Annotated in this window: 226 protein-coding genes, 2 other RNA genes, 2 pseudogenes and 1 riboswitch; of the genes and pseudogenes, 62 read left to right on the forward strand and 168 right to left on the reverse strand. The window is 41.8% G+C overall.

Going from position 1 to position 230,686, the window contains the following annotated elements; all coding sequences use genetic code 11:
- Positions 1–191 precede the first annotated feature (191 nt).
- The 8 genes and pseudogenes from NST59_RS09035 to NST59_RS09070 all read right to left on the reverse strand — a co-directional run bounded on the left by NST59_RS09035 (position 192) and on the right by NST59_RS09070 (position 7,749).
- Complete coding sequence (locus tag NST59_RS09035; RefSeq protein ID WP_099663318.1) at positions 192–1,232, reverse strand: LacI family DNA-binding transcriptional regulator; 1,041 nt, start codon at positions 1,230–1,232, stop codon at positions 192–194.
- A gap of 185 nt (positions 1,233–1,417) precedes the next feature.
- Complete coding sequence (gene alsE, locus NST59_RS09040) at positions 1,418–2,110, reverse strand: D-allulose 6-phosphate 3-epimerase (protein ID WP_144490453.1); 693 nt, start codon at positions 2,108–2,110, stop codon at positions 1,418–1,420.
- Positions 2,111–2,127: 17 nt separating this feature from the next.
- Positions 2,128–3,390: a PTS ascorbate transporter subunit IIC gene (locus NST59_RS09045; RefSeq protein WP_144490452.1), complete on the reverse strand. Its 1,263-nt coding sequence runs from the start codon at positions 3,388–3,390 to the stop codon at positions 2,128–2,130.
- A gap of 25 nt (positions 3,391–3,415) precedes the next feature.
- Positions 3,416–3,682, reverse strand: coding sequence for a PTS sugar transporter subunit IIB (locus NST59_RS09050; RefSeq protein ID WP_047203175.1), 267 nt, complete (start codon positions 3,680–3,682; stop codon positions 3,416–3,418).
- A gap of 15 nt (positions 3,683–3,697) precedes the next feature.
- Positions 3,698–5,770: a BglG family transcription antiterminator gene (locus NST59_RS09055; protein ID WP_341041012.1), complete on the reverse strand. Its 2,073-nt coding sequence runs from the start codon at positions 5,768–5,770 to the stop codon at positions 3,698–3,700.
- Between the two features lie 274 nt (positions 5,771–6,044).
- Complete coding sequence (locus tag NST59_RS09060; protein WP_064498538.1) at positions 6,045–6,485, reverse strand: hypothetical protein; 441 nt, start codon at positions 6,483–6,485, stop codon at positions 6,045–6,047.
- A 34-nt stretch (positions 6,486–6,519) separates the two neighbouring features.
- Positions 6,520–6,678 (reverse strand): annotated as a pseudogene (locus NST59_RS09065) (T7SS effector LXG polymorphic toxin); the annotation flags it as partial.
- Between the two features lie 108 nt (positions 6,679–6,786).
- Entirely contained in the window at positions 6,787–7,749 is a 963-nt protein-coding gene (locus NST59_RS09070) for a helix-turn-helix transcriptional regulator (RefSeq protein WP_144490450.1), read from the reverse strand.
- Positions 7,750–7,853: 104 nt separating this feature from the next.
- Here NST59_RS09070 and NST59_RS09075 point away from each other — a divergent pair, with 104 nt between their 5' ends.
- Together NST59_RS09075 and NST59_RS09080 are read left to right on the forward strand one after the other, a co-directional pair.
- Entirely contained in the window at positions 7,854–8,333 is a 480-nt protein-coding gene (locus NST59_RS09075; RefSeq protein WP_144490449.1) for a GyrI-like domain-containing protein, read from the forward strand.
- Between the two features lie 21 nt (positions 8,334–8,354).
- On the forward strand, positions 8,355–8,819 hold the full coding sequence (locus tag NST59_RS09080) for a phage tail protein (RefSeq protein WP_144490448.1): 465 nt from the start codon (positions 8,355–8,357) through the stop codon (positions 8,817–8,819).
- A 503-nt stretch (positions 8,820–9,322) separates the two neighbouring features.
- Here NST59_RS09080 and NST59_RS09085 read toward each other — a convergent pair.
- The 3 genes from NST59_RS09085 to NST59_RS09095 form a co-directional block, all read right to left on the reverse strand.
- Positions 9,323–9,640, reverse strand: coding sequence for a hypothetical protein (locus NST59_RS09085; RefSeq protein WP_039179063.1), 318 nt, complete (start codon positions 9,638–9,640; stop codon positions 9,323–9,325).
- A gap of 21 nt (positions 9,641–9,661) precedes the next feature.
- Positions 9,662–11,215, reverse strand: a complete 1,554-nt coding sequence (locus tag NST59_RS09090; RefSeq protein ID WP_445285724.1) for a ribonuclease YeeF family protein — start codon at positions 11,213–11,215, stop codon at positions 9,662–9,664.
- Between the two features lie 376 nt (positions 11,216–11,591).
- A complete protein-coding gene (locus NST59_RS09095) occupies positions 11,592–12,011 on the reverse strand; it encodes a MarR family winged helix-turn-helix transcriptional regulator (protein ID WP_247544733.1) in 420 nt (139 codons plus the stop codon).
- 171 nt (positions 12,012–12,182) lie between these two features.
- On the opposite strand from NST59_RS09095, the gene NST59_RS09100 reads away from it, so the two are divergent.
- Complete coding sequence (locus NST59_RS09100) at positions 12,183–13,703, forward strand: MDR family MFS transporter (protein ID WP_059377354.1); 1,521 nt, start codon at positions 12,183–12,185, stop codon at positions 13,701–13,703.
- A 38-nt stretch (positions 13,704–13,741) separates the two neighbouring features.
- Here the strand turns inward: NST59_RS09100 and NST59_RS09105 are convergent, their stop codons facing one another.
- From NST59_RS09105 to NST59_RS09125, 5 genes are all read right to left on the reverse strand, one after another.
- Complete coding sequence (locus NST59_RS09105; protein ID WP_144464622.1) at positions 13,742–14,611, reverse strand: class II fructose-bisphosphate aldolase; 870 nt, start codon at positions 14,609–14,611, stop codon at positions 13,742–13,744.
- A gap of 2 nt (positions 14,612–14,613) precedes the next feature.
- Positions 14,614–15,072 carry a PTS sugar transporter subunit IIA gene (locus NST59_RS09110; RefSeq protein ID WP_106025088.1) on the reverse strand — a complete coding sequence of 153 codons (459 nt, stop codon included), beginning with the start codon at positions 15,070–15,072 and terminating at the stop codon, positions 14,614–14,616.
- Between the two features lie 15 nt (positions 15,073–15,087).
- Positions 15,088–16,503, reverse strand: coding sequence for a PTS fructose transporter subunit IIC (locus tag NST59_RS09115; protein ID WP_039179080.1), 1,416 nt, complete (start codon positions 16,501–16,503; stop codon positions 15,088–15,090).
- Between the two features lie 12 nt (positions 16,504–16,515).
- A complete protein-coding gene (gene pfkB / locus NST59_RS09120) occupies positions 16,516–17,430 on the reverse strand; it encodes a 1-phosphofructokinase (RefSeq protein ID WP_327842507.1) in 915 nt (304 codons plus the stop codon).
- 130 nt (positions 17,431–17,560) lie between these two features.
- Complete coding sequence (locus NST59_RS09125; protein WP_024425669.1) at positions 17,561–18,337, reverse strand: MurR/RpiR family transcriptional regulator; 777 nt, start codon at positions 18,335–18,337, stop codon at positions 17,561–17,563.
- A 148-nt stretch (positions 18,338–18,485) separates the two neighbouring features.
- Here NST59_RS09125 and NST59_RS09130 point away from each other — a divergent pair, with 148 nt between their 5' ends.
- Positions 18,486–19,892 (forward strand): phospholipase D-like domain-containing protein, encoded by a 1,407-nt coding sequence (locus tag NST59_RS09130; protein ID WP_327842508.1) that lies wholly within the window; start codon positions 18,486–18,488, stop codon positions 19,890–19,892.
- Between the two features lie 7 nt (positions 19,893–19,899).
- Here the strand turns inward: NST59_RS09130 and NST59_RS09135 are convergent, their stop codons facing one another.
- The 3 genes from NST59_RS09135 to NST59_RS09145 are packed head-to-tail and all read right to left on the reverse strand — an operon-like array spanning position 19,900 to position 21,526.
- A complete protein-coding gene (locus NST59_RS09135) occupies positions 19,900–20,385 on the reverse strand; it encodes a DMT family transporter (protein WP_047203418.1) in 486 nt (161 codons plus the stop codon).
- 21 nt (positions 20,386–20,406) lie between these two features.
- Complete coding sequence (locus NST59_RS09140) at positions 20,407–21,087, reverse strand: Crp/Fnr family transcriptional regulator (RefSeq protein WP_126681939.1); 681 nt, start codon at positions 21,085–21,087, stop codon at positions 20,407–20,409.
- 13 nt (positions 21,088–21,100) lie between these two features.
- Positions 21,101–21,526 carry a DMT family transporter gene (locus NST59_RS09145; RefSeq protein ID WP_039183136.1) on the reverse strand — a complete coding sequence of 142 codons (426 nt, stop codon included), beginning with the start codon at positions 21,524–21,526 and terminating at the stop codon, positions 21,101–21,103.
- Between the two features lie 212 nt (positions 21,527–21,738).
- Here NST59_RS09145 and NST59_RS09150 point away from each other — a divergent pair, with 212 nt between their 5' ends.
- Positions 21,739–23,166 carry an aldehyde dehydrogenase family protein gene (locus NST59_RS09150; RefSeq protein WP_126681940.1) on the forward strand — a complete coding sequence of 476 codons (1,428 nt, stop codon included), beginning with the start codon at positions 21,739–21,741 and terminating at the stop codon, positions 23,164–23,166.
- Positions 23,167–23,235: 69 nt separating this feature from the next.
- On the opposite strand, the gene NST59_RS09155 is transcribed toward NST59_RS09150, so the two are convergent.
- Positions 23,236–23,634 carry a DUF3221 domain-containing protein gene (locus NST59_RS09155; protein ID WP_327842522.1) on the reverse strand — a complete coding sequence of 133 codons (399 nt, stop codon included), beginning with the start codon at positions 23,632–23,634 and terminating at the stop codon, positions 23,236–23,238.
- A 261-nt stretch (positions 23,635–23,895) separates the two neighbouring features.
- On the opposite strand from NST59_RS09155, the gene NST59_RS09160 reads away from it, so the two are divergent.
- Positions 23,896–25,716 (forward strand): assimilatory sulfite reductase (NADPH) flavoprotein subunit, encoded by a 1,821-nt coding sequence (locus tag NST59_RS09160; protein WP_327842509.1) that lies wholly within the window; start codon positions 23,896–23,898, stop codon positions 25,714–25,716.
- A 33-nt stretch (positions 25,717–25,749) separates the two neighbouring features.
- Positions 25,750–27,468, forward strand: a complete 1,719-nt coding sequence (cysI, locus tag NST59_RS09165) for an assimilatory sulfite reductase (NADPH) hemoprotein subunit (RefSeq protein ID WP_327842510.1) — start codon at positions 25,750–25,752, stop codon at positions 27,466–27,468.
- A gap of 28 nt (positions 27,469–27,496) precedes the next feature.
- Here the strand turns inward: cysI and NST59_RS09170 are convergent, their stop codons facing one another.
- From NST59_RS09170 to NST59_RS09215, 10 genes are all read right to left on the reverse strand, one after another.
- Positions 27,497–29,431: an AMP-binding protein gene (locus tag NST59_RS09170; RefSeq protein WP_327842511.1), complete on the reverse strand. Its 1,935-nt coding sequence runs from the start codon at positions 29,429–29,431 to the stop codon at positions 27,497–27,499.
- Between the two features lie 14 nt (positions 29,432–29,445).
- On the reverse strand, positions 29,446–30,969 hold the full coding sequence (locus NST59_RS09175) for an acyl-CoA carboxylase subunit beta (RefSeq protein WP_144464608.1): 1,524 nt from the start codon (positions 30,967–30,969) through the stop codon (positions 29,446–29,448).
- A gap of 18 nt (positions 30,970–30,987) precedes the next feature.
- Positions 30,988–31,770 carry an enoyl-CoA hydratase gene (locus NST59_RS09180; RefSeq protein WP_327842512.1) on the reverse strand — a complete coding sequence of 261 codons (783 nt, stop codon included), beginning with the start codon at positions 31,768–31,770 and terminating at the stop codon, positions 30,988–30,990.
- A 24-nt stretch (positions 31,771–31,794) separates the two neighbouring features.
- Entirely contained in the window at positions 31,795–32,691 is an 897-nt protein-coding gene (locus tag NST59_RS09185) for a hydroxymethylglutaryl-CoA lyase (protein ID WP_327842513.1), read from the reverse strand.
- Between the two features lie 11 nt (positions 32,692–32,702).
- Positions 32,703–32,918 (reverse strand): acetyl-CoA carboxylase biotin carboxyl carrier protein subunit, encoded by a 216-nt coding sequence (locus NST59_RS09190; protein WP_039179120.1) that lies wholly within the window; start codon positions 32,916–32,918, stop codon positions 32,703–32,705.
- The gene (locus tag NST59_RS09195) at positions 32,915–34,264 is read right to left on the reverse strand and encodes an acetyl-CoA carboxylase biotin carboxylase subunit (RefSeq protein WP_327842514.1); all 1,350 of its coding nucleotides are present in this window, start codon (positions 34,262–34,264) and stop codon (positions 32,915–32,917) included. Before NST59_RS09195 ends, NST59_RS09190 begins: the two co-directional genes overlap by 4 nt.
- Positions 34,265–34,272: 8 nt before the next feature.
- Positions 34,273–35,907, reverse strand: coding sequence for an AMP-binding protein (locus NST59_RS09200; RefSeq protein ID WP_338595060.1), 1,635 nt, complete (start codon positions 35,905–35,907; stop codon positions 34,273–34,275).
- A gap of 45 nt (positions 35,908–35,952) precedes the next feature.
- Positions 35,953–37,095, reverse strand: a complete 1,143-nt coding sequence (locus NST59_RS09205; RefSeq protein WP_064498554.1) for an acyl-CoA dehydrogenase family protein — start codon at positions 37,093–37,095, stop codon at positions 35,953–35,955.
- Between the two features lie 143 nt (positions 37,096–37,238).
- Positions 37,239–38,780 carry a glycoside hydrolase family 10 protein gene (locus NST59_RS09210; protein WP_338595063.1) on the reverse strand — a complete coding sequence of 514 codons (1,542 nt, stop codon included), beginning with the start codon at positions 38,778–38,780 and terminating at the stop codon, positions 37,239–37,241.
- A gap of 24 nt (positions 38,781–38,804) precedes the next feature.
- Positions 38,805–39,611 (reverse strand): tyrosine-protein phosphatase, encoded by an 807-nt coding sequence (locus NST59_RS09215; protein ID WP_341040568.1) that lies wholly within the window; start codon positions 39,609–39,611, stop codon positions 38,805–38,807.
- Between the two features lie 149 nt (positions 39,612–39,760).
- Here NST59_RS09215 and NST59_RS09220 point away from each other — a divergent pair, with 149 nt between their 5' ends.
- Positions 39,761–40,525 carry a DeoR/GlpR family DNA-binding transcription regulator gene (locus NST59_RS09220; RefSeq protein WP_144464604.1) on the forward strand — a complete coding sequence of 255 codons (765 nt, stop codon included), beginning with the start codon at positions 39,761–39,763 and terminating at the stop codon, positions 40,523–40,525.
- Positions 40,526–40,540: 15 nt separating this feature from the next.
- On the opposite strand, the gene NST59_RS09225 is transcribed toward NST59_RS09220, so the two are convergent.
- Positions 40,541–41,119, reverse strand: a complete 579-nt coding sequence (locus NST59_RS09225; RefSeq protein WP_039179141.1) for a hypothetical protein — start codon at positions 41,117–41,119, stop codon at positions 40,541–40,543.
- Between the two features lie 125 nt (positions 41,120–41,244).
- On the opposite strand from NST59_RS09225, the gene NST59_RS09230 reads away from it, so the two are divergent.
- The 6 genes from NST59_RS09230 (at position 41,245) to NST59_RS09255 (ending at position 48,973) form a co-directional block, all read left to right on the forward strand.
- On the forward strand, positions 41,245–42,378 hold the full coding sequence (locus NST59_RS09230) for a CdaR family transcriptional regulator (RefSeq protein ID WP_039179144.1): 1,134 nt from the start codon (positions 41,245–41,247) through the stop codon (positions 42,376–42,378).
- A gap of 78 nt (positions 42,379–42,456) precedes the next feature.
- Positions 42,457–43,866, forward strand: coding sequence for a glycolate oxidase subunit GlcD (gene glcD, locus NST59_RS09235; RefSeq protein WP_107164261.1), 1,410 nt, complete (start codon positions 42,457–42,459; stop codon positions 43,864–43,866).
- Positions 43,863–45,206 carry a (Fe-S)-binding protein gene (locus NST59_RS09240; protein WP_341040569.1) on the forward strand — a complete coding sequence of 448 codons (1,344 nt, stop codon included), beginning with the start codon at positions 43,863–43,865 and terminating at the stop codon, positions 45,204–45,206. The genes glcD and NST59_RS09240 overlap by 4 nt, the downstream gene beginning before the upstream one ends.
- 72 nt (positions 45,207–45,278) lie before the next feature.
- Positions 45,279–46,763 carry a spore germination protein gene (locus NST59_RS09245; RefSeq protein WP_059377401.1) on the forward strand — a complete coding sequence of 495 codons (1,485 nt, stop codon included), beginning with the start codon at positions 45,279–45,281 and terminating at the stop codon, positions 46,761–46,763.
- 12 nt (positions 46,764–46,775) lie between these two features.
- On the forward strand, positions 46,776–47,876 hold the full coding sequence (locus tag NST59_RS09250; protein ID WP_341040570.1) for a GerAB/ArcD/ProY family transporter: 1,101 nt from the start codon (positions 46,776–46,778) through the stop codon (positions 47,874–47,876).
- Positions 47,873–48,973 (forward strand): Ger(x)C family spore germination protein, encoded by a 1,101-nt coding sequence (locus tag NST59_RS09255; protein ID WP_341040571.1) that lies wholly within the window; start codon positions 47,873–47,875, stop codon positions 48,971–48,973. Before NST59_RS09250 ends, NST59_RS09255 begins: the two co-directional genes overlap by 4 nt.
- A 163-nt stretch (positions 48,974–49,136) precedes the next feature.
- On the opposite strand, the gene NST59_RS09260 is transcribed toward NST59_RS09255, so the two are convergent.
- Together NST59_RS09260 and NST59_RS09265 are read right to left on the reverse strand one after the other, a co-directional pair.
- Positions 49,137–49,676: a hypothetical protein gene (locus NST59_RS09260; protein ID WP_341040572.1), complete on the reverse strand. Its 540-nt coding sequence runs from the start codon at positions 49,674–49,676 to the stop codon at positions 49,137–49,139.
- 428 nt (positions 49,677–50,104) lie between these two features.
- Positions 50,105–50,335, reverse strand: a complete 231-nt coding sequence (locus NST59_RS09265) for an excisionase family DNA-binding protein (RefSeq protein WP_039179160.1) — start codon at positions 50,333–50,335, stop codon at positions 50,105–50,107.
- A 324-nt stretch (positions 50,336–50,659) separates the two neighbouring features.
- Here NST59_RS09265 and NST59_RS09270 point away from each other — a divergent pair, with 324 nt between their 5' ends.
- Positions 50,660–51,262, forward strand: a complete 603-nt coding sequence (locus NST59_RS09270) for a DedA family protein (protein ID WP_341040573.1) — start codon at positions 50,660–50,662, stop codon at positions 51,260–51,262.
- A 38-nt stretch (positions 51,263–51,300) separates the two neighbouring features.
- On the opposite strand, the gene NST59_RS09275 is transcribed toward NST59_RS09270, so the two are convergent.
- Positions 51,301–52,122 (reverse strand): uroporphyrinogen-III synthase, encoded by an 822-nt coding sequence (locus tag NST59_RS09275; RefSeq protein ID WP_126681952.1) that lies wholly within the window; start codon positions 52,120–52,122, stop codon positions 51,301–51,303.
- 142 nt (positions 52,123–52,264) lie between these two features.
- Between NST59_RS09275 and NST59_RS09280 the strand changes: the two genes are divergently transcribed.
- Positions 52,265–52,885: an acetate uptake transporter gene (locus NST59_RS09280; RefSeq protein WP_341040574.1), complete on the forward strand. Its 621-nt coding sequence runs from the start codon at positions 52,265–52,267 to the stop codon at positions 52,883–52,885.
- A gap of 38 nt (positions 52,886–52,923) precedes the next feature.
- On the opposite strand, the gene NST59_RS09285 is transcribed toward NST59_RS09280, so the two are convergent.
- Positions 52,924–53,943, reverse strand: a complete 1,020-nt coding sequence (locus tag NST59_RS09285; protein WP_047203393.1) for an LLM class flavin-dependent oxidoreductase — start codon at positions 53,941–53,943, stop codon at positions 52,924–52,926.
- Positions 53,944–54,116: 173 nt separating this feature from the next.
- Here NST59_RS09285 and NST59_RS09290 point away from each other — a divergent pair, with 173 nt between their 5' ends.
- The gene (locus NST59_RS09290) at positions 54,117–60,161 is read left to right on the forward strand and encodes a hypothetical protein (protein ID WP_341040575.1); all 6,045 of its coding nucleotides are present in this window, start codon (positions 54,117–54,119) and stop codon (positions 60,159–60,161) included.
- Positions 60,162–60,181: 20 nt separating this feature from the next.
- On the opposite strand, the gene NST59_RS09295 is transcribed toward NST59_RS09290, so the two are convergent.
- The 7 genes from NST59_RS09295 to gltB all read right to left on the reverse strand — a co-directional run bounded on the left by NST59_RS09295 (position 60,182) and on the right by gltB (position 71,824).
- Positions 60,182–60,742, reverse strand: coding sequence for a CatB-related O-acetyltransferase (locus tag NST59_RS09295; protein WP_039179171.1), 561 nt, complete (start codon positions 60,740–60,742; stop codon positions 60,182–60,184).
- Between the two features lie 64 nt (positions 60,743–60,806).
- Entirely contained in the window at positions 60,807–62,174 is a 1,368-nt protein-coding gene (locus tag NST59_RS09300; protein WP_064497449.1) for an MATE family efflux transporter, read from the reverse strand.
- Between the two features lie 25 nt (positions 62,175–62,199).
- Positions 62,200–63,684 (reverse strand): D-alanyl-D-alanine carboxypeptidase/D-alanyl-D-alanine endopeptidase, encoded by a 1,485-nt coding sequence (dacB, locus tag NST59_RS09305; RefSeq protein WP_144491457.1) that lies wholly within the window; start codon positions 63,682–63,684, stop codon positions 62,200–62,202.
- Positions 63,685–63,810: 126 nt separating this feature from the next.
- Positions 63,811–64,785 (reverse strand): pectinesterase family protein, encoded by a 975-nt coding sequence (locus NST59_RS09310; RefSeq protein ID WP_144490237.1) that lies wholly within the window; start codon positions 64,783–64,785, stop codon positions 63,811–63,813.
- A gap of 88 nt (positions 64,786–64,873) precedes the next feature.
- Positions 64,874–65,575, reverse strand: coding sequence for a DUF421 domain-containing protein (locus tag NST59_RS09315; RefSeq protein WP_039179181.1), 702 nt, complete (start codon positions 65,573–65,575; stop codon positions 64,874–64,876).
- Between the two features lie 176 nt (positions 65,576–65,751).
- Positions 65,752–67,236 (reverse strand): glutamate synthase small subunit, encoded by a 1,485-nt coding sequence (gene gltD, locus NST59_RS09320; protein WP_039179183.1) that lies wholly within the window; start codon positions 67,234–67,236, stop codon positions 65,752–65,754.
- 16 nt (positions 67,237–67,252) lie between these two features.
- Positions 67,253–71,824, reverse strand: coding sequence for a glutamate synthase large subunit (gltB, locus tag NST59_RS09325; protein WP_341040576.1), 4,572 nt, complete (start codon positions 71,822–71,824; stop codon positions 67,253–67,255).
- Positions 71,825–71,976: 152 nt separating this feature from the next.
- Here gltB and NST59_RS09330 point away from each other — a divergent pair, with 152 nt between their 5' ends.
- The 3 genes from NST59_RS09330 to NST59_RS09340 all read left to right on the forward strand — a co-directional run bounded on the left by NST59_RS09330 (position 71,977) and on the right by NST59_RS09340 (position 76,532).
- A complete protein-coding gene (locus NST59_RS09330) occupies positions 71,977–72,879 on the forward strand; it encodes a LysR family transcriptional regulator (RefSeq protein ID WP_034280677.1) in 903 nt (300 codons plus the stop codon).
- Positions 72,880–72,973: 94 nt separating this feature from the next.
- The gene (locus NST59_RS09335; protein ID WP_064497454.1) at positions 72,974–74,710 is read left to right on the forward strand and encodes an ABC transporter ATP-binding protein; all 1,737 of its coding nucleotides are present in this window, start codon (positions 72,974–72,976) and stop codon (positions 74,708–74,710) included.
- Positions 74,703–76,532: an ABC transporter ATP-binding protein gene (locus tag NST59_RS09340; protein WP_064497455.1), complete on the forward strand. Its 1,830-nt coding sequence runs from the start codon at positions 74,703–74,705 to the stop codon at positions 76,530–76,532. Before NST59_RS09335 ends, NST59_RS09340 begins: the two co-directional genes overlap by 8 nt.
- A 48-nt stretch (positions 76,533–76,580) precedes the next feature.
- Here NST59_RS09340 and NST59_RS09345 read toward each other — a convergent pair whose 3' ends face one another.
- Positions 76,581–77,408, reverse strand: coding sequence for a MerR family transcriptional regulator (locus NST59_RS09345; RefSeq protein WP_064497456.1), 828 nt, complete (start codon positions 77,406–77,408; stop codon positions 76,581–76,583).
- A gap of 87 nt (positions 77,409–77,495) precedes the next feature.
- Here NST59_RS09345 and NST59_RS09350 point away from each other — a divergent pair, with 87 nt between their 5' ends.
- Positions 77,496–78,059 carry a GNAT family N-acetyltransferase gene (locus NST59_RS09350; RefSeq protein ID WP_341040577.1) on the forward strand — a complete coding sequence of 188 codons (564 nt, stop codon included), beginning with the start codon at positions 77,496–77,498 and terminating at the stop codon, positions 78,057–78,059.
- 65 nt (positions 78,060–78,124) lie between these two features.
- Here NST59_RS09350 and NST59_RS09355 read toward each other — a convergent pair whose 3' ends face one another.
- From NST59_RS09355 to proC, 4 genes are all read right to left on the reverse strand, one after another.
- Positions 78,125–78,901: an MBL fold metallo-hydrolase gene (locus NST59_RS09355; RefSeq protein WP_341040578.1), complete on the reverse strand. Its 777-nt coding sequence runs from the start codon at positions 78,899–78,901 to the stop codon at positions 78,125–78,127.
- A 208-nt stretch (positions 78,902–79,109) separates the two neighbouring features.
- Positions 79,110–80,378 carry a glutamate-5-semialdehyde dehydrogenase gene (locus NST59_RS09360; RefSeq protein WP_039179202.1) on the reverse strand — a complete coding sequence of 423 codons (1,269 nt, stop codon included), beginning with the start codon at positions 80,376–80,378 and terminating at the stop codon, positions 79,110–79,112.
- Positions 80,379–80,396: 18 nt separating this feature from the next.
- A complete protein-coding gene (gene proB / locus NST59_RS09365) occupies positions 80,397–81,515 on the reverse strand; it encodes a glutamate 5-kinase (protein ID WP_144491454.1) in 1,119 nt (372 codons plus the stop codon).
- Positions 81,516–81,542: 27 nt separating this feature from the next.
- Positions 81,543–82,340, reverse strand: a complete 798-nt coding sequence (gene proC, locus NST59_RS09370) for a pyrroline-5-carboxylate reductase (RefSeq protein WP_039179207.1) — start codon at positions 82,338–82,340, stop codon at positions 81,543–81,545.
- A gap of 470 nt (positions 82,341–82,810) precedes the next feature.
- On the opposite strand from proC, the gene NST59_RS09375 reads away from it, so the two are divergent.
- Positions 82,811–84,007 (forward strand): cytochrome P450, encoded by a 1,197-nt coding sequence (locus NST59_RS09375; RefSeq protein ID WP_144491453.1) that lies wholly within the window; start codon positions 82,811–82,813, stop codon positions 84,005–84,007.
- A 131-nt stretch (positions 84,008–84,138) separates the two neighbouring features.
- A complete protein-coding gene (locus NST59_RS09380) occupies positions 84,139–86,181 on the forward strand; it encodes a molybdopterin oxidoreductase family protein (protein ID WP_247544566.1) in 2,043 nt (680 codons plus the stop codon).
- Between the two features lie 45 nt (positions 86,182–86,226).
- Here the strand turns inward: NST59_RS09380 and NST59_RS09385 are convergent, their stop codons facing one another.
- From NST59_RS09385 to xylA, 3 genes are all read right to left on the reverse strand, one after another.
- Entirely contained in the window at positions 86,227–86,913 is a 687-nt protein-coding gene (locus NST59_RS09385; RefSeq protein ID WP_025093139.1) for a glycoside hydrolase family 11 protein, read from the reverse strand.
- 87 nt (positions 86,914–87,000) lie between these two features.
- Positions 87,001–88,500 carry a xylulokinase gene (xylB, locus tag NST59_RS09390; RefSeq protein WP_039179215.1) on the reverse strand — a complete coding sequence of 500 codons (1,500 nt, stop codon included), beginning with the start codon at positions 88,498–88,500 and terminating at the stop codon, positions 87,001–87,003.
- Positions 88,501–88,535: 35 nt separating this feature from the next.
- A complete protein-coding gene (gene xylA, locus NST59_RS09395) occupies positions 88,536–89,873 on the reverse strand; it encodes a xylose isomerase (RefSeq protein ID WP_058837903.1) in 1,338 nt (445 codons plus the stop codon).
- A 210-nt stretch (positions 89,874–90,083) separates the two neighbouring features.
- Here xylA and xylR point away from each other — a divergent pair, with 210 nt between their 5' ends.
- Positions 90,084–91,244: a transcriptional repressor XylR gene (xylR, locus tag NST59_RS09400; protein WP_341040579.1), complete on the forward strand. Its 1,161-nt coding sequence runs from the start codon at positions 90,084–90,086 to the stop codon at positions 91,242–91,244.
- Positions 91,245–91,291: 47 nt separating this feature from the next.
- Here the strand turns inward: xylR and NST59_RS09405 are convergent, their stop codons facing one another.
- The 3 genes from NST59_RS09405 to csaA all read right to left on the reverse strand — a co-directional run bounded on the left by NST59_RS09405 (position 91,292) and on the right by csaA (position 95,161).
- On the reverse strand, positions 91,292–92,899 hold the full coding sequence (locus NST59_RS09405) for a glycoside hydrolase family 43 protein (protein ID WP_064497465.1): 1,608 nt from the start codon (positions 92,897–92,899) through the stop codon (positions 91,292–91,294).
- A 24-nt stretch (positions 92,900–92,923) separates the two neighbouring features.
- Positions 92,924–94,315, reverse strand: a complete 1,392-nt coding sequence (locus NST59_RS09410; RefSeq protein WP_341040580.1) for an MFS transporter — start codon at positions 94,313–94,315, stop codon at positions 92,924–92,926.
- Between the two features lie 513 nt (positions 94,316–94,828).
- On the reverse strand, positions 94,829–95,161 hold the full coding sequence (gene csaA / locus NST59_RS09415) for a chaperone CsaA (RefSeq protein WP_039179228.1): 333 nt from the start codon (positions 95,159–95,161) through the stop codon (positions 94,829–94,831).
- Between the two features lie 245 nt (positions 95,162–95,406).
- Between csaA and NST59_RS09420 the strand changes: the two genes are divergently transcribed.
- On the forward strand, positions 95,407–95,886 hold the full coding sequence (locus tag NST59_RS09420; RefSeq protein ID WP_039179231.1) for a hypothetical protein: 480 nt from the start codon (positions 95,407–95,409) through the stop codon (positions 95,884–95,886).
- On the opposite strand, the gene NST59_RS09425 is transcribed toward NST59_RS09420, so the two are convergent.
- The 7 genes from NST59_RS09425 to NST59_RS09455 form a co-directional block, all read right to left on the reverse strand.
- Positions 95,883–97,511, reverse strand: a complete 1,629-nt coding sequence (locus NST59_RS09425) for a YndJ family protein (protein WP_235354760.1) — start codon at positions 97,509–97,511, stop codon at positions 95,883–95,885. The genes NST59_RS09420 and NST59_RS09425 overlap by 4 nt on opposite strands.
- Positions 97,501–98,109, reverse strand: a complete 609-nt coding sequence (locus NST59_RS09430; RefSeq protein ID WP_039179234.1) for a DUF4166 domain-containing protein — start codon at positions 98,107–98,109, stop codon at positions 97,501–97,503. Before NST59_RS09430 ends, NST59_RS09425 begins: the two co-directional genes overlap by 11 nt.
- Positions 98,072–98,953 carry a membrane protein gene (locus tag NST59_RS09435; RefSeq protein ID WP_039179237.1) on the reverse strand — a complete coding sequence of 294 codons (882 nt, stop codon included), beginning with the start codon at positions 98,951–98,953 and terminating at the stop codon, positions 98,072–98,074. The genes NST59_RS09430 and NST59_RS09435 overlap by 38 nt, the downstream gene beginning before the upstream one ends.
- A gap of 135 nt (positions 98,954–99,088) precedes the next feature.
- Positions 99,089–99,661: a TetR/AcrR family transcriptional regulator gene (locus tag NST59_RS09440; protein ID WP_058837910.1), complete on the reverse strand. Its 573-nt coding sequence runs from the start codon at positions 99,659–99,661 to the stop codon at positions 99,089–99,091.
- Positions 99,662–99,664: 3 nt separating this feature from the next.
- On the reverse strand, positions 99,665–100,384 hold the full coding sequence (locus tag NST59_RS09445) for an MBL fold metallo-hydrolase (RefSeq protein WP_058837911.1): 720 nt from the start codon (positions 100,382–100,384) through the stop codon (positions 99,665–99,667).
- A gap of 36 nt (positions 100,385–100,420) precedes the next feature.
- Positions 100,421–100,894: a GyrI-like domain-containing protein gene (locus NST59_RS09450; protein WP_327841743.1), complete on the reverse strand. Its 474-nt coding sequence runs from the start codon at positions 100,892–100,894 to the stop codon at positions 100,421–100,423.
- Between the two features lie 54 nt (positions 100,895–100,948).
- Positions 100,949–101,881 carry a helix-turn-helix transcriptional regulator gene (locus tag NST59_RS09455; RefSeq protein ID WP_327841741.1) on the reverse strand — a complete coding sequence of 311 codons (933 nt, stop codon included), beginning with the start codon at positions 101,879–101,881 and terminating at the stop codon, positions 100,949–100,951.
- 118 nt (positions 101,882–101,999) lie between these two features.
- Here NST59_RS09455 and NST59_RS09460 point away from each other — a divergent pair, with 118 nt between their 5' ends.
- Entirely contained in the window at positions 102,000–102,524 is a 525-nt protein-coding gene (locus NST59_RS09460) for a mother cell-specific membrane sporulation protein (protein ID WP_144494310.1), read from the forward strand.
- A 31-nt stretch (positions 102,525–102,555) separates the two neighbouring features.
- Here NST59_RS09460 and czrA read toward each other — a convergent pair whose 3' ends face one another.
- Complete coding sequence (czrA, locus tag NST59_RS09465) at positions 102,556–102,885, reverse strand: Zn(II)-responsive metalloregulatory transcriptional repressor CzrA (RefSeq protein ID WP_024422670.1); 330 nt, start codon at positions 102,883–102,885, stop codon at positions 102,556–102,558.
- Between the two features lie 186 nt (positions 102,886–103,071).
- Between czrA and NST59_RS09470 the strand changes: the two genes are divergently transcribed.
- Positions 103,072–104,397: an APC family permease gene (locus tag NST59_RS09470; protein ID WP_144494312.1), complete on the forward strand. Its 1,326-nt coding sequence runs from the start codon at positions 103,072–103,074 to the stop codon at positions 104,395–104,397.
- A gap of 97 nt (positions 104,398–104,494) precedes the next feature.
- Complete coding sequence (locus NST59_RS09475; RefSeq protein WP_144490246.1) at positions 104,495–105,157, forward strand: lysozyme family protein; 663 nt, start codon at positions 104,495–104,497, stop codon at positions 105,155–105,157.
- 233 nt (positions 105,158–105,390) lie between these two features.
- Here the strand turns inward: NST59_RS09475 and prpB are convergent, their stop codons facing one another.
- From prpB to NST59_RS09495, 4 genes are all read right to left on the reverse strand, one after another.
- Positions 105,391–106,308 carry a methylisocitrate lyase gene (gene prpB, locus NST59_RS09480; protein WP_099663407.1) on the reverse strand — a complete coding sequence of 306 codons (918 nt, stop codon included), beginning with the start codon at positions 106,306–106,308 and terminating at the stop codon, positions 105,391–105,393.
- Between the two features lie 12 nt (positions 106,309–106,320).
- Complete coding sequence (locus NST59_RS09485) at positions 106,321–107,757, reverse strand: bifunctional 2-methylcitrate dehydratase/aconitate hydratase (protein ID WP_099663406.1); 1,437 nt, start codon at positions 107,755–107,757, stop codon at positions 106,321–106,323.
- Between the two features lie 2 nt (positions 107,758–107,759).
- On the reverse strand, positions 107,760–108,902 hold the full coding sequence (gene mmgD / locus NST59_RS09490; protein ID WP_099663405.1) for a citrate synthase: 1,143 nt from the start codon (positions 108,900–108,902) through the stop codon (positions 107,760–107,762).
- A 168-nt stretch (positions 108,903–109,070) separates the two neighbouring features.
- Entirely contained in the window at positions 109,071–109,610 is a 540-nt protein-coding gene (locus NST59_RS09495; protein WP_024422676.1) for a DUF420 domain-containing protein, read from the reverse strand.
- Between the two features lie 198 nt (positions 109,611–109,808).
- Between NST59_RS09495 and NST59_RS09500 the strand changes: the two genes are divergently transcribed.
- On the forward strand, positions 109,809–110,321 hold the full coding sequence (locus NST59_RS09500; RefSeq protein ID WP_039183160.1) for a GNAT family N-acetyltransferase: 513 nt from the start codon (positions 109,809–109,811) through the stop codon (positions 110,319–110,321).
- 153 nt (positions 110,322–110,474) lie between these two features.
- Here NST59_RS09500 and NST59_RS09505 read toward each other — a convergent pair whose 3' ends face one another.
- The 8 genes from NST59_RS09505 to NST59_RS09540 form a co-directional block, all read right to left on the reverse strand.
- Positions 110,475–111,266, reverse strand: a complete 792-nt coding sequence (locus NST59_RS09505) for a LysM peptidoglycan-binding and 3D domain-containing protein (protein ID WP_039179273.1) — start codon at positions 111,264–111,266, stop codon at positions 110,475–110,477.
- 234 nt (positions 111,267–111,500) lie between these two features.
- Positions 111,501–113,303, reverse strand: coding sequence for a DNA helicase RecQ (gene recQ / locus NST59_RS09510; RefSeq protein ID WP_144516026.1), 1,803 nt, complete (start codon positions 113,301–113,303; stop codon positions 111,501–111,503).
- A 133-nt stretch (positions 113,304–113,436) separates the two neighbouring features.
- Positions 113,437–113,621: non-coding RNA, 6S RNA (gene ssrS, locus NST59_RS09515), on the reverse strand.
- Positions 113,622–113,753: 132 nt separating this feature from the next.
- Entirely contained in the window at positions 113,754–114,254 is a 501-nt protein-coding gene (locus NST59_RS09520; protein WP_039179277.1) for a TraR/DksA family transcriptional regulator, read from the reverse strand.
- A gap of 91 nt (positions 114,255–114,345) precedes the next feature.
- Positions 114,346–114,993: an SDR family oxidoreductase gene (locus tag NST59_RS09525; protein ID WP_144490250.1), complete on the reverse strand. Its 648-nt coding sequence runs from the start codon at positions 114,991–114,993 to the stop codon at positions 114,346–114,348.
- Between the two features lie 175 nt (positions 114,994–115,168).
- Positions 115,169–115,507 (reverse strand): PH domain-containing protein, encoded by a 339-nt coding sequence (locus tag NST59_RS09530; RefSeq protein WP_024422682.1) that lies wholly within the window; start codon positions 115,505–115,507, stop codon positions 115,169–115,171.
- Between the two features lie 279 nt (positions 115,508–115,786).
- Positions 115,787–115,924 (reverse strand): YozQ family protein, encoded by a 138-nt coding sequence (locus tag NST59_RS09535; RefSeq protein WP_080967843.1) that lies wholly within the window; start codon positions 115,922–115,924, stop codon positions 115,787–115,789.
- A 49-nt stretch (positions 115,925–115,973) separates the two neighbouring features.
- The gene (locus NST59_RS09540; RefSeq protein WP_024422683.1) at positions 115,974–116,186 is read right to left on the reverse strand and encodes a DUF6501 family protein; all 213 of its coding nucleotides are present in this window, start codon (positions 116,184–116,186) and stop codon (positions 115,974–115,976) included.
- Between the two features lie 212 nt (positions 116,187–116,398).
- Between NST59_RS09540 and NST59_RS09545 the strand changes: the two genes are divergently transcribed.
- From NST59_RS09545 to NST59_RS09560, 4 genes are all read left to right on the forward strand, one after another.
- On the forward strand, positions 116,399–117,883 hold the full coding sequence (locus NST59_RS09545; RefSeq protein ID WP_039179283.1) for an aldehyde dehydrogenase family protein: 1,485 nt from the start codon (positions 116,399–116,401) through the stop codon (positions 117,881–117,883).
- A 300-nt stretch (positions 117,884–118,183) separates the two neighbouring features.
- On the forward strand, positions 118,184–120,058 hold the full coding sequence (locus NST59_RS09550) for a terpene cyclase/mutase family protein (RefSeq protein WP_341040582.1): 1,875 nt from the start codon (positions 118,184–118,186) through the stop codon (positions 120,056–120,058).
- Positions 120,051–120,872: a superoxide dismutase gene (locus tag NST59_RS09555; RefSeq protein WP_341040583.1), complete on the forward strand. Its 822-nt coding sequence runs from the start codon at positions 120,051–120,053 to the stop codon at positions 120,870–120,872. Before NST59_RS09550 ends, NST59_RS09555 begins: the two co-directional genes overlap by 8 nt.
- A gap of 149 nt (positions 120,873–121,021) precedes the next feature.
- Positions 121,022–121,972, forward strand: a complete 951-nt coding sequence (locus NST59_RS09560) for a bile acid:sodium symporter family protein (RefSeq protein ID WP_039179291.1) — start codon at positions 121,022–121,024, stop codon at positions 121,970–121,972.
- 35 nt (positions 121,973–122,007) lie between these two features.
- Here the strand turns inward: NST59_RS09560 and odhB are convergent, their stop codons facing one another.
- From odhB to cdaS, 7 genes are all read right to left on the reverse strand, one after another.
- Positions 122,008–123,264 (reverse strand): 2-oxoglutarate dehydrogenase complex dihydrolipoyllysine-residue succinyltransferase, encoded by a 1,257-nt coding sequence (odhB, locus tag NST59_RS09565; RefSeq protein WP_039179294.1) that lies wholly within the window; start codon positions 123,262–123,264, stop codon positions 122,008–122,010.
- A gap of 14 nt (positions 123,265–123,278) precedes the next feature.
- Positions 123,279–126,113, reverse strand: a complete 2,835-nt coding sequence (gene sucA, locus NST59_RS09570; RefSeq protein WP_039179296.1) for a 2-oxoglutarate dehydrogenase E1 component — start codon at positions 126,111–126,113, stop codon at positions 123,279–123,281.
- 224 nt (positions 126,114–126,337) lie between these two features.
- A complete protein-coding gene (locus NST59_RS09575) occupies positions 126,338–128,254 on the reverse strand; it encodes a vWA domain-containing protein (RefSeq protein WP_064497476.1) in 1,917 nt (638 codons plus the stop codon).
- A gap of 11 nt (positions 128,255–128,265) precedes the next feature.
- Complete coding sequence (locus NST59_RS09580) at positions 128,266–129,144, reverse strand: ATP-binding protein (RefSeq protein WP_024422689.1); 879 nt, start codon at positions 129,142–129,144, stop codon at positions 128,266–128,268.
- 89 nt (positions 129,145–129,233) lie between these two features.
- Positions 129,234–129,812 (reverse strand): superoxide dismutase family protein, encoded by a 579-nt coding sequence (locus NST59_RS09585; protein ID WP_039179302.1) that lies wholly within the window; start codon positions 129,810–129,812, stop codon positions 129,234–129,236.
- A gap of 78 nt (positions 129,813–129,890) precedes the next feature.
- Complete coding sequence (locus tag NST59_RS09590) at positions 129,891–131,216, reverse strand: C40 family peptidase (protein WP_039179305.1); 1,326 nt, start codon at positions 131,214–131,216, stop codon at positions 129,891–129,893.
- Positions 131,217–131,620: 404 nt separating this feature from the next.
- The gene (cdaS, locus tag NST59_RS09595; RefSeq protein WP_039179307.1) at positions 131,621–132,247 is read right to left on the reverse strand and encodes a sporulation-specific diadenylate cyclase CdaS; all 627 of its coding nucleotides are present in this window, start codon (positions 132,245–132,247) and stop codon (positions 131,621–131,623) included.
- A gap of 82 nt (positions 132,248–132,329) precedes the next feature.
- On the opposite strand from cdaS, the gene NST59_RS09600 reads away from it, so the two are divergent.
- Positions 132,330–132,455, forward strand: coding sequence for a hypothetical protein (locus tag NST59_RS09600; protein WP_008359993.1), 126 nt, complete (start codon positions 132,330–132,332; stop codon positions 132,453–132,455).
- A gap of 59 nt (positions 132,456–132,514) precedes the next feature.
- Entirely contained in the window at positions 132,515–133,870 is a 1,356-nt protein-coding gene (locus NST59_RS09605; protein WP_341040584.1) for an MATE family efflux transporter, read from the forward strand.
- Positions 133,871–133,988: 118 nt separating this feature from the next.
- On the opposite strand, the gene NST59_RS09610 is transcribed toward NST59_RS09605, so the two are convergent.
- From NST59_RS09610 to rarD, 5 genes are all read right to left on the reverse strand, one after another.
- Positions 133,989–135,197, reverse strand: coding sequence for an MFS transporter (locus NST59_RS09610; protein WP_341040585.1), 1,209 nt, complete (start codon positions 135,195–135,197; stop codon positions 133,989–133,991).
- A 349-nt stretch (positions 135,198–135,546) separates the two neighbouring features.
- Positions 135,547–136,212 (reverse strand): bacillithiol biosynthesis deacetylase BshB2, encoded by a 666-nt coding sequence (gene bshB2, locus NST59_RS09615; protein WP_039179311.1) that lies wholly within the window; start codon positions 136,210–136,212, stop codon positions 135,547–135,549.
- An 18-nt stretch (positions 136,213–136,230) separates the two neighbouring features.
- Positions 136,231–136,581 carry a YojF family protein gene (locus NST59_RS09620; protein WP_008359999.1) on the reverse strand — a complete coding sequence of 117 codons (351 nt, stop codon included), beginning with the start codon at positions 136,579–136,581 and terminating at the stop codon, positions 136,231–136,233.
- Positions 136,578–136,859 carry a hypothetical protein gene (locus NST59_RS09625; protein ID WP_106025056.1) on the reverse strand — a complete coding sequence of 94 codons (282 nt, stop codon included), beginning with the start codon at positions 136,857–136,859 and terminating at the stop codon, positions 136,578–136,580. Before NST59_RS09625 ends, NST59_RS09620 begins: the two co-directional genes overlap by 4 nt.
- A 78-nt stretch (positions 136,860–136,937) precedes the next feature.
- Positions 136,938–137,849 carry an EamA family transporter RarD gene (rarD, locus tag NST59_RS09630; protein ID WP_039179314.1) on the reverse strand — a complete coding sequence of 304 codons (912 nt, stop codon included), beginning with the start codon at positions 137,847–137,849 and terminating at the stop codon, positions 136,938–136,940.
- A gap of 86 nt (positions 137,850–137,935) precedes the next feature.
- Here rarD and NST59_RS09635 point away from each other — a divergent pair, with 86 nt between their 5' ends.
- On the forward strand, positions 137,936–138,409 hold the full coding sequence (locus tag NST59_RS09635) for a spore gernimation protein GerT (RefSeq protein WP_106025055.1): 474 nt from the start codon (positions 137,936–137,938) through the stop codon (positions 138,407–138,409).
- A gap of 40 nt (positions 138,410–138,449) precedes the next feature.
- Here the strand turns inward: NST59_RS09635 and NST59_RS09640 are convergent, their stop codons facing one another.
- Complete coding sequence (locus tag NST59_RS09640; RefSeq protein ID WP_024422697.1) at positions 138,450–138,668, reverse strand: hypothetical protein; 219 nt, start codon at positions 138,666–138,668, stop codon at positions 138,450–138,452.
- Positions 138,669–138,743: 75 nt separating this feature from the next.
- Entirely contained in the window at positions 138,744–139,076 is a 333-nt protein-coding gene (locus NST59_RS09645) for a winged helix-turn-helix transcriptional regulator (RefSeq protein WP_041085725.1), read from the reverse strand.
- Positions 139,077–139,214: 138 nt separating this feature from the next.
- Here NST59_RS09645 and NST59_RS09650 point away from each other — a divergent pair, with 138 nt between their 5' ends.
- From NST59_RS09650 to NST59_RS09660, 3 genes are all read left to right on the forward strand, one after another.
- Positions 139,215–139,832 carry a nitroreductase family protein gene (locus NST59_RS09650; RefSeq protein ID WP_058838910.1) on the forward strand — a complete coding sequence of 206 codons (618 nt, stop codon included), beginning with the start codon at positions 139,215–139,217 and terminating at the stop codon, positions 139,830–139,832.
- Between the two features lie 237 nt (positions 139,833–140,069).
- A complete protein-coding gene (locus NST59_RS09655) occupies positions 140,070–140,273 on the forward strand; it encodes a DUF3311 domain-containing protein (protein ID WP_024422700.1) in 204 nt (67 codons plus the stop codon).
- Positions 140,273–141,760: a sodium:solute symporter family protein gene (locus NST59_RS09660; RefSeq protein ID WP_039179321.1), complete on the forward strand. Its 1,488-nt coding sequence runs from the start codon at positions 140,273–140,275 to the stop codon at positions 141,758–141,760. Before NST59_RS09655 ends, NST59_RS09660 begins: the two co-directional genes overlap by 1 nt.
- A 95-nt stretch (positions 141,761–141,855) precedes the next feature.
- Here the strand turns inward: NST59_RS09660 and NST59_RS09665 are convergent, their stop codons facing one another.
- Together NST59_RS09665 and NST59_RS09670 are read right to left on the reverse strand one after the other, a co-directional pair.
- The gene (locus tag NST59_RS09665; RefSeq protein ID WP_341040586.1) at positions 141,856–142,770 is read right to left on the reverse strand and encodes a class I SAM-dependent methyltransferase; all 915 of its coding nucleotides are present in this window, start codon (positions 142,768–142,770) and stop codon (positions 141,856–141,858) included.
- Positions 142,771–143,126: 356 nt separating this feature from the next.
- Positions 143,127–144,512, reverse strand: a complete 1,386-nt coding sequence (locus NST59_RS09670; RefSeq protein WP_039179325.1) for a S41 family peptidase — start codon at positions 144,510–144,512, stop codon at positions 143,127–143,129.
- Positions 144,513–144,662: 150 nt separating this feature from the next.
- Between NST59_RS09670 and NST59_RS09675 the strand changes: the two genes are divergently transcribed.
- Positions 144,663–145,361, forward strand: coding sequence for a class I SAM-dependent methyltransferase (locus tag NST59_RS09675; RefSeq protein ID WP_039179329.1), 699 nt, complete (start codon positions 144,663–144,665; stop codon positions 145,359–145,361).
- Between the two features lie 92 nt (positions 145,362–145,453).
- The gene (locus NST59_RS09680) at positions 145,454–145,705 is read left to right on the forward strand and encodes a hypothetical protein (protein ID WP_024422704.1); all 252 of its coding nucleotides are present in this window, start codon (positions 145,454–145,456) and stop codon (positions 145,703–145,705) included.
- A gap of 50 nt (positions 145,706–145,755) precedes the next feature.
- Here NST59_RS09680 and NST59_RS09685 read toward each other — a convergent pair whose 3' ends face one another.
- The 5 genes from NST59_RS09685 to NST59_RS09705 form a co-directional block, all read right to left on the reverse strand.
- The gene (locus NST59_RS09685) at positions 145,756–146,586 is read right to left on the reverse strand and encodes a M15 family metallopeptidase (RefSeq protein ID WP_039179330.1); all 831 of its coding nucleotides are present in this window, start codon (positions 146,584–146,586) and stop codon (positions 145,756–145,758) included.
- Positions 146,587–146,654: 68 nt separating this feature from the next.
- Positions 146,655–147,350 carry a purine-nucleoside phosphorylase gene (deoD, locus tag NST59_RS09690; RefSeq protein WP_012010274.1) on the reverse strand — a complete coding sequence of 232 codons (696 nt, stop codon included), beginning with the start codon at positions 147,348–147,350 and terminating at the stop codon, positions 146,655–146,657.
- A gap of 112 nt (positions 147,351–147,462) precedes the next feature.
- Entirely contained in the window at positions 147,463–147,780 is a 318-nt protein-coding gene (locus NST59_RS09695; RefSeq protein WP_107163458.1) for a hypothetical protein, read from the reverse strand.
- 54 nt (positions 147,781–147,834) lie between these two features.
- Complete coding sequence (locus NST59_RS09700; RefSeq protein ID WP_341040587.1) at positions 147,835–148,443, reverse strand: phosphatase PAP2 family protein; 609 nt, start codon at positions 148,441–148,443, stop codon at positions 147,835–147,837.
- Between the two features lie 50 nt (positions 148,444–148,493).
- Positions 148,494–148,664, reverse strand: coding sequence for a YozD family protein (locus tag NST59_RS09705; protein ID WP_077233667.1), 171 nt, complete (start codon positions 148,662–148,664; stop codon positions 148,494–148,496).
- A gap of 119 nt (positions 148,665–148,783) precedes the next feature.
- Here NST59_RS09705 and NST59_RS09710 point away from each other — a divergent pair, with 119 nt between their 5' ends.
- Positions 148,784–148,918, forward strand: a complete 135-nt coding sequence (locus NST59_RS09710; RefSeq protein WP_255290989.1) for a hypothetical protein — start codon at positions 148,784–148,786, stop codon at positions 148,916–148,918.
- On the opposite strand, the gene NST59_RS09715 is transcribed toward NST59_RS09710, so the two are convergent.
- The 7 genes from NST59_RS09715 to cgeC form a co-directional block, all read right to left on the reverse strand.
- Complete coding sequence (locus NST59_RS09715) at positions 148,915–149,595, reverse strand: hypothetical protein (RefSeq protein WP_039179337.1); 681 nt, start codon at positions 149,593–149,595, stop codon at positions 148,915–148,917. The genes NST59_RS09710 and NST59_RS09715 overlap by 4 nt on opposite strands.
- A gap of 144 nt (positions 149,596–149,739) precedes the next feature.
- Complete coding sequence (locus NST59_RS09720; protein WP_251180399.1) at positions 149,740–149,964, reverse strand: YozE family protein; 225 nt, start codon at positions 149,962–149,964, stop codon at positions 149,740–149,742.
- Positions 149,965–150,043: 79 nt separating this feature from the next.
- Positions 150,044–150,325, reverse strand: a complete 282-nt coding sequence (locus NST59_RS09725) for a YokU family protein (protein WP_144490256.1) — start codon at positions 150,323–150,325, stop codon at positions 150,044–150,046.
- A 2-nt stretch (positions 150,326–150,327) separates the two neighbouring features.
- Positions 150,328–151,728 carry a lysine 2,3-aminomutase gene (gene ablA, locus NST59_RS09730; RefSeq protein ID WP_047203279.1) on the reverse strand — a complete coding sequence of 467 codons (1,401 nt, stop codon included), beginning with the start codon at positions 151,726–151,728 and terminating at the stop codon, positions 150,328–150,330.
- A 117-nt stretch (positions 151,729–151,845) separates the two neighbouring features.
- Complete coding sequence (locus NST59_RS09735) at positions 151,846–153,222, reverse strand: sigma-54 interaction domain-containing protein (protein ID WP_327841708.1); 1,377 nt, start codon at positions 153,220–153,222, stop codon at positions 151,846–151,848.
- A 145-nt stretch (positions 153,223–153,367) separates the two neighbouring features.
- Positions 153,368–154,663, reverse strand: a complete 1,296-nt coding sequence (locus NST59_RS09740; RefSeq protein WP_327841704.1) for a glycosyltransferase family A protein — start codon at positions 154,661–154,663, stop codon at positions 153,368–153,370.
- A gap of 17 nt (positions 154,664–154,680) precedes the next feature.
- On the reverse strand, positions 154,681–155,001 hold the full coding sequence (cgeC, locus tag NST59_RS09745) for a spore maturation protein CgeC (RefSeq protein ID WP_041085753.1): 321 nt from the start codon (positions 154,999–155,001) through the stop codon (positions 154,681–154,683).
- A 207-nt stretch (positions 155,002–155,208) separates the two neighbouring features.
- Here cgeC and NST59_RS09750 point away from each other — a divergent pair, with 207 nt between their 5' ends.
- Positions 155,209–155,610, forward strand: a complete 402-nt coding sequence (locus NST59_RS09750; RefSeq protein ID WP_039179354.1) for a hypothetical protein — start codon at positions 155,209–155,211, stop codon at positions 155,608–155,610.
- 15 nt (positions 155,611–155,625) lie between these two features.
- Entirely contained in the window at positions 155,626–156,588 is a 963-nt protein-coding gene (locus NST59_RS09755; RefSeq protein ID WP_327841702.1) for a CgeB family protein, read from the forward strand.
- 29 nt (positions 156,589–156,617) lie between these two features.
- Here the strand turns inward: NST59_RS09755 and NST59_RS09760 are convergent, their stop codons facing one another.
- The gene (locus NST59_RS09760; protein WP_064497486.1) at positions 156,618–157,340 is read right to left on the reverse strand and encodes an acylneuraminate cytidylyltransferase family protein; all 723 of its coding nucleotides are present in this window, start codon (positions 157,338–157,340) and stop codon (positions 156,618–156,620) included.
- A 251-nt stretch (positions 157,341–157,591) separates the two neighbouring features.
- Between NST59_RS09760 and NST59_RS09765 the strand changes: the two genes are divergently transcribed.
- Positions 157,592–158,620, forward strand: coding sequence for an SDR family NAD(P)-dependent oxidoreductase (locus NST59_RS09765; protein WP_144464554.1), 1,029 nt, complete (start codon positions 157,592–157,594; stop codon positions 158,618–158,620).
- A 51-nt stretch (positions 158,621–158,671) separates the two neighbouring features.
- Here the strand turns inward: NST59_RS09765 and msrB are convergent, their stop codons facing one another.
- Both msrB and msrA read right to left on the reverse strand, forming a co-directional pair.
- Positions 158,672–159,103: a peptide-methionine (R)-S-oxide reductase MsrB gene (gene msrB / locus NST59_RS09770; protein ID WP_024422719.1), complete on the reverse strand. Its 432-nt coding sequence runs from the start codon at positions 159,101–159,103 to the stop codon at positions 158,672–158,674.
- Positions 159,103–159,636, reverse strand: a complete 534-nt coding sequence (gene msrA / locus NST59_RS09775; RefSeq protein ID WP_341040588.1) for a peptide-methionine (S)-S-oxide reductase MsrA — start codon at positions 159,634–159,636, stop codon at positions 159,103–159,105. The genes msrB and msrA overlap by 1 nt, the downstream gene beginning before the upstream one ends.
- 138 nt (positions 159,637–159,774) lie before the next feature.
- On the opposite strand from msrA, the gene NST59_RS09780 reads away from it, so the two are divergent.
- The 3 genes from NST59_RS09780 to NST59_RS09790 all read left to right on the forward strand — a co-directional run bounded on the left by NST59_RS09780 (position 159,775) and on the right by NST59_RS09790 (position 161,309).
- Positions 159,775–160,206 (forward strand): MarR family transcriptional regulator, encoded by a 432-nt coding sequence (locus NST59_RS09780; protein WP_007500780.1) that lies wholly within the window; start codon positions 159,775–159,777, stop codon positions 160,204–160,206.
- Between the two features lie 54 nt (positions 160,207–160,260).
- A complete protein-coding gene (locus tag NST59_RS09785) occupies positions 160,261–160,521 on the forward strand; it encodes a hypothetical protein (protein WP_024422721.1) in 261 nt (86 codons plus the stop codon).
- 119 nt (positions 160,522–160,640) lie between these two features.
- Positions 160,641–161,309 (forward strand): DUF4397 domain-containing protein, encoded by a 669-nt coding sequence (locus NST59_RS09790; RefSeq protein ID WP_144464588.1) that lies wholly within the window; start codon positions 160,641–160,643, stop codon positions 161,307–161,309.
- A 30-nt stretch (positions 161,310–161,339) separates the two neighbouring features.
- On the opposite strand, the gene ypmT is transcribed toward NST59_RS09790, so the two are convergent.
- From ypmT to ilvA, 7 genes are all read right to left on the reverse strand, one after another.
- Positions 161,340–161,537, reverse strand: a complete 198-nt coding sequence (gene ypmT, locus NST59_RS09795) for a protein YpmT (RefSeq protein ID WP_064497491.1) — start codon at positions 161,535–161,537, stop codon at positions 161,340–161,342.
- 24 nt (positions 161,538–161,561) lie between these two features.
- Complete coding sequence (locus NST59_RS09800; protein ID WP_064497492.1) at positions 161,562–162,128, reverse strand: YpmS family protein; 567 nt, start codon at positions 162,126–162,128, stop codon at positions 161,562–161,564.
- 10 nt (positions 162,129–162,138) lie between these two features.
- On the reverse strand, positions 162,139–162,900 hold the full coding sequence (locus NST59_RS09805) for an SGNH/GDSL hydrolase family protein (protein ID WP_058838922.1): 762 nt from the start codon (positions 162,898–162,900) through the stop codon (positions 162,139–162,141).
- A gap of 69 nt (positions 162,901–162,969) precedes the next feature.
- On the reverse strand, positions 162,970–163,560 hold the full coding sequence (locus NST59_RS09810) for an SCO family protein (protein ID WP_058838899.1): 591 nt from the start codon (positions 163,558–163,560) through the stop codon (positions 162,970–162,972).
- Positions 163,561–163,583: 23 nt separating this feature from the next.
- On the reverse strand, positions 163,584–164,426 hold the full coding sequence (locus NST59_RS09815; RefSeq protein ID WP_126681674.1) for a DegV family protein: 843 nt from the start codon (positions 164,424–164,426) through the stop codon (positions 163,584–163,586).
- 187 nt (positions 164,427–164,613) lie between these two features.
- Positions 164,614–164,865, reverse strand: a complete 252-nt coding sequence (locus NST59_RS09820) for a YpmP family protein (RefSeq protein WP_024422728.1) — start codon at positions 164,863–164,865, stop codon at positions 164,614–164,616.
- 36 nt (positions 164,866–164,901) lie between these two features.
- Positions 164,902–166,170 carry a threonine ammonia-lyase IlvA gene (ilvA, locus tag NST59_RS09825; protein WP_025093104.1) on the reverse strand — a complete coding sequence of 423 codons (1,269 nt, stop codon included), beginning with the start codon at positions 166,168–166,170 and terminating at the stop codon, positions 164,902–164,904.
- 181 nt (positions 166,171–166,351) lie between these two features.
- Here ilvA and NST59_RS09830 point away from each other — a divergent pair, with 181 nt between their 5' ends.
- Positions 166,352–167,305 carry a sigma 54-interacting transcriptional regulator gene (locus NST59_RS09830; RefSeq protein ID WP_144494333.1) on the forward strand — a complete coding sequence of 318 codons (954 nt, stop codon included), beginning with the start codon at positions 166,352–166,354 and terminating at the stop codon, positions 167,303–167,305.
- Between the two features lie 14 nt (positions 167,306–167,319).
- A complete protein-coding gene (gene trhA, locus NST59_RS09835) occupies positions 167,320–167,958 on the forward strand; it encodes a PAQR family membrane homeostasis protein TrhA (protein WP_024428144.1) in 639 nt (212 codons plus the stop codon).
- Between the two features lie 36 nt (positions 167,959–167,994).
- Here the strand turns inward: trhA and NST59_RS09840 are convergent, their stop codons facing one another.
- The 12 genes from NST59_RS09840 to NST59_RS09895 form a co-directional block, all read right to left on the reverse strand.
- A complete protein-coding gene (locus tag NST59_RS09840; protein ID WP_059377780.1) occupies positions 167,995–168,618 on the reverse strand; it encodes a lysophospholipid acyltransferase family protein in 624 nt (207 codons plus the stop codon).
- A 19-nt stretch (positions 168,619–168,637) separates the two neighbouring features.
- Complete coding sequence (gene folA, locus NST59_RS09845) at positions 168,638–169,123, reverse strand: type 3 dihydrofolate reductase (protein WP_059377778.1); 486 nt, start codon at positions 169,121–169,123, stop codon at positions 168,638–168,640.
- Positions 169,120–169,914 (reverse strand): thymidylate synthase, encoded by a 795-nt coding sequence (locus NST59_RS09850; RefSeq protein WP_041085780.1) that lies wholly within the window; start codon positions 169,912–169,914, stop codon positions 169,120–169,122. Before NST59_RS09850 ends, folA begins: the two co-directional genes overlap by 4 nt.
- Before the next feature lie 103 nt (positions 169,915–170,017).
- Positions 170,018–170,545, reverse strand: a complete 528-nt coding sequence (locus NST59_RS09855; RefSeq protein ID WP_047203262.1) for a phosphatidylglycerophosphatase A family protein — start codon at positions 170,543–170,545, stop codon at positions 170,018–170,020.
- A gap of 18 nt (positions 170,546–170,563) precedes the next feature.
- Positions 170,564–171,181: a YpjP family protein gene (locus tag NST59_RS09860; protein ID WP_059377775.1), complete on the reverse strand. Its 618-nt coding sequence runs from the start codon at positions 171,179–171,181 to the stop codon at positions 170,564–170,566.
- Positions 171,182–171,465: 284 nt separating this feature from the next.
- The gene (locus NST59_RS09865; protein WP_144490262.1) at positions 171,466–172,254 is read right to left on the reverse strand and encodes a class I SAM-dependent methyltransferase; all 789 of its coding nucleotides are present in this window, start codon (positions 172,252–172,254) and stop codon (positions 171,466–171,468) included.
- 66 nt (positions 172,255–172,320) lie between these two features.
- On the reverse strand, positions 172,321–172,755 hold the full coding sequence (locus NST59_RS09870; protein WP_039179382.1) for a BrxA/BrxB family bacilliredoxin: 435 nt from the start codon (positions 172,753–172,755) through the stop codon (positions 172,321–172,323).
- A gap of 81 nt (positions 172,756–172,836) precedes the next feature.
- Positions 172,837–174,513, reverse strand: coding sequence for a dihydroxy-acid dehydratase (gene ilvD, locus NST59_RS09875; protein ID WP_024422739.1), 1,677 nt, complete (start codon positions 174,511–174,513; stop codon positions 172,837–172,839).
- A 307-nt stretch (positions 174,514–174,820) separates the two neighbouring features.
- Complete coding sequence (locus NST59_RS09880; RefSeq protein WP_095408826.1) at positions 174,821–175,957, reverse strand: conserved virulence factor C family protein; 1,137 nt, start codon at positions 175,955–175,957, stop codon at positions 174,821–174,823.
- A gap of 30 nt (positions 175,958–175,987) precedes the next feature.
- Positions 175,988–176,611: an HD domain-containing protein gene (locus tag NST59_RS09885; RefSeq protein ID WP_039179389.1), complete on the reverse strand. Its 624-nt coding sequence runs from the start codon at positions 176,609–176,611 to the stop codon at positions 175,988–175,990.
- A gap of 1 nt (position 176,612) precedes the next feature.
- A complete protein-coding gene (locus NST59_RS09890) occupies positions 176,613–177,095 on the reverse strand; it encodes a glutathione peroxidase (protein ID WP_041085791.1) in 483 nt (160 codons plus the stop codon).
- Positions 177,096–177,169: 74 nt separating this feature from the next.
- A complete protein-coding gene (locus tag NST59_RS09895; protein WP_126681669.1) occupies positions 177,170–178,852 on the reverse strand; it encodes a formate--tetrahydrofolate ligase in 1,683 nt (560 codons plus the stop codon).
- Between the two features lie 139 nt (positions 178,853–178,991).
- Here NST59_RS09895 and metA point away from each other — a divergent pair, with 139 nt between their 5' ends.
- The gene (metA, locus tag NST59_RS09900; protein WP_039179396.1) at positions 178,992–179,900 is read left to right on the forward strand and encodes a homoserine O-acetyltransferase MetA; all 909 of its coding nucleotides are present in this window, start codon (positions 178,992–178,994) and stop codon (positions 179,898–179,900) included.
- 227 nt (positions 179,901–180,127) lie between these two features.
- Positions 180,128–181,279: a diglucosyl diacylglycerol synthase gene (locus tag NST59_RS09905; RefSeq protein WP_024422744.1), complete on the forward strand. Its 1,152-nt coding sequence runs from the start codon at positions 180,128–180,130 to the stop codon at positions 181,277–181,279.
- A gap of 33 nt (positions 181,280–181,312) precedes the next feature.
- Here NST59_RS09905 and NST59_RS09910 read toward each other — a convergent pair whose 3' ends face one another.
- On the reverse strand, positions 181,313–182,014 hold the full coding sequence (locus NST59_RS09910) for an AIM24 family protein (RefSeq protein ID WP_144464542.1): 702 nt from the start codon (positions 182,012–182,014) through the stop codon (positions 181,313–181,315).
- Positions 182,015–182,277: 263 nt separating this feature from the next.
- On the opposite strand from NST59_RS09910, the gene cspD reads away from it, so the two are divergent.
- A complete protein-coding gene (cspD, locus tag NST59_RS09915) occupies positions 182,278–182,478 on the forward strand; it encodes a cold-shock protein CspD (protein ID WP_024422747.1) in 201 nt (66 codons plus the stop codon).
- A gap of 51 nt (positions 182,479–182,529) precedes the next feature.
- Here the strand turns inward: cspD and NST59_RS09920 are convergent, their stop codons facing one another.
- The 3 genes from NST59_RS09920 to NST59_RS09930 all read right to left on the reverse strand — a co-directional run bounded on the left by NST59_RS09920 (position 182,530) and on the right by NST59_RS09930 (position 183,737).
- Positions 182,530–182,712, reverse strand: a complete 183-nt coding sequence (locus NST59_RS09920; protein ID WP_039179402.1) for a hypothetical protein — start codon at positions 182,710–182,712, stop codon at positions 182,530–182,532.
- 169 nt (positions 182,713–182,881) lie between these two features.
- Positions 182,882–183,064, reverse strand: a complete 183-nt coding sequence (locus tag NST59_RS09925) for a zinc-finger domain-containing protein (RefSeq protein ID WP_024422748.1) — start codon at positions 183,062–183,064, stop codon at positions 182,882–182,884.
- A 1-nt stretch (position 183,065) separates the two neighbouring features.
- A complete protein-coding gene (locus NST59_RS09930; RefSeq protein ID WP_126681667.1) occupies positions 183,066–183,737 on the reverse strand; it encodes a ribonuclease H family protein in 672 nt (223 codons plus the stop codon).
- Positions 183,738–183,831: 94 nt separating this feature from the next.
- Here NST59_RS09930 and NST59_RS09935 point away from each other — a divergent pair, with 94 nt between their 5' ends.
- The 3 genes from NST59_RS09935 to NST59_RS09945 are packed head-to-tail and all read left to right on the forward strand — an operon-like array spanning position 183,832 to position 185,086.
- Positions 183,832–184,521 carry a queuosine precursor transporter gene (locus NST59_RS09935; protein WP_041085802.1) on the forward strand — a complete coding sequence of 230 codons (690 nt, stop codon included), beginning with the start codon at positions 183,832–183,834 and terminating at the stop codon, positions 184,519–184,521.
- A 1-nt stretch (position 184,522) separates the two neighbouring features.
- Positions 184,523–184,918, forward strand: a complete 396-nt coding sequence (locus NST59_RS09940; protein ID WP_039179411.1) for a reverse transcriptase-like protein — start codon at positions 184,523–184,525, stop codon at positions 184,916–184,918.
- A 42-nt stretch (positions 184,919–184,960) separates the two neighbouring features.
- Positions 184,961–185,086, forward strand: coding sequence for a small, acid-soluble spore protein L (locus NST59_RS09945; protein ID WP_126681666.1), 126 nt, complete (start codon positions 184,961–184,963; stop codon positions 185,084–185,086).
- A 203-nt stretch (positions 185,087–185,289) separates the two neighbouring features.
- Here NST59_RS09945 and NST59_RS09950 read toward each other — a convergent pair whose 3' ends face one another.
- The 7 genes and pseudogenes from NST59_RS09950 to NST59_RS09980 form a co-directional block, all read right to left on the reverse strand.
- On the reverse strand, positions 185,290–186,177 hold the full coding sequence (locus NST59_RS09950) for a 5'-3' exonuclease (protein ID WP_058837920.1): 888 nt from the start codon (positions 186,175–186,177) through the stop codon (positions 185,290–185,292).
- A 277-nt stretch (positions 186,178–186,454) separates the two neighbouring features.
- A complete protein-coding gene (locus NST59_RS09955; RefSeq protein ID WP_039179417.1) occupies positions 186,455–186,718 on the reverse strand; it encodes a YpbS family protein in 264 nt (87 codons plus the stop codon).
- 41 nt (positions 186,719–186,759) lie between these two features.
- Positions 186,760–190,356 (reverse strand): dynamin family protein, encoded by a 3,597-nt coding sequence (locus NST59_RS09960; RefSeq protein ID WP_144490263.1) that lies wholly within the window; start codon positions 190,354–190,356, stop codon positions 186,760–186,762.
- A 133-nt stretch (positions 190,357–190,489) separates the two neighbouring features.
- Entirely contained in the window at positions 190,490–190,597 is a 108-nt protein-coding gene (gene fbpC / locus NST59_RS09965; RefSeq protein ID WP_306299200.1) for a Fur-regulated basic protein FbpC, read from the reverse strand.
- A gap of 64 nt (positions 190,598–190,661) precedes the next feature.
- A complete protein-coding gene (locus NST59_RS09970; RefSeq protein ID WP_034623498.1) occupies positions 190,662–191,171 on the reverse strand; it encodes an isoprenylcysteine carboxyl methyltransferase family protein in 510 nt (169 codons plus the stop codon).
- Positions 191,168–192,268 (reverse strand): type III polyketide synthase, encoded by a 1,101-nt coding sequence (locus NST59_RS09975; protein WP_144491440.1) that lies wholly within the window; start codon positions 192,266–192,268, stop codon positions 191,168–191,170. Before NST59_RS09975 ends, NST59_RS09970 begins: the two co-directional genes overlap by 4 nt.
- 287 nt (positions 192,269–192,555) lie before the next feature.
- Positions 192,556–192,899: pseudogene (locus tag NST59_RS09980) on the reverse strand (transposase); the annotation flags it as partial.
- Between the two features lie 424 nt (positions 192,900–193,323).
- Between NST59_RS09980 and NST59_RS09985 the strand changes: the two are divergent.
- Positions 193,324–194,178: a polysaccharide deacetylase family protein gene (locus tag NST59_RS09985; protein WP_064497505.1), complete on the forward strand. Its 855-nt coding sequence runs from the start codon at positions 193,324–193,326 to the stop codon at positions 194,176–194,178.
- Positions 194,179–194,358: 180 nt separating this feature from the next.
- Here the strand turns inward: NST59_RS09985 and pbuX are convergent, their stop codons facing one another.
- The 12 genes from pbuX to NST59_RS10045 form a co-directional block, all read right to left on the reverse strand.
- Positions 194,359–195,678: a xanthine permease PbuX gene (gene pbuX, locus NST59_RS09990; protein WP_041085819.1), complete on the reverse strand. Its 1,320-nt coding sequence runs from the start codon at positions 195,676–195,678 to the stop codon at positions 194,359–194,361.
- Entirely contained in the window at positions 195,675–196,259 is a 585-nt protein-coding gene (gene xpt, locus NST59_RS09995) for a xanthine phosphoribosyltransferase (RefSeq protein WP_024422759.1), read from the reverse strand. The genes pbuX and xpt overlap by 4 nt, the downstream gene beginning before the upstream one ends.
- A gap of 117 nt (positions 196,260–196,376) precedes the next feature.
- Positions 196,377–196,476, reverse strand: a riboswitch (purine riboswitch).
- Between the two features lie 136 nt (positions 196,477–196,612).
- Complete coding sequence (locus NST59_RS10000; protein WP_039179434.1) at positions 196,613–198,118, reverse strand: carboxypeptidase M32; 1,506 nt, start codon at positions 198,116–198,118, stop codon at positions 196,613–196,615.
- A gap of 123 nt (positions 198,119–198,241) precedes the next feature.
- Positions 198,242–200,179: an ATP-dependent DNA helicase gene (locus NST59_RS10005; protein ID WP_144464532.1), complete on the reverse strand. Its 1,938-nt coding sequence runs from the start codon at positions 200,177–200,179 to the stop codon at positions 198,242–198,244.
- A 75-nt stretch (positions 200,180–200,254) separates the two neighbouring features.
- Positions 200,255–200,452, reverse strand: a complete 198-nt coding sequence (locus NST59_RS10010; RefSeq protein ID WP_024422762.1) for a hypothetical protein — start codon at positions 200,450–200,452, stop codon at positions 200,255–200,257.
- Between the two features lie 105 nt (positions 200,453–200,557).
- Positions 200,558–201,712 (reverse strand): THUMP domain-containing class I SAM-dependent RNA methyltransferase, encoded by a 1,155-nt coding sequence (locus NST59_RS10015; RefSeq protein WP_341040589.1) that lies wholly within the window; start codon positions 201,710–201,712, stop codon positions 200,558–200,560.
- 108 nt (positions 201,713–201,820) lie between these two features.
- Positions 201,821–202,207, reverse strand: an RNA gene (gene rnpB / locus NST59_RS10020) — RNase P RNA component class B.
- Positions 202,208–202,267: 60 nt separating this feature from the next.
- Positions 202,268–202,573 carry a cell division regulator GpsB gene (gene gpsB, locus NST59_RS10025; RefSeq protein WP_012010336.1) on the reverse strand — a complete coding sequence of 102 codons (306 nt, stop codon included), beginning with the start codon at positions 202,571–202,573 and terminating at the stop codon, positions 202,268–202,270.
- Between the two features lie 75 nt (positions 202,574–202,648).
- The gene (locus NST59_RS10030; protein WP_029706022.1) at positions 202,649–203,191 is read right to left on the reverse strand and encodes a DUF1273 domain-containing protein; all 543 of its coding nucleotides are present in this window, start codon (positions 203,189–203,191) and stop codon (positions 202,649–202,651) included.
- Between the two features lie 48 nt (positions 203,192–203,239).
- On the reverse strand, positions 203,240–203,479 hold the full coding sequence (locus tag NST59_RS10035; protein ID WP_073206049.1) for a CotD family spore coat protein: 240 nt from the start codon (positions 203,477–203,479) through the stop codon (positions 203,240–203,242).
- Positions 203,480–203,795: 316 nt separating this feature from the next.
- A complete protein-coding gene (locus tag NST59_RS10040; RefSeq protein ID WP_039179451.1) occupies positions 203,796–205,043 on the reverse strand; it encodes a ribonuclease H-like domain-containing protein in 1,248 nt (415 codons plus the stop codon).
- A gap of 24 nt (positions 205,044–205,067) precedes the next feature.
- A complete protein-coding gene (locus NST59_RS10045) occupies positions 205,068–207,314 on the reverse strand; it encodes a DEAD/DEAH box helicase (RefSeq protein WP_341040590.1) in 2,247 nt (748 codons plus the stop codon).
- Between the two features lie 160 nt (positions 207,315–207,474).
- On the opposite strand from NST59_RS10045, the gene NST59_RS10050 reads away from it, so the two are divergent.
- Positions 207,475–208,593 carry an NADH-dependent flavin oxidoreductase gene (locus tag NST59_RS10050; RefSeq protein ID WP_341040591.1) on the forward strand — a complete coding sequence of 373 codons (1,119 nt, stop codon included), beginning with the start codon at positions 207,475–207,477 and terminating at the stop codon, positions 208,591–208,593.
- 53 nt (positions 208,594–208,646) lie between these two features.
- Here the strand turns inward: NST59_RS10050 and NST59_RS10055 are convergent, their stop codons facing one another.
- On the reverse strand, positions 208,647–209,153 hold the full coding sequence (locus NST59_RS10055) for a PTS sugar transporter subunit IIA (RefSeq protein ID WP_039183169.1): 507 nt from the start codon (positions 209,151–209,153) through the stop codon (positions 208,647–208,649).
- A gap of 169 nt (positions 209,154–209,322) precedes the next feature.
- On the opposite strand from NST59_RS10055, the gene NST59_RS10060 reads away from it, so the two are divergent.
- Positions 209,323–209,742, forward strand: a complete 420-nt coding sequence (locus tag NST59_RS10060) for an Hsp20/alpha crystallin family protein (RefSeq protein WP_247544552.1) — start codon at positions 209,323–209,325, stop codon at positions 209,740–209,742.
- A gap of 20 nt (positions 209,743–209,762) precedes the next feature.
- On the opposite strand, the gene NST59_RS10065 is transcribed toward NST59_RS10060, so the two are convergent.
- The 3 genes from NST59_RS10065 to NST59_RS10075 all read right to left on the reverse strand — a co-directional run bounded on the left by NST59_RS10065 (position 209,763) and on the right by NST59_RS10075 (position 210,987).
- Positions 209,763–210,215, reverse strand: coding sequence for a YppG family protein (locus NST59_RS10065; protein ID WP_039179462.1), 453 nt, complete (start codon positions 210,213–210,215; stop codon positions 209,763–209,765).
- Between the two features lie 108 nt (positions 210,216–210,323).
- Complete coding sequence (locus NST59_RS10070; RefSeq protein ID WP_235354764.1) at positions 210,324–210,704, reverse strand: YppE family protein; 381 nt, start codon at positions 210,702–210,704, stop codon at positions 210,324–210,326.
- 49 nt (positions 210,705–210,753) lie between these two features.
- Positions 210,754–210,987 carry a DUF5446 family protein gene (locus tag NST59_RS10075; RefSeq protein WP_224928722.1) on the reverse strand — a complete coding sequence of 78 codons (234 nt, stop codon included), beginning with the start codon at positions 210,985–210,987 and terminating at the stop codon, positions 210,754–210,756.
- A 197-nt stretch (positions 210,988–211,184) separates the two neighbouring features.
- On the opposite strand from NST59_RS10075, the gene sspM reads away from it, so the two are divergent.
- Positions 211,185–211,289 carry an acid-soluble spore protein SspM gene (sspM, locus tag NST59_RS10080; RefSeq protein WP_039179471.1) on the forward strand — a complete coding sequence of 35 codons (105 nt, stop codon included), beginning with the start codon at positions 211,185–211,187 and terminating at the stop codon, positions 211,287–211,289.
- A gap of 24 nt (positions 211,290–211,313) precedes the next feature.
- On the opposite strand, the gene NST59_RS10085 is transcribed toward sspM, so the two are convergent.
- Entirely contained in the window at positions 211,314–212,270 is a 957-nt protein-coding gene (locus NST59_RS10085) for a DUF2515 domain-containing protein (RefSeq protein WP_039179474.1), read from the reverse strand.
- Between the two features lie 46 nt (positions 212,271–212,316).
- Between NST59_RS10085 and recU the strand changes: the two genes are divergently transcribed.
- Both recU and NST59_RS10095 read left to right on the forward strand, forming a co-directional pair.
- Entirely contained in the window at positions 212,317–212,952 is a 636-nt protein-coding gene (recU, locus tag NST59_RS10090; protein WP_058837936.1) for a Holliday junction resolvase RecU, read from the forward strand.
- Positions 212,953–212,971: 19 nt separating this feature from the next.
- Positions 212,972–215,686, forward strand: a complete 2,715-nt coding sequence (locus tag NST59_RS10095) for a PBP1A family penicillin-binding protein (RefSeq protein WP_064497515.1) — start codon at positions 212,972–212,974, stop codon at positions 215,684–215,686.
- Between the two features lie 36 nt (positions 215,687–215,722).
- Here NST59_RS10095 and NST59_RS10100 read toward each other — a convergent pair whose 3' ends face one another.
- The 17 genes from NST59_RS10100 to NST59_RS10180 form a co-directional block, all read right to left on the reverse strand.
- Positions 215,723–216,232, reverse strand: coding sequence for a YpoC family protein (locus NST59_RS10100; protein ID WP_064497516.1), 510 nt, complete (start codon positions 216,230–216,232; stop codon positions 215,723–215,725).
- On the reverse strand, positions 216,229–216,891 hold the full coding sequence (nth, locus tag NST59_RS10105) for an endonuclease III (protein WP_024422776.1): 663 nt from the start codon (positions 216,889–216,891) through the stop codon (positions 216,229–216,231). Before nth ends, NST59_RS10100 begins: the two co-directional genes overlap by 4 nt.
- A gap of 17 nt (positions 216,892–216,908) precedes the next feature.
- Positions 216,909–217,613: a DnaD domain-containing protein gene (locus tag NST59_RS10110; protein ID WP_041085852.1), complete on the reverse strand. Its 705-nt coding sequence runs from the start codon at positions 217,611–217,613 to the stop codon at positions 216,909–216,911.
- A gap of 99 nt (positions 217,614–217,712) precedes the next feature.
- Positions 217,713–219,005, reverse strand: a complete 1,293-nt coding sequence (asnS, locus tag NST59_RS10115) for an asparagine--tRNA ligase (RefSeq protein WP_087975939.1) — start codon at positions 219,003–219,005, stop codon at positions 217,713–217,715.
- A gap of 115 nt (positions 219,006–219,120) precedes the next feature.
- A complete protein-coding gene (tseB, locus tag NST59_RS10120; protein ID WP_039179489.1) occupies positions 219,121–219,606 on the reverse strand; it encodes a cell wall elongation/penicillin-binding protein regulator TseB in 486 nt (161 codons plus the stop codon).
- A gap of 12 nt (positions 219,607–219,618) precedes the next feature.
- Positions 219,619–219,789, reverse strand: coding sequence for a YpmA family protein (locus NST59_RS10125; protein WP_064497519.1), 171 nt, complete (start codon positions 219,787–219,789; stop codon positions 219,619–219,621).
- Positions 219,790–219,921: 132 nt separating this feature from the next.
- On the reverse strand, positions 219,922–222,714 hold the full coding sequence (gene dinG / locus NST59_RS10130) for an ATP-dependent DNA helicase DinG (RefSeq protein ID WP_064497520.1): 2,793 nt from the start codon (positions 222,712–222,714) through the stop codon (positions 219,922–219,924).
- Positions 222,715–222,828: 114 nt separating this feature from the next.
- Entirely contained in the window at positions 222,829–223,212 is a 384-nt protein-coding gene (gene panD / locus NST59_RS10135) for an aspartate 1-decarboxylase (RefSeq protein ID WP_024422780.1), read from the reverse strand.
- A complete protein-coding gene (panC, locus tag NST59_RS10140) occupies positions 223,205–224,071 on the reverse strand; it encodes a pantoate--beta-alanine ligase (protein ID WP_106025043.1) in 867 nt (288 codons plus the stop codon). Before panC ends, panD begins: the two co-directional genes overlap by 8 nt.
- Positions 224,068–224,907 (reverse strand): 3-methyl-2-oxobutanoate hydroxymethyltransferase, encoded by an 840-nt coding sequence (gene panB / locus NST59_RS10145; RefSeq protein WP_024422781.1) that lies wholly within the window; start codon positions 224,905–224,907, stop codon positions 224,068–224,070. Before panB ends, panC begins: the two co-directional genes overlap by 4 nt.
- A gap of 197 nt (positions 224,908–225,104) precedes the next feature.
- Positions 225,105–226,088: a biotin--[acetyl-CoA-carboxylase] ligase gene (locus NST59_RS10150; protein WP_144490269.1), complete on the reverse strand. Its 984-nt coding sequence runs from the start codon at positions 226,086–226,088 to the stop codon at positions 225,105–225,107.
- A complete protein-coding gene (locus NST59_RS10155) occupies positions 226,061–227,263 on the reverse strand; it encodes a CCA tRNA nucleotidyltransferase (protein WP_144490270.1) in 1,203 nt (400 codons plus the stop codon). The genes NST59_RS10150 and NST59_RS10155 overlap by 28 nt, the downstream gene beginning before the upstream one ends.
- Positions 227,256–228,401: an N-acetyl-alpha-D-glucosaminyl L-malate synthase BshA gene (gene bshA / locus NST59_RS10160; protein WP_039179506.1), complete on the reverse strand. Its 1,146-nt coding sequence runs from the start codon at positions 228,399–228,401 to the stop codon at positions 227,256–227,258. Before bshA ends, NST59_RS10155 begins: the two co-directional genes overlap by 8 nt.
- Before the next feature lie 2 nt (positions 228,402–228,403).
- The gene (bshB1, locus tag NST59_RS10165) at positions 228,404–229,108 is read right to left on the reverse strand and encodes a bacillithiol biosynthesis deacetylase BshB1 (RefSeq protein WP_144490271.1); all 705 of its coding nucleotides are present in this window, start codon (positions 229,106–229,108) and stop codon (positions 228,404–228,406) included.
- Complete coding sequence (gene mgsA / locus NST59_RS10170; protein WP_034280445.1) at positions 229,095–229,514, reverse strand: methylglyoxal synthase; 420 nt, start codon at positions 229,512–229,514, stop codon at positions 229,095–229,097. Before mgsA ends, bshB1 begins: the two co-directional genes overlap by 14 nt.
- A 17-nt stretch (positions 229,515–229,531) precedes the next feature.
- Complete coding sequence (dapB, locus tag NST59_RS10175) at positions 229,532–230,335, reverse strand: 4-hydroxy-tetrahydrodipicolinate reductase (protein WP_039179514.1); 804 nt, start codon at positions 230,333–230,335, stop codon at positions 229,532–229,534.
- Positions 230,336–230,340: 5 nt separating this feature from the next.
- Positions 230,341–230,676 carry a nucleotide pyrophosphohydrolase gene (locus NST59_RS10180; RefSeq protein WP_024422788.1) on the reverse strand — a complete coding sequence of 112 codons (336 nt, stop codon included), beginning with the start codon at positions 230,674–230,676 and terminating at the stop codon, positions 230,341–230,343.
- Positions 230,677–230,686: the final 10 nt, after the last annotated feature.

Consider the following 230,686-nt stretch of genomic DNA (forward strand, 5'->3'; position numbering starts at 1 on the left):
TCAGACGATAATCGGTAGAATTCATGCAGTTGCGGAAACAAAAGAAGTCCATTATACTGGAATTCTATTCTTTTCAAAGAGATAAGAGAGCATACCGGCAGGCTGCCTTGTTCTTAGCATGATCTGGCCATCATGCTAAGCAGCTTGTTTTCTGCTTTTTTGTCTCTTTTTTGTTTGCTGAAATCGATGGTTCACCCCCTTTCATGGATGAGACATGTACTGCCTCGCTCGATGAGTGTTGTTGGCACGACGACTTTTAGAGGAAGTTTTCTTCCGTTTATTCTCTCAAGCAAAAGCTTCAGACCGACTTCCCCCATTTCTTCTGTATATACTTTGACAGTCGTAAGCGGCGGGCTTGAAAATGATGCGGCTTCAATGTCATTAAATCCAACAATGGATACATCTGAAGGAACGTGTAGACCGGCTTCATGGAGAGCGCGCATTGCCCCGATGGCCATAGAGTCACTTCCAATGAAAAAGGCCTGCGGCAGTTTTCCTTTTTTGATAGCTTGCTGCATAAGCGAATAGCCTTCTTGCATGGAATATTCACCAATGTGGATGTCTTCCATATGAAGAGCGCCCGCTTCCTGCATTCTTTTCATAAACGTCGTTTGTCTTTCGTCCTCAATCACAGCGTTGCCTTCGAAATAATGCTCCCGCTCTTTCCCGCCAATATAGCCTAGATGTGTATAACCGAGTGATTGCAGATGACGAATGGCGCGATCTGCCGCTCTGACAAAATCCACATGTACACAATCATACAAATCTTCATCTGCATAATGATTGATAAAAACAATGTGTTCCATTCGATTTGTCATTTTTTCAACCGTATCGGGGCTGATTCGTCCAATGACGATCAAGCCGTCAATATCCTTTAGCATCGCCCCTTTATCCATGCTTCTTAGGCGAAAGGTATGGAGAGTGGACAGTCCTTGTTTGGCATATTCTTTTTCAATTCCTTTTCGAATCGATGAAAAAAAGGGATCATTTAATTCTTCGTCAATGGATTGAGCGACAACGATACCGATGACTGGGGATTCAGATGGGCTTTTTTCTTCTGCTTGATCGGCTTTTCTTGCTCTCACTGGGGTATAGTTTAACTTCTTAGCAATGTCGAGGATGTTTTGTCTCGTTGCGTGTGAAACGGCAAGTGTTTGATCGCCATTTAACACACGGGATACAGTGGAAACGGACACTTTTGCATCATGAGCAATATCTTTGAGTGTGGTCATAGGCAAACTCCTCATCGTTATTTGACTAAATATTTACTAAAGATATTTGAAGGATAACATATTAATAAAGCGCTTTCAATTATAGATTTGCGATTTTTATTTTGTTTTTGGGTAAGTTTTGGCGAGTAAATATTGTTTTAGTAAAATTTGAGTAAAAAAGAGGATGGGTTTCATCCTCTCTTTTACTAGCGCGATTCGATTGAAGCTGTTTCTTTTGAAAATATTTGCTTCATTGTTTCCCAAGCAGTGTCGAGTTGTTTATGAAGTCCAAATAAACCTGAGGTGCCGATGATGTAGATCTCATTTCCAGCCTCAGCAAGCAGCCGGAACGTGCTCTCATTACAAGAGCCGTCTACTTCAATTGAAAACGAGTATCCTCCGTGTTTTTTGATATCTTTCACCTGTTTAATTTTCTGAAGCATTTCTTTAATAAATGGCTGTCCGGCAAAGCCTGGATCGATCGTCATGATCGTCACTCGGTCTATTAAATGAATAAAGGACTCTAATGCTGCAACTGGTGTGACGGGGTTTAAAACAAAGCCAACCTCACATTTTCTTTGGTGAATATGCCGGATAATTCGAAAGGCATCTTTTTGCACGACTTCTGGGTGTAAACAAATCATCGTTGCGCCTGCATCAATACATGCATCGATTAAAAATTCCTGGGGGTGTTCAGCCATTAGATGAACATCAATCGGTAAATTTGTCAGTTTCCGAAGCTGTTCAATGAAAAAGGGTGATAACGTCAAATTCTTCACATAATGCCCATCCATCACATCGACATGGTACCGGTCTGCTCTCGTGTTGAGAAAATGAATTTGTTCACGGAAGTGCGTGAGATCCATGCACATCAATGAAGGTGAAAAAGTGGCTGTCAATCTCAGTCTCCTCCTTTTTACAGCTGAAATAAAAACTTGATCAATCCAATTAAGATTCCGATGATACCAAAGTCTGTATCTCCAAACGTTGTCCCTTCAAAGCCGAGGGTTCCGAGCACAGGTAATAAACAAGCAGGTAAAAAGGAAAGAAGCAACCCATTTACAAAGGACCCAGCGACAGCACCTCCTACCCCTCCTGTTGCATTGCCATACACTCCTGCTGTAGCACCGCAAAAAAAGTGCGGGACAAGACCAGGGACAATGACAGTTAAACCAAACAAAGGTAAAAGAAAAATGGATACGATGCCTCCTGCAAAGCTGCATAAAAAACCAATAATGACCGCATTTGGCGCAAATGGAAAAACGGTTGGCGCATCAAGTGCCGGCTTTGCTCCCTTCACGAATCGATCGGCAATCCCCTTGAAAGCAGGCACGATCTCGCCAATGGCCATCCGTACCCCTGCTAAAATAATGTACACACCAGCAGCAAACGTAATCGCCTGAATGAGAATGAAGACAGCGAAGTTCGTGCCCCCGCTAATTTGTTCTATAAAAGGAATTCCTGCAAACGGTGCAATCGCAAAGAACAGCAAAGCCATCGTAATCGAAATGGCAACAGATGTATCTCTTAGAAAACCGAGTGATTTAGGCACTTGAATGGTTTCCGTTGATTTTTCAGGAGAACCAACCCATTTGCCGATCATTCCCGCAGTAAAATAACCGAAAGTACTGAAGTGTCCGAGCGCGAGATCATTGCTTCCGGTGACTTTCCTCGTAAACGGCTGAAGGATTGCGGGTGCAATGACCATAGCTGCCCCTAATATCATTGAACCAGTTGAGATGAGCAGCCACCCGTGCATACCGGCTGTTGAGAGAACGACGGCGAGCATAGCCGCCATATACAACGTATGATGCCCAGTCAAAAAGACGTATTTAAAGGGTGTGAATCTTGCAAGTAACAAATTGACCAGCATGCCAAAAATCATAATGAGTGCTGTCTGTGTACCGAATTCTTTTTGAGCAATGGCGGCCATAGCATCTGTATTTGGCACAACCCCTTGAATGTGAAAGGCTGCTTCAAACATCTTTCGAAAAACCCCGAGTGAATCAGAGACGACTGTAGCGCCCGCCCCTAATATTAAAAAGCCCATGGTTGTTTTCAAGGTGCCTGACACAGTATCTGCGGCTGATTTTTTCTGCAAAAGTAAACCGGCTAGAGCAAATAAACCGATAAGAATGGCAGGTGTGCCCAATATATCGTTCATGATCAGTTCTATCATGATGTGAATCCCCCTTTTTCATGACTTAAATGTGTTGACGAAGGACGTCCTTAATGGCTTTCTGGTCTAACAAATTATTTAAGCCAGCCACATTTCTTGTGCCGTCATTCAGCTGGTCAATAATATCAGCTGCGCCGATATAAAGATCTGCTTGTTCATTTTTACTTGTACTGAGATCGGTATGATCCACTTCAGCTATAAGACCTAATTCTTCTAATGCTTTTTTGACATTCATTTCTACAATAAAGCTGCTTCCTAACCCGTTTCCACATACAACTAGAATTTTTTTCATTCTCTTTTTCCCCCTTTATACTTGTGAAAATTGATCAATTAATTCTTGAACCGATGCTAAATCTTCTGCTTCAATCAATTGTTTCGTCCGTTTCTCTTCACTTAACAGCATGGTCAGCTGTTTGAGTGCTTTCAAGTGGCTCATGCTGTCCATAGCGGCTAACACAATGACAAGCCGCACCTGCTTTTTGCCATCCTTTGAAAACGAAATGGGCTGTTTGAATGACATGAGTGTCATGCTCAATTTGTTCACGCCATCCTCGGGCCTTGCATGTGGAATGGCCACTTGTGGTGCAATCACAATATAAGGACCATTTTGATGAACAGACTGAATCATGGCTTCTACATAACTTGTTTCAATGGCATTTTGGTCAAGTAAAGGCTGCGCCGCTTTTGTGATCGCCTTTTGCCATGTGTCTGCTGTTTGGTGGAGCTTGATGGTTTGTTCTGTTAATAAATCGTTTAACACTGGGTTCCACCCTTTCTGATAGGATAGATATGTGGGATGAAGCAGCTCCTGAATGTCACGAAGCAGTGCTTGTTTATTTTGTACGATGGTATGCTGTTGAATGATGTTGAATAAAGCGTTTACATGCTGCTCGTCAACCATCGTTTCTAAGCCTTTCCCGTATTGAAGTAATGTTTTTTTCTCATAGGCAGTTAAAATAGGATGAACGAGATGAACTGGTTTTCCTTTAAACGTAATAGGTGTTGTGGACACAACGAAATCTGCATTAACGGCTGCTAATTCTTCATATGCACGCTTTGATAACAGCCCGCGTACTTCGATGTAGCCGATTAATTCGAGGAGCTGAGTTTTCAGCATGTTACTTGTGCCGATTCCTTCTCCGCAGACAATGTATACAGAACGCTTAACAATTGATGAAATTCCTTCTCTTCTCATCCAGCTGCCAAAATGCATGGTGAGATATGCAACTTCATGGTCACTCAACTTGGAACAGGCCGCCTTTTCTAAATGGCAGGCAACTTTTTGAGTGATTTCAAATACTTCTGGCTGTGCTTTTTTTATAGAATCCGTCAGTTCGTTGATTATACCAATGTGATAGATGAGCCTGTAATAGGCTGGAATTAAATGCATGGTTAAGTTTTGCTCCAATGCTTTTGGTTCTTGAAAGGAAATACAAGCATATCGCTGAAAGTCAAATATCATTTGTCTAGCGATGGTGCGAATGAGATGTTCTTCTGGTTTTTTAATTGATGGAAGTTTTTGTTTTTTGGCACTGAGCCAAAGGGTGCTAAGAAAATAGATCTCATCATCATGAACAAAGAGACTGGCCTCTTTTTGAATCTGCGCCATGAAACGAATAGCCGCCAAGCATTCCTCTGTTTCCTGCAATGTTCGCTTTTCTTCGTTTGAAATGTGTACAGCATACCCTAGCTTCATCCGCTTGAAGTAGAAAAAGAGATCCAAAGAGAGCTGATCCAGCATCTCATCTGCAAATTCAAGCTTAAGTTCTTGTTCTGACTGCTGGAGGAGATAGTGTACCCGTTTGGACGAAATAGGTCCCTTTAACCAAAACGACGGAAACGTTTTTTCGTTTTTTATCATTGTGCGAATGAAATGTATATAAGGTTTGAGTGCCAATCGAATGGCCCTTTCGTCTCCTAAAATCACATAGCCGCTTGCTGCCTGATAGCGGAGTGTGATCTCCTGCTTTGAAAGCGCCTCTTTTAGCTGTTTCATATCCTCGAGCAATGTATTTCGGCTCACCTTTGTCATCTTTATGAAATCATCAATTCTTAGGCAATGCTCGCTGCATGCTATGGATAAAAGCAAGATGGCCCTTCGTTCCTTTTTACATGGTTCATAATCGTGACCAACAAGAATGGTATCAGCTTTTTGAATAATGATTTCTTTTTCCAGAGGATTTAAATAATAGCCAAGTTGACCTTTTCGCTGCACACCACTAAGCTGATGAGTTTCCAGCCAGCTGTTCATTCGTTTGATTTCAGCGTAAACGGTTCGAGTCGAGACTTTCATCCGATTCTGTAAATCTTCTATTGATAGATAAGATGTCGTGTGAAGCAGCATAGATAGTAAAGTCGTGCCCCTTTTGGTTAAGTACAGTTGGAATTCCTCCTTTCTTCTCTTTGCTTATAAGTCTAATCAACTCACATGCATCAAAGAAGTCCAAATGTCTTCAGCACGTGCTGTGCAGCGATTGTGTGTTCTTTTCATAAGAAAAACACACAATTTGAGTGTGCTTTCAGGCAAAGAGTCCTTTGTCTTTTTTTAAGTGTTTGAGGACCAATAAACACAAAAAACCTTGAATGATATAAAGCCAGTCAAGGTTTTTTCACTTCTTATCATCTTTTATTTTTCCTATACGTGACGTTTAAAATTATTTTTTGTTTAAACTAAATCCGAAATCCAAATCGTTTTCAAATGAAATACAAATACACCAATCACCTTTTAATGATATAAAGTAGTGGTGCTGAGGGATATTTAAAAAATAGATTAGTAGCTCTTCTAAATGTTTTAATTCAAACTGATACCCAAACTCTGTAAGGTTATCCCCTATGTAAATTACTTGTAAGTGATTATCTAAATATTTGCCTTTTAATTCAGTTATAAATAGAAGAGCATCAGGAAGTAACGATTCATTATTTGAGCTCTTACTATAATGTTTATTGGTTTGTAACCAATCTATTTTTGAACCAGCAAAATCAAATTTTTGTTCTATTAAATCTAAATAAATTTCGGGATTTTTATGTACTTTGACACTTTTAAGAAGGTCTTTTAATTCCAAATCCTTTATTAGTTCTTCATCATAAGAAATCAATAAAATTAACCCCTTTATCTAAAATGTATTTAACTGCCTTCTTGTCAAAATTCATAGGAATCGCTGTTCCATCATTTGTCGCATTCATCATTTCGGCTTACAATGCCATTGTAGTTTGCTGCTCTGTCTCTAACAAAGAATATTCACCTTTTAAATTTTGATCGAGTTCTATTAAATCTTTAACCGTTTCTTCCGCAGCTGAGATCTACAGAAGATGGAAGTAAGATTGGTGGTTCATTGAGATTTGATTCGAAATACGACTCAGCTTCATGTATCTAATATGAGGTCTAACCAGCATTGATTATGGACAATATAGGAGTAGTCTCTCTTGTAAACTTTCCAAGATTTCTACAGGCATTTCCCGGACCTTGATATCATCGCCTAGGAAAAATAGCCAATTTGTTATTTCGGTTATTTCTTCTGAATGATTAACATTGATAAAAGTTTTTAAAATGGCTGTAGTTTGGTAAGGATTCGTATAAGAAATTGACATTTTGAAAGGATGGTATTTTTTGAACTGTGCAATTGCCTTTGGACCAAGTTCAAGGACAAGGTTGATTACTTCCTCCTGCTTACTTAGTTTTTCTAATATCTTTTTCCTGCTAAATCTATTTTTTGTAGAGTATGGTTTTACATCTGTGAGATTGTCGACAGGCAGAATCCGTTTCTTCTCTTCCTTTACATCAAAGCATTCAATCAACCACAGGCTTTTTTCACGATAAAGGTTCAAAAGGTAAATAGGATAGGACTTGATCACTTTCTCCTCTCTCATGGTAATCAGTAAATATCGATCCAAAATAAGCAATTGGATTAATTTTTCTAACATGGGGTGAGGGAGATCGGACAAATCAAGCAGATCAGGATTATTCGGGTTGGCCCCTTCAAATAGCATGAGGCGATTTAACAGAACAAGGTCATCTTGCTGGGTTTCAGAGATGAGTCCTAGTAATTTTTCAGCTAAAGACTGGCGACTCTTTAAATAAGGGAGTTGTTGGTTTCTCGTGGCCATAAAGGCAATAAAAAGAGCTTTAATCTCATTATCGGTAAAACGGACAGTTGGCAGGACAGAATTGTTCATCACAAAATATCCTCCGTCCCTTCCTACTTCTGCGACAAGTGGCATCCCCATAGCTTCAATTTCTCTGATGTCTCTAATTGCTGTCGAACGAGAGATATGAAATTCTCTCATGATTTCAGTAATTGTAAAGTTGGAGCGGTTGTTAATATACCGCATGATGGTATTAATCCGTTCAACTTTTTTCATCTGGTCCTCCTAAACAGTATCATTTTTTGACATGGTTTAAGCCTATTATATATTTATCAAGTGAAAAAAACATTTGATCAATTCACCAAAAGGAAGTGTTGAATATGGCAGATTATATACTAGAAGAAAAAGACAGCTTTCACGTGTTAGGTATTGGAACTGAACTTAAGAGTCATTACACAGACTATGCGGGCATAACGAAGGAAAAAGCAGACTTTTGGCAAGCAGTCAACCAAGAAGGTAAGCTTGACACCTTAAAAGCCATTGCCACAAATGACTATATTTTTATCGTAAACGAAGCGGTAAATAATAAGCTGATGCATTATGTCGGGGTCATGACAGAGGAATCGTTACCAGAAGCGGACAGAGTGATTCAATTTCCTAAAGGGGAATATCTAATCGTTAAAGGGGAAGCTAAAACCGCTGATGAATTGCATCAAACGCTTACTGGTATTGCATTTGGTCAAGTCTTGCCTGAAGCAAAGAATTTCGCCTATGTTGGTGGACCAAATGCAGTGGTAGAAATGGGACAGCGAAACGACTTATTACTTGGTGAGATGTGGATTCCTGTTGTACAGAAATAACAAGGATATGGAGGGATAGAAATGGCTTATATCGTTGATTTTAAACATGTGTCTACGATTGGTTTAGAGTCTTCACCTGTAGCAGAAGCACTTGCTGGCTTACGAGCGAATGAGGCTCGTTACTTTATGAACAAATATAAGCATGCATTTACAGTATTACCTGCCAGCGATAGTCAGGAGACCCTTGATTATGTAAACCGAGTGTTAAAAGAAGAACGTGAACTAGAGTTTGCAGCCAAACCTTTAGAAACGGCAAGTTTTCAAGTGGAAAATATCAAATGGACCTACGTCTTTTATGAGGATGGTCTTGCAATTAACGTCCTGTATACAGTGGATGACCCGAAAAAACGTGCTGTTGGTTTTAAGCTTTCTGAAGGGATGGAAGTACCAAAGGAATTAGAAGGAAAATTTAAATTTGCTAGGCAGAAGTCTAAACTAGCTGGAACGATTCGTGGGTCATTCTTTAAAATTAAAGGGGAATATTGAGTTGAGAAACCCTTTCTTCACTCGAATTTGTGAAACTGATTGAACAAATAAATTAAAATAATTTCCACCTTCTAAACAGAGCAGCATTCTCTATGCATTATTAGAGGATGTTTTTCTGTTTATTGTACCAACCTTATTTTCTTATGAAGAAGTTCGCCGTCAAAGCGATTAGTCTGCTATTTCACTGTTTAACATCTATACTTTTTTCAGATCTATATTCAAAGAAAATGAGGTGAAGTATCCCTCATTAAAAAACACTCACCATAAAAGCTGTGAGTGCCTAGTTTTGCTTGTCTCTATCATACGATGACCCACTCAGGAAAAAAGATCCCCATTTTATCGGTATGAAGGCCAATAAACACAAAAACCTTGAAAGGCATATAGCCAGTCAAGGTATGATAACAATAACATTATATTTAGAAGTATCAACTACTTCACCTACTGATTTATCTGAGAGAATATCATATTTGTTTTATATTTCTTTCTAATACAATAAGGCTATTTTAAAGTAACTCCACTCCAACTTGTTTATAAAATTTAACTTTTAGCCTCTCTTCTTCGCCCACGTTCATTACCATAGCTTTGTCATCTTTTTTTATACTTGTTACATTATTAAAATCACCTGTAAATACTATAGAATCATTAAATGTAATACTTAGACTACTCGTTTGCTTATATACATCTAAAGTTAAAATCACCTTGAAATTTTGGTCATCTTTGTAAGTATAAATTAATTCTCCATCATCTATATTGCCTGTTATACTCACCGGCTCACTTTGAAAAAGTTCTAATAGATCATATTCATCATACTTGATAAACATTCGTATTCATCCTTTTATTAATTATTTTGGTATAACTGTGATAACATCGCCTGCTTCATTTATAATTACTTTGACATCCCGAGTTTCATGAACAAACGTTCCACTTCTATTACCAGGTATCTTTTTCGTATTCATTATAGCGTCTTCAATAACTGAAGGTGGAATATTTCTTGGATCAACATATTTTTTGATGAAATCACTAAATTCTTTTGTTTGTGGTTTAAATCCTAATTCTTCAGCTTTTTTAATTGCTCTACTTGTTAAAGTAGCTTTTACTTCAGGAGTATCAGGTGCCATTCTTTCCAAAGCATGGTGAGAATACATTCTTCCATTTATTTTCCCTCCGCCTTTTGACATATTCCAACCAATTTCACCCGTACCCTTAACCCCCATTTTACCATGAAACCCTTTCGCTCCAAACGGCAAAAACATTCCAAGCGCCGCATTCATACTCGCTTCCTGCTGTTCTTTCGAGACCTTATTTCCAAACATATCGCGGCCTGTGATTGCTTCGCTGAAGCCGTTGGTTGCGGTGAGACCATATAAACCTTTTTGAGATGTTTTCAGGGCGTCAAAGGATTTTTGTGATGTCTTGTAGATGTCGACTGCTCTGACTGCGGCTGATGTGGCTTGGGTGGTTTTATAGACAGCCTTTCCGCCTTTGAAAATGCGTCCTGCCCAGCCAACGATTGGGATGTAACCGGCTGCTGCCATGCCTCCTGCCGCGACTCGCTGACCTGCGGTGAGTTCCTCGCCTGTGATCGGATCAACACCTGTTGCGGCACGTTTTGCATCGTTCACACCTGTCAGTTCATTGACGATATTTCCACCGTAATCGAGCGCTTTTTCATACCAAGGACGGTTGGCGAGGGCTTCTTGTTCTTTTGCGATCTCTCGGGCTTCTTCTTGTTCTTTTTTGATTTTCAGATATTCAGAAGTTTGCTTTTCAATATCGCTTTTTGCCTTGTAGATTTCGCTATTTTGATACGCTTTCTTGTCAAAATTCATAGGCGAAATCGCTTTTCCGTCATTTGTCGCATTCATCATTTCAGCGTACAATGCCATTGTAGCTTGCTGCTCTGTCTCTGACAAAGCATATTCATCTTTTAAATTTTGATCAAGCTCTCTTAAATCTTTGACTGTCTTTTTTCGTTCATCTTCCGCATCTTCTATTTTTTCATCAAAGGTTTGACTATCAAATACTTCTAGAGAAATGAGATCATCAATGTCTTGAAAAATCGTTTTGAGTGCCTTTTTTTGATCCTTTACAATGCTTTTGGCATTCTTGATGCCCATATGTACTGCGTTGTCTAAAAAGTGTTCCTCTACAAAGGTATCGCCGCCAAAGCTCGTATCATCAAGTGTCCCAGAAACACCGTCATGAAAGGCTTTTTGCTTATCAATGAAGCTGATAAACATGTCTACATTTCCAGACAGCTCTTTATAAAAGCTTTTAATGTTATCGGCACCTTTCCCAGTAAAATCATCACCAAGATTGGCAACACTTTGTAATGCCTTTTTTAAATCTACCATTTGTTCGCGGAGTTCCTGGTATTGTTTTGCTCTTGTGTCCATGGCACTTGTTAGTGCTTTTGCATCAAGTATCTTGCCCAGAAGAAGTCACTCCCTCCTATTCTTTGACAAGGCCAATTTTACCAATACAAAGTTTATCATTAAATAGGCATTAAGATACAAAAACAATACTGATTATGTAAATGAACATTGTTTCAATTGAAAAGCAAACTATAGAATTCATTAGCTCCACTTTTGTCATAACAATTATAATGTAGTTTTTAGAACAATCTTTTAAATAGAACATTTTTTTGAGCTACTCCATTATAAAAAAGAGTTATAGAGCACTTTTATGGTAAGGAAGATGTCACTAATCGAGGCAATCCCTACATGAATTAGGAATGCACTTAGAAAAAGCACACCCGCATTAGTGTACTTTTTACGATTTAGACTTAAGCAATTGAAGTTCTTGCTCCATGATATCTGCTGCTTCAGTTATAAATTGAATAATTAAGTTTAATTCTTCTGGTTTGTATTCATTTGTGAGTTCCTTCGTTGATGTTGATAAGGATCGAAAGAGTTCTTTCACCTGTGATTTCCCTGCCGTTAATGGAACGATGATAACTCTTCGTTTGTCCTTTGGGTCCTTTTCTCTTTTGGCGTAGCCCGCTTTTTCAAGGCGGTCAATAAGAGCTGTGACTGCACCTGAGCTAAGGCCTGTTTTTTCACTTAATTCCCCTGCTGTAAGGGGGCCGAGTTCATTTAATAAATCAGCTGATTTGAGATCTGTTGGAAAAAGGCCGAGTGATTGGGCGGCCGCTTGGTGGAATAAAACGGTTCGTGTGGCGAGGCGCCTCATTGTATGGATGATCTGGGTTGCTCTGTCTTCAGCCTCGTTCTTTATTGACAACTTGTTCTCCTCCCTTTAAAATCAATTTATCTTGATCATCAAGATAAATGTTCTCTTACTTTAATATTTAAGTTGATCATAGCAAAAATAAGGAGAGAACGTAAGCAGGAGGTAAATGAAATGAATCATGTGGATAAAGGCAAGGCATCCACTCGCTTTGTTGTCATCGGTTTGCTGTTAGGTATTTTTATGGCAGCGATGGACAATACCATTGTTGCAACAGCGATGGGAAGCATCGTAGCAGATTTGGGCAGTTTTGATAAATTTGCTTGGGTGACGGCTTCTTATATGGTGGCAGTAATGGCGGGAATGCCGATTTACGGAAAGCTTTCTGATATGTATGGTCGAAAGCGTTTTTTTCTGTTTGGACTTATTTTCTTTTTAATTGGATCAGCGCTGTGCGGTATCGCACAAACGATGGATCAGCTCATTATTTACCGAGCCATTCAAGGGCTTGGAGGCGGTGCCCTTCTTCCAATCGCATTTACAATTATCTTTGACATCTTCCCGCCTGAAAAGCGCGGAAAAATGTCTGGTATGTTTGGAGCTGTCTTTGGTTTATCAAGTGTACTCGGACCGCTCTTAGGTGCTATTATTACGGATTCGATCGGCTGGCATTGGGTTTTCTATATTAATGTGCCGATTGGTATTGTCAGTGTCTTCTTGATCGCCAGATATTATCAGGAATCGCTTGAACATCGTAAGCAGAAAATCGACTGGTCAGGTGCTATTACACTTGTCGTTGCGGTTGTCAGCTTAATGTTCGCGCTTGAGCTTGGCGGTAAATCGTATGCTTGGGATTCGGTGCAAATCCTCACACTTTTTGCTGTGTTTCTTGTGTTCGGTACGATCTTCTTTATTGTTGAGCGTAAAGCTGAGGAACCGATTATCTCATTTTGGATGTTTAAAAATCGATTATTTGCGACATCTCAAATTTTGGCGTTTTTATATGGCGGGACATTCATTATTCTTGCTGTGTTTATTCCTATTTTCGTGCAGGCGGTGTACGGTGAATCTGCAACAAGTGCAGGGTTTATTTTAACACCGATGATGATTGGATCAGTCATTGGCAGTATGATTGGCGGAACGATGCAGACGAAAGTGCCTTTCAGACGTCTTATGACCATCTCTGTCATTTCATTTTTCGCTGGGATGCTGCTGCTTGCCAATATGTCACCAGATACAGCAAGACTGTGGCTCACACTCTTTATGATGATATCAGGCTTTGGGGTCGGGTTCAGCTTCTCCCTTCTGCCGTCAGCTTCAATGAATGATCTTGAGCCGCGCTATCGAGGCAGTGCAAACTCGACCAATTCATTTATGAGATCACTTGGGATGACGCTCGGTGTCACGATTTTCGGGACGATTCAAACCAATGTGCTGACAAATCGTTTAGCTGATGCCTTTAGCGGAATGAAAGGAGCCCCTTCTCAAATAGGCGATCCACAGGCTATTTTCCAAGAAGGTGCCCGCTCACAAATTCCGACTGATATTTTAAATAAAGTCATCGATGCAATGTCACAAAGTATTACGTATGTATTTTTGCTTGCTTTATTCCCGATTGCACTTGCGGCGATTACAGTCATATTTATGGGAAATGCACGAGTACGTACATCAAATGAAATGAAAGAAAACGAATAATGTGAAAAAGCAGAGCAATTGCAGCTCTGCTTTTTTTCTTATTGATATAGCGGATGGGCTTTGCCCTCACTGCCAACGATTCGTATTTTCGATTGGACCATGTCTTTTGCTGCTTGTTTTGCTTTTTGTAAATACATACGCGGATCTAAGCTTTCAGGTTCATTTGAGAAATGATCACGTATGGCCTCGGAGTATGCATTTTTCAATTCAGTTGAGACATTCACCTTTGCCATACCAAGTGCAACGCATCGCTTCACATCCTCATCCGGTACAGCAGAACCACCGTGGAGAACAAGTGGTACATCGACCAGGTCCGCAATTTGTTCAATGCGGGCAAAGTCAATATCCGGCACCCCTTTATAAATGCCATGGGCAGTACCAATCGCAGGCGCTAAAGTGGGCACCCCAGTTTCTTCTACAAATTGACGGCATTCTGATGGAATGGCTTTTTCAGCATCCTTTTCATCAACGACGATATCATCTTCGACACCGCCTACCTTGCCTAATTCTGCTTCAACGTTCACCCCTACTTTTAATGCGAGGTCCACAACTTCTTTTGTGCGGCGAACATTTTCTTCATATGAGTGCATAGATGCATCGATCATAACGGATGTATATCCGGCCCTGATACAGGTGAGAATCACATCAAAGTCTGTGCAGTGATCGAGGTGAAGACCGATTGGGATTTGATATTGATCAGCCGCCGCCTTCACTGTATCTGCAATCGCTTTTGCTCCAAGAGATTGAACTGTTCCAACCGTTGTTTGCAATATCACAGGTGACTTTAATTCTGCAGCAGTTTCGAGCACCCAATAGATACTGTCAAAGGAGTGTACATTGAATGCCACAATTCCGTATTTTTCTTTTTTCGCAGCCTTAAGCATTGGTGTTGTTGAAAGTAAAGGCATGATCAAACATCCTCTCTCGTTAAAATATCCGCTTCTAATACAGCAAGCATGTCTTCATTTGTTCTTGTTTCCAGCAGTTTTTGACGTTTCGTTTCATCCATTAAGCCTCGTGAAAGGGCAGAAAGAGCCTTTAAATGAGTCGTACCTGCTTCACTTTTAGGAATCAATAAGGATAAGAAGAAAAAGCAAGGCTTCCCATCAAAAGCGTCCCATTCAATGCCTGTTTCCGTGCGGACGATCACAAGTGCTGGTTTCGTGATGGCTTCTGTTTGTGTATGCGGAATGGCAAATCCATCTTGAAAACCGGTTGTACTCAGAGCTTCTCTTTCCGCTAAGCCTTTTTTGACTTCCTCTGGTGAGGTGCAAATACCTGCTTTGTAGGCAATGTCAGCAATGGCTGCGAACACGCCAGCCTGTGAAGAAGCTGTTTCGTGAAGATTCATATAGATATGTTCCATTATTTCTCTTCCTCCCTCTTAAACTGCGGGTTTGTCTATTTTTTTACGGTAAAGTCCGTATAGAATCGCACCTACAATTGATCCGATTAGTATGGAAAGCACCCATTGGAATGCACCTGTGACAACTGGAAGGACAAGGAATCCACCATGCGGAGCTGGAACCTGCACGCCAAACAAATATGTCAATATAGCAGAGATGGCGGAACCAAACATGATAATTGGCAGGACAACGACTGGGTTTTTTGCCGCAAATGGGATGGCTCCTTCTGTAATATGTGTCGCCCCCAGAATATAGTTGATTGCCCCAGCATTTCGTTCTTGTGGCGTGAAATGTTTTCGGAAAATGGTTGTAGCAATCGCAATGATAAGTGGTGGTGTGATACATGCTGCAGACACACCTGCCATAAAGTAAAGGTTGCCTTGTGCAAGTAAAGCCGTTCCTGTAACATAGGCTGCTTTGTTAAATGGTCCGCCCATATCAAATCCACACATTGCTCCCACAATTAAGCCTAAAAGCAGCGGATTTGTGGATTGTACAGATGAGAGAAAATCCATTAAGGAATTATTTAGCCCTGTGATTGGAACCAATAGCGGGGTCATGACAGCCCCAATTAAGAAAATACCGATGACAGGATAGATGAAGATCGATTTTAATCCATCAAGTGATGCTGGTAATTTTTGAAGCAAGAATTGAAGCAATAAAATGATATATCCTGCTGCAAAACCTGCGATAATACCGCCTAAGAAGCCAGCACCTCCATCATTTGCAAGGAGCCCTCCTATAAAACCGACGACCATCCCTGGGCGTCTTGCAATTGAATCAGCGATAAATGCTGCTAAAATTGGTACCATTAAGCTGAAGCCAAGTCCTCCAATGCTTTTCAAATAGGCGGCAAACGGATGATACGTTTCGTGCTGAGGATCAGCAGAGTAGATCCCGAATAGGAAGGAAATAGCTATTAAGACCCCGCCTCCAACAACAAATGGCAACATGTGTGATACACCGTTCATTAAGTGCTTATAAATAGTGTGTATCCATTTATTTGCCGACTTTTGTTGAGAGGATGAAGGAGCAGATGGTTTCTCTGTTCCAGAAGCTCTTCCTTTCACTTGATGAACGGGAGCATCTCCATTGATAATGCTCTGAATCAGCTCAGTCGGCGTGCGAATGCCTTTGGCTACAGGCACTTCAATCAGTGGCTTGCCGTGAAAACGGTCTGTATGCACATCTTTGTCGGCTGCCACAATGACTCCATCTGCTTCCATAATGTCTTGATCGGTTAAAGCGTTTTCAATTCCTACTTGACCATGCGTTTCGACTTTGATGTCGACCCCTAGTTGCTCAGCAGCGATTTTTAATGCTTCAGCTGCCATAAATGTGTGTGCAATGCCTGTTGGACAGCCGGTTGCAGCGACAATTTTTTTACGGCTCATGTGTATTCCCCCTTATATTTTCTGTATGTGTACTTGCTCAATCAATGAATCAATGTCATGTAAATCACTTAAGCCTTTCGAAAATGCGGTAGAGGCTCCTGTTGCAATGCCGTATCGTAAGCATTCTTCAGGTGAATGTCCTTCAAGCTGTTTACTAAGAAAAGCTGCAAGCATCGCATCTCCAGAGCAAGCTGTATTTACTACAATGCCTGTCGGTGCGTTTCCTTTTAAGACGGCGTTTTTCGTAATGAACAAAGCCCCTTCTCCCCCGCGGGAAATAAGCACTTGCTCTGCACCCATCTCAATAAGCTTTTCTCCTGATTGAATGAGTTCTTTTTCTGACAGAGGATGTGTTTTGCCGAAAAAAGCAGCAATTTCTTCTTCATTTGGTTTTAATAAATACGGCTTGTATTGAAGCGTCTCAAGAACCGCTGCAGAGCTTGTGTCTAAAATGAACTTGACCTTCTGTTGATGGCAAATAGCTGCTACTTCTGAAAAAATGCTGGCAGGAACACCTTTTGGTAAACTGCCTGACATGATAAGGATGCCCCCCTGCGGGATAGCTGCAATTTTCTCACGAAAGGCGTGAAGCGCTTTTTCTTCAATCGCAGGGCCCTGGTTCACGAGCTTGTATTCTTCTGTCGTATTAATAAAAACATTAATGCGTGTAATTCCCTCAACCGAGATAAAATCGGTCTGAATAGAGAGATCCTTTAAGGATTGTTCAATATAAGAGCCTGAAAACCCAGCGATAAACCCTAATGCAGTGCTGGTGAAGCCATATTTCTTTAGCATAATCGACACGTTCACGCCTTTTCCATTCGGCTGATAATCTTCATCTTCCGTACGGTTGACTGCATTTGCCCGTATTTCTTTTAATGCAATATATAGGTCAATAGCAGGATTTAAGGTGCAGGTATAAATCAATTGGTTTCACCTTCTTTCTTTTCTCTAAAGAAAGTATCTCATACGATTCAGTGAAAATGTTTTCAGAATGTGTAAAGGTTTTCATGAGAAAAAGCCTTCCAGATCAAAGTCTCGAAGGCTTTCTTATTGGTTATTTCATTCGGATCACATAGGCATCGAGTAAAATGCGGGCAATGACATGGAGAGACAGGCGGGATCTGACTTCATAATCTGGGAAGAAAGATTGTTCCCCTTTATATCCGACTAGTGTCATATCTGATATTTTGCTTAATGTAGAATCAATTCTTGTCGTGACAGTTATAGTTGTGACTTGCTTCATGCTGAGGTTTTGACAAGCTTCAACGAGCTCAGCTGTTTCGCCATTTAATGAAACAAAGATGGCAAGCTCACTTTTTTCAATGTCTCGCGATTTCAGCCGAATGATATTTGGATCGTCGTGTACTTCACATGTTTTCCCGATGAGCTGTAATTTAATGGTCATCTCTTTGGCGATCATTTCTGAGAAGCCTCTGCCGAAAATATAAATTTTGTCTGCATTATGTATTTTTTGAACGGCATCTTCAATTTGTCCAATACTTTGCAGCTGGATCGTCTTTAAAACCTCTTCTTCATTTTTCCGAATCGCTAGTTTGATGTCTTCATCAATATTCTTGAGCTGGTCGCTTGCATCTGTCATTTTCTTTTCTTGTTTCAATCGATATTTAAAGGATGTATAGCCATTATAACCAATTTTTTTCATCAGTCTGACAATTGTGGCTGTCGATACATTGGCTCTTTCGCTTAAAGTGACAATGGATAAGGTGGAGATATCCTCTAAATGCTGGTGAATATAATTGAGTAAATAACGCTCTGTTTCACTTAACGTTTGATATACATCGCTTGGGATGTTAAATAATGATTCGTTCAATTCGATTCCCCCTTACTCATTTCATACTATAATTAAATGCCCAATAAAAACAAGATGATTCTTTTGTCATGTATTTAGGTGAAAGGCGAAAATGAGTGAAATTTTATTTTTGACATAAACTAAGGAAATGTGAAAGGAGCTGATCCGTATGCTTCATCTTTTGTTTTATCTGATCCTTCTCTATGTCGTTTATGTCTTTTTGACCGCATTTGTTTTGTTTTATTTACCGATTCAAAAAACATGCAAAGAACATTGTGTCTATAAAGCCTCTTCCATCTCAGGAGACGATCAGGGCACAAATCAAGTGATGCTTCTTGACGATGGATTTGAGTCTGGCCAGGCCAGAATTCAAATGATTCGTGAGGCAAAGAGGATGATCCGTCTTAGTTATTACTCCATTCAAAAGGGAAAAACAGCCGAATGGGTACTAGGTGCTTTGATTGAAGCAGCTGATCGAGGGGTGAAAGTTCAGCTACTTTTAGATGGCATCTGCCACAGTTTGCGTGGACCGCTGAAGAATTTACGGTATGCCGTGGCAAATCACCCGAACATGGCCATTCGTTTTTATGAGCCCTTTCGGTTATTTAAGCCATGGACGTGGCATAACCGCCTTCATGATAAGCTGCTGCTGGCAGATGGCCGAGTAGTTGTCATGGGCGGAAGAAATATCGGTGATAAATACTTTGCAGATCAGCCGCCGAAAGACTTTGCATTTGACCGCGATGTGCTGCTTTATAACGACAAAAAAGGAAAAGTATTAGATGAAATGGAGCAATATTTCGTTTATTTATGGAATCATAACTTTACGAAAAAAACAAAAGCCGTGTTCTCCAAGCAAAAAGCAAAAAAAGGCTTAAAACTAAGAAAGAAACTGCTTAGATCCTATCAGGAGGCAGTGCGTACGAAAGAACCTTTTGTGGTGTCTTCCTTTAATTGGGCAGCAGATACCACCCCAGTAAAACAGATTGCATTTTTTACAAATCCAGTGGAGCGTTTCAATAAGCGTCCTCTTGTACTGAAAAAATTAAACGATCTTGCTCACCGGGCAAAGCGTTCTGTGCTCATACAGACGCCTTATATTATCCCGACACGACCAATGAAGGACGACCTCACTCCATTAGCTAGCGAGATTCAAACAACAGTTGTCACGAATTCTCTGGCAGCCACGCCAAATCCTTTAGCTTTTGCAGGCTATTTAAGCACGAAAAAGGAACTGATGAAAACAGGCGTTCATTTGTACGAATATGAAGGTCCGTATTCCATTCATGCGAAATCGATGGTCATTGATGATTATTTAAGTATTATTGGGACATATAATTTAGATGCGAGGTCTAGTTTTTTAAATACAGAGTCGATTTTGGTCATTGATAGTGCCCCGTTTGCGCTATCACTTACTCAGGCAATCGAACGTAAAATCGCCTATAGTATTCTCGTCGCGAAGGACAAAGCACCCTATAAAGCGGACGGCTATGGGCAGAAAAAAAAGCCTTTGATGAAAAGGCTCCTTTTAAATGGTTTATCCGCGATAACCGTTTTATGGCGGCGGTTGATCTAAAGGGCAGCTACTCTTGTGGCAGCCCTTTTTCTTTTGATTGCTCTTCTTCTGCTGGTTCCAATTTGGTCAATTTAAACACCAAGATCCCTGCAACAATCACAATGACACCTAATAGTTTTGCGGGAGAAAATTCCACTTTCTCTAACCCAAGCCAGCCAAGCGAATCAAACAAAAGCGCGCAGCCAAGCTGTGAAATTAGGACAATTGAGATTCCATAAGTCGGACCAAGACGTTTGATTGCTTGAACGAGGCAGATGACCACCCCTACTCCAATGGCTCCGCTAATCCAGTACCACGCTTCCATATGTCTTAATTGAAACATGCCGGTTCCTTCTAGCAAAAGACCCATCAAAAGTGAAGCAATAAAGCCCATACCTAGAACGAGAGTGGTTGTTGACCAAGAGCCTGTCTGCTCATTGACCTTACTGTTAAAAATGGTTTGTAAGCTGACGAGTGCGCCAGCCGCGATGGCTAATCCTATTCCTATGATCATGTCTGAATCCCTTCATTTCTTCTATTCATAAATGTTGTGCTCGGCTATTTCTAAGAGCCCTTTCCGGTCAAGAATCGTAATCTCGCCTCTTTGCCTCTCTATCAGCCCTTTTTCACAGAATTGCTGAATCACCCGGTTAATATGACGGTAGCTTGTACCAATTAAGCTCGCCGCATCAGTAAGACGAAGTGCGCTCGCGCTGTTATCACCTGTTAATACAGACAATAAGTAGCTTGCGAGCCTGACCTCTACAGGATATAAAAGGTGGAAGCTCAAATCGTTTGATTTCGTATAAAATTTGTTTGTAATCCCTTTTAATAAAAAGGTTAATATGCGGGGGTCATCCTTTGCATATCGCATGAGTGCTTGATGAGAAATCCTTAGCATATGTACTTCTGTGACAGCCTCCACTGTATTGACCATATCTGTCTGCTGAACGTATTCAATATCTCCAATGGCTTCAAGAGGATGTTTAAAACAAAGAATAAAGGTCTTCCCTTCCTTTGTGGTGGTGAAAATCTTTAATTTCCCTTTTACTAACAAGTACAAGTGCTCCCTCTGATCTCCCTTTGAACAAATCAGCTCACCTTGCTCATAGCGCCATAAGCTGACATGTGATATGAGTTTCTGATGAAAGACGTTTTCTAATTGATGTGCCTTGAGATAAGAAGAAAATAGACATTCATCATGAATCTCTTCCATCTCACGCCCTCCTTTATAGCTTTAAAATGATTACACCCGCGATCATCAATAGAATTCCTGCATAATGCGGCCATTTCATTTTCTTCTTCTGTACACCAAACCATCCTTTTGCATCGATTGCAAAGGTAAATGCCAGCTGTGCAATGAGTAAAGCAGCGATGGTCAGTGTGACACCGATCATTTGAATCGCAGTGACTTCATTAAAAATAATAATGGCTGCAAATGCGCCGCCTACTAAATAAAGCGGCTGCACCTTTCGATATTCTCGAACGTGTCCGTCACGTACGATTAGTAAAATGATAAGTGCGATAACAAAACCGGTCAGCTGCGTGATGGTTGCCGCCTGCCATGTCCCGATATCCTGGCTGATTCTTGCGTTTGCTACGCCTTGCAGTGTAATACAAGCGCCTCCTAATAAAGCGAAAATAACACCTTTCATTCGTTCAAATGCTCCTTCTTTTTTCAGTCTAGTTCCATTAAATGATAGATGCCCTGATGTTGAAAAGGACATATGTCCCACTTTGCGTATTATATCAGAAACTTTTTCTTTTACAGTTTCATCGTTTTAGATTTTTCACAGTGGGTAGAGTTTTATATCACCTGAAAACAGAATATTGAATGGAATCACATATAAAAAGGAGACATGTTAGAATGAGAAATCAAGAGAAACATTTTATTAACGGAGAATGGATCGCATCAACAGGAAACGAAACGACAGAGGTTATCAATCCTGCTACAGAGGAAGTCATTGGCACCATTAGTTTAGGTACAAAAGAAGATTTAGATAAGGCAGTCAAAGCTGCTCGTGCCGCCTTCCCTTCTTTCTCAAAAACATCTCGAAATGAACGCGTAAAGATGCTGGAAAACATTGTGCGCGGCTACGAAAAACGTAAGGATGAACTGATTGAGATCATGACACAAGAGCTCGGTGCACCGCTGAAAGTATCAGAAGAGGTTCATTACAAAATGGGACATGAACATTTTTCTAAAGCAGCGGAAGCACTTAAATCTTATACATTTACTGAGGACCGCGGCGGGCATACCATTATAAAAGAAGCGATTGGTGTCAGCGGATTGATTACACCTTGGAATTTCCCAACGAATCAAACATCACTTAAAATCGCAGGTGCCATTGCAGCAGGTTCACCAGTTGTCTTAAAGCCTGCGGAAATTACACCTTTTGCCGCAATGATTCTTGCAGACATCATTGATGAAGCAGGCGTACCAAAAGGAGTCTTCAACCTAGTAAACGGAACTGGTGACGTCATTGGTGACGGCATTAGCTCACATCCTGATATTGACTTTGTTTCATTTACTGGATCAGGTGCTGTTGGCTCTAAAATAATGGAGAACGCTGCAGACAATATTAAGAAAGTGGCTCTTGAGCTTGGCGGGAAATCCCCTCTTATCGTCTTAGATGATGCAGATGTGGATGAGGCAGCCGAAACAGCCGTTCATCATATTGCGATGAATACAGGCCAAGTGTGTTCCGCAGCCACACGTGTGCTAATTCCAGAATCAATGAAAGACGCATTTGAAAAAGCGCTGCTGAATGCCCTGCCGAAGTTTACAGTTGGTGATCCGCGAGAAGATCACGCCACTGGCCCGCTTGTCTCCAAAAAGCAATGGGATACCGTGCAGTCTTATATTGAAAAAGGTATTGAAGAAGGTGCTAATCTGCTTGCTGGGGGAACTGGGAAGCCGGACGGTCTAGACAAAGGATATTTCGCCAAGCATACTATTTTCACAAATGTGAAAAATGATATGACCATTGCACAAGAGGAAATATTCGGACCCGTCATGAGTGTGATCACATATCAAGACCTTGATCATGCCCTTGAGATTGCCAATGATACAGTGTACGGTCTTGCTGGGTATGTGGTTGGAAAAGATGAAAAAACATTAAAATATGTAGCTGAACATATTCGTGCTGGTCAAATTACCATTAACAATGCCGAAACAGATTACTTTGCCCCGTTTGGCGGCTTTAAGCAATCTGGTATCGGAAGAGAATGGGGCGACTTCGGAATCGAGGAATATTTAGAAGTGAAAGCTGTGATGGGACTTCCAACAGCATAATTTGAGAAAGGAGAAAAACCTTAGGGTTTTTCTCTTTTTTCATGATAGAAAGAATCTGCCCCTGCTCCCCTACTTATCCATTATGATGTGATATTTTTTGACCGTTGCTTTAGGAGGAGCCGATTCTTGTAATTCATCAAACCAAACCTCAATCGTTTGACCCTGTGACAGCTTTTTAGAATCTACTTTCGTTAAGTCGATTATGATAAGATCGTCTTTATACTTATCAATAAGAAGTTGTGTATTCAATGAATCATCGCTTTTTAGAGGCGTTCTATTATTTATAAGAAGTAAATTTGTATCCCCTTTACTTAGCAGTACGCCTTTTTTTGAAAAAGATGTTGTTGTTTTATTCTTATTGTATGAATCCTTTATATTGCCCTTTGGAGAATTGCACGCTGCTAATAAAATGAGAACAATCAAGAAGACAAGCCGAAAACATTTTCTGTTTTTAAATTTTAGCTGCATCAATTTTCATACACCCCTTTTCAATTCCTTACGATTGCTTCTTCATTCAAAACGGCCCCATTTTTCTTAAGGTGCTTTATACAGATAAGCGATTCATCTTCAAGTTCCTTCACTTTGCAAAGGTATTAGAAATCTTAATCATGACAATCAATATTATATATTTTACTTAATGGCAAACTTTCGGTAAAGTTCAAATTGAACCTATATATATAATTCCTATCGAATTAATCTATGTTTATATTCCTTGTGAGGTGGATATCGTTGCAACTTCATGTATTGAACAGTCCGTTTAGTCAGCAGCAGGCAGAGCTGCTTAATCAGCTGCTTCCGACTTTAACAGATCAGCAAAAAATTTGGCTTACCGGTTATTTATCAGCACAGGCAGCTTTAACCGGATTAGAAAATACTGCCCAACCCCCTTCTCCTTCTGCTGCAGCACCAGCGCAGCCTGTCAGCAAAGATGTGACCGTGCTTTATGGCTCGCAAACAGGCAATTCTGAAGGGTTAGCAAAAAAGACAGCGCAGCATCTTGAAGAGAAAGGTTTTCAAGTGACGCTCTCTTCTATGTCAGATTTTAAACCAAATAGTCTGAAAAAAATAAACAATTTACTGATCATTGTGAGCACACATGGTGAGGGAGATCCGCCTGATAATGCCCTTTCTTTCCATGAATATGTTCACGGCAGACGTGCTCCAAAGCTCGATCATTTAAGCTTTTCTGTCCTTTCACTTGGCGACAGCTCTTACGAATTCTTCTGTCAAACAGGTAAAGAATTTGATGAGCGTTTAAAAGAGCTTGGCGGAACGCGTCTTGTCGATCGAGTGGACTGTGACCTTGATTATGATGAGCCGTTTTTTGAATGGCTTCAAGGAGTGGCATCTTCACTTAGTGAAGGCGGAGCCGCAGCAACCCCGCAGGAATCAGCGGAAGCAAACACTCAAACCGCTGCATCTGAATACTCAAGAACAAATCCTTTTTATGCTGAAGTGCTTGAAAATATCAACCTAAATGGCCGCGGCTCTAACAAAGAAACCCGTCATTTGGAGCTTTCTCTTGAAGGATCAGGACTTGTTTATGAGCCAGGTGACAGCCTTGGTATTTATCCAACAAATGATCCTGCGCTTGTTGATGAACTGATCACAACATGTGGATGGAATGCAGAGGAAACCGTCACCGTTCATAAAAACGGCGACACGCTTCCTTTAAAAGAAGCACTCACCTCTCATTTTGAGATTACCGTATTAACAAAACCTCTTCTTCAAAAGATGTCGTCCTTTACAAAAAGCGAAGCCTTGCAGGCCCTTTTAGAAGAAGGAAGCGAAGAAAAATTAAAAGCGTATATAGCAGGAAGAGATTTAGTAGATGCTGCGCGTGATTTCGGTCCTTTTGAAGGAACAGCGGCAGACTTCACTGCGATTTTAAGAAAAATTCCTGCACGCCTTTATTCCATTGCAAGCAGCCTTAAAGCAAATGAAGAAGAAGTTCATTTGACGATCGGTGCTGTGAGATATGATGCTCACGGAAGAGAACGTCAAGGTGTCTGCTCAATCTTATGTGCGGAGCGCTTAGAGCCAGGTGATAAGCTGCCTGTTTATATCCAGCACAATCAAAACTTTAAGCTTCCTGAAAACCATGATGCACCGATCATTATGGTGGGACCAGGCACAGGTATCGCCCCTTTCCGTTCATTTATGCAGGAGCGTGAGGAAGTTGGTGCAGATGGAAAGTCATGGTTGTTCTTCGGTGATCAGCACTTTGTGACGGATTTCTTATATCAAACCGAATGGCAAAAGTGGTTAAAAGATGGTGTGTTAACGAAAATGGATGTGGCTTTTTCAAGAGATTCAGAGGAAAAAGTATATGTCCAGCACCAAATGAAGAAACAAAGTAAAGAATTATTCGAATGGCTGGAACAAGGTGCCTATGTATATGTCTGCGGAGATGAAAAACATATGGCGCATGATGTTCATGATACCCTTCTATCAATCATCCAAGAAGAAGGTGCGATGAGCAAAGAGAAAGCAGAAAGCTATCTAGCCAACTTGCAGCAGCAAAAACGCTATCAGCGTGACGTATATTGATTGAATGCTTGAGAGAAAGGAGCTTTTACTTACATGGTGAAGACAGCATTAACAGCGCCGGATGGACCTCCGAGCGACGTAGAGGAAATCAAAGAAAAAAGTGATTATTTACGGGGTACATTAAAAGAAGTGATGCTTGATCCGATTTCAGCGGGTATTCCTGATGATGACAACCGCCTGATGAAGCATCACGGCAGTTATTTACAGGATGATCGTGACCTGAGAAATGAACGGCAAAAACAAAAGCTTGAGCCTGCTTATCAATTTATGCTGCGTGTCCGCCTCCCTGGCGGAATCGCCACATCCAAGCAGTGGCTAGTGATGGATGAGCTTGCTCATCAATATGGAAACGGTACGTTAAAGCTGACAACTCGTGAAACCTTTCAGCTTCACGGTATTTTAAAATGGAACATGAAAAAGACCATTCAAGACATCCACTCTACTATGCTTGATACAATCGCTGCTTGCGGCGATGTGAACCGTAATGTCATGTGTACGTCAAATCCCTATCAATCAGAAGTACACCATGACGTATACGAGCTCGCCAAAAAATTAAGTGATGACCTGCTTCCGCAAACAAGAGCATATCATGAAATTTGGCTTGATGAGGAAAAAGTAGCGGCAACGCCTGATACAGAGGTTGAGCCGATGTATGGTCCGCTTTATCTGCCAAGAAAATTCAAGATTGGTGTGGCGGTCCCTCCTGCTAACGATATTGATGTCTTTTCGCAGGATTTAGGCTTCATTGCGATTATTGAAAATGATCAATTAGTCGGCTTTAATGTCGCGATTGGCGGCGGAATGGGCATGACGCATGGTGATACAGCGACCTATCCTCAGCTTGCAAAAGTGATTGGCTTTTGTACACCGGAACAAGTTGTAGAGATTGCCAAACAAGTGATCACTATTCAACGTGACTACGGAAACCGTTCGGTGAGAAAAAATGCCCGCTTTAAATATACAGTGGACCGTCTCGGTCTTGAGAATGTAAAAGAAGAGCTTGAACGCCGCCTAGGGTTCACCCTTTTAGACGCAAGAGATTATCACTTTGATCATAACGGTGACCGCTATGGCTGGGTAAAAGGCATCAATGGCAGATGGCATTATACGATGTTTGTAGAAGGCGGCCGCATCACGGATTACGATGACTACCCGCTGATGACAGGCATTCGTGAAATCGCGAAGATTCATACAGGTGACTTCCGCTTAACAGCGAATCAAAATTTAATGATTGGAAATGTCACAACGCATAAAAAGAAACAAATCGAGCAGCTCATTCAGAAGTTCGGTTTATCAGCTGGCCAGCAGCACTCGGCACTGCGACGCAGTTCAATGGCCTGTGTTTCTCTTCCAACATGCGGCTTAGCGATGGCAGAAGCAGAACGCTACCTCCCGCGCTTGATTGACAAAATTGAAGAGATTGTCGAAGAAAACGGCTTAAGTGATAAAGAAATCACGATTCGTATGACTGGATGTCCAAATGGATGCGCCCGTCATGCACTAGGTGAAATTGGCTTTATCGGGAAATCACCTGGCAAATACAATATGTATCTTGGCGCTGCTTTCGATGGCAGCAGATTAAGTAAACTGTACCGAGAAAATGTTGGAGAAGAAGACATTTTAAACGAGCTTGGCTCTCTTCTCCCCCGCTATGCCAAAGAACGTGAAGAGGATGAACATTTCGGTGATTTTGTGATTCGGGCAGGAATTGTAAAAGCAACAACAGATGGCACGAATTTTCATGTGCAATAAAAAAGACAGGGAACTCTCCTGTCTTTTTTTATATACTTTGTTTCCTTTTCAAGTATTCGCAAATGCTTTTGTACACCTTCGGATTGTCTAAAGAAGATAGATCGGGTGAAGGCAGCTGCTCATACGCGCCTTTTAATAAACGCCGGACGATTTTTCCGTTTCTTGTTTTCGGTAAAGCTGAAATGAGATGAATTTCCTTTGGAGTGAGCGCTTTCCCCGCATATGAACCAACATGAGTTTTAAGCTCTGAAATGAGTGCTGCTTCTTCGAAAGACTGTAAACTGGCTACAACGAAACAAACAAGTGCTTCTCCCTTCACCTCATCCTTGACTCCAATCACAGCAGCCTCATGTACGGCTGGATGCCCGACAAGAATGGATTCAATTTCAGCTGGACCGATGCGTTTTCCGGCTGTATTAATGACATCATCCGATCTGCCCGTGATATGGAATGCGCCATCCTCTGATTGCATCACCCAATCACCGTGTGTCCACACCCCATCAAATCGTTTGAAATATGTGTCTTCATATCGCTCCGGATCTTTCCAAAATCCACATGTCATACCGACCCATGGCTTTTTCACAACAAGCTCACCTACCTCATTCATCACGCTCTGTCCTGCCTCATTAAACACATCTGCCGCCATTCCTAAGATTGCCGCATTAAAAAGGATCGGTTTGATTGGACGAAGCAGCGTACTTCCTACAATACCGCCAGAAACCTCTGTTCCCCCTGAGTAATTTAAGATCGGAATGTGCTTTTGACCAATTGTGTCAAAAAGCCATTGCCATGGTGCTTCATTCCACGGTTCACCTGTAGAAATGATGGCTTTGACATGCGGTAGCTCAATGTCTGCAAGGTTTTGCTGCATTGCAGATCGAACAAAAGTAGGTGAAAGTCCAAAATGAGTGACTTTTTGCTCGTGGATGAATGACCAAAGGTGCTGTTCATCTGGATAATCGGGAGCGCCGTCATATAAAACAATTGTAGCTCCATTGATCAAACCGCCAAAGACGAGAAATGGCCCCATCATCCATCCCATGTCTGTGAGCCAAAACAAGCGGTCTCCTTTTGCAACATCCATACAAAGACCAGCATCAAAAGCCGATTTTACAGGAAAGCCTGCGTGGGTATGAACAGCCCCTTTTGGTGTACCGGTTGTTCCAGACGTGTATAAGATCATAAGAGGATCTTCATTTGAAAGATAAGTCGTTTCACTCATTGGTTCTTCTTTTAACAAATCGTTTAGCTTGATATCCTCTTTATATCCAGTTGGAGAGGAAGCGTGTACAATGACTGTTTTGACGGTCTTGGTTTTGTCGATCGCTTCTGCCGCGCATTCACGCATGTTGATCGTTTTTCCCCTGCGCGTCACGCTTGAGCCTGTGACAACAATGCTTGCCCCCGATGCACGAATACGTACGGCAAGAGGCTCGCTTCCATAGCCAGAAAAAACTGGGCTAAAGATGACACCAATCTTTGCAAAGGCAAGCATGACGGCAGCTGTTTCCGGAAGCATCGGCATATAAATGACCGCCACATCCCCTTTTTGAATTCCCTTCTTCAAAAAACCAGCAGCGAGACGATTGACCTTTTCCTGAAGTTCGAGAAACGTCCATCTTCTTTCTTCTCCCGCTTCATTTCTCCAAATCAGGGCTGGTTGATGCTGGGTTTCTTCATTCTCTGCCCATTTGTCAACAGCCGTTTCGACCACGTTGAGCCAGCCGCCTTTATACCAATTGGGCCACATGAATGAATCTTGGCCTAAAACGGCTTCATACGGCTCCTTCCACACGATACCGACCGCCTTTTCAGCTTCTCTCCAAAACCAATCGGTATGGTCGATACTAGCTTGATAGAACGCATCGTAAGTAGAAAAACCAAGTGAATGCATCCATTTGTAAAGACGTGTTTGTTTGATCATCTGCTCCTCGGGGATCCACGCTGGTTTTTGGTTCATCATGAGGCCGCCCCCCTTTAGACCGGATAAACCGGGTGTTTTCGTCTTGTAAATGTCATCTCTTTTGAGGTATAGGCTTGTAATCTATGACAAAGCTCATCTCGCAAATGGTCAAATGGGATGACACCATCGACAATCATTTCTGAGGCAAGCTCATATATATTCATATCTTCCTGGTATTCCTTGCGTTTCTCTTGTATAAATGCCGCCCTCTCTTCTACAGGCAGTTCAGCAATTTTATTCGCATAGACCGCATTTACAGCGGCTTCTGGCCCCATGACAGCAATTTGTGCTGATGGAAGTGCGAGACAGCAGTCCGGTTCAAAGGCTGGTCCTGCCATTGCATATAAACCTGCACCATATGCTTTACGAACAATGACGGATATTTTCGGAACGGTTGCCTCTGACATGGCGGAGATCATTTTCGCCCCATGCCTAATAATACCTGCTTGTTCCACTTTTGTTCCGATCATAAACCCCGGTATATCCGCAAGAAAAAGGAGCGGAATATGAAAGGCGTCACATAGCTGAATAAACTTGGCGGCTTTGTCAGCTGAGTCATGGAATAATACGCCGCCTTTTACCCTAGGCTGGTTGGCAATAAGACCAACAGGCTGACCATTCATACGGCCAAATCCTGTGATCAGCTCTGCGGCAAATAGCTTTTTGATTTCAAAAAATGATCCTTCATCAATGAGTAAATCAATAAGCTGATACATATCAAAAGGGGTATTCTGCCCTTTAGGGATGAGATCTTGAATGGTAATCTCTGATGGTTTAGGTGCTTTTGCGGCTGTTCGTTTTGGTTTTTCTGTATAATTGGCAGGCATGTAAGTTAAATAGGTGCGAGCGATTTGAATGGCTTCTTCTTCTGTTTTTGCTAAAATATCGCCGCATCCAGAAATGCTGCAATGCATTTTCGCCCCGCCCATTTCTTCAAGTGATACTTTCTCTCCAATCACCATTTCGGCCATTCGCGGTGAGCCTAAATACATTGAGGCATTCCCTTCGACCATGACGACGATGTCACAAAAAGCAGGAATGTAAGCACCTCCGGCTGCAGAAGGACCAAATAGTAAACAAATTTGCGGAATACGTCCAGACAGCTTTACCTGGTTATAAAAAATGCGGCCTGCCCCTCTTCTGCCTGGAAACATGGCGATTTGATCGGTGATTCTAGCACCCGCAGAGTCGACTAAATACAGCATCGGACAGTTGAGTTTTTCGGCTGTTTCTTGGATTCTAATGATTTTTTCTACCGTTTTGACGCCCCATGATCCTGCTTTGACGGTAGAATCATTTGCCATGACGCAAACCGTCTGCCCATTCATCCGCCCCGTCCCTGTGACTACACCATCTGCTGGTAAATGTGCATCTTGACACTCGGCAAACATGGCATCCTCAATGAAAGAATCCTCATCCAATAACAACTGAAGGCGGTCACGGACGAACAATTTTCCTTTTTCTTTGTTTTTTTGATGGTATCGCTCGGCCCCGCCTTTCAGAATCTGCTGTTTTTTCTTTTCATATTCTTCAATCATACCCATTCCCCTTTCTTGCTACCTGCCTCTGTATTGAGGCGTGCGTTTTTCTTGGAAGGCTTGAAGACCTTCCGTTCGATCTTCTGTATCAATGAGTCGTAGATAGGCTTCGTATTCCTTCGTTAGACCTGTATGCAAATCGTGATCAAGGCTTGAATGAATCGCTTGCTTCGCTTCTTTTAAGGCAAGCGGACCATTTTTGATGATTTGTTTTGCAAGAGAGATGGCATCGTTCATAAGAGAATCTGCTACAGAAATATGCTCAATCAGCCCGATTTGAATGGCTTCTTCTGCTTGTAATGATGCGCCTGTGAAAATAAGTTCTTTTGCTTTACCGAGTCCAATGAGGCGCGGAAGCCGCTGCGTCCCTCCGGCTCCTGGTATGATAGCTAGTCCTGTTTCCGGCAGGCCGAGTCTTGCTCCGACTCGTGCGATGCGGAGATCACAAGCGAGCGCGAGCTCAAGTCCTCCACCAAGTGCGTGTCCGTTCATCACTGCAATGACAGGTACAGGAATGGATTCAACCTCGATAAAGGTTTGCTGAATTGCAAGAACAGCGCCTTTTGCTTCTGCTTCTGTCATCAATCGTCGTTCTTTTAAATCTGCACCAGCGCAAAAGACTTTTGAACCGGCTCCTGTAATGAGCAGACAGCGGATGCTTTCATCGTGTTTGATTTCTTGAATGATTTGATTGATCTCCTCGAGCATTGTAGAGGATAGGGAATTCGCTTGTTCTGGCCTGTTTAAGGTCATAATGCCGATCTGTTCATCTTGTATTGAAAAATGGACCAATGATGTCATGTTATTCATCCTTTATGAAGTAGTCTAAGAGTGAAAAGCGCGTAAACAGTGACTAGGCAGGGTTCGGTCTACTTTTGCTTCAATCCATTCTGCCGCTTGAATTAATGCAGGAAGGTGAATATTTGTCTCAATTCCTAGTTTTTGAAGCATATGCACCACATCTTCTGTCGCCACATTTCCGCTGGAGCCAGGTGCATAGGGACATCCGCCAAGCCCCCCGCTGGAGGCGTCAAATATCGTGATTCCGGCTTTTAATGCCGTATAAATATTGGCAAGAGCCATCCCCTTCGTATCATGAAAATGAAGAGCGATTTTATCAGCAGGAAAACGTTCAAGTAAAATGTCTAAGCGCCTTTCTACTTGTAGCGGATGGGCTTCACCGATGGTGTCACCGAGCGATATTTCATCAATGCCATAAGAAAGCAAAATATCCGTTAATCGCAGGACTTGATCCATTGGTACTTGTTTTTCATACGGGCAGCCAAACACGGTGGAAATATACGCGCGTGTCCTTTTTCCTGCTGCTTTTAAATCAGCTGTCATTTGTTTGATGACAGGAAGTGTTTCGTGGATGGATTGATTCATATTTTTCTTGTTATGTGTTTCACTCGAAGAGATAAACATAGCGCCTGTGTCAAGATTGGCTTCAAAAAAATGAGCTAAGCCTTTTTCATTGGGAATGAGTGCTGCATAGGTGATGTCGTCTTTTTGGTTTAAGGATTGGGTGAGTTCTTTGGCATCTTTTAAGGCTGGAACCCATTTAGGATGAACAAATGATGTGACTTCAATATAAGGGAGCTGGGCTGCTGTGAGCAGATCTATCCACGTTCGCTTCTCGCTTGTGTCCAGCCAGACTGCTTCATTTTGCAGTCCGTCCCGCGGGCCGACCTCCCTGATAAGCACACTCTTTGGTAATGCCATCTGGCTCCCTCCTATTCTGTTAGTTCTAAAAGAACCTCTCCTTCATCGACAAATTCCCCCTCTGCTTTATGCACTTTGCGGATGATCCCGGCCTCTTCAGCAACGATCGGAATTTCCATTTTCATTGATTCTAAGATGGCAACCTCCTGTCCTTTTTGCACTTCATCGCCTTGTTTCACAAGAAGCTTCCACAAGTTTCCGGCCATTTGAATCGTGACAGTTTTCATGAACGGTTTCCCTCCCTTTTTTTCATGAGAAAATCGGTTGTGATGCTACCTTGTAAGAAGGCAGAAGATCCGGCCATTTCCCTTAAAAGCGGTAAGTTGGTTTTGATCCCTTCTATTTCATATGCTTGTAATGCCCCTTTTAATCGTTCTATTGCAAGTTTTCGTGTATCACCGTAAACGATCATTTTCGCAATCATTGGATCGTAAAAAGGGGTTATAATGCTTCCCTTTGTCACACTTGACTCATGACGGATATACGGAGCTTCAGGCGTAGAAAGCCGAGTGATCGTTCCTGGTGAAGGATAAAAGGTGACGGGATCTTCCGCATAAATTCTAACCTCGATGGCATGCCCGATTTGATGAATATCCTCCTGATTAAAGGAAAGCGGCTCACATGCAGCGATTTTCAGCTGCTCCTCAACAAGGTCAATACCTGTAATTTCTTCTGTGACAGGGTGCTCTACTTGTAATCTTGTGTTCATTTCTAGGAAATAAAATTGTTGATGCTGATCGACTAAGCATTCAATCGTCCCTGCATTTTCATACCCAATCGCTTTGGCTGCTTTGACGGCCATCTCCCCCATTTGACGTCTCACCGGTTCATCGAGACAGGCGGCTGGCGCTTCTTCAATGATTTTTTGATGTCTCCGCTGGAGTGAACAGTCGCGCTCAAATAAGTAAACCCCATGACCGAAGGAATCAAAAAGGACCTGGATTTCAATGTGCCGCGCGTTTTCAATGACCTTTTCCATATACAGCGTCCCATCGTTGAAAAAGCTTTGTGCTCTTTTTTGATTCCCTTCAAAAGCCCTGTACAGCTCATCGTCATTTTGCACGAGCTGCATACCAATTCCTCCACCCCCGCTTGATGCCTTGAGCATGATCGGATAACCGAGTGACTGCGCTTGACTCACTCCTTCTTCTGCATCATGCAGCGGAGCTGAAACGCCTGGTACAATGGGGATCCCTGCTTGAGCCATCGTTTTTCTTGCTTCAATTTTATTCCCCATTCGCTGAATGACTTGTGCGGATGGCCCAATAAAGGCAATACCTTCGCTGCGACAGCGTTCTGCAAAGGCCGCATTTTCTGATAAGAGGCCATATCCTGGGTGAATAGCATCTGTATTTGTCTGCTTGGCTACCCTAATGATGGCTTCCATGTTTAAATAGCTTTCAGATACTTTCGCGCCTCCAATCAGATAGGCGCTGTCTGCTTCTTGCACATGAAGTGCATGCTGATCTGCTTCTGAATAAACGGCAACGGTGTGGATCCCGAGCCTTTTACATGTTCGAATAATTCGCCTGGCAATTTCGCCTCGATTGGCAATCAGTACTTTTTGAAACATCGCTGCCTTCACTCCTTTATTAGATCAAGCGCCTGTTTTTTCAGACGAAATTTTTGAATCTTCCCTGATGCGGTCATCGGATACTCGTCAGTGATGAAAAAATATTTAGGAATTTTGTAGCGCGCCATTTGCGACTGACAATAGCTGGTGAGTGTCTCAATCGTCACCGCTCTACCTTGCTTGAGCCGAATGAATGCGGCGGCTTCCTCTCCATACGTCTCGTCAGGTATACCAACAACCTGTGCATCAAGAATGTCCGGATGAGTATAAAGAACGTCCTCAATCTCTTTTGGGTATACATTCTCCCCGCCTCTAATGATCATATCTTTCAGCCGTCCTGTGATTTTCACATAGCCGTCCTCATCCATCTCTGCTAAATCTCCCGTATGAAGCCAGCCGTCCTCATCAATCACTTCATTTGTGGCTTCTTCATTTTTATAGTAGCCTTTCATCACATGATAGCCTCTTGTACACAGCTCGCCTTGTTCTCCTCTTGGTACTTCCTCCGGCGTGCCTGGAACGGTGATTTTCACTTCGATGTGAGGAAGCGCCCGGCCGACGGTTTGAACCCGTCTTTCAAATGAATCATCCGTTCTTGTTTGGGTAATGACAGGAGAGCTTTCAGTCTGTCCGTAGGCAATTGTGAGCTCCTTCAGTCCCATTTGTTCAATGACAGCTTTCATCACATGGGATGGACAAAGAGATCCTGCCATAATGCCCGTTCGTAATGTGGACAGATCGTATTGGTGAAAATTCGGATGGTCGAGCTCTGCAATGAACATTGTCGGGACGCCGTGAAGTACGGTGCACTTCTCTTTTTCCACGGTTTGAAGGACTCGCTCTGGGTGGAAGGATTCAACCGGAATAATCGTTCCTCCTTTTGTGAGGCAAGCAAGCACGCCAAGAACGGATCCAAAGCAATGAAAGAAAGGAACGGGGATACACATTCGATCCTTTTGGGTGAGCTTCATACAATCTGCGATTTGGCTGGCATTGCAGACGATGTTTGTATGGCTGAGCATGACTCCTTTTGGATAGCCGGTTGTGCCTGAAGTATATTGCATATTAATGACGTCATCTGGCGCAAGCTCATCCATTCGTTTCTCCCACTCGTGATCCTCAGTTCTTTTAGCAGCAGCTTGAATACTGTTCCAGCTGCGCATGCCTTTTGGCGTGTGCTCGCCAATATAGACGACACTTTTTAAATAAGGAAAAGATGAGGAGGTGATCTCGCCTTGATGAGCGTTTTGAAGCTCTGGTATGAGTTCTTCCAGCATTTTGACATAGGATGTCTCTTTAAAGCCGTCTACGATAAACAGCATGCTGCTATCAGAATGCTTGAGTAAATAGGCGAGTTCCTGTGCTTGAAAATTCGTATTTACAGTGACAAGAACGGCTCCAATCGACGCGCAGGCGAATTGCAGCATGAGCCATTCAGGTACATTAGGCGCCATGATGGCGATATGATCCCCTTTTTGAACCCCTAATGCCATAAGACCTTTTCCTGTTTCCTTGACTTCTCGATAAAACGCTTCATATGAATAACGTAATGAACGTTCTGGATACACAATGGCTTCATGTGCTGGATGCTGCTCCCTTTTCTCTTTTAAAAGGGAGCAGATTGTCTGCGGATGAATCGACATGATGGCTTTCCTCCTCCATTGATAGTAAGCGTTTTCATTATCGGATTACGCTAACAGTTGTCTTGCGATGACTAGACGCTGAATTTCAGAGGTCCCTTCTCCAATTTCCATGAGCTTTGCATCTCTCACTAGCCGTTCTACACCACATTCTTTCATATAGCCTGTTCCTCCATGAATTTGGACAGCATCAAGACTTGCTTTTGTCGCCATTTCAGAAGCGAAAAGTTTGGCATAAGCAGCTTCTTTTGTAAACGGCTTGCCGTGATCTTTCAGCCAAGCGGCTTTCCAAACCATTTGTCTCGCGAGTTCTATTTGCATCGCCATATCTGCCAGCTTAAACTGAATGGCTTGGAAGGAAGAAAGGGTTTGCCCAAATTGCTTTCTTTCCTTTGCATGCGAGAGCGAAGCATCGAGTGCAGCTTGTGCAATGCCAACTGATAACGCAGCAATTGAAATACGTCCTCCGTCTAATGTATATAAAAATTGCTTAAAGCCTTTCGCTGGGTCTCCTAAAATATTCTGGGCTGGTACACGTACACCGTCTAAAATGATTTCTGCTGTATCTGACCCACGCACGCCCATTTTGTCATATGGATTTGTAATGGACAGCCCTTTTTGCCCTTTCTCCACAATGAAGGCGGAGATGATCGGGCGGCCGTGTTCATCATGATCCGTGACAGCGGTGACAATAATGGTTCTGGCAAAATTGGCGTTTGTGATCCAGCACTTCTCCCCGTTGATGACATATTCTTGTCCGTCTTTGACTGCTTTTGTTTTCGTCCCTTTTGCATCTGATCCTGCGTTTGGTTCTGTTAAACCGAAGGAACCAAGTGCTGTCCCAGAAGCCAGCGGGACAAGGTGGTCCATCTTTTGGTCCTCTGTACCGAAGTAATAAAGCGGGCTTGCGCCTAAGGATACGGCTGCGGCATAGCTAAGACCTGTACTGGCACACTGTTTTCCGATTTCTTCTACAGCGAGTGCATACGATATCGTATCTCCTCCTGAGCCTCCGTATTTCTCTGGAAAGGGGATGCCCATAAAGCCGAGCTCCCCCATTTTTTGAAACGTTTTGGCTGGGAATACGGCCTGTTCATCAATCGTTTGAGCGTGTGGTGCAATTTCTGCTTTGGCAAAATCTTTGACCATCTGGCGGATCATTTGTTGTTCTTTCGTTAATTCAAAATCCATCTTGTTTCCCCCTTTGGCTCTTTTCTATCATATTTATTAATCAAGCAGCGGCTTCATGCCAAGCTTGATTGAATTCAGAAAATTAAAACAAGAATAATAGAAAAAAAGCATGAACGAAGAAAATCCTCATTCATGCTTTTCCGTTATTTCACTATTTTTGTAGAAGGCTTGCTTTCGTGATGAAGGCGATTAAGAGCCGTAATCTTATAAGTATCAATCGTCTTTTGATTGATTGGTAGGTCTTTAATCGTTGTGATGGCGCCTTTTTCTTTTCTAACTGTTTGCAGCAATTCATATGTTCCTTTATTTGTCAATCGATAGACTGCATAATAGGATACGGTAGAATGTGGATCATTTTTGATTTGCAAAGCCGCACCATCCGCTGTCTTTTTCACAGATTGAATGATTGGTTTTTTAGGCGCTTTCTGATGAAGCCAAGGCATTTCTGGAATGAGAGCTGGTTTGCGGTATGACTCTTCTATCAATCGATCCTTTACATTCAAAGGGTTGCGATTGAGATCCTTTAAGCTGAAATGCATGCTTCCCTGCACGAGCTGTGACTGCCTGTTCAGCTCAATCTGCCTAAAATATTCTTCCGGGTCAGACCAAGCAGGATCACTGTTTTGATTAATTTTATACGCCGCCTGACCAATATACAGGTGAACCGGCTCCCCTTTCACCTCATTTGACCACCATTTCGTCAGCACGTCATAAGCGGCAGCTTGAAAACCGATGCTCCAGTAAATTTGCGGAGTGACATAATCAATATCGTGCTGCTGAATCCACTCTCTTGTATCAGCATACAAATCATCGTAGTTGGTCATTCCTGCAGTGGTGTTTGAACCAGTCGGGTCATCTTTTATGTTGCGCCAAACCCCGAATGGACTAATACCAAATTTCACATACGGCTTTTCTTTCTTAATGGTGTCATTGATTTGTTTCACCAGCTGATTCACATTATCTCTTCGCCAATCTTCTATATGTGTAAAAGCTTTTTTCCCATATGTTTCATACGTTTCTTGATCTGGAAACGGCACACCGGCTATTTTATTCGGGTAAAAATAATCATCCATATGCACTGCATCAATATCGTAGTTTTTCACAACCTCTTCTATGCCGAGGGCAATGAAGTCCTGAACCTCAGGGATGCCAGGGTTGTAATAAAGCTGATTACCGTAGGCAATGGTCCATTCAGGATGTTGTCTTGCAGGGTGATCAGCTGATAAACGGCTGAGATCAGTATGATTCATCGTGATTCGGTAAGGATTAAACCAAGCATGAAATTCAAGGCCGCGTTTATGAGCTTCTTCTATCATAAACTCAAGCGGATCATACCCAGGATCTTTCCCTTGCGTTCCAGTCAAATACTCTGACCACGGTCCGTATGCTGAAGGATAAAAGGCATCTGCTGTTGGTTTAATTTGCATAATGACGGCATTCATATTCATCGCTTTGATCTCGTCTAACAAACGAATGAACTCTTTTTTCTGCTCTGCTACGGGCAGCCCTTTCTTTGAGGGCCAATCTAAGTTATAAACCGATGCAATCCATACCGCGCGCATCTCTCTAGTGCTCTCAAGCTTCCCTTTTGGCACTGGACGAGCTGCTAGACTGCTAGAAGGAATCAATAAGAATACAAACATTAACATCAGTGTTAGAACTGTCATACTGATCTTTTTCAGCATGTTTTGCATCACCTCATATTCAGTTTATTCCGCTTTTTGTGATGGAATGCCAGCAGATGGTGTAAGCAGAATGTTTTTCATTTCATTGAGCTGAGCTTCAGGGACTTTGCAGGCTTCAATTAAATACCGCTCTGCACTCCCGTATGTCTCCAGCATTTCGTGCAGCACATCTTCAAGATAATCTTGCTGCACACCGACAAGCGGCTGAATTTGTTCTTTTGATACCCGGTATAAACTCATCAATCGGACAAATCGTTCCTGCCTTCTGACAAGCATTTGCACGCCTTCATTGGACCGCATGTATTCACTTAAAACGACAGTCAGCGGTACACCTGCTGTTAACTGAATCAGGGCAGATAAAAAACCTGTACGGTCCTTGCCACTCGTGCAGTGAAGCATCAGCGGATAATGGCTTTGATCTGAAAGCAGTGTGAACAGCTGCCGAATCTCTTCTTTACGCTCGGTGAGCATGCTTTGATATAAATCTTTCATGATCGGTGTAAATGAGAGAGACTTCCCTTCTGTTACCAGCATACGAAACATGGTCCATTTACTCGGCATCTTACTGTCAGGCTGCATCGGAATATGGACGATTTTGTCGTGTTCCTTGATCTTTGGTGGATGTGATTTACGTTCTGAGGTTGTACGGAGGTCGCAAACAGTTTGAATCCCGAGTGTTGAGAATATCTCGATGTCTTGTTTCGTCAATCGAGATAAGTCTGCGGATCGATAAATCATTCCCTCTTTGATCACCATCCCCTCTGTTGTTTGAAGTCCCCCTACTTCTCTAAAATTCGCAAGCTTTGAAAATGGGTTGTTTGATTGATTCATAGAAGTGAAAGTCCTTTCTGGTTTCGTTCTTTTTTCTATCATACGCTTTTATATCAAAGGAGAAAAGAGAATCAATTGACCTAATCCATGTAAGAGAATTTATTGGTATAATGGAAAAAGGACATTCGGATTGATTGGAGATATGAAGCATGATAAAAACAAAACGGATTCAGCAAATTAAAGAGTATGTGTTTGACCGGGAATCTGCTTCACTTGATGAGCTTGTGGCGCATTTTGGTGTCTCAAAAAACACGATACGCCGAGATGTACAGGCATTGGTCGAGTCTGGCGTGCTCAAAAAAGTGTATGGCGGAGTGGCTGTGAACCACTCAACGTTAGTGGTGTATAAAGAGCGAAAGATCCGTCAGCTCAGTAAAAAGCAATTGATCGGTCAGACGGCTGCTGCTTTTGTGGAAAACGGGGATATGATTTTTATTGATTCTGGTACGACAACGCTTGAGATGCTCCCCTATTTGACAGAGAAACAGGTGACCATTGTGACCAATAATGTGGATTTCATTACACAAGCGATGCCTTATGAAAATCTCACCATCTTTTCTACTGGCGGGATGCTTGAAAGGAAAACAAATTCTTTCGTAGGCTATCAAAGTGTAGAGCGCTTAAAAGCTTACAATGTGAATAAAGCCTTTATCGCGTCAACTGGTTTATCCATTGATCACGGCGTCACGAATTCGTCCCCGCTTGAAACCGATATTAAAAAGACGCTCGTTCAAAAAAGTGCCAAAACGTTTTTATTAGTGGATGATAGCAAATTCGATCATTACGCCTTGACCACGTTTTGTGATTTGCACGAAATTGATGTCGTCGTGACCAATCAGGAGCCACATGAACATTATCTTCAATATGGAAAAGAGCATGATGTGCGGTTTGTCACGCCTTCATCAAATGAATAGATCAAAAAAAACGGCTCAGGAATTTGAGCCGTTTTTTGATTCATTGATTTCAAGCTGCATGACCATACGGAATAAAAATCGGTACACAGCCGAGATAACGTCAATGAAAGCCATATCTTCGTGGATGTCCTCAAGCTCAAGAAGCTGTAAATTCACATCAAATAAGCCATCTTGTCCATTAAATTGAAGCTGAGCACCATTTAATGGCGATAGCAAGTCCTTTAAAATATTTGTGTCTTTCTTAGGACGTTTGAAACCGAATAACACGGTATACGTTTGAAACACTTCGTCCCATTCAATGGCCAAGCCATCAACTTTCACGACATCAAACCACTTTGATTCGATATAAATAAATTCTTTTTGATGTTTTTTCACATATGTAAGCGGCGTGTTTAGAAATGAGGCGTCTTCTGTTTGAATCATGTCCTCAGATTCCTTGTCTACACGCTCTATATATACATCGCCAAAGCGCGCTTCTTCTTTTATTCTCGCCCCTTCTAAAGGCCAATTGCGGCTCGCCGCTTCATCATATTCGAAGTCTGTCAGCGCTTGTCCTTCTTTCAGTAAATCTTGTAAGCGATTTTGCAGTGACATAGCTATGTCTCCTTTCTTCTCCTTCATGTGCGTTTATTATTTTAGCATAACTCAGGAAAAGAAAGATATGTCCTAGCATATGATGGTATGATAGTGTCAAAAGAAACATCTCGGAGGGGTACATTTTGCTCACAATGACACTGGCAGAAAAGATCGTAGACGAAGTGAAAAAGGTGCTGACTGAGGAAATCATCATCGCACAAACGAACGGCACCATCATTGCAGCAACAGATCCAGCGCGCATTGGACAATTTCATGAAGGAGCTTATCTGACATCTTTTGAAGGACAGAAACGAATTCTCACAAAGGATGACCAGCACCACATGAAAGGCGTCAAAGCTGGCATCAATCTGCCTATTTATTTTAAGCAGGAGGTCATCGGAGTCATTGGGATGACAGGAGATCCTGTACATGTGTCTCCTTTTGGCGAAATATTAAGAAAAATGACCGAGCTGCTCATTCATGAACATGAATTTTTTCAAGAAACCGAAACGGATGAACGTCAGCTCGAAGCGTTTGTATTCGACTGGCTCCATCTGCCAGAGACAGCGATTGATCTCGCTGAAAAAGCATCGCGGCTTCAGCTTGATATCAACAAGGAGCGTGCGGTTGTCCTGATCGATTGTCAGGATGAATCGTTTATGAAACAAAATCAATACAAAGAATTAAAGGAAGCGCTGAATCTCACTAGTCAGGAGATCATCGTCCGCTGGGGGCATGCCCGCTTTTTGCTTATGCTGCAAACAACAGCAGATGATCGTAAAACACTGCAGCAGCGCCTATTTCACATCCATGCCTCCCTTACGGCGCAGAGCACGCCAGGGGTTTTGATTGGGGCGGGAAAACCAGCAGCTGCTCATTTGATGAAGCAATCCTTTCAACAAGCCTTTCGTGCATTAAAAATGGCACATGCTGATACGCCGATTGTATTTGATGAAGATTTAACGCTTGAACTTTTTATGGAGGAAGTGAGTCAGGAAACAAAGGAAGTGTTTCTTGATCGAACGATCGCCCCTCTTCTCCCCTATCCTGAATTAGTGAAAACATTGCGGGTACTCATGACATCAGATTGCTCATTGAAATATACCGCAGAAGCAATGCATGTTCATATCAATACACTACATTACAGGCTAAAACGAATCCAAGATTTAACGACACTTGATCCAAAGCGCATGCAAGATGCAATGCTTTTTTATTTAGCCTTCATGCTTTTAGATCATGATCCAAAAAAACGAAGCGAACAGCCCGATATTTTGTAGAATCGTCCATAGGCATGAGGCGATTCTTTTTTTATACTGAAAGAAACGATACGTCTAATCAGTAGGAGTTGAATGCGTATGTTAAATTCTGAATTTTTAAATCAATTGAAAAAGATTGTTGGTGCGCCTTACGTACAGGACAGTAAAGCCGATCGGCTTGCCTACTCTTATGATGCAACACCAAATTTTCAGCAGATGCCAGATGTCATCGTAAGCCCGCATACGGCTGAGGAAATCCAGCAAATTGTCCGGCTCTGCGCCTCATATCATATACCGATCGTGCCAAGAGGATCAGGAACGAATCTTTGTGCAGGTACATGTCCTACACAAGGCGGACTTGTGCTGCTGTTTACAAGAATGAACCAATTAATAGAAATAGATGAAGAAAACCTGACAGCAACGGTGCAGCCTGGTTTGATCACACAGGAACTCATTCGCAAAGTAGAGGCAAAAGGGCTCTTCTATCCACCTGATCCAAGCTCTATGAAAATCTCTACATTAGGCGGAAATATTAATGAAAATTCAGGTGGTCTCCGGGGCTTAAAATATGGCGTGACAAGAGATTATGTACTTGGACTTGAAGTGGTTCTGCCAAACGGTGACATCATTAAAACAGGCGGCAAACTTGCAAAGGACGTGGCCGGGTATGATATGACTCGTTTGTTCGTAGGTTCAGAAGGAACGCTCGGGATTGTCACTGAAGCCACGCTGAAGCTTTTGCCGCTTCCAGAAACAAAACAAACGATGCTTTGCTTATATGAAAGCCTAGAGGAAGCAGCCGCTTCAGTGTCGGCGATTATTGCAGAGCGTATCATCCCCGCCACATTAGAATTTATGGATCAGCCGACCCTGGAAGTCGTTGAAGACTTTGCAAAAATCGGTCTGCCGACGGACGTTCAAGCTGTGCTGTTAATCGAACAGGACGGCCATCCTGAGGCGGTTTCCCGTGATATGCAGAGCATCGCAAAAGTGTGTAAGCAGCACGGTGCAAAAGAAGTGAATATCGCTCATTCTGAAGAAGAAGCAAATGCCCTTTTAACAGCGAGACGATCCGCTTTATCTGCTCTCGCCCGGTTAAGCCCAACGACCATTTTAGAAGATGCCACAGTCCCTCGGTCTGAAATTGCCAGCATGGTGCGGGCAATCGAAGATATTGCGAAGGAGTACAAAGTGAAAATCTGCACATTCGGTCATGCAGGTGATGGCAATTTGCACCCTACTTGTGCAGCAGATGCAAGAAATGAAGAAGAAATGAAACGGGTGGAGGAAGCCTTTCAGGCCATTTTTGAAAAAGCCGTCTCACTTGGCGGCACCATTACGGGTGAACATGGTGTGGGTCTTATGAAAGCCCCTTACTTGGAACTAAAGGTCAAAAAAGAAGGCATTGCAGCAATGAAAGCGATCAAACAAGCGCTAGACCCAGAAAATATGATGAACCCTGATAAAGTGTTTGGTAAAGCCGCAAGAAAGCGGGTGGTGGTCTCATGAGTTCCTCTAAACAAACAGAGATTCAGCAATCATTTCAGCAGCAAATGGACGAAAAAGAGCTGCTCAATTGCATGCGCTGCGGCTTCTGCCTTCCTTCCTGCCCTACTTATATTGAATCTGGGCAACAAGAAACACACTCTCCCCGCGGCCGAATTGCTTTAATGAAGGCGGTGAGAGACGGCGTCATTGAGCCAGATGAAGATGTCGAGCATTCATTGAATCTTTGTCTTGGCTGCCGTGCATGTGAACCGGTCTGCCCTTCCGGCGTCAAATATGGCCGGTTACTTGAGGATGCAAGAGACATCATTCAGCAGCACAAAAAACAATCCATCCCTGTCAAACTTGTGAGACGTGCAGTATTCAAAGGACTCTTTCCTTCACAAAGCCGAATGCGGCAAGCGGCAGGACTTCTTCGATTTTATCAAACATCTGGTCTGCAAACAGCCGCCCGCAAAACTGGTATGCTGAAGGTGCTTCCACCGCACTTACGCCTGATGGAACAGGCGCTTCCAAAGGTGCCGCGTCAACAAAAAAGCCGTTTGTCGGAATATAAAGCCGCTGGCCCAGCAAGTAAGCGTGTCGCCTTTTTTACTGGCTGTTTAATGGACACCGTTTTTTCCAGCACAAACGAAGCGACCATCCAGCTTTTGCAGCTGGCAGGCTGTGACGTCATCGTCCCTCCTATTCAGACGTGCTGCGGAGCGCTTCATGGTCATAGCGGAGAAAAAGAGCAAGCGAAACAGCTAGCAAAGCGGAATATTGAAGCATTTGAAAAGATAGATGCAGATGCCATAGTCATGAATGCGGGCGGTTGTGGTGCTTTTTTAAGTGATTACGATCATTTGCTTCACGATGATCCGGATTATCAAAAACGAAGTGAAATCTTCTCAAAGAAAATCACCGATATATCAGACATTTTAGTGGAGCTGGAATTTCACCGCCGTATGCCGCTTGCTTTGCCAGAGCAGGTCATCACCTATCAAGATTCCTGTCATTTGCGGAACGGAATGGGTGTACAGCATGCGCCAAGGGTGCTGATGAAGGCCATTCAAGGCGTATCATTTAAAGAAATGAAGGATTCGGGCCGGTGCTGCGGCTCAGCTGGCATTTACAACATCTTGCAGCCAAAGATGTCGATGCAAATTTTAGATCATAAAATGACAGAAGCAAGGGAAACAAAGGCTGCTGCCATTGTTACGTCTAATCCAGGCTGTCAGCTGCAAATGGCAGCAGGCATCAAACGCGCGGAGCACTCGCCGACCATGCATGCTGTCCATCTAGCTGATTTATTATTAGAAGCCGTTCAATATGGAAAAAAAGCGTCCAGCCCATCAAGCTGAACGCTTTTTTTATGCATATCTTTAGACAATTGGTTGGATAATAGAGGAAAATTGCCGAAGGAGCTGGTTCAAATGCTGAAAAAAAACAAACAACAAAAGGACCCAAATTCAGTATTTGAAGCATTGTCACGTTCTGCTGATTTTACAAATGAGCTGTCTCGAAATGGAGATTTTCTATATAGGATTTCCTTTTTTCGATCTTTAATTAATGGACATCTTCTACATGAACAAATTCTCCCCTCTCTCAAACAAATGCACCTGACACCTACTCTTGAAGAGCTGAAAGAACAAATTCCCATTGAGCAGGCTGTCATCACGAACGATCTTCAAAAAGTGGAAGAAGCCCTTCACCGGGGTAGCATTGCTATTAGACTTGAGACAGACTGGGGCAAAACGCTTCTTTTGCCGATTGAAGAAAAGAAAGGCAGACAAGTTGGTCCGCCTGAGATTGAATTTGGCATTATCAGTGCACAGGAAGCATTTGTGGAGGTTTTAGATACCAATTTAAATTTGGTCAGGCGGCGGCTGCCGACGCCTAACCTGAAAGTTGAGGAAAAGACGGTTGGTACGCTCTCTCAAACAAAAGTAGCCGTGTTATATATTGAAGAAATCGCTAACCCAGAAAACATCGAAACGGTTCTGCAGCGAATTGAGGACGTTGATTATGATCAGATTTTAGATGCGAATTACCTCGCTCAAATGCTTTATGATGTGTCAAATACGATTTTTCCATTGTTTTTGAATACAGAAAGACCCGACCGTGTGTCTTCAGGTTTATCAGAAGGGAAAATTGCCATATTAGTGGATGGCTCGCCTCATGTCTTGCTTGCCCCAACTATTTTACTTGAGTATTTTTCCACTATGGAAGACTACAATATGTCGTGGATTGCGGCTTCTTGCTTTAGGCTGTTACGCATATTTGCCGTGATATTTTCCATTTTTGCGACACCTTTATATGTCGCCGTTTTAACCTTTCATTATGAGCTGATTCCAAAGGATTTATTAGAAACCATTGTATCCTCGCGCTATCTTGTTCCATTTCCTCCGATCATTGAGGCACTATTTTTAGAGACTTCGATTGAATTACTAAGAGAAGCAGGGTCAAGGCTCCCAGCTAAAGTCGGGCAGACGCTCGGGATTGTTGGAGGGATTGTCATTGGACAGGCGGCTGTAGCAGCAGGTTTAACGAGCAATATTTTACTCATTATTGTTGCCCTGTCTGCTCTCGCCTCATTTGTCACGCCTATTTACAAAATGGGCAGTACCATTCGGCTGCTGAGATTCCCTTTTTTACTCGCAGCACAGGTTTGGGGCGCATTAGGCATTGCTGTGATGGGATCTTTTCTGCTCACCCATTTAATGAAATTAACTTCAATTGGCCGCCCATATTTAGAGCCTATTTTTCCAATGCGCCTTGCTGATTTAAAGGGCAGTCTGATTCGTCCTCAGCTCCGTTTTTTGAACAAAAGGCCGGAAAATTTACGACCGCAAAATGAAACCATCCATCGCTCTAAGCCAAAGCAAGGCCGTAAGGGGAAAAATGATTTTTATGAATAAGGAAGTGAAGGCATGAGTTCTTCTTCTGTCAAAGAGAAATTTCAAGTATCTCCTTATTTTGTGTTTTTTCTCGTCAATGCCAATCAAGTCGGTGTCAGCATTTTAAACTTTCAAACAAACCTTGTTCGTTCTATCAATAATGATGGATGGATCGCTATTTTGATTTCTGGCATGAACGTCAATGTGATGATCTTTCTCATGTACTTGATGTTTAAAAAGGCACCTTCGGATGAATTTGGTGAAATCACGCAATATGTATTTGGCAAATGGATTGGGCAATTATTCAACATTCTTTATATCTTATATTTTGCTTCTTTGTCGCTGACCGTCCTTATCCATTACATGGATGTGATCCATGTATGGCTGTTTAAAGAAATTCCTGGTCTTTTGTTTGCGTCTGTACTGCTGCTGCTTGTGTATTACATACATACTGGTGGCTTTAGAACCATTGCTGGATGGGCATTTTTTAGTGTTGTACTGACGTATTGGATGACGTTTATCTGTTTTTATGCCATGAAGTATAGTCACCTTCGTTTCATGTTCCCAATGTTTGATCATACATTTTCGCAAATGCTTGTGGGAGTCAAAGATGCATCCTTATCCATGTTTGGTTTTGGCACCCTGCTTGTCTATTATCCCTTTATTAAACAAGCTCAGACATCTCAAAAATTTGCTCACATGGGGGTATTATTTACGACATGCTTAAACTTGCTCACTTTTCTCGTCTCTATAGCGTATTACTCAAGTGCTCAGCTCAAATTAACAAAATGGCCGACGCTCACGTTAACGAGCATTGTGAAGCTTCCGTTTATCCAGCGCTTTGAATTTATTGAAGTGTCTCTTTGGCTGCTTCTGATCATTCCTAATATCACGATTCCATTATGGGCAGCGAGCCGAATGGCAAAAAAAATGCTTCATACGAGCCAGCGCGTCACGTTCATCGGGCTCAGCATCCTCATTCTGATCATGTTTTCGTTTTTTGCCAGTGCAACTTCTTTTGAAACCTTTAATCAATGGGTGGAATTTAGTGGATTCATTCTGATCTATGGATTGATTATCTGTATGGTCATTGGACTGATGCTGAAAAAAAGGAGGGGGAAAAAACGAGCATGAAACGTTATATACTTACGGGCCTCATGTTGTGTAGTCTTTTGTTAACCAGCTGTGCAGAGCCCCGCCTTTTAGATGAATTAAATATCTCTCAGGCGGCAGGATTTGATTTATTGGAAGATGGAGAAATGAAGGGCTTCTTTGTCTTCCCTGTCTTTAAAAGTCAAGAGCAAGGAAGTTATCAAATATTAAGTGCAAGGTCAAACACCATTAGCAATATTCAATTTCTTGTATCAGAAAAATCGCCTTTTCCAGTCGTCATGGGCCAGGTGCTCGTTATTTTAGTCAGTGAAAAGTTAGCAAAAGAAGTCGGCATGATCGATTTAATGAATTATATTTATCGTGATCCTATCATTGGTTCACGCCAAGTGTTTGCAATTGTAGGCGGAGAAGTGGAAGAGTTATTATACACAAAAATGAATCAAACGAACTTAAATATAGGTGTATATCTCTCTGATCTGCTCACCCAAAATATGCGAAATGGCAATGAACCTGTCACCAATCAGCATATTTTTATGAATCAGATGCTGGCAAAAGGAGTCGATGCATACCTCCCTTACATCAAGAAAACAAAGAGTGGCATTAAGATCACAGGAGTCGCTCTGTTTGATCATGAAAAAATGGTCAGTCATATACCTGGAAAAGACACGTTCACATTTAAAGCGATGATTGAAAATCATAAAAATGGCATCTATGAGTTTCAATTGGCAGATCAAGCAAAGACCCATGTCGTCATTGAAAATATCAAATCTCATGTGTCTTACCGAATAAAACCAACGAAAAACCTAACAAAGAAGCCTCATATCATGATTGATATCAAGCTGAAAGGCGAATTAAAAGAATTCATGAAGTCCAAAAAAATTGATAAACCTTCTATATTGAACCATGTTGAAAAAGAAGTAGAAAAACGTGTCGCTCAGCAAGGACAAGACCTTGTTCAATCCTTTAAAAAGCAAAACATAGATCCTCTTGGGCTGGGCCTTAGGTATAGATCAAAAGACAAAGCAGTGACACCAGAAAAATGGAAGAACATTTATCCTGATGCAGATGTACAAGTTAAATGCCACATGAAAATTGTTCAAACGGGAGTCAGCCAATAAAAAGGCTTATTCAAATATGTCTTGCTTGTTCTCCAAGATTTTGCACACTTTCATTTTCACTCGTGGAACATGATCTTTTTGATAATATTCATTTAAAAACTTTTCTACTTCATTTTTATCAGTTTTAAGGATTTTAGGTGAATATTGTTCCACTAGAGCAGGTCTATTCCCTTTTGCACAGGTTGCCATTGTATCTAGTGCAATTAAGCTGAAAGGTCTTCCTTTGTTTAGCCAAGATTTCATTCTCTCCCAGGTTGGGTAGCTGACGGCTGCCAGCTTTCCCCACTGATCGTGAAAATGGGTGCAATTTGAGCTCCATCCAATCCAATATCTTATTAGAACGGAAACGGTGCAGGCAAATAAAAGCCTCTAACGGCAATTCTTTTTCACTGACAGATTTCAATTTCTCTAGAATACGTTGTAATCCCTCATCTACAGGTAAACTGCTGGCGGCTGCCCACGAAAGCTGATAAAGAAATTCTTCATCCGCTAAATCCAAAAGTTCCCTCACCCACCCAGCAGCAGAGGTACCTAACACATCAGCCGTAATTTCTAACATGCGCGATTTCACTTCGACATGATGCGTTTGATCAAACCTACTTTGAACAGCATCCAAAATTCTTTGCTGATCGTGCTGTTTCAAAGCAACGATGACATCATCCTCAAGAAACCATCTAGTGATTGAAAAGTCTAATAAAGACACCAAATCACGCCTAACGGCTTGTAATGTTGGTGCTTTTTCACTTTTGGTGATGACAACATCCTCCTCTAATTGGAAAGCCTGTCCGTCCTCTCCATAAAAATCATCGTGCAGTAAAAATTGTTTAGAAGAATGGAGAACAGCTAGGTTTTACCATCCAATAGGCCGTAATGAATAGGTAAGTAGTCTTTCGTGGCATTGACGGCATAATTCATAAGGCTGTTTCGGTTCATCAGACGCTTCTAAAATGTCCAATTCGTTTTTTTGACAGGCTTCACATAAAGTAGTTGTCCCCAAAAATTCCACTTCCTTTTCCTGCAAATGAATGATCATTCTGCTTTTATCATTCGAGAAAGCATGAGGTGAAATAGAGATTAATCTTTCTATCATCCGCGGCCATTGAACCATGTTGATTCAATTGAAAAGATATTCTAATCTTCATCCTTTACATCGGGGTCTTCCGGAATCGGTTCATTTAAGATCTCTTGGACGAGCTCTTTATATTGTTCGAGCTGCTTTAAATGCGTTTGAAACTGCCCTTGATAAATAAGATAAGATTCCCCGTCAAATACGTAACGGATCTTTTTTTGCTGGATCAATTTTTCAATATACGCTTCTGATACTTCCAAGTATTCAGCTGTTTCTGCGATTGTTAAATACATGCTTGTGCACCACCCGTTCGTTTCATCTATCAAATTATATCATGATCTGCTGAAAAAACGGATGCAGCCTATTCTCTTTTCTGGTGACCATTCTTCATATAGCAAGTAGATCGTCTAGATGCCGGCAAATATGGTATGATAAAATCTGCTAGATGAGAGCTTGCCAACATAGACTTGGTGAAAAAGCCCGGTTCAGTGGTGTCTTTATGAGCCGCAAGCCATGCTGGCATATATAGAAAGCATACTCATGAGAAAAGCAAAACAAGCATAGGCTCTTATAAGGATGCTTGAAGAAAATTCGTATTTAAAGGCAGAGTGAAATGAATGGGAACCTTTTTTAATGAAATTTTAACCTGGCTGACAAGCCTTGGTTATGTAGGTGTAGCACTAGGGCTGATGATTGAAATCATTCCGAGTGAAATTGTACTTGCCTATGGCGGATATATGGTGTCAACAGGCACAATCGGTTTTGTTGGAGCTGTTATTGCCGGCGTCATCGGTGGTACGCTCGCCCAGTGTTTTATTTACTGGATCGGTCTGTACGGCGGAAGACCTTTTTTAACAAAGTATGGAAAGTATTTATTCATCCATGAACATCATATCGCGACTGCAGAGCGCTGGTTTGACCGGTATGGAACCGGTGTAGTGTTTACCGCGCGCTTTATCCCTGTTGTGCGCCATGCCATCTCGATTCCAGCAGGTATTGCCAAGATGCCTTTTTTGAAATTTGTTTTCTTGACAGGATTAGCTGCCATCCCTTGGTCTATTTTATTTATCTATCTTGGCATGCAGCTTGGGACAAAATGGGATCATATTCAAAGTGTTGCTCATACTTATACAACCTCTATTATGGTCATTGCTATTGTACTGATTGTTCTCTATTTTGTACTCAAAAAAATTCGGACGAATCGAAAACGGACAATTTAACAAAAACGCCTTTCACTGATCTGGTGAAAGGCGTTTTTTTAGGAGTGTGCTGATTGTTTTTTCATATATTGTGATAATTCTATAATCATTGCACCCATTCTCTCAAGTGAAGGGGCAAGAATTCGGTCTATTCCTTCTTCTTTTAAAGCTTCAGCAGTGACTTTTCCAACAGCTACTGCCAGAACGTCCTGCTCGAATAATGCTTGCAATTCTTCTTTTCTGCCCCATTCTGCGGCCAGTTTGAAAAAGGCGTGAACCTGGACAGCGGTTGTAAAACAGACGGCATGAACTTGTCCATCTTTCATTTCTTGTAGAAGCGTTTCAGCAGCCTCTGGTTCAGGTGGTGTGTGCTGATATGGTAAAAGCGGCAAAACATCTGCCCCCTTGTCATGTAAAAACTGAATGAGAGCTGGTGCATTTTCACCATGAAGCTGCACCATCACGCGTTTTCCTTGAAATTCCTTGTTTTCAAGCTTTGAAATCAAGTCACGAACCGTTCCGTCTTCATCAGAGACCTCTGGCTGAATTCCGCGTTTTTTCAACGCAGCAAAGGTTTTGTACCCTCTTGAAGCAATATGAGCATTTGATAGAATGTTCATAAATTCTTTACCAAGCTGCAGCTCTTCTGCACTCTCAATCAATGTATCTGTACCGATGCCTGTCGTCAAGATCACCCAGTCGGCCCCTTGTTTCACAAAGGTTTCTATACCTGGCTTTAATTCCTCTTTGGCTAAAAATACGGTTCCTTGAAGAGAGCGAATGACGGCTTGTCCTCCTTGTTTTTCGACAAGTGTACGCATTTCTTCTGTTTTTCTCGTTCCACAAATGGCAATCGTTTTCCCAGATAAGCCTTTACTCATATTATCCCTCTTTTTCTATCACATTTGATATGTATTAAATATAGATTTATTTGGAAGACGATGCAAGTGTCTACTAAAAAAGAGCTTGACGTTTCTATCGAATTCGAGTATCTTTTGTAAGTGCAAATTGTAGGAGGTCATTATGGAAAAACAGAATGTTCAAGCAATTCGATTATCAATTGCAGACCCAACACCACTTGGTTTGTTTGGTTTAGCAATGGTGACGCTCGTTGCGTCCTCACAAAAACTAGGAATCACAGATGGCACTTCCCTTATTTTACCTTGGGCTATCTTCCTTGGAGGAATCGCGCAGTTGATCGCGTCCATACAAGATTCAAAGCATCATAATATTTTTGGAGCCACTGCTTTTGGCGCATTCGGTCTTTTCTGGATGGGCGTTGGAACGACTTGGCTCATTCAAGCCGGCGTTTTTGGGAAAACGCTTGCGGGAGCAGCAGATCCAAAACAGCTAGGCTTTGCGTTTATTGGTTATTTGATTTTCAGCTTGCTTATGACGATTGGTGCAATGGAAACACATAAAGTGTTATTTTTGATTTTCGTCTTTATTGATTTCTTATTCATTGGTCTTTCCCTTAGCACTTTTGGTGTGATGTACGATGTCACTCATACCATGGCTGGTATTGCAGAATTGATCATTTCCCTGCTTTCATTTTATGGTTCTGCAGCTGTTGTCCTTAATACACATTTTGGCCGTATTGTTCTGCCAATTGGACAACCATTTCGCATTTTTACAAAAGCATAAATAAAAAAGAACTGCTCTGTGCAGTTCTTTTTTTATGTTTAATTTTCTTGTGCCTCTTGAAAGATCTCTCCGATAATTTCATACGAACGCATTCTTTCTTGATGGTCAAACATATCCGAATTAATCATCACTTCATCAGCTTGAGTAGCTTCAATAAAGGCTTCTAATTCTGTTTTCACCTTTTCTTTATCCCCAATGATAGTCGAGCTTAATTGTTCATCCACCATCGCCTTTTCATATGGACTCCAAAGACCGTCCATGCTGTCGACAGGCGCTTTCAGTTTTCCTGGTGTATTGCGAATGAGACTTAAAAACCGCTGATAATGAGAGGTTGCCAAATATTCAGCACGCTCAGTTTGATCTGCAGCAAAAACCGTCACACCAACCATGGCATAAGGCTCTTTTAACACATCAGAAGGTCTAAATGACTGTCTGTACAATTCTAACGCGGGAATTGTATTTTTAGGTGAGAAATGTGCAGCAAAGGCAAATGGCAATCCAAGTTCTCCTGCAAGTCTGGCGCTAAAACCACTTGAACCAAGGAGCCAAATTGGAATGTCCAGGCCTTCTCCTGGAACAGCTCTTACATGTTTTTTAACCTGACCGGTCGGCTTGAAATATTGCATCAGTTCTTCAAGCTGCTCAGGGAAATCTTCTCCGTTATGAAGATTACGTCTAAGCGCTCTTGCTGTTAACTGATCCGTCCCTGGTGCTCGGCCAAGACCTAAATCAATTCTCCCCGGATACAATGTCTCAAGTGTGCCAAATTGTTCGGCTATGACAAGTGAAGAGTGATTTGGCAGCATAATCCCACCAGATCCTACTCGAATTTTTTCTGTTCCTCCCGCAATATATCCAATTAAAACGGACGTTGCAGAGCTCGCAACCCCTTCCATGTTATGGTGTTCTGCCAGCCAGTATCTATGATAGCCCCACTTCTCCGCCTTTTTTGCTAAATCCATGCTACGATCAAAAGATTCTTTAATGGTGCCTCCTTCTGTCACAGAGGATAAATTTAAAACGGAATAGGCTTTGCCCTGTAAAACTGATTGACTCATAAATGATGTCCCCATTTCTGTCAAATATCATACTATTTTATACTTTCAACACCATAACATAAATCCATGAAAGATTTAAATAATTTGATTCGATGATTTTCGAAATGATGATTTTTTAGGTTTTACTTCCAATTTAAAAATTTGCACATAGAATGAAATATCAATTCTAGGAGATGGGCAATTTGTACAATCAATTCGAACACAAATGTCCCTTTTGCGGTAAATACCATGAACAGCCTCATTACAAAAGATCACGTCATGACCGTCCTCGAAAAAGAGACTGTCCATTCATTAAACAAGAATATATAAAACAAAATATATCTCAAGGGAATCACCCCTGCTACATTGCAAAAGGAATAAAGCAATCAAAACCAAATCAAAGAGCTGGACCAAGAGGCCCGGCAGGCCCAGCAGGTCCCCCCGGACCAACCGGACCTACTGGACCAGCTGGCGGGTTAACCGGCGCTATTCCTTTTAATCCCTCACAATCACAAGATTACGATGCAGGGCAAGTGGTCACGTTTGATGGCAGTACTTACATTGCCAATGTTGACGCTCCATCAGGAATACCTGGACTCTCCCCCGACTATACCCTTTTGGCTGCTTCTGGAGAAACTGGGCCTACGGGTCCTACTGGGATCGGATTAAGTGGTGTTGAATCCTATGATCCTGTAACGGCACCAACATATTCAGTAGGGCAAGTGGTCACTTATGGTGGGGGTACTTATCTTGTGAATTCTTCACCACCTTCAGGTACGCCAGATACGTCGCCAGATTACACACTTTTAGCAGCACCAGGTGAAACTGGACCTGCAGGTGCTACGGGTATTACTGGCGCGACTGGTCCTACTGGCGCTACGGGCATCACCGGAGATACTGGTCCTACTGGATCAACCGGACCTACCGGCGCATCAGGTATTACTGGACCAACGGGTCCTACTGGCGTAACAGGTAGCACTGGAGCTACTGGTCCTACCGGTGCCACTGGTATTACTGGAGCTACCGGACCTGCCGGTGCTACGGGTAGCACTGGAGATACTGGTCCTACTGGTGCCACAGGTTCTACTGGATCAACCGGTCCTACTGGCGCTACGGGTAGCACTGGAGCTACCGGACCTACCGGCGCTACTGGTATCACTGGAGCTACCGGACCTACTGGTGCTACGGGTAGCACTGGAGATACGGGTCCTACCGGTGCCACTGGTATTACCGGAGCTACTGGTCCTACCGGTGCCACTGGTATTACTGGAGCTACCGGACCTGCCGGTGCTACGGGTAGCACTGGAGATACTGGTCCTACTGGTGCCACAGGTTCTACTGGATCAACCGGTCCTACTGGCGCTACGGGTAGCACTGGAGCTACCGGACCTACCGGCGCTACTGGTATCACTGGAGCTACCGGACCTACTGGTGCTACGGGTAGCACTGGAGATACGGGTCCTACTGGTGCCACAGGTTCTACTGGATCAACCGGTCCTACTGGCGCTACGGGTAGCACTGGAGCTACCGGACCTACCGGCGCTACTGGTATCACTGGAGCTACCGGACCTACTGGTGCTACGGGTAGCACTGGAGATACGGGTCCTACTGGTGCCACAGGTTCTACTGGATCAACCGGTCCTACTGGCGCTACGGGTAGCACTGGAGCTACCGGACCTACCGGCGCTACTGGTATCACTGGAGCTACCGGACCTACTGGTGCTACGGGTAGCACTGGAGATACGGGTCCTACCGGTGCCACTGGTATTACCGGAGCTACTGGTCCTACCGGTGCCACTGGTATTACTGGAGCTACCGGACCTACCGGCGCTACGGGCAGCACTGGAGATACTGGTCCTACCGGTGCCACTGGTATTACTGGAGCTACCGGTTCTACTGGTTCTACTGGCGCTACGGGCAGCACCGGAGCTACTGGTATCACTGGATCAACGGGTCCTACCGGGGCAACGGGCAGCACTGGAGATACTGGTTCTACCGGGGCTACAGGTAGCACTGGAGATACTGGTCCTACTGGCGCTACGGGTGTCACTGGAGATACTGGCCCTACCGGTGCCACTGGTATTACTGGAGCTACCGGACCTACCGGCGCTACGGGCAGCACTGGAGATACTGGCCCTACCGGTGCCACTGGTATTACTGGAGCTACCGGTTCTACTGGCGCAACGGGCAGCACTGGAGATACTGGTCCTACTGGCGCTACGGGTGTCACTGGAGATACTGGCCCTACCGGTGCCACTGGTATTACTGGAGCTACCGGACCTACCGGCGCAACGGGCATCACCGGAGCTACTGGTCCTACTGGTGCCACCGGGGCTACAGGTAGCACTGGAGATACTGGTCCTACCGGTGCCACTGGTATTACCGGAGCTACTGGTCCTACCGGGGCTACAGGTAGCACTGGAGATACTGGTCCTACCGGTGCCACTGGTATTACTGGAGATACTGGTCCTACTGGCGCTACGGGCAGCACTGGAGATACTGGTCCTACTGGTGCCACTGGTATTACTGGAGATACCGGACCTACCGGCGCAACGGGCATCACTGGAGATACTGGCCCTACCGGTGCCACTGGTATTACTGGAGCTACTGGCCCTACCGGGGCTACAGGTAGCACTGGAGATACTGGGCCTACTGGCGCCACGGGCAGCACTGGAGCTACTGGTCCTACCGGTGCCACTGGTATTACTGGAGCTACCGGACCTACCGGGGCTACGGGTAGCACTGGAGATACTGGTCCTACTGGCGCTACGGGCAGCACTGGAGCTACCGGACCTACTGGTGCAACGGGTATTACCGGAGCCACTGGACCTACCGGCGCAACAGGTATTACTGGACCAACGGGTCCTACTGGCGTAACGGGTAGCACTGGAGATACTGGTTCTACTGGCGCTACGGGCAGCACTGGAGCTACCGGACCTACCGGGGCTACAGGTAGCACTGGAGCTACTGGTTCTACCGGGGCTACGGGCAGCACCGGAGCTACTGGTCCTACCGGTGCCACAGGTTCTACTGGATCAACCGGTCCTACTGGCGCTACGGGCATCACTGGAGATACTGGTCCTACTGGTGCCACAGGTTCTACTGGATCAACCGGTCCTACTGGCGTAACGGGTAGCACTGGAGATACGGGCCCTACCGGTGCCACCGGGGCTACTGGATCAACCGGAGCTACTGGCGCTACGGGTGTCACTGGAGATACGGGTCCTACCGGTGCCACTGGTATTACTGGAGCTACCGGTTCTACTGGCGCTACGGGCAGCACTGGAGCTACTGGTTCTACCGGGGCTACAGGTAGCACTGGAGATACTGGTCCTACTGGTGCCACAGGTTCTACTGGATCAACCGGTCCTACTGGCGTAACGGGTAGCACTGGAGATACGGGTCCTACCGGGGCTACAGGTAGCACTGGAGATACTGGTCCTACTGGTGCCACAGGTTCTACTGGATCAACCGGTCCTACTGGCGCTACGGGTAGCACTGGAGCTACCGGACCTACCGGCGCTACAGGTAGCACTGGAGATACTGGTTCTACCGGGGCTACGGGCAGCACCGGAGCTACTGGTCCTACCGGTGCCACTGGTATTACTGGAGCTACCGGACCTACCGGTGCTACGGGTAGCACTGGAGATACTGGTCCTACCGGGGCTACAGGTAGCACTGGAGATACTGGTCCTACTGGTGCCACAGGTTCTACTGGATCAACCGGTCCTACTGGCGCTACGGGTAGCACTGGAGCTACCGGACCTACCGGCGCTACGGGTAGCACTGGATCAACCGGTCCTACTGGCGTAACGGGTAGCACTGGAGATACTGGTTCTACCGGGGCTACAGGTAGCACTGGAGATACTGGTCCTACTGGTGCCACCGGGGCTACGGGTAGCACTGGAGATACGGGTCCTACCGGGGCTACGGGCAGCACTGGAGATACTGGCCCTACCGGTGCCACTGGTATTACTGGAGCTACTGGCCCTACCGGGGCTACGGGTAGCACTGGAGATACTGGTCCTACCGGGGCTACAGGTAGCACTGGAGATACGGGTCCTACCGGTGCCACTGGTATTACTGGAGCTACCGGACCTACCGGGGCTACGGGTAGCACTGGAGATACTGGGCCTACTGGCGCTACGGGCAGCACTGGAGCTACCGGTCCTACTGGTGCAACGGGTATTACCGGAGCCACTGGACCTACCGGCGCAACAGGTATTACTGGACCAACGGGTCCTACCGGAGTTACTGGGCCTACCGGAGTTACTGGGCCTACTGGCGCCACGGGCAGCACTGGAGATACGGGTCCTACCGGTGCCACTGGTATTACTGGAGCTACCGGTTCTACTGGCGCTACGGGCAGCACTGGAGCTACTGGTTCTACCGGGGCTACAGGTAGCACTGGAGATACTGGGCCTACTGGCGCCACGGGCAGCACTGGAGATACTGGTCCTACCGGGGCTACAGGTAGCACTGGAGATACTGGTCCTACTGGTGCCACAGGTTCTACTGGATCAACCGGTCCTACCGGCGCTACGGGTAGCACTGGATCAACCGGTCCTACTGGCGTAACGGGTAGCACTGGAGATACTGGTTCTACCGGGGCTACAGGTAGCACTGGAGATACTGGTCCTACCGGTGCCACTGGTATTACTGGAGCTACCGGACCTACCGGGGCTACGGGTAGCACTGGAGATACTGGTCCTATCGGGGCTACAGGTAGCACTGGAGATACTGGTCCTACTGGTGCCACAGGTTCTACTGGATCAACCGGTCCTACCGGCGCTACGGGTAGCACTGGATCAACCGGTCCTACTGGCGTAACGGGTAGCACTGGAGATACTGGTTCTACCGGGGCTACAGGTAGCACTGGAGATACTGGTCCTACTGGTGCAACCGGGGCTACGGGTAGCACTGGAGATACTGGTCCTACCGGGGCAACGGGCAGCACTGGAGCTACTGGCCCTACCGGTGCCACTGGTATTACTGGAGCTACTGGCCCTACCGGGGCTACGGGTAGCACTGGAGATACTGGTCCTACCGGGGCAACGGGCAGCACTGGAGATACTGGTCCTACCGGGGCCACTGGTATTACTGGAGCTACCGGACCTACCGGGGCTACGGGTAGCACTGGAGATACGGGTCCTACTGGCGCTACGGGCAGCACTGGAGCTACCGGACCTACTGGTGCAACGGGTATTACCGGAGCCACTGGACCTACCGGCGCTACGGGTAGCACTGGAGCTACCGGACCTACTGGTGCAACGGGTAGCACTGGAGATACTGGTCCTACCGGGGCCACTGGTATTACCGGAGCTACTGGGCCTACCGGTGCCACTGGTATTACTGGAGCTACCGGACCTACCGGCGCTACGGGCATCACCGGAGCTACTGGTCCTACTGGCGCTACGGGCATCACCGGAGCTACCGGACCTACTGGCACCACAGGTATTACCGGGGCTACCGGACCTACTGGCACCACAGGTATTACCGGGGCTACCGGACCTACTGGCGCTACGGGTATTACTGGAGCCACTGGTCCTACCGGGGCTACAGGTATCACCGGAGCCACCGGACCTACCGGCGCTACGGGTATTACTGGCGTAACGGGTAGCACTGGAGCTACCGGACCTACTGGCACCACAGGTATTACCGGGGCTACCGGACCTACTGGCGCAACGGGTATTACTGGAGCTACTGGGCCTACCGGTGCCACAGGTATCACTGGAGCTACCGGCGCCACAGGCATTACAGGTGCAACTGGTCCTACTGGCGTGACAGGTGTTACTGGTGTCACTGGGGCAACTGGAACAGGTGGTTTTACAGATACTGCACTTTATGCTGCTAATAGTTCTGGACCTACCATTGTTACTGTAGCCGGTGGAACGAATATTCCTCTGCCAAACTTTCAAAACATCACTGGTTTTACGGCAAACGGCACAAGTACTGTTTTTACCGTTCTGCAAACTGGTAAATATTATATTACGTATCAAGTCAACACCACTACAGCTCTTTTGATTAGTACACGTTTGCTTTTAAATGGAGCAACTACTATTTCTGGTTCTGTTCAATCACCTGTTATCTCAACTTCATTTATCAACAACACTGTTATTGTTAATTTAACAGCTGGAAGCACCATTTCACTGCAGTTTTTTGGGGCAGTTGTCACAGCTATTTTAGTTGGCGGGGGCGGTGCTGCAGGAGCAGCCTTGACCATTATACGGCTAAGCTAAACGAAAAAAGAAAGGCTTTTTCAGCCTTTCTTTTTTATGTCTTCTATTACATTTATACACTGTTCAATATCATCAGATTGCAAAAGGTGAAAAACAGATTGGATGATTGAAAACTCTAAATTCCACCATTCTAATAACTGCAGTTTTTCGATTATTTCGGATGAAAATCGATATTTCATGAGCTGCTGGGGATTTCCTGCGGCTATTGCATATGGAGGCACATCTTTTGTGATCACACTATTTGCTCCTATCACAGCCCCGTTGCCTATACATACTCCGGACATAATCGTCGCACCATATCCAATCCATACGTCATGTCCAATATGAACATCCCCCTTCGATTTTGGGTGTCCTTTAATATGTGCAGCTTCTTTGAAAATTTGATTAAACGGATACGTTGTGACCCAATCTGTACGGTGTTCCCCGCCTAGAAAAATTTTCACTTCGTTTGCGATGGAACAAAACTTCCCAATATGTAATGTCGTTCCTTCCCCCCATGTCAGCACTTGGAAATCTGGTCCGGCATAAGAAAAGTCACCGATATTGTACGAGCTTAGTTCACTTCTTTGATTCAAAAACATAGAAGATCCGGCCTCCTTAAAAGTGATAGATCTTCGTATGTATATGCTACTTTACGCCTTCACATTATGATTGAACAAGCGCTACAATTTGTTTTTTCTTCCATACGAGCTGATAGTAGCTGTATTGGAGGAGTAAGTTCACAAAGAACGCAGCAGGGTAGCCAATCCATATTCCCTTAATGCCGAGGGATGTATAATGTGATAGCACATAGGCGACTGGTACTTCTACAAGCCAAATGGAACAAATACTAAAGATCGTCGGCCAAAGAACTGTCCCGCTTGCTCTCATTGTGGCTGCAACAATTTGGGCCGTTCCAAAAATGAGATAGCTCCATAGTGTAATGACAACCAAACTATAAGCAATGTCTATCGTCTTAGGATCTGTTAAAAAGATAGATAAAATCTGCGGTGCAAAAATATAAACGAAAATAATGATACATCCGCCTATGGCGAAGTTAAGTCCTAACCCAATTTTAATGACATCTTTCAGTCGATTCATATTCCCTGCACCAATGAATTGTGCTGCAAAGATTGAGACCGCAATGCCAAGACTCACTGCCGGCATCTGCACATAACTCACGACTTGATTGACAACACCATAGGCAGCTGTCGCCTGTGATCCATAATCGTTGACGAAAGAAATAACGGCAATTTCTGATAAAGAAATAAGGATCATATTAATGCTTGATGGGATACTGAGCTTTAATAACGTTTTTAATAGATCCCCTTTCATCAATAAATGCTTTCTCACCGATGCATCAATACGAAGCGGATGCTTTGTCTTATATAAGTAGATATGTAGAATGATAAACGTCACAATTGTTGAAATCACTGAAGCATACGCAGCGCCATATAAGCCGAACGCCGGCAGTCCCAGCCAGCCAAATAATAAAATGGGCAGCATCAGAATATTCGTTGCCGTACTAATCATTAAGAAATAAAAAGGTGTTTTCGAATCCCCTGTTCCCCGCAAGAATGTTGTATAAACAAAATAAAGAAATAAGATCGGCATTGAGATGAATAAAATTCTGGCGTAAGCCGCACTTTTCTCCACGATATTAGCAGGTGTTCCCATGAGGTTTAAGATGTCTGTTGCGAAAAAACCTCCAATGATCGCTAAAGAGACGCCGATCAAAAAAGTGAATGAAAGCGTTGTGCCAATGATTTCTTTTAATTTCTGTTCATTTTTTGCTCCATACGCCTGTCCAATAAGGATCGAGCTTCCCGATCCAATTCCAATGGAAAAAGAAACGAGCAAAAAGAAAAGCGGAAAGAATGCAGAAATGGCAGCTACTGCATCCTCTCCAATCCATCTTCCGACAAGAACAATGGACACTAACTGTCCGATCGATTGCAAAATATTGCTTAGCAAAAGCGGGATGAGAAAAATGGACATGGTTTTTACTAAAGATTGATTGTTATCTAACGTCATGATGGTTCTCCTTCTCTCTCTAAATCTAAAGGTTCTCAGCTAATATGCTGACAATACGGTCTTCTATCTCTTTCCCTTTTTCGTCATCAACAAGGTGATTTAACAAGATGGAAAAAGCGAGCGTTTTTCCGCCCTGCGTGTCAATATATCCAGAAAGTGTGCTGACCGTTGTTAACGACCCTGTTTTTGCACGTACTTTTTCTAGCGTAACTGGTTCTTTCAATCTGTTCCTTAACGTGCCCCCCACCATTCGTTCACTCGCCCCTGCTAAAGGGAGCGCATGTTCATAGGTTTTAAACCATTTTTCCTTTTGAATGTTTGTCAAAAATAAAGTGAACTGGTTAGCAGAGACAAGGTTAATAGGTGATATCCCCGAGCCGTCACGCAAAACTGCAAGCGAAGGATCGATGCCAAACGCAGGAAGCCGTTCATTCATGACGTCCAGCCCAGCTTCAAAGCTCCCTTTGTTCTTCACTTTTTTGCCTAGTTCCTTTAGCAAAATTTCTGCATGTGTATTGTTGCTTAATTTCATCATAGGAACGAGCAGCTCTGATAATGGCATCGATGTATGGGAGGCGATTTTTTTGGCTTTTTTAGGAACTTGTTTTGCTTTCAGTGGTCCTTTTACTTGAATGCCTTCCGCCTTTAACGCTCGTTTCAATAAGTCTAAAGCATAGGCGGCCGGATCCCATAAAGCTACCCATTGTTTAGATGAGCTTGCTTTAACCGGAATGGTCCCAGTCAACGTAATCTTGTTGGTTCCGTGAGAGCGCTTAAAAGAGATTTTCTTTTTTCCGCCTTCTGGAACTGTTTTCACTTGATTGATGACTTGAGCGACATCCGTCTTCGGGATCATCTCATACTCGGCTTTCTGTCCTGCTTTTTTTCCTGGTTTTACTTCGAGAATCACGGTCCCTGCATCATAATCTTGATTCGGTGAAGCCGTGAGAGCAGAAATTTGTGCCCCGTAATATTGATCCTCATCACTCCAAGGCAGATCAATGGAGTATCTCGTGTCATCAAACCAAGTGTCATCTGCTGCAAGCTGTCCGCGAATGCTATGTATTCCGGCCTTTTTGACTTTTTTGGCAAGTGCTGCAAAATCCTTCTCTAATAAAGTCGGATCGCCGGTGCCGCGAAGATAAAGGCTGCCATGTAACGTTTTCTTTTGAATGGAACCATCCATCCAGATGTCTGTAGGGAATGTGTGTGTTTCTCCAAGTATATCAAGTGCGATGGCTGATGTGAGCAGTTTCATATTAGAAGCAGGAGTAAGACGAATATCGGCTTGATGTTCATAAAGAAGAGAGTTGTCAGAAGTATCGCGGACGCTGATGCCAGAGATCGCGCCCTCTAAATCAGGTGCTGTTCGTATGAGTTCGTCTAAAGCGGTCATCCAAGCCAGTGAATCGTCACGAGCTGTGAGCTGTTCATCTTTCGCTGAAAAAGGAAGAAATAAAATCGACAGGATACATATTTGTAAAAACATGAGCTGTGAAAAACGCTTCACGTAATCCCTCCTTATTGTAGCCGCCAAATTTAGAAGAATATGTTCATTATACACAAAAGAACGTTTGTTCTCAAAGGTTTTTTAAACAGAAAAGTCAGCTTTCTTTGACGAAAACTGACAAGCCCTTTACCTCTTTTCTGGATTCCAACCATCGGCTCCTCCAAGAACTGCTTGAACCGTGATCTGACTTGCTTCGTTATTGGTTAAAATAGTTGACCATTTTACGCGGTTTGCTGGACTGCTCCCTGCTCCTGTCGATCCAAATTCTTTATACCTGGCCGTTCTTTCGTTGTCACGGTTATCCCAGTTATGCCATCCCTCTGCTTTTATATGGTCATCCATTTTTGTATGGAGGAATGTCACAGCCGAATAAGGTCTCCACGGACGTCCTAAATAAACCGATTGCGCAGCTGCCGTTCCCTTTTTCAACGTAGAATCTATGAATACGTAGCCGTACCTTTGTGCTTCTGTTGTGGATGCTGCAGTAATATACCCATTTCCAAGGCTTTTTATTTCAGCTCTTTTAAACACAGCCGTGGCTGATCCAAAAATAAAATCGACCGTGCCCTCGATATAGCAGTTTTCATAATATTGCCGCCCTGTGCCTGTTGCATAAAGTGTATCTTGATAGCCTAACACACGTATTTGTTTGAACACAGCCCGGTCGCCAGACACATACAGCGCCACCGCCTGACCAGCATGTCTGCCAGCTGTATTTTGGAAGGTAATATTTTCTGCATAAAAATCGTTTGCACGAATCATTGTGCTTGAGCTATTGGTTGTACTCCCAGTGCTTGCATTTGTGTCATCATACGTAAGGATCGTCTTGTGCTGATCTTCTCCGACAAAAGATACGTGTGGTTTATTTTGCGGAAGCAAAATTTTTTCTCTATATACGCCATTTTTAATATAGATCGTTGCCCGCTGTTGATTGTTTGCTGGAATAGCATCAATGGCAGACTGAACGGTGCGGTATGCCCCGCTTCCCTTTTGATCAACGACAAGGACGCGGTTATGCCCTGCTTCTGCTGCTTGAAGTGAAACTGGGTCATAAAGAAATAGAGACAAGACCATGATAATCCATACGTTTCTATATTTCATCACATATCTCCTCCTCATTTTGTGAACGTTTTCATCAAACATTCTTTTTGATCCTATTCCATACACGCGCAAAAAAACACCCACGTTTTTATGTTGTGGATGTTTTTTTAGATTTTTCATATTGCATTGCATAAATTCCTTCATTTTCAATCCATTCACAAAAGAGAACGTCTCGATAAGAGGAAATATGCTGCTTTTTTAATTGATCACTCAGCCAGGATTCATCAAAGCCAGCTTCTTGTAAATCATCTTTTAAAATTTCGCCGTCAATAATAAACGTTCTAGGCAATTTGACTTCTTTTCCCTTCACGTTCACATCTTCTGCTGTGGCTGGTGCGTATTTCATTTTTGGAAGAACACTGACAGATCCGTCAGTTTCCAGTATGGCATATTCAATTTCATTCAGGGCAAAATGGCCTTTTGCGCGAACCAGTGTCTGCAGCTGATTGATATCAAGCATATTCCTCTTCAACCGGTTGTAGTGAATTTTCCCCTTATCAATCACAAGCGTAGGTCTTCCTTCTAAAAACGCACGAATGGACTTAAAGCGCTGTGAAAGCCATTCAACTGTATAAATGAGAACGCCCCATACCGCAACAGCAAATAAAATGTGCTGAATCTTGACTTCTGGGTCAAAAATGGCGTTTCCGACCATTTCGCCTAAAATAAGTGCAGAAATGAAATCAAACGGTGTGATTTGTGCAAATTGTGTTTTTCCTAATAATTTTGTAATTAAAAATAAAGCAAAAAATCCAATGAAGAGTTCAGTCAAAATATTAACGAACGGCACAAAAGTTCCTTCCTTTCTTACTGCATTTATAACAGCATATACATGAAAGGAGGGATCTAAACGTGTTCGTCATTTCCATCAATGCATCATTCTTCATCTCTATCTCCAATACATAAAAAGCCATGACCACACTTCGGTCATGGCTTTTCTTTATATTGTAACACCCTTTGTTTGACCTATTTTGGCAGAACCGAACTCCCCATTAAATAACGGTCTACCTCGTGCGCCACTTGTCTGCCTTCATTAATTGCCCAGACAATCAAGCTTTGCCCGCGTCTTGCATCTCCAGCTGCAAATACGCCTTCTACATTTGTTGTATATTCCCCATACTTTGCGTCAATGCGATTGTTTTTGCTGTCCACGCCAAAGTGTTTCACAAGCGGCTGTTCAGTTCCCTCAAAACCAATTGCAATAAAGACGAGCTGAGCAGGCCATACCTTCTCTGTCCCTGGAATCTCATGAAATTCAAACTTCCCTTGTTCGTTTTTCACCTTTTCCATTTGAATGGTATGAAGCTCTTTTAATTTCCCATTTTTATCTGCCACAATTTTTGTGGTTTGAATTGAATATTGACGCGGATCTTCTCCGAATTTTGCTTGTGCTTCTTCATAAGCATAATCCAGTGAGAAGACATAAGGCTGTTCTGGCCACATGTTATCCCCTACACGTGTATCTGGAAGCTTTGGATGCTTCCCGAATTGAACAACACTTTTTGCTTTTTGGCGAAGTGCAGTTGCGACGCAGTCAGCGCCTGTATCTCCTCCGCCAATCACAATCACGTCTTTTCCTTTTGCATCAATGAAGTTTTTGTCTTTGAATCCTGAATCAAGCATGCTTTTCGTTGCGAGTGTTAAATAATCCATTGCAAGGTGAATCCCTTTTGCTTCCCTGCCTTCAATTAACAGGTCACGCTGCTTTTGTGCACCTGTACAAAGGATAACCGCATCAAACTGCTCTTTCAGTTCGTCGGCAGTGATATCCACGCCGATTTCTGTGTTTGTCACAAAGTCAATGCCTTCTTGTCTTAGCAGTTTGACTCTTCGCTCGACCACTTCTTTGTCGAGCTTCATATTTGGAATCCCGTAAGTCAGCAGTCCGCCAAGGCGGTCAGAACGCTCGAACACTGTAACAGCGTGTCCTGCTTGGTTTAATTGATCAGCACTTGCAAGTCCTGCTGGTCCTGAGCCGACAATGGCAATTTTCTTCCCTGTACGGCTTGAAGGGATTCTTGGCGTGATCCATCCATTTTCAAAACCTTTATCAATGATCGTGCGTTCGATATTTTTAATCGAAACAGCTGGATCATTAATAGCGACTGTACATGAACCTTCACAAGGCGCAGGACATACTCTCCCAGTAAACTCAGGGAAATTATTTGTTTTTTGCAGTCTTTCGAGCGCTTCTTTCCATCTCCCGCGATAGACCAGGTCATTCCACTCTGGAATTAAATTGTAGATCGGGCAGCCAGACACGCCGCCCCTGATCTCCATACCAATTTGACAAAACGGTGTTCCGCAATCCATACATCTAGCGCCCTGTTTCTTCAATACGTCATCTGTATAAGGAGCTGAATATTCTTTCCAGTCATTTTGACGAGTGAGAGGGTCACGTTCATTTGGCTTTTCTCTTTTATATTCCATAAAACCTGTTGCTTTGCCCATTGTCCTCTCCCCTTTCTTAATGAGCGAGGGCTGCTTTTTGCCCGTTTGCCGTTTCTTGATTTTTCGGTTTTGTATTTGCTTCAAAGGCAAACATCACCGCTTCTTCATGACTGAGGCCCGCTTGTTTTTGTTCTTCAATGCTTTGAAGCATCATTTTGTAATTTCTCGGAATGACTTTGATAAATTGATCCTTTTCTTGCTCCCAGTTTTCAAGAAGTGCTGCTGCTTTTGAGCTGTTTGTATAATCAAGGTGTTCCTTGATCATTTGCTTCACTTCTTGTTCTTCTTCATGATCTGTGAGCTTTTCAAACATGATCATTTCCATGTTGCACATTCTTTTGAACTGTTTGGTATCCGATGTATGGATGTAAGCCACACCACCAGACATACCTGCACCAAAGTTTTTCCCAACGTCTCCTAAAATGACGACACGTCCGCCAGTCATGTATTCACAGCCGTGATCTCCGATTCCTTCAACAACCACATGTACACCTGAATTACGAACAGCAAATCGTTCACCAGCACGTCCGTTAATATAAGCTTTTCCGCTAGTTGCACCGTAAAATGCGACGTTTCCTACAATGACGTTTTCATGTCCATTTTGTACAAAATGATCAGACGTTTTAACAGCAATTTTGCCTCCTGAGAGTCCTTTGCCGATATAGTCATTTGAATCACCTGTTAAATAGAGAGACATACCCTTTGGCACAAATGCGCCAAAGCTTTGTCCAGCTGAACCAGTGAATCTTAGTGTGATCGTATCCTCTGGCAAGCCCTCTTCCCCGTAGCGCTTAGACACTTCACTGCCAGTGATGGTTCCGGCCACACGGTTGATATTGCGAATGCTCAATGATAGATCAACTGGTGTTTGATGATTCAGCGCTTCTTGTACATAAGGAAGGATTTCATTCATATCCAGCGATTCATCAATTTTATGATTTTGCGGTGTTCTGAATGTCCGCGCTCCTTCTGGCTGATAAAGCAGTGTTTCAAGGTTTAGCTGCCCTGCTTTCCAGTGAGCTTTTGCTCGTTCACTGACCGCTAGGACGTCCGTGCGACCAATTAATTCATCCATTGATGTAAAGCCGAGTTCTGCTAAGATTTCTCTTACTTCCTCTGCAATAAACATCATGAAGTTCACAATGTGATCAGGGTTACCCATGAATTTTTTGCGAAGCTCTGGATTTTGTGTGGCAACACCGACCGGGCAAGTATCTAAATGACATGCTCTCATCATTACGCAGCCCAGCACGACAAGTGGAGCTGTCGCAAAGCCATACTCTTCTGCTCCTAAAATCGCAGCCATGACAACATCGCGGCCAGTCATTAACTTTCCGTCCGTTTCAAGAACAACTCTCTCGCGAAGACCGTTTAGCACAAGGGTTTGATGCGCCTCTGCCAATCCAAGCTCCCAAGGAAGTCCTGTGTGTTTAATACTCGTTTTCGGTGAAGCTCCTGTACCGCCGTCATAGCCGCTAATGACAATGACGTCTGCAGTTCCTTTTGCTACACCTGCTGCGATCGTGCCAACGCCTGCTTTAGATACAAGCTTGACACTGATGCGTGCATCACGGTTTGCGTTTTTCAAATCATGAATCAGCTGTGCCAAATCCTCGATGGAATAAATATCATGATGCGGCGGTGGTGAAATTAATCCGACACCTGGCGTAGAACCACGTACATCGGCCACCCAAGGATACACTTTATTTCCTGGAAGCTGTCCGCCTTCTCCCGGCTTTGCCCCTTGCGCCATTTTAATTTGCAATTCATCTGCATTGACTAAGTAATGACTTTTCACACCAAATCGGCCAGAAGCGATTTGTTTAATGGCGCTTCTGCGATCATCACCGTGTTCATCTACTGTAAAGCGGGCAGGATCTTCTCCGCCTTCTCCGCTGTTACTTTTACCGCCAATTCGGTTCATCGCAATTGCAAGTGCCTCATGCGCTTCTTTACTTAAAGATCCAAATGACATAGCACCTGTCTTAAAGCGGCGCACGATGGATTCAGCAGATTCAACCTCTTCCAGACGAACCGGCTTTTGTTTTGGCTGAAATGCAAACAAATTTCTGAGGAAGCCGATTCTTTCTTCATCCGCTGCCATTGTATATTGTTTAAATAGGTCATAATCTTCATTTCGGCATGCCCACTGGAGCGTATGGATCGTTTTTGGATTAAATGCATGGTGCTCTCCATTTTTTCTCCACTGGAATTCACTGCCTGATTCAAGTGTCTGGTCAGTTGCTGCTTGGTACCCTGCTTCATGACGAAGTTTTGCCTCATGAGCAATGGTGTCAAGATCAATCCCGCCAAGCTGAGAAGCTGTTCCTGTGAAATACTCTTGAATGACGTCTTCACTAATCCCGACTGCTTCAAAGATTTGCGCGCCTCTATAGCTTTGCACAGTGGAAATCCCCACTTTGGACATGACTTTGACGACACCTTCTGTCACGCTTTTACCAAACTTTGTAACAGCTTCATCAAAGCTGATCGAAATCGCTTCGTCTGCAATCAGCTGTTTGTACGTTTCATAGACAAGGTAAGGATGGATCGCATCTGCCCCGTAGCCAATCAGTGCGGCAAAATGATGAACCTCTCTCACCTCTCCAGATTCAACGATCAGACTGACCTTTGTCCGCAGACCTTGACGCACAAGGTGCTGATGAAGTGCACTTAGCGCAAGAATTGGTGGAATCGGTACTTTTTGTTCTGTCATTTCACGATCTGAAAGGATTAATAAAGAGACACCTTCTCTAATCGCTTTTTCCGCCTCTTCAAACATCGCATCCAGCCCGCGCTTTAAATCATCGGTGAAAAGTGTATGAATTGTTTTGCTTTTAAAGGCATTATGAACAATTGTTTTCAAGCCGTTAAATTGTCCGCTCGTTAAGACCGGAGTATAAAGTTTAATTCTTCGGCATGAATATTCATTCGGATGTAAAATATCGCCTTCGGCACCTAACCAAGTCATGGTTGATGTCACCAGCTGCTCACGAATGGCATCAATCGGCGGGTTAGTGACTTGTGCGAACAACTGCTTAAAATAAGAAAACAGAGACTGCGCACGATCTGATAACACAGCAAGCGGTGTATCACTTCCCATTGAACCAATTGGGTCCTTGCCTTCCTCTAGTAAAGGGATTAAATACTTTTGAATGTCTTCGTACGTATAATGGAACGCACGCTGACGCGTCAACAAATCGTCCATTATACTAGAATTTTCTGAATTTTCTTCCGAGCGATTGACGTGGACCATTTCTTCATCGAGCCATTTTTGATAAGGAAGTTCATTCGCAATGGTCGATTTCACTTCTTCGTCAGAAATAATTCGCCCTTCTTCTAAATCAATGAGCAGCATTTTGCCAGGCTCAAGACGATCTTTATACTTCACATCTTCTTCATTTGTGTCAATCACGCCGACCTCAGAAGAGAAAATGATATGATCATCATTCGTGACATAGTATCTAGCCGGTCTTAATCCGTTTCGGTCTAAGATGGCCCCGATTTGTTTACCGTCCGTAAAGGAAATCGCTGTTGGTCCATCCCATGGCTCCATGAGAGAACTATGGTATTCATAAAATGCCCGTTTCTCTTTCGACATGTGCGTGTTTTCCGTCCAAGGCTCAGGAATCAGCATCATTGCTGTATGAGCAGGTGTACGGCCTGCAAGCACAAAGAATTCAAAGGCATTGTCTAAAATGGATGAATCACTTCCGTCTGCATTCAGCACTGGCAAAATCTTGTCTAAATCGTCTCCGAAGGCTTCAGATACGAATTGTTGTTCTCTTGCTCTCATCCAATTGATGTTTCCTCTTAATGTGTTGATTTCTCCGTTGTGTATTAAGTAACGGTTTGGATGGGCTCTTTCCCATGTAGGAAATGTATTTGTACTAAATCTTGAATGAACAAGTGAAAATGCAGAAACAAATGTTTCATCCTGTAGATCAAGATAAAAAGCATCGACTTGATCTGATGTTAAAAGCCCCTTATATACGATGGTTTGACTCGACAGGCTGACAAAGTAAAATTGTTTTTCCTCTTTTGTTCCCCAGTTCTCAGCCTGTTTACGGATGACATATAATTTTCTTTCAAATGACAAACGATCTGTGATGTTGTCGTTTGCTCCGATAAAGACCTGCCTCACAACCGGACAGCTCTTCGCTGCGACAGTACCAATTTTCCCGGCATCGACAGGAACCGTTCTCCAGCCAATTAATGTTTGGCCTTCCTGTTTAATGAACCCGTTGATTTTCTGTTCGATGGCTTGACGCGTTTTTTCGTCATCATCTTTTGAAAAGAAGACCATTCCTACCCCGTAACGGCCCTTTTCTGGAAGTGCAAATTCTTTGCAGTTCTTTCTAAAGAAAGCGTCTGGCAGCTGTACCATTAAACCGGCACCATCACCTGTATACGGATCACTGCCTTGCCCGCCGCGGTGATCAAGCTGGCACAGCATTTGTAATCCCTTTTTGACGATGCTATGTGTCGCCTCCCCTTTTAAATGGGCGTACAGTCCGATTCCACATGCATCATGTTCAAATTCAGGACGGTAGAGACCTTGTGGTTGTGGTAGTTGATTATAAGTCATCGTTTCTCTCCCCCGTTTAAAAGATCCGTTTTTCACAGTAATAAAATCTCACAAACTCTGTAACTTATTTTAAGTTTTCAAATTAATATAAACAATATATAATTTAGATCAAAACAATCTCTTTTTGAGATAGATGGGTGTGAAGTGCAAAAATGGAGCTTCGTCAGTTACGTTATTTTGTAGAAGTCGCAGACCGTGAACACGTGTCAGAAGCGGCTGAAAACTTACATGTTGCCCAATCTGCCATCAGCCGGCAGATTGCGAATTTAGAAGAAGAACTTGGAGTGGCCTTATTCGAACGAGAAGGACGAAATATCAAATTAACGAAGATCGGCAGACAATTTTTAGATCATGTCAGAACTGCACTCAAAGCCATTGATTACGCAAAAGAGCAAATTGACGAATACTTAGATCCGCACAAAGGGACGGTGAATATTGGCTTTCCTACAAGTCTAGCAAGCCAAGTGCTCCCTTCTGTCATCTCCGCTTTTAAGCAGGAATATCCAGAGGTCGATTTTTTACTTCGTCAAGGATCCTATAAGTTTCTCATTGAAGCTGTTAAAAATCGTGATATCGATCTCGCCTTTTTAGGACCTGTACCGACAAACGATTCTCAAATAGAAGGAAATATTTTGTTTTCTGAAAGCATTTATGCCCTTTTACCGGTTAGCCACCCCTTTAGCGGACAAAGGAGCATTCATTTAAGTGATTTAAGAAAGGATCATTTCGTGTTATTTCCTGAAGGGTATGTGCTGAGACAAATTGCGGTTGATGCTTGCAAGCAGGCAGGCTATGAGCCTACCATTTCATCTGAAGGAGAAGATTTGGATGCCATTAAAGGCCTCGTATCGGCAGGTATGGGCGTTACCTTATTACCCGAAAGTGCCTTTTATGAAACAACACCGCGATTTACAGTGAAAATTCCGATCGATTTTCCTCAAGTGAGAAGAACGGTTGGCATTATTGCATCTAAAACGCGAGAAATGTCTCCTTCTGCCCATGATTTTTATGTGTTTGTGAAGGATTTCTTTTCTAAAATTGAACAATATAAATAATTCACTAAAACAAGACATTTCATTTGTAGAAATAATCCCTCTTTGTATATGATGGGTTACAGAACAAAAGACTATATGGAAGAAAGGTATTTGTATGAAATCAATTTTATCGTTTTTAAAGCCGTATCGGCTGTCCGTTGTGTCCATTGTCATTCTCACCTTTTTAAGCAGTATGCTCCAGCTGTATTTACCGACGTTAACAGCAGATATCGTTGATGTCGGAATCGTCCAGGGAGATATTGCTTACATATGGAAGGTTGGCGGCTGGATGGTGGCTTGTTCTTTACTCGCTATTTTGCTCACCATTTGGAAGTCTTACTTGTCATCAAAGACAGCACTTGGCTTCGGCCGTGATATGAGAAGACAGTTGTTTGTGCATGTCGAACAATTTTCATTAGAAGAATTTCAAAAGATCGGCACGTCTTCCTTTATTACAAGATCAACAAATGATGTGAAACAAGTCCAAGATGTGACGATCATGATTTTACAAATGATGACGCGGGCCCCGCTTATGCTTGTGGGCGGAATCATTTTGGCTGTTTCCAGGGATGCTGTCCTGTCTCTTATCTTTTTAGCAGCCCTCCCCCTTCTTGGCGGATTTATTTATTTGGTGTCAAGAAAAGCCATTCCGCTATTTGGCCAGCTTCAGAAAAAAACAGACCGGCTGAATTTAATTATGCGAGAATCTCTTTCAGGCATCCGCGTCATTCGTGCATTTAACCGTGTGGATGATGAAAAGGAGCGATTCCAAGAAGCTAACACGTCCTATAAGGATACTGGCCTTAGAGTCAACCGATTAATGGCTTACTTGTTTCCATTTATGCTGATCATCATGAACTTCACGAATATCGGTATTGTCTGGCTCGGGGCAAACCGAATTGATGCCGGAGAAATGGAAGTTGGGAATCTCATTGCCTTCATTCAATATGCGATGATGATTTTAATGGCACTGATTATGCTGTCGATGAGCTTTATTATGGTCCCAAGAGCACAAGCATCAGCTAAACGTATGAATGAAGTGTTAAACATGGAACCAAAGATTAAAGACAAAGAAGTGTCTATGACTGAGCTTCACAAGCCCGCCCACTCCATTCGCTTTGAGGATGTGTCATTTTATTACTCAAATGCAGAGAAACCGGCTGTTCAAAACATCACGTTTGAAGCCAAAACTGGTGAAACAACAGCCATTATCGGAAGTACGGGTTCTGGAAAAACAACGCTGCTCCAGCTGATGACGCGCTTTTATGAAGTGACAGAAGGCCGGATTACACTAGATGATGTAGATATTAGAGAGCTGCCACAGGAGAAACTGAGAAACCAGATGGGCTATGTCTCTCAAAAAGCTGTTTTATTCAGCGGAACCATTGCCGACAATGTGCGTTTCGGCAAGCAGGATGCAAGTGACGAAGACGTTTGGCAGGCGCTGCGAACTGCGCAGGCCGAGGAATTTGTTTTGCAAAAAGATGGCGGAATTGATGCAGAAATTGATCAGGGTGGTTCAAATCTATCGGGCGGCCAAAAGCAGCGGCTTTCCATTGCAAGGGCGCTAGTGCGAAAACCATCATTCTATTTGTTTGACGATAGCTTTTCAGCACTTGATTACAAAACAGATGCAAAGCTGCGGGCATCATTAGAAGCAGAAAAAGCACATGCAGCCCTCATCATTGTCGCTCAACGAATCAGTACAGTGAAGCATAGTGATAAAATCATTGTACTTGATGAAGGGAAAATCGCAGGTATCGGAACACACGAACAATTAATAAAGGATAATCTTGTGTACCAAGAAATTGTCGCATCACAGGAAGGTCAGGAGGTGAGCGAGGATGAGTAAGAAAATGTCTTCCGGCATGGGCCATAAAGGCGCCCACCCTAAAGGGCCAGCCGCAAAACCGAAGGAATTTAAGAAAACACTGCTTCGGTTGACAAGCTATTTAAAACCAAGAAAATTTCAGCTGATCATCGTCTTTATTGCAGCAATTGGTTCAACTGTCTTTAATGTCATTAGTCCAAAGCTGCTTGGGGATGCCACCTCTTCCCTATTTGACAGCTTTACGAATGGAACAGCTGTTCAATTTGATGTCATTTCACGAATACTTTTGCTGCTTGTCGTCCTGTACGTCGTTGCTTCTCTCTTTTCATTCGTTCAGCAATATGTCATGGCCGGTGTCTCTCAACAGACCATTGCTGAATTACGCCAGGAAGCAAATGACAAGCTCACACGTCTCCCCCTTCGTTATTTTGATAAAACAACCCACGGGGACACACTAAGCCGTGTGATGAATGATATCGATAATATTAATACATCGCTTCAGCAGGCGCTCACCCAAGTGATTACATCTGTTATTACAGTCATTGGAATTGTCGTGATGATGCTCTTCATCAGTCCGCTGCTTACGCTGCTTGTTTGTTTGACGCTGCCACTCAGCCTGTTTGCGATTCGCGGCATTACGTCATTTTCACAAAAGCATTTTAAAGCGCAGCAAAAAGAGCTTGGGACGATCAATGGACATATTAATGAGATGTTCACAGGTCATCAGACAGTTCGTGCGTATGGCTACGAAAAGAAAGCGATCGATACATTTGATCAATTAAACGAAAAGCTATATGAATCCTCAAGGAAAGCGCAGTTCATTTCTGGTTTAATGATGCCAATGATGACCTTTATCGGGAACCTTGGCTATGTGGCAGTCAGTGTAGCCGGCGGGATTCTTGTCATTAACGGGAATATTCGTGTCGGGGATGTGCAAGCGTTTATCCAATACACACAGCAAATGTCTCAGCCGCTTGTGCAAGCATCAAGCGTCGCAAACTTAGTTCAATCAGCGATCGCTTCTGCTGAAAGGGTCTTTGAAATCCTTGATGAGGAAGAAGAAAGTACCGAAGAAGATGCGGCAATTGATCTTGCATCACTCTCAGGTGCTGTAAGCTTTGAACAAGTTCAATTCGGATATGAAAAAGATCATCCGATTATTAAAGATTTGAATTTAGATGTGCAAGAAGGACAGACTGTTGCCATTGTCGGACCAACGGGCGCAGGAAAAACAACAATCATCAATCTTTTAATGCGTTTTTACGAATTAGATCAAGGCTCCATACGTATTGGCGGTGTCAAAACAACTGATCTCAGCCGTCAGCAAGTACGAGAATTATTTGCGATGGTTCTTCAGGATACGTGGCTCTTTGAAGGAACGATTTACGACAACATTGCCTATGGCAGACAGGACGTTTCCAAAGAGGATGTCATCAAAGCCGCCAAACATGCCTATGCGGATGATTTCATCCGTACACTTCCAGATGGATATGACACACTCTTAACAGAAGATGCCGGCAACCTGTCACAAGGTCAGCGCCAGCTGCTAACCATCGCCCGTGCTATTTTATCTGATCCAAAGATCTTGATATTAGATGAAGCAACAAGCAGTGTGGATACACGGACAGAGATGCATATTCAAAAAGCAATGAATGAATTGATGAAAGGCAGAACGAGCTTCGTGATTGCACACAGACTTTCAACGATCAAGGATGCAGACCTCATTTTAGTCATGAAGGATGGAAGCATCATTGAAAAAGGATCGCACAGCGAACTTTTAAAACAAAAAGGCTTCTATGCAGATTTATATATGAGTCAATTTGCCGAAAATCAAGTTGGTTAACATCAAAAAGAGGGTAAACACGCATGTCACATGCTGTCTACCCTCTTTTCAATTGTTATCTGCTCGCTTCTTCACTTTTACACTGAGCTTCGTTATATACTCTGCTTCATCTTTAGACATGAGCGAATGAAGTAAATACTCCTCAAATACATCTCCATCCAGCAACATGCCCTCTTTCTCGATTTCATCTAATAAATGCGAATAAGCAGACTCAATCTCATCATATGTTCCTTGATCATATATCACCGCATAGATCCCGCCAGTTTTTTTCACTGCCCCCGGTCCATCCATTCGGCAGAACAGCTGATCTGACTGATGATAGCGGCGCTTACGAAACTGTTCCTTTTTTAAGACAGAACCATTTGCCGCAGCCCCTTTTATGCCAACTTCCTTTAAAAATTCCCCTACAATACGTGATATTTCTTCTACAGGTGTATTTAAGTCGATCGGGTTTGAAGCACTTAGTATGACTGGTTCTTCTGGCAGCTCTTGAAACAGGACCTCCCCTATTTTCACAGTTGATAATTCATGTGTCGTCTCGATCACCCGCATAAGAAAAGCTTGGATATCTTGCAGTTTTTCAATCTCTTGTTTGACCTTTTCTACTTGGTCGGCCGCCAGGCTTTGCAGTCTCTCGCGAGAAGGTTCTGTGAAATATTGTTTTAACTCTTTGATCGGAAATTGAACAGCCCGCAAGGATTGAATCGCAATAAAATGGTCAAATTGCTCAAGTGTATAGTAACGGTAGCCATTTTCATGAACACCAGCCGGCTTAAATAAATCGATTTTATCATAATACAGAAGCGTATCCTTTTTTACATCAAATAGCTTGGCAAACTCTCCAGTGAAAAATGTTTTTTGCACATCATTGATCATGATGAAGGCTCCTTTCTTGACTATGGAGTTACTCCATCCTTTATCATAACATGCAGAAACACCATTACGCAGGGAAAGGATAAGAAAATGAACAAAATAACTCAACATGAAGTGACATTAGCACATGCAAATAAAGAAGATTTCCCTTCTATGAAAAAAGAGCTTCAGAAAGCTTTTACAGCTGGCGTGATCGATGCATTCGGCGATGCGCAGGATGGACCGATTCCACCAGATGAAGTGATTGATGAATCTTTTCATTCGAATGAACACATTGTTTATCATATTATGCTAAATGGTGAAAAGGCAGGCGGCGTTGTCATCAAAATCAACCAAGAGACACATCACAACTCGGTTGATTTGCTATACATCTCCTCATCCTCTCACGGCCGGGGCATTGGTCAGGCAGCATGGAAAGCCATCGAGGCGCAATATCCAGAAACAATTGTATGGGAGGTTGTGACCCCATATTTTGAAAAACGCAACATTCATTTCTATGTCAACAAGTGCGGCTTTCAAATTGTTGAATTTTATCACTTACACCATCCAGACCCAAACGCACCTCGTGAAGCAGATCAGGGCAATGGCCCTTTAGCACCTGAGGAATTTGAATTTTTTAAATTTGAGAAGGTGATGAAACCAATAACAAAATAATTGAGATCCTTTCAATCACAAAAGTCGATCCTTCTACTATTTGAAGATCGACTTTGTGATTTTTATTAATCTAGCGTTATTTTAAAACCGTCATATGCAAACATCATATCCTCAGGTAAGTATTCACCTCGTTGAATGATGTCTATGTCATGTGATAAGTGTGTTAAGATCATTTTTTTCGGTTGTAACTTTTGTTTCAATTCCATTGCTTCATTCACATCATAAACCGACCTTTTATTGGGCGGCTGATTTTCTTTCCAAAAAGAAGTCCCGAATATTAATGAATCAAGGTGGTAGAAATGCAACCATTGCTCATCAGTTACTTGAAAGGAATCAGATAAATAGGCCCATTTATATCCATTAATTTTTTGAACTAAAATTCCATAAGACGAACTGTTATGACCATGATTTACTTTATGAAAAGAAATTTTATTGCCATCACTTACCCATTTCGTTGTTCCTACAAAAGTTAGCCCTTTTCTATTGTTTAAGTAAGGAAATCGCTCCTTTAACTGATTAATTACATCTGGAGGACTCACTATTTGAACTTGTTGATTATGCCAGAAGCATAAATCTGCAAAATCTCCTAAACCACCAATATGATCGTTATGAGAATGAGTTATAAACACAACTGAAGGAATTGTTCTATTATTATATGTTTGAAACTGGATCTTGAAATCGGGTGAAATATCGATAAGATAGCTCTTGTTGCCTAAATAAAATTCACAACTCGGCCTAGTTCGTTGATTGTCTGGTAAGCCCGATTTACAAACTGGACACTTGCATAACAATCTATGTACCCCTTGAGCATCGCTTGTTCCATAAAATATAAGTGAATCCATCTCATTTCTCCTTTTATAACTCAGCTAAATTTTTCATTTATTCTTTAACGAAACCTACTATTCTCCATAGTTAATCAACATTTGTAATCAGACTACCAATTATAGTTTTAAAAGTAAATATATAGATTGTGATTTAAATTTTCACTCATTCGTATAAATTCACTAAAAAACACTACCTCATAAAAAGGTAGTGTTTCTTGAATCTTCTCTATCTTCTAATCTGACCGTCGCCACATAGAAGCAGCTTAGTTGTCGTGAGTGCAGGAAGTCCCATTGGCCCTCTTGCGTGGAGTTTTTGAGTAGAAATGCCGATTTCAGCTCCATAGCCAAGTGCGCCGCCGTCTGTAAAGCGAGTCGATGCGTTATGATAAACAGCCGCCGCATCGACTTCGTTTAGAAACGTGAGTGCATGTTTTTCATCTTCTGTCACGATGGCTTCTGAATGCTTTGTGCCGTACTGATCGATATGGCTGATCGCTTCCTCGATTGAATCGACTACCTTTACCGCAAGATCAAGACTTAAATACTCATCTGTCCAATCTACTTCCCCAGCAGGAACCGCATGTGAAAAGTAAGACTCTGCTGCCTGATCTCCATGTACAGTGACACGGTGCTCCTGCAAAGCTTCATTTAATGAGACTGCATTTTCTTTCAGCCAATCGCGATGAATAATCAGCGTCTCAAGTGCATTACATACAGCCGGACGATTCGTTTTCGCATTGATCACAATCTCAATGGCTTTTTTCACATTCGCGGTTTGATCAATAAAGACATGACAGTTTCCTGTCCCTGTTTCAAGCACTGGAATAGTGGATTCCTCCACCACTGTTTTGATTAAGGAAGCTCCGCCTCGCGGAATTAACACATCGATCCATTCTTTAAGTTGAAACATCGCCTGAACCGATGAACGGTCTGTTTGTTCAATCAATTGCACCGCATCACGAGGAATTGTTGTTTGATCCAATGCTTCATGAATCACACTGACAATGGCTTTGTTGGAAGAAATAGCGGAGGAACCGCCTTTTAAAATCACTGAGTTGCCTGCCTTTAAGGCAAGGCCTGCTGCATCGACAGTGACGTTCGGTCTCGCTTCATAGATCATCCCGATCACGCCGAGCGGTACTCTTCGGCTTTTCACATGTAAGCCGTTATCAAGAGTCCATTCATCCAATATTTCTCCAACAGGATCTGTTAATCTCGTCACGAGCCGCAAACTTTCAGCAAACTCATGAATTCTTTCTTCATTTAACATTAACCGATCTAAAAGTGCCTCTGAGAAGCCCTTTTCTTTCCCAGCATTTAAATCTTTTTGATTCTCCTGTAAAATGAAGCGGCTTTTTTGCTCTAACGCTTCTGCCATTTTAAGCAGTGCGTCATTCTTTTCCTCTGTCTGAAGTAAACTTAGTTTTTTTGAAACGTGCTTTGCTTTTTTCGCTTTTTCTTTGACCGATGTGACAACTTCAGCTGTCAGTGTCATGGAATTCCTCCCTTTTGGTTAACAAACTGGAATCGATAAATCTAAATGACAAACAAATGCTTCAAGATCGACGACATGAACGATTTCATCTTGTAACAAGTCACTCTTACGTGCGAGTTCATCTGACGCATAATTCACAATACCAAGCCCTATTTCTCTTTCATCTTGATCTAAAATACGGACGACATCGCCTTTTTTAAATGAACCTTTCACACTGACAATCCCATCAGAATCAAGACTTCCCTCTCGGTGCATGAGAAATTCCTGTGTTTTCTCTTGAACCACGATCTCACCTTTTGGTCCAGAATGAAAGGCAATCCACTGCTTCTTATAGTTCAGCGGCGCTACATTTTCGTCAGCGGTAAAATAAGTGCCGTCCTCTGTCCCATTGATCGCATTGTCTAAAATGTGAGGCGTATCTGCTTTTCCTAAAAAACCATTGATACCTGCGGCCATTGATATTTTAAAAGCATCGAGCTTTGATTTCATTCCGCCTGTACCTACGCTGCTGCCTGCGTCTCCAGCAGCTGCTTCGATGTCTTCTGTAATGTCAGTGACTTCAAGAATTCTCTTTGCATTTGGATTTGTATGAGGATTATCTTCATACAAGCCATCAATATCAGATAAAATGGCAAGGAAATCCGCATCAATTAAGCCAGCTACTTTTGCAGACAATGTATCGTTGTCTCCAAACTTCAACCGATTGATCGTCACTGTATCATTTTCGTTAATAATGGGGATGATGCCTCGATCTAATAACACATTCATTGTGTTGCGTACATTTTGATAGCGCGTTTCATCAGAAAAATCACTTCTTGTGATTAAGAGCTGTGAGGCAATATAACCGTGTGATAAAAATAAAGTAGAATATGATTCCATTAAAAGCCCTTGCCCAATTGAGGCAGATGCCTGCTTTTCCGGCAGTGTTTTCGGTCTATCGATAAATCCTAGTTTTCGGTAACCAGCTGCAACCGCACCAGATGAAACCAAAATGACTTCGTGTCCTTCATCTTTCAGTTTCACAATTTGATTGACGAGGTTTTCTAGTTTTTTTAAACTAATCTCACCTTGAAAGCTAGTAAGAGAGCTGCTTCCGATTTTCACAACAATTCGTTTTCTCTCTTTATTTGCGTACACCTTATCACTCCTGCATCTGAATTCTATTTATATAGATACTTTTTGTTTTTGCTGATTGCTTATCTCTTTTGATCGATTGGCAGCATGTTTGACAGCCTGCTTGATCGCTTCTCCTCCGCCAAAATCATCTAATGCATTCAGTCCAGCAGCAGTTGTTCCATTTGGTGACGTAATTTTCTCTCTTAGGACTGAAGGATTTTCCTCTGTTTCTTGGAGCATTTTTGCCGCACCGAGGAGTGTCTGCGCGCCAATTTGGCGAGACAATTCCTTTGATAAACCTGCCTCTTCTCCTGCTTCTTCGATTCTTTCCATTAAGAAATAAAAGTAGGCGGGCCCGCTTCCAGCAATTCCAGTAAAGATATCCATTTGCTCTTCCTGAATGGTATAGACTTCGCCCATTTCAGATAAAAGAGCCTGGCTTATGCTCATATGATCGTTTTTCACGTAACGTCCAGCCGATAAAGCAGTCGCTGATGCCCCGATCGTACTTGAGGTATTTGGCATGACCCTTATAACAGGCTGGCCTTCGTGCAGCATGTCTTCAATATACGATAGCTTAACACCTGCAAGGACAGACATGATAAGCTGATGTGGCTGAATACGAGATTTTAATGATTCCAGTGCTGCTTCAGCATCCTTTGGTTTCATGGCCAGGATCAACATATCCATTTCTTCAAAAGGAAATGAATCCATTGCGGCTGTTTGAATTCCGTATTGTTTCGTTAGTTCATTCAATCGATGTTGATTTTGTCTGTTTGTTGCGTAGATTTGGCCTAGCGGCATCTGTCCTGATCGCACAATCCCTGCAATCATTCCTTCCGCCATAGAACCTGCTCCAATGAAAGCAACTTTCTTTTGATCAATGATATTGATCCTCTCCCTTGTTCGCTTTTTGTTCGCGTTTTTCGCACGTTAGTAATCGTAACATGATGAGAAATCGTGTCAAGAAAGAGCCAGCGCTTTTCAAAAGTCCCGAATGCCTGGCGGACAGCTTGCTGTAAGTATGTTAGCCGTGTTTTTCAAATTCAGCGATTTAGATCAAAAGAACTATGATCATTTGAATCATAGGACCCTTTCGTTCGACTGAATTCCCCATTTTATTTTTGGTTTCGGTGACTTCAATTCTATTTTTTAGAAAGCGCTCTCATTTTAATCACTTTCTATTTTCCTATTTGGTGAATGTGCTTGAATCTTTCGATTAGACTATTGACATATTTTAGAAAACATGTCCGTTGAAATGATATTTTACTGGTGATACCGTGAAAGAGAAATCATGTGAAAAAGGAGCGTTCATAATGAAAGTGAAAGAAAACTATATCAATGTGATTCCAATGAAAGAAATCCGTTCTACCGATGACCTTCTTTTCCCATTCCCTATTTACAATGAGCTGCGTGCAGAAAGTGATATTAGATATGATGAGACAAGAAAGTGCTGGGATCTCTTTCGATATGCGGATATCCAGTCTGTTCTAAAGCAGCCTAAAGTGTTCTCTTCACAGCGAGGAAGAAGCACGTCTAAAACAAGTATTTTAACGATGGATCCTCCAAAACATACAAAGATGAGAGCGCTCGTGAATAAAGCATTCACCCCAAAAGCGATCAAGCAATTAGAAGATAAGATCAAAGACCTGACACATGATTTATTAAATCAAGTCAAGGATCAACGTACGTTTGATATCGTGCAAGATTTAGCAGCTCCCCTGCCGGTGATGATCATCGCTGAGCTTCTCGGTGCAGAGGTGCAGGACAGAGAGCTGATTAAAAAACATTCTGATGCCCTTGTGGCAGGTGCTAAGGATGAATCAAAAGAAGCCATTCAGGCTGTTGTAGATATGCAAAAACGCGCTGAAGAGGAGCTTTCCGTTTATTTTGCTCATTTGATCAAAAAACGAAAAGAAACGCCTGCGGGTGACTTGATCTCGCTTCTCATTCAAGCAGAAATCGATGGAGAGCGTTTAACGGAGAATGAACTGCTTGGCTTTTGTATTCTATTACTCGTTGCAGGCAATGAGACAACGACCAATCTAATCACAAATGCCGTACGACTGCTGACAGAGCAGCCGCATATCGCTGAATCCGTTCGACAGGACCCCTCTCTTATTCCTCCATTGACTGAGGAAACGTTGCGGTATTATCCGCCTGTTCAAGCCATTGGCCGAATCGCCGCAGAGGATGTTGAAATTGCTGGCGCACGCATTGAAAAGGGAGACTACCTCATCAGCTGGGTTGCTTCAGCAAATCGGGATGAACAGAAGTTTGAAGATCCAGATACGTTCCGGCTTGATCGGAAATCAAATCCGCATATGAGCTTTGGGTTTGGCATTCATTTCTGTCTCGGTGCACCGCTTGCCCGGCTTGAAAGCAACATTGCGCTTGATGTTTTACTCCATACGTTTCAAGACATCACCTGCGCTGCAGATCAGCTAAAACCTATTCAAAGCACGTTTGTTTTTGGGGTAAAAGAATTTCCTGTACAAGTCACCCGTTTTTAAAAGTCCCTTTTTCAGGGGCTTTTTTTCATTTTCTACAATTCATCATCTCTTTCTTACCTTCCACCTCCGAACATGCTAAAATAAAGTCCATACAAAGCGATAACGGAATGCAGAAAGGAAGCCGAAAACTCATGACCGATTATACAGCGATGAAAGACGGAATATTCAAATCAGTTTGTTCGTTAGATTGCCCGGATCAGTGCGGTCTTTTAATACATAAAGAAAATGGAAAGATCGTGAAAGTGCAGGGGGATCCGGATCACCCTGTCACACAAGGAAACATATGCAACAAAGTGCGTAATGTCACAGCCCGTTTATACGATGAAAAAAGACTGACCACTCCTTTAAAACGTGTTGGTAAAAAAGGCGAAGCACAGTTTGCACCGATTACGTGGGAAGAAGCCATTGAAACCATTCGTCAAAAATGGACAAAGCTGATCGAAGAAAAAGGGTCAGAAAGCATTTTGCCTTACAGCTTCTATGGGAACATGGGCAATCTCAACGCAGAAGGAATGGACCGCCGCTTTTTTTATCGTCTTGGTTCAAGTCAGTTAGACCGGACGATCTGTCAGTCAGCGGGAACGACTGGCTATAAATATACAATGGGTTCAAGCATTGGGACAGATCCTGAAGACACCATTCATACGAAACTATTTATCTTTTGGGGCATCAATGCCGTATCGACCAATATGCACCAAATCACCTTGGCACAAAAAGCGCGAAAGCAAGGAGCTAAGGTTGTTGTGATTGATGTTCACAAGAACCAAACCGGCCGGATGGCAGATTGGTTCATTCCGCTTCGACCTGGTACTGACAGTGCACTTGCCCTTGGCATCATGCATGTCCTTTTTAAAGAGGAACGTACAGATGAAGCCTTTTTAGAGACCTACACGGTCGGTCATAAAGAGCTGCGCGAGCATGTGAAGCAGTATGATCCAGACACAATTGAGCGAATCACGGGTGTCCCTAAGGATGACATCATGACACTAGCTAGAATGTACGCTGAGACATCACCATCTCTCATTCGCATTGGGAATGGTTTGCAGCACCATGATAATGGCGGGATGAGTATTAGAACCATTTCCTGCCTCCCTGCCCTGACTGGTCAATGGCTGCACAAGGGCGGCGGCGCGATGAAATCAAACTCTTCTTTTCTTAGCTATAATGAAACAGCTCTTCAGCGGCCGGATTTATTAAAAGAACGCACACCTAGATCATTTAATATGAACCAGCTGGGAAGTGTGCTGACAAGTGCAGAGCCTTCCGTTGATTCTCTCTTTATCTATTCGTGCAACCCTGCAGTTGTAACACCTGAAGCGAATAAAGTCAGAGAAGGTTTGCTGAGAGAGGACTTATTTACAGTGGTTCATGATTTATTTCTAACAGAAACAGCGGCGTATGCAGACATTGTCCTGCCGGCGACATCTGCCTTTGAAAATGAGGATTTCTATACATCATATTGGCATCATTATATTCAAATTCAGGAGCCAGTGATAGAACGCTACGGAGAAAGCAAATCTAATACTGAAGTATTCCGCCTGCTAGCTCATGCGATGGGCTTTGAAGATGAAGCCTTCCGAGAGACAGATGCTGAGCTCATGGAACAAGCTCTTCATCATCCAGAAAATCCGCATTATGAGGACATTTCATACGAAGCATTAAAAGAAAAGAAATGGATCAAAGCAAAGCGTGGAACTTTCGAGGAATTAAAGCTTCAAACCCCAAGCGGAAAAATTGAGCTTTATTCTGAACAAATGAAAAAAGACGGGTATCCAGCACTTCCAACCTATGTGCCCCTTTATCAGGAAAGCGATTATCCGCTTACCTTTATACCGGGGCCGAACCATAATTTTTTGAATTCCACCTTCTCACTTCATGAAAAGCATCAAAAGCTTGAGAAATTTCCGAAGCTGCACATGAATGAACAAGATGCAAAGGAAAGAAAGATTGAAGATGGTGACATGGTCCGTGTGCTGAACGACCGAGGAGAGTGTGAGCTTGTCGTGTCAGTCGGTCAAAATGTATTATCTGGTGTTGTGGTCAGTCAAGGATTATGGGCAGATCAAAAAGGGAAAAAACATTTAGTGAATGGGTTAACACCTGATCGATTGGCAGATATGGGCGGCGGCGCGACGTTCTTTTCTGGCAGAGTCGAAGTTGAAAAATTATCTTAGAAAAAGTAAAAGCCAGCAAAAAACTGCTGGCTTTTTTATAAGCTTTTATCGTCCAATAAACAGCTGGTTGGTCATCACATTCGCACTTCCGCTGCTTTGGTAGCCTTCTACAGTAAATGCCGTTTCGTACATTTTACCCATTGGCATGCCTAAGCTTTCCCATTTATTAAAATGCGCACTGACGGAGACCGTTCCGCTTGTACGTTTTGTTTGACGTACACTCCAATATTGCTTAAAGGTCGCGATCCCGATAATGGAAGGCTGATTGACGCGAGTCGTTTCATAAATGTCATATGTGCCTCCATCGGCATAAAATGATCCTTTATACGCTCCTGTTGGACGATATGTGCCCCATGAATCAACAATGTAGTATTCTGCTAATGGAGATTGTGTCCAGCCATAGACACATAAATAGGAATTCCCGCCTGGGTTAAAGTTTGCGTTGTAGTTGATGGAGATGTTGCCAAGCTGATGATGAGTTTTAGTGGAATCAAACTTCTTCCCTTTTCGAAATAAGGCATTTCCGATACTGTTCCAGCCTGCAGTAAATGCCCCGCCGTTATTGAGTGTCATCGATGTGTTTCCATAATCCTTCCATAATTCATAATCGTATCCGCTATGTGTACCCATTTCATTATTATAAATCGTTTTCGCATCAGCTGGCACAGCCGTCAGTGTCAGCACAAATCCAATACACACCACAAACAATAGCCTCAATCTTTTCAAATTCATTTTCCATCCCTCTCCTTTTTTCATTCGTATTGTTCTGTCATCCCTCAGATGAAAAACCCATCACCTCCTTTCATGAAGCTCATTCTGCTAGATGGAACGATACGGCTTTAACCCGGCATGGATGTCTTTTGTTTGTGTATAAATCCTTTGATACAAATGAAATAGATCAGCATATACTTCCGCATGCTGCTGCTCTGGCTCATAAACAGCAGCTTGATGGATCAATTGATTAGCACATGCTTCAAGTGACGGATACCACCCGCAGCCAACCGCAGCAAGCATGGCTGCACCTAATGCAGGCCCTTGTTCATTGTCTAACTGGATGACGTCAGCCTGAAAAATGTCTGCTTGCATTTGAAGCCATGTCCGGCTTCTTGCACCGCCGCCAATGGACACAATAGAATCTATGTTTTTTCCTGCCTGCCGGAATAATGCGATAGATTCATTCAGCGAAAAGGTAATTCCTTCTAACACAGCCCTGACAACATGTGCCCTTTCATGACTGCTGTCTAATCCAATCAAGCTGCCGCGAATGATCGAATCCGCATGAGGTGTTCTTTCCCCAACTAAATAGGGAGTAAAAAGCAATCCTTTCGCTCCTGGCGCAACATGAGCCGCACCTTCTAAAAGTGATTGGAACGATTCCTCAGGTGCCAGTAAGTGTTTTGCCCAGTTAAGACTATATCCCGCTGAAAGGGTGACGCCCATTGTGTAAAAAGCGTCTTTTTTTGCATGATGAAACAAATGCAAATTCCCCTGAAGTTCCCTTTCATGATCTTCTTCGTAGGAAAGAATGACACCCGATGTGCCGATGCTGCATAACGTGCGGTCAGAGGATAAGATACCAGCACCAATTGCTCCGCAAGCATTATCTGCCCCGCCGGCAAAAACCTTCACGCCTTCTTTCATCCCAACATCACGTGCAATGTGCGGCAAAAGTGTACCAACCTCCGCCTCTGATGTGACAAGCGGCGGGCAAATATGAGGAGAAATGTCAAATGCCTGACAAATCTCCTCACTCCACGTCTGTTCACCGATATTTAACAGCAAAGTGCCCGCCGCATCAGAATAATCAATATGGACAGCGCCTGTTAAACGAAATCTGACATAATCTTTTGGGAGTAAAAACATGTCGATTTGTTGATCAATATGTGGTTCATGTTCCTTTACCCATAGTAATTTAGGCAGTGTGAATCCTTCTAACGCCTGGTTTTTTGTGATCTTTTGCAGCCGGTCCCCCAGCTTTTTTGTCATGTGTTCACATTGTGCTGTCGTTCGTGTATCATTCCATAAAATTGCAGGGCGGAGCACTTCGCGAGATTCATTTAATAGAACCAACCCATGCATCTGTCCGGAAAAGCTGATGCCTTCGACTTGCCTTGAATGAACAGGTTGCTTTGCCATCAGTTCTTTCATCACAGCTATTGTCTGCTCTACCCAATCTTCAGGATGCTGCTCACAATATCCCGGTTTCTCTTGAATGAGGCGGTACGGCTTAGAGGCTTCGCAGCACACCTTTCCGCTCTCATCGACTAATATCGCTTTGACCCCGCTCGTTCCAAGGTCAATTCCCATCACATATTTCATGTTTTCACTCCTTCAAAACAGGTCCGCCCATTCAATTAATCTTCTAACAAGTATTGATTTAAACGGGCCTTCAGCTGTTCCTCTCTTCCCGATTCGTTTCTGATCAAAGGATGTTTCAGCGCATATTCTTCTAATGTATGAAAGTTTGCCTTCCCTTCTGAAATGTCACGTCCAATTCCTTCAGAAAAGCTGCGATACCGGTGCTTTATCACATCTTCAAACACACGATCTTCTATGAGTCTATGAGCGACCCGCAGTCCCTTTGCGAATGCATCCATTCCGGCAATATGGGCATATAAAATATCTTCAAGTTCAAAGGAAGCTCTTCTCACTTTTGCATCAAAGTTGAGACCGCCAGCCCCTAGCCCGCCATTTTGCAAAATTTCATACATGGCAAGAGTTGTGGCATACAGATCGGTTGGAAATTCATCTGTATCCCACCCAAGAAGCGAATTCCCTTGGTTCGCATCAACAGAACCGAGCAGCCCATGAATTCTTGCGACACGCAATTCGTGCTCAAACGTATGGCCAGCGAGTGTCGCATGATTGGCTTCGATATTTAATTTAAAATGAGAATCTAATCCGTATTGCTTTAAAAAAGCGATGGATGTCGCTGCATCTGTGTCGTATTGATGAGTTGTCGGCTCCTTTGGCTTTGGTTCAATTAAAAATTGACCTGTGTACCCAATTTCTTTTGCATAATCAACAGCCATATGCAAGAAGGCCGCCATGTGATCAAGCTCTCTTTTCATATCTGTATTAAGCAGCGTATCGTACCCTTCTCGTCCACCCCAGAAAACATAATTTTCTGCACCGAGTTCTTTGGCGGTTTCGATGCCTTTTTTAACCTGTGCGGCCGCATAGGCAAAGACATCTGCATGACAAGATGTCGCAGCACCGTGTACAAATCTAGGGTGCTTGAACATATTGGCCGTGTTCCACAGCAGCTTTACTCCGCTTTGCTGCATGTATTCTTTCATTCTTTCTAAAATGATGTCTAATTGTTGATTGGTCTCTTGAAGCGTCTCTCCCTCTGGCGCGATATCGCGGTCATGGAATGAAAAATACGGTACATCTAGTAGGTCAAAAAGCTGAAAAGCGACTTCCAATCTAGCTTTTGCTAAATCCATTCCGCTATAGGAGTCCCATGCTCTCTGCATCGTGCCAGTTCCAAACATGTCAGTTCCATCAGCGGTTAATGTATGCCAATAAGCGACTGAAAAACGCAGGTGGTCTTTCATCGTTTTTCCGCCAATCACTTCGCTTGGATTATAGTATTGAAAGGCGAGTGGATTTTTTGATTGTTTTCCTTCATATTGAATTTTGCTGATTCCTTCTAAGCTGTATAACGTTTTCATATTTGATTTAGCCATTCTTCATTCCTCCTGAGTACACTTTGTAAGTTGATTCAACAAACTAACGATCAATGTATGAGAAAATCTCTTTGAATTTTCCATATTTTTTAGTTTTTTAGAAATATTTTCGTTATAATAAAGTTAAAATCATCTTTTTTATCGAATACATGCGAAAAAAAGCAGCTCTTCTCAACTTAATCTAAAGACGAAACAAATGGAGTGGATAACGTGGATATCGCTGATCAGAACTTTGTAAAAAAAATAAATCAAAAACTATTATTAAAAGAAATTCTCCAGCATGCGCCCATTTCGAGAGCAAAATTATCTGAACGCACTGGATTAAATAAATCGACTGTTTCTTCTCAAGTAAGTACGTTAATGAAGGAACATCTTGTCTATGAAATCGGCCAAGGTGAGTCTAGCGGTGGGAGAAGACCGGTTTTACTGATGTTTAATAAACGTGCTGGCTGCTCCATCGGGATTGATGTTGGTGTTGATTATGTCAATGGCATATTAACAGACCTTGAAGGGTCCATTCTTTACGAAGAGCAGATCAAGCTCCCACCGAGCTCTCCTGATGTGACGATACGTAAATTAATTGAATTAATACAGCAGCTCATCACACAAATGCCCTCTTCCCCATACGGGCTCATTGGCATTGGTCTATGCATACATGGGTTAGTAGATGCAGATGAACAAATCGTGTTTACGCCTCATTCCAAATGGAAAAATGTTGATCTGAAAAAGCCGCTCCAAGACACATTCCAAGTGCCGATCTTCATTGAAAATGAAGCAAATGCCGGTGCATATGGTGAAAAAATCTTTGGTGCCGCTAAACACTATGACCATTTGATTTATGCAAGCATCGGCACTGGCATAGGGATCGGAATCATTATCAATCATCACTTATACAGAGGAGCTTTCGGCTTTTCTGGTGAAATGGGACATATGACGATTGATTTTAATGGACCAACATGCAGCTGCGGGAACCGTGGGTGCTGGGAATTGTATGCATCTGAGAAAGCCTTGTTTCAGTCTCTTCAAACAGATGGTCAGCCCATCTCCCATCAAGACCTGGAACAGCTGGCCAAGTTAAATGATATGAGAACGCTCAATGCTCTGCGCAACTTTGGTTTTTACCTTGGCGTCGGTCTCACAAACGTCCTTCATACCTTTAACCCGCAAGCCATTATTTTAAGAAACAAAGTGATCGAATCACATCAAACGGTTCTAAATGTGATTGGGGAGGAGGTATCCTCGCGAATGGATACGCAATTCAGCTCACAGATAGAGCTGCTCCCCTCATCATTAGGACACAATGCACCAGTATTGGGGATGACATCTCTTGTCATAGAAGCTTTCCTGCAAGATGCCACCCTCACAACATGATCTATTTATTTTCCAATAAAGACAGCCCGTAGCGCGTTGTCTTTTTTTTATTCATCTGTTTCCTCATAGCGAAAATAGTGAAAATCAGCAGGCAGACGCTCGCCGCTCGTATCTTGACACTGCATACCGACAAACGCCCCTGTAAAAAATCCCCCACCTCTAATGAAATCATCGGATAAATGGATGGATTCAAGCGGCACATCAATTTCCTTCCACTCTTTTTGATCAAAAGAATAAGAATATTTATATGTCTCTTTCTGAACGGTCACTTTTAAATAGACATAAGTGACCTCGTCTGGAATGATGATTTTATGTGTCAATGGCTGAGAAAAGGCAAGGTTTTCACAGACAGATAGCTCAAGAGTGCGCCCAAGTTCCTCATCATATGTCACCTGGAGTGCTGTCCAGTTTTCCGTATTATAATAATTCACAAGACCAGCGGCTTGCTGAAAGTTTTCTGGGAAGAACGAAACAGCTGTCTCTGCTTCAAAATAAAAGCTTTGCCAGCGCCTTGCAACAAAAGCTTGGGTAAACTTAGACGTTAAAGATTCGTGACCGAATAACCTTAAATGCTGAGGTTTCTCCGTTAACGAACCAATCTGATCGGTAAACGGAATTCTTAATGTTTGGAAGTGTCTATTTAGTGTTGATTCTTTAAATTCATCGACTGTATGGTAGGTTGGTGCAAAAACCTTTTCTTCGATCTTTGGCGCTTCAACCTCAAGCGTCCCCTCTTTTCCGCCAACAACATAAGGCCAGCCATCCTTCCATTCGAGCTTTTGTATGGCTGTTTCTCTTCCTAAAGGGCACCACCCTCTCTGTTGAAAAATAGATTCCTTGCTTGATTGAATTGGGCGGCCAGTAAGATGAGCGAGATACCATTCATTTGTATGCGTTTGAACGATTGAAGCATGCCCGCATTTTTGAAGCGGATGTTCAGGCGCATGGAAGGCACTTAAAATCGGGTTGTCAGGATGAACCTCATAAGGCCCTTCAATATGCGGGGACCGGGCGATCGTTGCCGCATGCTCATACCTGGTACCTCCTTCTGCCGTTAATAAATAGTAGTAGTCACCGATATGATACAGATGCGGCGCTTCTGTCAATTTAATCGGTGTGCCTTTAAAAATGACCTTCCTTTGACCGATGAGCTTCTTTTCAGCCACACTATATTCCTGCAAGGCAATACCTGCAAAGGAATGGTGCTTTTCCCTATGATCCCACAGCATATTTAAGACGTATTTCTTCCCGCTTTGATCATGGAATAAAGATGGATCAAACCCAGAGCTGTTGAGCCGGATCGGTTCACTCCAATCGCCGTCCACTTCGCTTGCCGTGACCAAATAATTATGACCGTCTTTAAATGGACCATCCACTACTTTGATATCTGAATAAATAAGCCAAAACTGCCCATCCGCATAGCTTAAACACGGTGCCCATACTCCACCAGAATCAGGATTTCCCTTCATATCCAGCTGCGAGGTTTTTTGCAAAGGACGCGCAGCAAGGCGCCAATGGACGAGATCCTTTGAATGATAAATTTGCACCCCTGGAAACCACTCAAATGTAGAGACGGCCATATAATAATCTTCTCCGACACGACAAATACTTGGGTCAGGGTTAAACCCTTTGAGCACTGGATTGGTAATCTTCATTGAACTTCCTCCTCTTTCAGAGACCTACATTTTAAAATCGTCCATATGATCGATATATACCTTGTCTCTGTTCTCAAGCTCCCGTACGACTTTTTTATGTTTTTCTTCATCTAGGTTATAAAAATTAATATCCACCATCGCTAAAATCAGTAAGCATACAGGAATCACCGTTGTCGTGATTAAAATGCCAAGTAATGCTTCTGGTGTTTGCACTTGATTCGCAATATAGCCAAAGCGATCGAGTACAAGCCCTGGCACAATCCCGCCTAATGCCATTCCAAATTTAAAGAAGAATCCGATGATGGCATAGATGAGTCCACCCATCCTTTTCCCTGTTTTATATTCGCCATATTCAACGGTTTCAGGAATGAGCGCCCACATATATGCACCGGCTGTAATACTTCCTGCAGCTGCAACTAGCCTGAAAATAAGTATTAAAGTGATTTGACTCGGCGGTATCACAAGTAATGCAAGAAGACCTACGATATTCAGCAATAATGAATAATTCAGCAGCTTTTTCTTTCCTAACAGCTTGTGCAGTTTTGGAATAAACGGCAGCACCATTAAAGCAGGCAGACTCCCAATGAGTCCGTACCATTTCACTAAATCTTCTCTGCCGAGGTTATAGGTCACATAATAGATCCCAACAGAGTTGCTGATCGAGTTCACGCCAAAAATAATAATAAAGAAAATGCTTAATACAACAAGCGGACGATTCACACGTAACTGGACAAAGATATCACTGAACTTAATTTTTTCCTCCGGCTTTTGAAGCGTGACACGTTCATTCGTGCTTTTAAAACAGAAAATAAGTAATGCACCGCCAAGAACGCCGAGAAAAGCCATCGTCATCTGCCAGCCGAGGGCTGTATTTCCTGTTTTATCACTCAAAAAAGTCGCAAGAAAAGGAACAAAAAAAGCAACAACTAGACCTCCGAGATTAGCAAAAAGCATACGAACAGACGTAATACTGACAACCTCTTGGTTATTTCTTGTCATTGCGGATGTTAAAGCACCATAAGGAACATTGATGAATGTGTATGTAAGCGATAAACCAACATACGTGATGTAGGCATAAACGAGTTTACCCATTTCAGAAAGATCAGGTGTTGTAAAGCAAAGGATGGCGAGTACCACAAAAGGAAACGCCCCGAATAACAAGTAAGGTCTGAACCTGCCAAAACGGCTGTTCGTTCGATCCACCAATGCACCAATAAACGGATCTGCAAGCGCATCAATGGCCCGAACAACTAAAAACATCGTCCCTGCTGCTGCCGCTGATAAACCATACACATCTGTATAAAAAAATAATAGATACGTAGAGACAGTTGCATAAATTAAGTTACATGCGAAATCTCCTGAAGCATATCCCACTTTTTCAGACATACGAATCTCTTTTAAATTCTCACTTACCATGAGCTTTCTCCCTTCTTCTCTTAGCCTCTTCTAATGAACAGATGATGGAGGGCAGCAGCAGTCAATGCAATGAATATAAAGCGCTTTCAATTTGTTGTAAAAATGAAGCTGAACATCTAACCCTTTCAGCTTAGCCCACATACGCAGCAAATGATTTGAATGACAGAATCATCCCCTTCAATAGTCGGATCATCACTTAGAACTCATCTTAGTTTATCGACTAAACAAACTAAGATGAGTTCATTTTATAAAATCTGATCTGACTTTTCAATATTTTTCGAAAAAATAATCCAAATAATTGATTTCTTGTCATTTTTCTGCTGAAATGACGTGAAAAACTGAAGTGAATCATTTAATGGTTGCAATTCAGCTCATCCCATGCTATATTTATCAAGCGATGAGCTGAATTGTGTAAGTCGGGTAACATGTCTCCTTGAGACACACACGAATGTGGCGTGTGGTTATTCCGCCTCAATACGCAAAAGACATCTTCTCAGGAAGATGTCTTTTTTCTTATCCTATTTTTGTCCCATTTTCAACAGGCTCATCTGTTGCTAGTAATACTACGTCTTCTTTTGACGGCATGCCCCCTAATACAAGCACTTCTGATTTGAACCCTGCAATTCTTCTTGGCGGAAAATTGACGACTGCTACGATTTGCCTGCCAATGATATTCTCAGCTGTATACCGTTTTGTCAGCTGAGCACTGGATTGTTTTAGACCAATCTCTTCACCAAAATCAATCTTGAGTTTTAATGCAGGTACTCTTGCCTCTGCAAAGAATTCTGCTTCGATAATCGTCCCAACACGAATATCTAACGCTAAAAACTGTTCAATATCTGCCATCTGATTCTCTCCTCTTCATTCAAGGGTAAGTTCATTTACTAGAGACATCCATTGTTTTTTCATTGTAGCACATTCATTTCGTAAAAAAAGTGAGTCAAAAAGCCGATTCATCGCAAAATCCAACCTTTAGTTTACATAATAATTTTATTGTCTTGTATTAAATGTTTGCATCCTGAAAATGAATTCAGTAAAATGGCAAATAATCCTACTGCTTCCTCCCAAATATATTGGGGAGGGGTTAACACTTGTTTACATTATCGGATATGTGGACATTTTGCTGGTCGTTTTTCGTCATTCTTCCTATCGTTGCCATCTTGCATCAGGTTGGCCATATTATGGTCGCGTGGATGTTTGGCGCAAAGGTTTCTTTTGCTCTTGGCAGAGGCAAAAAAGTATTGAAAATAGGCGTTGTTGAAATTAGACGTATCTATTTTCTAGATGCATTTTGCCATTATGAAGAAATGAGGAAAAATAACCGATTCTCGCACATTCTTGTCTACCTAGGCGGATCATTATGCAACCTGCTCAGTGTTCTCATCCTGAATACAATGATCGCCAATGATATCCTGCCAGAACATCAATTTTTCTATCAATTTGCTTACTTCTCTGTCTACTATGTATTTTTTGCACTGCTGCCAGTCCAGTATGCAGATCATCATCCGAGTGATGGGCAAGCGATTGTGAACATCATTCGGCACGGTGAACCATGTGACATCATTGACTAACAGGATGGCTTCCGGCTGTCAATTTGATAATGAATCGTTAAAAAGGGAATACCGAATAGCTTCATTTGATGAACTGCTGTGAGACTTTTATCTGTCTCCGGCTTCATATGAAAGCTTTCTTCCATTGGCAGTTTCATGGTGATAAAAGGCGTATGCAAATACAATCCTTCGTCACCGGTACTGCCTTTTGGACATGCACTTTTTAAGAGAAAGTCTTCCTTTTCATTAAAAGGTTTTAAAATGGCGGTCATCTGAGAATATGGAAGCGGCAGCGCAATATTCATATAGCCCGCAGCTGCATCGTGATGATGAGCATAAAGTGCAAAAAAGACCTGCTCCCCTTTTTCGTTGTGACGAATCCACGCCCTGACTTTCTTTCGCTCTTCTTTAGGATGTTGAAATGTAGTCAGACGTCCCTTCATTTCATATGGGATACGAGATGTTCCTAAATAGAGCTGCCCTATTTTCTTAAACATGGGCTGAAGTAAAAAAACAAACGGCCTCACCCACCAATGAAAACAGACTGCTGATTTTAACGTAAATGCCGTCGGATTTTCATAAAACCTCCGAATCACAGGTGATACCCTTTCAGCTGAAAACGTCGTTCCATTTAAATCATCAAGTGAATCGACTAAACCGAGCTTCTCGCGATCATGCATTCTTTCCTTTTGAAAAGAGATCTTATGAAAACGGCCATGCACGCTTGATATCGGAAAGTTCTTCTGTTTCAATTGATCCTTTGGCCCTTCGATCAGCCATCCAATCAGACCTGGTAAAATCACAAAAAAGGCATTGATACTGCCATGAAACCAAATCATCTGATCAATACTGATATAGGTCACGTGCATGAGCATGCCGGCAGAATATAGAAGAGATAGCACGATCGTCGCCATTAAGATGCAGCTAGAAAACACAACCAGCCTTTTTGCCACAGTCGATCGAAACCTTGTTCTCATACAAAGAATGCCGTACAAATAGAGTGCAATGACATATAGCATAACGCTGAACGTATCAAATAGACGGGAGAAGCTAATCCCAACAGCAATCATCACAGGCGACAGCAAAATCACCCAGCCTGCCCCTTTGTATAAAACTGTCTCTTTTTCTCTCTGTCTCCCTAATAATCCATAGAAAAGCGGGATAAAAAAAGCAGAGTAATGAAAATGAATAGCAGTCAAAAGCACGATGATTGGTGAAAAGGTCATCACCTGTATATCTGCTGTATACAGCCAAAACCAAAGCCCGCCTAAAGCGAGATACATCCATGCACCATCAATCATCAATTCATGAAGCGGAACGGTTCCCCTTTTCAGCAAACGAGTAAAGCCATATAACGCCAAAATGATCGTATACAAAAACCATCCCGATGCAAACAAAGCAGAATGATAGATAAATGCAGCCGTTGCACAAAAAGCAGCTAATGGAAAGGCTTTCATTAAAATACCGAGCAGTACTCCCGGCTTACTCTCACTCTCTTCCTTCGCAAAAAAAGCTAACACTGCAGGAAGGAAAAACAGAATCGCTATCAGTACAAAAAACTCTGCTATCGGACCTGTCATCAAACGGGCGGCGATAAAACAACACATGAAGAGAAGGCTTGATATCAAGTGCCATTTATTCATCATGAGACTCCACCCTTTCAGTAAATCGGCCTTTATATGTAAAAAGAGTGCCAAACAGTCGATTTTTCACATGCACATGAATCGTATACTCATCTGTACGCTCGTCGTAGCCTTCTGTGACATCTGACTCACCATAAAGCCATGAAGGCAGCGGCCACTCACGTCCAAACATCAACAGTTTCTGCTGGCCGGATTGAATGTGAAGGAACCCATACTTTGTTACTGTAAAATGAAGCTCTGACATAAGAAGTCGAGGCTTTCCAAAATAGTCTAGTACTTTATGACTCTTCTCATCAATGATCATATCTGCATCAAAGTGCCTTTCCTTCTTTGGGAAATAAAACGTACGGAACCAGTGCATGCCTTCCTCTCCCTTATTTGTCATAAAGGGTTTATTCACAATTCGGAAGGGAATGTTTTTTCCTCTCTCGGGGAAAAAACAGCGAAAGTGTGGACCAATTTTGAAGAAAAATCGAATGAGCCTCGTTCCGCCGCCTATTTCCTCCATAGTGCCTTCAGCGGTAAACGCACGGTTGTATCTCTCTTTTAATTTTGGATGAAGCTTATCGTAATCCTTTACTTGATGACGATGAACGACCATGTCTACCTCCCCTTTTCCGTTTGATCGAAAATACATCTATACAATCTTTTAAATTAATCATTCCTCCAATGGATAGAATCAAAAATGCACTCATCACAAGCGGCTCATGAAGTGTCGATTGTGGGGATACAATCCCGATACAAAGCATCATCAGCAGAAACACGCTTTGAAGAATGAACAGATATTTCTTTGATAGCTTAGGTATCAGCCACGATACGCCTATCAGGGCATAAAACAACCGAAATCCGGTGCTATGATCAAAAGCGGAATGTGAAAATGGGATGACCGCTTGGCATAGCCAGACGATGGCAAACAGCAAACAAATTCCATAATGGGCAAGGGTTCTCTCCAGTAACAACCGAGGGTGCGTTCCCTTTTCAAGCCACGTCTTTAGTGCGCCAAAACTAAAGGCCGTCATAAATCCCATCATCGGGCGAAAAAGAAATCGATCTGCCCACGCCCATCCTTTTCCTTCTTTCGTTTTGTAATCAAATTGAGTTTGAAACACAATATGATCGTTCGTTTTCACATATTTCCAATAGCCGCCGCCTTCTTTGATAAAAGACAACGGGTGTGACGATTTAAATTTCAGCGAGGATGCCCGTTCATTCCGTTCATCCATCATTCTAGTTCGATATGCTCCTGTCCCTGTGACACTTACACCAAATCCAAGATGCTTTTCATACAAAAAGGTTTGGGGCTGTTCATCTTGAGGTTCATTTAATGAAATGGTTGAAAAGCGCAAATCCCACTGTTCATGAAGCTTTGGATTTTGCGTATATTCCCATACTTTCTCTAAAGGTGCATGAATGGTTGTTTCCACATAAACAGGCTTTCTTTTCATCTGCCTCTACTCCTCTATGTGAATTATTTCACATAATAAGCATACCATGTTTCACAAAACTGTCAAATCTTTATTCATTTTTTCTTAAAAAATTGTGCCATTTATGATATCGGTTCGCTGCAAAAAAAAGACCTGTCATATAGACAGATCTTCTTTTTGCAATACTCCTGTGATATAGAGCCGAACCGCATAGCTCACACTTTCTTCAAGCTGTTCTTTTCGTTGAAATCCCTTTTTATTAGAAATATCACCGAAGCCGTGCAGTAAGCTTCTCAGTCCTCTGACAACATGCGTCATTTCCTCTTCCTTTACACCAAAGCGTGACATAATGGATTGAACAAACTGAACAAGGCGCTCTGCTGCAAGTCGTACTTCTTTTTCGTTCATATGTGAAAAGGCAGCTTCATAAAGACCGGGGTGTTCTCGGACAAATTGCACATATTGTCTGGCAAAGGCTAAAACAGCTGCTTCTTTTTCCAGCCCCTCTGTGACTTGCATCCCTTCCTCACAAAGCATGGACAGCCCCCTTACTGCGAGTGCTGCCTGAATCTCATGAAGGCCGGATACGTGATTGTAAAGAGAAGGCGGTCTGATGTTCAGCCTTTTAGACAATGTAGCAATGGTCAAAGCGGAAAAGCCCTCTTCATCAACAAATGCTGCCGCTGTATCCATAATTTTTTCTTGTGTAATTCCCATTCTTGGAGACACGGTTTACTGCCCTCCTTTTTTTAGCTGGTGCTGCCTTTTACGGACGGCAGCTTGAAGCTTTTCATGAGGTTCAATCATAAGGTCACCATGTCCGGCAGCAAGACAGGATAAGCGCAGTGCTAGTAATTTTTCAGCGCTTTTTAGTGCGGTTTCTGCATCCCATGTGGCAAATGCCGGGAACGGAAAGCTCCACCGAAACTCACCCGTTACCGATAAGCCGCCTTTTGTCACAAGTGCATCACCTGCAATGACAACTCCTGACTTTTCATCGTATAAAGAAATGCTGCCAGGTGTATGGCCAGGTGTTGCAATCACTTTGAAGGGCCCAATCTCATCTCCTTCTTCGACAAGCACATCTGGTTTTGTATGAATATTTTTCATAAAACTGCCTTTGATTTTTTGCTGGGGTTCACTAGGCAGCAAGGAAAAGTCACCTTCAAAAAGGCGGGCATCACGTTTTGATAAATAGACGACTGCCTCGGGAAAAGCCTTTTTCACCTCATCTAATGCACCGATATGATCCATATGGCTATGAGTGAGAATAATCTTATGAATTGGTTTGTTCTTTTTACGGGCAAATTCGATGATCGAGTTCGCCGCCATTTTTAAAGCAGCATCAATTAAAATGAGTCCTTCCTCTTCCTCAAATACATAGCAATTTACCGGAAATAATCGCGGCATCAATGTAAGCTGGTGCAGACGGTCAAAAGTTGTTAATCTCATGATTGCCCTCCTAAAACTAATGTCGTTAGTTTTATATTAACTAATGGCATTAGTTTTAGCAAACATTTTTTCATCCACCGCAATATAAATATCAATTTGCGCTTCTTTTGGATCAATAGATCTTTCATCATACCATTCAAAATCACCTGTATAAGTGCGGTATTGTCGCTGATCCCACGTCCAAATCTTGTGCCATGCTTCAAGCACAACCTCTTCAATTGGTCCCTTTCTCGTTTGAAATCTTGCGTAGGTGGACGCAGGAATCTCTATGACATGATCTCGATGCTGCCTCGCGAACTGCCCAGCCGTGAATAAATACGAGCCATGTTCATCTTTTTCATAATCTGAATAAAGCCCTATGACTGGGGCTTGTCCCCCATGAAGCTGCTGCGCAAAAAATTCCTGCCAAAGCGGCGCAATCTTCCGCTCTTTTGTTTGCTCTATTTCGTTTGTAGTTCGAACAGACAACCCTTTGATCCGTTGTTTTTCTAATGTCACGATATCGTACATACATTCTCATCTCCTTTTCTCCCATCATATAAAAAGAAACCTGACAACTGTGTGTCAAGTTTCTAATCTCTTCATAAATTGTTTTAATTTGAGATCAAACGCTTCCTTGATGTGCTGAGGTGAAAGAATGTCGACGTCCGGTCCTAAATGGAATAGGAAACTGTGCAGCCAATCATCTTGCGGCACGGTCAATGCTGCCAAATAGGTTCCATCTGAACTGACGATCAATTCGTTCTCATCCACCCATTCCTTCACTTTGCCAACTGATGCTTCCGTTAACCTGAGCGTGAGCGTTGTGACTGAAGGTTCTTCATGCCAAGAGTCATTCCAAGGCTTCTCTTCATTTTTGATTCTTTTCGGCCTGAAATATGCTGAAATGGTGATGAGGTCTGTCATTCTTGTCAGCTTGAACAGACGAAAAGCTTTTTTCACACAACAGAACGCATACAAATACCAATGCCTTCCTTTTAAGACAAGCGTATAAGGCTCCACTTTCCGTGGAAGTGTTTCACCTTTTGCATTGCGATAAGTGAACTGGATGAATTGATGCGCGGAGGCAGCGGTATGGATCAGCTGCAGCTTCTTCTCAGCCTGACTGTCTTTCCCCCATGAGCTTAAATCAATAAAGACATGGTGCTGTTTCTCACTTTCATGAGTTTGTCGCGGAATAAGAGATTTGATTTTTTTCAGTACATGTTCACTTTCTTTAAAGGAATATGCACTCGTCATGCTTTCAAGAGCTGTTAAAATAAGTTCAATGTCATCATCGGTAAATAATTTTTTCTCTAAACGATAGTCATCAACAAGTGAAATGCCTCCGCCTGCTCCTTGTGTTGTCACAACAGGAATCCCGGCTTGATTGATGGTCTCAATATCGCGATAAATCGTCCTCACACTCACTTCATGAAGTTCAGCAAGGTCTTTCGCTTGGACTTGCTTCTTGCTAATAAGCAGCATCACAATAGACAAAATACGATCGATTTTCATGCCTTTTCCTCTTTTTCATAAATGTAGGTTTTGATTTGATAAAAAAAGAAAGAATGGTAAAGATAAGGAACAGCCAGCATTCGTTTACATCCCTGCACATGCAGGAGGAGGTTGCATCATGACACATCACGTGTGGCAATTATTCATAATCGGAGGCATTATGCTGATCTGCATCATTTTTCGAATGAATCGTATGAGACGCTATCAGCTTGTGCGCCCAATCAGTCTTTTGATGAGAATGTATGTATTTGGACTCACTGCCCTTATTCTCTTATTAGAAGGCTGGCAAAATCACAGCATTTTCATCTATGCCGCTATTGGTATGCTCTTTGGAAGCAGTCTGGCCGTTCATGCCTATGAGACGATCCGGATGAAAGAAGAAAATGGCCGTCTTTATGTGAAAACGAGTAAATGGATTGAAAGCTTCATTTTATGCTTATTTTTATCTAGACTTAGTTTTAAGCTGGGTGAGCTGACAAACCATTCGCTCACAAAGATTGGTGTCGTTGAACTGTATCAGCATATTGTGAGTGATGATGCCATGACCATGCTCAGCTTTTTTCTGTTAGCTGCTTACTATGTCGTTTTTTCTTATCAAATGATGAAAGCAGGTAAACGATCAGCACATATGCATCATGCGTAAAAACCTTCCTATATGAGTAGGAAGGTTTTTATTAGTCATGCTGCGCATGGTGAATCATTTGTTCAAGTACTTCCATCACATGCTGATCTTCAGGGCTGTAAAAAATCGATGTCCCTGCTCGTCTAGATTTCACGAGACGAAGGTTTTTTAAAAAACGGAGCTGATGAGAAACAGTTGATTGCATGAGATTCAGCGTTTCCGCGATATCATTGACCGAGTATTCACCTTGAGACAGCAGGTGCAGAATGCGAATACGTGTCGGATCAGATAAGGCTTTAAACGTTTGGGAGACAAGAAATAAACTTTCTTCATCCAGCTCCATCCGTTCCTGTTCTTGATTTGTATTCAGTTCTTCCTTCATTTCGCTTCACCTTTCTTGTTAGTCAAATCACGACTTATTCTATGTATCATCATATACTAAAACGTGCGGCGTGCAAAGCGGGCACACTTCAGAAAAAAGATTTATTCAAATAGCATTGACACTTGGTAGCATTCTTTTTAAAATGAGCATTATTTATTCATTTTTTTAGAGGAGCTGATAGGCAAATTGACTGAAGAGCCAAGACTAAAACGCAGCCTGACTGTCTTTCCACTTGTTGTGATCGGGCTTGCTTATATGGATCCACTTGTCGTATTTGATTCATACGGCATTGTTGCTCAGCTGACGAAAGGACACGTAGCTGCAGCTTATATATTTACCTTACTGGCATTACTATTGACAGCGCTTAGCTATGGGAATATGGTGAAGGCTTTTCCAAAAGCAGGATCTGCTTATACATATGCGCAAAAAAGTATTCATCCTCATGTCGGCTTCCTTGTGGGCTGGACACTTTTACTGGATTATTTATTTCTGCCTATGGTGAATTTTGCGATAGGAAGTGCTTATTTAACCGCAGCCTTTCCTGATGTACCTCATTACATTTGGATCATCATACTTGCTATCGCCATAACGACTGTCAATGTAATCGGTATTCGGCTTACAGCCAACATTACGGCGCTATTTGTGACGTTTCAGGTCATTGTCGCCGTCACTTTTGTTGGGTTTGTTATTTATGGGCTCACGCAAAACGCTGGCAGTGGAGAGTTATTGTCAGCCCGGCCTTTTTATTCAGCGAGCTTAGATCCAGCGCTTATTTTTTCAGGAGCGACCATTTTATGTTTCTCCTTTCTAGGATTTGATGCCATTTCGACGATGTCTGAGGAAACCATTAAACCAAAAAAGACGATTCCGCTTGCCATTTTCTTAACAGTTGCGATTGGAGGCGTACTGTTTACGTTGACGTCTTATTTTTTGCAGCAGGTGTTTCCAAATTTTCATCAGTTCAAACATCCTGATGCAGCCTCACTTGAAATTGCAGAATTCGTGGGCGGCGCATTTCTCCACTCGTTCTTTTTAGCTGGCACAATGGTCGCTGTCATTTCTTCCTCCTTATCGTCACATGCGAGTGCAGCAAGGCTTTTATATGCAATGGGAAGAGATCAATCGTTACCGAAGCGATTCTTCGGTTATATTCATCCGAGATTAAAAACCCCTGTTTTTAATATTTTATTAATCGGGGCTTTCTCCTTAACCGCAGTCGTTGGCGAACTTGAAGTCATTTATTCCTTTATCAGCTTCGGCGCGTTAATTGGATTTACCTTTGTGAATTTGTCTGTTTTTGCGTACTTTTTCGTCAGACAAAAACAAAGAGGTGTTCTGAATACATTGAGATATGCAGTGATCCCTCTATGCGGGACGGCGTTTTGTATTTGGCTGTTAACGAGCATCAGTACAAATGCATTAATCATTGGCATGATTTGGCTGATGATCGGTTTTATTTATTTCTGCTTCAGGCTGAAAACAAGGTCTGAATTTACGTTTGGATATGATTGATTATAAGGTTTTCACTTGGTATCCTGCTTAGGATATGTCATAATAAAAAGGCTGTACTTCCCTTTTAAAAGCGGGGCAAAACAGGGGTGAACTGACCTTGAAAAAGAAAAAAACAGGATGTTTTGCCATTTCAGGCTGTTTCACGATTTTTCTCTTTGTTTTCGTATTAGCAGCCATTGCCATCTCCTTTAATCAAAAGGAGTTAAAAAAGCTGCCGATTGATACGGAATCAATTGTTTTGTCGAGATTGGATGATTACAAACCGCTTGTAGAAACAGAGTTAAGAGATCAAGATTTAGATCAGTATACCGCGTTAATCCTCGGTATGATGTATCAAGAATCAAAAGGCAGAGGCGGAGATCCAATGCAGTCCTCTGAATCTCTTGGTTTGAAACGAAATGAAATCAATGACCCTCAGAAAAGCATTAAACAAGGAGTCCATCATTTTTCGACTATGTACAAGCATGGGAAGAAAAAAGGCGTTGATTTGGAAACCATTATTCAAAGCTATAACATGGGAATCGGCTATATTGATTTTGTTGCAAAAAACGGGGGAAAACATTCCGAGAAATTGGCAAAGCAATACTCCAAAAAGCAAGTGAAACGAAACCCCAAGGTCTATACGTGCGGCGGCAACAAGGATAACTTCCGCTATCCGTATTGCTACGGTGATTTCACTTACGCTGAAAAAGTAAAAGAAAAAACGAAAACAGTTGAAGAAAAGATGAAATTGGCTTCATCATCCACATCATCATCGTAAAAAAACACTTCCGTCAAGGAAGTGTTTTAGATTGTTGACAAAGGGCTAAAATGATCTTGATTTTAGCCCTTTGTCTTCTTTTCAGCGTGATGGAAAACCTTTGCATTCTAGGAAGGACGAGTACCGGAGCGGAGCGAATTTGACAATCGTGAGCACCGGCACGCAGACCTGACACCGAATGCGAGGGTTTGTCTACATGCTGAAGCACTTCCGTCAAGGAAGTGCTTTTCATTTTATCGCTGTTCTTTCCCAATTTCCGGGAGGATCGTTTTTGCTAAATGCTGATCCATTTCCTCATACTCATCATAATGAATCGTTTCATACAACTCTTTTCTCGTTTGCATATCCCCAAGTATCCCCTGCTGCGTTCCCTTTTCCATGATTTCTGTAAATAAACGCTCATACGCTTTTGCAGCGACTCTGAGTGATGACACAGGGTAAATGACCATTTGAAAGCCAAACATTGAAAATTCGTCTGCATGATAATAAGGCGTCTTGCCAAACTCCGTCATATTGGCAAGGAGCGGACCTTTAATATTGTTTGACGCATGCGTGAAGTCCTCTGCTGTGATGAGTGCCTCAGGGAAAATAGCGTCAGCTCCTGCTTCTACGTAAAGATTGGCCCGGCGGATGACATCCTCCATTCCATTTACTGACTTTGCATCGGTTCTCGCAATCACCAAAAGCGTTGGTGCCGCTTGTTTGATGGCTTTGATTTTTGCGACCATTTCTTCTACTGGAACGAGTGATTTCCCATTTAAATGCCCGCATTTTTTCGGCATTTGCTGATCTTCAATTTGAACAGCTGCCACCTTGCTTTCAACCATTTCTTTTGCCGCTCTTGCTGCATTTAAAACACCGCCATAGCCTGTATCCATATCGACCAAAAGCGGCAGCTGGGATGCTCGAATAATCTCCTTCGCTTTTTCAGCCATTTCTGTTGAATGGATCATGCCGAGATCAGGCAGTCCTTTGCTGGCACAAAAAGCGGCACCTGATAAATAGAGTCCTTGAAAGCCCATTTTTTTTGCATAGAGCGCAGACATTCCATCGTGAACGCCTGGAATTTGAAATAAAGCTGATTTGTTCATTTGTTCTTTAAAGGCTGCGGCTAAATCAGCCTGACTTCTTTCTTCATTCACGATCCACACGCTAGCTCCCCCTTATATAACGAATAAGTCCATAAATGCTGGTACTGTTGTTGTTTTTAATTGATTTGGATTTTGGCAGAGTGACACAATTTGATCTACTTGTTTTTGTGGAAATCTTGTCTTCAAATGATAGATCCACTTCTTTTCAAGCAGCGGAATGCCTTCCTGTCTTCTTCTACGATGACCAAGCGGATATTCAATTTCAATTCGGTCTGTCATCGTCCCGTCTTTAAAGAAAATTTGTACACAGTTTGCAATTGATCTCTTTTTCGGATCTAAATAATCCTCTGTATAACGCTTATCCTCTTTCACAACCATTTGATCACGCAGACGATCAATGGCCGGATTTTGCGCCGTTTCTTCTTCATAATGGTCAGCTGTTAGCTCACCATAAATCAGTCCAATTGCTGTAATATACTGCAAGCAATGATCACGGTCTGCCGGATTATAAAGCGGCCCTTTCTTATCAATAATCCGAATCGCTGACTCATGTGTCGTAATCTCTACCCGGTCAATTTCATCTAAACGATCTTTTACCGCGTCATGCAGCATCACAGCCGCCTCTGCAGCAGTCTGCGCATGGAATTCAGCAGGATAAGCAATTTTGAAAAGAACATTTTCTATGACGTATGATCCAAGAGGCTGGGCGAGCGTAAGTGGTTTTCCTTTCATAAGAACATCTTCAAAGCCCCACTTCTCTGCACTAAGCGGCGTTTGATAGCCCATTTCCCCTTTTCGTGTCATCATTGCCAGTCTCACTCCGCGGCTTGTTGCATCCCCTGCTGCCCATGATTTCCTCGATCCTGTGTTTGGGGCGTGGCGATATGTTCTAAGCGGGGAATTATCAACAAACGCTTGTGATAACACATGCTGGACTTCTTCCTTTGTTCCGCCAAGCATTGCACATACAACTGCACTTGTTGCCACTTTGACAAATAACACATGGTCCAATCCATTTCGATTCAGACAATTTTCTAAAGCGAGCACACCTTGAATTTCATGTGCCTTGACGATTGCATGCAGTACGTCATTCATCGTTAGCGGCTCTTCTCCGTTTGCAAGACGATTTCTGCTAATATAATCACTTACAGCTAATATTCCGCCTAAGTTATCTGACGGATGGCCCCACTCCTGTGCAAGCCATGTGTCATTATAATCTAACCAGCGAATCATACAGCCAATATTAAAAGCCGCTTGAACAGGATCTAGCACAAACGAAGTGCCGGGAACTCTTGCTCCGTTAGGTACAACTGTTCCAGGTACGATGGGACCAAGGTGCTTCGTACATTCTGGAAAATTGAGTGCCAGCATACCGCAACCGAGCGTGTCTATGAGCACATAACGCGCGGTTTCAATGGCCTCTTTGCTCGTAATTTCTCCGTCTACTGCATAGGCAGCAATTTCTTCTAATAGCTGATCTGTTTGATTGGCGACTGCTGTTTTGTTCATATTCATTCCCCCGTTTTTCCATCATCATTTGAAACCTTTAATCCTCTTGGCCCTAAATACCGGACTCTCGGTCTAAAAATGCGGTTATGCAAATGTTGTTCAATAACGTGGGCTGCTAATCCACTAGCCCTTGCAGCAAAGAAAATGGGTGTATAAAGTGAAATAGGAATTCCAAGCACGTAATAAATAGGAGCGGCGTAATAATCAAGATTTGGATAGAGGTTTTTCTGCTCTTTCATGTATGCCTCTCCTGCTACACACATGTCATATAGCGTTGTATCTCCCTTCGATTCAGTAAGCGTTTTCAATGAACGTTTTAAAAGAGCGGCGCGCGGATCCATTTTTCTCATGTATACTCTGTGGCCAAAACCCATCATTTTTTCTTTTGCGGCTAATTTTCGTTCAATGAGCGCAAGAAATCCTTCCGTTGTTTTTCCTTCAAGAAGCATGTGCATGACAGCTTCATTTGCTCCTCCGTGGAGGTCGCCTTTTAATGAAGAGATCGCTCCAGTAAAAGCACCATACATGTCAGAATGCGTGGATGCAATGACTCTAGCCGCAAACGTTGAATTCGGCAGCTCATGTTCACTATATAATGTAAGTGTTTGGTCAAAAGCGATGATTTCGTCTTGGGTCGGGGTGCGTCCAGTTAGCATGGATAAAAAGTTTTCAGTGTAGGATTTGGTCTGATCTGGAGAAATAGCGGCGTCTTTTGTGAGAATATAATAGCTTCCAGCAACAATGGCCGGCAGCTGGCCTAGTAATCGAACTGCACGCTTCACTTGGCACGCTTCTGATCGATCATGTAGTGCATCATCGTACCCTGCAAGAGCAGATAAGCACGTTCTCATCGCATCCATAGGGTGAGTGGTTTTTGGCAGCTTCGTTAAAATGGTTTGAATGGTTGGATGTAAGTTCGTTTGTGAGGATATATCTTGCTGAAATTGGTGATATTCCATCGTATCTGGTAATCTTCCATAAATAAGCAGATAGGCTGTTTCTAAATATGTCTTGTTTTGTGCTAGCTCAATGAGGTCGTACCCGCGAATCACAATTTCCTCTTGCTCCACATCTAAATATGATATGGACGTTTCGCTTGCCACAATGTCTTCAAGCCCCGGTTTATACTGCAATTGTTCAGTCATCATATAACCCCCGTTTCGTCCAATTGTTGATCTCCAAACGAGCAAACGGCCAGAAATGATGTGAATCTATAGATGGGAAGATACCGTGCAAGTCGGATATCCAATTTCCATTCTATCCAAAGCACTTCATCTTGTAAATAAAAGAACGTATGTCCAGTTGGACATACGTTAGCTGTAGTATGGAGAAATCATGATATAGACAATGACGCCCGTGAGACTAACATAGAGCCAAAGCGGCATCGTCCAGCGGGCAATTTTACGGTGACGCTCAACCTGCATCTGTGCGCCTCTAAATAGTGTAATCAATGCAAGCGGTACAATAATTGCTGAAAGCACAATATGTGTAATCAAAATAAAGAAGTAAATTGGACGGATGATCCCTTCTCCTCCGAAGTGTGTATCAGCTGCCATTGAATGATATGTCACATAGGAAATTAAAAAGACAAGTGTTGTTGAAAATGCAGCAAAGATAAATCGTCTATGTGCTTTAATGTTCTTTTGTTTAATCATAATGAGTGCTGAAAGTAAGAAGATAAACGTAAAGCTGTTCATCACGGCATTCAGTAAAGGAAGAAATGTAATGTCCAGATGACTAAATTTATCTGTTTTTGGCATTAAAAATAATAAAGCGATTAATCCGTTTATGGCAATTGTTAAAATGACAACAATGCCGGTGAAATTTTTCGGTTTTTGATTCTGTTCGTTCATGTTTGAAAACCTCTCTTTATTAGTTCCGACTAAGAGTATGTTATTTAACTTTCTCTATAAAGTCAATGAATTCGCTGTCTTCGTCGAATTTTAGACAAACTTGCCGATTACTGGCGTTCTAACGGCTTGAAAGATCCATCCACTTCCTTTAGAATTGGAATTTATGTGGTTTTTATGATTTCTTATATGAAAGGAGTAATGGACTTGTCAATCTTACAGGAAACAACCAAAGATGTGAAGACGTTAGAGCAAGAATTACAGCAATTGCAGTTTCAAATGTATCGAATGCAAGAAAATATGAAAGATATTTCGAAAAAAGCAAAGATCATTGGCATTGATCAGGCAAAAGAAGACGAATGGATGATTGTCTCTGCCATTGAAAGTGCGGATACATGCAAAATCATGCTCAGCGATTGTGAAAAAGCTTTTCGCGGACAATCTGATTTTTCCTTAATCGCGGAATATCCTGAAGAAGGAAAGATTCACATTGCTGATATTAAAGGCCCTCCCGATAATGGATACGGCTCAATCTGCATGAAGCATTTAAAAGAAATCGCAAGAGAGCAGAACATTCCAGTCATCACAGGTGACCTCGTCAAAAGAGATTGGAATCACGTGGACCGCTTGATTCACTTTTATGAAAAGCACCAATTTGATGTCCAAATTAATTGGGAAGAACAAAGCGGGGAAATTTATTGGGTGGACAGCTAACGCCAAAAAACCAGCGTGTGTCATAGAATATACGCTGGTTTTTGTCGAAAATGCAAATTTTTCTGAAAAATATGTGTTTTTTTGACCAAAAAAAGGGTACAATAAAAGCATCAGGCCGCCACCTGATGCTTTCTTCCAAAAAACAATAGATTACTAGTTAAGTACTTTCACTTTGACTGATTTTACGCCCCAATTTTTCGCTTGGGATTTGCTTGGTACATGTACATCAATTTTGTTACCTTTAATTGCGCCGCCAGTATCTGCTGCGGTAGCTTCACCGTAGCCTTCAACATAAACCTTACTTCCTAATGGAATGACATTAGGATCTACTGCAATGACTTTTGCATTTGGGTTTTTGTTTAAGTTTACCCCTGTTGCAGTGATACCTGAGATGCCACCATCATTTGCTGTATAAGCCGTAGCCGTTACAGTCAATTCTTTTTGTACACTTTGACTAGCAGAAGATGATTCTGCTTTAGCTGTTTCCTTTTTAGGAGCAGCTTTTTGTGTTGTTTGCTCTTTTTGGACAGGCTCCTGTTTTTGTACAGGCTCTGAGCTTACCGGAGCTGAGCTTTGACCAGCAACACTTAGTGTTGAACCAGTCACAATTATATCTGAGTTTAAGTTATTCCAAGACTTAATATCGCTAATTGACACATTGAATTTTTGAGCGATTTTCCAGAGGCTGTCCCCCTTCTGGACTTTATACTGCTCCTGAGTTTTCTCTTTTGAAGAGATTGTCAATTTATCACCTACATAAATCATGTCTGTAGATAAATTGTTCCAACCCTTTAGGTCCTTTAGAGACACATCATTTTTTTGAGAGATTCCCCAAAGTGTATCACCTTTCTTCACAGTGATTTCCTTTGCAGAAGCTTGCTGTGCTCCAAATGCTGTTGTTGAGATTGCTGCAACAGCAACCAAGGACATAATAGTCTTCTTCATAAAGTAAATCCTCCCTTGTTAGCTTTTTATGGCGGCTAACGAGTGCTATCGTAACATATGTAAATGTCAATTCAATAACAAAACGATATGTTTTAGATTACAGTTCCTTTACATGAAACATCTCTCTCCATTGGTAAATCAGACCACAAAACAGCTCAATTACCCGCCATATCAAGGTTTTGAAAGGATCAGAAACCTCCTGTTGAAAACGTGTCCAAACGCAGCGAAAAAAATTTATTTTTCTTCTTCAACCTCTTTATTTTTCTCTTTTTCTATAAATAAACGGATTTCTTCTAGAAAAACATCCCCGTATTTCTCTCTTTTTTGAGCGCCTATTCCCTTAATATGGAGAAGTTCTTCTTCTGTTTTAGGTTGAACAGCTGACATTTCCTTCAATGTTTGATCAGAAAATACAACAAATGGCGGAACGCCCTGCTCTCTCGCCAGCTTCATTCTCACCGCTCTCAGCTGCTCAAATAATGCATCGTTTTCTTGAATCGCCTCTCTTTTAACTGCCTGCTTTTTATACACAGCCTCTTGTCCGACTAACACTTTCTTCCCTTTATGTGTCACTTTTAATGTTGGGTAAGCCCCTTCAGACATGTGCAAATACTCTTCTGTAATTAGGAATTCGATGAAATCACTGATTTGCTGGGCTGATTGCTGCTTCATTAAAGCGTATGTAGGAAGACGGTCGAAACCAAGATCAAGCACTTTTTTATTTTTAGAGCCTGCCAGTACTTGAGCAATCATCATTTTTCCAAATCGCTCGTTCATTCTAACCGTACACGATAAAACCATTTGCGCTTCTCGAGTGACCTCTTCACGCTCTCTTTCATCAAGGCAATTGCTGCATTTTTGGCAAGGAGTACTTGTTGATTGATCAAAGTAGTCCATTACAAATTGCTGCAAACATTGCTCAGTATGACAGTAATCCACCATTTGTCTTAGTTTAAGCAGTTCATGCTGATAGCGCACTTCATCTTCTGTTGACTGTTCAATGAGGAAGCGCTGCATTCGTACGCCCTGCGGCGAAAACAGTAAAATACATTCACTTTCAAGACCGTCTCTGCCTGCGCGCCCAGCTTCTTGATAGTAGCTTTCAATATCCCTTGGAATTTGATGATGAATGACAAAACGGACATTTGATTTATTAATTCCCATGCCAAATGCAGATGTAGCGACCATGACCTGGATGTCATCATTTAAAAACAGGTTTTGCTGCTCTTCTCTCACATCATCATCTAACCCGCCATGATAAATGCCAGCTTTGATCTTTTGTTTCTTTAGCCGATTGTAAATGTTTTCAGCTTCTTTTCTTGTAGCTGTATAGATAATGCCGGACTCAAGCTTGTTTTTCTTCATATAATGCGTGATAAAGCGGTCACTATTTTCTCCTTTGACCACCTGAAAAGACAAATTCTCTCTAGCAAACCCAGTAAAAATGGTTTCTTCTTCGTTCATGCCAAGCTGTTCACATATATCTCGGTGGACCTTTTTCGTGGCTGTAGCCGTTAGAGCGACAATCATTGGCCTTTTTGTCAATTTATCTAAGCATTCTTGAATAAAGCGATAGCTTGGCCTAAAATCATGCCCCCACTCAGATATACAGTGCGCTTCATCAATTGCGATTAAAGGGATCGTTAACCGATCAAGGAGCTGAAAAAAACGTTCATTTTGTAATCGTTCAGGTGTGATATAAAGCAGCTGATATTCCCCATCTGCACATTTTTTCAGCCTTTTATTCATTTCAGCTGCAGAAAGTGTGCTGTTTAAAAAGGACGATCGTATGCCCATCTCATTTAGCGCATCGACTTGATCTTTCATTAAAGAAATTAGCGGGGATACAACGATCGTTGTTCCTTCCATCATCAGGGCAGGAATCTGGTAACAAACCGATTTCCCTCCGCCTGTCGGCATAATACAGACGGTATCCTTCTGTTTGTTTACAATCGATTCAATGGCTTGTTTCTGTCCCTGCCTAAAGGTGTCAAAGCCAAAGTATTGTTTCAGGAGTGCTTCTGCTTGTTCTAACATCCAATTCCCTCTCCGTCTTTTGTTTTGTCTATTTTAACATACATTCCTTCTTCATCCGGCGGTCTGTGCAATTTCGTTTTTTCACAAAATAAAAAGCCATTTTCCGAAATGGAAAATGGCTTGAATCATCCTAGGAAAAGCTGCGGATGCCGTAATCTAAGTAAGAAAGTTTTAAACCACCACTCCTCAAAGTGGGTGTTTGCAGAAACGTTCCTGTCTTCCTCTCTAGGAGGCATGACATTCCGGCTTCAATATAAAACTCCCTATTACAGCTTAAAGGTTAAAACTTAATTAACATTACGCGCATCGCAGCCTTTAAACTATACTACACGAAAGTTAATTAAATTTCAAGAGATCTTTTTTCTTTGAAATACTCATGTATACAAGATTTTTGTCCACGAGTACATATGGAAACATTATTCTGAAAAAATTTAACCTTCTCATATATTGCTATTTTTCTTCCTCCACATCAATATCCTGCTCTTCCTCGAGTCTTTCATACGTATCTGAATGCATTTGATCCATTGTTTCTCTATTCGTTAAGTCACGCATTTGATCGGAGAATGAACGATCAAACTCGTTTGGATCTTGAGTTGTTTCCTCATTTTTCTTTGCACCAATTGAAAAGCGTGTATATGGAACTGCTTTTAAACGCTCATATGGGATCTCTTTTCCTGTTTTCTCACAAATCCCATATGTTCCGTCTTCCATTCGTTTCAGTGCTGCATCGATTTCACCTTCAAGTTGATCATCGACTTGATCCAGCGTTTGTTCTGTCATGCGGTCTAAATAGATGCTCCCATGATCAGCGATATGATTCCCAACACCATTTGATATCTCACTCGATTCAACGAGCATCGATTCTTCTTTCTTTTTTGATCCCTTCACATCTTCTTTTAGTTGAATCAATCTTTCGTATAAATCAGCTTGTTGTTCTTTCGTTAAGCCCACGGTCAATCACTCCTTTCTCATTACCTTCCCGCTGGAAGGGAAAAGAAAACATCAAAAAAGCCGCCGCCTATTTGGCAGCAGCTTTTTTCTCTTACAGATGGCGAAGTGCTTCTTCGATTGGTTTATCGCCTTTAATCAAGTCAAAGGACTTATTTTTCACATTCGATTCTGTTAAGCTCTCCACAAGAACAATGGCTACGTCCTCTCTTGAAATCTCGATGTTCTGATCATCTGGAATATGCTCGGCAGCTTTAATCTTTCCTGTCTTCTCCTTATGCAGCAAGGCGCCCGGGCGGACAATCGTATAGGAAAGACCAGACTGTTTTAAGTGTTCATCAGCTTTTCTTTTCGCTTCATAATAAGTTTCCATACTTCCTTGCCCTTTTCCCTGGTTCGGGTCATCGGCATTATAGGAACTGAGCATAACAAAATGCTGGATGTTTTCTTTTTTCGCTGTATCAACGAGGCGTTTTGCCCCTTCTTGATCGACCGCAATGGTCTTATCCGCACCTGTTTTTGAGCCTGAACCAGCTGCAAAGATGACAGCGTCTGCTTGTTTCACAGCATCTGTCACATCTTTTTCAAGATCACCGATGACAGGTGCTGCACCAAGTTCTTTTAGCGCATCAGCTTGTTTTTCATCTCGAATGAGAGCAAGCGGCTCATGTCCTTTTTCTTTTAAATAACGAACGACAAGTCTACCTGTATGTCCATTTGCTCCTGCAACTAACACCTTCATTGTTCATTCTCCTTTCTGTATCTGTTTCATCTTTAACCTTTTTTGCTATCATTCAAACACTTAAGCAGAAAAAAGCCCTTCCCATCAGATGGGAAAGGCTCAGAAATGTGCGATCTATGAAAATAAGAACGAAGAATGAGAAAAGTGCATATGATCTATGTAATCGCAAGATTGATCAGCAAAGATGTTTTGTCAAAATGGCTTGCACATCACTCAAATCAGTCTCTTTGGAAAAGTCGAGTTCAAATACTTTTGAGCTTGTGACAAGCAGCATACCTGTGTCCTGATCAAACACGCCAGCTTCTTGAATGGCAAAACTTTCAATTGATCGATACGGCAAGGAGACCCTGACTTTCTTCTTAGAAAATACGCGGTTATCGCCAAAGATCAGTCGTTTATTTGTAAAGCAAATTTGGTCGTGACGCAGTCTGTAAACAGCCTCAATTCTTTCCCCTTCAATCAATAAGGATTCGAATTTCTTATCATTTTGTTTACTGACAGAAAAAATACCCACGTAAACCCCCTCTTCCTGCATCAAATTCCTTTATGACAAAACGGCCACACGGCTCTGTGGGTACGTTTTATTCTCACTTATAGAATACGCTATAAATGATCGTTATTCCATTACGAATAGATTAAATTTCATTTAACTTTTTCTTTTTGATCCGATGCTCTTTCCTCTATTTATTTAGACTGTTAAAGCAGGAAAAAAGTTTCAGTTCTTTTCGAGAAAAAATGCTGAATCATTCCAATAAAAAAACAGTGATTATGCCAAATCACTGTTTTTAAATACCTATTCGTCTTTTGGTGTATCAATCGTTCCCTCGGCATACACATCGGAAATCTGTTCAAGCGTAATCGCCATATCAGCATCTTCGTGTTCATGCCATGCATTTTGATTTTGCTGCTCGTCATTTTGCTGCTTTTTCATCATCATCACCCTTTACTGTTTTTCTTAGTATGAGTGATGACCCTCAAAATCATTCAGCCGAAATATCTTCGAAATACTCCTTGTAATACCCGCCTACTTTACCCGTATTATCAACGACAAACAGGAATTCCTCTGTTTCATTTTTCACTTCATATGTGCTTCCAACCGTTAATGCCCGGTCGACCATATATTTTTTCGCATTTGTATGTACACATTTTACTTGTTTTAACGTTTGAGCTGTTTGCCAGTTTTGATGGATCATGATTTAAAAACTCCTTTTTTCATCTATACATTTATTGTAGCCAAATTTTCGCGAAATGCAATGAGTGTTATGGATTGCTTTCAAACATGTCGTGTAATATGATAATTGTATACGTTTACATTTTTGTGCGTATACTGTTTCGTTGCATGTCCGCTTTTCTCACCTAGAACTCGCAGAAAACAATCCATATCTTTAAGGAGGTTTGTTTATTTATGAGCTCTACAACACTTCAAATTAGTTCAAAACTCGAATCTTTTCTCCAAGGGACGAAAAAACTCTACATTAATGGTCAGTTTGTCACAAGTCACGATAATAAAACCTTTGCTACTCCTAACCCAGCCACAGGCGAAACCCTTATTGATGTATATGAAGCAGGTGAAAAAGATATTGATGAGGCAGTAAAAGCTGCAAAAAAAGCCTTTCATGGTCCTTGGCGCTCAATGTCTGCCGCTGAACGCGCCCGCCTCATGTTCAAGCTTGCTGATTTAATGGAAGAAAATCAAGAAGAGCTTGCACAGCTTGAAACTTTAGATAATGGAAAACCGATTAATGAAACAACAAATGCAGATATCCCCCTCGCTATTGAGCACATGCGCTATTATGCAGGCTGGACGACAAAAATGAATGGACAAACCATTCCTGTCAGTCAAGGATATTTTAATTATACCCGCCATGAGCCGGTTGGCGTTGTAGGACAAATCATCCCATGGAACTTCCCGCTGCTCATGGCCATGTGGAAAATGGGTGCCGCACTTGCAACAGGATGCACCATCGTTTTAAAGCCAGCCGAACAAACTCCACTCTCTGCTCTTTATTTAGCAGAATTAGTGGACAAAGCCGGCTTCCCAGAAGGCGTGATTAACATCGTTCCTGGATTTGGCGAAACAGCCGGAAATGCCTTAACTGAACATCCTGATGTGAACAAGCTTGCCTTCACAGGGTCAACAAGCGTTGGAAAATTAATTATGGAGAAAGCGGCTAAAACCATTAAGAGGGTCACATTAGAGCTTGGCGGAAAATCACCGAATATTATTTTACCTGATGCTGATTTAAAGAAAGCCATTCCAGGTGCTTTAAATGGCGTCATGTTTAACCAAGGTCAAGTATGCTGCGCGGGCTCCAGAGTCTTTGTTCACCGGAGCCAATATGATGAAGTGGTCGATCAAATGGCCAAATATGCAGGATCCCTCAAACAAGGCGCTGGTCTTCATCAAGATACACAAATTGGACCTCTTGTAAGTAAAGAACAGCACGAACGCGTATTAGGCTATATTGAAAAAGGTAAATCCGAAGGGGCAACAGCCGTTGTCGGTGGCGATTGCCCTTATGAGGCTGGCTATTTCGTCTCCCCTACTATTTTTAAAGATGTAGAAGATGAAATGACCATTGCCAAAGAAGAAATTTTCGGACCTGTTTTATCTGCAATTCCTTACGATTCCATTGATGAAGTGGTCGAACGGGCCAACCAGTCTGAATATGGATTAGCAGCAGGACTTTGGACAGAAAACTTAAAGCATGCCCACGATATTGCTGCACGTCTTGAAGCAGGAACAATTTGGGTCAACTGCTATAATGTCTTTGATGCCGCCTCCCCGTTTGGAGGATATAAGCAATCAGGTCTTGGCAGAGAAATGGGGTCATATGCCCTTAACAACTATACAGAAGTCAAAAGTGTATGGATTAATCTCCAAGACTAATGACGTCAAGAAAGCCTTTGACCCTGTCATCGGCTCAGATCGTTGACAAAGTGCTAAAATGATTTTTATTTTAGCACTTTGTCTTCTTTTCAGCGTGATAGAAAACCTTTGCAGTCTAGGAAGGACGAGCACTGGCGCGGAGCGAATTGACATTCGTGAGCACCAGCGCACAGACCTGACACCGAATGCGAGGGTTTGTCTACACGCTGAGCCGGTGACCCTGTCATCGGCTTTTTTTGTGTTTGCATGTGACAGGCCGGCTCCTGAATATAGTATGAAAGGAAAGGAGCATGGCCGCATATGCAAGATTTTCAATTGAAAGTAAACGAATTTATCGAAGAATTGCACATACAAATGCAGCGAAGACAAAGAGATGATGGCGCCTTTGTTTTCTGCTTTGAAGGTCCTATGATGACAAATGCTTTTTTGATTATGCTGTTAAAGGCTGTCGGTGATTCGGATCAGGCGTTGGTTCATCAATTAGCAGAAGCGATACGCGAAAAACAAAATGAGGATGGGTCTTTTTCTTTGTATCATGATCAAACAGGACATGTAACTGCCACTGTGCAGGGCTATTGCGGAATGCTCGTATCAGGCAGGTTTCAACAAGATGAGCCTCATATGGAAAAAGCAGCGCAATATATACGTTCAAAAGGCGGATTAAAGAACGTTCACTTTATGACAAAGTGGATGCTCGCCGTCAACGGCATGCACCCTTGGCCGTATTTCTATGCACCACTTTCCTTTTTACTCATCCCTACATACTTTCCGCTGCACTTTTATCATCTTAGTGCATATGCAAGAATTCACTTTGTACCAATGATGATCGCACTCAACAAACGATATACCTCTCATGAGACATTTCCAAGTTTGGCACACCTTGATGCAAACATGTCTAAGAATCCATTTGACTGGTTTATGGCAAGAGAAGAACGTTCCGCTCAACACTTTCTGACTTACATGCGATCGTATACAGCACTCGACAGCCGGCTGGACTTTTTCGGATATGAAGCAGCAAAGCGATATATGTTTGATCGCCTTGAAAAAGATGGCACGCTGTACAGCTATTTAAGTGCCAGTATTTTTATGGTCTATGCACTTATGAGTCTTGGGTACTCCCCTGGACATCATCTCATTTTAAAAGCAGTCAAAGGCATGAAAAAACTAGTTACTGTCTGTCAGGGCAGAATGTATGCAGAAAATTCCACATCCACAGTATGGGATACAGCGCTTGTCAGTTACGCTTTTCAAAAAGCTGGCAAAAAACAAGAAGACCCAGTCATCACTAAGTCTTTCTCATACTTGCTGAACCGGCAGCAAATGAAGAAAGCAGATTGGGCGATTCATAACCGTCATGCTGCCCCGGGAGGCTTTGGTTTTTCAGATATCAACACAAATAACCCTGATTGTGATGATACGCAAATTGTCTTAAAAGCCATTCCGCGAACATACGCACCAGTTCAATGGAAACGAGGATTTCATTGGCTTCTTTCCATGCAAAACCGTGACGGCGGATTCTCTGCTTTTGAAAAAAATCAAGATCACTTCCTGCTTCGACATCTGCCGCTTGAATCTGCGGAGGATGCAGCGATCGATCCATCGACTCCCGATATTACAGGCCGGGTGCTTCATCTCATTGGTCTTGAAGAGAAAAACATGTCACCACCCGTTCACAGGCAAAAAGATCGATGTGTCAAGTGGCTCCTAGATCACCAAGAGAAAAATGGATCATGGTTTGGCAGATGGGGTGTTTGCTATATTTATGGAACGTGGGCAGCATTAACAGGACTAAAAGCGGCCGGCATCCCCTCCACCCATCCTGCTGTTCAAAAAGCGTGCCAATTTTTAAAGCAGATTCAACGAGAAGATGGCAGCTTCGGAGAATCGTGTAAAAGTGCAGAGGTAAAAACGTATGTCCCCCTCCCGTTTGGCACAGTGGTTCAGACGGCTTGGGCAGCAGAGGCACTTTTACAATATGAGAAGCCAGATGACAAAGCGATTTTAAAAGCCATCTCATTTTTGATCCATCATCAGCACACGAGTGAAGCCTTGCACTATCCAGTGGGCATTGGCCTGCCAAAGCAATTTTACATCACCTATCATAGCTACCCATTTGTCTTTCCCATGATGACTTGTTCTACATTTTTAGATGAAATGAGGCGTAAGAATGAATAAGGAACAGTATCGAATGCAGCTCAAAGAGTGGCTTAACTCCATTCAACCCGCGATTCAAGATGACAACATCCGTCAGAAAGTAGACCATTTATGGTTTTCAATGGATGATGAACATTCCAGTGAACAAGAGTGGTACGAACTGGCAGAACGTATTTCTGAGGACATGAAACCACAAGAAGACATGCGAGAGGTAGCAGCCGGAAATCATAAGTTACCTCCTCTCCCTTACCGGTATGATGCACTAGAACCGTTTATTTCAAAGGAGATTATGTATTTGCATCACCAGAAACATCATCAATCATATGTTGATGGTTTGAACCAAGCTGAGCTTGCATTAAAAAATGCAAGAAGAACCAATGATTTCAAAATGATCAAACATTGGGAAAGAGAGCTTGCCTTCAATGGTGCAGGACACTATTTACATTGTATTTTTTGGTTTTCCATGAGTCCTTCAGGAAAACGAAAGCCCACTGGACAAATGCTTCGTCTCATTGAACAATCATTTGACAGCTATGACGCATTTAAATCTCAATTTTCAGCAGCGGCCAAACAAGTAGAGGGTGTCGGCTGGGCCATTCTCGTTTGGGCGCCCAGATCCCAGCGATTAGAGATTTTACAAGCAGAACGCCATCAATTTTTGTCACAATGGGACGTAATCCCTCTTTTAGCCCTTGATGTATGGGAGCACGCCTACTATCTTCAATATCTGAATGAAAAACCGAAATACGTAGATCGTTGGTGGAGTGTAGTTGACTGGCGTGAGCCAGAAGCAAGGCTTAAGCAAGCACAGCAAGTGAAGTGGACCCCTTTTTAAGACGATGCTCCATATAGGCTCATGCTTATATGGGGTATTTTTAGTTTACATAATTAAATTATCAACACCTTTATAAAGAACGGGTTGTTTTTTCAGAAAATTCGTTTAAAATAGGAAAGATATGTGAGGAAAGTGAGATGAAGCAATGAATGAACATTCTTTTAACCATTAGTCAATTTGCAGGAAGAACCTTCGCAATCTGGGTCATTATCTTTGCATGTCTTGGATTTGCTTTTCCTGACGTATTTTCTCAGATTGGACCGTATATCCCTTTTTTACTAGGAATCATTATGTTTGGGATGGGGCTTACGTTATCAGGTGAAGATTTTAAGGAGCTTTTTCGTAAACCTCTCTATGTGCTAATCGGGGTTTTGGCGCAGTACACACTCATGCCGCTGATCGCCTTTCTATTAGCTTACGGATTACGGCTGCCATCTGAAATTGCAGTAGGCGTTATTCTTGTGGGCTGCTGCCCAGGCGGTACTGCATCCAATGTCATGACCTTTTTAGCAAAAGGCAATATGGCCTTATCCGTAGCGGTCACAACTATATCGACCCTTCTTGCTCCCTTTTTAACGCCTCTTTTTATTTTTATCTTTGCAAGATCATGGTTACCTGTATCACCGGAGGCATTATTTTTGTCGATTGTCCAAGTTGTGCTTATTCCTATTATCTTAGGGGTTATTGTTAAGGTGTTTTTCAAAAAACAAGTAAACTATGCGGTTCAAGCATTGCCGCTTGTATCTGTTGCTGGAATTGTGGTGATCATTGCAGCGGTTGTCAGTGCAAATAAAGAGCAGATTCTTCAATCTGGTTTGCTGATATTGGCCGTTGTCATTTTACATAATGGGCTCGGTCTTTTATTTGGTTACCTGATCGCAAAATGGTGCAAAATGGATATCCCTTCTCAAAGAGCGATTTCGATTGAAGTAGGCATGCAAAACTCCGGGCTTGGTGCAGCCCTTGCAACAGCACATTTCTCGCCTCTCGCAGCCGTACCAAGTGCGATTTTTAGTGTATGGCATAACTTATCTGGTTCATGGCTTGCGACATATTGGTCAAAACGAGGACAACCTGACAGTGAAAAGAAAAAAAGCTAGCACCTTAACAGGTGCTAGCTTTTTATAATGGAAAATTATCCTTCAAGCAATAGCTGCTCAGGATCTTCAAGCAGGTTTTTAATCGTAACGAGGAATCCAACTGCTTCTTTACCATCGACAATACGGTGGTCGTAAGAAAGAGCTAAATACATCATCGGACGGTTCTCAAAACGTTCTTCATCAATCGCCACCGGACGAAGCTGAATTTTATGCATTCCTAAAATTCCAACTTGCGGGCTGTTTAAAATCGGTGTTGAAAGCAGAGAACCAAATGTTCCGCCGTTTGTGATCGTAAATGATCCACCTTGTAACTCACTAAGAGCCAATTTGTTATCTCTTGCTTTTTTCGCAAGATGACCAATTTCTTTTTCAATCCCTGCAAATGACAATCTGTCTGCATCACGGACAACTGGTACGACAAGACCTTCGTTTGCAGCAACAGCGATGCCGATGTCATAGAATTTCTTCAAGACAAGCTCATCACCTTGAATTTCTGCGTTAAGCAGCGGATATTTCTTCAGTGCTGCTACAACTGCTTTTGTAAAGAAGGACATGAAGCCAAGCTTGACATCATTTTGTTCTAGGAAGGCATCTTTACGACGCTTTCTTAAATCCATCACAGCTGTCATATCGACTTCATTAAATGTCGTCAGCATCGCAGCCGTTTGTTGAACTTCAACTAAACGTTTTGCAATTGTTTGTCTGCGGCGTGACATTCTTTCACGTTCAACTGGCTTTCCTGGTTGTTCAGTTTGCACCGCCGCATTTGCTTTTGGCGCGGCTTTCGGTGCACTTGCAGGTGCTTCATTCTTTTGATAAGAAGCGACATCCTGCTTTCGTACCCTGCCCAGCGGATCTACGGTTGGAATCTCAGATAAGTCTAATCCCTTCTCTCTCGCTAGTTTTCTAGCTGCAGGAGAAGCGATGGTTCTGCCATTACCAGCTTTCGGCTCTTCTTTCACTGCTTCTTCTTTTTGAGCAGCTGCCGGTTCTTCTTTCGAAGCTGGTGCAGAAGCTTGCTCAGGTGCTGGAGCTGCGGACTCGCTTCCGCCAGCTTCACCTGCTGCAATCGTTCCGATGACCTCTCCAACTTGTACAGTGTCACCAGAATCTTTGAGCACTTCTTTTAATACACCAGATTCTTCAGCAGTCAGTTCGACATTGACTTTATCTGTTTCAAGTTCCAGCAGGTACTCCCCCTGCTCCACATAATCGCCCGGCTGCTTTAGCCATTGAGCAATCGTTCCTTCCGAGATTGATTCCGCTAATTCAGGTACTTTAATTTCCGCCATTTTTCATTTCCCCCTTAGTTTTTGCGAGTCAAGCTATCAGATACAATTCGTTCTTGTTCTTTTTTATGCACAGTTGGATCACCCTCAGCCGTACTTGAACGTCTTCTTCGGCCGATGTAACGTACTTTTACTTTTTCAGGCGCAATTTCACGTAAATATGGCTCAATGTATCCCCAAGCTCCCATATTTTGCGGTTCTTCTTGCACCCATACGATTTCTTCTAAGTTTGTCAGCTTTGTTAAAATTCCTTTAATATCTTTGGCTGGGAACGGATACAGCTGTTCCACTCTTGCAACGTGAAGCCAATCTTTCGGCTCTTCCATTTGAGTAAAACGATCACTAATATCAATGGATACCTTCCCGCTAGATAGCACGAGACGCGATACTTTTTCGTGATCATGTACAAGACCTGGCTGTTCAAGAACTGGACGGAACTGTCCATCCGTTAATTCTTGGACCTCAGACAATGTGTTCGGGTTACGAAGCAGACTCTTCGGTGTCATAATGACAAGCGGACGAATCTCTTCACGAAGCAGCATTTTCGCCTGTCTTCTAAGAATATGGAAATATTGCGCTGCACTTGTCAGATTCGCAACTGTCCAGTTATTCTCAGCAGCTGATTGCAGGAAGCGCTCTGTTCTTCCACTTGAATGCTCAGGACCTTGTCCTTCATATCCATGAGGCAGCAGCATCACTAAACCTGATTTTTGTCCCCATTTTGCACGGCCAGCTGAGATAAATTGATCGAAATACACTTGAGCCGCATTTGCGAAGTCTCCGAATTGAGCTTCCCAAATCACTAACGTTTCAGGAGAATAGACATTATAACCATATTCAAATCCGATGACTGAGCCTTCTGACAGTGGACTGTTATGAACAGTAAACGATGCATTTGCATCACTCAGTTCATGAAGAGCAATAAATTCATCACCCGTTTGACTGTCGTGAAGAACAAGGTTTCTTTGAGCGAAAGTACCACGCTCTGAATCCTGTCCGGTCATTCGAATTGGCGTACCGTCTTTTAATATAGATGCAAATGCGAGTGCTTCCCCAAGTGACCATTCTACTTTACGGTCATCTGTAAACACTTTTGCACGTTTTTCAAGGATCCTTTTCAGCTTACCAAATACTTGGAAATCATTCGGCCAGCTGATCAATTCTTCATTCAGCTTTCGCAATACATCAAATTCTACTGATGTATCCACTGCTGGGAAGCCGTTTGATACAGGCTCTGGCAGTTCGATTTCTTGAATCGTATGCTCTTTCTTTGAAGGCACCTTTTTATAGGCTTCTTCTATTTTTGCCGTCACAGCCTGCTCGATTTCTTCACGCTGCTCTTTTGTCAAAAGACCTTCTGAGACAAGTTTATCTGCAAAGATATTCTTGACCGTTTTGTGCTTTCTGACCGCATCGTACAGCATTGGCTGAGTTGTAGAAGGCTCATCCATTTCGTTATGACCGTATCTGCGGTAGCCGATCAAGTCAATAAGGAAATCCTTCTTGAAACGTTTGCGGTATTCTACAGCTAGCTGAACAGCCGCTAAACACGCTTCTGGATCATCTGCATTGACGTGAACAATAGGAATCTCAAACCCTTTTGCAAGGTCACTTGCATATTTCGTCGAACGAGATTCATTGCTTTCCGTTGTAAACCCGATCATATTGTTGGCAATAATATGGATGGTTCCGCCCACTTGATAGCCTACAAGTTGACTTAAATTTAATGTTTCTGCCACAATTCCTTCTCCAGGGAATGCTGCATCCCCATGAATTAAGATGGCTAACGCTTTTTCAACGTCTTGAACTGGATAGCCTTTTTGAGTACGTGATTCCTGAGCAGCACGCGTGCTTCCTTCAATGATTGGATCAATGAACTCCAAGTGACTTGGGTTATTAGCAAGCGTGACTCTCGCACTCTTTGTATCTTCGTCTTTGATTTGACGGTCAGCTCCAAGATGGTACTTAACATCCCCTGTCCATCCATAGCTGATGCCGATAGAGCCTTCTGATGGAACAAGCTCTTTATTTGGCGCATGCTGGAATTCTGAGAAAATGATCTCATATGGCTTGCCTAACACATGTGCTAATACATTTAAACGGCCTCTGTGTGCCATTCCAATGTTAATATTTGAAGTCCCTTGTGTAACGGACTCTGAAATAATTTCATCAAGTACTGGGACAAGTGCGTCTAAACCTTCTATAGAAAAGCGCTTTTGCCCAACAAATGTTTTATGAAGAAACTGCTCGAACTGCTCAACTTCTGTTAATCTCTTGAATACAGAAACTAGTTTATCTGATGGTTTTTTCTTAAATAGTTCACCAGACTCGATTGATTTTGAGAGCCAGTTTCGCTCTTCGAAGTCATGTACGTGATCAAACTCAAATGAAATGGTACGCTTATACGTATTTCTCAAATGGTTAATGGCTTCTATGCCGTTTGAAATGTGTTTTGGTGCATCCGGACTAATAATAGATATCGGAATATTCTTGACATCTTCTTCTGTTAAACCGTACTCCTTTAAAGGAAACAGTTCTTGTAATTCCTTTTCTTTGCGAAGAGGATTGACGGAAGCATTTAAATGGCCATACGTTCTGATGTCTTCTGCCAGTTTAACGACTGATGCTATCTTTTGGATTTGTTCAGAAGTAACTACGCTATTTTCTTTTTTCCCAATTTCCTCCTTCATTTCACTCGGTGGTGCACCAAGTTCATCAAATATGCCTCTTAGATCTTCATCAACACTAGTAGGATCCTGGACATACTGATCGTAGAGCTCGAGCACATAGCCGAGGTTCGGACCATGAAATTCTTCCCAACTCAACGGTTGTTTCACATCATTTTGAAACATTTTGAACACTACCCCCAACTTTGATCATCAAGTGATTGAACACTATCTCGATATAACTTCCAGAACACAATGACCAAATTTATGTAATAAAACGCTTCCAATAATATTCTACCACTGTTTTGGATTACTTTCTACATTCTTTGTTCAATTAAAGATAAAAAATTCACAGAAAAACAAAAAATTTAAATCATTCCGAAAAATAATTTAAAGAAAGGGGCAAAACCTTATGCCCCAATGCTTTTATGCAGCAGTTTCTTCAGTAGTGGATATAAAACATCTGGCAATGTATCGACATCTGGTACAAAAATGCTGAACTTGCCATACATATCTTGAATGGTTTTCATCTGTGCTTCTTCTATCGGCGAATTGGATAAAAACACATTGATCACTTCAATGCCCTTTTTCCTCGCTTCAAGAACTGCTTCATGCGTATCGACAATCCCATTTTGTTCGTAGCTGAACGCAGCTGGCTCTCCGTCTGAAAAGACAATCAGAAACTTTTGCTCTTCTCTTCGCTTTAAAATCATCTTTGTCATTTGACGAATCGCATAACCATCCCGGTTATCCTCTTCTGGCTCAAGAGACATAATAGAAGGCCCTGCATCAAATAAAGAATCTTTGAACGACACGACTGTGTTGAAGTAGTTTGGCTGACTTGTTTCTGTTGCGTCGTTTGTATCTTCCCAAAACCCAACAATTTGATGTGGGACTTGTACGGATTTTAACGCTTCATGAAATAGAACAATGCCTTTTTTCGTCTCGTCCATCTTGTCAAACATGCTCGCTGAACAGTCTACTAATAAGGTGAAAACAGCATCAATCTGAGAAGACGGTGCTTGTTTTTTATAGAAAAGACGCGGATTAGACTCTGTAAAGTAGCGAATCAGCTTTTTGCTGAGACGTCCCGCATGAAGGTCCGTTTTAGGCCAAGATTTTTTATGTTCAAGAGTTTTTTGGATCATTTGTTTTAAGCGTTTTTGGTAAGGCTCAATTTCCTTCGCATGCTGCTTGTATACATTGATTTGTTCTGGCATAGGCGGATCTGGTGAAATCATGACTGGAAACGCATATTTGTTCTCTTTTCCATTTTCATGACCGTCTGCTCCGCTTTCTTCACCTTCAGCCTCTTCCAGCGCCTCAAGCTTTGAATAATCTTTTCGGTGTGTTTGCTTTGCAGAGCCTTGTACAGTTCCGAGTGCCTGATCTCCGTCATCGCCTTCTCTTGCTGCATCCTTACCAAGATCACTTTTACCGCCATGCTCTAAATCAAATTGAAGGAAGCTTTTTGATGGCGCTTCGGTTTCTCGATGCCATACTTCCATGTACTCTTGGTGAATGTCTTCATCGCCTTCTTTTTCCCGGTCGACTTTGATGTCCTCACTTAATTTAGGTTTTCTTTTTAAGTCATGGAACAGTGGTTCTTTTGCCGCTTGTTCATAGTCCAATTCAGGGAAGAAAAAGTACGTATTCAGCATGTCCTTTTCAAGCAGCTCATCAAAGCCTTCCATCAATTCTTTGACAATAGCTGCAATGTCTGCTGTTGAACCCGCATCATACACACGTTCAAGACTTGACTCAATAAACGGAATCATCGGATTGATCTGCTCATGAAGAGGCGGAATCTCTTCGAGCGGAGAATCAGCTGTCAGCTTCACATAAATCGCACAAAAGAGTGCATCCGTTAATATGCTTCGTTCTTGGTTAATCGTTAATTGTGTCTTAAAGTGACGCCGGTACAGCTCTCTTCTTCGTTTAAATACCTTTTTTGTTCCTGGGCGGCCATGTTTAATCCGCTCTTCAATCCGGATATCTTCAAACAGCATAAACAATTGTTTACATACATCAGGAATGGATAATGTATGCGCATAGCGAACGATCTCCTGAAATACAGTAAGATCACTATAAACGGTCCCTACTGCACGAAGGAACACATCACTTTTCAGCCCTGCTAGCATATCTTCTTGTTTACGATCATCCCAAAAATGACTGATAAAAATTTTCTTTTCAAACGGTTCATAGTAGGACTGCACACCGTATTCAAGCTCGACATCATCACTTTTTGCTAACGTTTTAGCTAAATCCGTTAATTCCATAAATAGAAATGAATCGATTCTGCTGTCATTAAATTTGATAAATTTCACAAGTCAGAACCTCACTCGAATAATGTTTGGGCGATATTTCTTACCGCTGCTTTTTCCCGGTCATCTTCCAGTTTTTCAACAATCCCTCGTTCAACGGCACGAAGCGGCGGGATGTATTGCGCAAGATCACAAGTATCTAGGAGCGCGCGGATGGATGCTGCTTCTTCACTCACCTGTCCGTTATGAGCTTGTGTAATAAGGTCTGATGAGAGCTGAACGAATTGATCAATTAACCGCTCATCCTTTAAAACAGATTGAGATTGCAGCACATCTTTCAGGATACCGCCGCCGATATATGGAACGTCAATGACAACAAATCGGTTTTTTAACGCTTCATTTAGAGGCACTGTGCCGACATACCCTTCATTGATTGCCGCAATGACGCCAAAGCCTTCCTCTGCTCGAACAACCTCACCTGTAAATGGGTTTGTCATCATTTTTCTGTAGTCGAGTACACCATTTAAAATAGGAAGTGTTTCTGGCTTCGCCATGTTAATTTCATCAATATATAAAAGATGGCCTTTTTTCATTGCTTTTGTCACAGGTCCTTCGATGAATTCAATCGAAGCCACCTGACCATCATTATGAATGGTTTTATAGCCAATCAAGCTTTCTGCATCAAGATCAACCGAGCAGTTCACACTGTGCATCGGCTGCTGAAAGAAAGCGGATAATGTTTCTGCTAGTTTTGTTTTACCTGAGCCGGTCGGCCCCTTTAAAAGAACGTTTTTTCCTAGTGCTAATGCAATCATGGCATCTTGAATGATAGAAGTATCCTGTGATTCATAGCCGCCTGTTCCAATAAGTGGACGAAATTCTTCTTCCAGCCCTTTTGCTTTTGCTTCAATCATTGCTTGAATTTCTTCTGGGAGTGATTGTTCGTTAAACATGTATGATTAATTCCTCTCTTCGATCATTTTCCTCACCAAGTATACTAAAAAAACCTTTATGCACTCAATACATAAAGGTTAGACTTCTGTTATTTTACCATTTCTTTTGTCATTGAACCGCAAGCGATGCGTTTCCCTGAGTTTCCAGAAGGGTTACTTAAGTAATCATCTGCTTCTGCATGAATGATAAAGCTTCGCCCATTTTGATCGATTAATTGATTTGGGCCTCCCTTTAACGTCACATCTGGTACGTTCACGACAACATCGATTTGTCCATCTGCCCCTACCTCTAAATTAGGCATATCTCCAGCATGGTGCCCTTTTGGATTGTCAAAACCATGTTCTCTATGGGTTGGATTAAAGTGAGCTCCTGCCGTTTCAAAATCTGGCGTTTCACATATTCCTGTTTCATGAATATGAAAACCGTGAGGACCTGGCGGCAGCCCTTTCGCCTTCACATGCAAATCCAGCCCATTTTCTGAGGATTCTCTGATTTCAATGCTTCCTATTTTTTGCCCGCTTTCGTTTATGAGTGACGTCGTGACTGGTGATTGTTTAGGTGCGGCAACTTCGCTTGTTTCTTCTGTCATTTCTTTTTTCGGCGGTGCATGACATGCTGACGCAGTAAAGACCAAACATATCATGATCATCCACACTGACTTTTTCATTTATGACTGCCCCCTTTTGTTATCAGTATGGACAATCACAGCAGCGGGCAAACAAAAAAAGCCGAAAATCGGCTTTTTTTAGAAGAAACGTTTTGCACCTAAGTAGGCTTTTTTCCAATATGGGTTGCTTAAGTTCGAGATCCCTACTCCATTGTCACTTGCATGAAGGAAATCTCCCCCGCCAAGGTATAGTCCCATATGAGAAGGGCCCGCTTTATACGTTGTAAAATAAACAAAATCTCCAACTTGTGGTGTGCTAACAGAAGTCATCATATTCCAGTAGCCTGCTGTGCTTAGTCTGGATACAGATGAAACTTTGTTAATGAGATAGTAAACAAAGCCGCTGCAGTCAAATCCTGCTGGAGTATTACCACCCCATCTGTAAGGAACGCCTGTCAGCTTTTTCCCCTCTTGGATCATTGTCGTGATCTTTGCGTTCATTGGTACATCGTTTTTGTTATTGTTGACCGGAGTTGTTGAACCGTTAGACGTAGATCCGTTCGATCCAGTTGAGCCGGAAACTGCACCATTAATTTTTAATACTTGTCCAATTCTAAGCACATCACTTTTCAAGCTGTTGGCTGTGCGGATGGATTGAACCTGTACTTTGAATTGATTCGCAATTTTCCATAACGAATCGCCTGATTTTACAGTATAAGATGTTGTTTTCCCGCTAGAAGACTGGTTACTGTTTGAATTGCTTGGTTTAGTAGGTTTTGACTGACTTGGTTTTGATGCAGCCGTCCCTTTTACTTTCAATACTTGATTCGGATAAATCATATCAGATTTTAATCCGTTCAATGTTTTGATTTCACCAATCGACATATTTAGCGAATTCGCAATTTTCCAAAGAGAATCCCCTAATTTAACCTTGTATGTACTTGAAGACGATGAACTATTTGAGTTCGTTGTCTTATTGCTTGAGCTGGAGTTTGAAGATGAGTTTGAATTTGATGACTGGCTTCCGCTCGTCTTCGTGCTGCCAGATACCTTTAGCTTTTGACCAGGACGAATCAAGTCGCTGTTTAAGCTGTTTAGGCTTTTTAAGCTCGCAACTGACATTTTATGATTTTTTGCAATCAGCCATAAAGAATCTCCAAGCTTTACAGTGTAGCTGGAAGTCGTTGAAGCACTTGATTTCTTCGTTGCTTTTGATCCTGTTGATGAACTGGATTTCTTGCTTTTTTCGCCAGGAATTTTCAAGCTTTGTCCTGCGAAAATCATTGTCGTTTTTAATTGATTAAGAGATTGAAGCTCCGAAATACTTGTATTGTACTGTTCGGCAATCTTCCAAAGTGAGTCACCGCTTTTCACCTTGATCGTCTGTGCTTCTGCCGGTGCAGCAAACACAGCTGAGCCAGCGATCGCTGAAACTGTGAGGCCGGTTACTACTTTTTTCTTCATAAAGAAATCTCCGCCTTTCGTAATTTGGTTCATTAAGACTTATGTACTAGTTTCGAGTTTAGCATTTAATGGTTCTGCTTCTCTTGCACTATTTTATCTTTATTTCTATTATATTACTCGACATGAAGACGTTGGGCAATAACAAATAGGCTAAAGCAGCCAACTCAAAATGCTAAAAAACAAAGCCATATCGTTTCTATCGGCTGTTTGTTTTATTTATAAACATTTTTTAAGGAATTTTTAAGTTGACGTTTAGAAATTTGTCAAAACAAGCACGCTGCTAGTTTCATAGTTCTATTCTACATGACAAATTTTTCTGTATCAAATGACTTTTTGCTTAATTGGCTATTTTTTCTCCACAAATAAAAAAGCATCCTTCCGAATGAAGAATGCAGCGTTCATTTTTATTTTCTTATTTCCGGATCTTTTACGGTAAGCGGATAAAGCACGCCTTCTTTCGCAAACGACATTTTCCCCGTTTCTTCTGATACGACAAGAACAAGTGCATCGGTCATACCAGAGAGTCCGATAGCTGCTCTATGCCTTGTGCCGAGCGACGGGCTCACTTTTTTTGATGTAAGCGGCAGCACGTTTGCAGCAGAAACAAGTGTATTTTCTTTGACTAAAAGAGCCCCATCATGAAGTGGATTTCCCGGGTAAAAAATGCTTTCTATTAAGGAAGCACTAATTTTCGCATGAAGATTTGTCCCTTTTTGAATAAAATCCTCAACCTCATCCCTTCTTTGGATCACAATGAGTGCGCCATGCTTTTGTTTTGATAAATGCTCAATGGCTAAAGAAAATTGAGCAAATCCTGGTGTGAATTCTTCCATATACGCTTGTAAATAAAACGACGAAGCCTCTGCATGCATTTCATTAAACTGATCATGCAATGATTCGAGATCACAAAGTAAGCACTGCTCTGTTTCATCAAGAGAATCAATGATGTCACTTGCATCCTTCATAATGTTCATCAAGTGTGTTCTCATTCCTGCTTTAAATATGACTTCTTCGTTCGTCCGGTGGATCATCTGACCTTTTCCCTCCTTCTTTCGCTTGTTGTTATAAAATAGCAAATTGTGCACATTCTATTTGTATGGAGGTGAGCTTAATATGACCATTCAGAAAATCATCCAATATGCTTGCAGCATTTTAGGTGTTGTCAGTCTTTCTTTTATTTATGCCCAAATGTTTAAAAAAACGAAGCCATCTAAGAAAAATAATCCGACGGAGAATTGATTTTTTTACATAGCATGATATAATTCCTCTCGTTATTTCTGTTCAGAGAGGAACTTATGATGAGAGAAACGAATAGCATTCGAGCAAAGCTGACACTATTTTTAACCATTTTGATTCCGATTTTAATCACCCAAGCAGGTCTTTCACTTATTACATTTTTAGATACGGTGATGTCTGGAAAAGTAAGTGCAGAAGACCTTGCGGGTGTTGCGATCGGTTCTAGTATTTGGACACCTGTTTATACAGGACTTGCCGGTATTTTAATGGCCGTTACTCCGATTGTGGCTCAGCTGATGGGGGCTGGGCATAAAGAAGATGTTCCCCGGGCTGTCTTTCAGGCGATCTATTTGTCCTTTCTTTTAAGTATCGCTGTGATTGTCATTGGTACGATCAGCGTTCCTTACATACTCGGAGGACTTGGACTCGAGCAATCTGTAGAGGATATTGCCCGGCATTTTCTCAGCTTTCTTGCGTTTGGCATCATCCCGCTGTTTGGTTATTCGGTGCTAAGGTCATTTATTGATGCATTAGGGAAAACACGCGTGACGATGTTCATCACGCTCACAGCACTTCCTATTAACTTTGTTTTAAATTACGTATTGATTTTTGGGAATTTTGGCTTTCCAAAGCTTGGCGGTGCGGGTGCCGGCCTTGCATCTGCAATGACGTATTGGGCGATTTTCATCATGAGTATTTGTATTGTCATTAAAGCAGAGCCATTCGCCTCATTTCGTTTGTTTCAAAAACTGCCTCGAATGAATATCTCCCGTGTAGGGCAAATACTGAAAATTGGCCTTCCTATCGGGTTTTCGATCTTTTTTGAAACGAGTATCTTTGCAGCAGTGACGCTGTTAATGGGTCACTTTGATACCATTACAATCGCCAGTCACCAAGCAGCGATGAACTTTGCTTCTATCCTATATATTTTACCGCTTAGTATCTCAATGGCGTTAACGATCGTTGTTGGGTTTGAAGCGGGGGCTAAGAGGTATAAAGACGCGCAAAGCTACAGCTATATCGGCATTGGAACGGCGGTATTATTCTCATTATGTACAGCCGCACTCATTTTGTTATTCAGACCAGAGATCGCTGGTTTATACACAGCTGAATCAGCTGTTTTACAAATGACACAGCACTTTTTAATTTACGCGATCTTTTTCCAACTGTCAGATGCGATTGCTGCACCCATTCAAGGGGCTCTGCGGGGCTATAAAGATGTGAATTATACGCTGATTGCTGCTTTTGTCTCTTACTGGGTCATCGGTCTTCCTGCCGGTTATCTCATTGGCACATATACCTCATTTGGTGCGTTTGGTTATTGGATTGGGCTGATTGCTGGGCTTGCTGCAGGTGCCATCGTCCTCTTTATCCGTCTTAAATTGATTGAAAGACGATATACACTCTCTAATACATAATCAACCGAATCCTTCTCGGTTGATTTTTTATTTGATTCACTACTCATCAGTAGATAACTTAATTGATTCGATCTTATCTTTTTACTGCTCGGAAGCAGGAGGCGTGAAAAGGTCATTGTTATTTTAATTTACGGACTTTTTTCACATATAAATAGAATGTGATGAAAAGAGAGACAATGACGATCAGAAATAAAATAACATAGCCGACATTTGAATTTCCTGCTGGTACCACTGTGATCGTTAAAATACCAATAAGCGAAATCTGACCTAATAACTTAAACGCATTGATTAAAGAGTTGACACGTCCCATAAACGCATTATCAACATAATGAAACAGATAGCTTTTTCTAAAAATTCTAATTGATGCATTTGCGTTCCCCAAAAGAAGGCTTGCTGCAATAAATGTGAATGAATGTGGAATTATGAAAATGGCCATTATTGAGGTGGCAAAAAGAATCATAAACAAGATAATTCCCGGAATATCCCCGACTTTCTTCGACATTTGATACGTGATGAAGCCAGCGCTAATTGCTCCAATTGCGTAAAAAATATTTGCGATACCAATCACTGAAGGCCCCTCATTCAAGAAATGATAAACAAAAATCGGATCCAAATAATTTGCCACAATAATGACAATGCTGGGGACAAAAGTTGTTAATAAAAGAACAAACATAACTTTACGATGAAAAAGATATTGAAGTGATGATGTGAAATTCGCCCAATATGATACACTTTTTGTAGAATGGGATTGTTCCTTAATTGAACTGCTAGATTGATAAGGCAATTTATAAATGAGGATTGATGCGATAACGTATGTGATCACATTCATAATCAATATAAGGGTCATCGATATTTGTCCGATCAAACAAGCAGCTAATCCAGAGCTAATCATTAATGCTGCTTGACCTTGAACTTCTAAACTGCTATTCACTTTGCTATATTCACTTTGATTAAACATTTCCTGAGTTAGAGCTGATAAAGTTGGATATTTTATTGAGTCATATGTCGTATTATACAAGGGCAATAAAACAACAAGTATCATATTGAGAAGATTTGAAATATCAAAGAGAATGAGAAAAATAAACAGCGTGACTGCACCAATGATCTCTAATTTAAGAAATATGCTTTTTCGAGAGTGTCTATCAACCAAGCTGCCTAAAAAGGGCGAGGAAAAGAACACAAAAGCCATCGTAACCATAGTTAAAATACCATATAATACTGACTGATTTAATTGGTCTACTAACAACCAAATAATTAAATAAGAAGTAACTCCAGTACCCACAGTAGAAATAAGGTTTGCCGCTAATAACAATCTTAGCTTGCCCATTTTAATCACTCCCTTTTTGAATAAAATGTTCCTTCTACTGAATCTCAGGATTGTCATTCCACGAAAAATGCAGACTAAACGATTAGCGACATTTTATAAAGATTTTTTATTACATCCTGCACTTTAAATGATTAATATTCAGACAATTAGGTGTATAGATAGAAATAATAGCAAATTTTATAACAAAATTCGCTTTTCAATAGGTGAAATTTACCATATCGAATATCTTCAGTCAATACATAAAATGGATGAGAAATATATTTCTAATAAAGAATTTGTTTCAATGATAGCTGTTTAGATCAAAAAAGAGAAAGAGGCTGTCAAAACATATCGACAGCCTCTTTCTTATTTAATCATTCCATTGGTACGTCCAGAAAATTTCTTCATCAAACCATTTTTGGACGACTGGTTCTTTGTTTTTCAATTTTTGTTCCAGTTCTCTCAGCATGCCTTCTGTTTGCGTTCTATGCGCTCTCAGTGCATTTAATTTGATATCTGCAACATCTGTAATGTCAATGACAATATCCGCATTTCCAAGCACTTCTTCTCTATTTTTCGTAATGGCCATGCAGTATGTGACAGGGCGGTCTTCTTTTTTCTTGCGGTATAGAGCACGAATGACAGCTTCGCCTGTCGCATCATGATCAGGGTGTACACCGTGTCCTGGATAAAACGTCACAATGAGTGTCGGTTTGACTTCATCAATGATGGATTCCATCACATCTGCCAAATACTCGTCGTCTTCAAATTCCAATGTTTTATCACGCAAGCCAAGCATACGTAAGTCTGTGATATCCATTTCTTTGCAGGCATTGATTAATTCCTGTTTTCTTAATTCCGGAAGTGTTTCACGGTTAGCATATGTTGGGCTTCCCATATTTCTGCCCATTTCCCCAAGTGTCCCACATGCATATGTGACGGGAATTCCGCGTTTTCTGCTTTGTGCAATGAGACCTGCAACCCCAAAGGATTCATCATCGGGGTGAGGCAGCATCACTAGTACATGTTCGTTCATGACTCGTCACCCTTTCTTCTACACCTGAAATGGTGTTTCACTAATTTGTAATGAGATCGCTAGTTTCCCGTCTGGCAAGTGCCCAGCTAAAAGCAGGCGGCCTTGGTCATCAAACACATAATCGGTTAATCCTTCTGCGTAAATCCAGCCATCTTCTGTTTTCATTCCAACACGGTATGGACCTTGTCCTTTTATTTTCGCCTGTGAATAGACGACTTTCGCGTTGCGGATATATGCCACAACCGTCATATTTTGTTCGTTTACATGAGCTGAATAAGAACCAGTTGTCGTTTCAAGATGAACGAAGACTGGACGATTTAAAAACGATTCAAGATGTGCTGTGACATCTTCCGTTTGAATTGGTTTCATGAGTGGTTCCTTCCTTCATTTTGAATTAATTCTCGCAGCTTTTTTGTATGTAAGCTGATCAGCTGCAGCTGATGATCATGCTTAAGCTCACTTTCTAAAATTCTCTCCACAGCAAGCACATACTTTTGGTGTAATGATTTCCTCGCCCTCGGATGAGTTCGTGCATCAAGTAAATCATCACATATGGCCTCGTGTAAAGAAAACATATCATCAACATCAAGCTGACGATTTTTCCATAAAGATTGATAGGCGGCTGCAAGCTCATGAGCTGACGACATATGATCACCTCTACAGTTTTGGTAACAACTTATTATGACATGATCCGCCTGCAAAAAAAAGCAAACTGCTCGTTTGGCTTAATGAGAATTCGCTGTTTTTTTCATGCGTAATTGAGAGGTGGTAAACAGTAAAATCGCCACCCAAATACAAAGAAACGTCACAATTTTAGCTGCGGATAAGTGTTCGTGATAGACAAACAGCCCTAAAAACAGCGTAATTGTCGGTGCAATGTATTGCAAAATGCCCACTTGATAAAGAGGAATTCTTTTTGCGCCTTCTGAGAATAAAAGAAGCGGCACGGCTGTAAAAACACCTGCAAAAAATAAGAGACCGAGCGACCCGAAGCTGTTAGGATTCATAGTCACAACAGGTTCTTTTAAGAAAAATAATAAGTACACTAGTGCAGCCGGTGCGAGAAGCAGCGTTTCAATCGTCAAACCAATCGCGCTCGTGAAGCTCATCCTTTTTTTAATCAGACCATAAAAACCGAAGCTAAAGGCTAATAAGAAAGCAACGACAGGAAATGACCCGTATTGAACTGTTGAAAGGATCACCCCAAATGCAGCAATGAGGATGGCAATGGTTTGTAATTTATTAAGTCGTTCTTTTAAGAAAATAATCCCTAATAGAACGGATACAAGCGGATTAATATAGTACCCTAAACTTGCTTCTAGCATAAGACCATGATTGACTGCCCAAATATATACATACCAGTTGACCGAAATTAAAATAGCAGATAAAAGTAATGAAAAAAATGCTTTACCATCCAGTATGAGACCCTTTACTGTCTGCATCGCTGGGCGGACTTGTTTTAAATACAAAAGAATACCGCACATAAACACAAATGACCATACAATTCTGTGCGCTAAAATTTCGCCTGACGAAATATGCTCCATCAGCTTCCAATATAACGGGAATAAACCCCAGAGTGTAAAAGATGCTGCCGTGTAGAGAACACCTTTTGAATGCTGTTCGTTCAATGTAACCATCCCTTTCTAAATCTAACGTATATTATAGCACGCACGCTGGCGAATGGGCATATACTAATTCAGGGCATTTAGAAAGGATGATTCGCATGTTCGACTGGAACCGATTATTCCCTTTTCAAAAGCAGTTCTCAAAAGAAGCCTTAAAGAATTCAGATCCTAAAGACGTTGAGCAGTATGTCAATCAAGTCATGGAAAGTGTATTCGGCTCCAATTATCCTGCTCAGTTCCCATTTCAGGACCCCCTATCTCAAAAACAAAAAACGAGAGAAACTGACGTTCAAAAAGAAAAAGAGCCAGAAGTCGAAGTGTTCGAGACGACTGATCATGTGTTTGTCAAAATTGAACTTGCTCGTCCGAACACAGAAAAAGTCAAAATCAAACATACAGCCAATCTGCTGTTTATTGATCATTTTCCTGAAGAAGGGGCGCAGAAAAAAGTCGTCCTCCCTGCTGCTGTGAAGCGAAAAGGAACGAAGGCGTCGTATCAAGACGGTATATTGGAAATTATGTTTTTAAAGCATGATGATCCAGGAATTTCTGAAATTGATATTCCATTATAAAAAGCCTGCTTTGGAATGGAAGCAGGCTTACTCTTTTTTCTTAATAATATGGTGGATATCCGCCGCCATAAGGTGGTGGAGCAGGCGGTGGTGGCGGGGGGTAATATGGACGGGGATAATTAAAAATCGCACTTCCTAGAAATCCGCCAAGCAGTCCGCCGACCAAAGGAGCGCCAAAACCAAAAAACAAAGGGACTCTGGATTCATATGGCGGAATGCCAGGGGCGCCGCCTCGAAAATACGGAGTATGAGGGTACATGCATTTCTCCTCCTTTGTCATGTGCCTAACATCAGCATATTCATCAAGAGTCAAAATGTTTGGGCAAACCTGAAACTAGGCTTGCTCCTTTTTGTCGTGAGTGTCTGTATACTCCCCTGCCCACCGAGATACCTCATGAAACACATCATGTAACGCATTCCCTTTTTCAGTTAAGCTGTAAATGACTTTGACAGGCGTCTCAGGCAGGACAGTCCGCTCTATAATTCCTTCTTGCTCGAGCTCTTTTAAACGCTCTGCAAGCATTTTTTGACTGATAGATGGAATCGTGTCTGTGAGGTCTTTAAAACGCTTTGGACCATCAAGCAATACATGTATAATAAGCCCATTCCACCTTTTGCCTAGGAGTAAAAAAGCTTGCTGAATGTGTGGACATAATTGGAATTCCATAAATTTCAGCCTTTCTTTTCATGATTGTTTGACAAACTAACGGTGTACAATTTAAAATATCTCTAGTTACAATAAGTAAGTTTCTCACTTTTTAGTTATTGTACCATACTATTTGCAAAAACGGGAGGAAATATCCATATGGCGACCGATCAAAAAACGATTGACATCTTAAAACAAAGAGCTTCAGTAAAAGAGTATGATACTACTCATGAAATGACAAAAGAAGAATTAACAGAGCTTCTTGAAATCACAACAAAAGCACCATCTGCTTGGAACCTTCAACATTGGCACTTCACTGTTTTCCATAGTGCTGAAGCAAAAGCGAAGTTACTTCCAATCGCGTACAACCAAAAGCAAATATCACAAGCATCAGCTGTTATTGCAGTTCTAGGTGACCTTGAAGCTAACCAAAATGGCGAAAAAATCTACAGTGAGCTGGCTGAACAAGGCTTTATTACTGAAGACATTAAAGAAACATTGATGACTCAAATCAATGGCGCATATCAAAGTGAGCAATATGCACGAGAAGCAGCGTATTCAAATGCTTCATTAGCTGCTATGCAATTAATGATTGCGGCAAAAGCAATGGGCTATGATACGTGTGCAATGGGTGGCTTCAGTAAAGAAGCATACATCAAGGAATTCAATGTCAGCGGCCGCTACGACCCAGTGATGCTGATTTCTGTTGGTAAAGCAGCAAAAGAAGCTCATAAAAGCAATCGTTTCGACATCGAAGAAGTATCTGATTTCCTTTAAAAATTGGCAAGGTCTCAGCTTTTATGCTGGGGCTTTTTTATTTGCTTCAAATATTATTTTTACATACTTTCTTTCCCCTTCTCCCTCTTTACATCTTCACTCTTTCTCCTTTTTAAGAATGAAAGCGTTATATTAGTATGATATTCCCCAAAATGATTGTTTTTTCTGAAAATGGTCTTGTGATCTAATCTGACAACTGCTATTATTATGAAATTACAAAATATTCAGGAGGAAATCATGAACAAAAAATTGATGCTGGCACTACTTATCGCGATTCCATTCATTGGACAACTCGCATTGCTGCCATTTGCGAACCGCATTCATCCATTTGTCATCGGCCTGCCCTTTTTCCACTTCTGGCTCTTACTATGGATTGTACTCACACCAATTTGCACATTTATCATTTATAAGATGCAACATTCAAATGGAGGAACTGACTAATGCAAGGAAATTTAACAGCTTTATTGATTACTGCAAGTATTATTTTCATCGTCGTGGTCATCGGTTTTGCCGCTGGTCGTGACAAATCATCAAGACAGTCAGTAGAAGAATGGTCTGTCGGCGGGAGAAAATTTGGCGGACTGCTTGTCTGGTTTCTCGTTGGCGCAGACTTATATACAGCTTATACCTTTTTAGGGCTTACAAGTACAGCTTATACAGCTGGAAGCGTCGCTTTTTTCGCTATTCCGTATTCAGTCCTAGCTTATTTTATTGCTTATTTCTTTTTACCGAAACTATGGACGGTAGCGAAAAGTCACAACCTTACAACACTTGCCGATTATGCACGTGAGCGGTTTGACAGCAAGCTGTTATCTAGTTTGATTGCGATTGTTGGGGTACTTATGCTGATTCCTTATATTTGTCTTCAGTTGAGCGGGATTCAAGATACATTAACTGTCGCTGGAACGAATTATATTAATGTCAATGCAGTTGTTATCATTTCATTTATTTTAGTCGCACTTTATACATTTTTCAGTGGTATTAAAGGTCCTACATATACAGCCATTATTAAGGATATTCTCGTTTGGGTGATCATGCTGTTTATGGTGGTTTCACTGCCAATTATTCATTTTAACGGCTGGACACCGATGATGAACACGTTAGCCAAAGAAGCACCTCAGCTTCTCACGATCCCTGAAGGCGGTCCTAAGGGCATTTTATGGTTCATTACTGCTTCAGGCGTTTCTGCCCTCGCTTTGTTTATGTGGGCACACGCGGCAACTGGGGTTTTTACAGCCAAAAGCGCAGATGCCATCCGTAAAAACAGCATGTTTTTGCCTCTTTATAATATTGTATTGATTTTGGTCATCTTCCTTGGATTTATTGCCTTTTTAGTCTTACCAGAAGATACAAATCCAAGATTTGCTCTTCTTCATTTAATTCAAACATCATATGGCGGCGTAATGCAGGGGCTCGCTTATTCAACGATTGCACTGGCTTCCCTCATTCCATGCTCCATCATGGCTATTGGTGCATCGAATTTATTTGCCAATAATTTATACCGTGACTTAATTCATCCGAATGTGTCACCTAAAAGATTGACCATCATTACACGTTCGATGGTGTTTATCGTTATCGGGCTCGCTCTTTTATTCGGAATGCTATTCCCAACTGCACTTGTCACACTTCAGCTCATTGGTGTTTCAGGAATGGTCCAAATCTTCCCAGCTATTGCCATCAGCTTATTCTGGAAAAAACAATCGAGAGAAGCAACGATTGCTGGGTTAGTCATTGGAATCATCGTCACCTTTACAGCGAATATCTCACAAGTCACGTTTGGTCTTTATGAAGGTTTTCTTGGTTTACTAGCAAACGTCGTAGTCATCTTGATTTTAAATCCATTCTTCCAAAAGAAGGTCACATCCAATTCTGTCATGAATGAACTATTTGAAAAGGATGATGAAAAAACAGAAGCGATCACAAGATAAGAAAAAGCAGTCCCCTGATGAGGACTGCTTTCATCTTGTAGACAAAATCTACAAGATTTTTTGTATAACACATTTCCAATGTACATGCTGGAGTTTTATTTTTTTACGGCATGAATGTAATGAATGGTCTCAAAAGCTGATAGGTAATCTTCTCTATTGTTAAAATACAGTTTATTAATTTTTTCAGGTGATAAATGTTCATAAATGAGTAAATCTGATTTCTCTAACACCTTTTCGATTTCAAAGTACGAAAAACATGATTTCATCGGTTCTCCGCCTATTGAAGCCATTTTCACCATATTTTCAACTCTATTAGAGGTTCCTTTTTCTTCGAATAGTTTTTCATCTGCATAATCAAAAACGATTGAACTTCCTGATGGAACCTTGGTGAATAAATAATCTATTAAGCTTGAAACTTCCTCTTTCGTTAAATAGTAAGAAACCCCTAGAAGACTAAAGAGCGTCTTTTTGTTATCAAATCCTTGACCTATTAGGTTTTGATAGGACAAATTTTTGGTGAAGTCCATAGAAACAAAATGAAGATTACTTGGGATTTTTAAGTTAGCCTCGTCCAATCTTTGCTTTTTAAATTCCTGTGTAGTAGGATGATCAATTTCAAATATTTCTAAGCTGTTTTCCAATTCTGAATGTCGGAAGCTAAAAGTATCTAATCCAGCGCCAAGTATGACATATTGTCTTAATCCTAACGCTACCTCATGAAGCAATACTTTTTCGCAATACGCAGCACGTGATAAGGTTATTGGAGACAGCTGGACTTGTGTAATCCATTTTAATATTTCTTCTGTATTTCCTTCGAATTTTTGTGCGATATCTTTGTTGAAGAAATGTATGCCTTGAACCATATTTTCTTTGATGTCATTGAATTCTTTTTCAGAAATTAATTCTTTAGCTATATAATCATTAAAGATTTTAGGCGTATCAAATTGACTATGATAGGATCTAGCAAAAGCTGATATTAACGAAGTGACACTGGACTCATCTTTCTTCATACAAACACACTCCTTTATTTTAGAACAAAAAAATAGGATTCTCCTGGCCAGAAGAATCCTATTATATATTCTAAAAATAAGAAAGTAAATTATAGCATAATCACATTTTTTTGTCAAGTTTAAAACAGTCTTTTTCCATACAAATAGTAACACCTAACAGCGTTACATGGATCAAAAAAGAAAGTATACTTACTTTCATTGCCATGAATTTTAAAAGGAAGCAAACTAGACATGGAAAGACCCGTGTTCAGCTTAAAACTCTATATGTTTTTATCAAAAAACCCCACTTCACTTAAAATAAAGGTGGGGTTTTTCTACAATCTTAAAGCAGTCCCCTGATGAGGACTGCTTTTTCTTTATTTCATTTCTTTTTTCAAGACTTCAATGGCTTTTTTCATTTGTGTATCGTTGTTCTTTAACTTATCTTGGATCTTTGTCATCAGAACGGTCGTTGTATCTCCTGTCAGAATACCGTCTGCCTTTAAATCGTTGTCTGTTTGGAAGCTTTTGACGATAGACTGGAATGCTTGATCGTATTCACCGTTTGCTTTTGCTTTGTAGCCGAGCGCTTGGAACATTTTTTGAGCCGCTTTGACTTCATCTCCATTGTCATTTAGCTCATACGATTTTTTCGGGCTTAAGTACGGCAGCTTTGCATAACTTGGAAGAGCTGCTTTGACCTGTGGTTCGATTCCTTTTTTGTGAATCCAAGAACCGTCTGGAGTCAGCCATTTTGCAATGGTTAACTTGACACTAGAACCGTCATTATAGTTTTGCGCATTTTGAACAGTTCCTTTGCCGAACGTCTTTTCACCCACAATTTGAATGCCTGAAGATTGGTGCAGAGCCGCCGCCATGATTTCAGCAGCGCTGGCTGAGCCGCCATTTACAAGAACAACTGCCGGCTGATGGACTTTGCGTTCTTTTTCAGCCTTGTACACTTGTTTCTTCCCTTTTTCTTCAACCTGCATAATGACTTTCCCTTTATCGATAAAGTCATTGCTCATTTCAATAGCTTCTGTCATAATGCCGCCTGGATTATCTCTTAGGTCAATGACAAAACCTTTTGCCCCTTTTTTCTCGAGGTCATCAATCGCTTTATCCAGCTCTTTCGATGTAGTTTCAGCAAATGACGTAATCTGGATTTCTCCTATTTTGTCTTTTGTGAGTTTGGCATACACTGTTTCAAGCGGAATCGTGTCTCTTGTGATGGTCACATCTACATTGCCCACTCCTTGACGGTTGAGATGCAGCTGGACATCCGTTCCTTTTTGTCCTCTGATGAGAGAGACTGCTTTATTGACCGACATGCCTTTGGTGCTTTTTCCATCCACTTTTAAAATATGATCATGAGGTTTCAAACCAGCTTTTTCAGCAGGAGAGCCTTTAATCGGCGCGACAATTAAAATTTGTCCATCCTTCTCTTCTACTTGTGCACCAATTCCTTCAAATGATGAAGAAATGGTGTTGTTAAATCCTTCGGCTTCCTCCTGATCCATATATGTAGAGTATGGATCATCAAGTGATGCAATCATTCCTTGGATCGCACCATCTACTAGTTTTTGATCATCCGTTTTTTCGTAATACTCATCCTTTACCTTCGTATACGCAGCCATGAGTTTACTAAACTTCTCGTCTCCAGAGACGCTGACAGCACCTTGTTTTGTGATCACAAATGTAATCGCAGAGGACAGTGCAGCAGTCACCAGAATGGCTACCACGAACTTCATTTGTTTTTTCAAAAAAACACCACCTTTATCTCCTTTCATTATTATCAAGGACGATGCTTCATCCGTCAACCAAAGGATCAACTTCTACATGAAAAGATAAGCCATTTGCTCCTTTATTGCATAATCTTTAGAGAGGAACAGGATAAGGAAAGAAGGGATGATATGAGTGATTATGTAGAAATGCTTGCCTATTTTGGCGTATCAGGTGCCCATCCTGGCGGAATTGAGTTAACAAAAACGATGATTGAGCATATAAAACTGCCGCCTCATGCACGTATACTGGATGCCGGATGCGGTACAGGACAGACGGCCGCCTACTTAGGAAATATAGGTTATCAGGTGGAGGCCATTGATACGCATCCATTGATGATTGAAAAGGCGAACCTGCGATTCAAGCGGGAAGAACTGCCAACCCGCGCCTTAGAGGCATCCATTGAGCAGCTGCCCTTTCCAGATCAAGCGTTCTCTCTACTCATCAGTGAATCTGTTTTAAGCTTTACCAAGCTGCCTGTCGCACTTGCTGAGATCAAACGGGTCCTTGCTCCTGGCAGTCAATTGATTGCAAATGAAGCTGTGTTAAAAGCCCCTCTTACACGTGAAGAGATGGCCGTTGTTCGAGATTTTTACGGCTTTCACTCGCTCTTGTCGCTTGAAGAATGGAAGGAGCAGTTAACAGCAGCAGGCTTCCGTGACATTCAGATTCTCTCATTCGATGAACATATGGTGCAGGAGGAACCAACAGAAATGGAATTATCTGAACACATACCGCCTTCTCTTTACGAGACGCTGCAAACACACTACGATCTCATTCAAGCACACCGCAAGCAGCTAAGTCACATTCTATTTGAATGCACTGTATAAAATGAGCGAATCCCCTATATGTTTTGTCCAAACTCTATGAGGTCTCTCGCATAGGATAAGAGTGAAAAGAGTTTGTCATAAGGAGGAAAAACATGGAGCGCTACTACAAGCTTTGTCAGCAGCACATGGGGAAAGTCGCTAGAATCACTGATCGTAATGGCAGAGTACATGTCGGACGCATTGAGCGTGTGACAAACCGCAAAGTTTATATTCGTCCAGTCGGCGGGTCTCGCGGGGGCTTTGGCTTTGGCTATTGGGGCGGATATTATGGCTGGGGTGCAGCGTATGGCATCGGCCTCGGGTTCATTACCGGCTTCGCACTAGCAGGATTGTTCTTTTTTTAAAAGAAGAATAAGAGAAGGCCTCCCGAATAGCTGGGAGGCCTTTTACTTGTTTAGATTTTCTTTACTTTGTTCATGTATTCTTCAAATGTTAAATCGTGATCATGCATCGCTTTAGCGGCTTCTTTTCCCACATAGCGCAAATGCCACGGCTCATATTCGTATTTCGTAATGTCTTCTTTTCCTTTTGGATAGCGGATGATAAAACCATATTTATAGGCGTTTTTAGCCACCCATTTGCCATCTGGTGTTTCACCAAACTTTTCAGAGATCTCAAAGCCGGCACTTTTTGAGGAAATGTCCATGGCAAGACCTGTTTGATGTTCACTTTCGCCTGGTAAAGCGACTGCTTCTTGTGCTTTTTCTTTGCCTTTTAATTTGACCTCACTATCAAAAATGACTTTTTGACGGTCATAGGAGCGATAGCCAGATACTGCAGCAAGCTCGAAGTTTTCCTTTTTTGCACCTTTGAATAACTTCTCAAGCGCTTCCGCTGCTTCTTTGCGAATATATCGCTTTTCAATATCTTCCGAAAAAGAGAATTCTACTTTTGGCACAACGAGATCAGAAGGTTTATAGGTTCCTGGTAATGCATATTCTTTGTTAACAAGTGCTAGCACATTTTCAGGATTTTGAATGGTTTTCAGACCGCTCACAACCTTGATGTCATTGAAATATTCACTCTTTAACGTCAGCTCTTGATTCGATGAATCTGCCGTATCGTTTGAGTTGTGCTGGGGAGATGAACTTGCTGCGTTTTTTTGTTCGTTTGTTTTGTTTGATTCAGATGTACCGCTTTTTTGATCCAGCAACTGGCAGCCTGATAGTGCGGCTGTCAAACCAAGAATCGATGCGATTGAGAGTATTTTGTAGCTTTTCTTCATGACATACCTTCCTTTTGCTCTTCTAAAAAAATAAAGATGCGCTACATAGTAGCACACCCTTTATACTATTATAAAACGGAGTCTAGCGCAATTAAGATCATTTCATCAAACGTTGTTTGACGCTCTTCAGCCGTTGTTTCTTCTCCTGTTAGAACATGATCACTCACTGTCAAAATGGATAACGCTTTTCGATCAAATTTTGCTGCAAGAGAATAAAGAGCGGTTGTCTCCATTTCGATCGCTAGGATACCATATTGAGCCATGAGCTCAAGTGGTTTTTCATTATAAAATTGGTCTGCTGTAAATACATTTCCGACACGTACAGCGACATTTTTTGCTTCCGCTGTGTCATATGCTTTCTTAAGCAGGCCAAAATCGGCGCATGGCGCATAATCAATCGGCCCAAATGCCACACGGTTCATTTGTGAATCTGTTGATGATGTCTGCGCTAAAATGACGTCACGTACATTGACATCCCTTTTGATAGCTCCGCAAGATCCAACGCGGATTAAGTTTTGAACATCATAGCTTTGAATGAGTTCATTCACATAAATCGAAATAGATGGTACACCCATCCCAGTGCCCTGTACAGAAACACGTTTTCCTTTATAGGTTCCAGTATAGCCATACATTCCGCGCACTTCGTTATAGCACTCAACATCTTCTAAATATGTATCTGCAATATATTTCGCACGAAGCGGATCGCCTGGCAGCAATACCGTTTCTGCAATTTGTCCTTTTTCTGCTCCAATATGTACACTCATTTTTTAGCCTCCACTTACGTTTACTATGTATTTTATCCTATTTATTATAAACGATAGAGCTTAAAAAAGAAAATACCAGCTGGATCTCAAGCTGGCATCATTTATCATCTATTTAGCCTATCGTCATTAGTCGTTCACTGCGTTTCCATCCTGCCGGAGAGAGCTGATAATAGCACTTCCCCTTTTTCCTATCATCAATCACAACAATATCGCCAGTTGTGATAAACCGCGCATTGTAATCATTAGGGACTGTATCTTGTACATTAAATGTCGAGAATGCTTTCTCCAGTACATCAAGGTGTGTTCTGCCGCCAATCTTTGTCCGGTACACAGGCTGATGCCCACTTGCAGCGCCATATTCAGGTGTTTGATAAATGGTTAAGTGAAATGCTGAAGGTTTCTTTTGAAAAAATCTCAACGTCAATTGCATTCAAATCCCTCCCCTTTTATATAAAATTGGCTGGGATCTGTCAATTTCCTTCTTCTATTTTTGTCGAATGACAGGCAATCTTTCGTCAATCTTTTTACAAATGAGAAATAAAGCGAGTCCTATCGCAAAGCCTCCAGCGACATCTGTCAAATAATGCACGCCAATATACATCCGGCTGATGCCAATGACTAGGACGCCCAGTCCTGTGAGCAAATAGACAATTTTCTGTCGTTCTTTCAGCCATGGAATCATCTTCACTAATAGATAAGCCATAAAAGGATAGATGGTGGCTGCATTCATCGAATGTCCACTCGGAAAGCTGTAATACGTTTCACCTACAAGGTGATCAAAGGCCGGACGCTCCCTAGCAAAAAGCCCCTTTAATTCATGATTGATTGTTTTTTCTGTGAGATATAATAGAAAAAGCATCATGATAGAGTAGTAGCGCTTATACATAAACAATACCACACTAAAAATGAGCATAATTGGAACGAGCAGCGCACTGATGCCAAAGTCCGTCAAAGCCAGCATGACATCATTTAAAAAAGGGAGTCTGATGCTTTCAAACCATAAGATGATCTGGTTGTCCAAATCTTGAAAAGCCCCAGATACCATGAGCGCAGCAATGGCGCCAAATAAAATGAAAAGAAATAGGATGTACACGCGAAGGATTCCCCTCCCTCTCTCTTCAGAATCTCTTCAAAGTATAGTGCCTACCACGCCTCTTCTTCAACTATCATTGCTTTTTTCAGCAAATATTCAAATGTAATGTCAGCCAGCTCAAATGTTTCAAGCTCAGCAGGTATGTACCCTCTTTTGATCAGCTCCATGTAGAAGAACTCCGCAATTTCCTCTGTATCAATCACCAAATCTGCTTCTTTCATTGCATTCCGCCTCCTTTTTTATGATGTATGAACGCCAGCTGTTTTTTATTACAGTTTGTCATAATGGCTCATTCCATACATATAAATGCAGTAAACAAAAAGAAAAGGGGCTTGAAAGAATGAAATGGTTAAGCATATTAGATGGAGAAACATTTGATCAGGTGATGGGCCGTATCTTGAGGGGATGGTTTTATGTGATTGCGTTTTTCTGTGTGCCTTATTTTTTATTCGTGTTAGGACAAGTCTTTCTTTAACCAAAATGTTCGTGTAAACTTTCCAAAATAAAATCCATCATATCCTTATATTCTGGATCTTTGAAAAATTCGTAGAGAATTTTATAATCGTTATAAATATCAAGAAGCTCATCCACTATAGATACAGCGAGAAATTCAAGTGAAGCTTCGCTTTCTTGTTTCTCTTCTAGCTGCAATAGAGCCGTTTGAACCATATCTTCTTCTAACTCTTTTGAGGTTTCTCCGACGTAATGCACAAAAAGAAGCTGATGAACAAACTGATCCATCTCATATTTCCTTAGGACAAGCGTTAAATCTTCCTCTTCTGTTTCCAGCCACTCTCCGTCTTTCAGCCTCGTAAGTTCGTAAATGACATCCTCCCAGCCATCTTCAAGGTAGCGCCAAATTTCGGTCCGATGACCGATGATTTTAAATAGCTCTTTTCCGTAATCTTTTACATATACAACATCGCCAATGAGGAACTCATATTCAATGTCCAGCTTTTCTGTATCGACAATCACCCCGCTATACTCATCGTAAAGCTGAAGTGATGTTTCAAAATAAAGCACCTCATTATGATTGACCTCATATAAATAGTGCTGGTCAATTTGATGGACTTTTGTAATCGTTCCGACTGTGCCGTACATGACAACGACGACAATATCCCCTACTTGATATTTTGGTGCTTTCGCCTTCATTCTGTCTCCCCCTTGCCCGACTTTTGGTCTTAACGTATCGTATGCCGGCGCAAGGAATTCTGCATGGGCAACCACACCATGCAAAACGCCATTTTATTTCTTATAAAAAAACCGCTTCTCCCATATGGAACAAGCGGTTGTGTGTTATTTTTTTTTGACTTCTACTTCGTATTGCTCAAACGCTTCGTCAAATGTTGTCATTGAGTTTAGATAATCACCATTTAATTCTAAATAAGCACACAGCTCATGATAATCTGTGGAAGCTTTAGGAAAGCTGTGATCCTCATACGCAGCATTTGCAAAATGGCTGATTTCATCTTTCGGTTTTGGATGTCTGAACTTCATTAAATAATGGTAAAACGACTTCACCTGTTTTTCCCTCCGCGACACTCTATTTTGTTGTTATATTATACAGCAATTTGATGACTTGTATAGGCGGAGGTACAACTTATGAAGAAAAGTCAAAGTAATTTCGCTTTAATAACCGCTCCATGCTCATTAATTCTTCATAGGAGATTTTTTCTGGAAGTTTTGTCTGGTCCACTAAAATTAATTGATCTTCAATCTCTTTGACCGTCTCATCCTTTTGATAGGTCATACCGCAGTGCGTGCAGGAGATAGACGGCGTATTGATGATTTCAATTGATTGTGTGCCCGTGATCAGTTCCCAATAGACTGTTGTCTGCTTAGCATTTGCTTTGTTTTCCTCACACCAATCACATGTCAGCAAGGCTATTTCTCCTCCTTCACGGTTTGTTCTTTTTTGAGCTGAGCTTGATATTTCTTCTCTTTTAATTCATCCCGTTTTTCACGTTTGTTTTTAAGTGTGTCATGCTCAGGATTTGTCTCATATGCTTCTCTACGTTTCATCCGATTTAAATTCTCAGGCGTAAACGATCTTGCTTCATCCTCAAATAGCGCGGTAATACCAATTGCTGGTTCTTGTTTTTCTTCATAAATTTCATTGAAATACGCATCTGCCTGGCCTGCGACGTAATGCTCTGGTTCTGGATAAGAGGTGATGACACCTTCAAAGTTACGAAGGACGACTTTATCAGGGCTTTGCGATAATAAATAATTTGGCTGTAAGGCAATTTTCCCTCCGCCTCCTGGCGCATCTACAACAAAGCTTGGCACTGCATAACCACTCGTATGTCCTCTTAAGCCTTCAATGATTTCAAGCCCTTTTGATACCGGCGTTCTAAAGTGACCAATGCCCTCAGATAAATCACATTGATAAATATAATATGGTCTGACCCGAATCTTCACAAGGTCGTGCATCAGCTTCTTCATAATCGGCACACTGTCGTTAATACCTGCAAGGATGACGGCCTGATTCCCTACAGGGACACCGGCATTCACAAGACGTTCGCACGCTTCTTTTGCTTCTTTTGTAATTTCAATACTTGTGTTGAAGTGAGTATTCAGCCAAACTGGGTGATATTTTTTCAATATCTCGCACAGCTCATCTGTTATACGCTGCGGAAAGACAACCGGCGCGCGGGTTCCAATCCGAATGATCTCAACGTGCGGAATGTCACGTAAGTTTTTCAAAATGTATTCAAGCACTTGATCATTGATTAACAGCCCATCTCCGCCAGAAATTAACACGTCCCGCACCTCAGGTGTTTCTCTAATATATCCAATGGCAGCATCTAACTGCTTTTTCGGCACACCCATACCAATCTGACCGGAAAAACGTCTTCTCGTACAATAGCGGCAGTACATCGAGCACTGATTTGTCACAAGAAACAGCACGCGATCTGGATACCTGTGTGTGAGCCCCGGGACAGGTGAGTCCTCATCTTCATGCAGCGGGTCTTCCAGATCATATTTTGTTTTATGAAGCTCTTCTGCAATTGGCACAGATTGCATACGTATTGGACATCTTGGATCGTCTGGATTCATCAGTGAGGCATAGTAGGGTGTAATGTTGAGTGGAATGGTTTTGGTGGAAATCTTCACCCCTTCTCGTTCCTCTTCTGTTAAGTTTACGATTTTTTCTAAATCCTCAAGCGTTTTCACGGTATGCGTCAGCTGCCAAATCCAGTCGTTCCACTTTTCCTCAGGTACATCCTTCCAAAGCTCAATGTCCTTCCAGTGACGCGCCGGTTCATACAATTTCTGATTCATATCCATTCCCCCTATCAGCATTCACTTTATACTATGCAAGTTATGTGCCAACATGGGAAAATGCCCCTATTCTTTACAAAAGGAGCTTTACCCGTCATATTCAATTGGATGCTGTGCCTAGATTTCGGCATCTGCATATTTCTTCAGTTTATATTGCAGCGTTTGTCGAGGGATTTTTAAGGCGGCGGCGGTTTTTTTAATATTCCCATTATGCTGATGTAAAGCTTCTTGAATCAATGTTTGTTCAAATGAAGACACTTGATTTTTTAAGGAGGATTCAGATGTTTCCCTTTCCAGTTTTTGCTCACGTAAATGAGCCGGAAGGTATAGAGGGGTGATCTCTTCCGCTTCCTTTGGCATCATCAACACGGCATGCTCTATCGTATGTTTTAATTCTCTAACATTCCCAGGCCAGTGGTGCGCCATAAACAATCGTTCCGTTTCTTCAGAAAGGCGTGTGACTTTTTTTGAAAACTGCTGATGATAGGTTTGAATGAAGTGGCGGGATAGCAGCGTGATATCTTGCTTTCTCTCACGAAGCGGCGGAATATGAAAAGATGACACATGCAGTCTATAAAATAAATCTTCTCTTAAAATTTGCTTTTTCACTGCTTCGAATGGGTCCATATTGAGCGCAGTAATGAGCCGAACATCCACTTGAATGGACTTTGCATCACCGATGCGGCGGACAACGCCATCCTCTAACACACGTAATAATTTCGTCTGAAGCGTGAGCGGCATCGCTTGCAGCTCATCAAGAAAAAGCGTGCCCCCATCAGCCAATTCGAAAAGTCCCTTGCGATCAATTGCACCCGTATAGCTCCCTTTGACAGATCCAAACAATAGACTTTCAAGTAATGTTTCTGGGAGCGCTGCGCAGTTTTGCGGAATAAACACTTGGTTTTTTCGGTCAGATTCATGGACAATGGCTTGAACAAGCACTTCTTTTCCTGTCCCAGTTTCTCCGTAGACAACAACTGATGATGGATAAGCAGCTGCTTTTTTTGCCCTTTCAAGCGTTTCTTTTAAAAGCGGATCATTTGTTAAAAATGAAGCAAAATCATGCATTTGTTCTACCCCATCCACGTCATATGTTCGCTTTTTTTGATCTAAACGATTGGAAAGGGCTGACAGCTTGGATACATCTTTTGCGACTTCGACCGCACCTATTAACTCGTTATCTTCAATAATAGGCAATGTCGTGTTCACTGTTTCAATTCTTTCTCCGTTTTTATTCAAATAGGTTTGCAGCGAATGATAAATGGGCTTTCCTGTTCTCAACACATGCATAAGCGTACTTGTTTTTTCAGTTAAAGAGGGATACACATCAAGGATGTACTTGCCAATCACCTCTTCTTTTTGTAAACAGTCAAACTTAGCGGCATTATGATTGTAAAAAATCGTCATCCCTTGATCATCTACAACGTGAATGGCTTCATCGATGGCTTCTAAAATTAATTCAAACCAATCTGCTCTTTCGACAACTTTCCCCATTCTTTCCCCCTCACTTTCAGTGCCAAAAAACCGGCATCAATTGCCGAGTTTTCAGCGGCTTGATCATTTTTAAATGGTTCCCTGTCTTTTTCATGTTTCGCTTTTTCCTTTCTACTTCCTGCAAAAATTTTAAAAAGCACCCCTCTTATGAGGAGTGCTTTCGCCCGGATGTCTGATAAAGAGACATATCGAATTCTTGCAGCGATTCCCTATACAGCGGAACAATCGGCTTTCCTTCCTGAAATAACGTAAATTGGGACGGGTACAGCTTAATCGGCTGATGATAAAAAGCAAACCGCTTCACCACCTCAGGATCAATTCGGCAAAAGGCATGATGCACAAGTAAATAAACATCTTGTTTCCATTTAAACAGCCGCCTGTTTGGCGGACTGAATACAGGAGAAACTTTGATGATATCGCCATCCTCAAATGACTGAAGCTGGTCATTTGAAATCGTATAGATCTCCTTTGGGTGAAACTGAAAATATTGCACGTCACGTTTTGAAGCAAACCTTCTTTTTTTCTGTTTTTCAATATAAAAGAACGTTTTCCCCTGATCTGCGGTGACAACTGTATAATTGGGTATTGCCAGCTTCTCTTTTATTTCATATTTCATCTCACATAATAGCGGAACACGGATCGCACGCCTGTTCTTTTCATTGATCCAGCGCTTTTCAATTCCATGAAGTTTCCCGTCTGCGATTTGATAATAATCCCCTTCTTTTTCAATGATCGTTCCGTCAATTAAATCATACGGCATACTCGAAAACTGATGATGAAAGGAATGGGGCGTTTTATACGTTGTATCCAGTACAGCTTTTAATGGAAAAAACGAAGCGAAATGATTCAGCCTCATCCAAAAAACAGAATCTGCATGATGCCAGTGCTTTGGCTCATCATCCCAATATTGTCCGTATTTTTCATGAATCAGTGGAAGCAAGCGGCTTCTGTGCATGACCGAACAATGGTCCACTTGAAAGGACGCATGCTCTAGGATTTGATTTGCTTCTCGAACAAAACTCATCGTTTCCACTAAATGCTGATTCACATGCACAACCCGCTGCGAGGAATACACAATATCTATATGAGGCTTCAACCGAAAAACATCCACCATTTTAAGCAAACGATCTTTATGGTACACGGTATCATCGGTTAAATAACAAATGAGCTCACCTGTTATACGGGTTAATGCTTCATTAATAAGCGTCGCATATCGTGCGGTTAACAGCCGTTTTGCCGGATGAACCGTGTGCGAATACAGCTGAATGCGTCCATCACTCAAATAGGGCTGGATCTTTTGAATGGTGCCCTGTTCTGAGCCATCATCCATAATCAAAAGCTCCCAATGCGGATACGTTTGTTCTACCATACTCTTTAACACACGATCAATGAAATCTGGTTTATTGTAGCTTGTTAAAATCACCGATACTTTCATGATCATTATCCTTTTTGATTAGTTTAAAATGCCCCCCAGCTGACAATGTTCACAAAAGGAACACTCACTCTTAGCTGATTTGTCGCGTTTTTAAAGACCGCGACCGTATCAAACAATTGCACGACAACCACGTTTTGAAGTACATCTCCATTGACCAAATGAACACGCGGCACTGGAATGCCAAGCTCAAGCCATGGACGAAGTAATTCTTTGATGTCTGACACATTCTCTTCCTCACTTTCTTCTAAAAGGCGAAGAAGAAGTAAAATCAAGATGACTTCAAGCACTCCTTCCGACTCTAGTAATTCTTCGTTCCAACCATCTAATAATTGTTCAAATTCCATTCATAATCCCTCTCTCTTCACATTTAATCTTTACTAGAGTATGAGCGCCACTTCATTTAGCCTCAGCATTTGAAAACATTTTTAAAAATGTGTGAAGTGATTAATTGAAAAAAAGAATCAGGAATCAGCGTTCTGCTTATGCCAAAAAAAATGAACGGCATATACATAGGGGTGAGTTTGAATTGATGAAGAAAGGATGGGGAAAAAATGAGCGAAAAGCGTGCTGAATTAAAAAAAGAACTATTGAAAGTGTTTTTCAAACCCATTACTCATGCATTAACAGCTAATCTCGAAGAAGGAGGAGTTCAAGTGGAAGAGAAATTGAACGATTTATTAAGTGAAGTGGCAGCTGAGGCATCACCTTCAGATTCTGCTACAACACTCGATGTATCTCAGCCAGCAAGATGGATCTTTGCAAGACTCGCACCAGGAACAGTCATTAGTATTGTCACTGACTCAGGAGATTTAATTGGGCCAGTTCAATTTGTATCATTCGATGCTTCAACAGGTGTTGTATTTGTTACACAAGAAAGCTCTGTCACACCTACCGGCTCAGCAACGACTCTTTTAGATGTAGATAAAGTTGAAAGTGTTACATTCACATCTTAATGTGAGAGGGTCATCATGAAGCTTCTTTATATCAGTTCTGGCTACGGCGGAATCTATCACATGTTTGATCAATGGGTAGAAGAAAGCTTCATTGATTCCCCCTTTTCATGTGTAAAGATTGATAGAGAATCTCTACCCACTAACATGCACAAAATCCGGACATTTTCTCCGGATTTTGTTTTGATGATGATCGGTGATCATGTTCCGAAAGATGTACTTCATCAATTCAAACAAGAAAAAATCCCGATCGTTCTGTGGATGACAGAAGATCCCTTTTATGCAGATGTATCAGCTGCTTGCGCACGTGATGCTCAGCTTATCTTAACGATTGATGAAGGGATTTTGCCATTTTACAAACAATTAGGCGCCGAAAATACACACTACTTTCCCATTCCGACAAATACACGTGTTTTTCAGAAAAATGAATCGCCAGATGAGATGTGCACGTTTGACATTGCACTCATTGGCTACCCTTATCCCAACCGCATTAAGGCCATCGATACACTCTTAAAGCAAAACAAATGGCGTATTCTCGTTGCAGGTAAGGAATGGCACCGTCACTTAAATAAATCACGCAGACATTATCGTGATTTCACCCTTATAACGAATTGGCTGAGTCCTCAGCAAATGGCGGACATCTATCAGCAGACAGCGATTGTCCTGAATCCGCATAGGCCGTCTCAATTTGTATATAACAGAAATAAAGCCATGATTCAAAATATGAGCCTCAATAACAGAGCATTTGACATTGCTGCAACTGGAAGTTTTCAATTGACGGATCTACATCCGCCGCCTACTTTTTCAAGCTTTGCTTTTTACAAAGATGAGGACGATTTGATCAAACAGGTGGATTACTATGGGTCAAATGCAGGTGAAAGAAAGGCGGCCGCACTGAACAACTACGAGCAAGCCGTTCGCTGGAATACATTTGATACGATGCCGCAAAGGCTTTATGAAATCGTAAAAAGCGCCCTATAACTGGGCGCTTTTTCTTGTTGAAGGTCAGCTTATGCATGATCTTCTGCATCTCGGCGAGCCAATAAGACGTGCTCTGCCTTTTTCCGGTCCGCCTCCTGTTTCACCACAAGCGACCGCGTGTGATCCATCATATATGCTCCGACAGATCCTTCTAAAAAGGAATGAATGCATTCTTTGACATAATGAGCATGAAAAGCATATACCGCACCATTTAGCCGGCCATACGTATATGGCTGCTCATGTTTTGGCATGAAAAAGTAATGATTGTCCTTATATAAAGTAGCTTCATTGTTTTCATGCAGTGTCCAAGTTTCATTTGGGTTTTCTAACGCCTCTGTAAAAGATGCGGTGCAGTCATATCCCCCCTCCACTAAAAGCTGCAAGCACTTCTCGATATCTGCCGGCTGTCTTAGAGGAGACGATGGCTGCAGAAATAGCACAATATCAAAGGTTTTCCCCTCCCGCTCTAAATAAGCAAGCGCATGCTTCACAGCTAACAGCGACGGCGTTTGTTCTGTTACATGTGTACTTGGCAGTTCAATCACATTTGCTCCGTAGTGAGATGAAATGATTTGCGTATTGACATCCTCTGAGGAGACGATGACTTCATCTAACTCAATCATTTGCAAAAGCGGCTGAATGGTCCAATAGATAAGCGGCCGCTCTGCCAATATGCGTATATGTTCATCATGCTGGCCGTCGGTACTTCTAAATGCAGGTATCATGGCTAAAATACGATTTCCCCTATACATGTCTTCTCTTCTCCCCTCGCGCACAGCTCCCTTACCATTTTCTTCTCTGACCGAGCTGATCGCAGTACTGAAGTATTCAGGTCTCTCGTTTTTCTAGTTAATCTCTTATCTCTCCATATTCTATTAAGACGGTAAGCAGATGGTTATAATTTGTTCACCTAATTTATACATGAAGTGGTTCTTTTCCTCAAACGGATGCCGCTCTTTCACATATGATGCAAAGTAGAGAAATGAGAGTTGGGGGATTAGATATGTCCAATCAGATAGAAACGACTTTGAAGACCTTTTTTCGTGACAAAACGATATTAGTTACAGGCGGAACAGGATCCATCGGCCGGCAAATCGTGAATAAATTAACAAGCTGCTCTCCAAAAAAGGTAATCGTCTTCAGTAAAGATGACAGCAAACAATACATGATGAAAAATGAGTACACAGATCATCCAGAGGTCGTATTCGCTTTAGGAGATGTCCGGGATGCAAGCCGCGTGAGACAGCTCGTCAAAGGTGTCGATATCATTTTTCATGCAGCGGCCTTAAAACAAGTACCCACTTGTGAAGATAATCCGTTCGAAGCCGTTCAAACGAATATCATCGGCGGGCAGCACGTCATTGAAGCCGCCCTCGAACATGAAGTGAGTCATGTTGTCAACATTTCAACTGACAAAGCAGTTTCTCCGACTAATGCCATGGGTGCAACAAAATTGATTTCAGAAAAACTATTTTTCCAAGCAAACGAAAGTATTCCGAATCAAAAAACCAAGTTTTGCTCTGTACGCTTTGGCAATGTGCTTGGATCTAGAGGTTCCGTCATTCCGATCATGCTCCAGCAGCTATTAAATGAAAAACCTTTGACCGTGACTGATCCTCATATGACACGTTTTTTTATGTCCATTGAAGAAGCTGTTTCCCTCACACTTCAAGCAGCAATCATGATGAAAGGCGGCGAAACCTTCATTCTCAAGATGGAGTCCTTACAGCTTGCCGATCTCTTAAAAGCATTTCATGAATATGCCGCCCAAATCAATGCTAAATCTCCGGATATTCTCGTTGTCGGAAAAAGACCTGGCGAAAAGCTTCACGAGGAGCTCACATTCCCGCACGAAGCAGATGCACTCTTTGAACATGAACAATTTTATGCCATTTTACCGAGACCACATTTGCACCCTGCCTTTCAAAAAGTCGATTTAACGAATTACACATCAAAAGAAGCACCGCTCATTACAAAAGAAAAGCTGTTCACCATCATCGAACAATTACATCATACACATCATAAAAAATAAAAAATCGTCACACGGAAGCAAATGCTTTCCATGTGACGATTTTTAAATAGATCAATCAAATAGATGTTTCAAATCCCCGTAACCTTCTTTTTCAAGATCATCCTTTGGGATAAACTTCAAAGCGGCTGAGTTAATACAATACCGAAGACCGTTTGGCCCTGGTCCATCAGGAAAAACATGGCCAAGATGAGAATCAGCTGTTTTGCTGCGAACCTCTGTCCGCACCATTCCATGGCTCGTATCAACCTTCTCTGCTACTTCTTCCTCTTCAAGCGGTTTTGTAAAACTTGGCCAGCCGCAGTGGGCATCAAACTTATCTAAAGAAGAAAACAGCGGCTTTCCTGAAATGATATCCACATAAATACCTTCTTCTTTATGATCCCAAAATTCATTTTGAAATGGCGGCTCTGTGCCATTATTTTGCGTGACTTCATACTGCATTCGGTTTAATTCTTTTATACGCTTTTCTTTTTCGTTTGCCATTATTTACCACTCCAATGTGACTCAATAAAACCTGCTCTGCCCGAACCGACATGATATCGTTCGTAGTGCATTTTGTTTTTCTTATAATAATGCTGATGATATTCCTCTGCTGGATAAAAAGGACCTGCATCTAAAATTTCTGTCACGATTGGCTTTTTGAAAATGCCGCTTTGGCTCAGCTGCTCTTTCGATGCTTCCGCTAGCTTTCGCTGCTCGTCATGATGAACATAAATACCAGTACGGTAAGATTCTCCTCTATCACCAAATTGCCCGCCATCGTCCGTTGGGTCTATTTGCTGCCAATACAGTTCTAGCAACTTCTCATACGGGAACACGTCAGGATCAAACGTAATTTGAACCGCCTCTCTATGTCCCGTTGTATTTGTACATACTTCCTCATAGGTCGGATTCACTGTATGTCCGCCAGTATACCCTGATTCAACTTTGATAATGCCCGGCTGTTCATCAAAAGGTTTAACCATACACCAGAAGCAGCCTCCTGCAAATGTGGCTAATTCTTGTTTTTCAGACATATTAGTGCCCCCTTCATTTAAAAAATGGTATCATCATATTATAACATGATAAAAAATAATGAAAATGATACGACTTGTATACCTAAAATAAAAGAAAGCATTCTGTCGTATCTTTAAAATATAATGGGGGTTTAATGATTGGAACAAAGAAAACAAATGATGTACGAAATGGACACTTTACTGAGAACCGTATTTAAGCAGATCCGTTATGAAATTAACAGCCTGCTCGAAAACGAATTATCTCGGAATGAATTTCTTATTTTAAATCTGCTCCGTGAGCAAGGTGCAAAAAAAGTAACGGAATTCGCTTCCATTCTTGGAGTGTCAGCAAGTCATATAACCGCTGTGACTGACACACTCGTAGAAAAAGGCTGGATCACCCGTATCCGTTCAAAAGAGGACCGCCGCATTATCAAAATCCACTTAACCGATAAGGGTAAGGAAATTACTGAGCATTTTGAGAAAAAGAAAACAGAATACTTTATGGAGCGATTTGAGTCATTTGATGACGAAGAACTCAAAACGATGATCAAATTATTTAAAAAGCTGGATAAAAGTCAAAAGGATTAAGCATAGATTTTAGCGCTTAGGACATGCTACGGATAAAAAGAGGTGGAATGAACCATGACAAGCCCTTATCTTTGTCCAAACTGTAAAACAAACAGAACGCGCTTTAATCTCATTGAGCAGCTTTCAGAACCTGTCAAGCTAGATCCAGCGACAGGAGCAGTTGTTGAAAGATACGAAGGAGAGCAGCTGTCTCCTTTTCACTTGAGCTATCAAGGTCCTCAAATGAAAGTCCAGTGCGGCGTTTGCGGTTTAATTGAGGATGAAAAAACGTTCATTAAACTAGCTGAATATCATCAATATTCTTCTCCTTCTTAAATGCCGGCCTGACGGAATACGTCAGGCTTTTTTCTTTGCTTCTTTTGCCTATACAGATCGTCTTTTTCATGCATACGCTACAAAAAACACCATTGTATGAGAAAGAAGGGATTGATGACATGCAGCAGCTCTTTTATCATGACTTTCCTTTTCGGCCATTCACTGCCGCCTATAAGCTTCTTCAAAGCAGCCCTTCATCAAAAGCCTTTATTCGATTATTTCACGCTGCACCAGATCTCAGTGAGCTCGCTGTTTATGTGAACCGGAAGCAGCTGATGAAAACAATACCTTACAGTCATTTGACCGCTTATATGGAGTGGGATGAGGGAATGTATGAAATAGAAGTGTTCAAACTGGCTACAAATGAAAAAATTCTTCATTCTCGCATTCAATTTAAGAGCGGCGAGGTCTATACACTCTGTATCACAGGTGCTCGTGCAGGCTTTGCACTGCTGACTGAGCAGCAGACTACTTTGATCGAACAAGAAGAAAACCTGTCAGCACTTACATTTGTACAGCTGTCTCCAGACCTTCCTTCCATAGATATATATGAACGAGACCAAGGGATCATATCGAAGGAGCTTGATTATGTAAATAGTACCCACATTCATCATTTCTCCCCGAATAAATATCATTTTGAATTGAAAGCCGCCGGCACTCAAAGTGTACTGCTTGATATCCCCAAAGTTCATTTGCAAGCAAAGCGCGCATACCTGATTCTGCTTCATGGATTTGCTAACGGAGAGCCAGAACTTATGGCGAAGGTCGTCTTGTCTCGGCAAATATAAAAAAGAGCCTTTCCCAATGGAAAAGGCTCCTTACGAGACATCTTCAGCTTTTTCTTGCTTTTGAAAATCAAAAGTAAGAATCATCGTGCCTAGAAATAATGCACAGTAGGCAATATTTAAGTAAAACTGATCGATATTTTCTGCTTTTAAAGCATTGGCAGCTGTTATGCCAAAGTACGCAGCAAATAAAAACGACAGTAAACTAAAATATTGATAGACTCGCTTCATGATTTCACTCCTGACTCACACGTTCTATTGCTTTGGATGATAATATGAGAATTCAATTTCATCGTTCTGTAGATCAATTTTGTTCGCTTTGACATACATATCATTCGTCAGCGGCATTTCAGAAAGGCGCACTTCAACCGTTTTTTGATCTGGTTTTACATGAACGAATTCTGGCAGCTCATAGAACTGACCCATGTAGCTTAAAACAAAACTAATTGGAATGCTCAATTGTCCAATTGAAAAGTCATCCACTTTCAAAAGCACATCACCATTATCTTCAACAGTTGGCGTAAATGAGACGTTTGCATCAATCGTTGAAGAGAAAGCTTTAATTGCGCCTGTTACTTTCACATCTTGATCGATCGCTACATGAAAGTCTGGCATATCATTTGATCCTTGATTTTTCAAATAATCATTCACAAAGCTGGTGAGCGATTCTTTTGAGCTGGATATATTAAAAGCATATTCGCTTTTCACTTTTTTGGTTGAAGCGGATTGACCGCCTGGCAGCAGCATTAAAATACCGCAGGCAATCACAATCAATAGATTGATTGCAAGTAAAATAAAAAATAAGCTTTTCCATTTTTTCATCTATTTCACCCTATTCCTTCGGCAGTCCTTCTTTTTTCACTTCGGAGAATAAACGATTTGCCATAAGAGAGTACCCCTTTTGGTTTGGGTGGAAATCATCATCTGCCAGTAATTTTTCATCAGAACCTTCTTCAAATAAATCTGCTACGTTGATCATATCCGCATTGCCGTCTTTTTTGAGTTCCTTTTTGGCAGCGGCATTCCAGTCTTTGACGACTTCATCAATATCTCGCAGCTCAGACAAACTGAACTTAAAAGGATTGTACATGCTGACATACATAATTTTCGCATGGCCATTCTGTTCTCTCAGTTGAGCAAGAATGGTTTTAAAGCGCTCCTCAAAAGGACCCTGCTCTTTTTTAAAAGGAGCAAACGTCAAATTAAGCACATTTTGACGGACAACATGCATGAGATCATTCCCGCCGATTGTAAAGAAAATATAATCAGCGTCTTTCAGTCCGTCCTGCACCTTTTTTTCTTTTAATCTTTTTAACAAATCTACTGTTCTACTGCCTTTAATGGCATAGTTTTTTAATGTGACAGATTGCACGCCGTCGACCGCTTCTATCTTGTCACGGGTCATGCCTGCATAGCCTTTTTTATCTTGATCTCCGATTCCTTCTGTTAAGGAATCTCCAACCGCTGCGATGGTAATATGTTCTTTTACGTTTTGTGTGTCTTCTAGTTTATCCTTTATGCCAGCCTCTTGCGCGGAACATGCAGAAAGAACAAAAGCTAGAGACATCACAATCAAAATCAAACGAGCCTTCAAACGATGATGTCCCTCCTTTTTCTGATTAAAAAAGTGTATCATGTTTTCGCCCATTTGAACATCCTTATGCTAGCTTCGGTTCAGCGTTTTGATGTCCTTGATGATGTCATCATAAGGTGTGTTTTGCACGCCATCATAATTTTTCATCACTTTCCCTTCTTGATTAACAAGGAAAAACAGGGACTGATGAATCACTTGGTCTTCATCTTCAGGTTTTTTGACAATGGTCTTAAAGCTTTTCATTGCGAATTTTTCGATTTCTGACTGTGAATACCCCGTGAGAAAATCCCAATTTTTAAAGGACAATGGATAGGCTTTTGCAAATTCTTTTAGCTTTTTCGGTGAATCGACCTCTGGGTCCACACTAAAGGAAATGATATGCGCATCCAATTTTTCTTCTTTTATTCGTTTTTGCAGCTCTGTCATATGAGCGGTCATCGGCGGACAGATCGTTTCACAGCTTGTGAAAATAAAATCTGCTACCCATACTTTCCCCTTCAAATCTTCCAATGACACCTTTTGACCATCTTGGTTTTCAAACTCAAACGGCTCTATTTGATAATTTAACGCATCTTTGATTTGTCCATTTGAACATGAGACTAAAAGAAGCACGCTTATGATCATAAGCGCACCAAGTGAGGCTCCCCTTTTTCTATCCATGATATGCCCATCCCCTTTTTCCATCAATCGGTATAAAAAGTAAAGCCTATTGCGCCCTTTCCGGTATGACACGAAATAATCGGTGTTGTGTAGGCGATGTCAATCAGTGCTTCAGGTGTATGATCAAGCAGCGCTTTTTTTAGCTTTTCAGCGAGTTCTAATGCATCTGCATGTGCGATCCCAATGGCTTGAACTGTTTTTCCCTTCACCGCCTGTACATACTGTTTTGTCAGATGACGGACAAGCGCAGAATAGCTTCTCACATTCGCTTCTGGCGTATATACCCCGTCTGTTAAGCTGGCAATTGGTTTGATGTGAAGTAGTGAGCCGATCAGCGCCTTTCCTCTTCCAATTCTGCCGCCTTTGACGAGATTTTCTAATGTATCGATTGTGACATATAGCTTTGTTTGAAGTCGGATTTTATCTAATTCTGTGATAATGTCTTCACGGCCTGCACCCTTTTTGGCTAGTTCTGCTGCTTTGATGACTTGAAATCCTAATCCATAGGAAATAAAATTCGAATCAATCACCGTGATGTTTCCATCTACCATTTTCGAAGCGCTTTCAGCAGTTTGAACAGTACCACTCATCCCACCAGTTAAATGGATACTGATCACTTCACTTCCATCTGCCGTCAGCTTTTCATATAATTCGACGAATTGACCGATCGCAGGTTGAGACGTTTTCGGCAGTTCCTCAGCGGCCTCCATTTTTTCAATAAATTCATCTGGCTGTATATTCACTCGGTCAATATAATCAATTCCAGAAATGGAGATATTGAGCGGAATCACGTGAATGGAAAGATCATTGATTTTCTCTTGCGGAAGGTCCACAGTTGAATCTGTTACAATTTTAATTTGTTTCACTATCGTCTCATCCTTGCTGTCTTAGTCTTTACTTATGATATTACCTTATTTCCTGCACACTTGAAAACAACTGGCCTAACGTTTTTGAAATTGTCACATTTTCTTCTTGTCACGAAAAAAATCCTTGCCAAACTGAGCGGCAGCCATTTCAAAATGGCTGCTTCCCCCTTTTGACAAAGATTCCTGCTTACGCATTGTGTTTCAGTGTAGGCTCCTGATAGATCTGTTCATATGTGCTCCACTTGACGTTACGTTTCACATCCTCTCTGAAAGAGTACACAGCTCTCTTTCCTTTAGATACATAGACTTTTTTCAAGAAAGCTTCAAGTCTAAAGGTGAGCATAAAACGATACGTCTCATCTCCCTTTAGAACAGGGACTTCTGTTACCTTGATCTGAGCTCCATCCATCCGTCTAAAACATATTGTTTTGAGCAGCACAAACGATCAATCCTCTTTTCCAATTATCTGTTAAGCCTAAATAAATAGGTGGAATAAATCTTGATCTTTATTCACTTCAACATAGTGGAAGCCTTTTTTGTCCATCCGCTCAATCAGCGCGGCATAGTCATCTCTTTCTTTCAATTCGATGCCAACAAGCGCAGGGCCTTTGCTTCGGTTATTCTTTTTCGTATATTCAAAGCGTGAGATATCGTCATTTGGTCCTAACACTTCATCTAAAAATTCTCGAAGTGCTCCTGCTCTTTGCGGGAAATTGACAATAAAGTAATGTTGAAGCCCTTCATAGATCATTGAGCGTTCTTTGATTTCCTGCATTCTGCCGATGTCATTATTTCCTCCACTGACAATGCAGACAACATTTTTGCCTTTAATCTCCTCGCGATGGGCATCTAATGCTGCGATCGGCAATGCGCCTGCCGGTTCTGCTACAATCGCACATTGATTATACAGCTCCAAAATTGTTGTACATACTTTCCCTTCTGGTACTAGACTGATTTTATCGACAACAGACTGAAGCGATGTAAACGTCTTTTCGCCAATCCGCTGAACCGCTGCTCCGTCTACAAACTTATCAATCGAATCAAGTGTCACAACCTCGCCCTTCTCATGTGACGCATGCAGTGAAGCTGCGCCAAGCGGTTCGACTGCAATGATTTCGGTTTCTGGTGAGATATTTTTGATATATGTACCAACACCAGATAACAGACCTCCACCTCCGACACTTGCAAATAAAAAGTGAGGCTCCACTTCGATATCGTTTAATATTTCGACAGCAGTCGTTCCTTGTCCTGCCATCACATCCAAATCATCAAACGGATGGATAAATTCGCGCTTTTCTTCATCTCCGCATTTTACGGCTTCATGATACGAATCATCAAACGTATCTCCGGTTAAAATAATTTCAACATATTCTTTTCCGAACAGCTCCACTTGGGATACTTTTTGCCTTGGCGTCGTAGCAGGCATAAAGATTTTCCCGTGGATGCCTAAATATTTACAAGAATAGGCAACACCCTGCGCGTGATTTCCAGCACTTGCACAGACAATGCCATTTTCTAGTTTATCTTTTGGAAGTTGGCTCATTTTATTAAAAGCGCCTCTTAATTTAAAGGAACGAACTACTTGAAGATCCTCTCTTTTTAAGTAGACATTACATTCATATCGTTCAGAAAGTCGCTCATTTTTTTGAAGTGGTGTATGAATGACTACATCCTTCAAATTTTGATGGGCTTTTAAGATGTCTTTCACTTGAATTAGCGTATTTTCTTTGAGCAACGGTTTCATGTACAAGATCCTTTCTCTTTAACCTTATTTAATTTGTCATTATAACATGAATATTCAAAAAATAAACCAATAGATCACGGATCCATCATAAATTTTATAAACTTTCTCGTTTTCCTGTACATTTGTTTTAATTGGGTGTTACAATTGAACCAATTAGAACCACAAAGAAAGGAACCACCTCATGGCCACACAATCGTTCACGTCTATATATGGAGATCATCAAGACATCAAGCATGCCATTCATCTGGCAAAACAATTTTCGAAAAACGAACAGCCGGTCTTAATAACAGGAGACACAGGCACAGGCAAAACACTATTTGCCCAAGAAATGGCGAACGCAGCAATGACACACATGTATTGCCCCATCTTGAATGAAGAAATCTTACAGAAAGCCTTCACAGAAAAAAACAATCAAATTCTTTATTTAGATGAGGTCGCCGCATTAAGTATTCCTATGCAGCACAAGGTCATTCACTTACTAGAAACATCACCTGCAACAAAAGTAATCGCTTCTTCGTCTTTATCAATAGAGGCACTCAGGGTTTCTTCTACCTTTTTACCCGAGCTGTTTTATCGTTTGAATGTTCTTCATTTGGCCCTTCCGGCTTTAGCTGAACGAAAAACAGACATTCCTGTATTAACAAATGCTTTCTTTCAAGAGCTGAACATGGCTCCTGACATTGATCCAAGTGTTTGGGAAGCCTTGCAGCAGTATCCATTTGAAGGAAATGTGCAAGAGCTCAAAAATATCGTTCATTACGCTGCGTCCATACTCGAGGGTCACACGGTATTTTTACATCATTTACCTCCCTTTGTGTTAGCACCTCTTCCCTCAGCCGTAAAAGGTAAAAAGGAAGAACACCAGCTCACACTAATGGAAAAACAAGAGTTTGTTTTCTTGCTGGAAGCCATTAAATCTCTCAATGAAAAAGGAGAAGCAGCCAGCAGACGCATCTTGTCTGAACTAAGCAAGCAAGGAGACATTCCGCTCACCCCTCAGCAGGTGAGAAACCGCTTAGATGATCTTGAGAAAAAAGCATACGTGACGAAAGGAAAAGGCAGGGCCGGAACGAAGATTACACTTGAAGGTCTTTCATTCCTGAAGTCACTTGATGGTTATATACCGGTTCAATAAAAGGAGGACATCCATTGTTTACTGTAAAAGAAGAAATTGCAAACGCCATTACACATGGCATTGGTGTTATTTTATCCATACCAGCTATTGTGTTTCTCGTCTTATTCGCTGTTCAATACGGCACAGTCACAGATATTATCAGCTTTTCGATATTTGGCGCATCCATGCTGCTGCTCTATTTAAGTTCAACCTTGCTTCATAGCATTCGGCACAAAAAAACAAAAGATATTTTTGAAATCCTCGACCACTCGGCTATTTATGTATTGATTGCTGGTACATATACACCCTTTTTACTTGGACCACTAAAAGGTGCACTCGGCTATACGCTCCTTGCGATTGTATGGGCGCTTGCTGCTGGTGGGATTGTCTTTAAAATCTTTTTCGTCAAACGCTTTATAATCGTATCTACCCTCGTCTATTTATTAATGGGCTGGATGATTATCATTGCCATCAAACCGCTTTATATCCAATTAACAGGTGCAGGATTTGGACTCTTACTGTTAGGCGGCATATTATATTCAGTCGGAACCATCTTTTATATTTGGCGGAAAATCCCCTATCACCATGCGATTTGGCACAGCTTTGTTCTCGGCGGCAGTGCATCGATGTTCTTCTGTATTTTATTCTATTGCGTAAACATTCCTGCTGCATGAAAAAAACCAGCATCCACTATTCGGATGCTGGTTTTTCTATGCACGCTTTTGTGCGTAATCACTGATCATGACAGGAGCTTTAATATGAATATCGACATTAACAGGACGCATTCTCTTCACGAACTTCCCCATTAAAAGACGATCCGTTCCGCTCGTTTCAATCGGTACAAGCGGACAATCGAATTCTTCAGCAAGCGCCTCTGCAATATGACGATACTCTTCTGAAAGCAGTAGACTCTGCCCAGACATGATTCTTTCCTTTGCTTCTTCTAATAAAACCTCATCCGTTTGATTCTGGTGAATGACCGCCATTTTTTTCAACCATTGTTTTAAAATCGGATACCGAAAGAGCTTCGGCTTTGCCATAAAAGCAACTGGCTGCTCAAGGTGGCCGATCAATAATGTCGTCGTGACTGGATTCAGCTCTTTTGTGACATAAATAACCGGGCAGTCTGGCAGCTTCTTTTGCTGATGAATGGTCATGACTGATCCTGATTGATCAATACATCCCCGGGCAAACCTTTTTGCATGCTCATGAATGAGATGCATTCGTTTCGTATAGGAAATGCGTGGATCCGTTAATTCATGATCGTACAAATGCCTCATACTTTTTAAAAAGGATACAACAACATAAATCGTTAAAAACCAATAACGAAACAACCGTACTCCTCCTACTCACTTATCCTTTTTTGTCATAGACGACAAATTCATAATTGTAGGGGTTCTTTTCGTCACGATGGCCTTTTTCGCGTGATACAATCGTCCATTCGTCTTCATTGTAATACGGGAAATAACGGTCTCCTTCAAACGCATGGTGAATGTGCGTGATATAGAGACGATTCGCATATGGCATCATCTCCTCATACAGCTTAGACCCGCCAATAATAAATAGCTCTGTCTCGCTTTCCGCAATTGCCAAAACGTCAGCAATTGAATGAACAACCTCGCATCCTTCTGCTTTAAAAGAAGAACTTGTGGTCAGCACAATGTTTCGGCGGTTAGGCAGCGCTCGTCCAATCGATTCAAAGGTTTTTCTGCCCATGACAATCGTATGTCCGCCTGTGACTTTTTTAAAATACGCTAAATCTGCGGGTAAATGCCAAGGCATTTGATTATCTTGACCAATGACTCTGTCTTCTCCTGTCGCCACAATCATGGAAATCATACACTGACTTCTCCTTTAATATGCGGATGCGGATCATAGTTCTCAAGCACAAAATCATCAAACGTAAAATCAAAAATGCTCTTTACATCCCTTGTGATGCGAAGCTTAGGAAGCGTGCGTTCCTCGCGCTCCAGCTGCATTTTCACCTGCGGAAGATGATTTTGGTAAATATGAGCATCTCCAAGTGTATGAATAAACTCGCCTGGCTCAAGATTTGTGACTTTAGCAATCATCATCGTTAGGAGAGCATATGAAGCGATATTAAACGGCACGCCTAAAAAGATATCTGCCGATCTTTGATATAGCTGGCAGGAAAGCTTCCCGTTTGATACGTAAAATTGAAACAGACAATGACAAGGAGGCAGCGCCATTTGATCAATTTCCCCCGGGTTCCAAGCACTGACGATCAGTCGTCTTGAATTCGGATTGTGCTCAATATCATGAATCAGCTTTGTGATCTGATCCACGGTCTCGCCGTCTCCACTTGCCCATGATCTCCACTGCGCTCCGTACACACGGCCCAGCTCTCCATTTTCATCTGCCCATTCGTTCCAAATCCGGACACCATTTTCTTGAAGATATTTGACATTTGTATCACCTTTTAAAAACCAAAGCAACTCATGAATGATTGATTTCAGGTGTAATTTCTTTGTTGTTAAAAGAGGAAATCCTTCCTGTAAATCAAATCTCATCTGGTAACCGAACGTGCTAATTGTACCTGTACCCGTTCTGTCACCTTTTTCATCCCCGTGCTGTAATACATGACGGCATAACTCTTTGTATTGTTTCATTTTTTTCATCCTTTATTTATGTTCTTGTTGTAGTTTACCTTATTTCTGCTTTTGTTGAAACCAAAAAAACATGCCTGCATGATGAGCAGACATGTTTTTCTTTTTATACTTGATTCACTCGTTCCTGCTCTTCATCTTTAATATCTTGGTGTGAGTGAGCAATGCGGCTTGCAGCTGCTGCGGCAAGTGCAGCGACTAGGTCATCAAGGAAAGTATGCACTTCACCTGGACGGCCCTCATCTAATTCACGAATAATACCAAATTTCTCTTTATCTAAATAACCGAAGTTGGTCAAACCGATTGATCCATATACATTGACAATGGAAAGCGGAATAATCTCATCAATTCCATATAGCGGCTCATCTGTTTCAACTAAGTGCTGTAAAGGTTCTGGCAAAAGCTTTTGTTCTGCCAGCTGGTCAAGGGCAAGTCCTGTTAAAACCGCATGGACAATTTCTCTTTTATTCAGCACTTTTTCAACATTTTCAATACAGACACTAAGTGGAAGGTTTGGATGATATTTTTCTTGGAGCTTCAGCACAATGTGTGCGATATCTTCAATTTTCACTCCGCGGTCGTTTAACATTTGTTTTGTAATCTGCACCATTTCGTTCATTGTATATTTTTTCAATTGGCATGACATCTCCTTCTAGTGGCTCATCCAGCTCGGCGGGGTGTTTTTATCCCAGTAAATATTACCGAGTTCATGATGCGTCTGGAATCCATCTTCTGCTGTATGGTAATGAAAGTTAAACCAATATCCGCTGTGAGGCGGCTGATCTCTTCTGACATGGAAACGGAGCAAATCTTCTCCGGTCTTGCGGTTGTAAATGTGGAAGATTTTTTCGCCATTTCCGCTTGAAGGCTGATCAGTTAAAACAACATCTTGAAATTTTTCGTCATCTTTGAAATTTGTTAAATAGTCGGTTAACACTTGTTCAATCTTCGGCTGAATCTCTTCTCTGTACTCGTCCTCAATGACAGGTGTGATTTTACGGCCAAATTTGAGAAAGGATTGATTTTCTGCATTTGACAGCACCTCTTGCTTATATTGCTCAAAGGGATCTGTCTGCTCTTTGCTTTCCTCTTGCGTTAGTTCCCAGCTGCGCATTTCATCTGATGTATCATAAACAGCTGTATAAGGCGTTTTATCAGATGAAGAAAGTTCAGAAGGCTTGTCTGTCATCAAAGCCGACGGAGGAGAGACTAAACCAAAAGTTGCAATCGTAAAGAGCACAACAAGCGTTTTTCTCATCCACATCTTCATGATATCTAATTCCTTCCATAAGTTATCATACTGCTATTCTAGCATATAATGAATTTTCAGTCATTCAATTTGGCCATCGATTTGAGACTTTCTTTTTCATAATAAAACGTTTACAATGGTAGCAAAGGCGACTAAAATTTGGGAGGAATGGGTATGCTTGAAGGGTTTTTCATTACGGCTTCCTTGCTGACGTTATTTTATTTTGTCTATATGGAGATTACAGATTAAAAGCCCTGAATAAGGGCTTTTTTAGATGATTGACAAGGAATTCAAAGTATTGTCTATTAGTGAGGGCTTTTTTCTTTCTCAATATATCCATAATGAAATTGAGCTGTTTTTCGTTTTAAAATGTGAAATTGATAGGAATCTGCTAGAAATCGGGTGCTTTTCCAATGATCTTTTAAAACTACCCTTTTTCTCGCCACTCTCAGTGCTTCTTGGACGGCTATTTCGTTGTCAAAGTGGTGCTCTGCTGCATGACGTAGCGGAGCGATACTTGCAGATTCTTGAATTGTCTCCTCAAACATCGGATCAAAATAGACGACATCAAATGAACCATCAGAGAGCTTCTTTAGCTGCTCGATACTGTCTCCACTTACAACAGATATCCGTTTCATCGCTTCATCTGCTTCTCTTAACCCTGTCTCCCATGTGTTTAGTCCTTCTCGCACTAGCAATGCTGTCATGGGATTCTTTTCGATACCAACGACCCTTCCATTCGTACCTACTCGCATGCTGGCTGTAATGGCATCTGATCCTAAGCCAAGCGTACAGTCTAAAAAGGAATCGCCAGGCTGAAGCTGCGCGGCTTCGATTAAAGGATCCTTTTCTCCGCGCATGAGCCGCTTCACCCTGAACATTGCTGAGCTTGGATGAAAGAAAAACTTTTCACCATTTGGCTGATACCATTCGAATCTTTCTTTCCCCACAACAAGGACGTCTCCTCGTTTTATCGCAAGCTGCTTGACAGATTGTTTGCGCCTCTCTACATACTCGCCGTGTAAATCCTCTGCAAGGGCTTTTGCTGTTTCAATCGTTTGTTCATTTGCTCTAAAGCTTGTTGTGATAAGCATGCGGTTCCTCCATCATGATCATGAAAAAATGCCCTGATTTGATCACAGGACATTTCAACATGTGTATTAGCAATGTTTTTCGAATGCAGATAAGACGTTGTTCATGATGTCTTCCATTTCATGACCTTCAATTTCGTCACGCGGAATAAAATGAACAAGTTCATTTCCTTTTAAAAGTGCCATAGATGGAGACGATGGCTCTTCGCCTGTGAAGTATTCTCTCATTTTTGCCGTTGCTTCCCTGTCCTGGCCAGCAAAAACTGTGACAATTCGATCTGGCGTTTTTTCTGCCTTCATCACAGCTTGAGTAGCAGCTGGACGTGCTAATCCGGCAGCGCACCCGCATACAGAATTGACAACCACAAATGTCGTTCCTTCTCTTTCTTGCATCGTTTGTTCTACTTCTTCTTCCGTTGTTAGTTCTTGAAATCCTGCACTTGTCAGCTCTTGACGCATCGGTACAACGAGCTGCCGCATGTATTCTTCATATGCCATTGACATAAAAAAGCCCCCTCTATAATCCTTATGTTGTGAATAAAGGATACTATAGAGAGAGCCAATTTTCAAATGTTCGATATCAGATTAAATTTTCATGATTCCGCCTGTATTAGCTGATGTCACAAGTTTTGAATATCTAGCAAGATAACCCGTTTTTACTTTTGGCTCAAAGCCTTTCCAGTTTGCTTTTCTTCTTTCCCATTCTTCCTCTGGAACATCTACGCTTAAAATGCGCTGCTCGATATCGACAACGACATGGTCACCATTTTCAACAAAGGCAAGCGGGCCGCCCTCAGCTGCCTCTGGTGAGACGTGTCCAATAGACAATCCGCGAGAAGCGCCGGAAAAACGTCCGTCTGTAATTAAAGCAACCTTTGGTCCAAGTCCCATACCGACGATTTGTGAAGTAGGTGCAAGCATTTCAGGCATGCCAGGTCCGCCTTTAGGTCCTTCGTAGCGAATGATGACAACATGTCCTGCTTCTACTTTTCTATTAATGATGCCTTCAAGGGCTTCTTCTTGGGATTCAAATACGATCGCAGGTCCCTCATGGCGTGTGATCCCGTCTTGTACCCCGCCCGTTTTAATGATGGCTCCATCTGGCGCAAGGTTTCCAAATAAAACGGCTAAGCCGCCTTTTTCAGTAAATGGCTTGTCAATTGGATAGATGACGTTATAATCTTTTACCTCATGTCCCGCAATGTTCTCGCCGAGCGTTTTCGCAGTAACGGTCATTGTATCTAAATGAAGAGCGCCTTCTTTTTTAGACAATTCATTTAGTGCGGCTGTAACGCCGCCTGCTTCATGTAAATCCTCAATATAAACATCTGAAGCTGGAGCAAGTTTCGATAAATGAGGCACACGTTCTGCTACTTCATTGATACGTTCAAGTGAATATTCAACACCTGCTTCATTCGCAATCGCCAATGTGTGAAGAACAGTATTAGTTGAACCACCAAGAGCCATATCTAATGCAAATGCATTATCAATTGCTTTTTCAGTGACAATATCCCGTGGTTTAATATCTTTTTTGATGAGCTCCATGAGTTGTTTTGCAGACTTCTTCGCAAATTCTCTTCGCTCTGGTGATGTCGCCAAAATTGTTCCATTTCCAGGAAGAGCAATCCCGAGTGCTTCTGCCAAACAGTTCATTGAGTTAGCTGTAAACATACCTGAACAAGATCCGCAGGTTGGACAGCCAAACTGTTCTAATTCATTTAATTCCTCTTCATTGATTTTACCTGACTGGTATGCACCAACACCTTCAAAAACAGAAGAAAGAGAGATTTTTCTGCCATCACTTGTTCTACCCGCTTCCATCGGTCCGCCGCTCACAAAAACAGTCGGGATATTCACGCGCATCGCTGCCATCATCATTCCTGGTGTGATTTTATCGCAGTTAGGAATACAAACCATTCCATCAAACCAATGAGCAGATACAACGGTTTCTACAGAGTCAGCAATGATTTCACGGCTTGGCAATGAATATCTCATCCCGATATGACCCATGGCAATTCCATCATCGACGCCAATCGTATTGAATTCAAATGGAACGCCGCCAGCTTCACGAATGGCTTCTTTCACAATCTTCCCGAATTCCTGAAGATGGACATGTCCTGGGACAATATCAATATAGGAATTACATACGGCAATAAATGGCTTGCCGAAATCCTCATCCTTTACCCCCGCTGCTCTTAGTAAGCTTCGGTGAGGTGCTCTGTCGATTCCTTGTTTAATCATATTACTGCGTAGTTCTGCCATCTGTTTAAAAAGCCTCCTATACTACAAGTCTTGTTGACTGCATGATTTTGAGTTGATTTTATTTTACAAATTTTCTGTTTATTTAGCCACCTATGAATGACTGATGACTAACATAGCTGCTGAAGCAAGCGCTCAGCAAGATTCGTGTCATAAAATCTGACCTCCAATATTCTATATTGGTACTACTATATAGAGTTTTTTCGCATATTTCAACAATATTCAAAATAATTTTTCTAAAAAAATTTTTCTGTCTATCTTTTTTAAAAAAACAAGCTGCTTTTCATTGGCAGCTTGTTCATTTTTCTCATCATTCTGATGCATTCTTTCTACTTTCTGTCATTTGCTTCCACACAGAGCCTTTCGCTTCTTCTCCATGCTCAATGCGCTCAATCGCCATTTTGACTTGAAGACTGACTTCAAACTCAGGGTCTTGCTCTGCTTCTTTTAATGCTTCAAGTGCCGTTTCGTCCCCTTCTTCATAAAGGAACATCGCTGCACGCCAGCGGACGAGCTTACTCGGGTCCTTTAATGCTGCGATCATGGCTGCTATAGCACTAGGGTCACCAAGGTCAGAAATGCAGTCACCAGCCGTTCTGCGGACTGTCACTGTTTTGTCCTCGAGCCCCTTATATAAAATAGGCAGAATAGCAGGATCCTCAATCATGCCAGCATTCACAACGGCTTGTCTGCGAATAGACGTTTTTGGATCCTCCATTGCTTTCATTAAAACAGGTATATCCTTTTGCTCTGGCTGCATTTGCTCTAAATGGGCAAAACGTTTTTTCCAATCTTCCTCTTGCAGCATGTCTTCTGTTACATCATATGCTTTTCGGTTCACCTGTCTATCTACAGCTTCCTGCCCTTCTTTTACTGCCTCTGTTAATCGGGCTAAACGCTCATCATCATAGGCTGCTTGCAGCTCCTCTGTGACTTCCTGACCGATATCAGCAAATTCCCCAAAACGAACGCCGTGTTCTTTCCACACACGTTCAAACACGACATTGTCTGAGCTGCTTCTAAGCTTTAAAATGGCTGCTTGAAAACGTTCAGGCATGCCAAACCGCTCTTCTCTTTCACCGTCTGACAGTTTGACCTGCATCGGAATCCCATTAAACATTTGGACAAACACTTTCACTTCACCAAATGTGTCATCGCCTGACTGCGATCCTTCCTGAAGGCCTTCTGTTTCTTGTCCAAAGGCTTCTCTGACCTGCTGTAAAATACCCTGCCAGTCAAACTTTGCATTTCGCTCGACTGCTAAGAAATCTGCGACATGATAAACCCCTTTTACACCTTCAATGCTTAAAATACGCTTGATCATTTCTGGGGCTTCGTCTTTTTGATCCTTTTTGTAGTTGTTGCTTTTACCGCCGGCAAGTGCTTCTGTCAAAATAACCTTCATGGTATTCGGACTTGGCGTCGGTTCTATGGCTGTTATTTTCATTGATATATCCTCCTTACACACATAAAGACCCTACTCATCTGTAAGGCCGCATTCTTCTTTCCATTTCTTGATAAATAAACTCATCAATTCATGCCGCTCATCAGCAAGCTGCTTCCCTGCACGAGTGTTCATCAAGTCTTTTAATTTGAGCAGTTTTTCTTCCATATGCTTTAGCACAGAGCCCTGCTGCGTGTCCTTTGTATAATGGGGCTCACCTGTTGCGCCAGCATACGTAAACACTCTAGCGATACCGCTTGCTCCTATCGCATCCAGCCTATCCGCATCTTGAACAATAGTCCCTTCTAACGTCATCGGCCTAAACTGCTTATGCCGGTGACGAAAAGACATCGTTGTAATGATGTCCATGATGTAGCGGATATCCCTCGTATCCAATTCCCACAAAAGGAGCTGGTGCTCAAGCTGCTCCTTAGTGACTTTCCATTCACTTGACAGCTTTTCATCAATGACATCATGTACAATTGCCGCCATTTCGATGATAAAGAAAGAGCCGCCTTCCTGATGTGCAATACGGACGGCAAGCTGGCGCACACGAGCAACATGAGCCGCATCGTGTCCAGTTGGTTCATCCTTCAGCCTGTCTGAAACAAAGGAGGCAGCTGCCTCCAATTGTTTTCGCTGCATGACTGTCAGCATCTTATTTGTCCAACAGAGCGATGATTGAGCTTTCTAATTCTTTTGGTGGCGTTTTTGGAGAGAAGCGTTCAGTGACTTCTCCGTTTTGGTCAACGATAAATTTTGTGAAATTCCATTTCACTGTTTTTGTCCCAAGCACACCTTTCGCTTCACTTGTTAAATGCTTGAACAGCGGGTGCGCCTCTTCGCCATTAACATCTACTTTCGCAAACATAGGGAAGGTTACTCCATAATTCAAAGAACAGAATTCTTGAATGGCTTCTTCTCCTTCTGGCTCTTGGTTCATAAATTGGTTACACGGAAATCCTAAAATTTCAAGGCCCTTTTCATGATATTGATCATATAGCTCTTGTAATTGTTTAAATTGAGGAGTCAGTCCACATTTGCTTGCTGTGTTTACAATAATGAGCACTTTTCCTTTGTAATCTGCCATCGATTTTTCCTGACCGTTAATGGTCTTGACCTGAATATCATAAATTGACATCTCATAGCCTCCTAGGATTCACTTTTTCCTATCGTAACATGCTTCTTTTAGAAAATCGCTTTTTATGCTCCCGTTTAAAAGAGTCCTGTCACACTGCCGTCTTCTAATAAATCCATTTCGAGAGCCGCAGGTTTTTTAGGTAATCCAGGCATTGTCAAAATGCTTCCGGTTAAGGCCACAATAAATCCTGCTCCTACAGATGGCTTTAACTCGCGAATCGTAATGGTAAAGCCTTTAGGTCTGCCGATTAAAGCTGGATCATCCGAAAGAGAATATTGTGTTTTTGCCATACAAACCGGCAAATGAGCCCAGCCGTTTTCCTCAATGGCAGCCAGCTGCTTTCTTGCTTTGGATGTGAGCGTGACCCCATCTGCCCCGTAAACCACTTTGGCCACTTTAGATAACTTTTCTTCGATGGAATCGTTCGCTTCATACAAATAGGTAAAGTTGTTCTTTTTCTTTTCAATGAGTTCCGCTAGTTCCTCTGCAAGAGCTGTCCCGCCTTCGCCTCCTTCTTCCCATACATTCACGGCTTTAACTGGATGGCCATGTTTGCCGCACCAATCTTCTATCGCTTGAATCTCTTCTTTTGTATCCGTAATAAAACGGTTTACCGCGACAATATATGGAAGACCAAAAGCTTGCACGGTTTCAATATGCTTTTCTAAATTATGTATACCTTCTAATACGGCGTGTGCATTCTCTTCTTTGAGTTCGGTTTTCTTCATTCCGCCATGCATCTTTAATGCTCTCACTGTCGCCACAATGACAACTGCACCAGGTTTGAAATCACCAGCTCTTGTTTTAATGTGAAGGAACTTTTCTGCTCCAAGATCTGCTCCAAATCCAGCTTCTGTTACGACATAATCAGCTAATTTTGCTGCCATTTTGGTTGCAATTAAACTATTGCATCCATGTGCAATATTGGCAAAAGGACCGCCATGGACAAGTGCTGGGGTTCCTTCAATCGTTTGAACCAGGTTCGGCTTGAGTGCGTCTTTTAAAAGTAACGTCAGGACACCTTCATATCCAAGTGCTCCCACTGTGACTGGCTCGCCTTCTTGATTATAGGCAACAACAATAGAAGAAAGACGTTTTTTTAAGTCAGATAAGTCTTCTGCTAAACAGAGGATCGCCATCATTTCGGAAGCAACTGTAATGTCAAATCCGTCTTCTCTAGGATACCCATTTAACTGACCGCCAAGTCCGACAACGACTTGTCTTAATGCACGATCGTTTAAATCAAGCACTCGCTTCCATACAATGCGGCGCGTGTCGATGCCGAGTTCATTTCCGTGATGGATATGGTTATCAATAAAAGCAGATAAGGCGTTATGTGCAGATGTAATGGCATGAAAATCTCCTGTGAAATGAAGATTGATTTCTTCCATTGGCAGCACCTGTGAATATCCTCCGCCCGCTGCCCCGCCTTTAATCCCCATTGTAGGACCTAATGATGGCTCACGCATCGCAATGATCGCTTTTTTGCCAATTTTTTCGAAGGCTTGACCAAGGCCGACTGTTACCGTGGATTTCCCCTCACCTGCTGGCGTTGGGTTGATGGAAGTGACAAGAATCACGTGTCCTTCTTTTTGTTCCTTTAAACGGTCAAAAATAGTCAAAGATATTTTCGCTTTTGTGAAACCATAGCATTCTAATTCTTCGTCATGTAGTTGCAGCTTTGCTGCGATGTCTTGAATTGGTCTTAGCTTAGCCTTTTGGGCAATGTCAATATCTGATAAATGCTTTGTGATCATAACAAAACGGCCTCCTTTTTTTACAGAAACAGCATTCTTTTTTGCTCTATTTTTCATTGTAACATAATTGAAACATTGAAATATCGCCAGAAAGTTCCTATAATGAAGTGAAATTAGCTTTGGTTCAGGGGGTGGCGAGTTGCCTATTAACATACCAGTTCATCTGCCGGCAAAACAAATACTAGAGAGCGAAAATATTTTCGTCATGGATGAGACAAGGGCATTCAAGCAAGATATCCGTCCTTTGAATATCGTGATCTTAAATTTAATGCCAAAAAAAATACAAACTGAAACGCAGCTGCTGAGAATGCTCGGAAATTCTCCTTTACAAGTGTACTTTACGTTTTTGATTCCAAGTACACATACACCGAAGAATACGTCGAGAGAGCATCTAGATGAATTTTATACGACCTTTGAATCGATTCGCCATAAAAAATTTGATGGAATGATCATCACTGGCGCACCAATTGAGCACTTACCTTTTGAAGAAGTTTCTTATTGGAAAGAGCTGCAGGACATTTTGGACTGGAGTAAAACCAATGTGACATCTACCCTTCATATTTGCTGGGGTGCACAGGCAGGTTTATATCACCATTACGGGATTGAAAAAATCAAGCTTCCCGAGAAAAAATTTGGCGTATTTGAGCATATTGTGAAAGAGAAAAAAGAAAGATTAGTCAGAGGTTTTGATGAAGTATACTATGTCCCACATTCTAGGCATACAGATATTAATACAGAACAATTAAAAAACACGCCGAATTTGAAAGTCTTGAGTATGTCTGAAGAAGCAGGTGTTTGTTTAATTGTTTCAGATGATGATAAACAAGTATTTTTAACTGGACACCCTGAGTATGATACAGATACATTGATGCAGGAATATGAAAGAGATTTGTTGAAAGATGATACAGTCCAAAAACCTGTCCACTATTTTATAGAAGATGGTGACACATTAATCCCAGTAAATCGCTGGAAAGCCCATGCAACCTTGTTGTTTATGAATTGGCTTAATTATTATGTTTATCAAGAAACACCATACGTTTGGGAATAAAATAGACTGTGGTCTGATGATAAATCGTCAAAATGTGTTAAAATACAAATGGCTCTGTCTTCCATTATCAATTGAATCTGTTTGTTTTTTAAAATTAGTTTAATTCTTTCGTAACGAATGATATGCTCTAACTGTTTATATGTTATCTTTATGTATATGTAGACCTATGAGATTAATAGTTTCGTACGAAGTTTTGTTGTTGTTGATTACATTTGAGGTGAATATTCTTGAATACCAATAAAAAAATATTAATCTTGACCGCAAATTATGGAAATGGACATATGCAGGTAGCAAAAACACTGTATGATGAATGCAAATCCCAAGGATTTGAACATGTTGTAGTTTCTAATTTGTATCAAGAATCGAATCCCATTGTGTCAGAAGTGACTCAATATTTATACTTGAAGAGCTTTTCCATTGGGAAACAATTTTATCGCTTGTTTTATTACGGTGTTGATAAAATTTACAATAAACGCAAATTTAACATTTATTTAAAGATGGGAAATAAGCGTCTCGATGAATTAATTCAGTTACACAATCCAGATATCATCATTATTACATTCCCGATGATTGTTGTACCAGAATATCGAAACAAAACAGGTAAAGTGATTCCGACTTTTAATGTCATGACCGATTTTTGTCTCCATAAGATTTGGGTACATGAAAACATCGACCGATACTATGTTGCAACCGATTATGTGAAACAGAAATTAGTGGAAATCGGCACACATCCAAGCGATGTCAAAGTGACAGGTATTCCTATTAGACCACAGTTTGAAGCCGACGTGCCAAAATCGATGATCTATAAAAAATATGGATTATCATCCGACAAAAAAGTACTTCTTATCATGGCCGGTGCTCACGGTGTACTAAAAAATGTGAAGGAATTATGTGAGGCGCTGCTTCTCGACAGTGAAGTACAAATTGTTGTTGTATGCGGAAAGAACGCCGCACTGAAACAATCGCTTAGCGTTCTTGAGCAGGCACACCCAGATCAATTGAAGGCGCTTGGATATGTGGAACAAATTGATGAATTGTTCAGAGTAACAGATTGTATGATTACAAAACCAGGCGGCATTACTTTAACAGAAGCAACTGCAATCGGTGTCCCAGTCATTCTTTACAAGCCTGTCCCTGGCCAAGAAAAAGAAAATGCTCTTTTCTTCGAGGATTATGGCGCTGCTATTGTCATTAACAGACATGAAGACATTTTAGAATCTGTGACCAACTTGCTGCAGGACGAAGAAAAATTAGAAACAATGAAACAAAACATGAAAAAACTGCACTTAAAACAATCTTCTCAAACCATTTTGGAAGATATCGTCGAGCAGTCAGATCTCATCATGAATAACAAAACATATGCTCGCGCATTATCATAAAAAGGTGTCCGTCATTGACGGACACCTTTTTCTTTACCCTTGATTTCCATTTGTTGTGTATACTTCTTCAAACGGCTGAACGACAACAAAGCCGCTTCCGCTAAACTTCATTTGAATGGACTCTCCGCTTCCCCTGCCAATAAAGGTTTTAAAGGAAACATCTGTCACAAATTCAGTTTTTAGATCCCCTGACCACGCAACAGTCGCATTCGGATCTGTATAAACAGAGTCACCAGGCTGAACAATGAGCGTCAGCGGCTCATAATGACTTGTGATTGCAACTAAGCCAGGCCCTTCTAATTTGACATTAAATAATCCGCCTGCAAGCATGCCTGATACCTTTTTCATCAATTTGATATCCCAGCGGACAGACGGTTCAAATGCGAGCAGGTCGTTTCCATTCACAAAAATAGATTCCCCTTGGGCCAAACGGAGAATTGAGATTTTTTTGCCTTGATCTGCCACATATAATTTCCCATCACCTGTCGCCTTCATTAGTGAGGTGCCTTCTCCCGAGAGCATTTTTTTGAACATCTTTGAGACGCCGTGCTCAAAAACACCCTCACGTTCAAATTTGATTTTCCCTCGATAGGAAACCATGGAACCTGTTTTTGCCCAAATGGTGTCAGTCAAATTAATTTCTAGAAGCCTTGATGTTTCAAGTTCAAAGACCCCTTCTCCCTTATCTTCTTGCTGCGTATTCTGAATAAATTCTTCAAGTGTATAACGATTCATGATTGCACCTCTTTCTGTATTTTTTTTATATACGGACAAGCTGCACGTTAGGTTCCGAAAAGGACGTTTTATTTTTCATTGTTATTCACCAAAAAAACAAAAAAATCAAACATTCTGCTCAAAATTTGGCTCGCCTGCTTGACGCGTTACTTTTGATGGTGTATAGTGGAACCATCATTTAACAACTGTAAAGTCGTTAGGTGATGAAAATTTTTTTTAGTATGCCCAAAAGGTGTGCTACAGTACTAGGAGGAAAAAGCAATATGCAAAACGGTAAAGTAAAATGGTTCAATAATGAAAAAGGTTTCGGCTTCATTGAAGTTGAAGGCGGAGACGATGTATTCGTTCACTTCACAGCTATCGAAGGTGACGGCTACAAGTCTTTAGAAGAAGGACAAGAAGTTTCTTTTGAAATCGTTGAAGGTAATCGTGGACCTCAAGCTGCAAACGTAACAAAACTTTAATCAACTAAATCAATGATGAAACGACAAAATAAAGAGAGGCATATGCCTCTCTTATTTGATTTTCAGCTGAATTTCAATGGCTAAAATATTTTGCTTCAGTCGTTGTTCAATTTCAGAAATATCTTTTTCGAGAAAAGGTCTTCCCTTCTTTGCTACATCTACTAGCTGCTCTAGATCGCTGTATACCTCTTGAAATGTTCGATGTAATACCGTTTCGAAATCCTTATTATTCATGCCGGCCTTCCCCTTTTCCTCTATTATCCGTCACTTAGTCAAAAAGTAACTCAACCAAAACTTTCTATAGTTATATCGGCTCATTTTTCAGAATATGTTCTTTTTTAACACATTCTATCCGTTTTTTTTCACGAGCGGATGTTTGAGTAAGGAAAACCGGGGCAGCCGCTTACTTTTTAAGCAGCGTCTGTCCGTATTCTTTTATTTTCTCTCCTACTGTGCATTGCTGAATACAAAAGGAGTGGGCGTATTTTTTGCCATATTCTTTTCGAAAGTGCTTCTTAATCAAGCAATCTGAACAATACGTGTCTTGGAGATCCGTCAATTCTTGTACTGCTGTTTTTTTATCCACATTATTCAGCTCCGTCTGCTTCTAATTTCAATTTACTTTCAATTGGGACGTCTGCAAGTATCTGCCTTGCAAGCTGATCCGCTTCTGCATTTTGTTTACGATCGATGACTTCATATGTTGGCGTAAGCCTCAGCTCCTTTAAAGCCGCTTCAATCCGGTCGAGCCATTTGTTATGTATATCATCATAACAAGGCCATTCTCCTTTTAATTGATTCATGACAACAAGTGAATCGCCTCTAATCGTGACAGAATTTCTGCTTGCCCCAAGGTCTTTCAAAGCTTTTACTGCCTCAAATAAAGCTGCATACTCCGCTTCATTATTGGTGATTCCTTGGAAGGACTGATTTTTTCTCAAACGATAAGCATCTTCTCCGAGCTTATAGTAGACGACAACCCCAAGGCCAGAGTCGCCTGTTTCTTTGTGAAAACTTGCATCAAAATAGACCTGAAGCTGATCAGGTTCAAGCTTTAGTTCTTCATTTAGCTTTTCAAGTTCTTTAATAGACCACATCGCCCCTTTTTCGTCTTCAAATGATAGGAGGGACTGTGGTTCTTTTTTATCGATATGTTTGGCTAAAAGCAAGGCCTCTTTTAGCTCCATCCAATCTTCTTGGAAAAAAGCAATGGACCCAATCGATTTCACTTTCATTGTATAGTGTGCTCTTAATTTCATTGATCACATCGCCTTCCCGTGCTTTTAAGGTAAACGTTCGTTATGCTATAATCAAAAAGTTACATTTTACAATGAGAAAGGAAGTTCATGTCACTTGTTTAATGAAGGTATTTGGATCTTATTTGCGATCATTAATTTTATCATTGTTCTTCTATTTTATAAAGGATTTGGCAAGATGGGCCTTTTCGTCTGGATTGGCTTTGCGACGGTTGCTGCAAATTTACAAGTGGTCAAAACCGTTGAATTGTTTGGCTTAACGGCAACACTTGGAAACATTTTATATGGCAGTGTGTTCTTTGCAACGGACGTATTGAATGAAAAATATGGACAAAATGAAGCGAGGAAAGCTGTCTGGATTGGCTTTGCCACCCTTTTAACGTTAACCGTTGTCATGCAGGAGGCTTTGCTTTTCCATCCCGCTCCATCCGACATTTCTCAAACATCGCTCGAAACGATATTTGGCTTTATGCCAAGGGTCGCACTTGGCAGTCTTGCTGCTTATATCATCAGTCAAATGTTAGATGTTTATGTATATTCGTTTATTCGCCGGATATTTCCTTCCGATGGTGCGCTCTGGGTGCGCAACGCTGGAAGTACGATGATCAGCCAGCTACTTGATACACTGATCTTCACAACCATTGCCTTTCTTGGCACCTATCCATTTCATGTATGGATCGAAATCTTCATCACGACTTATGTGATTAAATTTATCGTCGCCGCGATTGGGACACCATATGCGTATGCAGCGAAAAGAATGGTTCCGCTTGATGAAAGGGTGAAATAAATTGCCAGCTGAAATATACATTGATGGTGCTAGCGCAGGAAATCCAGGTCCTTCTGGTATCGGCATTTTCATTAAATATGATGGAAAGGCAGAATCTTTCTCGATTCCTCTCGGATCAATGAGCAATCACGAAGCAGAATTTTCCGCTCTCATTGAAGGGATGAAAATCTGCGTAGAAAAAGGACTGCGTTCCGTTTCGTTTCGAACAGATTCACAGGTAGTTGACCGTGCGGCCAATGCAGGATTTGCTAAAAATCCAGCCTTTCAGCCTTTTATAAAAGAGATGATCGAGCTTCAACGGCAGTTTGATTTATTTTTCATTAAGTGGATTCCAAGCAAGGAAAATCAAGTAGCTGATCAGCTCGCTAGAAAAGCGATTCACCTTTCTAAAGGATGAATCGCTTTTTTTCGGTTATGCTAATGTATGAGGTGATACTGATTGGATAAAGAGAATAAAGGTCGTGTCACAAGTGGGACAACCCCTCAAGGTGATGCGCAAACAAAAGATAAGCAGCCACTATCTCAGCTCGAAAATAGAGCGAAGAAAAGCAATACAAAAAGATGACCTTAGAGACCAGCTTAGCTGATCTCTAACAAAGGGCTAAAATGATTTTTATTTTAGTCCTTTGTCTTCTTTTCAGCGTGATAGAAAACCTTTGCAGTCTAGGAAGGGCGAGTACCGGAGCGGAGCGAATTTGACATTCGTGAGCACCGGAGCGCAGACCTGACAACGAATGCGAGGGTTTGTCTTTACGCTGAGAGATCGGCTTAGCTGATCTCTATTTTACTTAATCGATTCACCATCGGTTCAATTCCTTTGATTTGATGGTATCTCAGCATGGCAGCAGCCCGTTCTTGATTGATGTTCATCTTCGTCTCATCAATTGGACAGCTCAGCGGGACATCACATTTGATCTCTGCCAATAGACGGGAGAGCTTCAAATCTTCTAATCCTGCTTGCATTTTCTTTTGCTGTGCGGCAGTTAGTTCATGAACATTTTCTAATAATCCATCAATGGTTTGATATGTTTGAATAAATTTTAATGCTGTTTTTTCTCCGATTCCTTTCACGCCGGGGTAATTGTCACTTGAATCCCCCATAAGTGCTTTCATATCGATCAGCGCCTTTGGAGAGATGCCCATTTCCTCTTCAAATAAGGCTTTTGTATAATGTTTATAGTTCCCGATTCCTTTTTGCATCAAAGCAACAGTCACTTGTTCATTCAATATCTGCAGCAAATCTCTGTCGCCAGTTAGAACCGTCACACGTGCTTCATTCTGATAGACTGCTGCCAGCGTACCGATACAATCATCTGCCTCAAATCCCTTTAAACCAACGTTTACAATTCCTAGCTCCTCTGTCGCTTCTTTTGCTAAATCGAATTGCGGAATGAGCTCGACAGGTGCCTCTCCTCGATTTGCTTTATAATCTTGAAACAATTCATTTCGGTATGTTTGGCTTCCCATATCCCAGCAGCAAACAATATGAGTTGGCTCAAATGTCTGAACAGCAGTTAATAAATGCTTCAAATAGCCATTTACTCCATTCGTCGGGACGCCGTGATCATTTATCATAAAATTGCGATGGACAGCCGTTGCATAGAACGATCTGAACAGAAGCGCCATGCCATCAACAAGCAGTACGTGTTTATTCATTCTTATAAACTCCCTTTTTCAAAACAATACTCCTATTCTATCACAGAACATAGAATTCGACATAAAAAAGGCGCCCTCTTCTTTTGGAAAAGAAGTGGCACCTTTGGATTATTTTTGACCGTATTGCATTTTTTTCGATTCTGCTTCTGCGTAGGATGGCATCTCTTTTTGTTTCGGGTTACGCTCATCCTGCTTTTTTGCATGCTGCTTTTTTTCCATCATCATTCCCCTTTCTCTGTTCACTTGTTAAGATGACCAAAAAAGAGAAAGTTACTCTTTACTTCTGTTTTCGTTCGACATACTCCTTAACCATATCAATCGTAACATGCTTACGCAGCGGAACAATACCGCCTCGTGCAAGCTCATTCATCTTCGAAGTAATCGCATTGATATCGTCAGTTGTAAATGGTTCGTTTTGCTCACACTTGAAAACAGCAGTCTCTATTGCCTGCTCTCTTTTCTGCTCAAGCGCAAGAAACGACTTGATATGAGCATTCTGTTTTTGTGAATGTGCGGAAATCTCTTCATGTACGCTCGTCATTTTTTATCAACTGCTTTCTTTTTTATATAGTCTATCATGAATCAAATGGTTTTCAACTGATTCTTCCATTCATTTGTCTGCTTGTATACTTGTTCTATCATCGCCTGCTCTTTCGCATCTGTCGTCAAGCTCATGATAAATGTTTGTTTTTGTTCATTCAGCTGCTTGAACGCTTCTGTCTCATATCTTTCAGTAAAGGTCTTCACCATCATTTCGTATCTGCTCTGTAATTCTTCTTTTTCTTTATCTGCCCATTTCGTCGTTAACTGGAAAAGAACATCTCGAATCGCTTCAATAAACGCTGCCTTCCCGTTCTGTTCAAAGAAAGCTTTTGCTGATTTTTGCTTCTTTAAGAGCGGCTCAAACGGCGTTAGGTCCGCTTCCACTTCAATTTGTTTCAGCTCTGCATTTTTCTCATCTGGCGGCGACAGCCGGAGAGAAAAGTAAGGATCTTCTGCACACGCAGCCTGTAATCCTTTCTCCCACTCCTCTTTGAAATATTGAGTGATAAACGATTCCATTCGAATATCAAGCGCCTTTATCTCCTGTACAAATTCAAATTCATAATCCTTTAGCGCCTGTTCAAGCGCTTTTTTCAACTCCTGCCTGAAGTCCCCTTGAGATATTCCAGGATAAAAGGCTGTCTTTAACAGATCATTTGCATAAAGTGACAAGCGCTGAACAATGTGGTAAAGCTGTTCGTGTAAGTCCTTTTTCACACTTTCTGTCACTAGCTTAGATCGTTTAATATGGCTCATTTGATCAACGATCGCTTCATAGGATGTGTCTATCTTTTTCTTTTCCGCTTGCTTTTCATCTTCTGACTGATGCAGCGTCTCATGCAGCTTGTCGACTGTTCTACATAATGTACTCGCTTCAAAATACAGCAGCTCAATCGCATCTTTCGTTAATTCTTCCTCAATAAAATAGTCGAGCTGTGTTCTAAGCTGTGCATACTGGTTATAGGGCGACTGAACCTTTCCTTCGATCTCTTCCTTACTGGATACATGATAAAGGTTTGGCTGCCGGATGCCTTCTTTTGTGAGCTCATTTTTCACATAGTCAAAGACGGTTTCAAGCTCTGTTTGATCCTTTGCGAGGTCAGCTGCATTGATAATAAAAAACATTTTATCCATGCTAAATGAATCTTTTACAAGCCCGAGTTTACGTAAAAATGACCGGTCTGCTTTTGAGAAAGAATGCTGGTAGTAAGTTAAATAAAGAAGGGCATCAGCATCCTTCATATATTGAAAGGCAATCTCTGTATGACGTTTATTCATACTGCTGGCGCCTGGTGTATCAACAATCGTTAGTCCTTTATCTGTTAAAGGTGTACTTAAATACACCGTCACTTCCTTCACCACACAAGAAACAGCCTCTTCTGCCACATATGGCTTTAATTCTTGCAGGGTGACATTGTGCGGCGTTTGTTTTTGAATGGACTCACGGAACTTTTCATGAGCGTTTAAAAAATGTTCAACAATGATGCGGTGATCCTGTTCAAGCTCTCTTTTTTTCAGCGTTCGTTCGAGTTTGGCTTGAAACGTATCTCCCTTTTCTTCTGTTATAGAAAAACCGAGAATTTGATCGAGCTCTTCTAATATTTCCTGCTCGGTTTTGAACACCACTTTCACACTTTCATGCGGATGGTCTTCTGTCGGCCGCGTCAGCTTATTGATCGTGGCCGTCGTTGGTGTAGGAGATGATGGCAGCACCTTTCTCCCAACTAGGGCATTGGCAAACGACGATTTCCCTGAACTAAAAGCACCGAATAAGGCGAGTGTAAATTCCTTCGCTTGAAGCCGCTTTGTTCGTTGTTCAAAGGACTTTCTTTGAGACTGAAGCGCGTTTAATGGCATTAACATTTGAGAAAGCTGCTCAAACTGGTCAATCGACTGCGCTGTCGTAATATGCTGTGATTGACGCATTTGATCAAGCTCTGTCTGCTGCTGATTTTCTTTCTCGCTTTCTTCCGCATGAGTGGACGTATGATTCTGATTTAGCTCGTCATGCTGCATCCGATGTTTTTTCACATAAAACCAATCATCTGTGATCTGCTCATTTGTTCCGTTTTGCCATATATCCCATACATGCTCAATATCTCTTCTGATTTGATCATTTTTTTCCATGCTTTGCTCGAGCGCTTGGAGCTCCTGTGCTGCCTGGGCCCACTTATCTTGTTGCTTTCCCTTTTCATTCATGAGCTGGGTTTTCAGCGTCTCGGTCATTTGTTCAATCAATGGTATTGCTTTCTGTTTGGTCTGTCTTTTCAGTGCTTCACCAGCATCTTTTGCATATTGCAAAACGTATTCATTTGAAAATGTCGCACCATGATGGATGACGTTTTCAAGCAGTGATTCTTCCACAGGTGTTTCAAATGCCATCACTTGATTTAATAGCTCTTCACCAAGCTGATGTTTCTTGACTTCTTTTTTGAGCAGCTCAGCAATATGCCAGTCCACTTCAGCTTTCATTCTTGCTTTGACATCTGCTAAGAAATCGTTCGCCCGCTTTTCTTTTTCCTGCTCAGTTTTATTTTTAGCGAACAGCAGTCCTACCTTAAAGCCAGGTGCTTTCGATTCAATATAGTCACTTGCAAGCTCTCTCATTTTAAATGGGGTTAGGTTTGCATTTTTTAAAATATTCTCGACTTCAAAAGACACTTCGTCTTCTAACTGTTTTGCTCCATTTTCAATAAAGCTGCTTTTCGCTTCAAGTTCCTTGACTTCTCTTCTTTTTTCTTGAAGCAGTGAATCAAGATCCTCTTCTTGCAGCTCTTCTTTTAATGAGTCAATATGTTCTTTTAAAACATTCTCTATTTTCTGCTCGGTATAGGCGCGAAGTGATGCTTTCGGCAATGTTTGTAATTCTTGCAGTTTCTCGTTTAAACGAATCATTTCGTTTCTTGGATGCGACTCATCGGTTACAGATGTAAAGTATAGATGTTCTTCTTCAATGCCCTCTTTAAGAAGCATATCAACTACTTGATTTTTGTAGTCTTCAAACGCTGTCTCATGCTCATCATGTCGATCGACTTGATTTACGATGAAATAAAGATTTGGCACTTTCTCTTTAATGGAGCGAATGAAACGAATGTTTTCTTCTGAATGAACATGGTTGTAGTGCACGACATAAAAAAGAGCATCTGCTTGATGAAGAATAGACGCGGCAGATAAAAAATGGGTATGATCCGTTGAATCAATTCCAGGCGTATCAATCAGTGCCACCTTTTCTTCCAATCCTCTATAGTCACCGCTAATTTCCACCATTTCAATCTGTTCCCCGTCCTTACAAAAACGCTGAACTGCTTCTTTATCATAAGAACCGCTCATTTTTGCAAAACGGCCATCTGAGGTGTGAAGCTTTACTTCACTCTCCCCTTTCCTCACGACGACCAAGTTTGCACTTGTTGGAATCGGACTCGTTGGCAGGATGTGATCATGAAGCAGATGATTCACAAGTGATGACTTTCCAGCTGAATAGTGGCCGGTAAATGCGATATACACTTCTTCTTCTGCTTCCTTTTTGATAATCGATGCAAGTTTGGCTGCGCGTTCATGATCATCCCTTTTGAGAAGGCTTTGATATAAAGCACCTGTAGTTTGAACGAGCGAATCTCGAATAGACAAGTCTTCCATGACGATAAACCCCTTTGTTTTTAGAAAAGTCAGTTATGTATGTGATACCATTTTACACAAAATCAAGAGATTTTTCTTCTGATCTGAGGAAATAAAAAAAATCTGCTGCCCGATCAGTCGCAATTGACTGCGATCAGGAAGCAGATTTTTTAGAAACACCTTTTAATACGAAGCCAATTAATAGGCTGTATACACAGACCGTACCGAGTAAGAAGACCATTGTCATGTGATCACCGTCCATCCTTCGTGATTGAGAATGCTTATCATTAATGAAAGTGTATCACAATTGATAATGATTTTCAATATTAATTTAACAAATACTGATTGAGCGCTTTCTCTTCTGTTTGAATTCTCACAGCCATCATCCATGCATTTAAACATGTGAACAAAATGGCGGTAAAATAGGCATTAAATAAAAGCGGGATCAGCATAAGCTCAATCGCCACCACGACATAGTTAGGATGCTTTAACCAGCGATAAGGTCCTTTTTTCACCATCATCGCATTTGGTACAACTAAAATCTTTGTATTCCAATACGTTCCAAGAGAGCATAATGCCCAATATCGAATAACCTGTGTAGCCAGCAGGAAAACGAGCAACACAAGAAAATAGCGCGACGGCGGCCTGTTTAACCCCCATACCTCAACCATGAGTGAGAGAAAAAAGCCCGCATGCATAGCGACCATATAAGGATAATGACTTGCACCAAATTCAATGGCACCGATCGCTTTCACTTTCTTTTCATTTCTTTTAGCCACAAGCATTTCAATAAGACGCTGACACACGAAGAAACCAATGACGAGCCAAATAATCATGATAAGACCTCCTCCCATTTCATGAGCAGCAGCTCTGATGAAAATCCCGGACCAAGCGCTCCGCAAAGACCCATATCTCCCGCTTCAGCGGATTGATGTTCAAGATAATGCTTGATCACATACAAAACTGTGGCAGAGGACATATTTCCGTGTTGTCTGAGCACTTCTTTTGATGAAAAGAGCTGATCTTCTTGTAAGGATAGACTTTTAATATAGGCATCGATCACTTTTTTCCCTCCAGAATGGGCAAGAAAAACCGATAGATCTTCTGCCGAATACCCTTGCTGCTCTAAAAATTGATCGACTTGCTCTTTTAACCAGCCGGAAATAATGGAAGGAATGTCACGGGAGAAAATAACCCGAAAGCCGTCACTTGTAAATTCCCAGCCCATCACATCCTCAGACTCTTTCATTGTGACAGATTGTGTACCAATCACTTTAGGGACTGTTTTTAGATGGGTGTATTCTGATACACCTTTTTCTCCAGTTAAGAGTACCGCTGCTGTCCCGTCTCCGAACAAAGATGTACCGATTAAATTGCTTTTTGATTGATCTTGCGGCTGAAAGGTTAAACTGCACAGTTCGCAGGCGACAACCAGTACCTTCGCTTCTGGAAATGCCCTTATGTATTCGTAAGCCCGGGTCAACCCCGCCGCTCCGCCCCCGCATCCTAAGCCCCAGATCGGCACTCGTTTCGTATAAGGCGAAAAAGGGAGAACGTTCATCAGTTTTGCATCAAGGCTTGGTGTCGAAAGTCCGGTGCTTGAAATAAAAAACAATGCATCGATTTCTTCAAACGGAATCGGTTTTTTCAGGAATGCCTTCTCATGAAGACAGTGTATGACCGCTTCTTTTGCATGAGCCAATGCTTTTTCCAAATAGAGGTTGTTTTTCTCCTCAAAAGAGTGGTGCGTCTGATACCATTCAATTGGCTGCACAAACTGTCTGCTCTCGATTTCTCCATTTTGAAAAGCTCTGAGCAGCCGGTCGATATCTTTAAACGATCGTTTAAATTGGGATCTAGCAAAATCAGCCGCCTTTTTCTGATCCACATGATGTTGTGGCAGACTCGTTCCAACAGAAAGAATGTACGCCATCGGCTTCACCTCTTTTTTCGATTAATATCCCCTATCGAAAAAAGGATATACATGCCAAAACGTCACAATTCAGTCAAAATATTTTCCTTCGTCTAACTTTTTGTCTTGACGACAATTGATAAATATTGGATAATATAGGTGAAAACATGATGTAGTTTTCCTCCTTCACAGGTTCGTTCTAAGCCAAGCGAACCTGCTTTTTTTATGCAAAAAAACACTTCTAAAAGAGAAGTGTTCAGACCGTAGTAATTATAAAGGGTTTACGCTGGACATAGTGTTTTCCATGTCTAGTTAGCTAATTTTTTAAGATTTATGGCAGCGAGAGTAAGCATCGCTTGCATTGAAATTTTTTTAGTACACGAAGTTTCGCCCAACGCATACTATGCTTTTCTTTTGCATCCGCAAAGACGCGTTCTTTATTTCTCTCCGCTTTGCATAGTTGCTTTTATTAATTTCAGTGAGTCTTAGGTAGTTTACTTCATCTAGTCTTGCCAAATATGCGATGAATTTGCTTGGTATGATTTTGACTTTGTGTACAGTTATCTAGAAAAGAACTAGTTTTACAAACCTCTGAGCCGGACACATATTGTTTAAATCCTTCTCTAGTCGTTGTACGGTAAGAGAGAATTTGCCGATATCTTCTTTATTTTGTAGTGGTACGAGCTTTTCTCTATTGTTTTTTGAGATTAATCGCCTCTGTCTCCACTTTCCACATGAGCACCCTTTTTTCAATGAAATCGTCATGATACAACACTTTCATAAGGAATCTCCCTTTCGCTTCGAGTTAATGGTCACATCTGATGCTATCTTAGCGTATAAATATTAACGTTTCGATCATTATTCAGAATGATTTTATTTAAACATGAATGGATCACCTTTATTTGCTGATCAACACAAAGTAACAACCATAAATTTCTAATTCATTTGAATTTTCTATATAAAAAGGATTTTTTCCACTATATACATAATCAATATGTGTACCAAGAAAAACAGTGAAAAAAGAAAGAATCTACAACATGGTTCGGCTCAAAATTTAATTGACTGGAGTGATTGTAATGAAAAAGGTTTCCAAAAAAAAGACACCCTACAACATGATACTTCTCTCAAAGGTAATTGGTTTAGTGCTTCTTACACTGTTTCTCTTTTTTATCTGGGATATGTCTAAACCCCATTTGCAGGCGACAAATGGGCAAGCAAAAAATGTTGCCAGCAGTGACTTCCGTGACACAAGCATCAGTCTGAAAGCAAAAGATCAGTCTACAAGAACATTGGATACACATTTTAAGACCAATCCAAACCAACAGGCAACAAATAAAACGGTCTTTTTAACATTTGATGATGGTCCTTCTGCTACATCAAATCAGCTGTTAAATGTATTAAAAGCACATCACGTGAAGGCGACGTTCTTCATGCTTGGACCGCAAATCCAAGCACACCAATCAGCTGTGAAAAGACTTTATCAAGAAGGACATCAATTAGGTCTTCATGGCATGACGCATGATATAAACCTCTTTTATCAGAACAGCGAGTCTCCCGTTAATGAAATGAGAGAAGCTCAGCGTATTCTTGCCTCTGTTACAGGTGTCTACAGCCGTCTTGTAAGAACCCCCTATGGCAGTGTTCCAAATTTAACATATCATCAAAAAGTACGTTTAAACCAAAATGGCTTTATTTACTGGGACTGGACGATTGATAGCCTTGACTGGAGATATAAAAACTCACAATATGTTCCAGAGGTATTGAATCAATTGCAAATGTTTGAGAATAATAAACCATGGGAACCAAAAGTTATATTAATGCATGATCAACCCTCTACCACAAACTATTTAGACAGCCTGATTATACAGCTAAAAGCAAGGGGCTATACATTTGCAGTCATTAACGAAACAATGCCGCCGGTACAGCATTAATAGTGATAATCACAAAAAGCCCGTATCCAAAAGATGCGGGCTTTCAGCTTGTAGACAAACCCTTACACGCTCCTTCCTAGGATCAAAGGTTTTTTATCAAGCTAAAAAGAAGACAAAGAGCTAAAAAAAGGTCATTTTAGCTCTTTGTCCATAATCTGAATCCCTCTCCAAGAGAGGTGTTTACATAACAGATTGCTTAGGTTCTTCTACCAGGTCATGCTCGGCTTCTTTTTTAAAAGGAATCATGTGATAAATAATATGAAGCAAAATTGCGGTAAAGCTTCCGGCCACAATGCCGTTACTTGTTAATAATTTCATCGAATCTGGCAGATGCTCAAACATTTGCGGTACGACGGTAACACCTAAGCCGATTCCCACGGAGCAAGCAACGATCAGCAAGTTCTCCTGCTTTGCAAAATCCACGCGTGAGAGCATTTTAATACCGTATGCAATGACCATACCAAACATGGCAACCATTGCACCGCCAAGAACCGATTTTGGAATAATCGTCGTAAAGGCAGCGATTTTAGGAAAAAGACCAAATAACATGAGCAATGCCCCTGTTACGACAATAACTTGGTTTTTCTTGACGCCAGTTAGCTGGATCAATCCAACGTTTTGTGAGTAGGCTGTGTACGGAAAAGCATTGAAGATTCCACCTAATAACACAGCAATCCCCTCTGCCCGATAGCCTTTAGCCAAATCTTTTTCTTTTAATGAACGGTTTGTTAAATCACCTAGTGCGAAATAAACGCCTGTTGATTCAACTAATGACACAATCGCAACTAACGTCATGGTCATGATCGGTGCAAATTCAAAGGTCGGCATGCCAAAATAAAATGGCTCAATCATGCGGAAAACCTGGGCGTTTGCCACCTCAGCTGTTTCCACTTTCCCCATAAACGCAGCAACTGCTGTCCCAAGGAGGATACCGATTAAAATGGCGATCGCCTTCATAAACCCTTTCGTGAATCGATAGAGCAGTACAATGATAAATAGTACAAGGAAAGCGAGCCCTAGATTTTCAAAAGAACCATAGTCCGCACTTCCTTCTCCTCCTGCCATATTGTTCATCGCTACAGGAATGAGGGTGATACCAATAATCGTGACGACAGAGCCTGTGACAACAGGCGGGAAAAATTTCACAAGCTTCCCAAAGAAAAAAGAAAGAAGAATGACAATACACCCAGAAGCGATAATACTGCCATAGATAGACGAAATTCCATACTTAGAGCCAATCGCAATCATTGGAGAAACCGCCGTAAATGTACAGCCTAATACAACAGGTAAACCGATTCCAAAGAAGCGGTTTTTCCATACTTGAAGCAATGTAGCAGCCCCGCACATGAAAATATCCGCAGAGATGAGGTAAGTCAGCTGTGCAGGCGTGAGCCCAAGCGCATCTCCAACAATGAGCGGTACAAGAACAGCACCTGCATACATTGCCAGTACATGCTGAATGCCCAGCGAGAGCGTTTTGACTTTTTTAGCGGCATTCATGATTGTACCTCCCGTACAAACGTGACTTTCCCTTCCTCAAGTGATTCAATACGTGCGAGGGACTCGACGCGGTAGCCCATTTGCACAAGCGCATTTCTTCCAGGCTGGAATGATTTTTCAATGACAATGCCAAATCCGGCTACTTTCGCCTTTGCCTGCTTTGCAATCGCTGCAAGTCCTTTCGCAGCTTCACCATTTGCTAAAAAATCATCAATGATTAACACACAATCGTTTTCACTCAGATGCGTATTTGAGACAGCAATCGTGCTTTCTACTTTTTTCGTAAAAGAGTACACACTGGCTGTTAACAGGTTATCCGTTAATGTGAGTGATTGACGTTTTCTTGCAAACACAACAGGGACTTGAAGAGCAAGCCCAGCCATCACAGCAGGTGCGATGCCTGAAGATTCGATTGTGATGATTTTTGTAATGCCATCATGCTTAAATAATCTAGCAAACTCTTGCCCAATCTCATGCATTAACACAGGATCAATTTGATGATTTAAAAAAGCATCTACCTTTAACACTTGATTTGACAGAACGATTCCTTCGTTCTCAATTTTTTGACGTAACAATTCCATCATTTTTCCCCCTAGCATATTGGCAAACATTCGATTTTTTGCATAAAAAAAGCATTGCTGCCCATGAGGAGCAAGCAATGCGAAAACGATCCACGGATCTTCAGCTCAGACAAGAGCTGTTTCATTTTGCTCACTCATAGTCGGACCGTATCGGTGTCCGGTAGAAACTTGCGTGCCATCATCACGCGATTATATGAGTGTTATAGTGTTCAAATTATAACAAGATTTCAGACGCTTGGAAAGCACTTTTCCAGAAAAATACCGAACTTAAATAATAGATCAGAACAAAATGTTCGTTTTTAGAATATTCAAGCATCAAAAAAGCACCCTTCTCATGAAAGGGTGCCCTTCTTTTATGATAAATACAGTTTCGTATATTTATCCGTTAAGTAGTCGATTAAATATTGAACATTTAATTCTTCGCCTGTTGCATCTTGAATGATTTCAGATGGCTTTTTCCGTTTTCCATGCTGATGAACATGTTCCGTCAGCCATTCTTTTATCGGTGCAAAAGACCCATTTTGAATTAGCTCATCAAAATTTGGTAAGTCTTTAATCATTTGTTGTTTTAATTGCGCCGCATACATATAACCAAGGGCATATGAAGGGAAATAGCCAAAACTTCCATCAGACCAGTGAACATCCTGCAAGATACCGAGTGCATCATTAGGAGGCGTAATGCCAAGATACGCTTGATATTTTTCATTCCAAAGTGCAGGTAGATCTTCAACTGCTACTTCTTCATTGAAAATCGCTTTCTCAATTTCATAGCGGATGATAATGTGAAGCGGATACGTCAGTTCATCGGCTTCAATTCGAATGTAAGTCGGCTTCGATTCATTCACTGCATGCACAAAGTCTTCTAAAGAAACATCTTTAAATTGCTCAGGAGATGCTTCTTGCAGCTTTTGATAATACGTTTTCCAGAAATCTTCGTGTCTGCCGATAAAGTTCTCAAAGAAAAGAGACTGTGATTCATGGATACCCATTGAAGTGCCATCACATAAAAGCGTTCCGCTCAGTGCTTCATCAATGTTTTGCTCATAAATCGCATGACCACATTCATGAATCGTGCCAAAGATCGCCATTCGAAAATCATGCTCATCATAACGGGTCGTCACACGCACGTCACCTCTGCTTAATGTCACTGCAAATGGATGGACGGTTGTATCAAGGCGGCCTGCGTCAAAGTCATATCCCAATTCTTTTAAGAAAAAGAGGCTCAATTCCTTTTGTTTATCAATCGGAAAGCTTTTCGATAAAAATGAAGTATCCGGCTTATTTGGTGAAGCTTCGATTTTTTTCACAAGAGGAACAATAGCGTCACGAAGTGCACCAAATTTTTGATCAAGCTGTTCAACCGTCATATCTGGCTCATAGTTATTGAGCAGCACATCATAAGGCGTTTTTTTCACGCCCCAATATTGGATGAAACGCTTGTTAAAGTCAATAAGCTGTTTTAAGTATGGTGCAAAGAGTGAAAAGTCTGATTTCTCCCTTGCTTCTACCCAAACATGCTCTGCTTTTGATTGCAAAATCGAGTATTCTTTAAATTCTTCTTTCGGAATTTTGCTGTTTTCATCATACTCTTTTTGTGATAATTCGAGCGCCTTTTGTGTATCTTTTGACAGCTCATTTCGATGTTTGTTTAATTCGTGAAGAAGATCTCTCATTTCGTCAGAAGTCTTCATATTAAAAATGTCACTTGATAATTGACCGATCGTTTCCGCTCTAAAATCCGCACTTTTTTTAGGCGCTTGTGTTCTAGAGTCCCAATAAAGTAAATGGAGCGCCTCTGTATAATGGGCGATTTTCCCTAGTAATTGATAAAACGCTTTCTCAGTTGCTTCAAGACTCATGCGTTTGTTCCCCCTATCAATAATATGTATGTACGTTTCAAGGCTACTTCAATGAATGTTCTTTTGTCAATGAAAAAGGAGGACACACAGCGGTATCCTCCTCCTTTACAAGTTTTCAGCTATTTAAGATGTAATGATGGGCTTTACTGGCAGGACGGATTCAATTTTACTTTGAAGCGCCGTATCTTCCTTACGATCAAAATATATATGAATGCTTCCTGCGTCTTGGCTTGTCCGGATCAGTCTTCCGATCCCTTGGCGTAAGCGAAGCAGCATATACGGAAGGTCAACTTCAGCATGTGCATCCTTTGCTTCATTTCTTTTCGCTTCAAATACCGGATCATGCGGCGGATAAGGAAGTCCCCAGATGATCACATTCGTTAATGATTCACCTGGAATATCAAGCCCTTCCCACAGATGAACAGAGCTTAACACAGACGTCTCATCAGCTTGGAACTTTTGAACAATTGTGCTGATTTCCTCGTCTCCCTCAAAATATACGTCAAACGGCAGTGATTCATTTGCTGCTTCCAGCTGTTTTCTAAAGAAATGGAGTTCATCAAATGAAGGGAATAGAATCAGAGATCGTCCTCCATTTTCTTTCAGCTGAGTGATCACTTGCTGTGCTTTTGCCTCTTGCTCAGCGATCTGCTGAATTCCATGGAAATAAATCTTCATTTGTTCATCGTAATCATACGGCGAAGCGACACTCATTGATAAGTAATCTTTAATCCCAAGACTTTCAGCTAAATAATCAAAGGATTGATTCTCAGACAATGTAGCGGAAGAGAAAATATATGGTCTTTTTTGCGAGAAAACTTTTTCGCCAAGTACCTCTGCAACCGTCTTCGGCATCACAACAAATGTTGTATCTAATTCCTGTTTTTCCAGCCAGCTAATGGCATTTTTTTGATAAAGCGATAGAGAATACGCCATTTGTTCAATGTATTCTTCCACAACAGATAATTCGTATTGATCGATCGTATACATTTCAGATTCAAACACGAGCGCTTCTCCGATTTTTTCAAGCAAGTCACACAATTCGCTTGCAGAACGCTTCACCTCATCGACACGCCCAATTTCAAGCCGGTGCGAGCCTTTGACTTCTTTGGCATGTGTTTTTAAGAGATAAAAGAACTCATCGTTTGTTGCAAGTGCATCTTCAACAAGCTCTGCAAATTCTTCGCGTATGTCGTTTTGCAAAAGACGCTCCAAAAATGTTTCAAGCGTTGATTGCTTCACTCGGTACGTTAAGGCTTTTTGTGCGGCAAACTCGAGAAGATGTCCTTCATCAAATACGACGGAGCTATGCTCAGGAAGCAGCGGAAGCTGTCCCTCACGTTTTCGGGATTCCTTCGTCCACACATGCTCCATGTAAAAATCATGTGAACAGATGATGAGATCTGTCGCTTTCCGGTAATGATCTCTTGATAAATTCAGACCGCAGCGATGGCGCATATCGCACGTCAGGCAGTCCTGAAATGAGTCATAGCCAATTCGTGACCATTCATCATTTGATAACTCTGGATACTCTTTTCGATCGCCATATGGATAAAAGGTTTGCATACCATGTGATTCATGAACAAATGAAGGCAGTGATTCATAAATATCGAGCCACTTTTCATCATCTTCACGCTGCATCGTTTTCTCTAGCTTCTTTAAGCATAAATATTGATCATGCGATTTACTTAATCTCGCATCTATTTGAATATCAAGGTGATTGGCAATTTTATAGATATCACCTTCTTGTTTAACGAGCTGTTCAATTAACGTTTCGTCTGCACATGCAATAATCGCAGGCTTCCCTGTATACCTTGCATATGTGACGGCAAATAATAGATAGACGATGGTTTTGCCTGTGCCTACCCCAGCTTCGGCAAACATCACACTTTTTTCTTTAAAGGCTCTTTCTAGCTGAAAAGCCATGAATATTTGTTCATCTCGAAGATCAAAGCCCTTTTCTGGCAAAATGTCATAAAACACATCACCAATCCAGTTGCCCAGTTCTTCGTAAAAATTGTGTTCTTTTGATAATGAAAAAGGCAAACGAGATGCTGTCACCTGCTTCAACCCCCAACTTTTGAATCATTCAGACATTCAATAGTACCATTTACGCTGGGGAAAAACAATCTTTTTTTATGAGCGCAGGCGATGTTGATAGCTTTCCTTCATTAAAAATGCATGCTCAGAACGTTCTATGTATGCCTGAGCCAGTGCCAAATCTTCGATGGCTGCCGTAAGCTGAGCAGATTGTCCACCTTCATGCCCTTCTATTTCTTGAGCAGTCGAAGCGAGTGCTTTTTGGATTAACTGAATTTGATCATAATGAATCATGACGACACCTCTTTTTTTAAAATCAAGTTCAGTTTATTCCGTCTCGCTTAGAGTTATACCTTTTCAGCACAAAAAAGCCGCACCTTCTTTCGGTGCGGCCATTTATTACGATTCAGTTGTTTGTTTTCTAGGCGGGCGTTTTCCCCAATATTGATAATAGTCTGTTTTGATAAAACCGTTAAACAGCTTTCTCTTTTTCGTCGCTTTTCTTCCGAAGCATTCTTCGAATTTTTCGTGTGACGTTAAGATGTATATGGACCAGGTATCTAGGTTCTTAAATGCTTCACCCATTCCTTGATACATTTTTTCAACTGCTGGTTTATCACTCAGTCGTTCACCGTAAGGAGGATTTCCGACAATCACACCATACTCTTCTTTTGTTTGAAAGTCTTTTACTTGCATTTGTTTAAACTCAATCAGTTCACTTAGTCCTGCTTCTTCTGCATTCATTTTTGCAATGTCTACCATACGATGGTCGATATCACTTGCAATAATGCGGAGCGGCTGGTCATAGTTTGCTTTTTCTTCTACTTCTACACGCGCTTTGTTCCATACGTCTTCGCCGATCCATTCCCATGATTCAGACGCAAAATCCCGGTTGAATCCCGGGGCAATGTTTTGTCCTATCATCGCTGCTTCAATGGCGATTGTTCCTGATCCGCAGAAAGGATCAACAAACGGACGGTCAGGTGTCCAGTTCGTTAATAGGACGAGCGCAGCTGCAAGCGTTTCTTTAATAGGTGCTCCGCCTTGATCCATGCGGTATCCACGTTTATGAAGACCTACACCAGATGTATCAAGAGTAAGCACAGCTTTATCTTTTAAAAGAGCAATCTCGATTTTATATTCAGGTCCCGTCTCTTCAAGCCATTCAGACTGAATATTGTAGGAGGATTTCAGCTTTTGGGCGATGGCTTTTTTGACGATGCGCTGGCAGTCCGGCACACTGGCAAGCTGAGATTTCACAGATTTCCCGATGACAGGAAACGTACTGTTTTTTGGTAAAAAAGCGGCCCAGTCAATCGCTTTCGTCCGTTCAAAAAGCTCATCAAATGTTTTTGCCGAAAATTCAGCAACTTGTACCTTGATCCGGTCTGCTGTACGCAGCCAAAGGTTTGCACGGCAAATCGCAAGAGCATCCCCCTTGAAAATCACTTTTCCATTGTCGACTGTGCAATCATAGCCAAGGTCTCTTACTTCTTTTGCAACAATTGCTTCAATCCCCATTGGAGCTGTTGCGATGAGTGTATAGGTTTTCATTAATTTATCACCTGTTTTCTCGTCCTTTTATGTATTCAAGATAAAAGCTCTCCATATGTTGAAATAGGAGAGCTTTGTTTCATCATGTTTATTATAACGGATATAACGTTCTGTAAGCCATGTTTTGTTCCATCGTACTGCAAACGGCAAATGCCTCGTACTCAGGTGGTAATCATCTATCTACAGAATTCTCTGTCCTTCTCTCCGTTTGGTTCCTTTGAGAAAGTTCCCCTACCAAGTTTGGGTTTCTCGCTCGAGGGGTTTACCGCGTTCCACTCTCACCATTTCTAGTGAGACTTCGTCACTGTGGCACTTTCAAGGATACTTTGCCATATCCTAAAGAGGACGTAGGCATTTTTCCTGCCGTCAGCCTTTCCCAGGCTGCCCTGGCTTATTTTTTCGCCAGGCACGAACACTACGGGCATCTCAGCACCGTGCGAGCATGGACTTTCCTCTGCAATGCCCTAAATAGCATTACAGCGATTACCCGAACGTTAATCAATAAGCGTTATTATAAACGACAATGACATCTGACACAAGCTTTTTCAGCAAGACTCAATCATAAAGTTTGCTGCCAAAAACGTGTTTCTCAAGGTTCGATAGTCTTTTTAAAATATCAAAGTTTGTTGTATTAGACTGTGCAGGCTGTCTTTTCCCTTGTTCAACAGCTTCTTCAAGCTGTTTTGACAAGTGGAGGTTTTCTTGTTGAAGTTTTTCGATTTCTTGGTTGAATGTCTCATAGTCTTTAATGACCATATCTAAAAATTTATCGACTTCTTCTTGTTTGTACCCTCTGACACCTGTTTTAAATTCTTTTTCTAAAATTTCTTTCGCAGAAAGCTTTACTTTATCAGCAAGCATCTTTTTCACCTCATATCGTGAATTCATAGTATATTTTTTCAGAAATACGTGACGTTGTCAAATTTTCTCTTGCTTTTAATCAAAAAACGGATCTTCCGCCTCAACCTGCGCTCTTAGATCATCCATTGTGATGTACATAATGGGGTAATCGGTATAGGCTTCTGCTTCTCTAATCATATACTTCGGCGATCCCTCATGCTCGGGATCATATAAGACGAGAAGTCCATCTGTTTTTTCAATAAAAAAGCGGTTCTTTTGTTTAAATTGTGCCGGACTTTCATACGGTCTATGCGTGACACTTTCTACAAAATCGGCCTGTGCAAGAATTCCTTCATACAATTCTTTGTTTTGCTCATTCCAGCGCTCTTCCTGTTCATAAAATGGCGTAATGACTGCAAGTTTTAACGCTGGATATTCCTCCTGAAGCTCAAACACCACTTCGGCTGTCCAGATTTCTGCGCCAAGCTGGCCTGATATGAGCACCCATTCCAGACCTTCTTCGATAAGGGCTGTCAGCCTTTTTTGAAGCTCCGCTTTTATGTATTGAAGTGCAGGCTCGTCTTGCTTGAATATCCCAAGCTCAAACGGCTTGTACCCTGTGACAGCAATAATTTTCATTTCTTCACCTGCTTTTAAAAAATGGGACTTATAAAAGTCCCATTCACTTTATCTGTTACAGCAAGGTCCACCGCAATTAAAGTGTTGATGTGTTGTCGGGTCCACCTGAGAAAACGTATGCGGGAAGTAGTGAACATGTTTGAAATTATGGTGGTGAACATTTGTCACATGCTGCGGGTGGATATGCGGCACAATTGTTGTTGACTCGCTGTGTGTACAGCAATGATTCGTCGGATGAACAATTGGCTGTGTAACATTCGGATGGCAATGATGATGATGATGGTACATGTAGCATTCCCCTCTCCTTTATTTTCTTACATTAACAATGTATGAATCAAGAGGTGTACATGTACTAATGCATTAACCTATTTTAAAAGTTGGCAAGAAAAATATCTTTATAGTTCGAAAACACAAAAGCGACCAAAATGACCACAAGAAAAAACAAGTAGAAAAGACCCTTATACATGCTATACGCTCCTCATTCAATATCTAACGTTATTTTACAGGATTCGCGGCCTTTCTACAATAAAAGTGCTAAACATTTTTTATTTTCGGCCGAGAGCCGAACGTTGTCATTTTTTGCGCTTTCCCGGGTAATAATATTTCATTGCCCAGCTTTTCTCAATAGCCGTTTTTTTCGTTTCTCAAGCTCTTCCGTGTCTCGCTCGCTTAACGACGAGAAAGATAATAAAGATTCGGTGATGGAAAGAGCTGACCTTGCATCTTTTTGGCGATGCTCTTTACACTTCGCAAGCTCTATACCTGCTTTTAATGCTAAATGGACATCACTTGATTCAAATAATGTTTCCCAAATTCGAACTGCTTCATCCCACTCGTTTAGCCGTTTATATTGTAAGGAGAGATCATAAGCCGCCTGATTGGCATGTTCAAAATCAGCACCTGTTAATTCCCGCAAATGCTTCGTAGCTTCCTGTACATCTCGATGCGCAAGATGCCACCTAGCCAGCGCGTATTTCTCATCGTGCTCCTTTACCGCATCCATAGATAGGATTTTTTTGGATAGATGGATGTAGAGGCTGATTAACGAAAGGACGTCTAATTCATTATGAGTCAAAATCCCTTCGATGAGCTTCGGATTTTGTTCCTTTAAAAAATGAAAATAGATCATCGGTGCCAAAAAACCTGGTGTGTCGCCTTCCCGGTGAACGTGCAGCTCTTCTTTTTCAACCACAGACAGCGCCATTCGTTCATATTTATGCTTCCACAATCGTCTTGAACCATGCAGAAGATCAAAGTGGCCAAACTCTGGAAGCGCAGGGATTTGATCTCGCAACAAAGTATGTCTCGTTTTCACTTGCGGCCAATCGAATGATTTTCCATTATATGTAACAAGCGATTCTACGTTCACTTCATCGAGAAAGCTTTTATAAAGAGCCGCTTCATTTCCCGGATTTGTGAGCAGGTGCTGTTTCACCACTACTTTGTCAGCAAAAACCCGCGCATGTCCAAGCAAGAAAATCATATTTCCCGTCCCGCCAGATAATCCTGTTGTTTCTGTATCAAAGAAAAACAGTTCATGCGGTTTGTAACCTTTAGCAGATAGTGAATGCTGGATGCCGCTTTTGTTCCAAGCCTCGATGATCTTTGGCAGTTCCGCAAACGAATAGAGTCCATGCTTGTCATCTAATGAATAGGTGACTTCTCGAATGAGACAAAAGGAATCCTCAAAGTGATATGGAGCTGCACCCAGTTGCTCCCATTCCTTTAAAAATGGGATGTTATCAGCCGTCACAGGCTGGGGCTTTCCTTCCACTGCTTTTTGCCGTTTTTCGTTTGGCTGGTTGTGCGATAAGTGCTTCTTCATTCTATTTAATTTCCCTTTTAGTGACATGAGTAGCTCTCTTCCTCCTTCCCCTTAAAATACAGACATCAATTCAACAATGCTGCTTTTTCCGCTCACTTCTTTCATTTCCATGCCAATGCAGGATGGACAGCCGTTCTCACAGCGGCACCACTCTATCAGTTGAATGGCTGCACCTGCTATTTCATCGAAACGAGCTTGGACCTCTTTGCTTAAGCCAATTCCGCCAGGGTAGTGGTCATATAAAAAGACTGTCGGTTTACCGGTATGTGCCGCTTTAATTTGTGAAACAACATGAATATCTGAACGGTCACACATCACAAAGGCTGGTACAATGTGCTGAAGAACATTTGCGATGCCGAGCAGCAGCTGTTCAAGTGTTTTCTCTTCAAATCTCCGCTCTGCTTCATGTAATTCAAACCAGGCCGCACTCGTATGAATTTCTTCTTCAGGTAAGTGAATCGGACCAGAGCCGATATTTTCACCAGTGCTGAGCCGAATTTTTTTAAAAATTGTTGGCATTGCGTTGACAGTGACATCACCGTAGTGAACAGATACCGCTTCTTTCTCTGTTGTCTGATCGATTTCAAGCACCTTGAGCTGAACAGCTAAATTAGCATCTGTATAGTATTCTACATCCACTTGTTTCACATAAGCCTTCAGATGCTCGTAATCTAGCTTTTCTACTTGATACTGAACCCCTTCATGTAAATAAATCGCTTCATCATGCAGCAGTGTCATCGCACTGAATCGATCCATCTCTCCAATAATTCGGACATTCGCTACATCTGATTGATCCACAATCACTACATTTTCCTGGCTCGCAGACCGCAGGCTGATGCCATGCGCTGGGAACGATTGATCTGACCAATAATACCGGTTCCCGCTAAAATGAAGAACTCCTTCTTCGTGTAAGTATTGCAAAATATCTTCTACTTCCATGTCGCCAAACTGTTCATCCGTCCGAAATGGCAGCTCGTAGGAAGCACATTTTAGATGATCCACTAAAATAATGAGATTTTCAGGATTGATTCTGGCTGCTTCAGGCGGTCTATTAAAGAAATATTCAGGGTGTCTGACAATATATTGATCAAGGGGTGAGGAGCTTGCCACCATGATAATAAGCGCCTCCTCATGACGCCTTCCAGCACGTCCTGCCTGCTGCCATGTACTCGCTACACTGCCAGGATACCCCGTCATAATGCATATCTTTAACTGACCTATATCTACCCCTAATTCTAGGGCGTTCGTGCTGACGACACCTAAAATGTCTCCTTCTCTTAACCCTTTTTCAATCACGCGCCGCTCTTTTGGCAAATACCCTCCACGATACCCGCGAATCGATTTTGGACCGATTTCCTTTTTCACAAGCTCTTGAATGTGACTTAAAATCACTTCTACTCGTACTCTGCTTCTAGCAAAAACGATCGTTTGAATTTTTTCTTTTAAAAATGTTTTAGCCAATTGGTTGACGACAGTGGCAGCGCTTTGTCTAATATTTAATGGTTTATTCACCACTGGCGGGTTATAAAACACAAAATTCTTTTTACCGCTAGGCGCTCCGTTTCGTTCAATAAGATGCACCTTGCTCCCTGTGAGCTGCTGCGCCAGCTCTTTTGGATTCGCAATCGTTGCTGAAGTGCAAATAAACACCGGATCACTTCCGTAAAATGCACAAATTCGCTTTAGCCTGCGAATCACATTAGCCACATGACTGCCAAACACACCTCGATATGTATGAAGCTCATCAATGACAATATACTTCAAATTCTCAAACAAGCTGACCCATTTCGTATGATGAGGCAAAATGGCTGAATGCAGCATATCTGGGTTTGTGATGACAATATGTCCTGCTTGTCTCACTCGCTGCCGAATGGCTGGTGAGGTGTCCCCGTCATATGTTTCACTATGAATCGGAACATCCATCTCGTGGATGATCTCGTTAAGTTCACTCTTTTGATCCTGCGCGAGCGCTTTTGTTGGGAATAAATAAAGAGAGCGGTTTGTCTGGTCTTCTGCAATCGACTGAAGAACAGGCAGATTGTAGCAAAGCGTTTTACCTGAAGCTGTTGGTGTAACAGTCACTACATGCTCACCATCCATTACTCGTTCAAAGGCTTCTTTTTGATGAATGTACAGTTCTTTCACGCCTCGTTTTTCAAGCGCCTTTTTTAGCCTGTCGTCCACTCTTTCAGGAACGGGAGAGGTCTGTGCAGGCTTTGCTTCAATTTCATGCCAATGCTCTACCTGTTCGTCTTTCTTTAATTCTTCTATCAGTTCGTTCATTGTTTTCTTTTTCATATTGCGTCCACCTCTCATTCTAGTGTACCGAATATTTGTTTGCATGACTAGGCGGCAATTTTTTGATGTTGGAGTTATGAGCAAATACTTTGAACTGTTGTAACAGTATCCATTACACTTCTATAGTGAAATGATTTTATCAAGGAAGAAGATGATCAGAGTGAAAAACGAATTTAAGCCTTTATTTGAACCATTTACGTTTCCTGGAGGTGCCTCTATTGATGGTAGGTTAGTGGTTGCTCCAATGACACACTTTGGTTCTCATGACGATGGCACCATTTCAAAAGACGAAATTGATTTCATTACAGCTAGATCAAGTGAAATGGGTATGGTGATTACAGCATGTGCGAACGTGACTCCAGATGGGAAGGCATTTGAAGGACAGCCTTCTATTGCAAGAGATGAAGATATCCCTGGCCTGAAAAAACTGGCTTCAGCAATCCAGGCAAAAGGAACAAAAGCCATTATCCAAATCCATCACGGCGGCTCTCAGGCTCTCCCTCATTTAGTTCCAAACGGTGATGTGGTTGCGCCAAGTGATGTGTTCAAAGATGGAAAACAAATTGCACGCGCTTTAAAAGAAGAGGAAATTACTCATATTATCGACTCCTTTAAAGAAGCGGCAAGACGAGCGATTCAAGCAGGGTTTGACGGCGTGGAAATTCACGGAGCAAACGGTTATTTATTACAGCAATTTTACTCACCACATAGCAATCAACGTACAGACCAATGGGGAGGAAATGAAGAAAAACGTCTAGCTTTCCCTATTGCTGTTGTAGATGCAGTCAAAGAGGCCATCAAAGAACATGCGGCTAAACCGTTTATCTTTGGATACCGGTTATCTCCTGAAGAACCTGAAACACCTGGTTTAACAATGACAGAGACGTTTACATTAGTGGATGTTCTCAAAACAAAAAACCTCGATTATTTGCATATCTCTTTAATGGAGATTGGCTCTAAAGCAAGACGAGGCGCAGATTCTAATAAAACACGTATGGAACTGCTAAAAGAACGCTGCGGCGAAACTCTTCCGCTTATTGGAGTAGGCAGCGTCATTACAGCTGAAGATGCTCTCCATGCTTACAATCAAGGGATTCCTCTTATTGCAGTCGCACGAGAGCTGATCGTCGACCCAGATTGGGCTAAAAAGATTAAAGAAGGCAGAGAACAAGAGATTGAAACCGTCATTAAACGCAGCCAAAAAGACAAGTATCTCATTCCAGAAGGATTGTGGTCTGTCATGGAAGCGAGTCAAGGCTGGGTTCCAATGGAGGATTAATATCCTCAATAAAAAAACTACCCTATTAACGGGTAGTTTTTTCTATTCATGAATTATTTCATTTTCACTGTAAAGAGCTTGGACATCTGCTTTTCTACAGAGCCTTTTGGTTCTTTATCAAGTCGTTCGACTAGGTCACCATTCATAATCACAATCGGTGTCACTGTACTTGATGCTTTCTCTTCAATCAGTTCTAAATCACACGTAATGAGAGGGTCACCGATTTTCACTTTATCCCCTTCTTTAATGTGCGCTTCAAATCCTTCACCATTTAACCCAACTGTTTCAAGTCCGATATGAATCAGAAGCTCAAGCCCCGAGAGTGTTCGAATGCCAATTGCATGTTTTGTATGGAAGAGCTGAATGATTTCACCCTCTACTGGTGACACAATCGTCCCACTTTTTGGTTTTACTGCTACGCCGTCTCCCATCATCTTTTGAGAAAAGACGGGATCTGGTACATCAGTCATATCCATTAACTCTCCATCAACTGGAGAATAAATGACTTCTTCCTTTACATCATCTTGGTTTTTTCCGAAACCGAATAATTTTTTCAGCAATGTCAATTTGCTCCCTTCAAGCTTTGCTTCCTAAATCTATTTAGTGTAAGAAACTTTACGCCTATACACCTTGCTTCATTCAACACTATTTAATCATAATTTTTTCCTCTCATCAATTGATAACCGCCTGAGCCCTTTCTGCATAGGCTGTAGATGAGAGGTGATTCGAATGAAACAAGATGGCGAAAACAAACATGAATTGCTGGCAAATGAAGATATGCTATATGAAGCGATTGAACAATTTTTTGCATCCTCCCCGTTTCACGAGATATTAAATAGTGCGGAGGCACTCATGACCACATCGCAATCACTTGCATCAATTACGACTGATGTGACAGAGGATGAACAGAATGTCTATATCGAGATTCAATTTCCAGACCATTTTGTCGAAGGTGACATTGCGTTAGAAGTAAAAGCCCAATATTTACACTTATCAGTGCAGGAAAAAATCAAAACGGATACGACTTCCTCGTATTCAAGCTTTACCAAAACCATTTTAATGCCGGCAAAAATAGATGAAACGAAAATGCAAAGTGTGTGGAAAGATCAATCGCTTTGTGTATCTGCGCCAAAGCAAACAACCCAATAGATCGATCTATTGGGTTTTAACTATGCTTTAAAAATGCTTGTAAATCCTTTCGCCAATGAGCCTACTTGATTCATTGTACTCATCATTTGACCAGCTGTATCAAACATTTTGTTAAAATCGTATTGCCCATTCGTCTTTTTGAATTGCGACAGCACACTTTTAAACTGAGAAGGCTGCTGTTTTTGCGGTCTTGGCAAAGGATATGGGTTCATAGGCTGCTGCATGGGCATCATACCTGGCGGCTGCATTTGGGGTGGATTCATCGCTTCAGGCGGCTGCATAGGCGGCACATTTTCTTGGTATCCATAAGGCGGCTGATAAACAGTAGATGGTGCCTGGTTCATTCCACCTTGATATGGCGGCATGAAATAGTCTGGAGGCTGCGGAGGCTGCTGCTGCATCTCTGAATACGGAAAAGGCCTTTGCTTGAATTGATTGAATTCATAAGGCTGCTGGTTTGAATAAGGGAACATCTATCTCGCTCCTCTCGCTCTCAACACATATTGATGTCACTCATATATTATGATCAAAAGCAGAAGATGTGCCTAAAGAAGTCATAAGAAAAACGCAGCATTATGTCTTTAGCTGCGCTGTTTGATTTCTTCTATTAAAAGGTTCAGTGTGTAAACCACTGACTCAACTAAATTTTTTACACGGGGTGCGTGCTGTTTGCCAAAATAAGATTGCAGGACAACCTCTTTACCATTTTCTTTTACGGCTTCAAGCTGTTCTTGGTGTAAATATCTAGGTTTGACCTGTTGAACAAAGGAGATAGCTGCGGTGAGCCACTCTTCCATTTTCTGATCAAATGTATTAACAGCCGGCTGAATATCCGTATAAAAATCATACGATGGGTACTCCTCTTCAGCCTTTCCCTTTTGGTACTGCTCATACGCTTTTTCGATCCATATTCTCAAGTTTTGTGTATGTTCAAGTAATGTTTGATTATCCAAAGTGTTCACCTCTATGAACCATCCTATCAAACGTTTACCTATTGCTCAAATAGAAAAGCTATCCGGCGTGATATGCCGGTCTTGCCGCCAGTTTATACTCGGCTGCATGAAGCTTCACTTCACAGTCCTTTACTTCTGATTCAAGCCGGTCAATGATTTGTTCTTGCTCTTCTATTGCTGCACGTTTTGTCTGATTCACAGCAAGAGACAGCTCTGCTTCCACCGCATCAATTTTTCGCTCGATTTCCTCTAACAACTGCATAATGGATTCTTTTGATACAAATTCGCTCATCATCAGATTCCTCCTTTATCGTCTCTCGTTACATTCTCTTTTCTTTCTCACCCTCCTTCACACATGACAAAACTAGAAGCAAATCGCCAATCTAAGTGTAGATAAGCGCTATTTCTTCCTTTTCGACAGATGCTTGTCCTTCTTTGTATGATTGCGTCCGATTGTGTAAATTCTAAGGACAAAAGGAGGTAGATTTCATGAAAAAGAAGCCAGCACCAAAAGAGCAAAATCCAAAAGGGAAAGAAAACAGTACAGATCAGCTTGATAAAAAGCTCGGCGGTCCTAATCGTCCATCTACGTAAAAAAAAGCAGGCACCCCCTGCTTTTTATTTATGCAAAAAATAGTGCTCTAATGAGAAAAGAAAACGAAGCTGTCTTTTTTTATGAAAATACCAGTCCGTCAGCTCAATCTGCTTTGGCAGCGGCTCTGCCTCAAATAAAGATGGACTCAATTTCTTTTGAAACCAATCTTCCCTTTGATCGTCTAATGAATGTGTCATCACCGGATAAACCGTCCGAAGAAAAGGTGTTGACCTTCTAGCGATCCCTAAAAACGGTTCAAAATCAAACCGAGACCCAGTATGCGGAACGGTATGCAAAAAATGATAAAAATCCGAAAACAAATCGGCTCGAAATAATAGTTTCGCTAGTTTTTTACCTAATGTAATGCGTTCCTTTACATTGGAAAACTTCCGTATGGTTAAGCCGTACAAATGCCCGTCCACCGTTGGAAAAACAACGGTTTGGAAATGTCCCCACTCGCTGAAAAGATATTGAATCGAGTGAAAAACATTCTTTTTCAGAAGAGGATTTTGTATAATAGGAGATTGTATAGTATATTGTTCATTTATGATGAGTGCATAAAGCAGACGCTCTGTGTCACGCTTTAGCCAAAAATGTTCCCACTCAGCGCTCATAAAACGAGACACGGAAAAATAAGGCAGCAGATGAAACAAAGGTTGACTGCATCTCTTAGACCATTCATACAAAAGAAGCTGAGGATAAGCATCCGAAAAGATCAGCCAATTCGCTCTTTCATATGCTGTGAAAAAAAGGTGCCCCTGCTGATCCGTTAAACCTGGATGGAAGAGTTCGCCCTTTAAATCTGTCATGGACCACCCTGCATTTCTTGAGACAAAGGAAGCGAGCAGCGACCATTTCATCTCTGGATGCCGGTCATAAAACCGCTTGTAAGCATTTGTCCTCGTCAGGTTGTCTTTATTTTTTGCTTTCGTTTCACGCAAAATTTGCTGAGTGATGATGTGCTCTTCTTGGGACAACATGGTGATCTCTCCAATACAAAATGCATTAAAAGGAGGCTGAAACTTGATGATTCGGTATCCAAACGGAAAATCGTATCAGCCCATTCAACAAATTGGGACAAAAAAAAGAATCAGCGGCGAATCCTCTTATAGTAACCGCGGGATGACGCTTGAGGCTGATTTAAATGAAACGAACCAATACTATTTGGTCAACGGGATCGCAGTCATTCATAAAAAGCCTACCCCAGTTCAAATTGTGAATGTGGATTATCCAAAAAGAAGTGCTGCTGTCATTAAAGAAGCCTATTTTAAACAATCCTCCACAACAGACTATAACGGGGTGTACAAAGGCCGCTATATCGATTTTGAAGCAAAGGAAACCAAAAGCACTACCTCGTTTCCGCTCAAAAATTTCCACGACCATCAAATTGAGCATATGAAACAGGTTGAAAAACAAGGCGGCATTTGTTTCGTTATTATATCCGCTTTTGGCTCCGTTTATTATTTGCCCGCTTCAGATCTCTTTTTCTTCTGGGAGCGGCAGAAGCAAAACGGCCGTAAATCCATTAGCAAAGACGAATTAATGGAAGCTGGCCACATAATGACACTTGGATATTCGCCAAGAATTGATTATATTAAAGTAGTGGAGACACTTCATTTTTCGGATGAAAGCAAGCAGCAATTACGTTCGAAAAAGGTTTAACACGAAAGGTTGAGATGTGATGTCTGATCAATTTACAAGTCGTGAGCAGCGACGTAAAGCAAGTCAAGAAAACAATAAGAAGCAAAAGAACAAAAAAGGCAAAAAGAAAGCAGGTCTATTTAAAAAAATATTTTTATCTTTACTCGTGATCGGTCTACTTTGTTTAGTTGCCGGAATCACAACTTTTGCCGTTTTTGCATCAAGCGCTCCTTCTATTGATGATAGTAAGCTTAAAACACCATACTCTTCAAAACTTTATGATAAAGACAAGAAAGTGTTTGCAGAAGTTGGTGCAGAAAAAAGAACGTATGTCTCGATAAAAGATATACCCGATGTTGTAAAAGACGCATTTATTGCGACTGAAGATGCACGTTTTTATAAGCACCACGGGATTGACCCAATCCGTATTGGCGGTGCCCTTGTAGCAAACGTTGAGGACGGCTTTGGCGCTGAAGGCGGAAGTACAATTACACAGCAGGTTGTGAAAAACTCCCTCCTGAGCAATCAAAAGACGTTAAAACGGAAAGTACAGGAAGTATGGCTCTCGATTCAGCTTGAGCAAAAATACTCTAAAGATGAAATTTTGGAAATGTATTTAAACCGTATTTTCTTCTCTCCTTATGCTTATGGTGTTGGGAAAGCAGCTGAACAATTTTTCGGAGTCACAGATTTAAATAAACTAACCGTTGCACAGGCTGCCACTCTTGCAGGTATGCCGCAGAGTCCTTCTGCCTATAACCCAGTGAAACACCCAGAGGCAGCGGAAAAACGCCGTAATATCGTTTTAAGCCTTATGAAAAAACAAGGCTATATTTCTGAAAAAGATTATGACGTTGCAAAAGCAACCCCTGTCAGCAAAACAGTTGTTTCAGCTAGTAAATATAAGAGCCAAAACTCTAGTAAGTACTCTGCCTACATTGAAGAAGTGATGGAAGAAGTACAGAAAAAAGCTAAAGTGGATGCATCAACCGATGGATTAAAAATCTATACATCACTTGATCGAAAAGCACAGGATCACCTAGATGATATCATCAATGGAGATTCAGTTGGATTTACGAAAGGTATGCAGGCGGGTGTCACCCTGCTTGATACGAAAAATGGTGAAATACGCGCCATTGGCGGTGGACGTGATGTACCAGCCGGCGGCTTTAACTATGCGACAGATGCAAAACGCCAGCCAGGGTCCACAATTAAACCGATCTTAGATTACGGCCCAGTCATTGAAAACAAAAAATGGTCAACATATCAGCAAATCGATGATGCACCATATACGTACTCAGATGGGACACCAATTAACAACTTTGATAGAAGACATTTAGGGAAAATGTCGATGAGAAGTGCTTTGGCACAATCACGTAACATCCCTGCACTCAAAGCATTCCAAGAAGCTGGTTCAGCGAATGCCGCGCAATTTGCGAATAATTTAGGCATGGACTTACCTTCTGATATTCCAGAATCTTATTCAATTGGTGGATTTGAAGATGGTGTGTCTTCATTAAAAATGGCTGGAGCATTTAGTGCATTCGGTAATAACGGATACTATAACGAACCGCACGCTGTCACATCTGTTGAATTTAATGACGGGACAAAGCTTGACCTTACGCCGGACTCGAAAGCAGCGATGAGTGATTACACAGCATTTATGATCACAGACATGCTGAAAACTGCTGTTCAATCTGGAACTGGTACACTTGCACAAGTACCGAACGTTCAAGTAGCTGGTAAAACCGGTACAACGAACTTCAGACAAGATGATATTAATAAATACAATATCCCTTCTGGCGGTGCGAAAGATTCTTGGTTTGTCGGTTATACGCCGCAATATACAGCAGCCGTATGGACTGGAATCGGTAATTCAAAAGATGCAGACGGTAAAATGTGGCTGACTGAATACGAGCAGCGTGTTGCCAAAATCGTCTTCCAGCGATTAATTTCTCAAATTGATGATGGAAGCGGCTCATTTGAAAAACCAGACAGTGTCGTCGAAGCTACGGTTGAAAAAGGTTCAGATCCAGCAAAATTAGCCGGACCGAATACACCAAGTGACAAGAAGACAACAGAATACTTTGTTAAAGGAACAGTTCCAACCAAAGTGTCTGACACATATGAGAAAAAAGAAGCCGATAAGCCTTCTGACTTAAAAGCGGTGTATGATGAAGAGAAAAAATCCATTACACTGACTTGGGGCTATTCTGACGACGCTGATGCTACATTTAATGTCAAGCAAGCGGTTGATAATGGCGGCTATAAAGAGATTCAAAACAGCTCTGCTAAAGAAGCGGTCATCTCTGATGTGAAGCCTGGCTCCACATATAAATTCCAAGTGACAGCCACTGTAGAGGATGTCACAAGTAAAGCGGCTTCTACCTTCCTCACCATTAAGGATGACGCTGATGAAGAAGAAAAAGCGGATGATGAGAATAAAGAAGAAGAAGAACCGCAGCAGCCTGACGACGAGCAGACAGACCAAACAGACGATAACAAAAATCAGCCCCCTGGCACTGATGAGCAAAAGCCTGATGACAAAAAAGATCAAGATAAGGATAAGGATAAAGACCAAGGCGGAAATACCGAAAACGGAAATAATGGTTCTTCAGATGATGGCTCAGACAGTACAAATGGGAACAGCAACTCACAAACTGATCATAAAGATAAAAAGAAAGATGATGCGAAAGCCAACTCTCAAAGTTCCAATTCGCCATCAAATTCTACTTCTCGTAAAGAAGATGAATAATGAAAAAGCACTTGCCATAGGAGGCAAGTGCTTTTTTTAACGCTGCTGTCTGATTTTCTTAAGTGCTTCATATTTTCCATACTGCTTTTTTAATTCCGTGTATAGCTCGTCCAATTGAATAAAGCAGTGATATTGAGTAGGTTTTAACAAAATGAACTCTAAACGTTCCGTCCAATTAATCGGAACAACAGGAAATGTCTCTTGCTTGATAAGTTCCCATTCAAAGGTTTGGACACTCTCCCCTTTGATCCAGTAAAACATCGCAATCATACTGACGATTCCTTGCAGCATATCATCTTCATCACAGCGAGATTTCCTTGTTTGGAAACGAGGAAGCATTTTTTCTTTTAATTCGTTCCACAGTTCGAACATGACAGGAACAAATTCTTCTGTTTCCTGCCATGGAAGCTCGTCTGTTAAAGGTTCCGAAGATAGATCATATGCGAGCGGGTTGGCTCTCAGTATATCTACTCGATCACCTTTAATCTCTACCTTTTTCTCTTTTAGCTTTTCGACATATGAGGTGAAAACAGCTGCCCCGCTCATGCGAGCTTCACCAGTCCTTTTTTCAGCCTCTTCTGCCCTTCCCTGCACATATCAAGAAGCGGACACGATTCGCACTGCGGCCGCTGCGCCTTACAATGATATCTCCCAAAAAAGATCAGGCGGTGATGCGTCACAGACCAATCTTCTTTTGGCACCTTTTTCATCAAGGTTTGCTCTACTTCAAGCACAGAATCCTTCCAGCGGCAGATGCCTAGACGCTTGCTGACTCGTTCTACATGTGTATCTACTGCTATTGCCGGTACTCCAAAAGCGACTGAAACGACGACATTTGCTGTTTTCCGGCCAACCCCAGGAAGCTTGACAAGCTCATCCCTGTCCTTTGGTACTTCACCGCCATATTCTTCAATCAGCATTTTGCTCAACTTTTGAATGTTTTTAGCCTTATTTCGATAAAGACCAATCGAGCGAATATCTTGCTGCAGTTCTTCAAGCGGTACACTTAAATAGTCTTCTGGTGTTTTATATTTTTGAAATAACGTTTTGGTGACTTTATTTACAAGCACGTCTGTACACTGAGCAGAGAGCGCAACAGCAATCACAAGCTCAAATGGATTGGCATGAACAAGCTCACACTCAGCCTCTGGAAACATATCTCCTATAATATCTAAACACTCATTGATTTGTTTTTTTGATAACATGCCTTCTCCTTTATTGGTTATTGTTCCAGCCAATTATAAAAAGGAACTTGTCGTTTATAAGTACCCGTCTCTTCTTTTGAAGGTGGCGTTTTCTGCTGAGAACGGAAATGCTGGCTATGCTCTTTTGCTTCTTCCGCTGTTTTCAGCCCTTTCTTTTTCCACTCAAATAAAATTCGATCAATATAACGGAAATTTAATTTCCCTGATAAAACGGCTTCTCTTAGCGCTAGCCGAATCATTTCAGCATCATGATGGTCTTGATCCATCCAGATCGAAAGTGTTTCTCCTTCAAGAGGAGACAGCGGTCTGCCGAATTCATCTTCAAATAAAGCATATAAAGATTTTTCTGCCTGCACATGTTGTTTTTGAGCTTCTTTCGCCTGTTTTGTTTCTAAAAAGTCATACAGCACGCCCCATAAAGGTTCTACTGAGTAACGGTCATGCTGAATACCAGACCTGTCTTCAAATGGCTGAATTGAGATAAATCCTTTTTGAATCAGATGCTGCACCATATACGCGCACTCTTCCGCTGATATGGTCATTCCATGAGAAAGCTCTTCAAATGTTTGAAAGAAAACACCTTGTTCTTCATTCATTTTAATCTTGAGCATGACCATCATCTGTGATTCATTCAGTCCTAACTGCTCATAATGAGCAATCAGCAAATTAGGCAAACTTGTCGCCCCCATTTGCTGCATATTTATAAATTGCTGCCTATTCATCGGATACACCTCTTCATTTTAAGTATATCACGTTTTATTTCACGTGCCTCCCTAAAAAGACGTTTGAAAAAGCCTCCATTTGTTGGAGGCTTTCACGTCTTAAGGGTATAAACGGTTTAATAATCTTGGGAAAGGAATGGTTTCACGCACATGCGGCGCTCCACTAATCCAAGCAACTGTACGTTCAAGTCCAAGACCAAAACCTGAATGCGGTACAGAACCGTATTGTCTTAATTCTGTATACCATTTGTAAGTTTCCTGATCAAGCCCATGTTCTTTCAATCTTGCTTCAAGAAGCTCTAAATCATGAACACGCTCAGAACCGCCAATAATCTCTCCGTAGCCTTCTGGTGCAATCAAGTCTGCACAAAGGACAACATCTTCACGATCTGGTGCTGGCTGCATATAGAACGGTTTTAATGATGTTGGGTAATGAGTGATAAACACTGGTTTATCATAGCTTTCGGCAATCGCTGTTTCGTGAGGCGCTCCGAAATCATCTCCCCATTCGATATCATCAAAGCCTTTTTCCTGCAAGAATTTAATCGCTTCATCGTAAGTGATGCGCGGGAATGGTGCTTTGATGTTTTCTAATTTCGCTGTATCACGACCTAGTGTATGCAGCTCCACTTTACAGTTTTCAAGTACACTTTGAACAACATGAGACACATAATTTTCTTGATACTCAAGGTTTTCATTGAATTCGACAAAAGCCATCTCAGGCTCGATCATCCAAAACTCAATTAAATGACGTTTTGTTTTAGATTTTTCTGCTCTAAATGTTGGGCCAAATGAGAATACTTTTCCGAGTGCCATTGCTGCAGCTTCCATGTAAAGCTGACCACTTTGAGAAAGGTACGCATCTTCATCAAAATATTTCGTAGCAAACAGTTCCGTTGTGCCCTCAGGTGCACTTCCAGTTAAAATTGGCGGATCTACTTTCACGAAACCTTCTTGATGGAAGTATTCATATGTAGCACGAATAATTTCGTTACGGATTTTCATAATGGCATGCTGTTTTTTAGAACGAAGCCATAAATGACGGTGATCCATTAAGAATTCTGTTCCATGCTCTTTCGGTGTAATTGGGTAATCTGTCGCTTCATGAATCACTTCAATGGATTTCACTTGTAATTCAAAACCTAGTGGTGAACGCTCATCTTTTGTCACTTGACCTGTCACATAGACAGATGTTTCTTGTGTGACTGATTTCGCAAGCTTAAAGACTTCCTCTTCCACTTCTGCTTTTACTACGACTCCTTGAATAAAGCCTGTCCCGTCACGCAACTGCAAAAATGCAATTTTTCCGCTTGAACGTTTATTGGCAATCCATGCGCCGATGGTTACTTCTTGATCGACGTGTTTGAACACTTGATTAATCGTTGTTTTCAACATAATTCCCTCCAAAGCCAGAAAGAAACTCACCTATTTGTCAGGTGTGAATCTTTTTTCATACATTTTATTATAACCGTTCTAAATCAGCATGGTCAACGCAAGACAGGAGAAACTACGGTGTTAAATTTTTTTCCACACGTCCTGTCGAAAAGTCGACATAGCTGAAGCTATATTGATTGTTCTCATTTAAGTACGTCACTTCCCAAAGGAGTACGTCACCTTCTCTCGCTAATTTGACTTCTTTTAGCTTAGAGACCGTGTTCTCCTTTTGAACGGCTTGTACTGCTTGATTCGAGGTAATGCCTTCTTTTGCTTTTTTTGCGATCACTTTTTCTTTTTTGCTGGCAGGAACCCAAACGTAGGTCGTTTCATTCTGTTTGTTTTTCCCTTCAACAATAAATTGCTTTTCTTTCCCGACAAAGGTTTCCACTTGCTCCACTTGTACGATGTTTGCTTGTTCTTTTGCTCGTTCGATCGCTGCTTCATGCCCTTGTTCTCTTTGTCCCATGGCAATTTGATAAATCCACGTAAAGCTGATGATGCCAATGAGCAGAACGAGAGCCACTACAGATGAAATAATCCAGACTATTTTTTTCATGTCAAGCTTCCCCTATGTGCGATATATCGTAAATACCGCTTGATTTTGGTCTTCTTGATCTAATGCTAATCCAAACATGAGATCTTCTCTTTTAAGCGTTCTGTTCAATACATCAACGATTTTGTACAGGTCTTCTGAATGCTTAATTTGAACAGTTGAAAGTACCTCTATTTTACTTTCCACTTCTAATTCCTCCTCGGTACGTAAATATTGTTAGTCATACTTTTCTGCACGGGAACCGATACTATTTTTACAACGGAACACAAAAAACCGTTACGATAAATTAACTCCAAACCCACACCAGCTAAAGGCCGCTTATGACAGCGGCTTTTCGTTGTTAAGGTTTTCTATATACGCCTCAAGTGACTCTTTTGACATCTCGTGAACTGGCGCATGAGGGAGTGATTCTAAAAATAGTTTTCCATATGAAGCGGTTTTCACTCGGCGGTCTAAAATCAGCAATGTGCCAATGTCTTTTTCAGAGCGCAGCAAGCGTCCAGCTCCTTGCTTAAAGGTTAACACAGCTTCTGGTAAAGCGACGGCTTTAAATGGATTCTTCCCTTGTTTTTTAGCTGCATCACATTTTGCTTCAATGAGCGGAGAATCAGGCGGCCGGAACGGAAGACGTGCCATGATGACTGTAGTCAGCTCTGAGCCTGGAAAATCAACACCTTCCCAAAAGCTACCCGTACCAAGTAAAATAGCTTGTTTTGCTAATTTGAACATTTTCGTTAATTTTACGGGGCTTCCGCCTGTCAGACCTTGAGCAAAAAGGGCGGACTGCATCCCTTCTGTTTTTAGCTCTTCATAGACTGCTTTTAACATCTCATGTGAATTAAACAAAACCAATATTTTTGCATGCTGCTGCTTTTCCATAATCTTAATATATTGCGCAGCTTGCTTTACATAATCTCGTTCATCACGATTTGTAATCGGCGGCATGTCTGCCGGAACAATGACCTTGAGCTGTTTTTCAAGTTCGAAAGGTGAATCAATTTGCACAAGATGAGGGTAAAAATCTTGCAGGCCAAACCGTTCCAAGCAATAATCAAAGCGGTGATTGATCGTAAGCGTCCCTGATGTAAGGACGACACTCTTTTTGTTCATAAAGAAACGATCAGCCAAAAGCTCCCCAGTATCTAACGGCTGTGCATGCATAAAGACAGCGTTTTTGGCGCCCTTTGCATCAATTTCAATCCAAACCGTTTCATCGTTTTTCGGTTCAAAGATAAACCGGTAAAGCGTACTGCAAAAAGTATGCATAAACGACATGACTTGGTCGTATTCCTCTGCTTCAAAGGCAAAGTGTTCTGTCAGCTGTTCACTTTTTTGAAGAAGCTCGTTTTTTTGCTGCTCATACAGCTTCTCACAAGCAATTAACAAGGAACAAAGTTTACTTGCCGTTTCTTTAATCCGTTTCCACTGAGCATGCTTTGAATGATGACGTACTCTATGAATGAGACGATTGATGTCAGCTTTTGGTTTTGTCCTTTTCACAAATGAATGAACGGTGCTAAAGAAAGCATCACTTTCCATTTGAAGCTGATTCAGATACTCATCCATTTCAATAAATGTGTCCGTCTGTAACCCTGCATGATGAAATCTCTTTTTCAGTTTCTTTAACAGTCCGCCTTGCAAGGAGCCAAGCTGCGTTAATTTCGCATGAAGCTGGATATAAGACGCACTATCCCCTAGTGTTTCATTGGCTGTTTTCTCAAATTGATGGGCTTCGTCTATCACATATACGTCAGCATGCTGAAAGATAGACGATGCCTCCGTTTGTGATAAAAGCAGACGATGATTCGTTAAAATTAAATCAGCTGTTTTTGCTCTTTTTTTGGCGCGCTCATAAAAGCAATACTCTTTAAAACGGCGCTTTTTTGATGTAAACGGCATATGTACACAGGAAATGCGGTCTTTTATATTGGCGGCTCCTGACGGTAAATTCAGTTCAGATAAATCACCTGTTTCCGTTACAAGGAGCCACATTAAAATTTGCGCCTTCGTTAAGACCACATCATAGTTATCATCTTCCTCATGAAGCACATGCTCAAACTTATCTAAACAAATATAATGCGCGCGGCCTTTAAAGACACAGGCAGCAGGCTCAAACGGGAGCAGTTGATTCAACATCGGCACATCGCGCTGAAACATTTGCTGCTGCAACAGGATGGAATAAGTACTAATAATGACAGGTTTTCCTGATTTCCTCGCTTCTAGAGCGGCTGGGATGAGGTAAGCGAGCGTTTTCCCAATACCTGGTGCCGCTTCAATTAATGCATAGGCTCGTTCATGAAACACGTCTCTCACTTTATTCATCATCGTAAGCTGGCCTTCTCTTACCTCATAGCCTTCTACCGTTTGCGGAAGTTTCTTTTTGATCTCCTCAAACAGCTTTTCATCATCTTCACCTACTGAATGTGTCGCCCTACTGATAGGATTGGTGACATCTTTTACAGCAAAAGAGCCGACTTCCACCAAAGAATCTTCCAGGCTGGCTTGGCTCGTTTCAAGCTGCTTAATTAAGAGCCCTATATCACTTAGGAGATAAGAAGATAATCTGCGCAGCTGCTTCAGCACATTTTGCGGTGTATGTTTTAATTGATGTAATAAAGTTAAAAATAACATGGCAGTAACTTCCGCATCACTATCCGCCCTATGCGGGTGGTCATGTGGAAGCATGAGCTCTTCACTTAATTCAGTGAGCTTATAACCTTCAAGCTCAGGATAAAGAATTCTAGAAATCTCAACTGTATCAATTGCTAGCACATCCAGCTCATTTTTCCCGCATGCTTTTAGTTCATCATTTAAAAAATTCAAATCAAAATGAACATTGTGCGCAACAAAATAAGCACCCTGTATGAGGTCATACACCTCTTGGGCAATGTCCTCAAAAAACACCGCATCGTCAACCATGTGCTGCTGAATGCCTGTCAGCTGTTCAATAAATCCAGGGATTGCTTTTCCCGGGTTCACATATTTTGAATACCGTTCGACAATTTGTCCATTTTCAATGACCACCGCAGCTATTTGAATGATTTTATCACCTTTTTTAGGTGAATTCCCGGTGGTTTCAATATCAACGACAACAAACCTTTGATCGGTCATAAAATGGACACCTCAATTCCTCGTTTCACCCTGAAGTGAAACACGCTCTGGACAAAATAGATGAAACAGAACAGCTTCTCTTCCTGAAACTGTTCTGTTTCTACGGAGCTTGCGTTATAAAATCGTTCTCGCAGGCTCTTGCCCAATCATTTGCTCAATTTGATTTTGTTTATTTAACACGACCACTTTTGGTGTATGTGTCTTTGCTTCTTCTTCTGACAGCATCCCATAAGCGATAATAATGACTTCATCCCCTGGCTGAACCAATCTCGCCGCCGCCCCATTTAGACAAATGACACCGCTCTTTCTTTCGCCAGGAATAATATATGTTTCAAGTCTCGCGCCATTATGATTATTGACAATTTGTACTTTCTCATTTGCCATCATACCTGCCGCATCAAGTAAATCTTCGTCAATTGTAATACTTCCTACATAATGTAAGTTTGCTTCTGTTACCGTCGCTTTATGAAGCTTAGATGTCATAAAGGTTCTATACATGTTTTTCACCGCTTTCAGGAACATGGAAAATCACATTATCAATCAGTCTTGCCCGTGAAAATTTCACCGCAATTGCCATAATGACTTGACCTGCTAACTGCTCAAGCGGCTCAAGTTCTGGATATGAGTAGATCTCAATATAATCAATTTCCCCGCTCGTCTGAACAAGTTCCTCTTCAATCAGCTGATACACACGGCTGACATCACGTTCACCTTTTTCAACAGCTGACCGTCCTTTTGTTAAAGCGCGGTATAAAGCAGGTGCTTCTTGTCTTTCTTTTTCTGACAAGTACACATTCCTTGAGCTTTTCGCTAAACCGTCTTCTTCTCTGACTGTTGGTACAGATACAAGGTGAAGATCAAAGAAGAAATCCTTGATCATCGCGTCAATCACAGCGACTTGCTGTGCATCCTTTAGACCAAAGTAGACATTTGTTGGTGACACAAGATGAAACAGCTTTGTAAGCACAGTGACAACGCCGTCAAAATGTCCTGGACGTTTTTTTCCGCATAACACATCCGTCCGCTTTTGAACCGTCATCGTAATAGATGGTTCGTTTTGGTACATTTCCTTCACATCAGGTGTAAATAAAATGTCCACTCCTGCTGCTTCTGCAAGACGCTGGTCTCTTTCCATATCCCTTGGATAGGATTCAAAGTCTTCATTTGGTCCAAATTGCAAAGGATTGACAAAAATACTCATCACGACAATGTCATTTTGTCCTCTTGCCTCCTTCGCAAGCGTCAGATGTCCTTCATGAAGAAAGCCCATCGTCGGAACAAAACCGATGGAATGCTGCTTTTCTTGATGCTGCTTGATTAATTCTTTTAGCTCGTGAATATGGGTGACAACGTTCATTTTTTGATTCCCCCATATAAGCCATCAAGGACTTCTTCTTTGATATGAAACGTGTGCATGTCCTCTGGAAATGTGCGTGCTTTTACTTCTTTTGTATATTGAATGAGCGCTTCTTCTAAAACAGTATCAATTTGCGCGTATTGTTTCACAAACTTAGGTGTTCTAGACACCCCGTATCCAACCACATCATGGTAAACGAGAACTTGTCCGTCTGCCTCAGCTCCTGCACCAATTCCGATCACAGGAATCTTCAGCATATCGGTAATTCGTTTTGTCAGTTCGCCAGGTACGCATTCCAGCACAAGTGCGATTGCACCAGCTTCCTCACATTTCAAGCTGTCTTCAATCAATTTTTGAGCACTTTCGTGGTCTTTTCCTTGCACCTTATACCCGCCAAGTACACCAACAGATTGAGGTGTGAGGCCTAAATGACTGACGACAGGAATGCCGCCTCTTGTTAGAGCTTGAATGGATTCAAATACTCCATCTCCGCCTTCTAGCTTTAAGGCATCGGCACCGCTTTCTTGCATGATGCGTGCTGCATTTTTCATTGTTTCTTCTAACGAATAATGGTAAGACATAAATGGCATATCAGTCACAACAAATGTGTCTTTTGCGCCTCTTTTCACTGCTTTTGTGTGATGGATCATATCATCCATCGTGACTTGAACTGTGGAATCTAATCCAAGTACAACCATCCCAAGTGAATCACCAACTAAGATCATGTCGACTTCCGCTTTTTCCGCTTGCTTTGCAGCTGGATAGTCGTATGCGGTCAGCATCACAATAGGTTCATTTTGTTCTTTCATTTTGAAAAAATCTAGCTTTGTCTTCATTTGTTCCTCCTCATTCTGGAGAGGAAATGGCTTGCCTCACATCACATGCTTTAATTTCTCATGTGCGGCGAATCATCCCTCTGTCCAAGTCCCTTAGGATCAAGGCAGAAATTTATCAAATTTTTCTTCCTAACAGGTACAGTTCTTTGCAGATACTGCCCACACGAAGTATATCAAAAATGTGCCGGGTGTTCCACTCAAGTTGACTTGATCTCAATGTCTGCGGAGTAGATTTTTTGGATACCGTCCTCCGTTTCAAGCAATAAAACACCTTCTTCATTGATTCCAAGCGCCTTCCCCGAATATTGCCCATTGACGGTGCGGGCAACAATATGTTGACCGATCGTCATCGCAAACGATTCCCATAGTTGTTTAATTGGTGCAAATCCTTGCTGCATATAATCATCATATCTTTTTTCAAAGGTGGACATGATCTGTTGTATGAGTGCAGCCCGATCCACTTTTTCATTCAGTTCCATTCGCAGACTTGTGGCGACATCCTTTAGTTCATCCGGGAAGTCATCAGCTGTTTGGTTCACATTAATGCCCGGTCCAATAATGACCGCATGAACCTGGTCAGCTTCTGCTTTTAATTCAGTCAGAATGCCAACGACCTTTTTCCCATTCAACAAAATATCGTTTGGCCATTTAATAGATGGAGTGAGTCCTGTTTGCTGCGCAATCGCTTCTGCGATGGCTACAGATGCCAAAAGCGTCATTTGCGGCGCTTTATAGAGCGGGATCTCAGGCCGGAGAATGAGACTCATCCAAATGCCTGTCCCATTGGGTGAATGCCACGTTCTTTGAAGGCGTCCTTTTCCGTCTGTCTGGTGATCGCTGACAACGATCGTGCCGTGGGGCGCACCTTCATTTACAAGATCATGGGCAATCAGCTGAGTTGAAGCGACTTCTTTCTGAAAGTAAATATGCCTGCCGAAATTCTCTGTTTCAAGACCAAACAGAATTTCGTCCTCACTAATTTTGTCCGGTTTACGAAGCAGACGGTATCCTTTTCTTCTGACCGCTTCTACCTCATACCCCTCTTTTCGCAAATCCTCCATATGCTTCCATACAGCCGTTCGGGAGCAGCCAAGCTCATCACAAATTTGCTGACTTGAAACAAAATCCTGGCTGGATGCTGTAAATAGTTCAATTAATCGTTTTCTAATTGCGGATCGCATGCTTTAAGCCACTCCTCTATGGCTTCTTTTCGGTTTTCTAAACGGTTTTGCAAAACAGCTTTTTTCACAAAATGAAGCTCTTCTGCAATCCATTTCCCAGACGTCTTTTGCCGAAAGGCCATTAAATCTTTTCCTGAAACAGCGAGGTCTTGGAGCTTTTTAATCGGCAGTGCATCATAAGAACGCTTCGCTGCCTCCAGCTCATCAAAGAAAATGCGGCGTTCATGTTTTAGCTGCGTGATCTTCAAACTAGATAAGAGCACGTGTTCACCAGCTTCAAACATGTTTTCCGCATCCCAGTCACAATCAACGTATTTACTAATAGCTATTGCGTCTTTCAAAAGCTTCGTTGACAGCTTCCATTCTTTTAAGAAGACCGCAGCCTCCGCTTCATCTAGGCCAAGCAAATGGATACAAGCCCCCCATACTTCTTCTAGTCCATCCAGTAAGTAATATGGAAAGGATTGAAAGGATTCGTGAAGACGATCCTCTTTGAGACCTGGTAATTCTTCATATAACCTAGTTGAGATGAGCACTTGAATGGCCTGCTCACAATGACGGCCTTTTAAAAGCTTTTCCATTTCAATCTTTTTGCGCTCAACCGATATGTTGGCAAGCAGATGTTTATCTTTTTTCATAGCTTTAGCCGTCTCATCAGCGAGCTCAAAGCCAAGCTGGCTTAAAAAACGGACAGCTCTCATCATACGAAGCGCATCTTCTTGAAAGCGGCACGCAGGATCTCCGACGGTTTGAATTCGTTTCCGCTTAATATCCTGTTTACCACCTACATGATCAATGATTTCCCCGTTTATATCCATAGCCATCGCATTAATCGTTAAATCTCTTCTTAAAAGATCTTCCTTAAGCGACTTGATAAACGCCACTTCTTTCGGTCTGCGAAAATCTTCATATTCTGATTCCGTTCGAAATGTCGTGACCTCATAGCTGACACCCTCATGTAACACAATGACAGTGCCATGCTCCTTACCGACATCTACTGTTTTTTCAAATAAGGACTCAACCTTATCAGGTGTTGCATCTGTCGCAATATCGATATCGCCGATTTCTCGTCCTAATAGAACATCTCTCACCGCTCCGCCGACAAAGTAAGCCTGATGCCCATGTTCGTGCAGTGTATGTAATATAGGGATCGCATGTGTGAATGGTTCATTCATCTTCAACATCACCTTCGATCAATTCTAGGTAAAGCTTTTCATATTCACTCACAATCTTTTCAGAGGAGAAATGAGCCTGAACACTAGACTGAGCTGCCGCTGACACTTTTTCATGAAGCGCTTCGTCTTTTAGCAGAGACACTGCGTGCTTTGCTGCTCCGTCTATATCGCCGAGCGGGACAAGAAACCCTGTTTCTCCATGTGTAATGACCTCTGGAATACCTCCGACATCCGTTCCGATACAAGGGACACCGCACGCCATTGCTTCAAGAAGCACAAGCCCAAAGCTCTCCTTCTCTGAAAGAAGCAGCTTCAAATCACTTATTGAATAAAGCTCCTCAACCTTCTCTTGCTTGCCTAAAAACAACACGCGGTCTGTCAGTCCCAGTTTTTTCACAAGTTCGCATACGACCGATTTTTCAGGACCATCACCAATGAGCAACAGCTTTGCCTGCACCTGTTCAGAAATCTTTTGAAACACATGAATCACATCATGCACCCGTTTCACTTTTCGAAAGTTTGATACATGGATGATAACCTTTTCGTTCGGTAAAAGACCATAATGTGTCTTTAGCAAATCGTGATCTTCACGCAAATACACCCGTTCATCAACAAAATTATGAATCGTATCAATCTTTTTATCTGGTTTGATGAGATCGTACGTCTGCGCAGCTAATGAATGCGACACCGCCGTCACACGATCCGATGATTCGATGGCGAACCGAATGACTTCCTTTAATGATGGATCATAGCCTAAAACCGTAATATCCGTTCCGTGAAGCGTCGTAACGACTTTCACAGAGTGTCCAGTCATTTGTTTGGCTAGAAACGCACAGACAGCGTGCGGGACTGCATAATGCGCATGAATAATATCAAGCTTTTCTCGTTTTGCGACTTCTGCCAATTTACTTGCCAGCGCAAGGTCATAAGGTGGATATTGAAAAACAGCATATTGATTCACATCCACCTCATGAAAATAAATATTCGGATATACTTTATTAAGCCTAAACGGAATGCTAGAGGTAATGAAATGAACATCGTGCCCTTTTTCAGCTAAACGTTTTCCAAGCTCCGTGGCTATAATGCCCGATCCGCCGACACTTGGATAACATGTAATTCCGACCTTCAGTTTTTTCATAATTACCCCCCAAGTAAGTCATCGTCCATCAAAAGTGGTTTCTTTGTGATAAACCCTTCTGCATAAGCTTTGTTGACTTCTCTTCCATACATAGACTCTCTCATTTTGACAAAATCAATATAACCGTTCACAAGAGGTGTTTCTACTGAATTTGCCGATTTAACAAATTGACTTTTATACGCATGCAAACTATCAATTTTTTGGTGCATTTCCTCAGAAATATCGATCACAAAATCTGGACGATGGTGCCCATTAATCATGTAATAATACATTTGGCTTATTTTATGCGCTGGCTGCTTGTATGAATCTTCAAATTTATGTATGCCTGCAGAAAAAGCGGCCTCTTCTACAAGTGAGCCCGCATGGCCATGATCTGGATGCCGATCTTGGTGGTACGGAGCGAAAATCAGTTTCGGTTTGTAAGTTCGAATCACGCCCGCAATTTCCTTCATCGCTTCGTCATTTAGATACAGCCCTCTATCTGGCAGTGTAAGCTGGATTCTCGCTCTGACACCTAAAATAGCGGCGGCGGCTTTTGCTTCTTCTTTGCGGCTCTCTACCGTTCCATTTGAAGATAATTCGGCCTGGGTCAAGTCGCAAATTCCGACGCGCGCCCCTTTTTTCACGTATTTTGCAATCGTTCCGCCCATTCCGATCTCTACATCATCGCTATGGGCACCGAATGCAAGGATATCAAGTCGTTTCATTTGTTCCTCCGTTTTTTGCTACATCTCGAAAATCAAACGTACCTTTATTTAAATTCCTGACTAAAATTTCAGCGGTTCCCATATTGGTGGCTAATGGAATGGTATACACATCGCAAAGCCGGATGAGTGCAGATACATCCGGTTCATGCGGCTGCGCAGTTAGTGGGTCTCTAAAAAAGAGCACAAGATCCATTGCATTATCAGCAATTAAAGCACCGATCTGCTGATCTCCCCCAAGTGGTCCTGACTGGAAACGATGAATGGGAAGCCCCGTCGCTTCTTTCACTCTCAAACCTGTTGTCCCTGTTGCGTAAAGTGTATGATCTGCCAAAATATCACGGTACGCGGTGGCAAACTGTATCATGTCACTTTTTTTCTTATCGTGAGCGATTAAAGCAATGTTCATCAGGAATCCACTCCTTATTAGTCGATGATATTTTCTAAACCATAGACGAGCTGATCAATGTGCATGACCTGTTCCACAGAAAGCTTCACGCCTGACATAAAGGATGCACGGTTATAAGAATCATGACGAATGGTGAGCGTCTGTCCGTCCATTCCAAACAGCACTTCTTGATGTGCAATCATACCAGGAAGTCTCACGCTGTGAAGACGGATACCATCATAATCTGCTCCTCGTGCCCCTTCGATCAATTCTTTCTCTTCTGGATGTCCCTGCTTTTTGCTTTCTCTTACTTCTGCAATCATTTCAGCCGTTTTTAAGCCCGTACCGCTTGGGGCATCTAGTTTTTTATCATGGTGAAGCTCAATGATTTCAACGTCAGGAAAATAATTCGCGGCCATTTTGGCAAATTTCATCATTAAGACTGCACCGACAGCAAAGTTTGGCGCAATAATACAGCCTATGCCCTTTTCTTCTGTTAATTGCTGAAGCTCTTTTAGGTCATCTTCTGAAAATCCAGTTGTGCCTACGACTGGACGCACGCCATGTTCAAGTGCTTTTTTTGTATGTACTTTCCCGATTTCTGGTGTCGTCAGATCAATTAATACATCTGGTGCTGTTTCTGAAAGACACACATCAATATCCGTATAAATTGGCGCATGAGAGGTCGTATGGATCACATCAGATAATTTTTTTCCTTCATGCACGTGATCAAGTGCGGCCACCAGCTGAAAATGGCCTGTTTCTTCCGCCAGCTTCACAGCTTCTATCCCCATTCTTCCTCTTGCTCCAGCGATTACTACTTTGATGGTTTCGTTCGTCATCGTCTCTACTTCCCTTCTTTTTTCGTCCAGCGGTCTTTATCTCTTGTGTTGAATTTATGCATCACACGGTCATGTGCTTCTTCTAGTGAAATATCAAGTGAATTAGCGAGGCATGTTAACACAAACAATACATCGCCTATTTCTTCTTCCATACTTTTTTCTGTTTCCGTTGTTTTTTTCGGCTTTTCTCCATAGTAATGGTTAACCTCTCTTGCCAGCTCTCCCAATTCTTCTGTCAGACGGGCCATCATGGCAAGCGGGCTGAAATAGCCTTCTTTAAATTGTCCTATGTAATCATCTACTTCTTGCTGCACGTGACGCAGCGTTTTTTCTTTCGTCATGAAGCTCATC

Origin of the sequence: Bacillus sp. FSL R5-0439 (assembly GCF_038008805.1) — a bacterium.
Lineage (GTDB): Bacteria > Bacillota > Bacilli > Bacillales > Bacillaceae > Bacillus > Bacillus safensis.

Bases quoted from the DNA above. Each gene is read 5' to 3' on its own strand.
- NST59_RS09035 (WP_099663318.1), bottom strand. From the start codon at position 1,232: ATGACCACACTCAAAGATATTGCTCATGATGCAAAAGTGTCCGTTTCC.
- NST59_RS09045 (WP_144490452.1), bottom strand. From the start codon at position 3,390: ATGATAGAACTGATCATGAACGATATATTGGGCACACCTGCCATTCTT.
- NST59_RS09050 (WP_047203175.1), bottom strand. From the start codon at position 3,682: ATGAAAAAAATTCTAGTTGTATGTGGAAACGGGTTAGGAAGCAGCTTT.
- NST59_RS09070 (WP_144490450.1), bottom strand. From the start codon at position 7,749: ATGAAAAAAGTTGAACGGATTAATACCATCATGCGGTATATTAACAAC.
- NST59_RS09075 (WP_144490449.1), top strand. From the start codon at position 7,854: ATGGCAGATTATATACTAGAAGAAAAAGACAGCTTTCACGTGTTAGGT.
- NST59_RS09080 (WP_144490448.1), top strand. From the start codon at position 8,355: ATGGCTTATATCGTTGATTTTAAACATGTGTCTACGATTGGTTTAGAG.
- NST59_RS09085 (WP_039179063.1), bottom strand. From the start codon at position 9,640: ATGTTTATCAAGTATGATGAATATGATCTATTAGAACTTTTTCAAAGT.
- NST59_RS09090 (WP_445285724.1), bottom strand. From the start codon at position 11,215: ATGGACACAAGAGCAAAACAATACCAGGAACTCCGCGAACAAATGGTA.
- NST59_RS09095 (WP_247544733.1), bottom strand. From the start codon at position 12,011: ATGAGGCGCCTCGCCACACGAACCGTTTTATTCCACCAAGCGGCCGCC.
- NST59_RS09100 (WP_059377354.1), top strand. From the start codon at position 12,183: ATGAATCATGTGGATAAAGGCAAGGCATCCACTCGCTTTGTTGTCATC.
- NST59_RS09105 (WP_144464622.1), bottom strand. From the start codon at position 14,611: ATGCCTTTACTTTCAACAACACCAATGCTTAAGGCTGCGAAAAAAGAA.
- NST59_RS09115 (WP_039179080.1), bottom strand. From the start codon at position 16,503: ATGAGCCGTAAAAAAATTGTCGCTGCAACCGGCTGTCCAACAGGCATT.
- NST59_RS09130 (WP_327842508.1), top strand. From the start codon at position 18,486: ATGCTTCATCTTTTGTTTTATCTGATCCTTCTCTATGTCGTTTATGTC.
- NST59_RS09135 (WP_047203418.1), bottom strand. From the start codon at position 20,385: ATGATCATAGGAATAGGATTAGCCATCGCGGCTGGCGCACTCGTCAGC.
- NST59_RS09140 (WP_126681939.1), bottom strand. From the start codon at position 21,087: ATGGAAGAGATTCATGATGAATGTCTATTTTCTTCTTATCTCAAGGCA.
- NST59_RS09145 (WP_039183136.1), bottom strand. From the start codon at position 21,526: ATGAAAGGTGTTATTTTCGCTTTATTAGGAGGCGCTTGTATTACACTG.
- NST59_RS09150 (WP_126681940.1), top strand. From the start codon at position 21,739: ATGAGAAATCAAGAGAAACATTTTATTAACGGAGAATGGATCGCATCA.
- NST59_RS09155 (WP_327842522.1), bottom strand. From the start codon at position 23,634: ATGCAGCTAAAATTTAAAAACAGAAAATGTTTTCGGCTTGTCTTCTTG.
- cysI (WP_327842510.1), top strand. From the start codon at position 25,750: ATGGTGAAGACAGCATTAACAGCGCCGGATGGACCTCCGAGCGACGTA.
- NST59_RS09170 (WP_327842511.1), bottom strand. From the start codon at position 29,431: ATGATGAACCAAAAACCAGCGTGGATCCCCGAGGAGCAGATGATCAAA.
- NST59_RS09175 (WP_144464608.1), bottom strand. From the start codon at position 30,969: ATGATTGAAGAATATGAAAAGAAAAAACAGCAGATTCTGAAAGGCGGG.
- NST59_RS09180 (WP_327842512.1), bottom strand. From the start codon at position 31,770: ATGACATCATTGGTCCATTTTTCAATACAAGATGAACAGATCGGCATT.
- NST59_RS09185 (WP_327842513.1), bottom strand. From the start codon at position 32,691: ATGGCATTACCAAAGAGTGTGCTTATCAGGGAGGTCGGCCCGCGGGAC.
- NST59_RS09190 (WP_039179120.1), bottom strand. From the start codon at position 32,918: ATGAAAACTGTCACGATTCAAATGGCCGGAAACTTGTGGAAGCTTCTT.
- NST59_RS09195 (WP_327842514.1), bottom strand. From the start codon at position 34,264: ATGTTTCAAAAAGTACTGATTGCCAATCGAGGCGAAATTGCCAGGCGA.
- NST59_RS09200 (WP_338595060.1), bottom strand. From the start codon at position 35,907: ATGTCGATTCATCCGCAGACAATCTGCTCCCTTTTAAAAGAGAAAAGG.
- NST59_RS09205 (WP_064498554.1), bottom strand. From the start codon at position 37,095: ATGGATTTTGAATTAACGAAAGAACAACAAATGATCCGCCAGATGGTC.
- NST59_RS09210 (WP_338595063.1), bottom strand. From the start codon at position 38,780: ATGCTGAAAAAGATCAGTATGACAGTTCTAACACTGATGTTAATGTTT.
- NST59_RS09215 (WP_341040568.1), bottom strand. From the start codon at position 39,611: ATGAATCAATCAAACAACCCATTTTCAAAGCTTGCGAATTTTAGAGAA.
- NST59_RS09220 (WP_144464604.1), top strand. From the start codon at position 39,761: ATGATAAAAACAAAACGGATTCAGCAAATTAAAGAGTATGTGTTTGAC.
- NST59_RS09225 (WP_039179141.1), bottom strand. From the start codon at position 41,119: ATGTCACTGCAAAATCGCTTACAAGATTTACTGAAAGAAGGACAAGCG.
- glcD (WP_107164261.1), top strand. From the start codon at position 42,457: ATGTTAAATTCTGAATTTTTAAATCAATTGAAAAAGATTGTTGGTGCG.
- NST59_RS09240 (WP_341040569.1), top strand. From the start codon at position 43,863: ATGAGTTCCTCTAAACAAACAGAGATTCAGCAATCATTTCAGCAGCAA.
- NST59_RS09245 (WP_059377401.1), top strand. From the start codon at position 45,279: ATGCTGAAAAAAAACAAACAACAAAAGGACCCAAATTCAGTATTTGAA.
- NST59_RS09250 (WP_341040570.1), top strand. From the start codon at position 46,776: ATGAGTTCTTCTTCTGTCAAAGAGAAATTTCAAGTATCTCCTTATTTT.
- NST59_RS09255 (WP_341040571.1), top strand. From the start codon at position 47,873: ATGAAACGTTATATACTTACGGGCCTCATGTTGTGTAGTCTTTTGTTA.
- NST59_RS09265 (WP_039179160.1), bottom strand. From the start codon at position 50,335: ATGTATTTAACAATCGCAGAAACAGCTGAATACTTGGAAGTATCAGAA.
- NST59_RS09270 (WP_341040573.1), top strand. From the start codon at position 50,660: ATGGGAACCTTTTTTAATGAAATTTTAACCTGGCTGACAAGCCTTGGT.
- NST59_RS09275 (WP_126681952.1), bottom strand. From the start codon at position 52,122: ATGAGTAAAGGCTTATCTGGGAAAACGATTGCCATTTGTGGAACGAGA.
- NST59_RS09280 (WP_341040574.1), top strand. From the start codon at position 52,265: ATGGAAAAACAGAATGTTCAAGCAATTCGATTATCAATTGCAGACCCA.
- NST59_RS09285 (WP_047203393.1), bottom strand. From the start codon at position 53,943: ATGAGTCAATCAGTTTTACAGGGCAAAGCCTATTCCGTTTTAAATTTA.
- NST59_RS09290 (WP_341040575.1), top strand. From the start codon at position 54,117: ATGGGCAATTTGTACAATCAATTCGAACACAAATGTCCCTTTTGCGGT.
- NST59_RS09295 (WP_039179171.1), bottom strand. From the start codon at position 60,742: ATGTTTTTGAATCAAAGAAGTGAACTAAGCTCGTACAATATCGGTGAC.
- NST59_RS09300 (WP_064497449.1), bottom strand. From the start codon at position 62,174: ATGACGTTAGATAACAATCAATCTTTAGTAAAAACCATGTCCATTTTT.
- NST59_RS09310 (WP_144490237.1), bottom strand. From the start codon at position 64,785: ATGAAATATAGAAACGTATGGATTATCATGGTCTTGTCTCTATTTCTT.
- gltD (WP_039179183.1), bottom strand. From the start codon at position 67,236: ATGGGCAAAGCAACAGGTTTTATGGAATATAAAAGAGAAAAGCCAAAT.
- gltB (WP_341040576.1), bottom strand. From the start codon at position 71,824: ATGACTTATAATCAACTACCACAACCACAAGGTCTCTACCGTCCTGAA.
- NST59_RS09330 (WP_034280677.1), top strand. From the start codon at position 71,977: ATGGAGCTTCGTCAGTTACGTTATTTTGTAGAAGTCGCAGACCGTGAA.
- NST59_RS09335 (WP_064497454.1), top strand. From the start codon at position 72,974: ATGAAATCAATTTTATCGTTTTTAAAGCCGTATCGGCTGTCCGTTGTG.
- NST59_RS09340 (WP_064497455.1), top strand. From the start codon at position 74,703: ATGAGTAAGAAAATGTCTTCCGGCATGGGCCATAAAGGCGCCCACCCT.
- NST59_RS09345 (WP_064497456.1), bottom strand. From the start codon at position 77,408: ATGATCAATGATGTGCAAAAAACATTTTTCACTGGAGAGTTTGCCAAG.
- NST59_RS09350 (WP_341040577.1), top strand. From the start codon at position 77,496: ATGAACAAAATAACTCAACATGAAGTGACATTAGCACATGCAAATAAA.
- NST59_RS09355 (WP_341040578.1), bottom strand. From the start codon at position 78,901: ATGGATTCACTTATATTTTATGGAACAAGCGATGCTCAAGGGGTACAT.
- NST59_RS09360 (WP_039179202.1), bottom strand. From the start codon at position 80,378: ATGACACTGACAGCTGAAGTTGTCACATCGGTCAAAGAAAAAGCGAAA.
- proC (WP_039179207.1), bottom strand. From the start codon at position 82,340: ATGGCGGAAGGAATGATTGCAGGGATTGTGCGATCAGGACAGATGCCG.
- NST59_RS09375 (WP_144491453.1), top strand. From the start codon at position 82,811: ATGAAAGTGAAAGAAAACTATATCAATGTGATTCCAATGAAAGAAATC.
- NST59_RS09380 (WP_247544566.1), top strand. From the start codon at position 84,139: ATGACCGATTATACAGCGATGAAAGACGGAATATTCAAATCAGTTTGT.
- NST59_RS09385 (WP_025093139.1), bottom strand. From the start codon at position 86,913: ATGAATTTGAAAAGATTGAGGCTATTGTTTGTGGTGTGTATTGGATTT.
- xylB (WP_039179215.1), bottom strand. From the start codon at position 88,500: ATGAAATATGTGATGGGAATTGACCTTGGAACGAGCGGGGTCAAAGCG.
- xylA (WP_058837903.1), bottom strand. From the start codon at position 89,873: ATGGCTAAATCAAATATGAAAACGTTATACAGCTTAGAAGGAATCAGC.
- NST59_RS09405 (WP_064497465.1), bottom strand. From the start codon at position 92,899: ATGAAGATTACCAATCCAGTGCTCAAAGGGTTTAACCCTGACCCAAGT.
- NST59_RS09410 (WP_341040580.1), bottom strand. From the start codon at position 94,315: ATGGTAAGTGAGAATTTAAAAGAGATTCGTATGTCTGAAAAAGTGGGA.
- csaA (WP_039179228.1), bottom strand. From the start codon at position 95,161: ATGGCAGATATTGAACAGTTTTTAGCGTTAGATATTCGTGTTGGGACG.
- NST59_RS09425 (WP_235354760.1), bottom strand. From the start codon at position 97,511: ATGATGAATAAATGGCACTTGATATCAAGCCTTCTCTTCATGTGTTGT.
- NST59_RS09430 (WP_039179234.1), bottom strand. From the start codon at position 98,109: ATGGTCGTTCATCGTCATCAAGTAAAGGATTACGATAAGCTTCATCCA.
- NST59_RS09435 (WP_039179237.1), bottom strand. From the start codon at position 98,953: ATGAAAAGAAAGCCTGTTTATGTGGAAACAACCATTCATGCACCTTTA.
- NST59_RS09445 (WP_058837911.1), bottom strand. From the start codon at position 100,384: ATGAGATTAACAACTTTTGACCGTCTGCACCAGCTTACATTGATGCCG.
- NST59_RS09450 (WP_327841743.1), bottom strand. From the start codon at position 100,894: ATGTACGATATCGTGACATTAGAAAAACAACGGATCAAAGGGTTGTCT.
- NST59_RS09455 (WP_327841741.1), bottom strand. From the start codon at position 101,881: ATGAAAATCGATCGTATTTTGTCTATTGTGATGCTGCTTATTAGCAAG.
- NST59_RS09460 (WP_144494310.1), top strand. From the start codon at position 102,000: ATGACACATCACGTGTGGCAATTATTCATAATCGGAGGCATTATGCTG.
- czrA (WP_024422670.1), bottom strand. From the start codon at position 102,885: ATGAAGGAAGAACTGAATACAAATCAAGAACAGGAACGGATGGAGCTG.
- NST59_RS09485 (WP_099663406.1), bottom strand. From the start codon at position 107,757: ATGAACAAAACAGCAGTCGCCAATCAAACAGATCAGCTATTAGAAGAA.
- mmgD (WP_099663405.1), bottom strand. From the start codon at position 108,902: ATGACTGAACAATTGCAGTATAAACCGGGGCTTGAAGACATTGTGGCA.
- NST59_RS09495 (WP_024422676.1), bottom strand. From the start codon at position 109,610: ATGAACGAACAGAATCAAAAACCGAAAAATTTCACCGGCATTGTTGTC.
- NST59_RS09500 (WP_039183160.1), top strand. From the start codon at position 109,809: ATGGACTTGTCAATCTTACAGGAAACAACCAAAGATGTGAAGACGTTA.
- NST59_RS09505 (WP_039179273.1), bottom strand. From the start codon at position 111,266: ATGAAGAAGACTATTATGTCCTTGGTTGCTGTTGCAGCAATCTCAACA.
- recQ (WP_144516026.1), bottom strand. From the start codon at position 113,303: ATGTTAGAACAAGCAGAAGCACTCCTGAAACAATACTTTGGCTTTGAC.
- NST59_RS09525 (WP_144490250.1), bottom strand. From the start codon at position 114,993: ATGAAGGTGTTAGTTGCAGGAGCAAATGGACATACAGGTAGACTTGTC.
- NST59_RS09535 (WP_080967843.1), bottom strand. From the start codon at position 115,924: ATGAAAAAGCAGCAAAATGACGAGCAGCAAAATCAAAATGCATGGCAT.
- NST59_RS09540 (WP_024422683.1), bottom strand. From the start codon at position 116,186: ATGATCCATCAAAACTGGCAAACAGCTCAAACGTTAAAACAAGTAAAA.
- NST59_RS09545 (WP_039179283.1), top strand. From the start codon at position 116,399: ATGAGCTCTACAACACTTCAAATTAGTTCAAAACTCGAATCTTTTCTC.
- NST59_RS09550 (WP_341040582.1), top strand. From the start codon at position 118,184: ATGCAAGATTTTCAATTGAAAGTAAACGAATTTATCGAAGAATTGCAC.
- NST59_RS09555 (WP_341040583.1), top strand. From the start codon at position 120,051: ATGAATAAGGAACAGTATCGAATGCAGCTCAAAGAGTGGCTTAACTCC.
- NST59_RS09560 (WP_039179291.1), top strand. From the start codon at position 121,022: ATGAACATTCTTTTAACCATTAGTCAATTTGCAGGAAGAACCTTCGCA.
- odhB (WP_039179294.1), bottom strand. From the start codon at position 123,264: ATGGCGGAAATTAAAGTACCTGAATTAGCGGAATCAATCTCGGAAGGA.
- sucA (WP_039179296.1), bottom strand. From the start codon at position 126,113: ATGTTTCAAAATGATGTGAAACAACCGTTGAGTTGGGAAGAATTTCAT.
- NST59_RS09580 (WP_024422689.1), bottom strand. From the start codon at position 129,144: ATGTTTAACGAACAATCACTCCCAGAAGAAATTCAAGCAATGATTGAA.
- NST59_RS09585 (WP_039179302.1), bottom strand. From the start codon at position 129,812: ATGAAAAAGTCAGTGTGGATGATCATGATATGTTTGGTCTTTACTGCG.
- NST59_RS09590 (WP_039179305.1), bottom strand. From the start codon at position 131,216: ATGAAGAAAAAAGTAGTAACCGGCCTCACAGTTTCAGCGATCGCTGGC.
- cdaS (WP_039179307.1), bottom strand. From the start codon at position 132,247: ATGATCCACCGGACGAACGAAGAAGTCATATTTAAAGCAGGAATGAGA.
- NST59_RS09600 (WP_008359993.1), top strand. From the start codon at position 132,330: ATGACCATTCAGAAAATCATCCAATATGCTTGCAGCATTTTAGGTGTT.
- NST59_RS09605 (WP_341040584.1), top strand. From the start codon at position 132,515: ATGAGAGAAACGAATAGCATTCGAGCAAAGCTGACACTATTTTTAACC.
- NST59_RS09610 (WP_341040585.1), bottom strand. From the start codon at position 135,197: ATGGGCAAGCTAAGATTGTTATTAGCGGCAAACCTTATTTCTACTGTG.
- bshB2 (WP_039179311.1), bottom strand. From the start codon at position 136,212: ATGAACGAACATGTACTAGTGATGCTGCCTCACCCCGATGATGAATCC.
- NST59_RS09620 (WP_008359999.1), bottom strand. From the start codon at position 136,581: ATGAAACCAATTCAAACGGAAGATGTCACAGCACATCTTGAATCGTTT.
- NST59_RS09625 (WP_106025056.1), bottom strand. From the start codon at position 136,859: ATGTCGTCAGCTCATGAGCTTGCAGCCGCCTATCAATCTTTATGGAAA.
- rarD (WP_039179314.1), bottom strand. From the start codon at position 137,849: ATGGTTACATTGAACGAACAGCATTCAAAAGGTGTTCTCTACACGGCA.
- NST59_RS09635 (WP_106025055.1), top strand. From the start codon at position 137,936: ATGTTCGACTGGAACCGATTATTCCCTTTTCAAAAGCAGTTCTCAAAA.
- NST59_RS09640 (WP_024422697.1), bottom strand. From the start codon at position 138,668: ATGTACCCTCATACTCCGTATTTTCGAGGCGGCGCCCCTGGCATTCCG.
- NST59_RS09645 (WP_041085725.1), bottom strand. From the start codon at position 139,076: ATGGAATTCCAATTATGTCCACACATTCAGCAAGCTTTTTTACTCCTA.
- NST59_RS09650 (WP_058838910.1), top strand. From the start codon at position 139,215: ATGGCGACCGATCAAAAAACGATTGACATCTTAAAACAAAGAGCTTCA.
- NST59_RS09655 (WP_024422700.1), top strand. From the start codon at position 140,070: ATGAACAAAAAATTGATGCTGGCACTACTTATCGCGATTCCATTCATT.
- NST59_RS09660 (WP_039179321.1), top strand. From the start codon at position 140,273: ATGCAAGGAAATTTAACAGCTTTATTGATTACTGCAAGTATTATTTTC.
- NST59_RS09665 (WP_341040586.1), bottom strand. From the start codon at position 142,770: ATGAAGAAAGATGAGTCCAGTGTCACTTCGTTAATATCAGCTTTTGCT.
- NST59_RS09675 (WP_039179329.1), top strand. From the start codon at position 144,663: ATGAGTGATTATGTAGAAATGCTTGCCTATTTTGGCGTATCAGGTGCC.
- NST59_RS09680 (WP_024422704.1), top strand. From the start codon at position 145,454: ATGGAGCGCTACTACAAGCTTTGTCAGCAGCACATGGGGAAAGTCGCT.
- NST59_RS09685 (WP_039179330.1), bottom strand. From the start codon at position 146,586: ATGAAGAAAAGCTACAAAATACTCTCAATCGCATCGATTCTTGGTTTG.
- deoD (WP_012010274.1), bottom strand. From the start codon at position 147,350: ATGAGTGTACATATTGGAGCAGAAAAAGGACAAATTGCAGAAACGGTA.
- NST59_RS09695 (WP_107163458.1), bottom strand. From the start codon at position 147,780: ATGCAATTGACGTTGAGATTTTTTCAAAAGAAACCTTCAGCATTTCAC.
- NST59_RS09705 (WP_077233667.1), bottom strand. From the start codon at position 148,664: ATGAAAGAAGCAGATTTGGTGATTGATACAGAGGAAATTGCGGAGTTC.
- NST59_RS09710 (WP_255290989.1), top strand. From the start codon at position 148,784: ATGAAATGGTTAAGCATATTAGATGGAGAAACATTTGATCAGGTGATG.
- NST59_RS09715 (WP_039179337.1), bottom strand. From the start codon at position 149,595: ATGAAGGCGAAAGCACCAAAATATCAAGTAGGGGATATTGTCGTCGTT.
- ablA (WP_047203279.1), bottom strand. From the start codon at position 151,728: ATGAATCAGAAATTGTATGAACCGGCGCGTCACTGGAAGGACATTGAG.
- NST59_RS09735 (WP_327841708.1), bottom strand. From the start codon at position 153,222: ATGGGGAAAGTTGTCGAAAGAGCAGATTGGTTTGAATTAATTTTAGAA.
- NST59_RS09740 (WP_327841704.1), bottom strand. From the start codon at position 154,663: ATGATCATGAAAGTATCGGTGATTTTAACAAGCTACAATAAACCAGAT.
- cgeC (WP_041085753.1), bottom strand. From the start codon at position 155,001: ATGGAATTTGAACAATTATTAGATGGTTGGAACGAAGAATTACTAGAG.
- NST59_RS09750 (WP_039179354.1), top strand. From the start codon at position 155,209: ATGAGCGAAAAGCGTGCTGAATTAAAAAAAGAACTATTGAAAGTGTTT.
- NST59_RS09755 (WP_327841702.1), top strand. From the start codon at position 155,626: ATGAAGCTTCTTTATATCAGTTCTGGCTACGGCGGAATCTATCACATG.
- NST59_RS09760 (WP_064497486.1), bottom strand. From the start codon at position 157,340: ATGTATAGGGGAAATCGTATTTTAGCCATGATACCTGCATTTAGAAGT.
- NST59_RS09765 (WP_144464554.1), top strand. From the start codon at position 157,592: ATGTCCAATCAGATAGAAACGACTTTGAAGACCTTTTTTCGTGACAAA.
- msrB (WP_024422719.1), bottom strand. From the start codon at position 159,103: ATGGCAAACGAAAAAGAAAAGCGTATAAAAGAATTAAACCGAATGCAG.
- msrA (WP_341040588.1), bottom strand. From the start codon at position 159,636: ATGTCTGAAAAACAAGAATTAGCCACATTTGCAGGAGGCTGCTTCTGG.
- NST59_RS09785 (WP_024422721.1), top strand. From the start codon at position 160,261: ATGACAAGCCCTTATCTTTGTCCAAACTGTAAAACAAACAGAACGCGC.
- NST59_RS09790 (WP_144464588.1), top strand. From the start codon at position 160,641: ATGCAGCAGCTCTTTTATCATGACTTTCCTTTTCGGCCATTCACTGCC.
- ypmT (WP_064497491.1), bottom strand. From the start codon at position 161,537: ATGAAGCGAGTCTATCAATATTTTAGTTTACTGTCGTTTTTATTTGCT.
- NST59_RS09800 (WP_064497492.1), bottom strand. From the start codon at position 162,128: ATGAAAAAATGGAAAAGCTTATTTTTTATTTTACTTGCAATCAATCTA.
- NST59_RS09810 (WP_058838899.1), bottom strand. From the start codon at position 163,560: ATGGATAGAAAAAGGGGAGCCTCACTTGGTGCGCTTATGATCATAAGC.
- ilvA (WP_025093104.1), bottom strand. From the start codon at position 166,170: ATGAAACCGTTGCTCAAAGAAAATACGCTAATTCAAGTGAAAGACATC.
- NST59_RS09830 (WP_144494333.1), top strand. From the start codon at position 166,352: ATGGCCACACAATCGTTCACGTCTATATATGGAGATCATCAAGACATC.
- folA (WP_059377778.1), bottom strand. From the start codon at position 169,123: ATGATTTCCATGATTGTGGCGACAGGAGAAGACAGAGTCATTGGTCAA.
- NST59_RS09850 (WP_041085780.1), bottom strand. From the start codon at position 169,914: ATGAAACAATACAAAGAGTTATGCCGTCATGTATTACAGCACGGGGAT.
- NST59_RS09860 (WP_059377775.1), bottom strand. From the start codon at position 171,181: ATGAAGATGTGGATGAGAAAAACGCTTGTTGTGCTCTTTACGATTGCA.
- NST59_RS09865 (WP_144490262.1), bottom strand. From the start codon at position 172,254: ATGCTTATCACAACAAGCTTTAGAGCAAATGAACAAACGATTGAAACA.
- NST59_RS09870 (WP_039179382.1), bottom strand. From the start codon at position 172,755: ATGTCAATGGCATATGAAGAATACATGCGGCAGCTCGTTGTACCGATG.
- ilvD (WP_024422739.1), bottom strand. From the start codon at position 174,513: ATGGCAGAACTACGCAGTAATATGATTAAACAAGGAATCGACAGAGCA.
- NST59_RS09880 (WP_095408826.1), bottom strand. From the start codon at position 175,957: ATGAAAATAACAGCCATAGAACCGACGCCAAGTCCGAATACCATGAAG.
- NST59_RS09885 (WP_039179389.1), bottom strand. From the start codon at position 176,611: ATGCTGACAGTCATGCAGCGAAAACAATTGGAGGCAGCTGCCTCCTTT.
- NST59_RS09890 (WP_041085791.1), bottom strand. From the start codon at position 177,095: ATGTCAATTTATGATATTCAGGTCAAGACCATTAACGGTCAGGAAAAA.
- NST59_RS09895 (WP_126681669.1), bottom strand. From the start codon at position 178,852: ATGATCACAAAGCATTTATCAGATATTGACATTGCCCAAAAGGCTAAG.
- NST59_RS09910 (WP_144464542.1), bottom strand. From the start codon at position 182,014: ATGAATCGTTATACACTTGAAGAATTTATTCAGAATACGCAGCAAGAA.
- cspD (WP_024422747.1), top strand. From the start codon at position 182,278: ATGCAAAACGGTAAAGTAAAATGGTTCAATAATGAAAAAGGTTTCGGC.
- NST59_RS09920 (WP_039179402.1), bottom strand. From the start codon at position 182,712: ATGAATAATAAGGATTTCGAAACGGTATTACATCGAACATTTCAAGAG.
- NST59_RS09930 (WP_126681667.1), bottom strand. From the start codon at position 183,737: ATGAAATTAAGAGCACACTATACAATGAAAGTGAAATCGATTGGGTCC.
- NST59_RS09950 (WP_058837920.1), bottom strand. From the start codon at position 186,177: ATGAATAAACACGTACTGCTTGTTGATGGCATGGCGCTTCTGTTCAGA.
- NST59_RS09955 (WP_039179417.1), bottom strand. From the start codon at position 186,718: ATGACGAGCGTACATGAAGAGATTTCCGCACATTCACAAAAACAGAAT.
- NST59_RS09960 (WP_144490263.1), bottom strand. From the start codon at position 190,356: ATGGAAGACTTGTCTATTCGAGATTCGCTCGTTCAAACTACAGGTGCT.
- fbpC (WP_306299200.1), bottom strand. From the start codon at position 190,597: ATGGACGGTGATCACATGACAATGGTCTTCTTACTCGGTACGGTCTGT.
- NST59_RS09970 (WP_034623498.1), bottom strand. From the start codon at position 191,171: ATGATTATTTGGCTCGTCATTGGTTTCTTCGTGTGTCAGCGTCTTATT.
- NST59_RS09975 (WP_144491440.1), bottom strand. From the start codon at position 192,268: ATGGCGTACATTCTTTCTGTTGGAACGAGTCTGCCACAACATCATGTG.
- NST59_RS09985 (WP_064497505.1), top strand. From the start codon at position 193,324: ATGAAAAAGGTTTCCAAAAAAAAGACACCCTACAACATGATACTTCTC.
- pbuX (WP_041085819.1), bottom strand. From the start codon at position 195,678: ATGAATGCCGCTAAAAAAGTCAAAACGCTCTCGCTGGGCATTCAGCAT.
- xpt (WP_024422759.1), bottom strand. From the start codon at position 196,259: ATGGAATTGTTACGTCAAAAAATTGAGAACGAAGGAATCGTTCTGTCA.
- NST59_RS10000 (WP_039179434.1), bottom strand. From the start codon at position 198,118: ATGAGTCTTGAAGCAACTGAGAAAGCGTTTTATCAATTACTAGGGAAA.
- NST59_RS10010 (WP_024422762.1), bottom strand. From the start codon at position 200,452: ATGATTCATTATGATCAAATTCAGTTAATCCAAAAAGCACTCGCTTCG.
- NST59_RS10015 (WP_341040589.1), bottom strand. From the start codon at position 201,712: ATGAAAACCTATACACTCATCGCAACAGCTCCAATGGGGATTGAAGCA.
- gpsB (WP_012010336.1), bottom strand. From the start codon at position 202,573: ATGCTTGCTGATAAAGTAAAGCTTTCTGCGAAAGAAATTTTAGAAAAA.
- NST59_RS10030 (WP_029706022.1), bottom strand. From the start codon at position 203,191: ATGAAAATTATTGCTGTCACAGGGTACAAGCCGTTTGAGCTTGGGATA.
- NST59_RS10035 (WP_073206049.1), bottom strand. From the start codon at position 203,479: ATGTACCATCATCATCATCATTGCCATCCGAATGTTACACAGCCAATT.
- NST59_RS10040 (WP_039179451.1), bottom strand. From the start codon at position 205,043: ATGTCACTAAAAGGGAAATTAAATAGAATGAAGAAGCACTTATCGCAC.
- NST59_RS10045 (WP_341040590.1), bottom strand. From the start codon at position 207,314: ATGAAAAAGAAAACAATGAACGAACTGATAGAAGAATTAAAGAAAGAC.
- NST59_RS10060 (WP_247544552.1), top strand. From the start codon at position 209,323: ATGAAACAAGATGGCGAAAACAAACATGAATTGCTGGCAAATGAAGAT.
- NST59_RS10065 (WP_039179462.1), bottom strand. From the start codon at position 210,215: ATGTTCCCTTATTCAAACCAGCAGCCTTATGAATTCAATCAATTCAAG.
- NST59_RS10075 (WP_224928722.1), bottom strand. From the start codon at position 210,987: ATGAGCGAATTTGTATCAAAAGAATCCATTATGCAGTTGTTAGAGGAA.
- sspM (WP_039179471.1), top strand. From the start codon at position 211,185: ATGAAAAAGAAGCCAGCACCAAAAGAGCAAAATCCAAAAGGGAAAGAA.
- NST59_RS10085 (WP_039179474.1), bottom strand. From the start codon at position 212,270: ATGTTGTCCCAAGAAGAGCACATCATCACTCAGCAAATTTTGCGTGAA.
- recU (WP_058837936.1), top strand. From the start codon at position 212,317: ATGATTCGGTATCCAAACGGAAAATCGTATCAGCCCATTCAACAAATT.
- NST59_RS10095 (WP_064497515.1), top strand. From the start codon at position 212,972: ATGTCTGATCAATTTACAAGTCGTGAGCAGCGACGTAAAGCAAGTCAA.
- NST59_RS10100 (WP_064497516.1), bottom strand. From the start codon at position 216,232: ATGAGCGGGGCAGCTGTTTTCACCTCATATGTCGAAAAGCTAAAAGAG.
- nth (WP_024422776.1), bottom strand. From the start codon at position 216,891: ATGTTATCAAAAAAACAAATCAATGAGTGTTTAGATATTATAGGAGAT.
- NST59_RS10110 (WP_041085852.1), bottom strand. From the start codon at position 217,613: ATGAATAGGCAGCAATTTATAAATATGCAGCAAATGGGGGCGACAAGT.
- tseB (WP_039179489.1), bottom strand. From the start codon at position 219,606: ATGAAAAAAATAGTCTGGATTATTTCATCTGTAGTGGCTCTCGTTCTG.
- dinG (WP_064497520.1), bottom strand. From the start codon at position 222,714: ATGACCGATCAAAGGTTTGTTGTCGTTGATATTGAAACCACCGGGAAT.
- panD (WP_024422780.1), bottom strand. From the start codon at position 223,212: ATGTATAGAACCTTTATGACATCTAAGCTTCATAAAGCGACGGTAACA.
- panC (WP_106025043.1), bottom strand. From the start codon at position 224,071: ATGAACGTTGTCACCCATATTCACGAGCTAAAAGAATTAATCAAGCAG.
- panB (WP_024422781.1), bottom strand. From the start codon at position 224,907: ATGAAGACAAAGCTAGATTTTTTCAAAATGAAAGAACAAAATGAACCT.
- NST59_RS10150 (WP_144490269.1), bottom strand. From the start codon at position 226,088: ATGCGATCCGCAATTAGAAAACGATTAATTGAACTATTTACAGCATCC.
- NST59_RS10155 (WP_144490270.1), bottom strand. From the start codon at position 227,263: ATGAATGAACCATTCACACATGCGATCCCTATATTACATACACTGCAC.
- bshA (WP_039179506.1), bottom strand. From the start codon at position 228,401: ATGAAAAAACTGAAGGTCGGAATTACATGTTATCCAAGTGTCGGCGGA.
- bshB1 (WP_144490271.1), bottom strand. From the start codon at position 229,108: ATGAAACGACTTGATATCCTTGCATTCGGTGCCCATAGCGATGATGTA.
- mgsA (WP_034280445.1), bottom strand. From the start codon at position 229,514: ATGAACATTGCTTTAATCGCTCACGATAAGAAAAAAAGTGACATGATA.
- dapB (WP_039179514.1), bottom strand. From the start codon at position 230,335: ATGACGAACGAAACCATCAAAGTAGTAATCGCTGGAGCAAGAGGAAGA.
- NST59_RS10180 (WP_024422788.1), bottom strand. From the start codon at position 230,676: ATGACGAAAGAAAAAACGCTGCGTCACGTGCAGCAAGAAGTAGATGAT.